This window comes from Sphingomonas kaistensis, from assembly GCF_011927725.1.
Taxonomy (GTDB): Bacteria; Pseudomonadota; Alphaproteobacteria; order Sphingomonadales; family Sphingomonadaceae; genus Sphingomicrobium; species Sphingomicrobium kaistense.
Genome location: NZ_JAATJC010000001.1, coordinates 1,332,529 through 1,556,295, shown reverse-complemented (window position 1 = coordinate 1,556,295; position 223,767 = coordinate 1,332,529). Strand labels below are relative to the sequence as shown.

Genomic DNA, 223,767 nt, shown 5'->3' with positions numbered 1-223,767 from the left:
AATGCGCCCCCCCGCATCGACCTTCGTAGGATCAGCTACCCGAGTGAGCCCGTGACGCTCCGCGAAGATGTCTGCTACTTTCCAAGCGCGGTGGGATGCAGCCGTGTCCCAGGATGAGCGCCCCTCCCTGCCCTTCGCGGGAAGTGCAAATGTGAACGGATGAACCTTATTGTAGGCACTATGGCGGTGAGGTCCGTTGGTCTGCTTGTCCGGGTGAGGATGCTCCACCTCCAGCTTCTGGTGCTCACCTAGGCTGAACTCCGCCTCGAATGCGCTAGTCAGCTCACTCCATAGAGCGGGGCACATCTTTGCCCAGTCGCTCGGTGAGGCCGCAAAGATGACATGCAGCGCGGGAACTTTGACATCGGGCCGCTCCGCGGCGACGAGATTCATCTCCTCCGCAGCAGCTTCGGGGCTCGAGACTCCGCGATGACCGATGATCTCGTGCTCGCGCTTGTGTGTCAGGTAGTGCTCAAGACCGCTGAAGTCCTGCCCTTGGATCAGCTTGATGATCATGGCCCTACTTCAATTTGCTGAGAGCAATCTCGATCTCCCGCATAGTCGCACGGAGATCATCAGCGACAGCACGATCCAGCGTTTCTACCATTTGAGCGAGCCCGTTCAGGGCAATACGGATCTGCAGGAGCTCTCGGCTGAGCTCTTTGGTTCGCGGGAGCTTCGCGTCGGCTCGGTTCACCAACCAGCGCAGCATAGCGCCAATCGACTTCCCATTGGCATCGGCCAGATCCAGCAGCCGATCGTAATGCGTTTCGTCCCAGCGGGAAGAGACGGTGCGCGTAAGGCGACGCTGATTTGATCCGGATCGTTTAGTCACGCTTGGCTCCTAACGTCATCGTTCGGAGATGGAGGTCATTCGTTGCCCGGTCGGTACGGAAACCAGCACACCCAGCCGTGGCTGGACGATTGAACAAGCACCATGCCGGGGTAGCGACAGGCTTTCAGATCACGTAGCTCGCTGCGGGCACTCTTGCCCTTGTCTGCGGCGGCGACCGCCGCCTGAGCCTCAAGCAGCTTCTCGTCCGTATCGATTGCGTCGATGGCCCAACTGACCGCTGCACGGTGGCCTGAGCTGTCGATCTTGGCTCCCAGCTGCCACTGCTGGCTCTGCTCGTCTGTCAGTGCAGGATGAGGAATGACCCCTAGCTTCTGCGCGCCGATGACGGTGAGCGCAGCCAACACAAAGATCAGCAGCCCACCGATTCCCAGCTCCCAATAGGCGCGACGGCGCGCCTCGACATGCACTGGCATTGTCTTAATCGTCTCCTTGATGAGAGAGTTGACGATCTTAAGATGCTCTTGGCCGGCCCAAACTGCGGCAGCATCCCCGATGCGAACCACGACGTCAGTGGCTTTGCTTTCTACCTGAGCGATGGCAGCGTCGAACTGTCGCTGGAGGCGCTCCTCGCCAGCGACACGAATAGCAGCATCGAGCTGCACGGAGACGCTACGGCGAAGATCTTCCGGCAGATCGTGCAGGTCCTGGAGCAGCCGGGCAGCAGGATCACGATGCGTGTTCCTGAGCCTGCGCTCGAGCAGCTCGAGTGTGGTGACGCTGGTCATAATCAAAGACCAAGCTGCTCGAGGATGGGCTCAAATGCAGCCTCAGTCGACGCGAGCCACAGCTGCAGATCGATCTGCTCGCTGAGTGTCAAAGGCAGCTTGGCAGCATGGGAGAAGGAGCACCGTGCAGAGCTGATGCGGCCGCGGAGGCTGGGAGCCATCGCCGGAAGGAGGATCTCGCAGTCCTTTTCCTCGGCAGGCTGCGCATTGTGCAGCTCCTTCTGGATGTTCGAGCCCTGCCAGGTCTGAAAATCCTCGTCATTGCCGTAGAGCCCGTTCTTGACCACGAAGGTGCGCTCGAGCGGGAAGACGTTTTTGGAAGCTGAGAGCTGGGCAACTGAGTCGTACTCGCTGCCCATGACCCACATACGATGCACCGAACGGCGCTTTCGCTCACATGCCATCAGCAGCCTCGGCGCCTCCTTCGCCAGGATTTCTCCCATGTTGGCGGGGAGGTCGATCACCACGTCGGTGTACTCGTCGAGTTTTCCGAGCACGTCGATCAACCCGTCCCAGCCCTTGCGGTCACGCAGGTAAATGCGGTTCACCGTTATGGTCTCACCATAGAACCGGGCGAGGTGCGAATTTCGAGTGTCGGCGTCGAAGCCCACCAATTCGAGCCCCCGGGCGAGCATCGTATGGGTAAGAGCGCGCTTGGCGAACGACTTTCCAACGCCGCCTTTCTCGCCATCGCTGAGGATAAGTTTCGGGTAGCGCGGCAAGCCAAATCCGCGGGGCCAGTCCTTGATCTTCATGGTGTTTTCCTCAGAGCAGGCTAGCGGGCACATCGATGACGAAGTTTTCGTCGTCGGGCTGGATGGCAGCTACCGCCACCAACGACTGGTTCAGCTCAGTTGCGGGCGCATCCGACTGTGCGCCATCTTTGTCAGCGGCGTTCTTAGTTTTGTTGCGCTTGTAACGGCGCTTCGGCAGAACGATGGTCTCTTCCCTCTCCTCAGCTTCCCGCCACTTTCTGTTAGCGATCGCTGCGGCAGGCCTCAGCTTCTCGATGTCGATCTGTTCGGCCAGCATGTACTCTGCGACGTATGAAGAGGCCTGCAGAAGAGCCACGGTGACCCGCACCCCGTGCGGTTTCATCACCGCAATGATGCCGACAATCACGTCCGAGAGCTTATCTTCGTCCTTCGGCTTAGCAGCCATTTCGGCGAGCATCTTCTCACCGATCCCCAAGCCGATCTTGAGGTATTCGTTCTTTTCCATGAGGAATCTCGCAAGTTCGTGTTGCAAGGGCAGGACGCGAAGAAACGCGCCGAGAGGTTTGGCCGAGCGCTAGTCCATCTGCGCCTTCGAGCTGCGGTAGCTCGGAAGCGAGCGCAGGTAGCGGCGAAGGTCCTCAGTCAGGATCAAAGTCCGACGACCGAGCTTCTTTCCCTCAAGACCCCCTTCGAGGCCCCGGCCAAGAACGTTGTACAACTCACTGCGAGAGGTATTCGCTGCCCGCGCGGCCTGCTCGACAGTCATTGCCAAAGGATCGAGGCGATCCTCAACGACAGGATTCTCAAACTTCTTCTTCATGACTTCCTCCGCGACTTTCTGCTGTAAGCATTAAGCCACTAAATTCCGAAGTAATGAAGACATGCGGCCATGATTCTTGAGAGTCTTATCTACGACCTTTTGGTAAACGGCCGTTAATATATGCAGGCGGCTTAAAGTTAGCCGGATCTCACGCCGATGGTGTGAGCCGCTTCCGCACCTCCGCGCGGAGTTGATCCAGCGTCTTGCTCGGCGCACTGAAAAGAGACGATGATTTATGTCCCCTGTCGCTCAGATAGGCGGCCTTGAGACTGTTACGATTGGTCGGCTTTGCAGTGAAGCATCCAAATACCGCCAAAGCAAAGGTTAGGAACGCTGGCGTTAAGCTCACTTGGCCGTCTTTAGAGATGCTGAAGCTCGGATCGTACCAAAACTTTTTGTAGCACTCTGCCAGGCGTCCCCGAAGGAACCGTTGATGATCCTTCCGGCCAGTTAGGTTTTCTTGTTGTCTTGCCTGAACTCTGGCGGCGCGTCTTAAACGAACCAAGAGATCCGAGATCCAGCGGAGATAGCCGGGGGACGATAGCTCTTGGTTCGGATACGACGATAGGCTGCCATCGACACCAAGGAGGCTCAAACGCTCATCGTATTTGTGGTAAGTCTTTTCAGGATCGTAGCCCAGAGCTTCCAAGATACCTTTGGCGCTCTGCCACGCCGTGCCTGACCATTCCTCAATGGCATCATGCGTCAGTTCGATATTGGCCGGCCTAGAGTTCGGGTCGAGTCTTGCTTCGAGCTCGCTTAGCCATTCCAGATGCCGATCGAACTTTGCGACCGCTTCGCACGGATCTGGGATATTGCGGACCATCCCAAGACTGTGCAGTCTCACAATCGACTGATCTACCGCCTCGTCTTCGTGGAAGCCCAGAGACTCCAGAAGGGTCTCGCAGCTCTCTCGAGCATCATGAAGACGGTTCTCAAACCTTTTCTCTTTCACTTCATGGGTGATCTTCGCGGCTTGGTAGAGACGGAAGATACCCCAAAGCTCATCGAGTAGAGCGTGGGTTTTCTCATCGCTCGTCCGAAGCGGTGCGAGACCCTCTGCAAGCTCGTGCTCGCTGACCGCAATGCCTGACCCAAGCTGCGAATGGACTGCTCTCTCAAGCTCCCGCACCCATGTAAGCGTTGGTCCGACTGCATCGGGAGCTATTTCAGTCAAAGGGGGTCCAATCAACGATTCTTAGTTGAAGCGTGGCGCCATGCGTCTCTTCACGCTAGCTGGAAGCGATCACCCCAAGGCCACTAATTGCCTTACGCACCGTCTCCGAAACATGGGACGGTACGAGGTGAGCATAATGTTTGCGTGTGATCCGTTCATCCTTGTGCCCCAGAGCCTCAGCGATGATCCCAAGGGGTACTCCTTGCCGTGCCAGGCGTGCTCCGTAACTGCGACGTAGGTCATGATAAGTAAGCTTTTGAAGCTTCGCAGCCTTGTATGCTCGAGCCACAAACCGGCCCTGTTGGGAAGGCATCCATTGACCTCCGTCCGGACGCTGAAAGATGAGATCGTCGAAATCCTTTCCGGCGATCATCTCCTCGAGCAGCGCTACACCTTCCGCGTCCAAATAAGCCGCGCGGGGGTTCGCGGCATCCTTTGTCTCAGCCAACCATAAAGTCGCGGACTCCCGGTCATAGTCTCGAACTTTCGTGTGCCGCAGTTCGCTATACCGACCGCCAGTAAGCAGAGACGCCGCAACCATGGGACGGAACTCCTCGTCCGTCGCGGTAACGATGCGGGTGAACTCCTCTCCGGACAGAAAGCGTCGGCGCGCTACATCGACACTCGGGAAAGGCTTTACATTCCCCCACACGTCTCGGCGCATCCACTCGTTATCGTCAGCGGCTCGGTTGAGCGCTGCTTTGAGTACAGTCAGGTCTCGGTTCGCCGTCGAGCGCCGCTTCCGTATCGCCTCGGCATCGTTCGCCGGTCTCGTGTTTGCTTGCTTTGCATTCTTCCCCGTGCGGAGTTTGGCAGGCGTCCTGGCACGAGCTTCGTGCCAGTCACGGATCAACTTTGTTGTAAGATCTCGAACGTCGAGCTCACCGAAGTGAGGGCGAATGATCGCCTCTACCCGCGACCGAGTGTCGACAATGCCCTTTCCAGTGAATCCCTTCAGGTAATCATCGAGAATCTGCCCGACGGTAAGCGGCCCAGCCTTAGCCTCATCGGTATCTTGGTAAGCGAGCCATTCGCGAGCTGCCTCCTGTGCTTGAGCAAAGGAGAGGATAGTGGACCCGTTCGCGTCCGAAATGTCGTCCGCTTCGCCGAGAGTGGATTTGACATAGGAGCCGCTCGATCCTGGAGCGCGATAGCGGCATACCCACTTACCCAGACGCTTTCCCTTGAAGTAGCCGATGTGAAAGCCTTCGCTGATGAGGCGCCAGTGAGGCTCGTTACGTGACGGCAGCTTCAGTCGAGCGCTGCGGCTCTCGAGCCGGTGATCGCGGACGGCACGCCCCATACCTCAAAGCTCCAAACTTCGGTAATACTTCGGTTATATCTGTTACTGAGATTAGCAGCCGGCATCGGCATGAGTCCATAAGTTTTTCCCGGTTTTTCGGTAATCCATACGCGTCCGCCCTTGTCCATAGACGTCTGGGATTTCGCCCTCTCACGGCGAAAACACGGGTTCGAGTCCCGTAGGGGTCACCATCAATTCGTCTGCGTGGTTGCCGACGAGCTTCTCAGGTCCGCGCTAACGAGGCGATCTCGTCACCGCGCCGGATGGCCAGCAAAAATATGCCTTCGTGGAGCGCTGACGGACGCTGGGGCCCCGGCCTGCCGGACGGGAAGAAAGGTCAGCCTTGCGACTGCTCTTGCCAGGAACCGCGCGATCCCTGCCGTTGTGACTGTCGCCGGCGCGCCGCATTGGTGACGCGGACCTCGACCGTCATCTGCTCCTCGCCGCCGCCGCGCCGAGCGCCGACGATCGGAGACACATCGGTGAAGTCGAGTCCGGAAGCGACCCGCACATAAGCGTCGTCGGCGCAAATGCCGTTAGTCGGGTCGAAGGCGACCCAGCCCAGGTCATCGACCCAGGCTTCGGTCCAGGCGTGGCTGGCCGGCTGATCCCCCGCTCCGTCGCGCCGATACAGATGGCCCGACACGTAACGGGCGGGGATGTTGCCCTCGCGCGCAGCGGCGATGAAGATGTGAGCATAATCCTGGCACACCCCGCGCCCGGCCTCGAACGCGTCCGCGGCGGTGGTCGAGACGATCGAGGTGTCGATTTCGAATTGCATCCGCTCGGACAGGCTGGCGCTGAGCGTATGGAGGCGAGCAAGCGGATTGGGCACTCTGGCCGCGATCTCCGCCGCGAAATCGCGCAGCGCTTCGTCGGGGGTGGTCAGCGCTGTCGGACGAAGGAACACCCCCGGCGGCAAGTCGCTCGGAAGCCCCGACACCACGCCCGCGCGATCATCGGTGACGACCTCGCCATTGGCGGTGATCGTCAGGCTGGTGACGGGATCGTCGACGTACAGGGCGGTGACGCAATTTCCGTAGCCGTCGCGGGATTCGCGCAGGCGGGCGTCGCAATCGACGTCGATGCGCCAGTCGAGGACGGTCTGATTGAGGCAGCTGAGGGGGGTCAGGCGCAATATCTGCACCGCATTGGTCAGCGGCCGGGAGAAGCGATAGCGCGTGCGATGGTTGATCGTCAGGCGCATCAGGGGAAGCGGAACTGATGCGAGATGGCGGTGTCGATCTGCGCATTCTCAGCAATGCTATCCTTGAGGAATTCGTGCAGGCCGCTGCGGAACACCTCGTCGATGTTGGTTTCGGCAAGGCGCGAATGGCGCAGGCGCGCAAGCCGGTCGGCTTCTCCCTGCCGTCCGGTGCGCCCGCCGATCTCGGCCAGCAGGTCGACCACCTCGGCCGAGGAACCGACGATCGAGCGCGGCAATTCGCTGCGGAACAGCAGCAGGTCGGCGACCAGCCACGGCTTGGGGGTGTCGTGATAGAAGAGCCGGTAAGCGTTGCGGGCCGACACCGTCTGCAGGATCGCGGTCCACTGGTCGTGGTCGAGCACGCCGCCGACCTTCTGGCCTTTGGGCAGCAGGAGGTAATATTTGACGTCGAGCAGGCGTGCGCTGTTGTCCCCGCGCTCGACCGCCGAGCCGAGGCGCATGAACCAGAAGCCCTCGTGGCGCAGCATGCGTGCAAGCGCGCCTTCGAACCCGCGGCTGTTCGCCTTGAGCGTATCGACCAAGGCAAGCGTGTTCTGGATACCGCCGGGACTGGTGCGGTCCCCGACATCGAGCCAGGCGCGGTTGATCGCCTGCCACACTTCCGATGACAGCGCATTGCGGGCCGAGCGCGCATTATCGCGGGCGCGGGACAGGCAGGCGCGGATCGAATTGGGATTGTCGAGGTCGAGGGCAAGCGTCCGGCAGACATTGAACGTCGTCGCGCCCGGCGACGCGGTTTCGCCGGGCGCGGGCCCGCGTCCGACCACCGCAAGGGCGCTTTCCCACGTCGCGCTGGCGGCATCGGCGCCATAGGACAGCGACGACAGGCGCAAGGTCGCCTCGATCAGCCGGGTCGTGAACTCGGCGCGCTCCATGTAGCGCCCGATCCAATAAAGGTTAGCGGCTGTACGGGAGAGCATGCTGCTCCTCCTTGTCCGCTTTGTCGGGTGCGGCGATGATCAGGCTGTCCTTGGTGCCGCCGCCCTGGCTCGAGTTGACCACCAGCGAGCCCTTTTCCAACGCGACGCGGGTCAGGCCACCGGGCACGATGGTGACCCGCTCGGCGCCGCTCAGGATGAACGGGCGGAAATCGACGTGGCGCGGGGCGACCCCGGCATCGGTCAGAGTCGGGACGGTCGACAGCGCTAGGGTCGGCTGGGCGATGTAGCGCTGCGGCTCGGCGATCAGCGCGGCCCGGAAGTCGGCGATCTCCTGCTTGGACGCGGTCGGGCCGACCAGCATCCCGTAGCCGCCCGAGCCGTCGACCAGCTTCACTACCAGTTGCTCGAGATGATCGAGCGTGTAGCGTAGCGCCTCGGGATCGCGGCAGCGGAACGTCTCGACATTGGGCAGCCGTGCCTCCTCGCCCATGTAGTAACGGACTATCTCGGGCATGAAGCTGTAGACCGCCTTGTCGTCGGCGATCCCGGTGCCGGGCGCGTTGACGATGGTCACATTGCCCGCGCGATAGGCGGCCATCAGTCCGGGCACGCCAAGCCCACTGTTCGGATTGAACACCAACGGATCGAGGAAGGCGTCGTCGATCCGGCGGTAGATGACGTCGACCCGCACCGGCCCTTCGATGGTGCGCATGTAGACCATGTCGTCCGCAACCTCGAGGTCGCGGCCCTCGACCAGCTCGATCCCCATGCTGTCGGCAAGGAAGCTGTGTTCGTAAAAGGCGCTGTTGTAGTGGCCCGGCGTCAGCAGCACGCAGACCGGCTCCTGCGACCCGCGCGGAGCGACCGAATAGAGCATGTCGCGCAACAGGTCGGGATAGGTGTCGATCGGCTTCACAGCGAGCTGAGCGAACAGCTCGGGGCAGAGCCGCAGCATCGCTTCGCGGTTTTCGAGCATGTAGGACACGCCCGACGGCGTCCGCGCATTGTCCTCCAGGACGAAGAAGTCGTCGGCACCGGTGCGGACGATGTCGATCCCGCAGATATGGGTGTAGATCCCGTGCGGGGGCACGGCGCCGTTGGCGGGGATGCAGAATTGCGGGTTGCCGAGGATGACATCCTCGGGAACGACTTTGTCCTTGAGGATGTGGCGCGGGCCGTAGACATCGGCGACGAACGCGTTGAGCGCGCGGACGCGTTGTTCGAGCCCGAGCGACAATTTGTCCCATTCGGCGGCGGTGAACAACCGCGGGATGATGTCGAACGGGATGATCCGCTCGCCCGCCTGTTCGTCGCCATAGACGCTGAACGTGATGCCAAGGCTTCGGAACGCGGCTTCGGCCGTAGCCTGCCGCCGCGCCAGTTCGGCGACGGGGGTGTTCTGAAGCCAGTCGCCCAGTTGCTCGAAGCCCGGGCGAGCGGTCTCGCCGGAGCCCTGCCCCCACAGTTCGTCAAAGGCCTTGCGCGCGGCCATGGTCAGGCCAGGCACCGCGCGCGCAGCAGCGCGGCTTCATCGGGCTCACGTCCGCGGAAGGCGGTGAATGACTGCATCGGGTCGCGCGCATCGCCCTGCGCCAAGACCTCGCGCCGAAGGCGGTCGGCAAGCTCGCGGTCGAACAGGTTGCCCGTCGCGGTGAACGCCTCGAACACGTCGGCGTCGAGCACTTCGGCCCACAGGTAGCTGTAATAAGCGCTGGCATAGCCGCCGTCGAAGACATGGGTGAAATAGGCCAGCCGGTGGCGCATCCCGATCGCCTCGGGGATGGCGAGCGCGGCCAGCGTGTCGCGCTCGAACGCCGCGATGTCGGTCGGCGGCGGCTGGGCGACGTGGAGCTTCAGGTCCACGATCGCCGAAGCGAGGAATTCAACCGTTGCGAACCCCTGTCCAAAGGTTTCGGCGCGGGCGACGGCATCGGCGAGATCGGCGGGGATGCCGAAACCGCGCAACGCCTCGGGCGAGGCCACCCAATGCTCCATCAGCTTGCTCGGAAACTCGACGAAGTCACGCGCGACCGCCGTCCCGGCAAGGCTCGGATAGGTGACGTCCGACAGCAGGGCGTGCAGCGCGTGGCCGAATTCGTGGAACAGGGTGCGCGCCTCGTCGAGCGACAGCAGCGCATCGTCTTCCCGCTCGGCGCGGGTGAAGTTGGCGACCGTGTAGACGATCGGGCGGACCGGCGCGTCGATCTTTTCCTGCACCCGCAAGCTGCCCATCCACGCCCCGCCATGCTTTTCAGGACGCGCGAGATAATCGGTGAAGAGCAGGCCCAGCGGCGTGCCGTCGTCATTGTCGACCGACCAGGCACAGACGTCGGGATGATAGACGGGCACGTCGGGCCGGCGGGTGAAATGCAGCCCGTAGAGGCGTCCGGCAGCGGCAAAGGCTGCCGCGCGGACCTTGCCCAGCGACAGATGCGAGCGGATGGCGCCCGCATCGTATGCATAACGTTCGCGCCGTACCCGGTCGGAGAAATAGCGCCAGTCCCATGCCGCGAGGGTGAAGCCGCCGCCGTCGCGATCGATGATCTGCTGAAGCGCCGCTGCTTCCTTTTCGGCTTGAAGGAGCCCGGGCCGCCAGACCCGGTCCATCAGTCCTTCCGCGGCCGCAGGCGTCTTCGCCATCGCGTCCTCCAGCGCGAAGTCGGCATAGGTCGCATAGCCGAGCAGCCGCGCCTTTTCGTCGCGAAGCGCGACGATCTCGGCGATGATCGGATAATTGTCGTGGGGCTCCGACTGGCAGCGCCCGGTGAAGGCGCGCCACACCCGCTCGCGAACCGATCGCGCATCGGCGAAGGTCAGCAGCCCTTCGTAAGTGCCACGGTCGAGCCCGAACAGGAGCTGGCCCTTGAGGCCCTTCTTCGCTGCAGCCGCGAGAGCACCGGCGCGCAGGTCGTCCGGAATCCCTCCGGCATCGGCCTCGTCGACGATGATCTCGGTGGCATTGGTCGCGGCAAGGACATTCTGGCCGAACGTCACTCCGAGCGCGCCGAGCCGCTCGCTGATCTCGGCCAGCCGGCGCTTGGCCGCGGGGTCGAGCGCCGCACCGCCGGCGAGGAAGCCCTTGTAGCTGTTGTCGACCAGGCGCGCCTGTTCGGCGGGCAGGTTGCCGCGGATCTGCCACACCGCGGCGACCCGGGCGAACAGGGCGGCGTTCTGGCTGACCTCGGTTCCCCATACCGTCAACCGCGCCGACACCTCGGCCTCGATCGCGTGAATGCCCTCGTCCGCCTGGGCCGAGGCGAGCATCCAGAACACCCGGCGGACCCGTGCCAATACCGCGCCCGACCGCTCCAGCGCGGCGACGGTGTTGTCGAAATCGGGGACGGCGGCATTGTCGGTGATCGCGGCGATCTCAGCGCGGCTCAGCCCAATGCCCGTCTCGATCGCAGGGAGGAAATGCTCGGCACGAAAGGCCGCGAAGTCGGGCGACCCCGCCGGCCCGGCCCATTGCTCGAGCAGGGGATTAGTCAATGCTGTCGACCAGGTCGGTGTGGACGTCGAACCCGGTCAGGATCGCCGAGCCGAAGGCGGTGGTCAGCGCGCAATCGGTGGCGTCGCGTCCGCGTGCCATCAGGATTCGGCCGATCCGCGGGAAGTTGTGACGGGCATCGACCGTGTGCCATTCGCCGCCCAGATAGGCTTCGAACCAGGCCGAGAAATCCATCGGCGCGTCGGCCTTGGGTACGCCGATCTCGCCCAGGAAGCCGGTGCAATAGCGCGCCGGGATGTTCATGCAGCGGCACAGCGCGATCGCGAGATGGGCATAGTCGCGGCACACGCCCCGCCGTTCCTGGTGCGCGTCCCAGGCGGTCTTGGTCGAACGCGCATGCTGGTAGCCGAACTCGATCTGGCGATGCGTGAAGTCGAGGATCGCCTGCAGCCGGGTCCAGCCCGGCTCGACATGGCCGAACAGCCCCCAGGCGGTGTCCGACAGGCGATCGGTCTCGCAATATCGGCTGCCCAGCAGGTAGACGAGGACGTCGTCGGGCAGCTCCTCGACCGGATGCTGGATGGCGCCGGGCGAAACGCGATCCGGCTCGCCGCTGTCCTCGATGACGAAGGTATTGGACAGCAGGGTTTCGCCCTCGGGAAGGACGAAGCGGGTCGCGACGTTGCCGAACCCGTCCCTGTAGTCGTGCATCGGGATCGCCGGGTCGCTTGCCAGCCTTGGCTTGGTGCGCAGGTCCTGGTGCCGCGATTCATGGACCCCGAGCAGGGCCATCATCGGCGTCGGCTGGCGGCAGGTGAAACGGATATCGTAGCCGGCGCGAATCAACATTCAGATTTACTTTCTCAGGGCAGCGGCGCGGATCGCCGGGGTGATGGGCTGGACGAGTTCATCAAGGGTGACGTCAACGGTGACTTCCATTCCAAGGTCGCTGGCGGGAAACCCGCTCCACGTGCCGGAGATGGGAATCGCCTGGGCCGGATCTCGGGCAACCGCGACGCGGATCAATCCCGCGTTCCCGACGATGCCGTTGGTCGGATCGAATTCGACCCAGCCCGAACCTGGCAGGAAGATCCGGACCCACGCATGTGTATTGCCACCCCCGATACGCCCCGAACTTCCTTTGGGATTATAGAGATAGCCGGAGACAAAGCGGGCGGCGAGTCCCAGCGCGCGGCAGGCCTCGATCATCAGCACCGCAAAGTCACGGCAGGTCCCCTGCCCCTTCTGGAGGGTTTCGATCGGGGTCTGGGTCCCCTTCTCGGCGCGCGGCAGATAGGTGAAATCGCGGCGGATCGCCCTGGTCATGGCAGTCAGCATGGCCAGGGTGTCGGTTTCGGTGCTCTTCTTGACGAAATTGCGGGCCCAGTGATCGAGGATGCGCTCGGGATCGTGATGCTGGCGCTCCATTGAGCGCAGCAGGTCGGGCAGGTCGTCGGGCGCATAGCCGAAGGGATACCGCCTGGCATAAGGCTCGATCTCGACCTCCTCGGTCAGCAGCGGATCGTGCTTCATGCGGATCCAGCTATCGATCCGAAGCTCCTTGGCCCGGCGATTGAAGGTGGCAAGGGCGAGCGAATTGCCGAACACGTCCTGCGTCCAGCGCAGCTCGGCGGGCTCGGGCGTGATGTCCAGCCGCGCCTCGAGGAGATGCTGGTCATAGCTTTCGCGGGGACGCACAAATATACGATGCTCCCCGAACGACACGGGCTGCCGGTAGGTGTAGCGCGTCACATGAGAGATAGTCAGGATCGTCATGCAAAATCGGCCCACCGTGGCAACGTCACCCGACTCTCCTATCTTGGCTGCCGATGAGCCGCCACCCGTCAATGTGCTGAACCCCGCGGCCCCCTCGCCGTTCCTGCTGCTTGGCGATCATGCCGGTAATCTCATTCCCCGCGGCATGGCCGATCTTGGCCTGGACGAGGGAGAGCGCACCCGCCACATCGCCTGGGACATCGGGATTGCCGCCCTCGGCACCGCGCTTTCCGAGCGGCTCGACGCCACCTTCATCCACCAGACTTATTCGCGGCTGGTGATCGACTGCAACCGGCGCCCCGGCGCCCCCGATTCGATCCCGCCGGTCAGCGACGGCACCGCGATCGCCCTCAACGCCGCTTTGGACGGGGCCGGGGCAGCGGCGCGGGCAGAAGCCATTCACGCACCATATCAGGCAGCGATCGCCGACGATATCGAGCGGCGGCTGGCGGCGGGGCAGGAAACCTTCCTCATCGCGCTGCACAGCTTTACCCCGTCGATGCGCGGGATCGACCGGCCGTGGAAGGTCGGGATCCTCCACGATGCCGGCGACAGCCGCTTCGCGCGCGCCATGCTCGCCTTCTTCGCCCAGGACCCGGACCTGATGGCGGGCGACAACGAGCCCTATTCGATGGACATCATCGACTACACCATTCCCACCCACGCCTATGAGCGGCGGCTGCCCTACGCCGAGATCGAGATCCGCCAGGACTTGCTGGCCGACGACGCCGGGATTGCCGCCTGGTGCGACCGGGTCGAGCAGGCCCTCGCTTATGCCCGCAGGGAATATGCCAGCCTGTAACGACGGCATGGCAACCTGCAGGGGGTCAAACGGTCCAGAGGCCTGAAACCTGCCCCCAGCCGACGATCGATTGCCCAGCCGAAGCGATCCGAACTGCACCTGGCCCGCATTACGGGTTGCGGAACTCGGCTCGGCATGGAAACGCCGTGCCCGTCAGTTACCGGGAAGATGTCACGACCCATGAGCAAGAATGAAAAGGCTGCCTCCGTCGCGAGGTCGAACATCGGCACGCTGATCGGCGTGATTACGGCGCTTGCCTTCTTTCTCATCACCGGGACGGTGACCTATCTCAATATCCAGTCGGTGCGGGCCGAAACCGAGCGGGTCACCGGAACGCACGAGATCATCACCGGCCTCGGTGACCTGCTGTCGGCGATGCAGGACGCGGAAACCGGACAACGCGGGTTCCTGCTGACTGGCGAACCATCCTACCTGCAGCCTTATCGCGATGCCGAGGCCCGCAGTGCCGCCATCCTCCAGAACCTCGATCGCCTGACCCGCGACGATCCCGCCCAGCAGGCCAATCTGCGCTCGCTCCGCCCGCAGGTCGCAACCAAGTTCGCGGGCCTTGCCAGCTCCATCGCCCTTCGGCAGCGCGAAGACCTTGCGACCACCCTGGCAGCCATCGATCCTGATCGCGAGAAAGCCGAGATGGACGCGGTCCGGTCCAAGATCGGCCAGCTTCGCGCGGAAGAAAGGCAGACCCGCGTGACGGTGCTGGCGCGGCGTGACGCGGCCTTCCGGACGGCGACGTTCAGCGCGATCCTCGCGACCCTGCTGGGGATCGGCCTGACCCTTGCGATCGGCGCCCTCACCCACCGCACCATGCTTGCCCGCCGCCGCCAGGCCTGGCTACAGTCGGGTGTCGTGGGGCTGAGCAAGGTCATGCTCGGCGACAAGACGGTGCGGGAATTGAGCGGCGACATCGTCGACTTCCTGACGGCCTATACCGGCGCCCAGGCGTGCGTCCTGTTCAAGGGCGAGCATGGCGTGTTCGAACGGATGGCGATGCTCGGCGTGCCGTCGGAAGCCAAGGTCACCGAGCGCTTCGCCTTGCGCGAGGGCCTGCTTGGCCGGGTCGCGGCGGAGGATTCGCCGATGGTCATCGACGACATCCCCGAAGGCTATCTCGCGATCGGCTCCGCACTTGGCCGCGATATGCCGCGGCACTTGGTGATCACTCCGCTTCGGGCCGACGGAATCGTTAATGCCGTGGTCGAATTCGGCTTTCTCAAGGAAGTCGACGCGCCGGTGCTCGACCTCCTGTCTCAGGTCGCCCAGCCGGCCGGGACGGCGCTTCGATCGGCCAAATATCGCACCGAGCTCCAGACCCTGCTGGAGGAAAGCCAGCGCCAGTCGGAGGAATTGCAGGTCCAGAGCGAGGAGCTCAAGGTCTCCAACGAGGAGCTCGAGGAACAGGGCCGGGCACTGAAAGAATCGGCGGTTCGCCTCGAACAGCAGCAGGTCGAGCTGGAGCAGACCAACAGCCAGCTGGAAGAGCAGGCGCAATTGCTCGAAGCACAGCGCGACGACATCGCCCGCTCGAGCGCCGCGGTCGAGCTCAAGGCCCGCGAGCTCGAGCAGGCCAGCCAGTACAAGTCCGACTTCCTCGCCAACATGAGCCACGAGCTGCGCACGCCGCTCAACTCGCTGCTCATCCTGTCCAAGCTTCTGGGCGACAATCCCAATGGCAACCTGACCGACGAGCAGGCGCAATATGCCCGCACGATCCAGGCGTCGGGCAACGACCTCCTCAACCTCATCAACGACATTCTCGACCTGTCGAAGATCGAGGCTGGCCATGTCGAGATCCGTCCCGAGGACGTCGCCGTTTCCCGCCTGGTCAAGGACCTGCAGCGGACGTTTGACCCGATCGCGTCCGAGCGCGACCTGTCGTTCGACATCGAGATCGCCGACGAAGCGCCAGCAAGCATCGTGTCTGATCGCCAGCGGCTGGAACAGATCCTCAAGAACCTTCTCGCCAATGCCTTCAAGTTTACCGAACAGGGCAAGGTTACGCTGGCCATCGCCAAAGCGGGCGGCGACCGCGTCGCGCTGACCGTGACCGACACCGGCATCGGCATCGCGCCCGAGCAGCAGCAGGCGATCTTCGAAGCGTTCCGCCAGGCCGACGGCGCGATCAACCGCAAGTTCGGCGGAACTGGCCTCGGCCTTTCGATCTCGCGCGAACTGGCCCGGCTGCTGGGCGGGACGATTGCCCTCAAGAGCGAGCCCGGCACCGGCAGCAGCTTCACCGTCACCATTCCGGCGGAGTATGACCCATCGCTGGTCGCCGACCGGCCGCAGCCCGCGCCCGTCGCAAAGCCCAGCGAAGCGCCGCTTGCCGCGCCGAAGCCGGCGACCCCGCGGCGCAAGGCGGTCCGCGCGGCACCGCTCGACGACGACCGCGATCACCTCGGCAGCGGAAGCGGCAACCGCGTCCTGCTGATCGTGGAGGACGACCGCACCTTTGCCGGCATCGTCCGCGACATCGCACGCGAAGCGTCGTTCCAGACGCTGGTCGCCGGAACCGCCGAGGAAGCGCTCGAACTGGCGCGCGAGCACAAGCCCAGCGGGATCGTCCTCGACCTCGGCCTGCCCGATCAGTCAGGGCTCGCGGTGCTCGACCGCCTGAAACGCGAAGACGCGACCCGGCACATCCCGATCCACGTCATCTCGGCCAGCGACCAGACCCAGACCGCTTTCTCGCTCGGAGCGATGGGGTATCTGGTAAAGCCCGTGAAGCGCGAGGAGCTGGCCCACGCGCTGGAAACGCTCGAGGCGCAGCTGACCCGGTCCGTGCGGCGCGTCCTGATCGTGGAAGACGACGACCTCCAGCGCGAGGCCGTCGGCAAGCTCCTGGCCGGACCGGAGATCGAAACGGTCGGGGTCGGTACCGCTGCCGAATGCCTCAAGCTGCTCAGCGAACAGACCTTTGACTGCATGGTCCTCGACCTGTCGCTCCCCGATGCATCGGGCTATTCGCTGCTCGAAACGCTCAGTAAGGACGGCGAGCACAGCTTCCCGCCGGTGATCGTCTACACCGGCCGCGACCTCAGCCAGGAGGACGAGCAGAAGCTGCGCCGTTACTCGAGCTCGATCATCATCAAGGGCGCCAAGTCGCCCGAGCGCCTGCTCGACGAGGTTACCCTGTTCCTCCACCAGGTCGTGTCGGAGCTTCCGCCTGAACAGCAGAAGATGATCCGGCAGGCCCGCCACCGCGACGCACTGCTGGAGGGCAAGACCATCCTGGTGGTCGAGGACGACGTCCGCAACGTCTACTCCCTGACCAACATCCTCGAGCCGCGCGGCGCCAAGGTGGCGATCGCGCGTAACGGGCAGGAAGCGCTCGACGCCCTCGCCAAAGCCGGCCCGGATTCGGACGGCATCGACCTGGTGCTGATGGACGTGATGATGCCGGTGATGGACGGGCTCGAGGCCACCCAGAAGATCCGCGCCGATCATCGCTGGGGCAAGCTGCCGATCATCATGCTGACCGCCAAGGCGATGCCCGACGACCAGGAGAAGTGCCTGGCGGCCGGGGCGAGCGATTACATGGCCAAACCGCTCGACGTCGACAAATTGCTGTCCCTCGTCCGGGTGTGGATGCCGCGGTGAACGAGGCACCCGCCGAACCGGTCGAGGACATCGAGATCCAGCTCCTGCTGGAAGCGCTCTACCAGCGTTATCATTTCGACTTCCGCCACTATGCCAAATCGTCGATCAAGCGCCGCCTGCGGCAGGCCCGCGAACAACTTGGCTTCGCGACCTTCTCGGCAATGCAGGAAAAGGTGCTTCACAGCGAGGCGATGGTCGGGCCGCTGCTCGATTACCTGACCGTGCAGGTCAGCGAGATGTTTCGCGATCCCGGCTACTTCAAGGCGATGCGCGAACGGGTCGTTCCCCATCTTCGCACCTACCCCTCGCTCAAGATCTGGATCGCGGGCTGCAGCCATGGGGAGGAAGTTTACTCCTTTGCCATCATGCTGCTCGAGGAAGGCCTCCTCGACCGCACCATGATCTATGCCACCGACATCAATCCGGGCGCGCTCGAAGTGGCGCGGAGCGGGGTGTATCCGCTGGACCGGATCGCCGCGTTCACCCGCAACCACCAGCAGGCCGGCGGCAAGACCTCGCTCGCCGATTATTACACCACCGCCTACGGCCGGGCGGTGTTCGACAAGAAGCTGCGCGCGCAGGTGGTCTTCTCCGACCATAGCCTCGTCACCGACGAAGTTTTCACCGAGTGCCAGCTGGTGTCGTGCCGCAACGTCATGATCTATTTCGACCGCACCCTTCAGGACCGCGCGGTTGGGCTGTTCCGGGATTCGCTGACGCGCCGCGGATTCCTCGGGCTCGGTTCCAAGGAAACGCTGCGCTTCTCCGAGCATGCAGCTGCCTTCACCGACTTCGTGCGCGAGGAGAAGATCTACCAGCGGGGCGAGGCATGAGCGCCGAGCCGGTCGCGGCAGTGGTCATCGGTGCATCCGCCGGCGCGGTGCAGGCCCTGTCGGAAATCCTGCCGCGACTGCCGGCCGATTACCCGCTTCCCGTTCTGGTCGTGGTGCACGTGCCGTCCGCGCCGTCGGGCCTGACGACATTGTTCTCGACCAAGTGCGCGATGGCGGTGGTCGAACCCGACGACAAGGAGATGCTTGCCCCCGGCACCATCTACTTTGCGCCGCCCGGTTATCACCTGCTGGTGGAGCCGGGCGGAAGCGTCGCGCTGTCGGCGGACGAGCCGGTGCTCTATTCCCGCCCGTCGATCGACGTGCTGTTCGAAAGCGCGGCAGACAGCTTCGGCCCTGCCCTGCTCGGCATCGTCCTGACCGGCGCCAACGAGGACGGAGCGCGCGGCGCTGCACAGATTGTGGCGCAGGGGGGAAGCGTGCTGGTCGAGGACCCCGCGACCGCCTATGCGGCGACCATGCCGGCAGCCGCCCTCGCCCATTGTCCCGCCGCGAGGGCCCTGTCGCTTGACGCCATTTGCGAAGCGTTAATCAGCGTGGCCGCCCAATGACCGGTCCCGTTGCGCCCGTCCCACTCCTGATCGTCGACGACCTCGAAGAGAATCTGCTGTCGCTGGCGGCGCTGCTCAAGTCCGATGACCTCACCCTGCTGCACGCGCGGTCGGGCGAGGAAGCGCTCGAACTCCTCCTCAAGCACGACGTCGCGCTGGCGCTGCTCGACGTCCAGATGCCGGGGATGGACGGGTTCGAACTCGCCGAGTTCATGCGCGGCAGCGAACGCTCACGCCGGGTGCCGATCATCTTCGTCACTGCCGGCAGCGGCGACACCCAGCGCCGCTTTCGTGGCTATGAAGCGGGCGCGGTCGACTTCATCCAGAAGCCGATCGAAGCCGACATCCTGCGCAGCAAGGTTGGCGTGTTCGTCGATCTGCACAAGCAGCGGATCGCCCTTTCCCAGTCCGCCGACCAGCTCGAAGGGCAGGTCCGCGAGCGTACCGCCGAACTGCACCGGGCCTTGCAACGTCTGCAGGAGGAAGTGGCCGAACGCGAACGGGCCGAGGCGTCGCTGCGCCAAAGCCAGAAGATGGAAGCGATCGGCCAGCTGACGGGCGGCATCGCGCACGACTTCAACAACATGCTGACCGGGATCATCGGCTCGCTCGACATGATGCGCCGCCGGATCGCCGACAATCGCTTCGACGGTCTCGAACGTTACCTCGAGACGGCCCTGGGATCGGCGGAGCGCGCTGCCGCCCTCACCCACCGGTTGCTCGCCTTTGCCCGCCGGCAACCGCTTGAACCGCGTGCGCTCGACGTCGCCGCCGTGATCCAGTCGGTGGCGCAGCTGGTCACCCATGCCTTGCCGGAAAGCGTGACGCTGCGGCTCGCCATCGCCGACGATCTTCCCCACGCGCTGGCCGATTCCAACCAGCTTGAGAACGCCGTTCTCAACCTCGCGGTCAATGCCCGCGATGCGATGCCCGATGGCGGCGAGCTGGTGATCTCGGCCAGCCTCGCCGATCCGGCCAGGGTCGCAGCCATCGACGGTGCGGGCGAATATCTGCTCATTTCGGTTGCTGACACCGGCGGTGGAATGCCGCCCGAGATTGTCGAGCGGGTGTTCGAGCCCTTCTTCACGACCAAGCCATTGGGACAGGGAACCGGGCTGGGCCTGTCGATGGTCTATGGTTTCGCGCAGCAGAGCGGCGGCACCGTCCGGATCGACAGCCGCCCGGGAAGCGGGACCGCCATTGATCTCTACCTCCCGACGACGCGGACCGCGCCGGTCGCCGACGACCAAGTGTCGGCCCCGGCGCACAAGGGCGCGGGCCAGCGCGTGCTGCTGGTCGAGGACGAGGATGCGGTGCGCATGCTGGTCCGCGAGGTTCTCGAAGAACTTGGCTACGAGGCGATCGAGATCGCCGATCCGGCCGAAGCGCTCCCGGTGCTGGCCTCTGGACAGCCGATCGACCTGATGATCTCCGACGTCGGCATGCCCGGCATCAACGGGCGCGAGCTGGCCGACACCGCGCGGCGGCATCGCCCGGACCTGCCGATCCTGTTCATCACCGGCTACGACCGGGACGCTGCAACGCAGACCGATTTCCTCGCGCCGGGCATGTCGCTGATCACCAAGCCGTTCTCACTCGACGGGCTGGCCGCAAGCATTGGCGAACTGATCGGCGCGAACAGGCCCTAGGCAAGTCGCCTGCAGTTGTTCGGGCGGCTTCCTGCCGCCTGCTCAGCGCACCGAGATCATGCACTTTCCGCCGCGCCGGCTGGCGAGTTCGTCCCTCGCCACAGTCTGAAGCGCGACGGCCTGGCGGTCGCTCAGGCCGAGTTCGTCGGCGGCGCGCTCGTCCTTGCCCAAGGTCACGGGATCGACGCCGGTGATCGCCCCGAACACGACCAGCGCTTCGAGATAATAGCCCGCCACGCTGCCGTGATAATGGTCGTAGGCCCATAGCCCGAGTGTGCCGAAGGCGATCCCGTCATAAGGATTGGGGTCCGCGACCCCGCTTGTGAAAGCGCGGTTCCAGGCGGTGCCGACGGGCAGGACCTGCCGGACGGCCGGGACCTGCCGGCACACTTCTTCGCTTGCCGCCAGGAGGTCGTTGCCCATCTTGGCGATGTCCGTGCCCGACCATCGCGACTTTTGCCGATAGGTGAGGTCGGCCCGGCTCCACGTTGCCATGAGGTCGATCTGCACCTTGGGATTGCGGCGCTGCAGCAGGCTGGCGAGTCGCCTTGTATCGGTGACGGTGGCCGATGGATCACCCGGCCGTTCCCGGTTCAGAGTGCTGAATTCCTGCAGCACGACCACGTCCCAGGGCTTGTCGAACAGGCCGCGGCGCTCGTCATAGTGGAAGCCGAGCGACTTGCCGCCCTGGGTCTCGAGGCTCACCGTATAGTTGAGCCCGACCTGCTCGGTGAACGCCTTGAACAGCGCCGGGACGCCGCCATAGCCGGCACGGTTCAGATCGGTGACGGTCGACGATCGCCAGTTGCGGACCGCCGAATGGGCACCCTGTGTGAAGCTGTTGCCGATGAACAGGATGGTGCGCGATGGCGCCGCTCCTGCTGTTTGCGCCGCGGCTGCGACTGGAGCGGCAATCAATAGCATCGCCAGGGCGGCAGCCGCGACCTTCATCTTCAGAACTCCGTCGTGAGCGAGGTGTAGAGGTAGCGCCCATAGGGAACGTAAAGCGACCCCAGATAGCCTTCGGACGTCAGCGGCGGCTTCTCGTCGGTGATATTGCGCGCGCCGATCCGCCACCGGACATCGGCCCCTTCCTTGCGCAGGAGCAGGCGGGTTTCGACGTACAGGTTAGCGGTCAGCTGCGACTTCACGCGATACGGATTGCCGTTGGCATCGACAAAGCCGGTTTCATCGACGGCGCCGGTGTAGCGAAGGAAGGAGCCGATCCGGAACCGCCCCATCGTCCATGTCAGCGAACCGGTCGCGCGCCACTTGGGACGGCCGTTGGCCTCGATCAGATCCTCGGTTTCGGGCAGCGGCGTGGCAGCATTGATCAGGCCCTGCTGGCGGGCCGCGACGAGGGCATCGACCGCCTCGCCCGGGGGCCGCGAGAATTCGATCAGCCGGGTGGCGTTCAGCGACAGGTCGAACCGGCCGTAGCTGGTGCGCGGCGAGGTCCAGTAGGCGCCGAAATCGAGGCCGCGAACGGTCTGCGGAAGAAGATTGATGAACTGATCCCTGACCGCCGTGATCTGGCCCACCGGCGTGATCCCGGTGCCGGCGAAGGCAGCGATGTCGTCGGCATTGGCTGCGGCGCGAACGACGTTGGGATTGGACGATCCCTGCAGCCGAAGGAGATAGTCGAGGGCGATGGCGGTGTCGTTGCCGAGGATCCCGACGATGCCCTTCTGCTTGATCGACCAATAGTCGGCGGTGAAGGTCACCTTGCCCAATTCGCGCGGCAGGAACTTGGGCTCCAGCACGGTGCCGAGGTTGAAGTTGGTGCTCTTTTCGGGCTGGAGATCGGGATTGCCCGACACCCGGCGCGAGTAGCCGACATTGTTGCCGCAGCCACCGAAGCTGGTGATCCGCCCGGCGCGAAGATCGGCTTCGCAGCGGATGAAATCCTGGGTGGTCGACAGGCGCGCATATTCGACCGCGTTGACTTGCTCGAGATTGGGCGCCCGGAAGCCCTTGGAGAAGGAGCCGCGCAGGCGCACGCCGTCGACCAGGTCCCACGCCGCTGCGACCTTGGGACGGGCGACGCTGCCGAAGTCGCTGTAATGTTCGAACCGTCCGGCAAGCTGGAGGTCGAGGCGGCGGACGAGGGGAATGCCCATGCCTTCCGCGACCAGCGGCACGGCAAGCTCGGCATAGCCCGCCGCGACGCTCCGCTTGCCATAGGTGTCGGGATTATCGCTGACCGCCGCCGCATCGCTGATCGTGATTTCGCCGGTCACGAGGTCGACGAAGGGCGACGATCCGTCGACTGCCGAATCGCGATCGTCGCGCTGGGTTTCGCGGCGAAACTCAAGCCCTAGCGCAAGTCCGACGTCGCCGCCCGGAAGCGTGAACAGGCGCGAGCGAGAGGCGCGGAAATCGCCCATCGCGAGCGTGGTCTTGGAGCGCCGGACGAGCTGGAAACCGATCGCATCGATCGCCGCCTGGCTGCTCGGCGTGCAGTCGCCGAAGCTGGGCGTATCGCTGCAGCCGCCGTTGAACGGATTGTAGGCGTCGGGCGTGCTGAGCGCGAGGCTGCGCTGAAGCGCCGAACTGCGCACCGCGAAGGAGGAGTCGGTCGCCTTGGCGTCCGAATAGACCAGCGCGCTGTCCCACTTGAAGCCAAGAGCTTCGCCCTTGAGGCCGATCAGCGCGCGGCGCTGCTCACCGGTGACCTCGACACGCTGGGGGCCGGTGTCGACGAAGCGGTAGTTGGTGAGCGTCACCGGGAGGCCCTCGGCGGGGACGCCGGTCAGGCCGGGAATGCGGTTCGGGTTGGGCTGGCCGTTGATCGTCGTCGGGCCGAACGGGTTGTAGTAATTGCTCGCCGGGATGGTGATCCGGTTGAGGTTGATCACCGGCGGTTGGATGCGGTCGGTGTCCGAATGATAATAGCCAAGCTCGCTGAACAGGGTGAGCCCGTCGGTCAGGTCATAGTGACCGGCGGCGAAGGCGTTGATCCGCTTCACCGCCGGGTAGACCGTGGTCCCGACCGCCGTGTCGTAGCGGATGTCGCGGAAGGCGCCGCCGGTCGCGAGCGCGGTGTTGACGAGGCAGAGGTCGGTGGTCAGCGCGTAGGTGCAGCCTCCGAAACGGACCGGACGCACCGTGAAGGATCCCGCGGCCGAGGTAAGGTTGGTGCTGCCGCGGCGCGGACGGCCTTGCGTGACGGGAACCTGCAGGGCCGGATAGGCGCCGCGGGTCGCGCGGGTGTCGGGACCGGTCAGGCCGCCGAAGTCGGGATCGTTGGCGAATAGAGGGCGAAGGTCGGCCGAGGCGGTGAATTCCTGGTCGGACGCGCGCAGCGCCTCGCGCTCGGTATATTCGATCGACGCGGTGATGTTGCCCCGCGCGAAGTTGCGGCCGAACACGCCACCGACCTGTAGCTCGCGCAGGTGCGTACCTTCCGCGCCGCCATATTGGGCTTCGAGGCGAAGGCCGTCGTAATTGGTCTTGAGCACGGTATTGACGACGCCCGCGACGGCGTCCGACCCGTACAGCGCCGCGGCGCCGTCCAGCAGAACCTCGAGGCGGCTCAGCCCAAGCGTCGGGATGGCGTTGCTGTTGTAGCTCAGCACCGGCACCGTACCGGTGTCGGACAGGCCCTGGCTCGCCGGGTGGGTCACCACCCTTCGCCCGTTGAGCAGGACCAGGGTGTTGCCGACCCCGAGCGAGCGCAGGTTGACCGAGCCGACGTCGCCGCGGGCCGCGTTGCTGGTCTGCGCATTGTTGCCGGGATTGAAGGTGACGTCGCCCATCTGCGGGATGGAGCGGATCAGTTCGTCGCCGCTGACCGCACCGATCGCGTCGAGCTTGTCCTCGCTGACCACGATCACCGGCAGCGCCTCGGTGACCCGCGCCCCGACGATCCGGCTGCCGACGACCACGATGTCGTTGGCCGGTGCTTCGCCTTCGGCGGGCGGAGCGGTTTCGTCGACCTGGCCCGTGGGGCTGACCGCCGAAGGCTCGGCCTCGCCCGGTGCGGGTACGGGCTGCGGAGCCGGAGCGACCGGCGCGGCGGCCGGGGCGGTCTGTGCCGCCAGAGGGCTGGTCGCCGCCCCGAAGACGGTAGCCAGCAGCAAGGTTTTGTAGGACATGGGTTCTCCTCCCCGTTCAGTCTTGCGGCGCCGCACCAAGTGCCTGGAGCTCGCCTTCGATTTCCTGTTGCGCTTCGGACTTGCCGGCCGGCGGGCGGGTGCCCTTCCCCGCCAGCGCCGCCTGCAGCTGCTCGCGGTCGAGCGCTCCGTCCCACTTGGCGACGACGATGGTGGCGACGGCATTGCCGATAAAATTGGTCAGGCTCCGGCACTCGCTCATGAAGCGGTCGATGCCGAGGATCAGCGCCATTCCGGCGACTGGCACCGACGGCACGATCGACAGGGTCGCGGCAAGCGTGATGAAGCCCGCGCCGGTGACCCCCGCCGCGCCCTTGGAGCTGATCATGGCGACCAGCAGCAGCGCGATCTGGTCGCCCAGCGACAGGTCGACGTTGGTCGCCTGCGCGATGAACAGCGCCGCCAGCGTCATGTAGATGTTGGTCCCGTCGAGGTTGAACGAATAGCCGGTGGGCACGACAAGACCGACAACGCTGCGCGAACAGCCGGCGCGTTCCATCTTGTCGATCAGCGCGGGAAGCGCGGCTTCCGAAGAGCTGGTGCCCAGCACAAGCAGCAGTTCGGCCTTGAGATAGCGCAGCAGCGCGAACAGCGAGAAGCCGGTGAAGCGCGCGACCAGCCCAAGCACGACGGCAACGAACAGGAAGGAGGTCAGGTAGAAGGTCGCGAGCAGCATGCCGAGGTTGGCGAGGGTCTGGATGCCGTAGGCGCCGATGGTGAACGCGATCGCTCCGAACGCACCGATCGGCGCGGCGCGCATCAGGATGCCGACCAGGCGGAACACGACCAGGCTCAGCCGCTCGAGCATGTCGTGGACCGGACGAGCCGGCTCGCCGACCAGCGCCAGAGCGATCCCGAACAGGATCGCGACAAACAGCGTCTGCAGGATCGACCCTTCGGTCAGGGCCGAGACCATGGTGGTCGGGATGATTTCCAGCAGGAAGGCGGTGATGCTGCTTTCCTGCGCTTTCTCGGTGTAGGTGGCGATGGCGCCCTGATCGAGGCTGGCCGGATGGATGTTCATCCCCGCGCCCGGCTGCACGACATTGGCGACGATCAATCCGATGATCAGGGCAAGGGTCGAGAAGAACAGGAAATAGGCGAAGGCCTTGCCTGCGACCCGGCCGACCGCTGCCATCTCCTTCATGCCGGCGATGCCGGTCACGAGGGTGAAGAAGATCACCGGCGCGATGATCATCTTCACCAGCTTGATGAAGCCGTCACCGAGCGGCTTGAGCGACTGTCCGGCGTCCGGCCAGAAGTGACCCACGACAACGCCAAGCGCGATCGCGACCAGGACCTGGACGTAAAGGTGCCGATAGAATGGCCGGTGTTCCGGCACGGCCGGCGACGGCTCCGCGATGGTGACGATGACAGGTCTCCTCCGGGCAGGCGCTGAAAAACTTGTCAGCGACCGCCGCCCGTGCATCCTAGCCGCCAGCGACAGCGGCACCATCTGAGCAGGAAGAATGCGCTAAGTGTTTGTTTTTGTTATATGTTATGATTTTGGCCCGCTGTCGCAGTCTGGGAATTTGTGCGGCTTTCCGCGCAAAGCCGACGCCCGTTGTGCGGAAATCCGCACATCATGCTGAAACGCTCGCGGCGAGTCGTGGTGGTGCTTGCGGCGACGCTCGCCCTGGTGCTCGCCCTGGCCCTCGTCGCGGCGGACCGGTGGAGCCGGATCACCGCCCGCGCGAACGCCGCGATCGCGGCCCAGAGCGCCGCCCGGGCAAACCAGGGCCTTCTCGTCAGCGAGCTCCAGAAGTTTCGACTCCTGCCCCTCGTGCTGGCCGAATTCCCCGACGTCGCCGCCGTGCTGGAAGCGACGACGCCGCAGGCCGCCGCCCGTCTCAACGAGCAGCTCGAACTGCTGGCCGGGCGGACCGATGCCGCGGTGATCTATCTGATCGGCCGCGATGGGGTGACCCGTTCGGCAAGCAACTGGCGGCTCCCGACCAGTTTTGTCGGGCAGAATTACGGCTTCCGCCCCTATTTCCGAGGGGCGATGCGCGATGGCGCCTCCGAACTGTTTGCGCTGGGCACGGTCAGCGGCCGCCCGGGCCTGTATCTCGCCCGGCGGGTCGACCGGGCGGGAACGCCGCTCGGCACCATCGTCGTCAAGGTCGAATTCGACCGGTTGGAGAAGACCTGGGGCGCCAACGGCGGCATCGGGCTGGTGACCGATCCGCACGGCGTCATCCTCGTCACCAGCCGGCCCGAGTGGCGGTTCCAGACCACCGCGCCACTGTCCCGCCAGGCGCTCGCGGATGCCGTTCGCACCCTGCAGTTCGGGCCTTCCCCTCCCGTCGAGGCGCCGCTGAGCCTGGCCGGAGCCGAGGCCAGTGTCGGCAATGGCCGGCAACGCGAACCCTATTACGCGGCCACCCTGCCCGCCCCCATCGATGGCGGGCGGTTGACGGCGATGGTGGCCTTGCAGCCCTTCCTCGAGGAGTCGCGCCGGGTCGCGCTGCTGTGGGTGCTCGCCCTCCTGCTGGTGGCAGGCGCCATCTGCGCCATCCTGCTCCGGCAATGGGACCGCCAGCGCCTGCTGCTGCAGTCGCGGGCCGCGCTGTCCCAGGAGGTCGAGCGGCAGACCGCGGAATTGCGCGACACCAATGCCCGCCTGCGGGTCGAATCGCAGGAGCGGGAAGAGGCGACCAACAAATATGTCGCGGCGCGGGAGGATCTGGCGCGCGCCAATCGTCTCGGCACGCTGGGGCAGATCACCGCCGGCGTCGCCCACGAGATCAACCAGCCGGTCGCCGCCATCAGGACCTTTGCCGAAAATTCCACCAAGTTCATCACGCGCGGACGGCCGGAGGATGCCCAGGTCAATCTCGGGCGGATCATCGACCTGACCGATCGGATTGCCTCGATCACGTCCGAACTGCGCAGTTTTACCCGGCGCAAGACGCCGGTACCGGTCCAGGCCACGCTTGGCTCGATCGTCGACGGCGCGCTGCTCCTGCTCGGGGCGAAGGCGTCGTCGCAGATCGAGATCGCGGTTGGCGAGGACGATCGCCGGCGTGTCCTGGTCGGCGACCGCGTGCGCCTCGAACAGGTGCTCATCAATCTGCTGCGCAATGCGCTCGATGCCGTGCTCAAGCGCTCGGGCGCCATCCGGTTGAGCGCACGCACCGAAGGAGACCGGATGCTGATCAGCATTGCCGACCGTGGCCCGGGCATCGACCCCGCCATTCGCGAACGCCTGTTCACGCCCTTTGAGTCCGCCAAGAGCGGTGGCCTTGGCCTCGGGCTTGCCATCGCGCGCGACATCGCGCGGGAGTTCGACGGCGACCTCTGGCTCGAGGCCGGTGACGGGCCGGGCGCCACGTTCGTCGTCGCATTGAGGATCGCCCGATGACGTCGCCGCCATCCGTGCTGTTCGCCGAGGACGACGATGCGCTGCGCCTCGCCACGACCCAGGCGCTCGAACTCGCCGGATTTACCGTCCAATCGTTCGAGCGCGCCCAGAGCCTGCTCGCCAGCATCACCGGTGCCTTCGATGGCGTGGTCGTCTCCGACATCCGGATGCCGGGCATGGACGGCATGGAATTGCTCGCCGCCGTGCACAGCATCGACCGTGGCATTCCGCTGATCCTGGTCACCGGCCACGGCGACGTTCCGCTTGCGGTGAAGGCGCTCAAGGAAGGTGCCTTCGACTTCCTGAGCAAGCCGTTCGCGATCGATCACCTGACCGCGGCCGTTGCGCGGGCGCTCGATCATCGACGGCTCCAGATCGAGAACCGCCGGCTGCGCGCCGCCGCCGACATCAACGAAGCGACCGATCCGCTGACCGGCCGGAGCATCGCCATGGCCAGGCTCCGCGCCTCGATCAGGCAGCTTGCGGCCGCCGACGTCGACGTCCTGATCGAAGGGGAAACGGGCGTCGGCAAGGAAGTGGTTGCGGCCCAGATCCACCGCTTCAGCAAGCGCGCCGGGCGCCCCCTGATCGCCGTCAATTGCGCCGCCTGGGTCGACAGCAGCTTCGAGGCCGAACTGTTCGGCCATGCCAGCGACTCGCTCGCGCACCACCGCTCGGCCCGGCGCGGCATGATCGCGGCGTCGAGCGGCGGAACGCTCCTCCTCGACGAGATCGACAGCCTGCCCGTCGCCATGCAGGCCCGGCTTCTCCGCGTGCTCGAGGAACGCGAAGTGCAGCCGCTCGGTGCCGATCGGCCGGAAGCGGTCAATCTCCGCGTCATCGCCACCAGCAAGACCGACCTGCAGCAGGCGGCGCAGGCGGGCACGTTCCGCACCGATCTCTACCACCGGCTCGCCGCCACCCGCCTCCGCGTGCCTCCGCTGCGCGAGCGCGACGAGGATGTTCGCCTGCTGCTCGATGTGTTCGTTGAGGAGGCCAAGGAGCTGTTCGGCAAGCCGGAATTCGTCCTTCCCGTCGACGAGGCGGCCGCGATGGCGTTGCATGACTGGCCGGGCAATATCCGCGAGCTGCGCAACCGCGCCTTTGCGCTGGTGCTCCAGACCGGCGGCGAGGCGGGCGAGCAGCAGGCGGCGCCGGACAATCTCAAGCTTCGCGTGGCCCTCTACGAGGCCGCGCTGATCAAGGAGGCCCTGCAGCAGAGCGGAGGGCGCGTCGGCGATGCGATCAAGCGGCTCGGCCTCCCGCGCAAGACGTTTTACGACAAGGCGACCAGGCTGGGCATCGATATCGATGGCTTCCGCCGACCGAACTAGACCGTCCGGCGCGTGAGGGGGCAACGTCCATCAAGCTGGTCGACAACGAGAAAATTGGAACGCCTCGGGCTGCGACATGTTCGAGCCGCATGAACTTTACATTGCCCAGGGAAGTCCTCGTCGTCGAAGACGAACCGTTCGTCCGGATGGTCGCCGCCGACGCGCTCACCGATCGCGGGATCATGGCGTGGGAGGCCGGTGACGCCGGCGAGGCGCTCAGCGTTCTCGACGAACATCCCAACATCGGGCTGGTCTTCACCGACGTGAACATGCCGGGCGATATGGACGGCCTTGGCCTGGCGCACGAGGTCAGCCGCAGACGCCCCGACGTGACCCTGATCGTGACCTCGGGCGCGGTGACGGTGGACGAGAAGACCCTCCCCGACCACGGCACTTTCCTGGCCAAACCCTACCCGACCGACAAATTGGTGAAGATCGTCGAGGAACAGCTCGACGGCCCCGCGGCGGAGGACGGCGCCTAGGTCCAGCGCGCCGGAGCTACCAGCGCTCGCCCTGGCTCTGCAGCTTGGCACCGATGCTTTCGTCGAAGTGCGCTGCCATCTGACGCTGCGATTCCTCCGCGTCACCGGCCGCGATCGCCGCTGCCAGTCGGCGATGGGTCGCAAGCACATCGGCCCGCTCCTCGGCCGTGCGGCGGGTCCGCCACGCCTTCGGCACCGCGACCCGCATCAGGGGCACGAACGACACCACGATCTGGCTGAACAGCGCGTTTCCGCTGGCCTCGGCGATGGCGAGGTGAAAGGCGATATCGGTCCGGGTCGTCGCTTCCCCCGTTTCGTCCACCTCGCCCATCTTCTCGGCCAGGTCGACGATCGCCCGGGCCTGGTCGGGCCGGGCGTTGATGGCCGCCAGCGCAGCCGTCCTGAGCTCGATGGTGCGGCGCACGTCCCAGACATCGCCGACACGGATCTGCGCGGTCGAAATGGCATGATCGAGCGAGGTCGCGATCACCGACCCGTCAAGCGCGCCGACGCGCGGCTTGCGGCCGTTGCCGACGTCCAACAGGCGAAGTGCGGCCAGCGCGCCATAAGCCTCGCGCATCACTGCCCGGCTGACCCCCAGCCGCTCGGCGAAAAAGGCTTCGCCCGGCAAGGTGTCGCCGACCCTTAGGCCCTCATCGCGGATGTGCTGGTTCACCGCGTCGATCGCGACGCGGACCAGCGTCCGGCTGCCCTCGCGCTCCGCAACTTGGTTCACGCGGCAATCCCCATGGTGCGGAAGGTGGACGGGCTGAGTCCGAATCGCCGCCCGAAGGCGCGGGTGAAGGCGGCATTGTTCTGATAGCCGTTGCGATAGCCGATTAGCGCGATCGGCAGGTCGGTCGCGATCAGCTGCCGCTGTGCTTCGGCCAGGCGGCGCTCGACCAGCGCCTCGCTGACCGTGCAGCCGTACAGCTCACGGAACCCGCGAGCGAGCTTCCCGCGATTGATCCCGCAGGTGCGCGCGATCTGCTCGAGGGTCAGCTTCTCGCTCCACAGGCGGTCGATCAGCTGGCGCGCTGCGGCGATCCGGCCGCGGTCGGCGCTCGAAAGACCGGCTGGGGGCAGCCCCTCGTCGAGCTCGCCGCAGCGATGCGCCTCGAGAAGCTCGCACAGAAATTCGATGTTCTTGGCAAGCCGGTAGGGCAAGGCCGCGGCCGCCGGCAAACGGCAGTCACGAACCGCCACTGCAATGCCCTGCAAGGCGACGGGCAGGTAACGGACGCTGCCTTCTTCCCAATCGAGCGGCTGGCCGAGGAGTCGCTCGCACGCATCACGGGCGACGATCTGGATCAGCCGCAGGTCGCCGTCTTCACTCTCGCCAAGGGTAGCGGCCGGATGCCGGTGGAAACGAAGCCGCGCGGGCGTGCGATGATTGCCGAAGTCGATCTCGAACGCGACCGGATCGGCGGGCCAGGCATGGCATCCGATGTCGCCGGTCCCGACCAGCGCCAGCATCTCCGCCGACACCGGGACTGCCTCCATGCTCTTCGACAGCGCTTGCCCCATGACCTCTCTCCTCGGCCAAAAGGCATAAACCTATCTGACAGGTCAGTCCAGACCTATCCGTTAGGCTCGGGCGCCCTCTTCATCGCCAGCCAGAAACCGGCCACCGAAAAGAGGCTGACCGCAACCCCGACCAGCCCCTGCGCCAGGCCCAGTGCGGCCTCGCCGCCAAGCGGTTTGCTGACTACGGCAACCATCGGCGGGGCAAGGCCGAACCCGATCAGTCCCGCGACGGAAATGAAGGCGCCGATGCTGAGTCCGCGAAGCTCGTTGGGGAGCATCACCGTCAGCGCCACCGACGTTACCAGCCCGGTCACCGTTCCGGCCAGGATTAGCACGCCCAGCACCAGCATGTTGCCGGTCGCGGTCGGCATCAGCGGAAACAGCGCGGCCGGAACCCCGATTGCGGCGGCGATGATCGCGCCGAGCAGGAGACCACCACGCCGGCCGCTCTTGCTGCCCCAGTCTGCGGCAAGACCGCCGAGCAGGCCGCCGGCCAGCCCCGAAATCAGGATGACCGTCCCGAGCAGGCCAGCGAAATCGGCCGGCTGCAGTCCATATTGCCGCTCGATGATCGGGGCCGCCCAGATGCCGGCCGCGGCGTCGGCCATCACGACCGCCGCCTGCCCGACGAACAGCGGAAGAAGGAACGCGCGGCGGCTCCACAATTCGCTGATCAGCGCGCGGATCGGCACCCTGGTCCCCTGGTGGACCTCCTGCCGCGCCGGTTCGCGCAGGAAGAAAAGCGGCAAGATCAGCAGCGCACTTCCGATCCCCAGCGCCAACTGGCTGCTGCGCCAGGGCGTGAGGTCGCCGATCAGCGATGCGGCGCCCGCCGCGGCGAAATGGCCGATCAGCCAGCCCGACACGGCAAAGGCCGCGGCCTGGCCAAGGCTCTTGCCCAGGGTGACGATGAGCAGTCCCTTGCCCCGCTCAGTCGGCAGGCAGAGGTCGGCGACCAGCGACAGGCAGGCGGTCAGCGCGCCGGTCGCACCGATTCCGGTCAGCATGCGGCCCGCAAACAGGCTCCAGCTTTCGGGGGCAAAGGCGGTCAGGAAAGTGCCGAGCGTCCAGGCGACGCTGCACAGGATCAGCAGCCGCACCCGGTTGGCCCGGTCCACCAGGATACCGATCGGGATCGACAGCAGGACCAGCGGGACCGCGGCGCTGACGCCCTGGATCGCGCCCAGCGCCTCGTCCGACAGCCCCAGCTCGGCCTTGGCGCTCTGTGCCATGATCCCGAAGCTGACCATGGTGGTGAAGCCGGCGCAGATCGACACCGCGAGGATCAGCGCCGCGGGCAGCGATTGGCGCAGAGTGGGTGCCGGGTCCGCGTGGATCGCCGGCAGTGAGGCCATCTGGTTCAAAATGCGAACACCTTACCCGGGTTGAGGATGTTGGCGGGATCCAGCGCCCGCTTGATCGATCGCATCAGCCCGACCGCGTCGCCAAGCTCCTCGACCAGCCAGTCCTGCTTGCCGAGGCCAATGCCATGTTCGCCGGTGCAGGTGCCGTCCATCGCCAGGGCGCGGCGGACCATTCGGGCGTTGATGTCCTTGACCTCCGCAAGCTCGGCCGGATTGTCCGGGTCGATCGAGAAGACGACATGAAAGTTGCCATCGCCGACGTGGCCGAGGATGGTGGCGGGAATGGTGCTGGCGGCAAGGTCCCGCTTGGTCTCGCCAATGCATTCGGCAAGCCGGCTGATGGGCACGCAGACGTCGGTTGCCCAGCCGATCGCGCCCGGCCGCAAATTGACCGCCGCATAATAGGCTTCGTGGCGCGCCTTCCACAGGGCGTTGCGCTCCTCGGTGCGGGACGCCCATCGAAACTCGCCGCCGCCATTTTCCGCGGCCAGTGCCGACACGGTTTCTATCTGCTCGGCGACGTAGCGCTCCGATCCGTGAAATTCGAAGAACAGGGTGGTCAGCTCGGGAAGATCGAGTTTCGACCACCGGTTCACGGCGCGGATCTGCATGTCATCGAGGATCTCGACCCGGGCCAGCGGAATGCCAAGCTGGATCGACTGCACCACTGTGTCGACCGCTCCGCCGATGGTCTCGAAGCTGCAGGTCGCCGCCTGGATCGATTCGGGGATGGCGTGAAGGCGGACGGTGACTTCCGTGATGATGCCGAGCGTGCCCTCCGATCCCACGAACAGCCGGGTCAGGTCGTAACCGGCCGAGCTTTTGCGGGCGCGGCGGCTGGTGCGGATCACCTTTCCATCGGCGGTGACCACGGTCAGGCTCAGTACCGCTTCGCGCATGGTCCCGTAGCGGACCGCATTGGTGCCGGATGCCCGGGTCGAAGCCATGCCGCCGATGGTCGCATTGGCGCCGGGGTCGATCGGGAAGAACAGGCCTTGGTCGCGCAGATGCTCGTTCAGTTCCTCGCGCCGGACACCGGCTTCGACCGTGCAGTCGAAGTCCTCGGTATTGACCGCAACGATGCGCGTCATCCGCGACAGGTCGAGCGATACGCCGCCGTGCACCGCCAGCGTATTGCCCTCGACCGACGAGCCCGCCCCGAAGGGGATGACCGGCACCCGGTACTCCGCGCACAGCCGGACCACGGCTGCGACTTCTTCGGTGGTTTCGGCAAACACCACTGCATCGGGCAGCATCGGCGCGAAATGCGTTTCGCTTCGCCCATGCTCCAGTCGCATCGCTTCGCCGACGTGAAGGCGGTCGCCGACCAGGCGGCCGAGCGCGTCGACCACGTCTTGCGAAAACTCCCGGCAGGTCGTCTGCGCCGCTTCCATCGGATTAGAACCGGAAGCGGGTGCGGACGCCGTAGCGGCGGCGGTCGCCGATGATGCCGAGATCGCTGGCCGGCAGGAAGGGCACCGCCAGTTCCAGCGTCCGTCGCTCGATGTAGCTGTCGAAGTAACTTTCGTTGAACAGGTTGTTGGCGAATGCAGCGATCTCAAAACTGCCGATACGGTAGGTGATCGATCCATTGATCAATACATAGCTGTCGAGCACCGGGGCACGGGTCGGGCTGATCGACGCCGCGATCCGCTCGCCCTTGCCGATTGCGCCGACATTCAAGGTGATGTCGCCTGTTCCGACCGGAAGCACATAATCGCTGTTGAGCGAGAAGTTGTAATCCGGCTGGAACGGCAAGCGGTCGCTCGGCAGGGTGCTGTTGGTGACGCGGGTAAAGGCCGAGCTGTCGGTGATTCGTGCCCGCTGGACCGACACGCCGCCGCTCAGCGTCCAGGCCGGAACCGGGCGGAAGGTGCCTTCCAGTTCGACGCCGTAGGTCCTGACGTCGCCGCTGTTGAGGTCGATCGTCGCAAAGCCCCCGCCGGGCAGGCCGACGATGGTGTTGAGGCCGATCAGGTCCTTGTAGTCATTGTAGAAGGCGGCTGCTGCAAGCGTCAGGCGGCGGTCCGCCGTGGCGAACTTGTGCCCGACCTCATAGGTCCACACCTTGTCGCCCTCGTAAGAGCGGAACGGCGCGCGCGGATTGATGTTGAAGCCGCCGCCGCGGAAACCCCGCGCGACCGACGCATAGGTGATCGAGCGGCCGTCCCAGTTGCGGGTGACGGTGACGCGCGGCGACCATTCATCGTGGCCCCCGCTGATTCCCGGCACGGCGGCCAGCAGTCCACCGACCACGCCGGTCGAGCCGGCAAGGCTGCGCCGCTCACGATCGTAACGCAGGCCGGCCGACACTTCCCAGGCTTCGGAAGGACGCCAGAACAGGGTGCCGAAGACGGCATGGTTGCGCGACTTCTTGGCCGAAATGTCGTGCAACCGCGCATTCAGCGCCGGGATCGAGGTGATCCCTTCGGCCGACGAGGTTTCCTTGCTGGTGAACAGCCCGACCAGCGCGGTCAGGGTGCTCGACAGTTCGGTGTCGAAGCGCAGCTCGCCGGTATAGGTATCGAGCTCGTTCTTGCCACTGGTGCGGGCGAAATCGACCGGGTTAAACTCGCCATCATTGTCGGGGGCCCGCCCGTCGCGCCCGTCATAGGCGCCGATCAGGGTGACGTCGGTGTTGAGCGCGGCGAGTGGGAACTCGAGCCGGGCGTTCACGCCCTTATATTTGAAGAACTGGCGATTGAGCGCGTTGAAGTTGACCTGGCGGACATAGTCGGTCGGGCCGGCGACCCGGGCGTAGGGCGTGCCGGCACCCTTCACATTGTCGTAATAGCCGTTGATCGTCAGCACGACGTCGTGGACCGGCTCGGCCCGGATCGTGCCGTTTACCGTGTCGGTGTTGAGCGGATTGGCGTCGGCCTTGAGGATCGGGTTGTAGAGGAACCCGTCCTGCTGGCGATGCGAGTAAGCGATGCGCGCCTGCAGCCGGTCGCGCACGATCGGGCCGCTCAGCGAGGCAAAGGTGCTCCACGCATTGTCAGGTCCGGCGTAGCTGCCGCCGCCGCGAACCTCGAAGTCGTTGCCGGGTTGGCGGGTGATGACGCTGATCGCGCCGCCCAGCGTGTTCTTGCCGTACAGGGTGCCCTGCGGTCCGCGCAGGACCTCGACGCGCTGCACGTCGACCAGCGGGTTGTTCAGGTAGGCCGTGTTCGGTTGGTAGATGCCGTCCAGGAAAATGCCGACGCCCGGCTGCACCGATTCGACCAGGGTGATGCCGACGCCGCGGATCGACACAAAGGCGCGACCCGCCGCATCACCGTTGATGTTGAGACCCGGGGTCAGGGTCGCGACGTCGCGCAGCGAGGCCAGGCCGCGGCGCTCGATCAACTCACCGCTGACCGCCGTCGCCGCCACCGGGATCTCGAGCAAGGTCTCCTCGCGCTTGCGGGCGGTGACGACAATGTCCTGCTCCTGCGCGCTGACCGGCGCGGCGCCGACGGGCGGAGCCTCGGTCTGCTCCTTCTCGGCCGGCGTCACATCACCGGTCGATTGCGCCATCGCCGGTGCGCCGGTCGCCAGCATGGTGGTGGCCAGAAGAACAATGCTCGTCGTCCGCATAACCGTCTCCAAAGAGCCCGGCGCCTCCCCCGAGCAATCTGATAGGTCTACGTGACTTGCGACCTATCTGAAAGGTATGACGGCTTTGCCGAAAGCATTTTCCGCTTTGCCGCGCGTGCTCAGGCGCGGAGTGCGCCGAGGCCGAGCGCCAAGGCGCCGAGCGGTCCAGCGCGGGGGCCGAGGGCGGGCGGCAGAAGGATGTCATCGCCAAAGTCTGCAGCGGTGTAATAGCCGGCGAGGCTGGCTTGCATCCGCTCCCTGATCGCCCCCAACAATGCCGGCCGGGCCTCCATGACGCCGCCACCGATCAGCACCCGCCGCGTCTGCAGCCCGAGCAGCAGATTGTGCAGCAGCATGGCGAGCGTATGCTCGACGCTCGTCCACCCGTCCCATCCCGCGTCCGGGCGCGCCGTTCCCGCACGGGCGGCGATCGCGGCGCCTGAGGCGAGGCCCTCGACACAATCGCCGTGGAACGGGCAGGCGCCGGGCCACGTATCGCCGGGCAAGCGCGGCACGCGGGCATGGCCAAGCTCGCAGTGACCGCGGGCCGAAACCGGGCTGCCGGCGATGATCGGTCCAACGCCGATTCCGGTGCCGACCGTGATGTAGGTGAAGTCCTGGAGGCCCTCCGCTGCGCCCCAGCGCTGCTCGGCCAGCGCTGCCCCGATGACGTCGACCTGCAGCGCCACCGGCACCCCGAACCGCTCCCAGCGGCGCAGCACATCGACACCGGACCAGCCGGGCTTGGGTGTGGAAACGATCGTGCCGTAATCCGCGGCCCCCGGATCGAGCCGCAAGGGTCCGAAGCTGGCAACGCCGACGGCGGCGAAGCCCGCCTCCGCCTGCCACCGCTCCAGCACCGCTTCCAGCGCTGCCAGCGTGGCGCCGGGTGCGCCGGTGTCGATGCGCACTTCCTCGACCATGTCGCTGGGCGAGCGGCCGAGGATCGCGATGCACTTGGTGCCGCCGATCTCGATCCCGGCGACCAGCGTGGCCGTGCTCACCAGCAGCTGTATCCGCCGTCGGCCAGCACGATGCTGCCGGTCATCAGACTTGCCGCATCCGAGGCCAGGAACAGGATCACCGAAGCGACCTCCTCACGCGTTCCGAGGCGCCCCATCGGCGTTCCGTCGATCCACCGCCGGTACATCTCGCTCTCCTTGTCCGCGAAATCGTTCAAGGGCGTCGCAATATAGGTCGGCGCAACCGCGTTGACGCGAACTCCGCGCGGCGCCCACTCGGCCGCCAGGCTGCGGGTCAGCTGGTGCACCGCGGCCTTGGATGCGTTGTAATAGCTTTGCGGCTGCGGGCGGTTGACGATGAATCCGCTCATCGACCCGACATTCACGATCGCCCCCCGCCCTGCCGCCAGCATGTGACGGCCAAAGGCCCGCGTGCACCAGAAGGTGCCGTTCAGATTGACGTCGAGGACATTGCGCCAATGCTCGTCGGCGACTTCCTCCGCCGGCGTGTCGCTGCGCGCGATGCCGGCATTGTTGACCAGGATGTCGATCTGCCCGTGCTGGGCGACCACCGCCTCGGCGACATCGGAAACCTTCGCGGGGTCGGTGACGTCGAGCAGGTGGCCGCTCGCGTCGATCCCGGCGTCGCGCAGTTCGGCACAGGCGCTGTCGATCGCCCGCTGCTTCAGGTCGCCGATGACCACGGTGGCCCCCGCCTCCCCCAGTGCCCGTGCGCTGGCAAGGCCGATGCCCTGCGCCCCGCCGGTGACGAAGGCGACCCGGCCTTCGACCCGGAACCGATCGATCGCATTCACGGCAGGAAACGCGCCGCCGGCATCGGAACCTCCTTGATCGTGACGTCCTCGCTCAGCCGATGGACCGCGCGTCCGTCGCGCTCGAACTCCGGCCACGGCAGGCTCCCGTCGGTGGCGAACTGCACCCAGGTCGCGTGCACGCGCTCGGCAAGCTCCTGCGGTGGCTGCTGCCCGGCTAGCCCCTTGTCGCCCGACGCCGTGTCGAGCGTCTTGAATACGAACGGAAGCTCGATCCCGTGGCACGCCCCAAGCTCCCCGCCGCACGCGGGCGAGCCCCAGTCGAACTCGTACAAGTGGGTGCGTCCCTGATGCTCTTCGGCGAAGCGGCGGGCGGGCCAGCGGAACACCAGGTCGGTCAGCGCCTCGGTGAACACCTGGCCGGGCTTGCGCCCTGCGCCGCCATAGGCCTTGAGCACGGCGGCGGGCCGCGGATGCGACTTGCCCAGCATCAGCCAAGCCATCCAGCCCGGCAGCTTCCTTTTCACGCCGGTCGGCACGAAATAGAGGTTCATCTCGTCGGCGTTGGCGCCGATCAACAGGTCGATATCCTTGCCGGCACCCTGCTTGAGAAGTTCGATAGGCTTCTCCGGCAACACGTCGTCGCCCCACACCGGAATGAAGCGGCTGATCCCGAACACCGGCTCGTGCCCCGACGCATCGCGCAGGTCGATGCGGGCGAACGGCTTTGCCAGCTTCTCCATCGCCTTCCACGCCGCGTCGAACGGAACCGAGGCGAAGCCCTCGCGGGTCGCCGCAATCCCCAGCATCCGCGCCAGTTTGGCGGTCAGGCGACGGGCCACCGGCAGGTCGCGGACCATCGCACCGTGGCCGCTCTGGACGATGGCGCGGCGGAACAGCCCGCGCGCCAGGGGTGAGGCGACGAGATTGGAAACCGCCATCGCCCCCGCGGACTCGCCGAAGATGGTGACATTGGCAGGGTCGCCGCCGAACGCCGCGATGTTGCGCTGCACCCACTGCATGGCGAAGATCATGTCGCGCAGACCGAGGTTGGTCGGTACCCCCTCGATCGGCAGGAAGCCGTCGATGCCGAGGCGATAGTTGATCGCGACGCACACCACGCCCGACCGGGCGAAGGCGCTGCCGTTGCTGACCGGGGCATCCTTGCTTCCGATGACGAAGCCGCCGCCGTGGATGAACAGCATCACCGGGCGCTTCTCGCCGCCTTCGGGCGCCCAGATATTGAGGCGCAGATAGTCGCCGCCCTCTTCCCCACCGCGGCCGACCAGGGGCACCACGTCGATCGCGGGAAAGTCACGGATCCGGTGCGGTGCGGGCGGTCCCGGATCGGTGGCGTCGCGCTCGCCCTGCCACGGCTCGACCGGCTGCGGCGCGGCAAAGCGGCGGTCGCCCGTCGGCGGGGCGGCGTAGGGAATGCCAAGGAAGCAGCAGATGCCCTCGCTGCAGGCACCGCGGACCAGGCCCGCTTCGGTTTGGCGAACGACCGGGTCCACGTCCTAACGCCCTCGCAGCTTTGGAATCGTCATCCTTCTGCGCTTAGCCCGGCGTGGCGTGGCCGTCTCCGTGTACGGCTGTGCCCGGCGTATGAACTTGTGTGCCGATGGGGCGCCGGCGGCCGCTACAGCGCGGAGGCGATGGCCTTCTTGACCTCGGTCTCGTCCGGCAGGCTGGCGGCGCCATTGCCTGCCGCCTTGTAATTGAGGAGGTCGGCATTGCCCGGATCCTCCAGGGCCTCGACCCCCTTCACCTTGCCGGTGAGCGCCGGATTTTCGAGGCTCTGCGCGATCTCGATGGGCGTCGGCTCCTCGCCGGTGACGGGCGCGATCACCCGCTCCTTGATCGCTTCAAGCCCGCTATACGCCTGCCCAAAGGCGGCGGCGCTGCCGGTCGTCCCCTTCCAGCTGTAGAAGATGTGGGTACCGACCTGACCGACCATCGCCACGCTCGAGGCCCAGTAGGGCAGCACATAATTGGCATGGTAATGGGTCGCATGACCGACCGGCGCATACACCTCGCCGGCCAGCGCGCGGCGGGCAATGCCCATCGCCCGCTCCCAGCCGAAGCGCGACGGTACCCGCGCCAGCGACCCGTCGCAGGTGAAAGTGAACTGGCAACCGGTGGTCCGCTCTGACCCCTGGTAGACGACGCCGCACACCGAATTGGGGAAGGCGGCATGGCGAACGCGGTTCAGGACCACCTGCGCCACTGCACGCTGCCCCTCCTCGCTTTCGGAGCCGGCTTCGTAATAAACCGCCTGGGCGAGGCATTTCTCGGCCATCTCGCGGGCGCCGGTGCCGATCGGGGCAAATTCGAACGGCCGGGCAGCGCCAAGCGCGCTTGGCTGCACGCCGCGCTCCAGGGCCTGGACCGGCGTGATCTGCAGCAAGGCCGGCTGCTTCACCGCCGCCGGACGCGGCAGCGAGGCCCACGCCCGGTCCTTGGCGCCGGGGTCGACCAGCAGGAAGCCGCCGACAGCCACCGCGACAAGCGCAACCAGCGCGCCATTGTGCGTCCGGCGAGGCAGCGCCTCACCGGTGACCGCAGGCCCACCCGCACTTGGTGACAGTCCCAGCTTGCCCAACAACAACCGCTTCATCCTCCCCACCCGGTCGGTGCCCGCAGGCTTGACCAGCTTGCCGGCGTTCGGCCAAGGCATCTGCCGATACGCCCCATCGAATGCTAACCGGCTGTACCGGCTCGGCAATCGATGACTACCCAGGCGCAGGCTTATACCGAAGGATATCGCAATGAGCGACACCAGCATCACCCTTGAGACGATTTCGGAAGTTCGCCCCGGCGCCGACGCCCATATTCGCGCCAATCGGCTGCCGGTAATGACGGGAAGCGATGAAGCTGACCTGAATTGCGGCGGCTGCGGACAGGCCATCGCCACCGGTACCTCCCCCGCGGCCTTTCACCAGAAGATCCAGACCGATCAGCGGCTTGTGGTCGAGTGCACCTGCGGCGCGCTGAACGTCGTCCCGACCGCCTGACCGTCCCCTAGTCGGTGATGCCAAGCCTGCGCCACGCGGGCAGCGTCCTTGATGTGAAGGTGGCCGCCTGCTGCTCGACCTGCGCGGCTTCCGCGTCACCGGTCAGCGGCTGGCCGTCCTTGGCAAGCCTGCGGCCGAGCCGGGCGAGACGCTCCGACAGCATGGCGCCGGCTTCCTGCTCGAACCGCCGCGGGTTCTGGCAATAAGCGTCGAACAGCAGTATCTCGCTGTCGACGACCGCAATCGCCGAACCGAGGTTGGCGGCGGCAAGATTGCGATAGGGCGCGCCCACTGCCGCAAGGCTGGCGACCCTGGCGTTGACCGCGCCCATGCCGGCGCCGCCCGGTTCGCCCCGCGAGCAGCCGAGCCATCCGCCATGCACCAGCAGCACCAGCTTCTGTGTCAACAGATGCCGGTCGGCCCCGACCCCCGGCAACGCCGCCAGCTCGGCAAGCGAACAGCTCCCCTCGCCGATCGCGTCGAATATGGCGGCGATCTCGGTTGCTTTCAGGCTGGCCGAGCCGAACGCCGTCGTCACCCCGATCGTTTCCGGAAGATCGGACCACTTGATCCGCCACAATCGGAATTCCTCCTGCCACGCGCTTTCGCCCGGGTGACGGCGGCGCGGACCGCGCACGTACAGGTCGCGCCGGAAGGTCTGGTTGATGAGGCAGTCGGTGAGGTCTTCGCGCAAGGTCGGCCGGTCGTGCCCGGCCAGCACGCCCTGCATGTTCGCCGGGAGCAGTTGGGGAAGGAAGTTCTCGGCCAGCGTGGCGCTGCCTGAGAGGCTGAGCTTGGCGCCGCCCAGCTCACCCATCACCTGCGAGCACCACAAGGGGTGCCAGTTTTCGTGCAGATACTCCTGGACCAGATAGGCTTCGGGCTGATTGCGGGTGTTCTCGATTCGGGTCCGAAGCTCGGGGAGCGCCTTGGTCACTCCGCTTTCGACAGCGCTCAACTGGTCGAACAGCGCGCGCCCGGTTTCGACCGCGCCGATGCCCCTCGCCACGCCTTCGCGCTCGATCAGCCGCAGCATGTGCTGGAACGGCAGGGACGAGGCCCATCCCGGCATGGCGTTGAACGACACGTAGACCGCCGCGCCCGGTGCGCCCGCCGCGGCGAGGATGGCGATCAGGCTGCGGCGGATGGCCTCCGGCACCCACGAATAGATGCCGTGCAGCGCAATATAATCGAAAGCGCCATGCTCGACCGGCCAGTGCGCCCCGAGTGCGGCGAAGTCGCCCTCGACGAAGCGGATGTTGGTGAGCCCAAGCTCGTCCGCGAGGGAGGCTCCGTGGGCGACATGCTCCGGGCTGAAATCGATGCCGAGGAAGTCGCCATCAGGATTGGCAGCGGCGAGCAGGCACAGGCCGAACCCCTGCCCCGAGCCCAATTCAAGATAGCGGAAGGGAGCGCCCGCCGATCGGCGCGGCGCGACCAGTCCGCGCAGGGCCAGTGCGAAGTCGATCCAGTCGGGCGCCATCTCCCGGTAGAAGCCGTAGGTGTAGCCCGCGGACACATTGTAGCCGTGCGACCAGCTCGACATTTTCTCACTCCCCCCACCCAAGAAAAAGGGGCCCCCCGCTAATGCGAGGGACCCCCAATTCCTGAGCCTTGGCTCGGTCTTGTTACGCGATGTGCATCGACTGGAACATGTCGGCGTAGCGAACCGCGCCGAAGTGATCCTCGAGTGCAAGACCGAACTGGCCGGCGCCCGCGAAGGAACCATCGGCCATTTCAGGACCGGTGACCAGGTGCGGGTTGTTGACGTCCGGCGCCGTCAGGGTGCCGGTGACGTTGGTCATGATGATCTGCAGGTCGTTGCCGTCCAGCTGACCGTTGTTGTCGACATCGACGAACAGGACCGACTGACCGCCAAGGTTGCGGACGAAGGCCACGTCGAGGAAGCCGTCGCCAGCAGTCGAACCGACCGCAGCCTGCGCTTCGGCATAGGTGCCGAAGTCACCGTTGAAGCGGATCGTCTGGCCAGCCGCCGCGGCGAGCTGGGTCAGGTCGATCTTGTCCACGCCGGCCACGAAGTCGGTGATGACGTCGCGGGCATCAACCGGAGCGCCAGCGCTCTGGATGAAGCGGCTGTCTTCGACGGAGAAGTAACGGAAGACGTCCGCGCCGGCGCCGCCGGTGAGGGTGTCCTTGCCGAGACCGCCGACGATCAGATCGTCACCGATGCCGCCGTTGATGGTGTCAGCACCGCCACCGGCCGCATTGTAGGCAGCGAGGTTGCCCACGTCGGCGAAGATGATGTCGCCGTACAGGCTGTCGTTGCCGTCATCACCGTTGATGATGTCGTCGCCTCCCTGGCCGCGAACGACGTCGTCACCGGCGCCGCCGTTGACGGTGTCGTTGCCGAGGCCGACCACGATCACGTCAGCACCACCGTTGCCGTTGACGATGTCAGCACCGCTGCCGGTGGTGACGATGTCGACGCCCGCACCACCGTTGTAGGTGATGTTCTCGGTGACGGTGCCGCCGTTGAGGGTGACCGAGTCGCCCGCTTCCGAACCGTTGACGTTCACGGTCAGCACGGAGCCGTCCACTTCCGCCGCGGTCTGATCGAGGTTGACGACGGTGTTTTCGGCACCGGCGGTGATCACGTTGTTGATGTTGATCGTCTCGACCTTGGTCACCGTGGTCAGGTCGGCAGTGCCGCCCGCGGTGATGGCCGCAACGTCGCCCGTACCGGTACCACCGATCAGGACGTCAGCGTTGGTGAAGTCGGCCGCATTGGCAGCGAACGTCAGAGCCGCCGGCGAGGCCAGAGCGCTGATGTTGTCGTTGCCGCCGCCCAGGTTGACCAGCAGCGCAGTCGTGAAGCCTGCACCGACGGTGACCACATCATTACCGGCAGTGCCGTTGATCCGGACGATACCCGCCGCCGAAGCGCGCGAACCGAGGACCGCGTTGATCGTCGTCGCCGAACCGAGGATCTCGACCGAGCTCAGGCCGATGAAGCCGTCGTCGGTGAGGGCGCTCGCGCCGGTCTGGATGATCTGGTCGTTGCCTGCACCACCGTTGAAGATGACCGTCGAACCAGCGTCCGAACCGGCAATCCGCAGGATGTCGACACCGGTACCACCAGTGAAGTTGATGTTGTTGTTGATACCCACGTTCTGCTTGTCGACCGTGGTGGTGGTCGCCGAGCCGGTGATGTTGAACGAGAAGTCGCTGTCGGTGACGGTGGAGGCGATCACGACGGTGAGCGAGTCGTCGCCGTCCGTGAGAGCCGAGGCGTCGATGTTGACCGGCGTGACGCTGGTGACGACATCGCCGACCGACGAGGAGAAGGTCAGGACGTTGTTGTCGGTGTCCACACCCGCCGTACGGTTACCGCTGGCGAGGATGCGGAAGCTGTCGATGCCCGTGACGTTGGCGAGGTCGACCGTGCCGACGACGGCGCCGGTGGTGTTGTCGAGCTCGATCACGTCGGTGCCGAGGCCACCGGCGATCTTGTCGGTGGCGTCCAGGCTCGTGGTGCCCGAGACGCGGATGCGGTCATTGCCCGCACCGGTGTCGACGGTAACCGAACCAGCACCGGCCAGGTTGATGATGTCATCGCCCGAACCCGTGGTGATGACATCGTTGCCACCAGCCGAGTTGACCGTGAGGCCGAAGGTGTAGGCCGAGGCATTGAGCGTATCAGCGCCACCATCCTGCAGGATGACGGTACGGATGCCGTTGCCGCCATCCTGGGCTTCGAGGCCGAGGGTGACGTTCACCGGGCCGTTGAAGCCGCGCAGCGTCTCCACACCCGTCACGTTGGTGAACTGCACGTCGGTGTAGGTGCCCGTGGAAACGTCGATCTGATCGTTGCCAGCACCACCCGAGATGGTGTCGCCCGAGGTCAGGTTCGCCGGGTTGTAGATGGCGAACACGTCGTCGCCAGCTTCACCGTTCAGCGTGCTGTTGCCGGTGCCGGCCAGACCGATGAAGTCGTTGCCGTCGCCAGCGTTCACGGTGTTGTTGCCGTTGAACACGAAGACGTTGTCGATGTCAGCGCCGGTGTTGGCAGTGTCGCCACCCGCGATCTGCAGGTAGTCCTGGCCCGCGCCGGTCGAGATCACGTCGGCCACACCATTGTCGGTGTAGACCTGATCGTTGCCCGCGCCGGTGGTGACGTTGACCGAGTAAGCGGCCACGCCCTGCGAGAGGAAGGTGAAGTCTTCGGTGGCGGCGAGGCTGCCAGCGTTGACCGTCAGAACGTTACCCGCCGACGGAGCGTTGGCGTCGGTGACCAGGAGGACCTGATCTTCGCCGTCGCCGTCGCTGGCGTAGTTGATCGTCTCGATGCCGCCGAACTGGCCGCCCACCACGAAGGTGGAGCCATCGGTGACATTGATGGTGTCGAGGCCCAGGTTGCCCTGGAGGTTGTCGCTGCCATCGAACGACGAGGTGTTGATGACGTCGGCGCCCGAGCCGAGCAGGACGGTGTCGGAACCGACCGCGCCGCCCAGGTTGACCGTCAGGCCGACGGTGTAGTCGGTCGCGGTGAGCGTGTCGCTTCCGCCGCCGACGCCGTTGACGTTCAGGTTGACCGTCGAGATGCCGGCTGCCTGAGCCAGGCTGCCAAGACCGTTGCTGCCGAGATTGGTGTTGGCATTGAGCGCAACAGTCAGCGTCTCGGCGCTCGACACGTTGGTGTAGTCGGCTTCAACGGTGCTCTGCGAGACGACCAGCGTGTCGCTGCCGTCGCCCAGGGCGACCTTGTCGGTGCCGTTGAAGGTGCCGGCGGCGAAGTTCACCGTGTCGGCTTCCGAACCCGCGTTGATGGTGACGTCGCCGGCACCGAGCAGGTTGATGGTGTCGCTTCCGCCACCGGTGTTGATGACGTCGTTGCCGCCTTCGTCGGTGACGGTGTCGTCGCCGAGGCCGGTGCTGACGGTGTCGGCAGCCAGACCCGAACGCACGATGTCGCCACCGTTCGAGCCGGTGAAGGTCACGCCGGTGCCGGCGGCATCGTTGTTGGTGAAGTCAACGGTGACACGACCAGCGGTCGAGGCGTCGACGACACGGACCGAGTTCACCAGCGGCTCAGCCAGGGTGACGTCGCCGCCGCCCGAGATGTTCAGCGTGGTGAGCTGGGTGGCCAGACGGTTGATCGTCGAGGTGCCGGTAACCTGCAGGTTGACGGTCTCGATGCCGGTGTTGCCGGCGCCGACGGTGCCGAGGATCACGCGGTTGGCGGTGGTGTCGTTGATGACGACGTTGACGGCCGTGTTGGCACCAGCGGTGACGGCGGCCTGGTAGATCGCCTCAACGTTGGCGTTGGCGCCGGTGACATTGTCGACGATCACGGTGGCGTTGCTGGTCAGCTGGTCGAACACAACGGTGTCCGAGCTGTTGACCGAGGCAACCGACTTGATGCCGGTCGAGCTCGACAGGTCGAGGGTGACCGGAGCGCCGGAGTCGTTGGTGACTTCGACGTTCTCGATGTTGGTCAGCGCGAAACCGCCGAAGTTGCGGTTGGCCGTGGTGGCATCGACCGCAAGCGAGAAGGTGTCGTTGTCGGTGGTGCTGCCGTCGCTGATCTTGTCACCCGCACCGAGACCGGTGTTGGCAGCGAAGAAGCTGTCCGAGTTGACCGAACCGGTGAAGTTGTCGGCGGAGCCGGTCAGCGACACGGCGACGTCGTCGTTGGTGATGGTGCCGACCAGCGTTTCCGGGCCGTTGCGCAGCTTGGCGCCGGTGAGAAGCAGGTTCAGCGTCTCGTTGGCTTCCGGAGTGGTGTCGCTGTTGACGACCACGGTCACGGTGGCGACCTGCTGGCCGACCGCGAAGGTGACGGTGCCGGCGGCGGCGACATAGTCGGTGGCCGAGTCAGCAGTGCCGTTCTGGGTCTGGTAGTTCAGGGTCACCGGACCATCGGCGGCCGTGACGGCGCGGTCGAGGGTGATGGTGAACACCAGCTGGCGGGTGCCGGTGTCGCCTTCGGCGACGCTGGCGGCCGAACCGGTCACGTCATAGTTGACGAGCGGTGCGGGACCCGACGGGGTCAGCGGCGTCGGCGAGGTGGAGCTGGTGCCCAGCGCCTGGCCTTCGAGGGTCGCCTGACCGGTGGTCGAGTTGAACACGAGGGTGCGCGAGTCACCGCCGTCGAACTGGATTTCGGTGCCGTTGCCGCCAACCGGAATACGCAGCGTGACGGTGCCGTCGAGGCTGGTGAAGATCACTTCACCGCCAGCGCGGTAGGCGGTGTAATCCGACGCATCGCCCGGAAGGACGATGGTGTCGCCACCCTGGTTGAAAGACGGGTCAAGGCGGATGTTGCCGCTGACCACAGTGATGACCTCGCCCCCGGCGGAGGTACCAATTACCTGTACGTCAGCGCCGCCGACGATAACGTCTTCGCCCGCCTGACTAAGTGTTACCCGTGCCATTAGAAAAAACTCCTGCCCCTGGATTTGAACACTGAAATCCGCACGCCTAAAACTTGGCGATCAGATTGTTACGTACCGAAATTTAATTTTCACGCAAACTGGAAATAATCGATCCCACCCAGCGCGGCCTCTGCCTGTGCCTCGTTGGACACAAAAGCGTTCGGATCGACTGCATCCTTGATGGTGATCTCCGACACGACGCCGCCCTTGTTGAGGGTGACGATCAGGTCGTTCGCAAGGCCGTCGGCGTCGAGCGCGCTGTTGGTGAACGAATAGAGATTGCCCGTCTCGAGGATGATACGGTCGTTGGTGCCGAGGTTGAGGATCACCACCGTGTTGGCGACGTCGGCATCGTCGGTGAAGCGGAACCCGTCGGTCGACGCGTCGAAAACGCGCGCCGAGAGCAGATTACCGTCATTGTCGATGTCGAGGTTCGCCGTGGTGTTGCCGACCGGCTGGGTCGGCGGCGTGACAACCGTTCCGTTGAACAGGAAGTTGTCGGCGCCGTTGCCCACCGCTGCCTCGGCAGTGGCTTCATTGAAGACCACCGTGTCCGGCGCGACCGCGTTAGCGAGGATGATGTCGCTGACAACACCGCCGTTGTTGGTGGCGATGCGCAGGTCGTCGGCGACGCCGTCGCCGTCGAAATCGCCGCTGCCGAACGAGACATTGCCGATCGACGTGTTGAAGGTCAGCGTATCGTCCGCACCGAAGTCGCGCACCAGCACCGTGTTGGCGATGGCGAAGTCGTCCGTGTAGGCGAAGCTGCCCGTGTTGGCGGCCACCGGCAGCGTGTAGATGCTGGTGACATTGTTGTCGTTGTCGACATCCAGCGAAGCAGCGGTCGGAACGACGCTCTGCGTGGTCGTGCGGAAGTTGTCGAACCCGGCACCGATCGCGGCTTCGGCACCAGCCTCGTCCGAGATCACGCCGCCCGCAGCCGCATCGGAGATCGCGTTGCGCAGGATGATGTCGCTGACGACGCCGCCCTTGTTGGTGGTGATCGCAATGTCGTTGGCAATGCCGTCACCGTCGAAGTCGATGTTGGCGAATGCAACTCGGCCAGCGCCGTTAAACGGAGCGTCGAAGGTGATGTAGTCGTCGGCACCGAAGTTGTTGATGACAACCGTGTTGGCAACATCGTCGTCGTCGGTGAAGTTGTAGTCGGTCGCGCCGCCATCGAACACCTGGCGGGTGTTGAGGTTGTTGTCGCCATCGACGTCGAGGTTCGCCGTCTCGACCACGCCGGTCACCGTAATGGTGAGGGTCGAAGTGGCTGTGCCGCCGAGGCCGTCCGAGACCTGATAGTTGACGACGACGTTCTGGACCTGACCAGCAGTCAGGTTCTGATAGGCCGCGTTAGTGGTGTCGAGCGTGTAGGTCCCGTTTGCATTCAGGACGAAGCCAGCCGGCGGAGTGCCGACCACGCTGTAGGTCAGCGTCGCGCCCTGGTCGGGATCGCTGTCGTTGGTGCCGACATTGCCCGAGATGGTGGTGTCCTCGAGGCCGGCATTGACGTCGGCCACGGCAACCGGCGCATCGTTGGTGCCAGCGACGGTGATCGTCAGGGTCGAAGTCGAGGTCGCCCCCGAAGCGTCGGTCACGGTGAAGTTGGCAACCACAGCTTGGGTCTGGCCCTGGGCCAGGCTGTTATAGGCCGGGTTGGTCGGATCGAAGCTGTAGGTGCCATCGGCGTTCAGCGTCAGGCCGGCGACCGGCGCGTTCAGCGTGAACGTCGGCGCAGCGACGCCCGAGTCCGGATCGGTGGCCGTCAGCGTGCCGGTGATCGGCGGCGTCTGGCCTTCGGTTGCGGCTGCGGTCGCGGCAACCGCCACCGGAGCGTCGTTGGTGCCGGTCACGGTGATGGTCAGCGTCGAGGAAGCCGTGCCGCCCTTGCCATCCGAAACGCTATAAGGAATGGCCAACACCTGCGTCGCGCCGGCAGCGAGGCCGTTATAGGCCGCATTGTTGGCGTCGAAGGTGTAAGTGCCGTTGGCGTTCAGCACAAAGCCTGCGGGCGCAGTACCGGTCAGCGCGAAGGTCAGCGAATCGCCATCAGGATCGCTATCGTTGCTCGCCACCGAACCGTTGAGCACCGCACCTTCGTTGACCGCCGCCGTGTCCGCAACCGCCACCGGCGCGCCGTTGGCGCCGGTCACGGTAATTGTCAGCGTGGACGTCGAGGTCGCGCCCTTGTCGTCGGTCACCGTATAGGTCGCGACAACCGCGCGGGTCTGACCCGCGGCGAGATCGCTGTATGCGGCGTTGTTGAGATCAAAGGTGTAGGTGCCGTTCGCGTTCAGCGCGAGGCCGGCGACCGGGGCGTTGAGCGTGTAGGTCAGCGTCGCGCCCTGGTCGGGATCGCTGTCGTTGGTTGCGACCGAACCGGTCAGGTTGCCAGCGCCCTCGACGCCGGCATTGACGTCGGCAACCGCAACGGGCGCATCGTTGGTGCCAGTGACGGTGATCGCGAGAGTGGAGGTGGTGGTGCCGCCCGCGCCGTCCGAGATGTTGACGTTGGCGGTGACGACCTGCGTCTGGCCCTGCGCCAAGCTGTTATAGGCCGCGTTGGTCGGGTCGAAGCTGAAGGTGCCGTTGGCGTTCAGCGTCAGGCCGGCGACCGGAGCCGCAAGCGTGTAGGTGCGGGTCGCGCCGGTGTCGGGATCGCTGTCGTTGGTCGACAGGTTGCCGGTCACTACCGCGCCGCCTTCGGTGGCCGCTGCGGTGTCGTTGGTCGCAACCGGCGCATCGTTGGTGCCGGTGACGGTGATCGTCAGGGTCGAGGTGGCGGTGCCGCCACGGCCGTCCGACACGCTGTAGTTGGCAGTCACGACCTGGGTCGCGCCGGCCGCCAGCGCGTTGTAGGCGGCGTTGTTGGCGTCAAAGGTGTAGCTGCCGTTGCTGTTCAGCGTCAGGCCGGCCGGCGCGGTGCCGGTCAGCGTGTAGGTCAGCGGATCGCCGTTGGGATCGCTGTCGTTGGTCGCAACCGAACCGCTCAGCGTCGCACCCTCGTTCACCGCGCCGGTGTCTGCAACGGCAACCGGCGGCGCGTTCTTGTCTTCATCGTCGCCCTTGGCGAGCGCGAGAACGCCGACGCCGACAGCGGCGAGGACGCCGGCACCGATCAGCAGGCCGCTCGAGATGCCGCCGCCGGACTCTTCGTACGCCGGAGCAGCAGCCGGGGCCGCTTCAGCCGGAGCCGCCTGGGCGCCGGTCTGCGGAAGGACGCAGCCGTCGGCCGGCTGGCTGAGGTTCTGATCTTCGTCGCTGGTGCTGGCGCGGGCGTGATCCTCGTCAGCGTCCTTCTGGTCGTGATGGTGCGCCTTCTTCTTCACCGGCTTGCAATCGGCCTCGGGAGCCGGCTGCTGCGCGGCGGCGACCGCCGCAGGAACCGCGGCTGCGGCAGAAACGGCACCGGCCGCGACGGCCGGGACCGCAGCGGCCGGAGCAGGAACGCCCGGAACTGCTTGTGCTGCTACGGGAGCAGCCGCCGCTGTCGCGGCTACTGCTGCACCGGCTGCCGCAGCAGCCTCACCCGTTGTTGCAGCCTGGGTTCCACCGTTCTGCGCCGCGCCATCACTCATGTTAGGTCCTTCCCCTATTGGTCCACCGCCCGAAAACGCCGGGCTAATGTAGAGCAACCACATAAAGCAGTCGCCCTTGTCTAGTCTCGGCTCATCTTAAATGGGCCAAACCAAAGCGCAAGGCCCAACTCTCACCGAAAATCAGGTGATAACCCCTGTCGTTCATGGTGTTAAGTAATGGTAAACAGGTCACTGCTTGAACACTTTAGCCCTCGCGTCCGGGAAACTCCGGTGGTAGTGGCCGCGCGATAAGGTTCCAGGGTGGCTCGGGGGGCGCGTCATTTTGGGTGAGCGGTGCAGCGCAAGCTGCCTTCGCTTGGGCCGGGGAGACCCCCGGCCTCAAGGGTCGAACAGCACTGAGAGAACAGGGCTAGGGCGGGTCGTTTCTGTATATGTCTCAACAAAATAGCTTGCGGTTGCCGGCGTCCGTCCGGTGGGGTGCGATCACTTTGGTGGCGGTCGGGCTGGGCAACTTCTCGGCGGCCTCCAGCGTGTTCGGTCAGCCACAGTCCCAGCAAGAAAGCGCCCCATCGGCGGCCGACGCGGCTGCCGCGCCCACGCCACCGCCCGCCCCGGCCGCAACCTACGGCCCTCCGGCACCGGTCACTGCCGCCGCCATTGTCCCCCCGGGCATCGATCCGCAGCTCGCCCGCGCCGGCGAGCTGGCGATCGAGCGCTATCCCTCGATGAAGGCGGCCGGCGCCCTGGTCCGCGCGACCGAGCAGGACGTTCGCGCCGCCAAATGGCTTCGCGCGCCAAGCGCCAGCGTCTCGGCCGCGACCCGTGGTACGACCCTCAACCCGCAACTGCAGGTGTTCCAGCCTTTGTGGGCGGGAGGCCGGATCGGCGCCTCAATCGAACGCGCGGAAGCCGTACGCTCGGCAAGCCTCGCCGAAGTCGGTGTCACCGCCTTCGACATCCTCAGCCGGGTGTCGAGCGCTTATTATGGCGTGGTCCGCGGCGTGCGCGTCGCGTCCATTCTGGATCAAAGTCTTGCGGAGCATCAACGCCTGGTGGAATCGATGGAGCGCCGGGTGACCCAGGAAGTCAGCCCGCGCTCCGACCTCGACCTCGCCCGGTCGCGCGCCGCGCAGGTCCGCCAGGAACTCAGCCTCGTCACCGCCCAGCGCTATGCCGCCCTGCAGCAGCTCCGCGAGCTGGTCGGCGACCCCGATTTCGAGGTCGACCCGCTCCCCGTCTACGACAAGGTTCGCCACCACCCCTCGTCGGCGTCGCTGGTCCAGTCGGCGCTGACCTGCGACCCGTCGATCCGCCGCCTCCAGGCCGAGACCGAGGTCGCCGAGGCCGACCGCAAGCTCGCCAAGGCCGCCCTCTTCCCGCAGGTCGGGGTGCAATATACCCACGATCGCTTCCAGGGCAGCGGGCTCGGCGTCGCGGTGCAGGCCAACACCAATGGCGGCCTGTCGCCGGTCGCCGCCGCCAATGCCGCCGCCGCGCGCACCAGCGCCGCCCGCTTCCGGGTCACGGTGGCGGAACGCGAAACCCGCGAAAAGACCATCCTCGACATCGTCGAGAACACCGCCGCCGCCGCCCAGGTCGAAGCCAGCCGCGACGCGGCAAGCTCCTCGTCCAACGTCACCGACAGCTTCATGCGCCAGTTCATCACTGGGCGCCGGACCTGGCTCGACGTGATGAACGCGGTGCGCGAATCCAACTCCGCGCGAATTGCGCTGGCGAATGCCGAAATCTCTGCAATGTCGAGCTCTGCCCGATTGCTGATCCGCAGCTGTCAGTGGCAGGCCAATGAACTCAGGGCGGGCTCCGCACGATGAACTCCTTTCTCGATCTGATCGACCGCTTCGCCTCGCGCCAGTCGTCCGAACTGGCGCCCGACTGGCGGTCGCGCGCGGGTGATCCCGACAGCTTTCCGCTGTACGACGAGGACACGCTCAAGCGGCTCTCGGCCCGGCTCGGCTGGCGCAAGCCGACCGACGTCGGCCATCGCCCGCGGGCCCACCAGTTCCCCTTGTTCATGTATGACGAGGCGGAAGGCTGGGCGATCGCCGAGCAGTTCGAGACGGTCGACGCGGTGCGGGTCGTCTCCCCATCCTTCAACGGCCTGCGCGAGATCGGCCCGGGCACTCGCTTCTTCCTGCCCCAGATGCCGCGTCTCAGCGATCGCGGCCAAGGCGAGCGCGCAATCAATGTGTTCGGCCGCTCGCTGCTGCTGCGCAAGAAGGTGCTGTTCTCGGCCGTCATCGCGACGGTGGTGGTCAACCTCATCGCGCTGGCGACCTCGCTCTTCTCGATGCAGGTCTATGACCGGGTCATCCCCCGCAGCGGTTACGCGACCCTGTGGGTGCTGACCGTTGGCGTGTGCATCGCGCTGCTCCTCGACTTCATCCTCCGAACCACCCGCGCGCTGATGATCGAGCGCGAGGCGGCCAAGGTCGACACCGAGGTGTCCGAGGTTTTCTTCGCCCGCTCCCAGGCAGTCCGGCTCGATGCCCGTCCGCCGTCGATCGGCACCATGGCCGCGCAGATTCGCGGCTGGGAACAGATCCGCGGCCTGCTCTCCTCGGCCTCGCTGTTCCTGCTCGCCGACCTTCCGTTCGCGATCTTCTTCATCGTGGTCATCTCGTGGATCGGCGGACCGCTGGCGCTGATCCCGATCATCTCCTTCCCGCTGGCGCTGGTCCTGTCGTGGATCTTCGCCCGCATGATCAAGGACGACACCGCCAAGGCGCAGGCCAACGGCAACCGCAAGAACGGCCTGCTGGTCGAGGCGCTCGATGCGGCCGAGACGATCAAGGCCAATCGCGGCTCGTGGCACATGCTGGCGCGCTGGAACCAGCTGATGGAGGAAGTTCAGCTCCACGAGGACAGCGTCAAGCGCTGGTCGTCGATCGCCAACGCGTTGTTCAGCGGGCTGCAGCAGTTCGCCTACGTCATGATCATCGCGTTCGGCGCGGTGCTGGTGTCGCAGGGCGACATGACGCCGGGCGCGCTGATCGCCTGTTCGATCATCGCCGGGCGCGTCAACGGCCCGCTCCTCGCCCAGCTGCCTGGCCTGCTGGTGCAATGGGGCTATGCCCGCTCCTCGCTCGCCGGTCTCGACGCCCTGATGCGGCTGCCGCTGGACCAGGCGCCCGACACCGAAGCGCTTCGTCCCGCCCAGCTCGTCCCCTCGCTCCAGGTCAACGACGTCCGCTTCGGCTACACGCCCGAGCGTCCCAGCGTCGAGATCCCCCGGCTCGAGATCCGCGCAGGCGAGAAGGTCGGCATCATCGGCGGCATCGGCTCGGGCAAGTCGACGCTGCTGCGGCTGCTGGCCGGCCTCTACGCGCCGGCCGAAGGGCAGATCCGGATCGGCGGGCTCGAGATGCGCCAGCTTGCGACGGACGTGCTCCGCCGCAACGTCGGCTACCTGCCGCAGGACACCCGCCTGCTGAACGGCACCATGCGCGAGAATTTGCTGCTCGGCCTCAGCGACCCCGGCGACGACACGCTGATGCGGGTGATCACCGAAATCGGGCTTGGCCAGATGGTTTCCTCGCACCCGATGGGCATCGACCTGCCGATCGCCGAGGGCGGCCGCGGCCTGTCGGGCGGCCAGCGCACGCTGACCATCCTCACCCGCCTGTTCCTCGCCGAGCCGCAGATGTGGCTGCTCGACGAGCCCACCTCCAACCTCGACCAGGCGACCGAGGCCCGGCTGATCCAGTCGATCAAGGCCCGCATGACCCCGGACCGCACCCTGGTCCTCGTCACCCACCGGATGCAGCTGCTCAGCCTGACCGACCGGTTGCTGGTGATGGGCAACGGCAAGATCGTGATGGACGGCCCGACCGGCCAGGTGCTGGCCAAGCTTCGCGGCGACAGCCAGGGCACTCCGCCCTCTCCGCCCGCACCGCCTGCCCCAGTGAAGCTCGCTCAGGGCGCCTAAGGATTCCCCCATGAATTTCCGTCTTCGTCAGTCGACCCAGATCATCCTGCTCTCAGCCTTCGCGGTTGCTGCCTTCGTGGCGTGGTCGCTGTGGGCCGAGATCGATCAGGTCAGCCGCGCCCGCGGCGCGGTCATTCCGAGCGGCCGGACCCAAGTGGTGCAGAGCGAGGACGGCGGTACCATCGCCGAAATCCTCGTGTCCGAAGGCGACCGTGTGAACCGCGGCGATCTTCTGGTCCGCCTCGACGAAACCCGTCCCCGCGCCGCGGTGGAGGAAAGCCAGGCCCAGGTCGCGGCGCTCAAGGCGCGGATGGCCCGCATCCAGGCGGAGCTTTTCAACCGCCCGCTGGTGTTCCCGGCGGAAACCAGCAGCCACCCCGAGTTCGTCAGCAGCCAGCGCGAGCTCTACGCCCGCCGCCGCCAGGCCCTGTCGAGCCAGATCAACAGCTTGCAGTCGATGCTGAGCCTGACCCGGCAGGAGCTCGACATGAACACCCCGCTGGTCGCAAGCGGCGACGTCAGCCGCTCCGAGGTCCTGCGCATGCAGCGCCAGACCTCCGACCTCCAAGGCCAGATCAACACCCGCCGGAGCGAATATCTGGCCGAACTCCAGACCGAATATGCCAAGACCGAGGAAGAACTCGCCAGCGCGACCGAGCAGCTGACCCAGCGCTCGGCCATCCTGCGCGGGTCGGAGCTCCGCTCGCCCACCGACGGCGTAATCGTGGCGATCAAGTACAACACCGTCGGCGGCGTTCTGCGCGCCGGCGACGAGGTGCTTCAGTTGGTCCCGACCGGCGACAAGCTGGTGGTCGAGGCGCGCGTCTCGCCAACCGACATCGCCTTCATCCGCCAGGGCCAGACCGCCAACGTCAAGTTCGACGCCTACGACAGCAGCATCTACGGCTCGGCCGACGGGACCGTGACGCACATCAGCGCCGACACCCTGTCGGAAGAAACCAAGGAAGGCGTGCAGACCTACTACCGGGTCCTGCTCAGCGCCGACCCGGCCAAGCTGCGCCCGCGCCACGAAGGCGAGAAGATCGTCCTCCAGCCCGGCATGACCTCGACCGCCGAGATCATCACCGGCCAGACGACCGTCTTCAAGTATCTGACCAAGCCGATCCTGAAGACCACCGGGGACTCGCTGGGCGAGCGCTGACCGGCGCATGAAAAAGCCGTCACTCCGGATCGGCTCCGGGGCGACGGCTGACCGTGAGCTTCGCCTCGCCGCCTACAGCACGTAGCGGATTCGGACCTGCTGGACGCTTGGCGTCTGCGGGACGGTGAAGCGGATTTCCTCCCACTTGGGGGCCCGCGGCTTCATCGCCGGATTGTTGGAGAAGCCGAAGCCCTCGCGCGGAATGCCCATCATCATGTCGAGCTTTCCGTTGCGGTTCTCGTCATGCACCACCAGCAGCGCGTAGGTTCCTGCCTTGACCGCGCCGAGGTCGAGCCTGCCGGCGGCCGACGCCGGGACCGACCGCGCCACCGCCGACGGATCGTCCTTGCAATGGAGAAAGCGCGACACGCTCGACGAAAGGCACAGGTGAACCACGCCCTTGGCCGATCGCAGGCCGGACAACTGCACCTGCAGATCCGCGCCTGGCTTCGGCACGCTTGGCGATGCCGCACCCATGGTTGCTCCCGCCGTCAGCAGCGCCGCCGCCAACATCCCGATCCGCTTCATGTCCATGACCGCCCCTTGGCACCCTTCCCCTTGTGGTATGATTAACGGACCTTGGCCGGGGTCGCCAGCGTCGGCACGACACGCTAGACGCTAAACTTCATGCGAGCTGTAGACCTGGTGATCGTTGGTGGCGGGCTCGCTGGGGGATTGTGCGCCCTGGCCCTGCGCCGTCGCCGTCCCGACCTCAGGATATTGCTGGTGGAGCCGGACGCGACGATCGGCGGCAATCACCTCTGGTCCTTTTTCGAAAGCGACGTCGACCGCAGGCACCGCTGGTTGACCGATCCGCTGATCCGTCACCGCTGGCCGGGCTACGAAGTCCGCTTCCCGGCTCACCGCCGACACCTCGACCAGACCTACCAGACCATCGAAAGCGAAGCGCTCGACGCCGCCGTCCGCACGGCACTCGACCCGGACGAAATCCTGCAGTCGATCGTCTCCGATCTCGGCCCGACCCATGTCATACTCGACGGCGGGAGGCGGATCGACGCCGCCGCCGTGCTCGATGCGCGCGGCGGCAAGGCCAAGGGGCTCGAGCTCGGCTGGCAGAAGTTCGTCGGCCAGCTGCTCACCATCCCCCAGGGCCACGGCCTCGCCGACCCGATCGTGATGGACGCCACCGTCGAACAACACGACGGCTATCGCTTCGTCTACTGCCTCCCCTTCTCGCCCACCCAGCTGTTCGTCGAGGACACCTATTATTCCGACGGGCCCGAGATCGATCACGATCAGCTGCGCGACCGCATCGGCGACTATGCCGCCGCGCAAGGCTGGCAGGTCGCAGAGCGCACCCGCGAGGAACAGGGCGCGCTTCCGGTCGTGACCGGCGGCGACTTCGACAAGCTCTGGCCCAGGCACGACCCGGTCGCCCGCGCCGGCGCCCGCGGCGGCTTCTTCCACCCGCTGACCAGCTACTCGCTGCCCGATGCGGTCCGGTTCGCGGTCTGGCTGGCCGAGAAGGCACCGCTCGACGCCACGCTCGGCGCCGCGACCCGCAAGCGCGCGGCCAGGCATTGGAAGAGAGGCGCTTTCTACCGCCTGCTGACCGCCTTGCTGTTCCATGCTGCCGCCCCACATGACCGCTACCGGGTGCTGGAGCGTTTCTACCGCCTTTCCGGCCCCTTGATCGCGCGCTTCTATGCGGGGACCAGCACGGGGCTGGACAAGGCGCGCGTCCTGTCCGGCAAGCCTCCCGTGCCCTTCTTCCGGGCGCTTCGCGTGTTGAAGGACAGTCTGTGATCACTTCCCCCTACAAGACCGCGATCGTCATCGGCGCCGGCTTCGGCGGCCTCGCGCTCGCCATCCGGCTCCAGTCGGCGGGCGTGCAGACGACGGTGATCGAAGCCCGCGACCGTCCCGGCGGCCGTGCCTACGTCTGGGAAAGGGACGGCCACGTGTTCGACGCGGGGCCCACCGTCATCACCGATCCCGACTGCCTCCAGCGCCTGTGGAAGCTTAGCGGTCGCGACATGGCCGAGGACGTCGACCTCGTGCCCGTCAAACCCTTTTACCGCCTGTCGTGGCCCGACGGCACGGTATTCGATTACACCAACGACGATGCCGAGTTGAAGGCGTCGATGGACGCGCTCAACCCCGACGACTGGGCCGGCTACCAGCGCTTCCTCGCCTACAGCGCCGGCGTCTTTAACGAAGGCTATGTGAAGCTCGGGACCAAGGCGTTCGAAAGCATCGGCGACATGCTCAAGGCCGCTCCGGCGCTCGCCAAATATCAGGCCTGGCGCTCGGTCTATTCGATGGTGTCGAGCTTCGTCGAGGACGAGCACCTCCGCCAGGCATTGAGCTTCCATACCCTGCTGGTCGGCGGGAATCCGATGACCTGTTCGTCGATCTACGCCCTCATTCACAAGCTGGAGCGTGACGGCGGCGTGTGGTTCGCCAAGGGCGGCACGAACCAGCTCATTGCCGGCATGGTCCGCCATTTCGAGCGGATCGGCGGCACCATCCGCCTCGGTGACCCGGTCACGTCCATCACCGCGCAGAACGACCGCGTCACCGGCGTCCGCACGGCATCAGGCTGGAGCGCCACCGCCGATGCGGTCGCCTCCAACGGCGATGTTGTGCACAGCTATGGCCTGATCGAGGGCTCCAGCCGCGGCCCGCAACAGGTCCGCGCCCTCAAGCGCAAGCGCTTCTCGCCCGGCCTGTTCGTGCTCCACTTCGGGCTGGAGGGCACCTGCGACATCGCCCACCACACCATCCTGTTTGGGCCGCGCTACGGCGGGCTGGTCAACGACATCTACAAGACCGGCAAGCTCGCGACCGATCCGGCGCTCTACCTCCACCACCCGACCATCACCGACCCGTCGATGGCGCCGCCGGGCTGCTCGACCTTTTACGCGCTGGCGCCCGTTCCCAACGCCGCCCGCGCCGACGTCGATTGGGCGGTGGAGGGGCCAAAATATCAGGAGGTCGTGCTCGACACGCTGGAGGAGCGGCTGATCCCCGACATCCGCAGCCGCATTCGTACCATCTTCCACTACACCCCGGCCGACTTCTCGACCGACCTCGCCGCGCATCTGGGCTCCGCCTTCAGCCTCGAGCCGGTGCTGTGGCAGTCGGCCTGGTTCCGCACCCACAACCGCGACGACAAGCTGCACAACCTGTATTTCGTCGGCGCCGGCACCCACCCGGGCGCGGGCATTCCCGGCGTGGTCGGAAGCGCGGAGGCAACCGCGGGACTGATGCTGGCGTGATTGCGGGCGAGGAACGGGCGCGGCTGGTCCAGGGCGCGCTGGAAAGCATCTCGGCGGGCTCCAAAAGCTTCCGCTTTGCCAGCCAGCTGTTCGACCTGCCCACGCGGGAACGCAGCTGGCTGCTCTACAGCTGGTGCCGCGCCTGCGACGACATCACCGACGGCCAGACCCTCGGCCACGATGCCGGGCGCGTCGCCGACCCCGCCGCGCGCATCGCTTTCCTCAAGGAAAAGACCGCTGCCGCCTTTGCCGGCGAGGAAACCGGGCTGGTCCCTTTCGACGCCCTCCGCGTCGTCGCCGCCGACTGCGCCATTCCCCAGGCCATCGCCGCCGATCACCTTGCCGGGTTCGAGCGCGACGCGGCCGGCTGGCGCCCCACCACCACCGATGACCTGCTGTCCTATTGCTACCAGGTCGCCGGCGCGGTTGGCGTCATGATGGCACATGTCATGGGCGTCGATCCGGCGGACGAGGACACCCTCCACCGCGCCGCCGATCTCGGCATCGCCTTCCAGCTCGCCAACATCGCTCGCGACATCGTCGAGGACGCCCGCGTCGGCCGCGTCTACCTGCCGACCGACTGGCTGGAAGCGGAAGGACTGGCCGGCGCCGACCTCGCGGATCCCAGGCACCGCCCTGCCCTCGCCCGCCTTGCCCACCGCCTCAGCACCATGGCCGACGAGTATCGCCGCTCGGCGCGCATCGGCGCCGCCCGCCTCCCCTTCCGCAGCCGCTGGGCCGTCCTCTCGGCCAGCGGCATCTACGGCGAGATCGCGACCCGCGCCGCGGCGTTCGGCCCCCGGGCGTGGGACGAGCGGATCAGCACCTCCAAGGCAGAGAAGGCCGCGCTGGTGATGGATGCCTTCTGGGAAGCCCTGTGGCCGGTCAGACCCTCGTCTCGGACCGGTCTGTGGACGCGCCCTTCGCGGCCCTGACGCGTGCCTCCGCGCTGCGCTTCAGCGCCTGCTTCAGCGCATCCACCGGGGGCGCGTAGAGGAAGCCATAGCTGACTGCTCCATCGCGGCTTTCTACCGCGTGATGCAGCTTGTGGGCCTGCACGATCCGCTTGAAATAGGTCGAGCGCGGCACGATCCGGTGCGGCAGCCGGCCATGCACGATGACGTCGTGGAAGCCGAAATAGATCACGCCGTAAAAGGCCACGCCGGCGCCGGTCCAGGTCGCCCAGTCGCCCCACCCGCCGTTCAGCCCGCCCCAGATCAGCAGGATCGAGGGCAAGGCGAAGACCACGGCGTAGAGGTCGTTGCGCTCGAACCAGCCTTCGCGCTCGCGGTGATGGCTTTCGTGCCACGCCCAGCCCAGCCGCGAATGCATCACCCAGCGATGCAGCACGTAGGCGAAGCCTTCCATCACGAGGACGGTGGCGGTGAACAGCATCATTCCGGCAAGCCAGGACATGGACGCGATATAGGTGTGAGTGCGGCCCCCGTCACCCGGACCAATTGCCCTAGCCGCGTTCGGCGATGAACCGCATCAGCTCGGCCAGCGTGCTCTCCATCTGGTCCTGCATCTGGCTGACCAGCTCGTTCTCGCGCATGCCTTCATGGTCGAGCGGCTTGGAATAGCTGTCGCTGAAGGCCTTGAGGTCGCTTTCGTCGAACACCCCGCGGGCGACCAGCTTGGCCAGGATCACCAGCAGGCCGTTGGTGTTGGCGATGGTCCCGGCGACCAGCGCCTCGTCCACCATCGACAACTCGCCGCGCTCCTCTTCCGGCGGGATCTCTACTTCTTCTGCCATGGTCCGCTTAGAGGAAAGTGGCGCCGCAAGGTCAATCGAGAAAGCCGCCGAGCGCGGTCCAGCGCCTCGCCTTCTCGGCGAACGGCAGGGTGTAGGCTGGGCTGGACGACGGCAGGTCGACCAGCGCAAGCGTGGTTCCGGCCAGTGCCCTGCGTCCAAGCCGCGCCGCGGTCCCGCCGTTGAACGCCACCGCCCTAAGCTCGGGCAGGCCGGCGACGAAGCCCGCCAGGTCGCGCGCCTCGATCTCCCGCATCGCCCCGTCGAGGCTGCCGCTCCGCCGCGCGGTATGGACCACGTCCCACAGGGCGATCCGCCGCGTGCCCAGCTCTTCCAACCGCTCATGATAATCAAGCGCGTCGAGCGGAGCCCCCACCACGCCTTGCATCAGGTGCCAGAATTGGTTGCGGGGATGGGCATAATAACGCGCCGCCCGCAGCGACGCCTCTCCCGGCAGGCTGCCCAGTATCAGCAGCCGGGCGTCCGGCCGAACTACCGGAGGCAGGCCGTGCTTCAGCGCTCCGATCATGTTAGCAGCGCCCTCATGCCACGGCCCTTCCACCTCGCCATCCTCGGCCTGCTCGCGATTCTGCTGACCCGCAGCAGCCGCGATTGGACGAAACCGCCCGGCCGCCGCTAAGGGCTGCTGCATGGCTCCCGAGGACCTCCGCATCGCCCTTGTCTCGGGCAACTACAACTACGTTCGCGACGGCGCCAACCAGGCGCTGAACCGCCTCGTCGGCTATCTGCTGCGCCAAGGCTGCAAGGTCCGCACCTATTCGCCGACGGTGGCCGAACCCGCCTTTCCGCCGACCGGCGACCTCGTCTCGCTGCCCTCGATCGCGGCGCCGGGGCGGCCCGAATATCGCATTCCGCTCGGCCTCACCCGCGCGGTGCGCAAGGACCTCGAGGCGTTCGCGCCCAATATCGTCCACATCGCCAGCCCGGATATCAGCTCGCACCGCGCAGTCAGCTGGGCCCGCGCCCGCAAGATCCCGGCGGTCGCCTCGGTCCACACCCGGTTCGAAACCTATCTCGCTTATTATCATCTCGAACTGCTCGAACCGACCGTCCGCGCCGCGCTGCGCCGGCTGTACCTGCGCTGCGACGCGCTGCTGGTGCCGGCCGAATCCACCGCCGCCGTGCTCCGCGCGCAGCGGATGAACCGCAACATCTCGATCTGGTCGCGCGGCGTCGATCGCGCCCAGTTCAACCCCGAGCGGCGCAGCCTTGAATGGCGTCGCAGCCTCGGCATCGGCGATGACGAGCTGGTGGTCGGCTTCCTCGGCCGGATCGTGATGGAAAAAGGCCTCGACGTGTTCGCCGCCGTCCATGACGAGCTCACCGCGAACAACGTCCCCCACCGCGTGCTGGTGATCGGCGAAGGCCCCGCCCGCCCGTGGTTCGAGAAGGCGCTTCCGAACGGCGTCTTCGTCGGCCACCAGGAAAAGGACGACCTCGCCCGCGCGCTCGCCAGCTGCGACCTGTTCCTCAATCCCTCGATCACCGAGACGTTCGGCAATGTTACGCTGGAAGCCATGGCCTGCGCGCTGCCGGTCGTCGCCGCCGCCGCCACCGGTGCGACGAACCTGGTGCGCGACGGAGAAACCGGCACCCTGGCCGAGCCCGGCGACATTCCCGCGCTGGCCGCCGCGGTCGCTGCCTACGCCGCCGACCCGGCCCTTCGCGCACGCCACGGCGCCGCCGGCCTCGCCTTTGCCAAGACGCAGGATTGGGACGTGATCAACGCAGCAGTGCTCAAGACCTACGCCCGGGCGATCGAACGCCGCGACCGGCTCAGCCGGATGCAGGGTTAAGGGAGCGCCTCAGCCTTCCAGCTGGCGGGTCAGCAGGCGGATCGCCGCATCGATATCGGGATCGGACGCGCGCAGCTTCTCGATCTGCTTCACGGCATGGATCACCGTCGTATGGTCGCGCCCACCGAAGCGGCGGCCGATGTCGGGAAGCGACTTGGGCGTCAGCTGCTTCGACAGGTACATCGCCACCTGCCGCGGACGGGCGACTTCCCGGGCGCGCCGGGCCGACACCATCTCCGCCTTGCGGATGCAATAATGGTCGGCAACGCGGGTCTGGATCTCGTCGATGCTGATCCGGCGCTGGTTGGCGCGAAGCACGTTCGCCAGCACTTCCTCGACGAACGCCAGGTCGATCGCGCGCCCGGTCATCAGCGCATAGGCGCCGATCCGATTGAGCGCGCCTTCCAGCTCGCGGATCGAGTTGGTCAGCCGGCGGGCGAGGAAATCGACCACATTGTCGGCCATGCTGATGCCGGGCAGCAGCGCTAGCTTCGCCAGCAGGATGTTGTAGCGCAGCTCGAGGTCGGCGGCATTGATGTCCGCGACCAGGCCCCAGCTCAGGCGCGACAGGATGCGCGGCGCGATCCCGTCCAGGTCCTGCGGCGCCCGGTCCGACGTGATCACCAACCGCTTACCGGCGTTGATGATCTCGTTCATCGTGTGGAAGAATTCTTCCTGCGTCGATTCCTTGCCGGCGATGAACTGGACGTCGTCGATCAGCAGCAGGTCGGCGCTGCGCAGCCGCTGCTTGAAACCGATGGTGTCATTCTCGCGAATCGCACGGACGAATTCGACCATGAACTTCTCGGCGCTCATCATCACCACCTGCGCGGAGGGATTGAGCTCGAGGAAGCGCTGGCCCAGCGCATGCAGCAGGTGGGTCTTGCCCCGCCCGGTGCCGCCATGGAGGAACAGCGGATTGAAAGTGACCGTCGGTGCTTCGGCCAGGGTCTTGGCGGCGGTTGCGGCGACTTCATTGGCCTTGCCGACGATGAAGCTGCCGAAGCTGTAGCGCGGATCGAATGCCGGGCGCGGATGCGGCGCAGCGGCGGCCTTGCGCTCGGCCGGAAGCGGCTCCTCGTCGAGGATCAGCAGAGGCGCAGGACGAGGACCGCCCTCGCAGGCGACCACCCGCACGTCGCGCACCACCGGAAGCGTCGTCCGCCAGGCAAGCTGGAGTCGCTCACCGAAGTGGCTGCGTACCCAGTCGGCCATGAACTGGCTCGGCATGATCAGCTCGAGGCTGCCCGATTCGGGATCGAACTCGCCCAGCTCGGCAGGCTTCAGCCAGCCGTCGAAAGTCCGCGCGCCGCAATCGCGACGCAGACCGGTCCGGATCGCGGCCCAGGCGGCGCTGAGCGGCGAGCTGTCGCTGGCACCCGCCAGCTCCGCATTGCCACCCCGTCCCTGTGCCATATCTCCGAAACCGCTCACTCGACCCTGCCTCCCAATCATCCGCGCCAACAGTGTCGCGCCACAGGCAAGAGGGATTGATCACGCCGACCGCAGTCGACGCGCCTGTCCTTTGCCTCGCGTGGATCCCCCCAGTGGAATCACTGCCGGAGGAGTTTTCTGGAGCATTGGGAGGGCGTCTGACAACGGCAATTTTTCATCGAAGTGAAATAAAGCCGCTTGACAGGCCTTTGTGAGGGGAGCGCCAATTAACGTTGGTTTTCAGCCATTTCTCGACCACCTGTTAACTGGCCTCTCATGCGAATCGCAGTAACGAAACAGTTTTTTAGCCGTAACGAAAAAGGCCGCCGGATTTGCATCCGACGGCCTTCCCGTTTTGGATCAGGCTGAAGCGTTTCAGCCCAGCGACGAAACCCGCTTCGTCAGGCGCGAGAACTTGCGCGAGGCGGTGTTCTTGTGAAGCACGCCGCGCGCGACTCCGCGAGCCAGCTCCGGCTGGGCCTGCTTGAGCGCTTCCGAAGCCGCACCCTTGTCGCCCGCCAGCAGCGCCGACTCGACGGCCTTGATGAAGGTCCGGATGCGGCTGACGCGCGCGCCGTTGATTTCGGCGCGGCGGGTGTTGCGGCGGATGCGCTTCTTGGCTTGCGGCGTGTTCGCCATGGCTGGCTCGGTTCCCTAGTGATGCTGACAAAAAGAAAAGCGGCGCGGCCTCAGGCGGCACGCACCGATTGGGCGCTCCACTAACCGAAGCGCCCTGCACGGTCAACTCACTAGCGCTGGCAGGCCGGACAATACCAGGTCGATCGCCCGCCCTGCGCGAACCGCTTCACCGTTCCGCCGCATGGGCAGGGCTCCCCTTCCCGGTCGTAAACCGAGAAGCTCTTGCTGAAATAGCCCAGCTCGCCGTCGGGACGGGCATAATCGCGCAGGCTCGACCCGCCCGCCAGAATCGCTTCGTCCAGCACCGCGTGGATCGCCGGCACCAGCCGCTTCAAGCGCTCGAGGCTGACCTTGCCCGCCGCCCGCCTGGGATTGATCCCGGCCCGGAACAGCGCCTCGCAGACATAGATGTTACCCAGTCCCGCGACGATGTTCTGGTCGAGCAGCATCAGCTTGATCGCCGCGCTCCGCCTGGCCAGCCGCCGCTTCAGTTCCTCTGCGGAAAGGTCGAACGGCTCGGGCCCGAGCGCCTTGAACGGCCCCCACCCTTCCAGCTCCGCGGTCGGCACCAGGTCGACGCTGCCGAACCGGCGCGGGTCGTTCAGGACCAGCCGGTGCCCGTCGTCGGTTTCCATCGCCAGATGATCGTGCGGCTCGTCCGCTGCCGGATCGATCCGCCACCGTCCGCTCATGCCGAGGTGGAACACCATGGTGTCCCCGCGGTCGGTGTGGATCAGCCCGTATTTGGCGCGCCGGCCGAGGCCCGTCACCCGCGCGCCCGTCAACCGCTGGCCAAGGTCTTGTGGAAACGCGCGGCGCAAATCGGCACGCCGGGCCTCGACCCTGGTCAGCCGGCGGCCCTCCAGCACCTTCGCCAGGCCGCGCACGGTGGTTTCGACTTCGGGAAGCTCGGGCATTTAGATTAGGTGGACATCGAGGCCAGCGGCCTCAAGACGGCCAAGTATCTTCCTCATCTTTGCAATCTCAGTTCCCCATGAGCTGGCCAAACCAAGTTCGTCGCAAATCTCTCTGTTCGAAAGCCCTTCGAATTCATGAGCATGCTTGAGGCACTGCAAATGAAGCTCAGCCACGTAACCATTTCGTGGAGCTCGATCGACTGCTCTCTTGATGCGCTCGAATATCTCTTTCTTCATCTTCGCTCTCCTAGCATTTTTTGAGTATTTTATATTTTTGCAAATTGCAATATTATTTGGGATGGGAATGGCGTGATGAAGCCGCTAGAGCGCCAACCATGCCCGATACCGTGAACTTCGGCGACCAGCTCGTCAGCCCCGAGGAAAAGACCCGCAAGGTCGGCGAGGTTTTCTCGTCGGTCGCCCGCCGCTACGACGTGATGAACGACCTGATGAGCGGCGGCATGCACCGCTTGTGGAAGGACCGCTTCGTCAGCCGGGTGAAGCCGCAACCGCACGAGCACATCCTCGACATGGCGGGCGGCACCGGCGACATCGCCTTCCGCATGGCCAGGCGCGGCGCGGCGGTGACAGTCAGCGACATCAACGCCGACATGCTCGGTGTCGGTGAGGAGCGCGCCGCCAAGAAGGGCATCGAGGGTCTCAACTGGTCGGTCCAGAACGCCGAGGAGCTGAGCTTCGCCGACCGCAGCTTCGATGCCTACACCATCGCCTTCGGCATCCGGAACGTCACCGACATCCCCAAGGCCCTGCGCGATGCGCACCGCGTGCTGAAGTTCGGCGGCCGCCTGTTCGTGCTCGAATTCTCGACCAGCGACTGGCCCGGCTTTGGCGAGCTCTACGAACAATGGGCCGACAAGGCGATCCCGCGCATCGGGAAGGCGGTTGCCAGCGACGAGGCGAGCTATCGCTATCTCGTCGAAAGCATCCGGCGCTTTCCCAAGCCTTACGACTTCGAGCGGATGATCGGCGAGGCCGGCTTCACCCGCACCCGCACCGAGACCCTGATGGGCGGCCTGGTCTGCATCTGGTCGGGGTGGAAGGCTTGAGTTCTTCGCTTACCCACCTGCTGCGCATCCTGCGCTGGGGCCGCACGCTCGCCCGCTACGGCGCGCTGCAGGGGGTGGAGCGTGATCCCCTTACCCCGCCGTTCGCGCGCCGCATCGTCCGCCTCGCCCGCTTCGGCCTCCGCCAGCCCGCCGCGCCCGACTATGCCGCCGCGCTCCAGCAGCTCGGGCCCGCCGCGATCAAGTTCGGCCAGGCGCTGGCGACCCGCCCCGACCTTGTCGGCGAGGAGGCCGCGCACAACCTCTTCGCGCTGCAGGACTCGCTCCCGCCAGCTCCCTTCCCCCTGATTCGCAAGGCGGTCGAACAAGCGCTCGAAGCGCCGCTCGAAAGCCTGTTCAGAGAGTTCGACGAAACCCCGGTCGGCGCCGCCTCGATCGCGCAGGTCCACCGCGCAGTGACGACCGAAGGCCGCGTGGTCGCGGTCAAGGTTCTTCGCCCCGGGATCGAGGAGACCTTCGCCGAAGCGCTCGAGACCTACGAATGGGCCGCCGCCCACCTCGAGGCGCACGCCGGCGACGAAATCCGCCGCCTCCGCCCGAAGACCGTCATCGCCCACTTCCGCCAGTGGACCCGGCGCGAGCTCGACCTGCAGCGCGAGGCCGCCTCAGCGTCCGAGCTGAAGGAAAACATGGTCGCCGAAAGCGGCTTCTACGTCCCCGAGATCGACTGGCGCCGCACCGCCCGCCGGGTGCTGACGCTGGAATGGCTCGATGGGATCAAGCTCTCCAAGCGCGACCAATTGCTCGACGCCGGTCACGACCCCCGCGCGCTCGCCAACATCCTGGTCAAAGCCTTCCTGCGCCAGGCGGTGATCGACGGCTTCTTCCATGCCGATCTTCACCAGGGCAATCTGTTCGCCCTACCCGATGGCCGCCTTGCCGCAATCGACTTCGGGATCATGGGCCGGATCGACCGCCGCGCCCGCCGCTGGCTGGCCGAGATCCTCTACGGCCTGATCACCGGCGACTATGGCCGCGTCGCCGACATCCATTTCGAGGCGCAATACGTGCCTCCGCACCACAATGCCGAGGAGTTTGCGACCGCGCTCCGGGCGGTGGGCGAGCCGATCCGCGGCCTGCCGGTCAAGGACATCAGCGTCGGGCGGATGCTCGAAGGCCTGTTCTCGATCACCCGCGACTTCGACATGCCGACCCAGCCGCACCTGCTGCTGCTGCAGAAGACCATGGTGATGGAAGAAGGCGTCGCCACCTTCCTCGATCCCGACATCAACATGTGGGAATCGGCCGAGCCCTTCCTGCGCGAATGGATCCGCTCGGAGCTCGGCCCGGAAGCCGCGCTCGCCGACCGCCTGATCAAGTGGAAGCGGACGCTCGAAAAGCTCCCCGACCTGATCGACCGCGTCGACCATTTCTTCCCTGCCCCCGGCGGCGCCCCGCCCGAGCTTCCGGAAGTGAATGTCGACGTGAAGCAGTTTCCGCGACCGGCTTGGCGCGACCTGCTGGTTGCGCTGCTCGGCGCCGGTGCGGGCGCCGCGGCGCTCTACTTGCTCATCTAGGGCCAGGGTTAGGCTCTAGCGCGGACCTGTACTGTCAGGCGGCGGATTCATCTGCTCGTCGGGCAACCAGCGAAGCTTGCCCTCGCTGTTGACGGCAAAGCTCTTCACCTCGAGCCTAAACTCGCCGGCAACGTAGATGCTGTAGCTGCGACCCCGCCGGAGCGGCTTTGCCGGCACCTCGACGTCCAACCGGCCAAGCTTCTCACCATAGGCGAAGGGCGTCGGCATGCAGCCGGGCCCGGGCGCGATCTCCTTCACCTTCCAGAGCCAGCCCTCTGAGTCCCACACCTCGATCCCGCATACTGAGAGCGACGGACGATGTGGGATGAGGAACCAGCGCCACTCGCGCTCTGTGGTGATCATGAGGCGCCCGTCCTGGAAAACCAGGTCGAGCGGGAACCTGAGCGTGCAGCTGCCGAGCAGGAGAAGGAGCGTTACCCCCGCTCCTGCCCGACTTAATCCTTGCACAACCCTATCGAGCCGCCACCCGCGACCCGCTGCCCATCCGCCCGAGCACGTCCCTCAGCGCCGCCACACGCTTGGCCGCGATTGGGTCGGCCGGGGCCCTGAGGCCGTTCGCCAGCCCGCGCAGCTGTCCCGCATTTGGCCGCGCCAGCGCCGCGCGAAGCTGCGCGATCTGCGCCGGGGCGATGCTGCCCGACCGCTCAAGCTGGTCGACATAGGCAAGCGCCACCACCGGCACCGCCGGCCAGCTTACCGGCACCTGCTGCTGCGGGTTGAAGCGATTGTCGGGATAGACCGCAAGCGCTGCCGCGGCGATCTCGTTGGGGCTCAGTTGTGGCGACGGCTGCAGCGCCAGCACGTCCAGCCCGCGCGCGATCTCGGTCCCGTAGATCCGGCCCTTGTAGTAATAAGCCGACCAGAAGCCGCCCATCACCAGCTCGTCCTTGTAGACCGGCCCGCGGTCGAAATAGCCGATCTCGCTCGGCCGGCTCGAGTCCGTGAAATCGCTGATCGAGATACCGCCCTGGTACCAGGCCTGGACGAACAGGTCGCGGCCCGGGACCGGGATGATCGACCCATTGTGCGCGACGCAATTCTCCTGGGCGGTCTGCGCGGCCGGCAGCTTGTAGTGATTGCGGAACCGCAGGCGCCCGCCCTCGATGTCGTAGATGGCGTTGGCGCCCCAGTTGGTCGGGTCGCTGACCAGGCAGCGCGGCCGTCCGCCGCCGCCCCATTCATCGGTGAACAGCACCTTGGTGCCGTCGTTGTTGAAGGTCGCGCTGTGCCAGTAGGCGAAGGTCGGGTCGATCACCTGGTCGATCCGCTTGGGCTTGGCGGGATTGCTGATGTCGAGCAGCAGGCCGTTGCCCGAGCAGGCTCCGGCGGCGATCTTGGCGCTCGGGAAGACGGTGATGTCGTGGCACTGGTCGGTCTGCGCGGTGTCCTGCGTCCCGTCGCCATGGTCGCCGCCCGCCCACAGGCCCGAGATGCTTCCGGTGGCGGGATCGCCGAACACCCGCGGCCGGTCGACGATCCGAGACGCCGCGGGATTGGCGACCGGGATCTCGATCACGTCGATCGAGAACAGCGCCGACTTCATCGAGCCCGGATCGGCGACGCAGCTGGCGTCCTCCTTGTCCGACCGGACATTGGCCGTCCCGGACACGTAGACGATGATCTTGCCGTCGCGACCCGGTCCCGACACCACGCTGTGGGTGTGGCTTCCACGGCAGGTCTGGACCGCGCCCACCTGGCGCGGCGCGGCGAGGTTGGAGATGTCGAAGATGCGGATTCCGCGGAAGCGTTCGGCGCTGACATATTCCTGGTTGCCCTGCCGCCCGCAGTCGAGCCGCCCGCGGTTCTGCTCGACCGACATGATCAACAGGTTGCCGACGATCGAAAGGTCGCCCTGCCCGCCCGGGCAGATCACCGAGCTTACCAGGCTCGGCGCGCCGCCGGTTGGGCTTACGCGGTACAGGTTGAACCCATGGTAGTTGCCGGTCGCCAGAATGTCGCCCTGGAACGCCATGTCCGTCTGGGCGAAGCTGAGCAGCGGTGAGCGGCCGGCCCCCTCGGGCACCTTCTCGCCCTTCTTGACCAGTGCTTCGGCCGGCAGGTCGTACGGATTGCGGGGATCGAAGAAACCGGTCGGCTTGGGCAGGCTCGCGACCAGCGCCATGCCCCGGATCGCCTGCCCGGCCTTGGCGGTCCCGGCGCCCAGCGCGGTGCGCGGATCCTCCGCCACCGTGCCGAGCAGGGCGGTCATCCGCTTGATCTCTTCCTGCTGCTCCTTGACCAGATCGACCACGAAGGCGTTCAGCCCCGGATCGGCCGCCGTGCCGCCGCGCCCGGTCAGCTCCTGCGTCATCCGCACCGCGCCGGCGTGGTGGCTGATCATGCGGGTCAGGAACAACCGCTCGAACGCGATGCCCTTGGCCGCTCGCATCTCCGCCAGCTGCGCCGGGGTCGCCATGCCCATGTGGGTCATGTGAGCGGCGTCCATCATCATGTGCGCGGCGTGCGGGCTCGCACTCGCCTGCCCGCGATCGGACAGCCACTTCTTCATCCACGCCATCTCATCGGCCTGGGTGGCGTCGATCCGCTTGGCCATCTGCAGAATCTCGGGCCGGTTGGTCCGCCCCGCGACCAGGGCGGTCATCACGGTCGCCTGCTGGTGGTGCGGGATCATGTCCTGCAGGTAGCGCACATCGAAGGCGGAAAAGCTGGTGTCGGCGATCCGGCTGGCGGTGGTCGCGTCGATCACTCGGCTGGCCTGCCCCGGGGCTCCCGGCTGCACGATCGGCGCGCCCTGCGCAAAGGCGGTAGACGACAGCAAAGCGGCAAGGGCGAAGATGGAAGACTTCATGGGACGGGGCTCTCCTCGGAACGTGGAGAGGAGCCTAGCGTCCCTTTCGCCCTTGCCAAGCGATCGTTTTCAGAGCCCCAGCGCGTCCAGATCGGCAGCCGAGTGGCGCTCGGCCAGCTGCTCGTTCTCCGGCCCGTAGGTGCGGTTGACGCTCCACCCGCGCCTGACCGCCCGGCGCTCCCAGATCTGTTCGGCCCAGCGCCTCACGTGGTTATATTCCCCGGCCCCCACGAATACGTCCGCACCCTCGTAGATGCGTCCGCGCACGACCGATCCATACCATGGCCAGATGGCGATGTCGGCGATGCTGTACTCGCCGCCGGCCACATATTCGCTTTGCGCCAGCCGCTGGTCGAGCACCGACAGCTGCCGCTTCACCTCCATCGTGTAGCGGTCGATCGCATATTCGATCTTCACCGGCGCATAAGCAAAGAAATGGCCGAACCCGCCGCCCAGCAGCGGTGCCGATCCCATCTGCCAGAACAGCCAGCTCAGCGTCTCCGCCCGGCTGGTCCCGAGCAGCGCGCCGAACTTTTCGGCCAGGTAGAGCATGATCGCGCCGCTCTCGAACACCCGCACCGGCTCGGGCCCGCTGCGGTCGACCAGCGCCGGGATCTTGCTGTTGGGATTGATGTCGACGAACCCGCTGGAGAACTGGTTGCCCTCCATGATGTCGATCCGCCACGCATCATACTCCGCGCCGCTGTGACCCGCCGCAAGCAGTTCCTCGAGCAGGATGGTCACCTTCTGCCCGTTGGGGGTGCCGAGGCTGTAGAGCTGCAAGGGATGCTCGCCGACCGGCAGCTCCTTGTCGTGGGTCGCGCCGGCCACGGGCCGGTTGATCGCCGCGAAACGCCCCTCCGCGGGCTTGGGGGTCCACACCTTGGGCGGCACATAGTCGGTCATCGCGGGCAAGCTCCTGTCGGTTCGGCGGGTATCTGGGTGCGGCGGGCGGCATTCCAAGAGGGCACCTCCTTGTGCCCGCGCCTGCCCAGCGGCTAAGCAGCCTCGTCCATGCGCATCCTCCTCATCGTCGGCGGCGGCATCGCCGCGTTCAAGGCCGCGGAGCTGATCCGCCTCGCCCGTCGCCACGGCCACGAGGTGACCCCGGTCCTGACCGGCGGCGGCGCGCATTTCGTCACGCCCATGACCCTTGCCGCCTTGGCCGAAAGCCCGGTCTACACCTCGTTGTGGGACCTCAAGGACGAGGCGGAGATGGGCCACATCCAATTGAGCCGCGCCGCCGACCTCGTGCTGGTCTGCCCGGCTACCGCCGACCTCCTCGCCAAGATGGCGGCCGGCATCGCCGACGACCTTGCGACCACCCTCCTGCTCGCCACCGACAAGCCGGTCTTTGCCGCCCCCGCGATGAATGTTCGGATGTGGCTGCACGAGGCGACGCAGGCCAATGTCGCCACCCTTCGTTCGCGCGGCGTCACGGTGATCGACCCTACCGAAGGCGCCATGGCCTGCGGCGAGTACGGCCCCGGCCGCCTGCCCGAGCCGCCTCAGATCCTCGCGGCGCTCAGCCTCCTCACAGATGCACCAGCTCAGCCGGTGCAGGCAGAAATCGCAGCGGTCGACGTCGCCGCCCCGGCTGCAAGCCTCACCGGCAAGCACATCCTCGTCACCGCCGGCCCCACCCACGAACCAATCGACCCCGTCCGCGTGATCGCCAATCGCTCCTCGGGCAAACAGGGCTTTGCCATTGCCGCCGCCGCCGCCGCGCTGGGTGCCCGGGTAACCCTCGTTGCCGGCCCGGTTGCGCTCGCCACCCCGCCCGGGGTCGCCCGCATCGACGTCGAGACCGCCGACCAGATGCTCGCCGCCGTGACAGGCGCGCTGCCCGCCGACGCCGCGATCCTGGTCGCCGCCGTCGCCGACTGGAAGGTCGAGGCCAGCCCGACCAAGCTCAAGAAATCCGCCGGTCCACCCGACCTGCGGTTCGCCCCCAACCCGGACATCCTCGCGACCCTCGGGCACCATCCCGACCGACCGCGCCTGCTGGTCGGCTTCGCGGCCGAGACCGACGACCTCCTCGCCAACGCCGCCGCCAAGCGCACCGCAAAGAACGCCGACTGGATCGTCGCCAACGACGTGTCCGGCGACGTCATGGGCGGCGCGTCGAACCACCTCCATCTCCTCACCGCCGACGGCACCGAGGATCTGGGCGCCGGCTCCAAGGAAGCCCTCGCCCGTACACTCCTCGCCCGCATCGCCCAGGACCTCTCATGATCCGTATTCAGATTACCCGCCTCCCCCACGGGGAAGGGCTGCCCCTGCCCGCCTACGCCACCGCCCACGCCGCCGGCATGGACGTGGTGTCGGCGGAAGACTTCGACCTCCAGCCGGGCCAGCGCCACGCGGTCGCCACCGGCCTGCGCATCGCGATTCCCGAAGGCTATGAGGTGCAGGTCCGCCCCCGCTCGGGCCTCGCGCTCAAGCACGGCATCACCGTCCCCAACACACCCGGCACCATCGACGCCGATTATCGCGGCGAATTGAAGGTCATCATGATCAACCACGGGACCGAGCCCTTCCCGGTCCGCCGCGGCGAGCGCATCGCTCAGCTCGTCCCCGCAGCAGTCACGCAAGCCGAATGGGAGGAGGTCGACGAACTCGACGAAACCGTTCGCGGCGACGGCGGGTTCGGTAGCACCGGACGTTGATGCTCTCCGACGAAGAACTCACCCGCTACGCCCGCCAGATCGTGCTCCCCCACCTCGGGGGCCCGGGCCAGCAGCGCTTGAAAACCGCGAAAGTCGCGGTGGTTGGTGCCGGTGGCATCGGCGCGGCGGTCATTCCGGCGCTCGCCGGGGCAGGCGTCGGCCGCCTCAACATCATCGACCCCGATACGGCGGACCTCTCCAACCTCCACCGCCAGCCGATCTACCGCTCACGCGACGCGGGCGAGCCCAAGGCCGCACTCGCCGCCCAGTTCGTCCGCCGCCTCAATCCCTTCGTGGAAGTCGCCGGGGTCGAGCAGGCGATCACCGGCGACAATGCCGCCGCCATCCTTTCCGGCCACGACCTCGTCATCGATGGCACCGACAATTTTGCGACCCGGCTGACGGTGAGCGACGCTTGCGTGGCATCCGGCCTCCCCCTTCTCAGCGCCGCCGCCGCGCAGTGGCAGGGACAGGTCGGCCTGTTCACCGGCCGCCCCTGCTACCGCTGCTTCGTCGGCGATGCCTTCGACGCCGACGATTGCGACAATTGCGCCGAGCTTGGCGTCACCGGCGCGCTGACCGGTCTTGCCGGCAATCTCGCCACCCTCCTCGCCCTCCGCTTCCTCGCGCAAGCAGGCGACGTGAAGACCGGCACGGTGCACCTGATCGACGGACTTGGCCTCACCCAGCGCCCGATCCGCATCGTCGCGGACCCGGGCTGCCGGGCGTGCGGGGCTACTTCTTCGCCGCCGCCTTCTTAGGCGCTGCCTTCTTCTTGGCCGGGGCCTTTTTCTTGCCCTTGGCCGGACCCTTGGCCGCCTTGGCATCGATCAGGGCCACCGCCTCGTCCAGCGTTACCGCCTTGGGATCGGCCGACTTGGGCAACGTCGCATGGGTCGTCCCGTCGGTGACGTAGGGCCCGAACCGCCCTTCCATCACCTTCAGTTCCTTGGCGCTCTCGGGATGGGCGCCAAGCACCGCAAGCGGCTCCCGCGCCGCACCGCGGCCACGCCCCGCCCCGCTCGCCGCATCCGCAAGCTTCGATACCGCCGCGTTCATGCCCGTCTCGAACACCTCGGCGGTGCTGGTCAGGCGGGCATATTTCCCCTGGTGCTGCAGGTAAGGCCCGTAGCGCCCGATCGACGCGGTGATCGTCTCGCCCGTCTCGGGGTGCGCCCCGATCTCGCGCGGCAGGCTCAGCAGCTGCTTCGCCCAGTCGAGGTCGATCGTCACGTCCTTCGGGATCGACGCCCGCTTCTCGCCCTGCTCGACATAGGGCCCGAAGCGACCGGTCTTGAGCATGATGCCCTCGCCAAGGTCCGCCGGCTCGCTGCTCGCGGTCGCGGCGTCGCCGCCCTGCCCGAACTTCCGCGTGAACTTGCACTCGGGATAATTGGAGCAGGCGACGAACGCGCCGAACTTGCCGCCGCGAAGCGCCAGCCGCCCGGTGCCGCACGCCGGGCACAGCCGCGGGTCGGTTCCGTCGCCCTTGTCGGGGAACAGCCACGGCGACAGGAACTCGTCGAGCGCCGCCGTTACTTCCGACGGCTTCTGCTCCATGACTTCGCCAGCCTTGGGCTTGAAGTCCCGCCAGAACTCCTCGAGCAGCTTGATCCACCCCATCCGCCCGCCGGACACGTCGTCCAGCTCTTCCTCGAGCTCGGCGGTGTAATCGTAGCTGACATATTTCTCGAAGAAGCGCTCAAGGAACGCCGTCACCAGCCGGCCGCTCTCCTCGGGGATGAAGCGGTTCTTCTCCAGCCGGACATATTCGCGGTCCTTCAGCGTCTGAAGCGTCGCGGCATAGGTCGAGGGCCGGCCGATGCCGAGCTCCTCCAACCGCTTGACTAGGCTCGCTTCCGAAAAGCGCGGCGGCGGCTGGGTGAAGCTCTGCACCGCGTCGACGCCCAGCTTGTCGGGACGATCGCCCTTGGCGAGGTGCGGCATCTTGGCGGCGTCCTCGTCTTCGGCCTTTTCGTCACGGCCTTCCTCGTACAGGGCGAGGAAGCCCGGGAAGAGCGTCACCTGCCCGGTCGCACGCAGCCGGGCCCGGTCGCTCGCCAGCTCGACGACCGTCCGTTCCAGCCGCGCCGCAGCCATCTGGCTCGCCAGCGCGCGGTTGAGCACCAGCTCGTACAGGCGGCCATGGTCGCCGCTCGCCGCCTTCTCACGGCTGAAATCGGTCGGCCGGATCGCTTCGTGCGCTTCCTGCGCATTCTTGGCCTTGCTGCTGTACTGCCGCGGTTTGTCCGGCAGATGCTGCGAGCCGAAGCGGTCGGAAACGGCCTTGCGCGCGGCACTGATCGCCTCGCCCGCCATCTGCACGCCGTCGGTCCGCATGTAGGTGATCAGCCCGTCCTCATACAGCTGCTGCGCCACCCGCATCGTGTGGCTGGCCGAAAAGCCGAGCTTGCGCGCCGCTTCCTGCTGCAGGGTCGAAGTAGTGAAAGGCGGCGGCGGGTTGCGGGTGAAAGGCTTGGTTTCGACGCTGGCGACCGCGAAATGCCCGGCCTCGACCGCCTTTTTGGCGTCGGTCGCCGAGCCCTTGTCGCCCAGCGTCAGCTTGTCGATCTTCTTGCCGTCGAGATCGACCAGGCGGGCCGTGAACTCCTGCCCGGTCGCCGCGAAACGCGCCGACACGGTCCAATATTCCTGCGCCCGGAAGCGTTCGATTTCCGCCTCGCGGTCGACGATCAGGCGCAGCGCGACCGACTGCACGCGGCCCGCGCTCTTGGCGCCGGGAAGCTTGCGCCACAGGATCGGAGAGAGGGTGAAGCCGACCAGATAATCCAGCGCCCGCCGCGCCCGGTAGGCGTCGATCAGGTCGTTATCGAGCTCGCGCGGGGCGGCCATCGCCTCCAGCACCGCCGACTTGGTGATCGCGTTGAAGGTCACCCGCCGAACGTCCTTGGGCAACGCCTTCTTCTTCGCCAGCAGCTCGCGGACGTGCCAGCTGATCGCCTCGCCCTCGCGGTCGGGGTCGGTCGCCAGGATCAGCGTGTCGGACGCCTTGGCGGCATCGGCGATCGCCTTCACCTGCTTGGCCTTGTCGCCATAGACCTCCCAGTCCATCGCGAAGTCCTCGTCCGGATTCACCGAACCGTCCTTGGGCGGCAGGTCGCGGACGTGACCATAGCTCGCCAGGACCTTGTGGCCCGGCCCGAGATACTTTTCGATGGTCTTGGCCTTGGCCGGCGATTCTACAACGACGAGCTTCACTGAACCCAAACTCCCTCACGTATACGCACGAGGGTGGAGAGCCTGATGGCAGCCCGTCAAGCAGTCAGTCGTAGCTGCATGTCCAATCACGCCGACCGATCCGCCTGCAGCCCTGGATGCGCTCGCCGGTCAGCCGCAGATGCTCGGCCTGGCTCAAGTCCGCCGGATCGCCGCCCGCATGGCGGATGATCCTGATCCCGCCGTCGGGAACGCCTTGCAGATAGGGGATGGAGGCGGCTAGGCCCGGACCGGCGTCGCGCTGGGCAGCGATCATCGCGTCCTGGTTCGCCAGGAGATAGCCAAGCGCGCTCGCACGGCTGGTCAGCCCCGTCAGCGCATCCAGCGTCCAGAAGCCGCCGACCATCAGCGGGACCGCCACCGCCTTTCGCCAGCGAAGGCGGGCCGGAAGCTCGCGCTCCTTGATCGCGTCGATCGACTTGCCGATCGCGAACCCGATGACGACGATGATCAACAGCAGGACCGGAACAAAGGAGAGCACCCAGAAACGCTGGTAGAGATAGGCTCCGCCCAGCCCCAACGCGACCGCGACCAGGGTCAGGCCGATGCCGATCCTCTCTTCGGGGATCAACGCTTCAACACCGCACGCTCACCTTTCCGCCCGCGTGCCGGTCGAGCCTTCCGGCGAGGTCGAGCTCAAGCAGCACAAGCTGGACGGCGCCGGGCTCCAGTCCCGACAAACGCACGATCTCGTCCACCGGCGCCGGCGACGGGCCGAGCAGTTCCTCCACCCGCGCCCTGTCCGCGCTGTCCGGCTCGACACTGTCCGGCGCCGCGGACGCATGGGAGAACAGGTCACGGCCGGAGCGCACCCCGCCCAGCCCCGGCCTCAGCGCTTCAATCACTTCGGCGGCATTCTGCACCAAGGTCGCGCCGTCGCGGATCAGTCCGTTGCATCCCTGCGCCCGGGGATCGAGCGGGCTCCCCGGTACCGCCAGCACCTCGCGGCCCATCTCCGCCGCCAGCCGCGCGGTGATCAGCGAACCCGACCGCGGCGCCGCTTCCACCACTAGGGTCGCGGGACACAGGCCGGCGATGATCCGGTTGCGGTAGGGGAAGTGCCGCGCCCGGGGCTCGGTGCCCGGTGGCATCTCGGCCAGCACCAGCCCCTTGTCCGCCATCTCGCGCTGGAGCCGCTCGTTCTCGGGCGGATAGAAGATGTCGAGCCCGCCGGCGATGACCCCGATCGTGCCCGTCGCAAGTCCGCCTTCATGCGCCGCGGAATCGATCCCGCGCGCCAGCCCGGACACCACGACGACCCCTTCGCGGCCGAGATCGTGCGCAAGCCCGCGCGCGAAGCGGCAGGCGGCGGCGCTGGCATTGCGGGCACCGACCATCGCAACGCTGGGTCGCTCCAGCAGCGACAGGTCGCCGATCGCGGTCAGCAACGGCGGCGCATTGTCGCTTTCGGCCAGCAGCGCGGGATACAGCCCTTGCCCTAGGCTGAGGTAGCGCCCGCCGAGCGCCTCTACACGCGCCCGCTCGCGCTCTGCCTGCTCCGGCGTACACAGCGCCGGAATTCGGCCGCCGCCGCGCCGCGCCAGGTCGGGCACCGCGGTCAACGCCGCCTCCGCGCTGCCGAAGCGGGCAAGCAACTGGCGAAAGGTGACCGGACCGATGCTCTGGCTGCGGATCAGCCGGATCCGGGCGAGAAGGTCCGCCTCGCTCAAGCCTTTCGCCGTCCGACCCTCGGCTCGGTCCCGGCACGCAGGCGGGCAAGGTTGGCGCGGTGCTGCCACACCACCAGCAGCGCGAACGCCGCCAGCATGGTCACCAGTTCGCCGCGCCCCAGCAGCGCCGCCGCAACCGGCGCGCTCACCGCCGCCGCCATTCCCGCGACCGAGCTGATCCGAAGCACCAGCAGCAGGCCGATCCAAACCGCGGCGTAGATGGCGGCGATCGGCCAGGCGAGGCCGATCAGGATGCCAAGCAGGGTGGCGACCCCCTTGCCGCCCTTGAACCGCAGCCACACCGGATAGAGATGGCCGACCAGCGCCGCGCCGGCGGCGATCCGCCCGGCGCCCGGCCACAAATGCTCGGCGATCAGCACCGCTGCCGTGCCCTTCAGCGCATCCAGGATCAGCGTCGCCGCGGCCAGCCCCTTGGACCCGGTGCGAAGCACGTTGGTCGCGCCGATGTTGCCCGACCCGATGTCGCGGATATCGCCCTTCCCAAACAGGCGGGTGAGGATCAGCCCGAACGGGATCGACCCCAGCAGATAGCCGAGCGCGAGGGCGAGAAGCAGTCCGGAAGACATTGCGGCAAAGCCTAGCAGCCCGCCCGCCCAGCGCAACCGCAAGGCGAAAGTACCAGCCGACCGCAGTTTGTCGCCCGTCTTTGCCCGGCTAGGGTGCGGGGCATGATGCTCCAGCGGACCACCCCTTCCGACAGCCTCGACGCCGCGGTCGGGCGGCTGACGCCCAAGGAACGCGAATGCCTCGACCGCTGGCTTGGCCATGCCACCGCCAAGGAAATCGCGCTCGACCTCGGCATCACTCACCATGCGGTGGAGAAGCGCCTCAAGTCGGCCCGGGCCAAGCTCGGGGTCACGACCTCGCTCGAAGCCGCACGGCTCCTCGCCTCGGCCGGAGGCTACGGCCCGACCGTATCCCAGCCGCCGGAGGTAGGCGCGCCCCGGGAGCAAAGCGATGACGAGGCAGGCTCGACGCCGCTTCCATGGTGGCAGCGGCGGACGAGCCGGATCCTTACCGGAGCAAGCATCATGAGCCTTTTCGTTTTCGCCGCCCTCGCCCTCGGCACCCAGTCCGCCCCCCAGCCCGCCGCCGCCAACCAGAAGGTGGTCGTGGTGAACCGCAAGGACGGCACCTCCACCGACCTCGCGACCGCGCTAGGCGGGGTGTTCGGCAAGCTCGACAAGAATGCCGACGGCTTCATCGCCGGCGAGGAACTGGCCGCGGGTCGGTTCCAGGTCTCCCGCACGATGATCGCCAAGGGGGAAAGCGCGCCCACGCCGACGGCGACCGCCACCCGCCTCGCCGACTTCGACGCCAACGGCGATGGCCGCGTGTCGGAAACCGAATTCCGCGACGGCATGGCGAAGCTGACCCGCCCGCGGGCCTGACCCCAGCCGCGACGGCGACGTGGCCTCCCGGCTTGCCTCGCCGTCGCCCTGCCCGCAAAGGCAAACGGTGGATGCCGCCGCCCCCCTGCTGTTCTTCGATTCCGGCGTCGGAGGCCTCAGCGTCCTCGGACCGACCAAGGCGCTGCTGCCCAACGCCCCGATCGTCTACGTCGCCGACAGCGCTGCCTTTCCCTACGGCACCCGTTCCGAGGCGGAGATCGCCGCCCGGGTTCCCGCCCTGCTCGGTCGCCTGACCGAGCGGTTCCGTCCCCGGCTCGCGGTGATCGCCTGCAACACCGCCTCGACCATCGCGCTTCCCTTTGTCCGCGCCGCGCTCGACATCCCGGTGGTCGGCACCGTCCCCGCGATCAAGCCTGCCGCCGAGCGGAGCCGGACCCGGGTCATCGGCGTGCTCGGGACCGAAGCCACCGTGCGCCAGCCCTATGTCGACGACCTCGCCGCCCGCTTCGCCGCCGACTGCACGGTTCTCCGCCACGGCTCGGCCGAACTGGTCGCGCTTGCCGAGGCCAAGCTCGCGGGCGAGCCGATCGACCCGGCCGCCGTTACCGCAGCCGTCTCCCCGTTGACCGGCCACGGCATGGATGTGGTGGTGCTCGCCTGCACCCACTTCCCGCTGCTTGCCGAGGAACTGGCCGTGGCCTTTCCCGGGGTCGCGCAAGTCGACGGCGGCCCCGGAATCGCGCGGCGCATCGCCCACCTCACCGCCGGTCAGCAATGGCCGGTTCAGCCCTCGCCCGGCACCGCGGTGTTTACGGGGGGTGGACCGAATGCCCAATTGGCGCGGGCCCTCCAACGGTACAATCTGGACGATATTCGGCACGTCTGATTTGCGAGTCGTTCGCATTGGCCTTGTGCCCAAAGACTTTGTATTGGCTCGCGCGAGCACGAGGGACATCTTGGATTACCAATCCATCTTTCAGGCCGCGATCGACCGGCTGCATGACGAAGGGCGCTACCGCGTCTTCATCGACATCCTGCGTAACAAGGGGTCGTACCCCAATGCGCGCTGCTTTGCGGGCCACAACGGTCCCAAGCCGATCACCGTATGGTGCTCGAACGACTATCTCGGCATGGGCCAGCACCCGGCCGTGGTCGAAGCGATGGAACGCGCGCTGCATGACGTCGGCGCAGGTTCGGGCGGTACCCGCAACATCGGCGGCAACACGCACTACCATGTCGACCTCGAGGCCGAACTCGCCGATCTCCACGGCAAGGAAGCAGCACTGCTGTTCACCAGCGGCTACGTCTCGAACGAGGCCGCGCTGTCGACTCTCGGCAAGTTGCTGCCCGGCTGCGTCATCTTCTCTGACGAACTCAACCACGCGTCGATGATCGCCGGGATCAAGAGCTCGGGCTGCGAGAAGAAAATCTTCCGCCACAACGACCTCGCCCACCTCGAGGAATTGCTCGAGGCCGAGGATCCTGCCACGCCCAAGCTGATCGCGTTCGAAAGCGTTTATTCGATGGACGGCGACATCGCGCCGATCGCGGCCATCTGCGATCTCGCCGATCGCTACGGCGCGCTGACCTATCTCGACGAAGTACACGCCGTCGGCATGTATGGCGCACGCGGCGGCGGCATCTCGGAGCGCGATGAGGTCGCCGACCGGGTCACCATCATCGAAGGCACGCTGGGCAAGGCGTTCGGCGTGATGGGCGGCTACATCGCGGCCGACAAGAATATCGTCGACTGCATCCGCAGCTATGCTCCCGGCTTCATCTTCACCACCAGCCTGTCGCCCGTCCTGGTCGCCGGTGCTCTGGCGAGCGTGCGGCACCTCAAGGCCTCGGCCGAAGAGCGCGAGGGCCAGCAGGCCTCCGCCGCCCTGCTCAAGCGCAAGTTCGCCGATGCTGGCCTGCCGGTGATGGAAAGCACGACCCACATCGTGCCGCTTGCAGTCGGCTGCCCGGTCAAGGCCAAGCGGATCAGCGACATCCTGCTCGCCGAATACGGTTTCTACGTCCAGCCGATCAACTATCCCACCGTTCCGCGCGGGACCGAGCGGCTGCGCTTCACCCCCGGCCCAACCCACACCGCCGACATGCAGGATGAACTGACCGGCGCTCTGGTCGAGATCTGGGACCGGCTGGAGATGCGCCAGGCGGCCTGACGCCTAGCGTACGAGTACCCATCCGCTCAACGCGCAGCACAGCGCCAGCAGCAGGCTCAGCGGCACCCTGAGCTTCATCCACCACCCCGGCGCCAACCTCCGCCGCACCAGCAGCGCATCGACCGCCAATGTCGCCACCAGCGCGGCCGCCAGGGCGAACAGGGCTGCGGGCGGCTGGAACGAGAAGATCGCCGCCCATCCCGCCAGTGCAGGCAGGACCGCAATCCCCAGCAGGACCCAGCCCGGCTGCTCCTGCCGGCTGACGAAGCCCCACCAGCTGCCCCCGAGGAAGCTCAGGATCACCGCCGCGTAGGTCAGCACGAACCCGGGCGTCGACGGCGCGAACAGGCCGAGGTCGAGCAGCGCGACCGCGGTCAGGCCCACGGGTGGGATCAGCCCGGCGAAACCGAGCAGCAGGGCGGGAAGCGGAACCTTGGTCGTCATGGCGACGCACGGTGGCATTTCGCGAGACGCTCCGCTAGATGGCCTCATGATCATCGCGCTCGCCGCCGACCATGCCGGATTCGCCCTCAAGGATCAGCTCCGCGACTGGCTGGGCGAGGTCGGGCATGAGGTGCTCGACCTCGGCACCAACGGTCCCGACAGCGTCGACTATCCTCGCTTCGGCAAGCTGCTGGCCGACACGATCGCCGCCGGAAAGGCGACCCGCGGCATCGCGGTCTGCGGCTCGGGCATCGGCATCTCCATCGCGGTCAACCGCAACCCGGCCTGCCGCTGCGCGCTGGTCAACGAACCGCTGTCGGCGGCTCTCGCCCGCGAACATAACGACGCCAACGTCCTTGCGCTCGGTGCTCGGCTGACTGGCATCGACCTCGCCAAGGCCTGCGTCACCGCCTTCCTCGACACATCTTTTGCCGGCGGGCGCCACCAGGCCCGCGTCGACCTCCTATCCGCGACCACCGGAGACTAGATCATGGCCACCGCAGCCAATTTGAACGACGTCCAGCCGCAGGGCTTCTTCACCCGCCACCTCGCCGACGCCGATCCCGCGGTCGCCGCCGCGGTGGGCGACGAACTGACCCGCGAGCAGACCCAGATCGAGCTGATCGCGTCGGAGAACATCGTCAGCCGCGCGGTCCTCGAGGCGCAGGGCTCGGTGTTCACCAACAAATATGCCGAAGGCTATCCCGGCCGCCGCTATTACCAGGGTTGTCACCCCTCCGACGCGGTCGAGCAACTCGCCATCGACCGCGCCAAGCAGCTGTTCGGTTGCGGCTTCACCAACGTCCAGCCGCATTCCGGCGCGCAGGCCAATGGCGCGGTGTTCCTCGCCCTGCTCCAGCCCGGCGACACCATCCTCGGCATGAGCCTTGCGGCCGGCGGGCACCTCACCCACGGCGCTCCGCCGGCGCAGTCGGGCAAGTGGTTCAATGCCATCCAATATGGCGTCCGCGAGGACGACCATCTGGTCGACTTCGACGAGGTCGAGCGCCTTGCCCTCGAGCATAAGCCGAAGCTCATCATCGCCGGCGGCTCGGCCTACCCGCGAATCCTCGACTTCGCCCGCTTCCGCGCGATCGCCGACAAGGTCGGGGCCTATCTGATGGTCGACATGGCCCACTTCGCCGGACTGGTCGCCGCGGGCGAGCATCCCTCGCCCTTCGGCCACGCCCATGTCGTCACCACCACCACCCACAAGACCCTGCGGGGCCCGCGCGGCGGGATGGTGATGACCGACGACGAGGCGATTGCGAAGAAGATCAACTCGGCGGTCTTCCCCGGCCTCCAGGGCGGCCCGCTGATGCACGTCATCGCCGCCAAGGCGGTGGCCTTCGGCGAAGCGCTCCAGCCCGACTTCAAGACCTACGCCAAGGCGGTGGTCGCCAACGCCCGCGCGCTCGCCGGCCGCCTCAAGGAACGCGGCGCCGACCTCGTCGCTGGCGGCACCGACACCCACCTCGCGCTGGTCGACCTCCGCCCGCTCGGGATCACCGGCAAGGACGCCGACGAAGCGCTGGAGCGTGCCGGGATCACCTGCAACAAGAACGGCATCCCCTTCGATCCGCTGCCCCCGATGAAGACCAGCGGCATCCGCGTCGGCTCGCCCGCCGGCACCACCCGCGGCTTTGGCGAGGCCGAGTTCCGCGAAGTCGCCGACATGGTCGCCGATGTGCTCGACGGTCTCAAGGCCAATGGCGCGGAGGGCAATGGCGCGGTCGAGCGTGAAGTGAACGGCCGAGTCCGCGCCCTGTGCGCGCGTTTCCCGATCTACCAGGGCTGAGATGCGCTGCCCCTTTTGCGGTGATCAGGACAGCCAGGTAAAGGACAGCCGTTCCTCCGAAGACGGAGCGGCCATCCGCCGCCGTCGCCAGTGCGAGGGCTGCGGCGCCCGCTTCACCACCTTTGAACGGATCCAGCTGCGTGATCTCGTGGTGATCAAGAAGGACGGCAGCCGCGAAGCGTTTGAGCGCGCCAAGCTTGCGCGGGCCATCGGCCACGCCAGCGCCAAGCGCGACATCAGCCCCGAGAAGATCGAGCGGCTGGTTTCCTCGGTCCAGCGCCAGCTCGAAACCCGCGGCGACGAAGTGCGCGCCGAGGAGATTGGCGAAAAGGTGATGGCCGGGCTGAAGACCCTCGACCATGTCGCCTACATCCGGTTCGCCTCCATCTACCGCGACTTCTCCGAAGCCAGCGACTTCGCCGAAATTGCGGAGGAAGTGGGCGAGCCGACCGAAGAAACCGCCGCGCCGCCGGGCAAGTTGCTGTGAGCAGCGCCGCCCCGCCGCCGGTCATCATCCTCGTCCGCCCCCAACTCGGCCAGAACATCGGTAAGGCGGCCCGGGCCATGCTCAACTTCGGCCTGACCGAGATGCGCCTCGTCGCGCCGCGCGACGGCTGGCCCAACCCCGACGCCGGCCCGGCCGCGAGCGGCGCCGACATCGTGCTGGAGCAGGCGAAGGTTTTCGACACCGTCGCCGAGGCGATCGCCGATTGCAGCCAGGTGTTCGCCTCCACCGTCCGCAAGCGCGACATCGTCACCCCGGTGGTCGGCCCCGAACAGATGGCCTCCGCCATCCACTCCACCGCCGGCCGCTCCGCCATCCTGTTCGGCCCCGAACGCTCCGGCCTCGCGACCGAGGATGCGGTCCTCGCAAGCCACATCGTGACCGTGCCGATCAATCCCGAGTTCGGCAGCCTCAACCTCGCCCAGGCGGTGATCCTGCTCGCCTACGAATGGTCCCGTTCTGCTCCTTTGGTGCAGCCGACCGCGTTCGAGGTGGAGCCTCGCGCCCCCCAGGCCGAGCTCGACGGCCTGATCGAGCATCTCGACGGCTACCTGTCCCAGGTGAATTACTTCAACCCGCCCGAGCGGATGCAGGCCACCCGCAACACCATCCGCACCATCTTCACCAAGGCTGGCTGGTCGAGCCGCGAGGTCAAGGCGGTGCGCGGGATGATCCGGGCGATCGCCCAGCCCCGCCTGCGGGGCACACCGCAACCTTGACCTCCGGCGCCTCCCCGTCTAGGGGCGCGCCTTCGCAATTGGCTCCGCACTCCGGTGAAGCGGTGGCCCTGCCCTGACCTGTCAGCAAGCAGCGCGGTTCCGGAACACGAACGAAACGCAATTGAAGGAAAGACAATGTCGAAGCGCTCCAGCGCCAAGTATAAGCTCGACCGCCGCATGGGCGAGAACGTCTTCGGACGTCCCAAGAGCCCGGTCAACAAGCGTGAATATGGTCCCGGCCAGCACGGCCAGCGCCGCAAGGGCAAGATGTCGGACTTCGGCATACAGCTGCGCGCCAAGCAGAAGCTCAAGGGCTATTACGGCGACGTCACCGAGAAGCAGTTCAAGCGGACCTTCTTCGAAGCCAGCAAGATGAAGGGCGACGCGTCGCAGAACCTCATCGGCCTGCTTGAGCGCCGCCTCGACATGATCGTCTATCGCGCCAAGTTCGCGCCGACCATCTGGGCTGCCCGCCAGCTCGTCAGCCACAACCACATCCGCGTCAACGGCGTGAAGTGCAACGTCGCCAGCCGTCGCGTCAACGTCGGCGACGTGATCGAGCTCGGCCCCAAGGCGCAGGAAATGGCGCTGGTCATGGAAGCGCAGAGCCTGGCCGAGCGCGACATCCCGGAATACGTCACGCCGGACGGCACCAGCAAGGTGACCTACACCCGCGTGCCGACCCTCGACGAGGTGCCTTACCCGGTCCGCATGGAACCGAACCTCGTGATCGAATTCTACTCGCGCTAAGTCTCACCGGCTTTTCGCGACACGAGAGGGCGGTCCCGCGGGGCCGCCCTTTTGCGTTTACCCCCTCTTTGCTAGGCGCGGCCCCATGTCATCCCCCCTCCTTCCGCTTCCCGAATGGGCTCCCCACGCCGCCATGTGGATCGGCTTTCCAAGCGACCCGGAACTGTGGGTCGAGGACCTCGCTCCAGCGCAGGAGGAAGTCGCCGCGCTGGCCCGCGCGCTGCACGCCGACGGCAAGGGCGAGGAGATCATCCTCGTCGCCGCCGACCCCGAGGCAGCCGCCGAAGCACGCCGCCTCGCGCCGTTCGCAACCGTGATCGAGCAGGCCTTTGGCGATATCTGGCTGCGCGACACCGGCCCGATCGTGCTCGGCTCTGGCGCTGGGCGCCGTGCGCAGGGGTTCGGCTTCAACGGCTGGGGCGGCAAGTACGACCTCGAAGGCGACGACAGCATCGGCGAGCGGCTCGCCGGCGCGGCCCGCTTGCCTTACGCCAAGGCCGACTGGATCCTCGAAGGCGGGGCGGTCGATGGCGACGGCTCGGGCCTGTTCGTCACGACCGAACAATGCCTCCTCAACCCCAACCGCAACCCCGGTCTCGGCCGCGAGGAGGTCGAACAGCGCCTCGCCCGCGATCTGGGCGCGACCCGGGTCCTGTGGCTCGGCGAGGGGCTGGCGAATGACCATACCGACGGCCACGTCGACAACCTCGCCCGCTTCGTCGGCACCGGCCGCGTCGCCTTGCCGGAGCCTGCGGCGGACGATCCCAATGCCGCGGTCTATGCCGATGCGGCGGCGCGGATCGAGGCGGCCGGGCTCGACCTCGTGCGCCTGCCCTCACCCGGACGGATCGAGGCCGACGGCGACATCATCCCCGCCTCCTACATGAACTTCCTGATCGGCAACGCCGCCGTCGTGGTGCCGCTGTACGGCAGCGCCAACGACGAAGCCGCCGTGGCCGCAGTGCAGGCGCTGTTCCCCGGGCGCCTTGCAGTAGGCCTGCGCGCCGACCACATCCTGACCGGCGGTGGAAGCTTCCACTGCATCTCCCAGCAAATCCCCGCCTGAGGCGCAGCCCATGTCCACGATCAAAGTCGCCGCCCTCCAGCTCGAGCTTGGGGGAGACACCTCCACCAATATCGCCGCCGTCACCGAGCTGGTGCGCGAAGCTGCCGGCAAGGGTGCCCAGGTCGTGCTTCCGCCCGAACTGTTCGAAGGCCCCTACTTCTGCCGGACCGAGGACGAGGGCCTGTTCGCCACCGCGCTTCCGACCGACAAGCATCCGAGCGTGCAGGCGATGCAGAAGCTCGCCCAGGAGCTTGGCATCTGGATCCCGACCAGCTTCTTCGAGCGAGACGGGCAGCATCATTACAACAGCCTGGCGATGGTGAACCCGGACGGCGCGGTCGCCGGCCTCTATCGCAAGAGCCACATTCCCGATGGCCCGGGCTACGAGGAGAAGTTCTACTTCCGTCCCGGCAACACCGGCTTCAAGGTGTGGGACGGCCCGGATGCGGAGAAGCTCGGTGTCGGCATCTGCTGGGACCAATGGTATCCCGAGACGGCCCGGGCGATGATGCTGATGGGCGCCGAAATCCTGTTCTACCCGACCGCGATCGGGACCGAGCCGCACGACCCCGACCTCGACACCTCGCGGCTGTGGCGGCGAGCGATGATCGGGCATGCGGTGTCCAACGTCGTGCCGGTGGTCGCTGCCAACCGCATCGGCACCGAGGGCGGGCAGCGCTTCTACGGCCACAGCTTCATCTGCGACGAGCGCGGCGACCTGCTGGCCGAATTCGGCGCGACCGAGACGGGCGTGCTGGTCGCTGAACTCGATCTTGCCCAGGCCCGCCGACACCGCGCCGCCTTCGGCTTCTTCCGCGATCGCCGGCCCGAACTGTACGGGCGGCTGGTTCAGGACATCTAGGCGCGGCGGCTTACCGCCCGACGGCGGCCATCGAGGCGGCCGGATAACGCGTGCCCTGGGCCGCGCCGGGGGGCAAGGCGGCGCTGATCCGCGCCAGGTCGCTGTCGCTCAGTTCGACCTCCAATGCACCGAGATTGTCGTCGAGATACCTGCGGCGCTTGGTGCCCGGGATCGGCACGATGTCGTCGCCCTGCGCGAGCACCCAGGCGAGCGCCAGTTGCGCCGGCGTGCAGCCCTTTTCAGCGGCAAGCGCCGCGACGGAGGCCGCGAGGTCGAGGTTGGCCTGGAACGCGTCGCCCTGAAAGCGCGGGTGGTTGCGCCGGCTGTCCCCTTCGACCAGGTCGTCGGGCGACTTGATCTGGCCGGTCAGGAAGCCCCGGCCGAGCGGGCTATAGGGCACGAACCCGATGCCAAGTTCCCGGCAGGTGGGAAGGATGTCGGCCTCCACGTCGCGGGTCCACAGCGAATATTCGGTCTGCAATGCAGTGATCGGATGCACCGCATGGGCCCGCCGGATCGTCTCAGGAGCCGCCTCCGACAGTCCGAGATAGCGGACCTTTCCGGCCGTCACGAGCTCGGCCATCGCCCCCACCGTCTCCTCGATCGGGACGTCGGGATCGACCCGGTGCTGATAGTAGAGATCGAACAGGTCGAGCCCTGATCGACGCAGGCTCGCGTCGCAGGCGGAGCGGACATAGTCCGGCCGGCCGTTGACGCCGAGGAAGGTGCCATCCGCCGCGCGCATGTTGCCGAACTTGGTCGCGATCACCACCCATTCCCGCCGCTCCCGCACGACGCGCCCGACCAGCTCCTCGTTGGCGCCAGAGCCGTACATGTCGGCGGTGTCGAGGAAGGTGACACCGCGATCGAGCGCATGGTTGATGGTGGCGATCGACTCCGCCTCGTCGCGGGTGCCGTAGAAGTCGGACATACCCATGCAGCCAAGTCCAAGTGCGGAAACCTCGAGACCTTGCCGGCCGAGCTTGCGAGTTTGCATGAGGTCAGTCCTTGTCGACCGGCGCGGCGGCGCGGCAGTGGAAGATGAGCATAGAACCCGGACGCGCCGTCATGTTTCCTTCGGTATCTGCTTCAAAGCTCGGATTTCGGTTCGGCGATTTGTCGTCTACCCATTGCTCATGAAAGCGCCGTGCAAGCGATCCGTCAGGCAACCGGCAGTGAGGAGGGCGACGCTCTCATGATCGCCCCTGTCGAATCGCTCAGCGAGAAAGAAAAGGAGGTCCTCCGGCTTCTTCTTCAGGGGCATGACGCGAAGTCGACCGCCCGCGATCTCGGGGCTTCCGTCCATTCGGTGAATGAGCGCCTGCGGTCTGCACGCCGGAAACTGGGCCTGTCCAGCAGCCGCGAGGCAGCGCGCCTCCTGGGCGAAGCGGAACAGGACACCCACAAATTTCTTGGGGACAAGCCTTTTGGACTATCCGCCGCTGCCTTGGCCCCGGACAAGCAAGCCGGTCGCGGCGGATCGTTCACTTCGCAGCGGCCGCTCGTACTGGTGTTCGGAGGAGTATTGCTGATGTCGCTGATCATCGCGGCCGTGGCCTTGACCTGGGCCGTTTCGCAAAACAGCAGCGCGGAAGGGCCTCCGCGCTGGGGCCAGGTCCGGGCGGCATCCGAACTACGCTCGGAGGTTCGCAACGCCGTCCGCCTCGACGGGACCAGCCTGACCTGGAACGGCGCACCGATCACCGAGGACCAGCTCAGGCAGTACCTCGACATCACTACGCAGATGAGCCCCCAGCCGGTGCTCGTTTTCAGCTACAGCCCAGAAACCAAGTCGGCCCGGGTCGAGACTGTCCGGTCGGTGATCGAAGGCGTGCTGCAATGCACGCCAAGGAATTGCCGGGAGGTCGTGCCGGCCCCTGCGCGCTGATCCTCGGTTACGCCGGGGTCACCTCGTCGTGGGCGGCGGCGGGGTCGAGGAGGCGCTGCTCCTCGCGGTAGATGGACCAGCCGGCCAGGAACAGGCCGCCCACGACCGGGCCAACGACGACCCCGCTGAGGCCGAAGGCCGCAATGCCGCCAAGCGTCGTCACCAGCACCAGCCAGTCAGGGATTCCGGTATCGCGCCCGACCAGCTGAGGCCGCAGCAGATTATCGGCCATGCCAATGATCAGCGCGCCGGAGACGATCACCACGATCCCCTGCCAGATGCTGCCCGTCAGCAGCAGATAGCCCGCGATCGGTATCCACACGAGCGCCGGCCCGAGCGCTGGCAGCAGCGACACGATCGCCATCAGGACGCCAAGCAGGACCGCCGAGGGGAAGCCGACGATCCAGAAGGTGATAGTCCCGAGCAAGCCCTGGACCAGCCCGACCACCACCGATCCCTTGATGGTGGCACGGATGGTGGCGACGAAACTGCTGGCGAGGTGATCCGCCGACCGCGGATTGAGCGGCAAGGTATCCTTGACCAGCGCCCCGATCCGGGTCCCGTCGCGCAGCAGGAAGTAGGTGACGTAAAGGCCGACCGCGAACACCAGCAGTGAGGTGAAAGCGTTGCCGCCGATCTGCAGGGCGTGCTGCGCGATCACCGTCAGGCTGTCGCGCAGGATCGCGGTAACGCGCTCCTGGATCACTGCGAAATCGCCGTAGCCGGAGCCCTCGATGATCTGCTGTAGGCGGGTCGGCAGCCTGCCCTGAATCTGCTCGAAATAGCCCGCGGCGTCGAACTGGCCGGCCTTCACGACCTCGTAGATCTGCAGGGCCTGGCCAAGGATGACGTTGCCGATCGCGATTGCCGGGACGATCACCGCAACGAAGATGACGAGCAGGGTCGCGATGGCGGCGCGGTTGCTCCCGCCGTTCATTCTGACCAGCATCCACTGGTAAAGCGGCTGGAACATGATCGCGGCGAGCACCGCCCACAGCAGGGCCGAGGCGAACGGCCAGGCGACATAGCCGAGCGCCAGCGTGATCAGCACCAGGAAGAACGTGAAGGCGCTGCGCTCGCCAGCCTTGGCCGTTCCGGATTGCTGCATCGACGACCAACTCCCCAAACCTGCCCCGACTCATAGAGCAAACGCCCCCAAACGAAAGGCGAGCGCGATGGCGCCCCTACAGGTCCTTGCGCCAGTAGATGCTGTCGAACCATTCACCGCCGATCAGCCAGGTCTTTTCGGCCCGACCGGTCTCGTGAAAGCCATGTCGCTGCAGGAGGCGGATGCTGGCGGCGTTGCGGGGATCGGTGTCGGCGGTGAGGAACGCGCTGCCCGCGCGGCGGCGATGCGCGAGGAAGGCGGCGAGCGCTTCGCTGGCATAGCCCCTCCCCCACTGCGCCGGATCGAGCAGGTAGCCGAAATCAGGCAATTGCCACGCGCCCATCTTGCCGATGCAGGCGCCGTCCAGGGTCACGATGAAATCGTCGTTGCCAGGCGGAGGGTTGAGCATGCTGCGGACCCAGTCGGCAGTGATCTTCATGCTCTCGTGCGGAAGGGTCGACCAGTAACGCATGGCGCCGGGATCGCTCATGATGCGATGCATCGGACCGACATCCTCGATCCGCGCCCGGCGCAGCACCAGCCGCTCGGTGGTCAGCGCTTCAACCATCGCGGAGCGCCACCGCTCGGGCGAACACGGCTTCGAACATCGGCGGCGTCAGGCGCCGGGTGTTCTGGTTGTAGCGGCTGGAATGATAGGTACCGAGCAGGATGCGGCCGTCCGGCGCCACGACTTCGCTGCCATGCCCGAACCTGGCCTGCGAAGGCCGCAGCCCCAGCGCCCGGGCGGCCGCGGCATGGGCGATGGCGCCGAGCGCGACCAGCACGCGCACCGTGGGAAGGCTTGCCATCGCCGCTTCGAAATAAGGCCGGCAGGTGGCGATCTCGGCCGGCTCGGGCTTGTTCTGGGGCGGCAGGCACTTCACCGCATTCAGGATCAGCGCACCCTGCAATGTGAGGTCGTCGGACGGGTCGGCGCGATACGTCCCGGTGGCGAGGCCGAACTTCAGCAGCGTGGCGTAAAGGAGGTCACCAGCGAAATCCCCCGTGAACGGTCGGCCGGTGCGGTTGGCGCCCTGCTTGCCCGGCGCCATGCCGACCACCGCCAGCCACGCCCCCGGATCGCCCCACGCCGGAACCGGCGCGTTCCACCAGTCGGGATGCTCCGCCCGGCACGCCTCGCGCAGGGCGACCAGGCGCGGGCACAGGGGGCAGTCGCGCGGCGCTTCGGCCTGGGGAACGGGAGACGGGACAGGGGCGGATGCGGGGAACAGCATGGCCTCTCCATATCGCCCCTGCCGGACAAGTCGAAGCGGGGAGGTGAGCGGACTTGCCAGCGTGCGCCGGTTCCGCTCAGGACGGGCGATCATGGAACAGCCAGTCCATCTCTACGCCATTGCGATCGGATCGAACCGTCCGCACGGCCGCTTCGGGCGCCCGGCGCACGTGGTGCAGGCCGCCATCGCAGAACTCGACCGGGCTTTCACCCTGTTCGATGCCTCGCCGCTCCTGCTCAACCCGGCAAGTGGCGGCGCCGGGCGGGAATTCGCCAATGCCGTCGCGATCGCTGAAAGTCCGCTCTCCCCGCCGGCGATGCTGGAAGCGCTGAAGACGATGGAGCGCGCGTTCGGGCGGCGCCCCGGCAAGCGCTGGGGAAGCCGGGTGCTCGATCTCGACATCCTCGCCTGGGACGGCGGGCGCTGGTCGGACCGCCGGCTCACCATCCCCCACCAGGCGCTCGAGCAGCGCGAATTCATGCTCCTGCCGCTTGCCGCGATCGCCCCGCGGTGGCGGCTACGCGGCGGCCTCACCACGCGCCACCTCGCGGCCCGGCTTGGCAAGCGACGTCCGAAGCCCTAGGTGCGCCCTCGCGTGGGCCGTTAGCTCAGTCGGTAGAGCAGCTGACTTTTAATCAGCGGGTCGCTGGTTCGAACCCAGCACGGCTCACGCCATGTTCTCGAAACAGCCCAGACCTTTCCGTCGTCAGCCGACCGCGGCGCCGAACAGCCTGCCGATACCGAAGGTGACGGCCATCGCGGCCACGCCCCAGAAGGTCACCCGCACCACGGAACGGCCGATCGCCGCGCCGCCCGCGGTGGCGCCGAGCGCGCCGAGGATGGCGAGACACAGCAGCGAGGTCACCACCACCGCCGGGATCAGGGCCGACAGCGGCGCCAGCCAGGCGACCAGCAGCGGCGCAGCGCTGCCAGCCACGAAGGTCGCAGCAGAGGCGGCCGCGGCCTGCAGCGGCCTCGCCGTCGAGACGTGCGACAGTCCCAGTTCGTCGCGGGCGTGCGTCGCCAGCGCGTCCCTTGCCATCATCTGGTCGGCCACTGCTTCGGCCGTCGCGCGCTCGACCCCGCGGCCCTCGTAGATACGGATCAATTCCTCGCGTTCGGACTCGGGTTGTTCGGTCAGTTCGATGCGCTCGCGGGCAAGGTCGGCGCGCTCGGTGTCCGACTGCGAGCTGACCGAGACATATTCCCCCGCCGCCATCGACATCGCCCCGGCGAACAGCGACGCCACCCCCGCGACCAGGATGGCGGCCTGGCCCGGCTGGGACGCGGCGACCCCCACGATCAGGCTTCCGGTCGAGACGATCCCGTCATTGGCGCCGAGCACCGCCGCGCGCAGCCAGCCGATGCGATCGGTCGCGTGCCGTTCCCGGTGATCGTGCAATCGCGACATCAGCAGACCTTCTGGCAGGGGCGCCGGTGGGCGCGGAACCGACTAGCCGCCGTTTGCGCGTCGCTCATTCTCGGCAAAGCGGCCGGCACGACCGCCGTTGGCGGGCATGACGAAGCGCAGCTTGCGGGCCTGCATGTCGATGGTCAGGCTGTCGAAAGCCTGCAGCGCGTTCATGCCGAGCAGCAGAGCCGGGCGATCGCTGATCCCCATCGCCTTGAAGGTATGCGCTTCGGCGAATGCGATCCCGAGCCCTTCAAGCATCACGCCGCCGACGTCCAGCCGCTGCACCATGATGTAGCTCGCTGGCAGTGTCGAGCCAGTGACCGATCCGAGGATCATCGGCTTTTCGCCAGTCAGCCGCCCCTTGCGTTCAAGCGCCCTGCGCAGCGCCAGATTGCCGACCGACACTTCGCTTCCGGTATCCAGCACCACCGTCAGCCGCTGCCCGTCGAGCTCGGCCTCGGTGACGATCAGGCGGCCAGATCGCCGGCGCGCCTCGACCACGATGGTGTTGGGTTCGCTGCCGGCGGACTTGGCGCGGCTCGACGGACTGATCGACAGCTGGCGCTGGCGAAAGTCGAAGCGCACCATGGCCGAGCGCAGCACGTCGGTGCCGAGGATGCCGTCGGCGCCGAAGTGGTCGGCGTCGAGCAGCGGGGCGGTAACGTCCGGCAAGGTGCGCGTGGCGACCTGCATGCCGCGCAGCGAGGCGGTGTTGACCCGGCTTGCTCCGCTGACGCTGTGCAGCACCGCGTCACGCCCGGCCGGAAGGTTCAGCTTGGTCGCCAGCTGGCGCGACACCGCGCTGCGATCCGCGGCGGTGTCGACCAGGAAGCGGAACGGCCCTTTCGCTCCGACCGCGATGTCGATCGTCAGCCGAAGATCGGGCAGGCGCTCAAGCTGCAGCACCTCCTCCCCGTGCGGTTGCGGTTCGGACGGGGCGTTGGTCGCCTCCAGCCGGGTGACCGCGGGCCCGAAGGTGGACGGCTGCGCCGGAACGGGAACAGCGGCAAGGGCGGCGGCGGTGAGAGCCAGTAGCATCTGCATAAACTCCAATCGGCTGCGCATGGCGAAGCTATACCTGTCGAGGCCTTCGGCCAAGCGCCTCTGCTGCCCTCAATTTTTCCCGCCGCGGCAGCCCGCATTCAACTCCTTGGTAACTTCCGGGGGCTAGAGAAAAGTCGTGGGGAATAAGGGCGGCGGTTCGGCGAACGGCGTCCGGGAGCTATAATGTGGATGAGATGCCCATTGAGACGACCCTGTACTCCCTCAGCGAACGGGCGCCTGCGCCCGACGATCGCCGCGAGGGCGAGCGCCACCTGACGCTGTTCCGGGTCGGCACCATGGTTGTCGACGGCCGGCGCGAACTGTGCCTGATCAAGAACTTGTCCGCGGGCGGAGCGATGCTTCGCCTGTACAGCGAGAACATCAAGCTGGGTCAGAAGCTGACCGTCGAACTCAAGTGCGGCCAGCCGCTCAGCGGCAAGGTCGCCTGGGTGCGTGTCCCTAATCTCGGCCTGCTGTTCGACAAGCCCGTCGACGTCGTCGCCATGCTCAGCCAGAGCGAAGACGGCCCGCGTCCGCGCATGCCTCGCATTGAGACGTCGTCCTTCTGCACCATTCGCGAAGGCGCCAGCGTCGTCCGTGCGCGGGCCTGCGACATCAGCCAGGGCGGGATCAAGGTCGAGACCGATTCCCCGTTTGGTCGCAATGCCGAAGTGGTGGTCAGCCTTCCGGGTTTGCCGCCGCAGCCGAGCGTGGTGCGCTGGACGTCCGATGGTTTCGCCGGGATCACCTTCAACCGGCTGTTGCCGCTGCCCCAGCTGATCGACTGGCTGAAAGCCCGCAGCGGATCGCGCAACGCGGCCTGAGGCCGTTGCCGCCGCCGGTGGACGGCGGCTTACGCTTTCGCGTCAGTCCAGCAACGGATCCCGGGCGCTCGGCACTCCCCACACCTGCTCCAGGCTGCGCTCGACCGAGGTCATCGGCCGTGCGGCGAGGCCCGGGCGGCGGAAGGAAGGGATGACCCGCGGGCGCGGGGTCGGCACGTGGCGCAGTAGCGCCTCGGGGGTAAGCGGCGCGTGGAAGTGGATCCCGGCGCGGTTCTGCGCCACCCACACCACCTTGCCGGGGACCTGCAGGTCGCCCTTGCGGAAGCGTATCTCGGTCCCCTCGATAGGCAGGTCCACCCCTTCGATCAGGGCGCCCTCCGCCGAAAGGTTACGCAATTTCACGTCCAGCGCCCGCCCCGTCATCTCGACCGTAGCCGTGAGGAGAACATTGGCACGGCGCTGACGCCGATTCTGTACCGGGCTGCTTTCGTCCATGTTTTCGGAACTAAGACATGGGAGTAAAAATTTGATTTAATGTGATCCCAAGAATTCGCATCCTTCCGGTCCTGCTGCTTGTCGCGGGAACTGCCCTGTTCCTGCTCCTCGAATGGATCGGCGGAGCCACCTACCCGCTCGACCTCGCCGCCATCCAGAGATCGGGGCCATGGCGGGCCGCGCATCCCGACGCTGCAGGCGCCCTCATCCTCTACACGCACCTGGGCAGCGCCTTCGCGCTGCTGCCGATGACAGCGGTCGGTGCGTCGTGGCTGTGGTGGCATGACCAACGCGCGCGGGCCGCCGCGCTCCTGATGGCGGTGCTGGGCACGCGGATCGCGGTCGAAATCATCAAGGCCGTGGTCGACCGGGCCCGGCCCAGCCTCGAGGCGCATCCGGTGGTAGTCCACTCGCAAAGCTTTCCTAGCGGCCACGCCGGCAACAGCATGGCGACCTTCCTTGCGCTTGCCCTGTTCGTGGCGCCCAAACGCTGGCGGCGGCCGGCGGTGGCGGCGGCGGTGACCGCATCGCTGATAATGGGCATTACCCGCCCCATCCTAGGCGTCCACTGGCCAAGCGATGTCCTTGCAGGCTGGATCCTCGGCGCGGCGGCGGCGCTGCTGGCGTGGTGGTGGCTCGGACTTAGAGGCGAACGAAGCGCAGCATGAGGTTGTTGGCCGGCATGTCCCGGCGCTCGGCAAGGTCGAAACCGGCGTCGCGGGCCTCCGCGGCGAAAGCGCCGAGGTCGCGCAGGCCGAAACGCGGGTCGCGCTCCTTCAATTTCGCGTCGAATGCCGCGTTGGAATAGACGAGCAATTGCCCCTGCACCCGCCACGGCCCGTAGAGGATCAATGGCGTTCTGGGAGACAGCAACCGCGCGGCGCCGGCCAGGAGCCCGGTGTTGGCCTCGGGCGGCGAGATGTGGACGAGATTGACCGCAAGGATAGCGTCGGCGTGGGCGACCGGCCACGTGGCGGCGGTGACGTCGAGGAGGAGGGCGGGCTTGAGGTTGGGCGTGCCTTCGTCCTCGCGATAGGCGTCGATCGAGGCGCGGGCTTCGGGGTCGGGATCGGTCGGTTGCCAGTCCAGATCCGGAAAAGCGGCGGCGAAGTGAAGCGCGTGCTCGCCAGTGCCGGCGGCAATTTCCAGCACGTGTCCCGACGGCGGCAGCCATTCCTTCAACACCGCAAGGATCGGCTCGCGGTTGCGGAGCGCGGCCGGACTGCTGTGCTTCATGGGCGAGCGGCAGCGCGGGCCCGGCGCTCGCGGATCGCAAGCCAGAGGAACAAGCCGAGCGGCCCGGCCAGATAGGTAAGGATCAGGATCGGTGCCTCCGCGAGGCGGGAGAAGCCCTTGTTGTCGGCGTCGCGGCTGATCCACAGGCCTACGAACAGGTCGAAGGCGAGATAATGGGTCCAGCCAACGACGATCCCGGCATCGGTCAGGAACAGCTTGCGCAGGCCGCCGATGCTGTAGTCCGAGACGTCGAACGGCGCCGCGCCCGGAAGCGCTCCCGGGTCGACGAGCTTGCCGACTAGGAGGACGAGCAACACCGCGTAGGTGAGGCACAGCAGGCCGACCCCGGCATAAAGGATCGCCGAATAGGTCAACGGCCGTCGCGGGGCGAACAGGAGCAAGGCCCAGCCCGCCAGGGCGACGAGGTTGGTGAAGCTGAAAAGGGTTTGCCAAAGCATCGCCCAGCCCTAGCGCCGCACGGCGTCCGCCAGCAAGGCGCGGGCACGCAGCGCGATCTCCAGCCTGGTGACGGCGATCAGCCCGAACACGGCGCCGAGCGCGAAATCCGTGACGGACAGGGCAGTGCTGCCTTGCGTGTCCGGACCGATCCACAGGTTGGCGATGAAGCGCAGCGCAACCAGCGACACCAGCATCGTCACCGCCCAGCGCGAACGGCGCAGCAGGACCAACCCGCTGGCCTCGTCCAGCCGAAGGACGAACAATCGCCCCCGCCACCAGCCCGCCGCCGCCCCGATCAGCAGCCCAGCGCCCAGCAGCGCCCAGCCCCTCAGTCCCGGCGGATGGCGCGACAGGGCAAAGGCGATCACCGCAAGATAAAGGACCGGCGCGAGCCACAGGAAGCGGCGCTGCAGCGGTCGTTCGGGGTGCTGTCGCCGCAAGCGCCAGCCGAGCACCAGCGCCAGGGTGAGAAGCGGCCCGGCGACGTTGGTCACCAGGCCATTTGGGTCCCAGGCGGGGCTCAGCGGTCGCCGACCTCACTAGGGGTCGGCGCCTCGGCCGCCGCTGGGACCGGCTCACGCCAGGCGACCACCGGCTTGCGTGCCGCCAGCGTTTCGTCGAGTCGGCGGCGCGGGGCGTGGTGGGGGGCGCTCTTGAGGCTTTCGTCCCCTGCCCGGCAGCGCTCCGCCACCGAGCGCAGGGCCATGATGAACTGGTCCAGCGCCGCCTTGCTCTCGGTTTCGGTCGGTTCGATCAGCATCGCGCCGTGGACGACCAGCGGGAAATACATGGTCATCGGGTGGAAGCCTTCGTCGATCAGCGCCTTGGCGAGATCGAGGGTCGAGACGCCCTCGGCAAAGCCCTTATCGCTGAACAAAGCCTCGTGCATGCACGGCCCCGATTGGGCGAACGGCGCGTCGAGCACGTCCTCGAGGCTGCGCAGGATGTAATTGGCGTTGAGCACCGCATCCTCCGACACCTGCTTCAGGCCGTCGGCGCCGTGGCTCAAGATGTAGGCAAGAGCGCGGGTGAACATGCCCATCTGGCCGTGGAAGGCGGTCATCCGCCCGAAGCTCTGCAGCTTGCCCCCGAAATGCTCGGCGGAGAAGGCTTCGGCCTGCTCCTCCTCGACCAGGTGCACGACGCCGTCGGTGGTCCTGGCGGTGTAGGGAAGCGGGCCGAACGGCGACAGCGCCTCCGACAGGACCACCGGGCCCGAGCCCGGGCCGCCGCCGCCGTGGGGCGTCGAGAAGGTCTTGTGGAGGTTGATGTGCATCGCGTCGACGCCGAGGTCGCCCGGACGTACCTTGCCCACGATGGCGTTGAAGTTGGCCCCGTCGCAATAGACAAAGGCGCCGGCGGCGTGGACCGCGTCGCTGATCGCCTTCATGTCGGGTTCGAACAGGCCGCAGGTGTTGGGATTAGTAATCATCACCGCTGCAACGTCCGGCCCGAGACGGGCCTTCAGCGCCTCGAGATCAACCCGGCCCGCGTCATTGGCGGGAATGTTCTCGACCCGGTAGCCGGCGAAGGCAGCGGTCGCGGGATTGGTGCCGTGGGCGCTTTCCGGGACCAGCACGACCGAGCGGGGATCGCCGCGCGCTTCGAGCGCGGCGCGGATGCAGAGGATGCCGCACAATTCGCCATGCGCGCCGGCCTTGGGGCTCATCGCCACGCCGTGCATGCCGGTGAGGTCGATCAGCCAGAAGGCGAGCGTGTTGATGAGTTCGAGCGCACCCTTCACCGTTTCGCGCGGGGCGAGCGGGTGGATGTCGGCGAAGCCGGGCAGCCGGGCGATCTTCTCGTTCAAGCGCGGATTGTGCTTCATGGTGCACGAGCCGAGCGGGAACAGGCCGAGGTCGATGGCATAGTTCTGGCGGCTGAGGCGGGTGTAATGGCGGACCGTTTCCGGCTCGGTGAGGCCGGGAAGGCCGATCGGCGCGGAGCGGAGCAGTGAGCCGAGGCCGGTGTCGCGCTGCTCGGGCCCGTCGATATCGACGCCGGTCGTCTCGCTGTCGCCGATCTCGAAGATCAGCGCTTCCTCCAGCATCAGCGCGCGATTGCCGGTCACTGTGCCGGTGTCGGTCGCGCCCTGAACCGGGGAGGATGGCTTCCAGCCGCTCTGGTTGATGGTCACTTGACTGCCTCCGTCAGCGCCTGGACCAGCGCATCGATATCCTCGTCGGTCGCGGTTTCGGTGACCGCCACCACCAGCCCGTTCGCAAGCTGCGATTCGTCCGGGTAGAGCCGACCGAGCGACACCCCGCCGAGCACGCCCTGCTCGACCATCCGGTGGACAGCGGGCCGGGCCTCGACCGGAAGTTCGAGGGTGAATTCGTTGAAGAACAGGTCGTTGACCAGCCGCACGCCGGGAATGGCGGCAAGCTTGTCGGCGGCGGCGCGAGCGCGCGCATGGTTGAGCTCGGCCAAGGCTCTCAGCCCCTTCTCGCCCAGCAACGTCATGTGGATCGAAAAGGCCAGCGCACACAGGCCGGAATTGGTGCAGATGTTGCTGGTCGCCTTTTCGCGGCGGATGTGCTGCTCACGGGTTGAGAGCGTCAGCACGAAGCCGCGCTTGCCGTCGGCGTCGATGGTCTCGCCCGCGATCCGGCCCGGCATCTGGCGGATATGTTTCTCGCGGCAGGCGAACAGCCCGACATAGGGGCCGCCGAAGTTGAGCCCGACGCCGATCGACTGGCCTTCGCCGACGACGATGTCGGCGCCCATCTCGCCCGGCGACTTGAGGAGGCCGAGCGCCACCGGCTCGGTCACCACCGCGATCAGCAGCGCGCCCTTGGCATGCGCGGCGTCGGCGATCGGCTGGAGGTCGGTGATCCGGCCGAGGATGTCGGGATATTGGACCACCACGCAGCTTGGCGAATTGGCCTCGATGTCGGCGAGCAGCGCGTCGACCTGCATGTCGGCGCTGAGCTGCGGAGCCCGGTCGGCAAGCGAGGTGCCGGTGAACTTGGCCATGGTCCGCGCGACCGACACGTAATGCGGGTGGACGCCTTCGTGGATGATCGCGAGGTTACGGCGGGTGATCCGCCCAGCCATGCCGATCGCTTCCCACATCGCGGTCGAGCCGTCGTACATCGAGGCGTTGGCGACCTCGCAGCCGTTGAGGCGCGCCACCTGGCTCTGGAATTCGAACAATACCTGCAGCGTGCCCTGCGCGATTTCGGGCTGATAGGGCGTGTAGGCGGTCAGGAACTCGCCACGCTGGATCAGGTGGTCGACGCTGGCCGGGATGTGATGCTTGTAAGCGCCGCAGCCGAGGAAGAAGGGCGCATCCGAGGCGGGCACGTTCTTGCGGGCGAGCGCGGTCAGCTGGCGCTCCACCGACAATTCGGAGGCATGCATCGGCAGGCCGCGGATCGGGCCGTCGAGCCGCGCTTCCTGGGGAACGTCGCGGAACAGCTCATCGACGCTGCCCGCGCCAATGGTGGCCAGCATCTCGGTTCGGTCGGTGTCGGAAAGGGGAAGATAGCGCATCAGGGCTTGTCCATGGTGAAGCGGAGGCGGATGTAGTCGGCGATAGGCGAGCCGTGGCGGCGGGCGACGGCAGCGGCGATGGAAGGGCGGTCGGCTTCGGGTACCCCGGCGCGGTCGAGCCAGCCCTTGCGGAAGGCGAGGACCCAGCCCTCGACGCCATGTTCGAGTGGGGTCGGGCGCTCGATCAGCTCGGCCTCGACGTTGCGGAAGCCGACGCCTTCGTAGAGCGCGGTGAATTCCTGCGGGGTCGGATACCAGTTGGCGGCATAGGTCGGCGGGCCGAAGCCGCGGGTCACCAGTTCGTCGTCGAGGTGGCGGCGCAGCGCGGCGAGATTGCCGTCCCCGCCCATCTCTCCGACGAACCGCCCGCCGGGCTTGAGTGCGAACCAGATGGCGCGGGCGGCGCGCTCCTTGGCCAGCACCCAGTGCAGGGTGGCGTTGGAGAAAGCGGCGTCGAAGGCTTCGGCGAACTTGAGGTCGGCGGCGTCCATCAGCCGGGCGTCGAGCCCCTTGGCCTTGGCGGCGCCGATCATCGACAGGCTGTTGTCGATTCCGACCACCTCGGCCCCCGCTTCCTTGATCCGCAAGGTCAAGGTGCCGTCACCACAGCCGACGTCGAGGATCGTCTCGCCTGGCTGGGGCGCCAGCAGGTCTAGCGCGGCGGCGCCCAGCGCAGGCACGAAGCCGCCGACGCGGGCATAGTCCGACGCATCCCAGCTGGACGTCGAGGCAGGAGCGTCGATCAGAGCGTTTCGACCCAGGCGCGATAGGCGGCCTCGTCCATCAGGCCGTCGAGCTCGGACGGGTCGGCCAGCCGCAGCTTGAAGAACCAGCCCTCACCTTCGGGGTCGGTGTTGATGACCGACGGATCGTCGGCGATCGCCGGATTGGCTTCGACCACCTCGCCGCTGGCGGGCGCATAGACGTCGCTTGCGGCCTTGACCGATTCGACCACCGCGGCCTCGCCGCCCTTGTCCAGCGTCTTGCCCGCTTCGGGCGCCTCGGCGAACACGATGTCGCCGAGCTGGCCCTGCGCGTGATCGGTGATCCCGACGGTAGCGGTGTCGCCCTCGACCCGGATCCATTCATGGTCCTTGGTGAAATACAGGCTCATTGGCTTTTCCCCTTGCGATGATAGCGATGCGGCACGAACGGCATGGCGGTGACGGCGGCGCGGAACAGCTTGCCCCGCTGCTCGAGGGTCAGCGCGCTGCCCGGCTCGGCCAGGCCGGTGGCGACATATCCCATGCCGATCGGCGCCTCGAGGCTCGGCGAGAACCCGCCGCTGGTGACCCGGCCGACCTCGTTGCCCTCCGAATCGAGGATGCGGGCACCTTCGCGGACCGGCTGGCGGCCCTCGACGGTGAAACCGATCCGCTTCTGGACCGCACCCTGGTCGATCTCGACCAGGATCCGCTCGGCACCGGCAAAGCCGCCGTCGGTCCGGCGACGCTTGTTCACCGCGAAGGACAGGTCGGCCATGACCGGCGTGGTCTGCTCGTCGAGGTCGTGGCCGTAGAGCGGCAGGCCCGCTTCGAGCCGAAGCGAATCACGCGCGCCGAGGCCGATCGGGAGGACCCGCTCGTCGGCGAGGAGAAGATCGGCGATGCGGTCGGCGGCGGACGCGGGAAGCGAGATTTCGACCCCGTCCTCGCCGGTGTAGCCCGAACGGCTGATCCACGCCTGCGTGCCCGCAAGGTCGAAGCTGCCCGCCTGCATGAACGACAGGTCGGCGACGCCCGGCGCATGGGCGGCGATGACATCGACCGCTTCCGGGCCCTGCAGCGCCAGCAGCGCCTGCTCCGCGAGATAGGCGAACGGCACGCCGGCGGCTTCCAGCACCGCCATGTCGCCAGTCTTGGTCGCGCCGTTGACGACGACGTAGAATCCGTCGGTGCGGCGGGTGATCATCAGGTCGTCGAGAATCCCACCGGCCTCGTTCAGCAGCAGGCTGTACTTGGGCCGGTCGTCCTTCATCGCGAGGAGGTCGCCCGGAAGCAGCTTTTCGAGCGCTTCGGCCTCATCAAGCGGGACCAGCAGCTGGCCCATGTGGCTGACGTCGAACAGCCCGGCATGGCTCCGGGTCCAGCGATGCTCGGCGATGATGCCTTCATACTGGACCGGCATGTGGTAACCCGCGAACGGCACCATCCGGCCGCCGCGGGTGCGATGCCAGGCGTCGAGCGGAAGCGTGTCGAGGTCGGTGTCGGGAACGTCGGCCAAGGAAACAAACTCCTGAAGGTTCGCGCCCCCTGGCCCACCGCTGCTGGTCGCCACGAAGCCCAAGCGAACCCCCGTCTGTCCCTTCGTGCCTGAGAGCTTTCCCACGCGAATGTCGCGCGGTTACCCCTTCGGCGGCCACGGCTTTTCAGCCATGACACTTTCCAGACAGCCTCGACCCATGCGCGGTCCTTTTGCCTGAGAGATTCCGGGGGCGGTTGCTCCTTCGGCGCCCTGGTCGAGCCAGGGCCTCTCCCGCGCGAGTCGCCCGGCGTTGCCGCCGGACTGGCTGCCCCCGGCTCTAGGGGGCGGAGCCCAACAGTCAACGCGGCTTTGGGCAGGGGGTGAAGATTCCACGTGGGGACGAGCCGCAACCGTGATAATCTGCGCTTCGCCATCCTCAGGGGGATTTGAACGATGCGCGCTGCCTCTCTTCTACTCGCCGCTGCGGCCGGGCTCGCCGCCGCGACTCCGGCGTCCGCCGACACCATCTGCGAATGGATGGACTTCGCCCAGAAACAGCTGCCGCAGGGACCGGCGCCGGCGATGGGGCTGACCCAGGCCCCGACCGGTGAGAACGACCATGTCCTGACCAAGGTCGCGCTGGCAATGTTCGAAGCGGTGAATGCGATCGACCACCGCTACCGCAGCTATGTCGGAATGACCCCGGGCGCAGTCAGCGCCAACCAGCAGGTGGCAGCGATGACCGCGGCGATCCAGGTGCTCAAGGCCCATCCGGCCGCTCGCAAGACCGATCTCGAGGAGAGTTACGAGCTGGCGCTGGCGGGGATGGCCGACGGGCAGGCCAAGCAGGCCGGAATCGCGCTTGGACAGGCCGCCGCGGCGGCTGTCCTGAAGCTGCCTGACATCGATTCCAGGATCACTCAAACGCCCTACCGGCCGCTGGTGACGCCGGGCCAGTGGGTGCCCACCGCCCTCCCCGCGACCGGCCCGTACAGCGTCGCCTACCGCCCCTGGGTGCTGAAGCGCGCGGACGAGGTTCGTCCGGCCCCGCCCCCGGCCCTGACCAGCGAACGCTACGCCCGCGACCTGGAGGAAGTGCGCCGGCTGGGTGCACGGTCCAGCACCGAGCGGACCAAGGTGCAGACGCTGATGGCGCGCTATCGCATCACCAGCAACGAGATGCCGGCGCTGCGAATGGTGGCGGACCAGGATGGGCGGCGGCTGGTCGACAATGCCCGGCTGTTCGCGCTGTACGGGATGCTGGTCGACGACTTGCAGATCGCCATGTCCGACGGCAAGCTGCATTACGGCTTCTGGCGGCCGATCACCGCCATCCGCAATGCCGACAAGGACGACAATCCCGCGACCCAGGCCGATCCCGCCTGGCTGCCGCTGATGAACACCCCCAACCACGCCGAATATCCCTGCGGCCACTGCCTTTATGCGGGCGGCATCGCCGAGATGATGACGATGGTCGGCGGCAAGGCGCCGGCCTGGGGGGTCCGGGTCGGTTCGATGTCCCTGCCCAATAGCGCGATCCAGGTGCTGCCCGACTGGAATGAATGGGCCAAGCAGGTCAGCTTCTCCCGAACGCTGGGCGGGGTACACTATCGCTTCAGCAACGAGGCCGGGGACGAGATGGGCCGCAAGCTTGCCCGGCTGACGCTCGACCGGGTCCTGCAGCCCTTGCCCGCAAACGAGGTGAGGCCGGCATCGTGAAGGGGTCGCGGATCATCGGAGCGTTGGCTGGCGCCGGCTTCTGCGTGGCCGTGATTGGCGCTGTGGAGAAGCTCGGCCACTTCGCCCTTGGCGCGCCCGCGACTCCGTTTGACGCCACCGCCGCGATGCATGCCGTCGTGCTCGCGGCGTGGGTGCTGGGGGTCGGTGTCGGCGGCTTCATCGGCACCGGCATTTCGAAATGGGCGGGCACCGCCTGGATCGTCGCCGCCCTGGTCGTGGCCGGGGTGATCGCCAACGCGATGAGCTTTCCGCATCCCGCATGGCTGGTCGCAGCCGGGATCCTGCTGCCGCTAGTGATCGCCTGGATGATCGCACGCGGCCACGCGGCCCGGCCATCGCGGCCGGAGCTGCCGTAGCCTAGCGATAGCTTCGAACGATCAGCGGGTCGCGTTGTAGCGCAACTGCTCCTGGCTGAGCTGGAAGCCGATCAATTGCTCAAAGGTCGCATTGGCGACGGCGGACCGGATCTTCGGATCGGACAGCGGATCGACCGCCGCGTCGGCATCCCCAGGCTTGCGCTCACGGGTCAGCTCGCGCTGCACGTCGGCCGGAAGCGCCACGGCGGAGCGGCTGACCCGCACCGTGGTCTGGCTGTTGGCCTGCGCCCGCAGCGAGCCCGCCGGGAAGTTCAGCGCAACGGCGCCGACCTTCTTGGCGACGATGTTGGTTCCGCCCTGCATCGCCACCGTGAAGTAGGGCAGCACGACCTGCCGCGCCTGGCCCGCGTCGCGGCGCGATGCCACCACGTCGAAGGTCGCGGTGCTGACGATGTTGGCCGCATCCTCGCTGCAGGTGGCGCGGATGTTGGTGATGGTCGCCACCACGTCGATCGCGCGGGCGTCGCGGCTGGTTGCCGGATCGAACAGGGTGATGTCCCCGGTCGCGGCGGGAATCGCCACCTGCGGGCAGCCCGTGCGGGTCACGTAGACGCCATTGGCGGCAAGCTGTCCGTCGCGGGCGCAACCGGCGACGATCAGGGCAAGCAGGGGCACGAGGGCGGCGCGGCGGGACATGGTCATGGGGTCAGGCTCATAGGAAGCCCCTTCTTTCCAGGCAAGCGATGGCTTACATGGCCGCCATGCAAGAAGGCGCCAGTCCCCTCCACCTCATCATCGCCGCCCCGCGCGGTTTCTGCGCCGGTGTCGAACGCGCCATCCGCATCGTCGAGCTCGCGCTCGAGCGCTATGGCGCGCCGGTCTATGTCCGGCACGAGATCGTCCATAACAAGTTCGTGGTCGACCGGTTGAAGGCGATGGGCGCCATCTTCGTCAAGGAAGTGTCGGAGGTGCCGGACGGCGTACCGGTCGTGTTTTCCGCCCACGGCGTCCCGAAGACCGTCCCGGCCGAAGCCCGCGACCGGGGGCTCGATTACCTCGACGCTACCTGCCCGCTGGTCAGCAAGGTCCACCGGCAGGCCCAGCGCCTGATCGAGGCCGGGCGCCACATCCTGTTCATCGGCCATGCCGGCCACCCCGAGGTGATCGGCACTTTCGGGCAGGTGCCGGCGGGTTCGATGACCCTAGTCGAAACCGAGGATGACGTGCCGCTGCTGCAGGTCGCGGATCCCGAGAATCTCGCGTTCCTGACGCAGACCACCCTGTCGGTCGACGACACCGCCGCGATTGTCGCCGCGCTGCACCGGCGCTTTCCCGCGATCAAGGCGCCGCGCGGCGAGGACATCTGCTACGCCACCTCCAATCGCCAGGCGGCGGTCAAGGCGATCGTGCCGAGGGTCGACAAGATGCTGGTGATCGGCGCCCCCAACAGCTCCAACTCGCTGCGCCTGGCCGAAGTCGCCGAGCGCGAAGGCGTTCCGGCGCGGCTGATCCAGCGAGCGGTGGAGATCGACTGGGAATGGCTGGGCAGCCCGAGCGCGGTCGGCCTCACCGCCGGCGCCTCGGCGCCGGAGGTGCTGGTCGAGGAAGTGATCGAGGCCCTGTCCGAACGCTTCCTGCTGACGATGGAAGAACTGAAGCACGTGCCCGAGGGCCTGACCTTCAAGCTTCCGCGCGAGCTGGTCGCCTAGGGGCTTGCCTTCGCCGGTCCGGCCCCGCATCGGCGCCGCATGACCGAGCTTCCCCATGTCGAGATGTTCACCGACGGCGCCTGCAAGGGCAATCCCGGCCCTGGCGGCTGGGGCGCATTGCTGCGCATGGGCAGCGTCGAGAAGGAATTGTCGGGCGCCGAGAACCCGACCACCAACAACCGCATGGAGCTGATGGCGGCCATCAAGGGACTGGAGGCGCTGACCCGCCCGTGCCGAGTGACGCTTTCGACCGACAGCATGTACGTCAAGGACGGCATCACCAAGTGGGTCCACAACTGGCGACTCAACGGCTGGCGCACCGCAGCCAAGAAACCGGTCAAGAATGCGGAGCTGTGGCAGGCGCTGTGCGCGGCGGTGGAGCCGCACCAGATCACCTGGAAATGGGTCAAGGGCCATGCCGGCCACGAGGAGAATGAGCGGGTCGACCAGCTCGCCTGCGCGGCGGCCGAGAGCGTCCGCGGCTAGGCCGCCCCGCTGAACCGGGCCGGATCGTAGAGCCCGGCTTCGACCCCAGCGGGCACTTCCCCTTCGCCGAGCAGCTGCGCTGCCCCCAGCCGTGCGGCGGCCGGGGCGGTCTGGATCCCGAACCCGCCCTGGCCGACGCACCAAAAGAAATCCGGACAGTCGGCGGCGAACCCGATCGCCGGCACCCGGTCGGGAGTAAAGGTGCGAAGCCCGGCCCAGCGCCGCTCGACCGCCTCGACCGGCCAGTCGACGACATGGCTGAAGCGATCGATCGCGGTGGCGACGTCGATTTCCTCGGGCGCGGCGTCGCACGGCAGGCAGTCGATCTCGTCATGCGGACTGAGCCACAGCGAACTGTCACCCTCGCCCTTGAAGTAGAAGCTGCCGTCGGCGGCGACCACCAGCGGCAAGCGCGCGAGACCCGTCCGCCCGATCCGCAGCTGCACCATCGTCCGGCGCTTGGGGACCAGGCCGAGCGGCGCGACCCCGAACGCCTGAGCGATGACGTCGCCCCACGCCCCTGCCGCATTCACCACCCGGTCGGCAAGGATGCTGCCGCCATCCTCGAGCCGCACCATCCATCCGCCGTCGGCCAGGCGATTCGCACCGGCCACCCGGGCATCGGTCCGGACCTCGCCCCCTGCCCGCCGCGCCGCGGCAAGGACATCGCCATGCAGCCTGGCGACGTCGATGTCGGCCAGCGACGGTTCGTCGGCGCCGTGTGTCCATTCGGGCGCGAGCCCGGGAAGGCGCTGCTCCAGCCCGGACCGGTCAAGCGGGCGGGCGGTTACGCCGTCGACGAGATCGATTTCCTCCCCTGCGCGCGCGAGATGGATCGCCCCGCGCGGTGAGAGGTAGCCGCCAGCCTCCAGCAAGGGCCGGCTGGCGCGGCTGAGCGGGGCGACCAGCGGCCCGCCATAGCCTTCATGCCAGAAAGCGGCGGACCGGCCGGTGCTGTGATAGCCCGGTTGCGCTTCGGCCTCGAGCAGCAGGGTGCGCCGCCGACCGGCGACTTCGGCCGCGAGGCTTGCGCCCGCAATTCCCGCCCCGACGATCAAGACTTCGACCCTGCTCATGCAGGAGGCCGATTACGGCCTGCCGGCGCCCCTCGTCCAGTGCCGGCGATCGACCCCGTTGCCCGAACCATATCTTAACCATTTTGGCCGATTTGTTCTGCATTCGAAGGGTTTCCTACGGGTTGTGAGGAAGGGGCGGGTGTCGCCATGGATGTGAAGAAGATTGCACTCCTGTTGGGGGCGTTGCTGGTTGCAGCGGTAACGGCCGTGATGGCCAAGAACATGTTTGCCGGTGCGTCCGCTCCGCAGGCCGAGGCCGCAGCGGTGCCGATGGGGCCCAAGGTCCTGGTGGCCCGCAAGCCGCTTCCGGTTGGCGCGATGGTCGATGCCGAAAGCTTCGCCTATCAGCCCTGGCCGGCCGAGCTGGTCCAGCAAGCCTATTACACCGAGGGTGGGCCCGACGCGGACGTTTCCAAGCTGCTCGGAACGGTTGTTCGCAATGCGATCACCGCCGGCCAACCGGTGACCCGCGGCTCGCTGGTCGGACCGCAGGATCGTGGCTTCCTTGCCGCGGCACTGACCCCCGGCATGCGCGCCATCACCGTCCCGGTGAACGACATCGCCGGCGTTGCGGGCTTCGTGTTCCCGGGTGACCGGGTCGACATGGTCCTGACCCAGACGGTCGCCGGCGGCGGCGACGGTCCGCCGCTCAAGGTGTCCGAGACGATCATCCGCAACCTGCGGGTGCTCGCCACCGGCCAGGCCACCAGCCGCCAGGGCGAGGACGGCAAGCCGATCGTCGCCAGCTTCGGCAACGTGACCTTCGAAGTCACTCCCAAGCTTGCGGAGAAGATCTCGGTCGCCCAGAGCCTCGGTCAGCTGAGCCTCACGCTGCGCAGCATCGCCGACAACCAGGCCGAACTCGAGCGCATGGTCTCGACCGGCCAGGTCAAGGTTCCGGCCGGCGCAAGCCCGGCGGAAGAGCGCCGCATCCTGATGGCGATGGCCAGCCAGCCGCTGGACAGCGCGCCGACCTTCGCCACCGGCGGTGACGTGTCGCGCTTCCAGCGCCGCTCGGTTCCGGCCCGCACCGCCAGCAACGGCGGTCCCAGCGCTCCGAGCGCAGCGGTGGCGCCCCAGGCTCCGGCACCGGCTCCGGGCGCTGCTCCGGCCGGCCCGATCGGACCGAGCGTCCGCATCGCCCGCGGCAACAATGTCAGCTTCGTTCCAGTGGGGGCTCGCTAAGATGAGCAAGGGTAACAAGTCCTTCGGGCGGATGGCTTCGGCCATCGCCGCCCTCGCCCTCGGCGCTTCGGCGCTGAGCCTGGTCGCCTCGCCGGCCGCCGCGCAGCCAATGGCCGCCCGTCCTTCGGAGACGCTCAACATCTCCGCCGGGACCGGCACGCTGGTTCGCCTGTCCTCGCCGATGAGCGACCTGTTCATCTCGAACGACTCGGTCGCCGACGTCCAGGTCCGCTCCTCCACCCAGCTATACGTGTTCGGCAAGGGCAAGGGCGAGACGACGCTGTATGCGACCGACAAGTCGGGCCGGGTAGTCTATGCCGCCAACGTCCGGGTCGGCACCAACATCAGCTCGGTCGACGAGATGCTGCGCGCGGCGATGCCCGAATCGCAGGTCCAGGCGACCCCGATGAACAATCTGGTGCTGCTGACTGGCACGGTCGCCAGCCCGGAAGACGCCGCCGAGGCGCAGCGGCTGGTCCAGGCCTATGTCGGTGACGGCACCCAGGTCGTGACCCGGCTGCGCACCGCGGTGCCGCTGCAGGTCAACCTCAAGGTCCGCATCGCCGAAGTGAACCGTTCGGCCCTGAAGTCGATCGGCATCAACCTCACCGGCATCGACTCCAAGCCCGGCGGCTTCCTGTTCGGCATCGGCCAGGGCAATCCCGGTGAACTGGGCGGCGGCGCGGCCGGCGGCGGACGTGAATTCAACGTCGCGCAGCTCGGCACCACGCTTGCGCTGGGCGGCAAGTTCCTCGGGCTCGACCTGCTTGGAACGCTCGACCTACTCGCCACCGACGGTCTGTCGACCACGCTGGCCGAGCCGAACCTGACTGCCCTGTCGGGCGAAACCGCCAGCTTCCTGGCCGGCGGCGAGTTCCCGATCCCGGTCAGCCAGGGTCTCGGCGGCGCGGTGTCCGTCGAATATAAGAGCTACGGCGTCGCCCTGGCCTTCTCGCCGACGGTGATGGGCGATGGCCGCATCTCGATGCGGGTCCGTCCGGAAGTCAGCGAACTCAGCTCCGAAGGCGCGCTGCGTCTGGGCGGGTTCGACATTCCGGCACTGACCACTCGCCGTGCCGAAACCACCGTCGAACTGGGCTCGGGCCAGAGCTTCATGCTCGCCGGTCTGCTCAAGGCGTCGAACAACAATGTGATCAGCCGCGCGCCCTTCCTCGGCGACCTGCCGATCCTGGGCACCCTGTTCCGCTCGCGCAACTATCGCCGCGCGGAAACCGAGCTGGTGATCATCGTCACGCCGTATCTGGTGCGACCGATCAACGGCAGGCTTGCGCTGCCGACCGACGGCTATCGTTCGCCGCACGAAGGCACCGGCATCCTCGAGGGCCAGGTCTTCAAGGGCGTCTCGGGCCCCCGCCCGGTTGCTGCCCGGCCCGGTCCCGGCCTGTCGGCCGCCACGGCCGGTGCACCGGCTGCCGCTGCCGCCGCTCCGGCCCCCGGTTTCAAGCTGTGAGCGCGTCAATGCACAAGGAAGTGACCATGACCAAGAAGCTTTCCTTCCTTCTCCTGTCCTGCGCCGCGCTTTCAGGCTGCGAGGTCCATCGCGGAGAGGATCGTCCGGGCCGCGGCCTGGCCGCTCTCAACGAGCCGGTGGTGTCGCGTGCCGACTATGTGTTCGACGCGGCGGCGCCTGGCGGCAGCCTTCCGGCCACCGAGGCAGCTCGCCTCGACGGCTGGTTCCGCGGGCTTGAGCTTGGCTACGGCGACGTCATCAGCGTCGACGGGGTCGATGCCCCCTCGGCGCGGGCCGATGTCGCCCGGGTAGCCGGCCGTTACGGCCTGCTGGTCGCCGACGGCGCTCCGGTCACGGGCGGGGCGATCGCGCCGGGCGCGGTTCGCGTGGTCGTCACGCGGACCCGGGCCAGCGTTCCCAACTGCCCCAACTGGTCGCGCGACAGCACGCCCAATTATTCCAATGAACTGATGAGCAATTTCGGGTGCGGCGTGAACACCAACCTGGCCGCGATGGTCGCCTATCCGGGCGATCTCATCAGCGGCCGGGAAGCGGCAACCAACGACGCCACCGTCAGCAACAAGGCCATCGAGATGTACCGCGCCCGCAAGCCGGCCGGCACCGACGGGCTTGAGAAGTCCGGGTCGAAGGGGAATTGATGATGAACGCGCCGTTCCAATCCCGCGCGGGTCTGCGTGATCCGTTCACCGCATTCGTGTGCGACGACGCCACCGCCGATGTCCTTCGGCCGGTCGCGGTCGAGCACGGCTGGAGCCCCGACAAGGTCAACAAGGGCGGGCTTCGCAACGCGGTCCAGTCGCTGTCGGTCTCGGCATCCCCGAACATCCTGTTCGTGGACCTGTCGGAATCGGCCGACCCGCTGAACGACATCAACGCGCTTGCCGAAGTGTGCGAGCCCGGCACGATCGTGATCGCGGCCGGCGGCGTCAACGACGTCCGCCTCTACCGCGACCTGCTCGCCAGCGGCATCCACGACTATCTGCTCAAGCCGTTCAGCGTCGACCAGCTGCGCGACACCTTCGCCAATGCCCAGATGATCATCTCGGGTCCGCGCGGCGAAGCGCAGACCGACAAGCCGCACATCATGTCGGCGGTGATCGGTGTGCGTGGCGGTGTCGGTGCCTCGACGCTCAGCACCAGCCTCGCCTGGCTGCTCGGCGAAAAGGCCCAGCGTTCGACTGCCCTGCTGGATCTCGACATCCACTTCGGCACCGGCGCGCTGGCGCTCGACCTTGAGCCGGGCCGCGGCCTGACCGACGCGATCGAGAATCCCAGCCGCATCGACGGCCTGTTCATCGAACGCGCCATGGTCCGCTGCAACGAGCGCCTGAGCGTGCTGTCGGCCGAAGCGCCGATCAACCAGCCGCTGATCACCGACGGAACCGCTTACTTCCAGCTCCAGGAGGAGATGAAGAACGCGTTCGAGGCGACCGTGCTCGACCTGCCGCGCAACATGCTGGTCCAGTATCCGCATATGGTCCACGATGCCCATGTCGCGGTGGTGGTCAGCAACCTGACGCTTGCCGCCACCCGCGACACCATCCGCGTGCTCGCCTGGCTCAAGAGCAATGCGCCGCAGACCAAGGTGATCATGGTCGCCAACCAGGTGCCCTCGGGCGGTGGTCTGGAAATCTCGCTCAAGGATTTCCAGGACTCGATCGAGCGCAAGGTCGACGTTCAGTTCAACCTGGACCAGAAGCTTGCGGCGCAGGCCGCCAAGCTTGGCAAGCCGATGGCCGAAGTCGCCAGCGGCAAGGCCGGCGCGCCCTTCTCCCAGCTATGCAACATGGTGCTGAGCCATGCCACGGAAGAAGGTGCCGGCGATGCCGCCAAGGCCGCTGCCTCCGCTTCGGCGGGCCAGTCCAAGTCGCTGATGGCCGGTCTCAAGGGCATGCTCGCCAAGCAGCCGGCCAAGGCCGCCGCCTGACCCCTGCTGGTTGCAGAGGCTGACAAGATGAGGATGCCGGGATGACCTTGACCCTAATGCTGCTTGGCCTTGGCGTGGTGGGCATGCTCGGCATGCTCTACATCGCCCTGTCCGGCCCGAGTTCGGGCAAGGCGCTGAAGCGGCGCATCGAAGCGGTCCGCGAACGGCATGGCGCGACCGGTGTCCCGGCCATCGCCAACGCGCAGATCCGCAAGCTGCTGTCGCGCAAGGACTCCAAGATGGAGTCCCTAGCGTCGAACCTGATCCCGCGGCCCGCGGTCATGCAGCTGCGGCTGGAAAAGACCGGCCGCAAGATCACGCTCGGCCGTTATGCCATGATCAACGCCGGCATCGTCGTGACGGTCGCCGGCCTGATGATGGCCCGCGGCGCTCCGGTCCTGCTGTCGCTGATGTTCGGCCTGTTCATCGGCATCGGCGTCCCGCACTTCGTGATCGGCAAGATGATCACCAAGCGGCTCAAGCTGTTCACCGCCAACTTCCCCGACGCGATCGAACTGATGGTCCGCGGCCTGCGCTCGGGCCTTCCGATCACCGAAACCCTGACCATCGTGTCGGGCGAGATCAGCGGCCCGGTGGGGATCGAATTCCGCGCCGTCAGCGACAAGATGAAGATCGGCCTGACCATGGACGCCGCGCTTCAGGAAACCGCCGATCGCCTGGGCACGCCCGAATTCCAGTTCTTCGTGATCACGCTGGCGATCCAGCGCGAGACCGGCGGCAACCTGGCCGAAACGCTTTCCAACCTTGCCGACGTGCTCCGCAAGCGCGCGCAGATGAAGCTCAAGATCAAGGCGATGAGCTCGGAAGCCAAGGCCTCGGCAATGATCGTCGGCGCCCTGCCCTTCATCGTGTTCACGATGGTCTACCTTCTGAACCCCAATTACATGGGCGGCTTCTTCACCGACGAGCGGCTGATCGTCGCCGGCCTGGGAGCCATGGTGTGGATGGGGATCGGCGTCGCGATCATGGCCAAGATGGTCAACTTCGAGATCTAGGGGCAACAAGCAGATGCAACCCGCAGCGGCCTCCGGGCCCACCCTCCTCGGCGTCGACGTCATCTGGGTCGCCACCCTCCTCACCGGGATCGCGACCCTGGCGGTGATCATCGCCATCTATGCCGCGACCACCGTGCGCGATCCGATGGCCCGCCGGGTCAAGGCGCTCAACGAACGGCGCGAGCAGCTCAAGGCGGGCATCGTCGCCTCGACCAACAAGCGCAAAAGCCTGATCAACAAGAACGAAGCGGCCGACAAGGTCCGCGGCATCCTGTCCACGTTCAAGATGATCCAGGGCAGCCAGATCCAGGACATCCAGGTCAAGCTGCTGCAGGCCGGCATCCGCACCAAGGACCTCGCCTTCTTCATCATCTTCGGCCGGCTGATCCTGCCGGTGGTGCTGGGCGGCCTCGCGATCCTTGCCGTCTACGTCTTCGACAGCTTCCCCGATTGGGGCGCGTTCAAGAAATATGCGCTGGTCGCCGGCACCCTGATCGGATCCTACAAGGCGCCCGACCTGTGGCTGAAGAACAAGATCAACAAGCGCAGCGTCGCGGTCCGCAAGGGTCTTCCCGACGCGCTCGACCTCCTGGTCATCTGCGCCGAGGCCGGTCTCACCGTCGACGCCGCGTTCAGCCGGGTCGCTCGCGAACTGGGCAAGGCCTATCCCGAACTCGGCGACGAATTCGGCCTGACCTCGATCGAACTGGGCTTCCTCAACGAGCGGCGCCAGGCGTTCGACAATCTCGCCAGCCGGGTCGACCTCGAAGCCGTGCGCGGCGTGGTCACCACCATGATTCAGACCGAGAAATACGGCACGCCGCTGGCGTCGGCACTGCGCGTCCTGTCGGCCGAATTCCGCAACGACCGCATGATGCGGGCAGAGGAAAAGGCCGCGCGCCTTCCCGCCATCATGACCGTGCCGCTGATCCTGTTCATTCTTCCGGTGCTGTTCGTGGTCATCCTTGGCCCGGCGGCCTGCTCGATCAGCGACAGCATGATCGGCGGCGGCTAAGCCTTCCCGTCCGGCGTGGGGCCCGGAGGGCGGTCGGTGGGGAACCATCGGCCGCCCTTCGTCGTAATGTCGTTACGCAACCGCACTCGCGACGACAGGGAATATCGGCATGACCAACTTCACCACCGACCAGTGGATCATCCTCGGACTGGTCTTCGTGCTTGGCTTCCTGGTCGGAGCCTGGATGACCAGCGGCGGCCGCAGCAAGTGGAAGAGCCGCTACAATGAGGAAGTGACGTCACGTAAGGCGCTGGAAGCCCGCGAAAAGGATCGCGACGCGACCTGGGCGACGCGCGAGAAGGAATTGCGGGACGAGGCGGACCGCCGCGAAGCCGCCGCCCGCGCCGCTGCGGTGGCGACCCCCGCCGGCCGCGCCGACCCGTATGTCGACGACCGCCTGCGCGACCGCCACCCCGACGACCTCAACGCGCCGCGCCGCGATCTCGACCGTGACGGCGTGCCGGACAATTACGACCGCCGCCCGCTCGACGGCGACCGCCGCTAAGTCGGACTAGCCTTCGATCCGCGAGAAATCCGCGACGCCGTGAACGGCGTTGCGGAAGCGGGCGAGGAGGTTGAGGCGACGCCGGCGCACATCCGTGTCGGCGTCGTTCACCGTCACCTGCTCGAAGAAGGCATCGATCGGTCCGCGCAGCGACGCCAGCGCCGCCATCGCGCCTCCGAAATCCTCCTCCTCGACGGCCTTGCGGGCGCGCGGCTCGGCCTCGTCGAGCACCATCACCAGCGCCCGCTCCGCCGCCGGCGCATCGGCCGGCAGGTCGGAGCCCAACGCTTGCCCCGCGACCGAGGCCGCGAGTGCGGGCGACTGGTCGATCCCGACCAGCGGGTCTTCCTCGCCGGTCTGCGGGATCGCCTGCTCTCCCGGCGACGCCATCACCCGCGGCAGGTCCCAATTCTCCTTCTTGAGGATATTGGCCGCCCGCTTGTAGCCGGCGAGCAGATTGGCTCCTTCGCCGCCTTCGACGAAGGCCTGAAGCGCCGACACGCGGGCGAGGACGCGGACAAGATCGTCCTCTCCGCCCAGCGCGAAGACCGCGTCGATCAGGTCATGGCGAACGCCCGCCTCGCGCTGCTGGACCTTCAGCCGATCCGCGAAGAAGTCGAGCAGGTCGCCCTCGGCAATCGGCAGTCGCAGCCCGTTCTCGGTGACGATCTGGATCACACCCAGCGCGGCACGGCGCAGCGCGAAGGGGTCCTTGCTGCCGGTCGGCGGCATGCCGGCACCGAAGAACTGGCGCAGCGTGTCCAGCTTGTCGGCCAACGCCACCGCCACTGTCACCGGCGCCGTCGGCACCTCGTCGCCCTGCCCGACCGGCTTGTAATGGTCGCGCACCGCCTGGGCGACGGCCTTGGGCTCGCCCTGCGCTTCGGCGAGGTAGCCGCCGATCAGGCCCTGCAATTCGGGAAATTCGCCGACCATGCCGGTGACGAGGTCGGCCTTGCTGAGCTCCGCCGCGCGGCGGGCGTGGTCGGGGTCGCAGCCGGGAACGATCGCCTCGATCGCCAGCCATTCCGCGAGGTCGGCGATGCGCCCAACGCGCTCGGCGACGGTGCCGAGTTTCTCGTGAAAGACGATGCCGGACAGCTTGGCCGCCTGCTCGTCGAGCGGGATCTTGAGGTCCTGCTCCCAGAAGAAGCGCGCGTCACTGAGCCGCGCTGCCAGCACCCGCTGGTTACCGGCGACGATCGCGGCGCCGCCGTCGCTCGCCTCGATATTGGCGGTGCAGATGAAGGCCGGGGCCAGCTCGCCGCTATCATCGCGCAGCACGAAATACTTCTGGTTGGTCCGCGCGGTCAGCTGGATGACCTCGGGCGGGACGTCGAGATAGTCGGCGTCGAACCGGCCGAGCAAAGGCACCGGCCATTCGGTCAGCCCGGCATTCTCCGCGACCAGCCCCTCGTCCTCGACCAGGGTTAGTCCGGTCTCGGCGGCCAGCCCGCGCGCGCGGTCGCGGATGATCGTCGCCCGCTCGTCGGCGTCGATGATCACGTGGCAGGCCCGCAGCTTCTCGGCATAGTCGCTCGCCCCGCCGAGCGTGATCGGGCCGGGATGGTGGAAGCGATGGCCGACCGTGGTCGCGCCGCTGGTGAGGCCCTCGACCTCGACCGGCACGATCGCGTCACCCAGCAGCGCGACGATGCCCTGCAACGGTCGCACCCAGCGCAAGGAGGCATTGCTCGCCGATGCCGCGCCCCAGCGCATCGACTTGGGCCACGGGAAATTGCGGATGATCCGCTCGATCGCCCCGCCCAGCACCGCAGCGCTCGGCTGGCCCGGCTTGTCGATCACCGCGAAATAGACGCCGTCGCGGTCGACGAGCTGATCCTGCGTCAGCCCGGTCTTGCGCAGGAAGCCTTCCAGCGCCTGCGGCGGCGCCGACGAACGCGGGCCCTTCAGCTCCTCGCTGACCGCCGCCGTCGCCAGCGGCAGCCCACGCGCGATCAGCCCCAGCCGCCGCGGGGTCGCGAAGGTCTCGATCTCCTCCGCCTCGAGCCCGGCCTTGGCCAGCTCCTCGGCGAACATCCGCGCCAGGTCGTTGCGCGCCCGCGCCTGCATCCGCGCCGGAATTTCTTCCGACAACAGTTCGAGCAGGAAGTCCGCGCGGCTCACTTGGCCGACTCCAGCCAGGCGCCGCACGCGGCCTTGGCCAGGTCGCGGACCCGGCCGATATAGGCCTGCCGCTCGGCGACTGAGATCACCCCGCGCGCCTGCAGCGTGTTGAAGATGTGGCTGGCCTTGATCGCCTGCTCATAGGCGGGGATCGCAAGCTTGCGCTCCAGGCAGTTCTGGCATTCCTCGGCTGCCTTGCGGAAGGCATCGAACAGCCGCTCGGTCCCGGCGACCTCGAAATTCCACTCGCTCATCTGCTTTTCGTTGGCGAGGAAGACGTCGCCATAGGTCGCCTGCCAGCCGCCCGGGCCGGGGCTGTTGAACTTGAGGTCGTAGACGTCGTCGACGCCCTGGATGTACATCGCCAGCCGTTCCAGCCCGTAGGTCAGTTCGCCCGCGACCGGCGAGCAGTCGAACCCGCCGACCTGCTGGAAATAGGTGAACTGGGTCACCTCCATCCCGTCGCACCAGACTTCCCAGCCAAGGCCCCAGGCGCCGAGCGTCGGGCTCTCCCAATCGTCCTCGACGAAGCGGATGTCGTGCGCCGTGACGTCGATCCCGATCGCGGTCAGGCTGTCGAGATACAGCTGCTGGAGGTTGGGCGGGCTCGGCTTCAGCATCACCTGATACTGGTAATAAGCGCCCAGCCGGTTGGGATTCTCGCCATAGCGGCCGTCGGTCGGGCGACGGCAGGGCTGGACGTAGGCGCAGTTCCACGGATCGGGGCCGAGCGCGCGCAACACGGTGGCCGGGTGGAAGGTGCCGGCGCCCATTTCCAGGTCATAGGGCTGAAGGATCAGGCAGCCCTTCTCCGACCAGTAGCGGTGAAGGGTCAGGATCAGGTCCTGGAAGCTGAGGGGCGCAGGCGCGGTCATGGGGCGGGGCCATAGGACGGAGCTTGGCAGCGGGGCAAGCGGCTCCCACATGAGGGGCCAAGCGGATAGGAGCGTGGGTTTGCAACTGAACTGGTTTCGCAAGGGCTTGGCTGCCCTCGGCCTTGCTGCGCTCGGGTCGGGGCCGGCTTCCGCCCAGGCCCTCGCCGAGCCCCGACCCGCGTTGTGGAAGGTCGCCGACCGCGACACCACCGTCTACCTGTTCGGCACCATTCACCTGCTTCCGCAGGGCGCGCGCTGGGTCAGCCCGGTGCTGGAGCGTGCCGCCGACGATTCGCAGGGCCTGGTGCTGGAGACGATCGTCGACACCGCCAATCCGGCCGCGTTCGCCGCGACCATGATGAAGCTTGCGACCTCGCCCGGCCTGCCGCCGGTGCTCGACCGGGTGCCACGGGACAAACGGGCCGCGCTCGCCACCGCCATCGCCAAGAGCCGGATGGCCCCCGCCTCGCTCGACCGGATGGAGACCTGGGCGGTCGCGCTGGCGCTGTTGGGCCCGCAGTTCGGGGCGATGGACCTCAAGCATGAGGAAGGCGTCGAGTCCAAGCTCAAGGCCCGCTTCGCCGCGGCCGGCAAGCCGATCGGCCAGCTCGAGACCAACGAGGAGCAGTTGCGCTTCTTCGACCTGCTGCCCGAAAGCGCCCAGCAATCGCTACTGCTCGGCACGCTCGAAAGTCCGGCCGCGGTCAGCAAGCAATTCGACGCCATGCTGAGCGCCTGGGCGCGCGGCGACGTCGCCGCCATCGGCCGCAGCTTCAATGCCGAGATGGACAGCAATCCGGCGCTTGCCGACCTGCTGCTGAAGCAGCGCAACGCCAACTGGACGCGGTGGATCGAAACCCGGATGGGCCAGCCCGGCACGGTGATGGTGGCGGTTGGCGCGGGCCATCTGGCGGGCGCGGACTCGGTCCAGGCGATGCTTGCCAAGCGTGGCCTGAAAGTCACTCGTATCCAGTGATTTCCTCACGCCTTCCAAGGCGTTGACAGGAGTCCGCAGGCTGGCGACACTCCCCCTCTACACTGAGGGCCGGGGGGTCGTCGATGGATCGGATGGGCTGGGCCCCGCGCGCCCGGCATGTGCTGCTGGCCCTGGCGGGGCTGACGCTGCTGACTGCAAGCCCTTCATCCGCTCGGCCCGAATATCCCACCACCCTTCCCCATGACGAGGCCAGCTGCGCCCGCCCCTCGCTATGGGTGGTCAGCGACGCCGACACCACCATCTACCTGTTCGGCACCATCCACACCCACGATGGCCGCACCCACTGGTTCGACCACGCCGTGCGCCTCGCCTTCGACGCCAGTTCGACGTTGGTGCTGGAAACCCTGATCCCGACCGAACCGCCCAGGCCCGTCGCCGCCCCGCAGGGGTCGGGCCTGTCGCTGGCCAAGGCGACCGTCCAGTCGGCCCGGCAAGCAGGCCTCAGCGTCCAGTTCGGCGCGGACATGGTGCTTGCCCGCGCCGCCGATGCCGACGGCAAGCCGATCATCGGCCTCGAAAGCTTCGACGAGCAGCTGCGCATGTACCAGTCGCTGCCCTCGCCGGCCCGGCCGGCCGCCGCCGCCGCTGCCGTGGCCCCGCCCCCGCATCCCGAACAGTCGCTCGCGCCTTACCTCAGGACCATGGTCGACGGCTGGAACCGCGGGGATTCGCGCCCGATCGAAGCCGTGGTCGGAGCGGTCCGGACCCAATCGCCGCAAGCCTATCGCCGCCTGTTCACCGATCGCAACACGGCCTGGGCGCAGTGGATCGCGCAGCGGCTGGAGCAACCGGGGACGGTGTTCGTGGCGGTCGGCACCGGCCATCTCGTCGGCAGCGATAGCGTGCAGGCAAAGCTCGCGGCGGCGGGCATTCGCAGCGGTCGCATCAACTAGCCGCGACAAGCACCACTGACTTTCTGTCAGGGTCGCTTGACACAGAAAGCGAATCGCCATAGTCAAGCAGACCTGACAACAAGTCAGCCTAACTTGACAGGCCATCCATGACGTACCGCACCCGCATCAGTCCCAGAGACACCACGCTCGACCTGTCGACGCCGACGCTGCGGATGCTGACCATTTTCGCGCTTGTCGCCTATCCCGTCGGCGCCATCCTGAAGCTGGCGCCTGGCCCGACCGGCGGCATCACCGATTTTGTCGGAGGCCTCCTGAGGGTCGCCGCGCTGGCCGCGATGATAACGGTGGCGAGCTCGACCCTGGCCAGGATCGTGGTCGGCGGAAGGCGTGAAAAGCTTGACGAATTCCAGGCCGGGCTGCGGCTGTCGGCCATGTCCAAGGCGTACACCGCCCTGTCTGCCTTGGTCTGCGCCGCGACGGTCTACGCTTATCTGGCGACCGATCTCAGGCTCCCGATGCCGGCCAGTGCCGAGGCCTGGCAGCAGCTCTGCATCGGGATCATGCTCGCGATCCTGATCCTCCCGGCCACCTTCCTGGTCTGGTCGCCTGCGATCGGCGTGGACGAACGGGACGAGGAGGAAGGATGAACAATCGCCTCCGTGTCCTGCGTGCCGAACGCGGCTGGAGCCAGGCCGAGCTCGCCTCGCATCTCGACGTCTCGCGCCAAGCGGTGAACGCGATCGAGACCGGCAAGTACGACCCCTCGCTTCCCCTCGCCTTCAAACTCGCGCGGCTGTTCGAGCAGCCGATCGAGCAGATCTTTTCCGATGAGGACCACCAATGACCGAGCTTGCCGCCGCCACCGTCACCGCCGACACGCCCTCGCGCCTGTCGCTGCCGGTCCGGCTCGTCCTGCTGGTGCTGGCGGCGATCGCGCTGGTGTTCAGCGTCGGCCTGATCGCCGGGATCGTGGTCGCCTCGTTCGAACAGAGTCTGCTCAAGCCGCGCGGCGCCGCCCTGCTGGCCGGCGCGGTGATCGCTGCCACCGCACTCGGCTGGTCCTGCTGGAAGCTAAGCGCGCATTGGCGGCGCTCCGGGCGAAGTGCCTATGAGAAGCGCTACAGCAAGATGATGTGGGTCCTGTTCGCGGCGGGAATGCCGATTGGCGTGCTGATCGGATTCGCTGGCGACGGGCAGCCGGGTACGTCGCTGTTCAGCAATGGCCCGCTCGATCCACGCCTCGCGGCCGTCGCGGCGGTGGGGCTGGTGGTGACGCTGGCCGGCACCCTAGTCCTCTATCATCGCTCGATCGACGACCACGAACAGCAGGCTTACCTGTGGGCCAACAGCCTCGCCTTCTACTTCCTGGCGCTCGCACTGCCCGCCGCCTGGCTACTCGCCCGCGGCGGCCTGATCGGTGCGATCGGGATCGGCAGCGTCATGCTGATCCTGCTTGCCGCCTTCTGCATCAACTTCGCGGTCTGGGCCTGGCTCAAATACCGCTGACTTTTTTCACGCCATCAATCAGTTCAAGGGAGAAACCACCATGTTGAAGCTGTTCCGTTCGATCCTTTTCGGCACCGCGCTCGGCCTTTCCGCGCCGTCGCTGGCCCAGACCGCCGCCGCCCCGGCCCCGGCCGCCACACTGCCCGATACCGATCCCGCCCTGTGGATGGTCAAGGACGCCGACACCACCGTCTACCTGTTCGGCACCTTCCACGCGCTCGACGGCAAGACCGACTGGTTCAACGACGAGGTCCGCTCGGCGTTCGACCGCTCGGGCAAGGTGTATCTGGAAATCATCCAGCCCGATCCCGCCGCGGTCGGGCCCCTGATGCAGAAGTATGCGATCGCCACCGACGGCAAGCCGCTGACCTCCAAGCTCAGCGACAAGGGCAAGAAGGACTTCGCCGCAGCGCTTGCCGAGCTCGGCGCGCCTCCCACCGCGTTCGACCAGTTCAAGCCCTTCTTCGCCTCAATGATGCTGTCGGTGCTGCAGGCGCAGAAGCTGGGCAAGACCGGTGAGCAGGGCGCCGAGGCGATCATCACCAAGGCCGCCAAGGCAGCGGGCAAGCCGGTCGACCAGCTCGAGACGCTCGAGTTCCAGATGAGCATGTTCGACAGCCTTCCCGAGGCCGACCAGATCAAGCTGCTGGAGCATGGCGCGGCGACGATGAAAGACACGCCGGCGCTGTTCGCCCGCATGACCAAGTTGTGGAACGACGGCGACGCCGAGGGCTTCGCCGCCCTCATCAATGAGATGCAGAGCCAGAGCCCGGCGCTACACGAGATGCTGCTCGCCCGCCGCAACGCGACCTGGGCCAAGTGGATCGAAAACCAGATGAAGACGCCCGGCACCGTGTTCGTCGCGGTCGGCGCGGGCCATCTGGCGGGCAAGGACAGCGTTCAGGACTATCTCGCCAAGACCGGCATCAAGACCGCGCGGGTCAAGTACTGAGCTGGACACGGGCCGGGGTGAGCAAGGCTCTGGTCTCGGGCGAAGTCGGGGCACGTTCTTCGACTTCGCCCGGGACGAACGGCCCTTCGCGCGCTAGGACCCGGCCATGAGGATCATCGCCGGCAAGTGGCGGAGCAGGGTCATCGCCGCTCCGCCGACGCCCTCCACCCGTCCCACCGCCGACCGGACCCGCGAGACTTTGTTCTCGATGCTGGCGAGCCGGATCGGCAGCCTCGAGGAACTGGCGGTCGCCGATCTGTTCGCCGGCAGCGGCGCACTGGCGTTCGAGGCCCTGTCACGCGGCGCTGGCGGGGCGACGTTGGTCGAAACCGATGCGGCGGCGCGCAAGACCATCCTTGCCAATGCCGCCGCGCTCGGGGTCGAGGTCAAGCTCCTCGCCGGCTCGGCACTCAGGCTGCCCCCGGTCACAACCCCCTTCGACCTCGTGTTTGCCGACCCGCCCTATGCGGCCGGTTCGGGCGATGCGGTGCGCGACGCGGTCGAGCAGGCCGGATGGCTGGCCCCGGGCGGCTGGCTGGCGATCGAAACCGCGAGGGGCGAAAAGGTCGCTCCCGGCAGGCTCCGCCTCGATGCCGAGCGCGACACCGGCCCAGCCCGGATCACCCTGTTGCAGGGCTGAGCCGGCCCAGCCTCACTTCTTGTCGGCAGCGCCCTCGACGGTCTTCTTGCCGGCGTTGAATTCCTTCAGCAGGCGCGCGCCGATCGCGGCGGCGGCAGCCTTGCCGGCCTTTTTCGCGCTGTCCGCCGACTTCACCGTCGCGGGATTGCGGGCACCCGCTTCCGCGATCGCTGCAACCGCGGCCAGCGCACCGGCCGCCAGCAGTTCCGACACCAAGGGGTGATCGGCCAGCTTCGACAGCGCTTCCAGCGGATGGGCGCGCGAGCCCTCGGCGCCATCGCCCTTCTTGCCCTTGCCGGGCTTCTTGATCTTTTCCGCCTTGGCCTTCTTCGGCTTGTTCGCCGCGGGCTCGTCGCCCTTGCGGACCTTGGTCGTCTTCTTGTCCTTGGCCATGGCTTGTCCCTGTTCCGTTACGGCAGACGTCGCATATCGGCATCCGTGTAGGGCACCGCAAGCGCGCAGGCGGTCGCCGCTTCCGAATCGAGCCAGGTCGGGACGTCGCTCGTGCGCAGCATCACCGGCATCGCCTTGGGGTGGACCGCCCCCACCACCGCATTGGGCTCGCAGGTCAGGAACGCCATGTAGGGCACTCCGCCCTCGCCCGGCCGCCACAGGCCGGCAAAGGCAAACAGCGGGTCATGCTCCTCGTGCAGCCCGAACCAGACCTTGCGCTTGGACCCCTTTTCCCCCTCCCATTCGCAGAAGCGGGTGACCGGCACCACGCAGCGCCGGTCGGGCCGGTTGAGCGCGCTGCGCCAGAACGGGCTGGCAAGGTTGCGGATGTTGGTCACCGGCCGCCCCCTGGCCGCTGCGGGCCCGGGAAAGCCCCATTCCATGATGTCGAGCTTGAGCGCCCCGCCCTCCGCCCGGCGAAGCACGGGCGCCGGCTTGCCCGGGTAGATCTCGCTGAACGGCGGAAGGTTGTCGCGCTCGCCCTCGAACGGCCCGAACAGCTTCTTCATCTCGTCGACGCTGGCGGTCATGGAATAAAGATTGCACATCGATAGCCTCGCCTCGTCGGACCCAAAAACTCGTTTCGCCGTTAACTGCTTATCTCTCGCTTAACCCGGTCGACCATTGCCGCCTCGTTCAGGTTGGATGGTCCAGAACAGTTCTAGCGAAACCGCAACGATAAACAGGAGAATGACGATGCGGAACATGATGATGGCGGTCGCTGCCGCAGGCCTGACCGTCCCCGCCGCGACGCTGACCGTCGCGGCCCCGGCCGAGGCCCAGCGCTATTACAACGGCAAGACCTGGTACGATGGCCAGGGCCGTGTCCGCTGCCGCCGCAACAACGGCACCACCGGCCTGCTGGTCGGCGCCGCCGGCGGCGCTTTGATCGGTCGTGCGATCGACACCCAGGGCAGCCGCGCAACCGGCACCATCATCGGTGCCGCCGCCGGTGCGCTGATCGGCCGCGAGGTCGAGCGCAGCCGCAAGCGCTACGTCTGCCGCTAAGCTCCGGTCGCCTGCCACGGCAGGCACAAGCTTAGTGTATTGACACAATAGGACACCTCCCTGTAGCCTTCTTGGCAACAGGGAGGTGTTTCTATGTATAGCCAGAATGATCTCGACGACGCGGTCGCGTCCGGCGCGATCACGCCCGAAGCGGCGACGTCGCTCCGTGCGTTCGTCGACCAGCAGCGCAAGTCGCCGGCCGTCGACGAGGAGCATTTCCGGCTGATCACCGGCTTCAACGACATCTTCGTCTCGATTGCGGCCGCCATCCTGCTATTCGCGGTGGGCTGGATCGGTCAGAGCATCGGCCAGAACCTCGGCCTGGTGATCGATGGCGAAGGCCCCTCGTTCCTCGCCCCCGCGCTGATCGCCAGCACGGCCTGGGGCCTTGCGCTGTTCTTCACCGCCCGCCGCCGCATGGCGCTGCCCTCGATCCTGCTGCTGCTGGCCTTTGTCGGCGGAACGGTGGCGAGCGTCGGCTTCCTGCTGATCATGCTGTTCGCCAACAACGACCTGGAAGCGACCCAGCAGACCTGGACCGCGGGCCTGATCGGGGCCGCCGCCGCCTCGACCGGTGCGCTTGCCGCCTTTGTCCACTGGAAGCGGTTCCGCGTTCCGATCACCGTCGCCGCCGGTGCCGCCTCGGTCGCAGGCATTGCCGTCGCCCTGATCGCCGCGTCGATCGGCGACACGCCGAGCACCCCCAACATCATCCTTGCCGTCGTGCTGGTGCTGGGCCTCTGCGTGTTCCTCTACGCGATGCGCTGGGACAGTTCGGACCCGTCGCGCATCACCCGCCGCTCGGACGTCGCCTTCTGGCTCCACCTGCTGGCCGCGCCGATGATCGTCCACCCGGTCTTCACCCTGCTCGGGCTCAACGACGGCGACGCGACGGTCGGCGAGGGCCTGGTCGTGATCGCCATCTATGTCGTGCTCGGCATCGCCGCGCTGGCGATCGACCGCCGCGCACTGCTCGTCTCGGCGCTGGCCTACGTGCTGTTCGCCTTGAACGAACTGTTCGAGCAGTTCGGCGCGGTCAGCCTCAACATCGCCCTGACGGCGCTGGTGATCGGCTCGGCCCTGCTGCTGCTGTCGGCCTTCTGGCACCAGGCCCGCGCCGCAGTGGTCAGCCGCCTGCCCGGCAGCCTTCGCGGCCACCTGCCGAGCCTCAGTCCTCAACCAGCCTGAGCAGTCGCCGCTCGAGCGGGGCGAGGATGCCTTGGAGCTCCCCGCCCCGCTTGAGCACGGCGCCATGTTCCCCGACCAATGCCCACGCCCCTTGCTTCAGCCGAAGCGAGGGGCGTTTCTCGATTCGGATCTCGGGCCGCTCGGCGGTCCGGCGAAAGGCGGCGAAGCTGGCGAGGTCGGGCGCGAACTGCATCGCATAGTCGCGCCAATGCCCGGCCGCGACCATCCGCCCATAGAGATCGAGGATGCGCAGCAATTCCTGGCGGTCGAAGGTGGCAACGGCTTTCCGGTCGGGACGCACCGGAAAGGGCGTAACGCTGCTCACGAAGCCTTGCTCTCCGGCAAGGCCTCACCCCGCGTCCGCAGCGATTTCAGCTCGGCCCGCAGTTCCGCCAGTTCCTCCTCCAGCGTGTTCAACCGGGCGCGCAGGGGATCGACGTCCTCGCCGCACGGCGTGCCGTAGGGGATGAAGCCGGGGCTGTAATGCACCAGGTCGACCGGCACCGGTCGCGCCGGGATGCCGACCACGGTGGTCCGCGGCAGCACGTCCTTGGTCACTACCGCATTGGCCCCGACCCGGCCGCCTTCGCCGACCACGATCGGGCCCAGCACCTGCGCGCCCGATCCGATCACCACCCCGTCCTCCAGGGTCGGATGGCGCTTGCCGCCGACCCCGGTCGACGGATTGGTCCCGCCCAGAGTGACGTTCTGGTAGATGGTGACATTGTCGCCGATCAGCGCGGTTTCGCCGATCACGGTGAAACCATGGTCGATGAAGAAGTTGCGGCCGATGGTCGCGCCGGGATGGATGTCGATCCCGGTCACCATCCGGCTCCAGTGATTGACCAGCCGCGCCAGCCAGAACAGCCGGCCGTCCCACAGCCAGTGCGCGACACGATGGTAAAGCAGCGCCCATGCGCCTGGGTAGAGGATCACGTCCCACCGGCTGCGTGCGGCGGGATCCCGCTCCTTCACGCTGTCGAGGTAATCAAGAAGGGCGAAACGCAAGCAGGGATCCCCGGGACGTGGCTGTTCGGCGTGAATGTATGTCCTCCCGGCCCGGTTGCAAAGGCAGGCGCGCTCCTGCCCTCTAGGCGCACCCGCCGCTCCCGTGCATGGGGATTCCGTCAACAGGGGAAAGGTCGACGCCGATTTTAGCCGAGCTTGCCGCCGATCCGTCGGTCCTCCTTCCCTTCATCCTGATCGGCTTTGCCGCGCAGCTGATCGATGGCGCGCTCGGCATGGCCTATGGCGTGATCAGTTCGACCCTACTGGTCGGGATGGGGGTTCCGCCCAAGATCGCCAGCGCCGGCGTCCACACCGCCGAAATCTTCACCACCGGGATCAGCGCGGCGAACCACATCGCCCATCGCAACGTCGACTGGCGCCTGTTCCTGCGGATCGTGATCCCCGGCGCCATCGGCGGCGCGCTTGGCGCCTACGTGCTCAGCAACATCCACGCCGATGTCGCCCGGCCGGTGGTCCTCGCCTATCTCGCCGCGCTCGGCCTGATCCTGCTGTGGCGGGGCTGGACTCACCGCCATGTGATCCGCCCCGCCCGCGTAGTGGAGCCGCTCGGCCTCGTCGGCGGTTTCCTTGATGCCGCTGGCGGCGGTGGCTGGGGTCCGGTGGTGACCTCCAACCTGATGGTCCAGGGGACCGAGCCGCGGTTCACCATCGGCACCGTCAACACCGCCGAATTCTTCGTCACGCTGACCATCTCGGCGACCTTCCTTTTTACCATCGGCTGGGAAGCCTTCAGCACCGCGATCATCGGCCTGCTGATCGGCGGAGTCCTCGCCGCGCCGCTGGGTGCGATCATCGCCAAGCGGGTCGAGGCGGACAAGCTGCTGGTGCTGGTCGGCGCCGTCCTGACCGCGACCAGCGCCTGGGGGCTTTGGCGGCTGCTCGCCTAACGAGACGGCTCCCTTGGCGGATCGGTGGCGTTTTGGGCGCTAAACGCCTAAGGGCTGGCCCATGCATTTCCTTGACCAGGCCAAGATCTTCGTCCGTTCGGGCGCGGGTGGCCCCGGCGCGGTTTCTTTCCGGCGCGAAAAATACATCGAATATGGCGGACCCGACGGCGGCAACGGCGGCAAGGGCGGCGACATCGTGTTCGAAGCGGTGCCCGGCCTCAACACGCTGATCGACTTTCGCTACACCCAGCACTTCCGGGCCCCGCGCGGCAAGGGCGGTTCGGGCTCCAACCGGTTCGGTGCCTATGGCGACGACCTCGTGATCAAGGTGCCCGTTGGAACCCAGATCCTAGCCGACGACGAGGAGCGAACCCTGCTTGCCGACCTCACCACCGAGGGCGAGCGGCTGGTGTTCCTGCGTGGCGGCGACGGCGGACGCGGTAATGCGACCTACAAGACCTCGACCAACCGCGCCCCGCGCCAGCACCAGAAGGGCTGGCCGGGCGAGGAGATGTTCGTCTGGCTGCGGCTGAAGCTGCTTGCCGACGTCGGCCTGGTCGGACTTCCCAACGCCGGAAAATCGACCTTCATCAATGCCGTCACCAACGCCGACGCCAAGGTTGGCGCCTACGCCTTCACCACCCTGCGCCCGCAGCTCGGCGTGGTGCGTCACCGCGACCGTGAGTTCGTGGTGGCCGACATCCCTGGCCTGATCGAGGGCGCGGCGGACGGCGCTGGGATCGGCGACCGCTTTCTTGGCCATATCGAGCGCACCCGCGTCCTGCTCCACCTGATCGATTGCCAGGACGCGGATGTCGCGACCAGCTACCGGATCGTCCGCGACGAGCTCGACAATTACGGTGCCGGGCTGGAGGACAAGGCGGTGGTGCTGGCCTTGAACAAGGTCGACACGATCGATGCCGAGCTGGTCGAGGCACTGACCGCCGAACTGACCGAGGCGAGCGGCCTGCCGGTGCTCGCGCTGTCGGCGGCCGGCGAGATCGGCCTCGAAGCGGTGCTGGATGCCCTTTCGGAGCATCTCGACCGCCGCGATGACGACGATGACGCGGAGGCCGACCTGAGCGGCGACGAGGAATCCGCCGCAAAGGCCTGGTCGCCGCTGTGAAACTCGCCATCACCGGCGGCACTGGTTTCGTCGGAGGTCGCCTGCTCGGGCTTGCGGTCGAGCAGGGGCATGAGGTGATGGCCCTCACCCGCCGCTCCCAGAACGAGCGGCGCGGGGTGACCTGGGTCCAGGGGGCGCTCGACAATCGCCTCGCGCTGCAGCGGCTGGTCGATCACGCCGATGCGGTGATCCACGTCGCAGGGGTGATCAGCGCCCCCGACGCCGCCGGATTTGAAAAAGGCAACGTCACCGGCACCCTCGGCCTGCTCGCCGCCGCGACCGCATCGGGGGTGCACCGCTTCGTCCATGTCTCCAGCCTCGCCGCGCGTGAGCCAAAGCTCTCGCTCTACGGCGCCTCCAAGGCCCGAAGCGAAGAACTGGTTCAGCGCAGCGGCCTCGACTGGGCGATCGTTCGCCCGCCCGCCGTCTACGGCCCCGGTGACCAGGAGACGCTCGACCTCTTCAAGGCTGCGCGGCTCGGGCTGGTCCCGCTTCCGCCCAAGGGCCGGATCAGCCTGATCCACGCGGACGACCTGTCGCGGCTGCTGCTGGCGCTTGCCGCCGACGATGCACCGGCCAAGCTGTTGGTCGAACCCGACGACGGCCGCGAAGGCGGCTGGACCCACCGCGAATTCGCCGAGGCGCTCGCCTCCGCCCAGGACCGCCGCGCCCTTTCGCTGTCGGTGCCGGCCAGCCTCGTACGCTTCGGTGCCAGGGTCGATGGCCTGCTGCGCCGGGGCAAGGCCAAGCTGACCCCCGACCGCGCCGCTTATTTCTGCCACCCCGACTGGACGGTCGACCCTGACAGGCGTCCGCCGGCGAGCCTGTGGCAGCCGCAGGTGCCGACCCCGGCCGGTTTGAGGCAGACGGCAGACTGGTACGAGCAGCAAGGCTGGCTGTAGTGCCCCGGTGGCGTCAGCCCTTGGCCTTGTACCCCGCGACGGCGCCCAGAAGGAACGTGGTGAGCAGGGCGAGGCTGACCTTTCCGCTGGGATCCTGCCATCCGAAATAGGTCGGTCCGACGAGGAACAGGCCAAGGAAGATGGCAGTCGCGAGATAGGACATGAACACGCTCCCGTTGCCGGCTGCCAGTGATGGCGGACCGCCGCACTCTCATCCCTAATGCTTGCTAGAGTCTTATCCCTTGTCCATAGGCCGCTTGTCAAAACGCCTTCGGGCAGGCGGGAGAAGACCATGAAGGCGCGGGTTCTGGTGACGTTGAAGCCTGGCGTGCTCGATCCGCAGGGCAAGGCGATCCACCATGCGCTGGAAGGCCTCGGCTTCGGCGGTGTCAACGACGTGCGCGCGGGCAAGCTGATCGAGCTGGACCTCGACGATGGCACCGACGATGCCGCGATCGAGGACATGTGCCGCAAGCTGCTCGCCAACACGGTGATCGAGAATTTCCGTATCGAGCGGCTCGGCTGATGCGGACCGCGGTTCTGGTCTTTCCCGGCTCCAATTGCGACCGCGACCTCGCCGTCGCTCTCGAGCGCGCGACCGGGCAGCGGCCCGAAATGGTCTGGCACCGCGAGACCGCCCTGCCTGCCGGACTCGACCTGATCGGCGTTCCCGGCGGATTTTCCTATGGGGACTATCTCCGCTCGGGCGCGATGGCGGCGCGGTCGCCGATCATGCAGGCCGTAATCGAGGAAGCCGGCAAGGGCCGCCCGGTGCTCGGCATCTGCAACGGCTTCCAGGTGCTGACCGAAGCGGGGCTGCTGCCCGGCGCGCTGATGCGCAACGCCAACCTGACCTTCGTCTGCCGCGACGCCGACCTGACCGTCGCCAACAACCGCACTCCGTTCACGGGCGCCTATGCCGAGGGCGAAGCGATCCGGATCCCGGTCGCGCATCATGACGGCAACTATCAGGCCGACGCCGAGACGCTTGCCCGGGTCGAGGGCAATGGCCAGGTCGTCTTTCGCTATTCCTGCACGGTGAATGGATCGGCCAACGAGATTGCCGGGATCGTCAACGAACGCGGCAACGTGCTCGGCATGATGCCCCACCCCGAGCGGGCGGCGGAACCGGCACATGGCAATGAGGACGGGCGGCGGCTGTTCGACAGCCTGATGGGCGCGCTGGCGACCGCTTAACGCGCCTTGGGCGTGACTTCCTTGCAGCCCGCCACGGCGGGCGGCATCGCGCACATGTAGATCCGGTCGGGCCCGGGCTCGTCGATCACCACCATCCGCCGCTCCAGCGTCATGGGATCGGTCAGGATCAGGATCTTCGCCGCCTGGGCAGGCGTTGCGGTTAATCCCAGGAAAGCGAGCGAAAAGCCGAGAAAAACGCGCATAAACACCCCTGTCTTGCTTGGGTAATACGCGCTCCTCGCAGTGAATGAAAGATGAATACTTGAGCCCGGTCGCTCCCGGCCCTAGCGACAGTTCAACGCGCCCGTAGCTCAGCTGGATAGAGCACGTGCCTTCTAAGCTCGTGGTCGCAGGTTCGAGTCCTGCCGGGCGCGCCATTTGCTTGTGAGGCTGCAGTATACTTGCGCCTCTGTTGCAAGCGCTTGCGCCTCTTTTAGCGGTGATCTCTGGTGGGAAACGGAACGGCAGGTCTTGGGTGAGGATTGCGGATAACGGACGTCCGTTAATGCGGGTCCAAGCGGCGGCTTCGCGCCCATGTGCGACGTAGCAGAGGCTCTCGAACGCTCCTTTAAGCCGACGCTACCGAGGCGCGGCTTGAGTAAGCCTGAAACCCGTAGCCACTCCAGCTTCGTTCGGGTGCTGGAGGATCTGACATGAACTTCGATCTCGTAATCATCGGCTCGGGGACCGCTGCCATGGTCGCCGCCTTTCGTGTCCGCGCTGCGGGGTGGAGCGTCGCGATCGTCGATGAGAAGCCATTCGGCGGTACCTGCGCCTTACGAGGCTGTGACCCGAAGAAGATGCTCGTTGCCGGTGTCGAGGTGGTCGACGCGCAGCGGCGGGTGCAGGGACACGGCGTCGCCGGGAAGATACACATTGATTGGGCGGAGCTGATCCGCTTCAAACGGACGTTCACCGACCCGATCCCGGAGAAGCATCAGCAGCGGTACGACGATAAGGGTATCGCCACCTTTCGTAGCCGCGCGCGGTTCGTCGGTCCTAACACCCTCGCGATCAACGACACAGAGGTTCAAGCTCGCCACGTCGTGATCGCCTCGGGTGCAAAGCCAATGCATCTCGGAATATCAGGCGAAGAACATCTCATCGACAACGAGGGCTTCCTCCAGCTGGAGCGGCTGCCGGACCGTATCGTCCTCGTGGGCGGCGGCTACATTGCTGCCGAATTCTCCCACATCGCTGCTCGAGCAGGCGCCGCCGTCACCATCCTGCAGCGCGGTCCGCGTCTCCTGCCACAGTTCGAGCCGGAACTCGTCGGCTGGCTGATGGAAGCGTTCGAAACCATCGGCGTGAATGTGCGCACCAACACCGAAGTCATAGCTATCGAGGAGAACGGAGGATCGTTCATCGTACACACCCGGGTCGGAGACGAGAGCGGCGCCGTGCACGCTGACCTGGTGGTGCACGCGGCCGGCCGCACGCCTGCTTTGGAGCAGTTGGACCTCCCGGCCGGTGGAGTGGCGGCAGAGAGCGGCCGTCTCCTTTTGAACGAGTATCTGCAGAGCGTCAGCAATCCATCGGTGTACGCCGCCGGCGACGCCGCTCAGTGGGGCCCGCCGCTAACCCCCGTCTCGAGTCACGATGCGAAGGTGGTCGCGGCGAACCTCCTGGACGGCAACCACAGCACGCCCAACTACGCTGGCGTTCCGAGCGTCGCATTCACCCTGCCGCCGATCGCCTCCGTCGGCGTCACCGAAGCGCAAGCGCGTGAGGCGGGCCTGCGCTTCCAGCTGAAGACAGAGAGGACTTCGGATTGGTACACCGCGAGGCGTGTTGCGGAGCAAGTCTATGGCTACAAGGCGCTTGTCGAGGAAGGAACGGGGCGGATCTTGGGTGCACATTTGGTGGGGCCCCATGCCGATGAGGTAATCAACCTGTTCGGCCTCGCTATCCGACATGGGCTTACTGCCGACGACCTGAAGTCGACGATGTTCGCCTACCCCACTGGGGCCTCAGACATCGGCTACATGCTCTGACGCCCCAAGGGGAATGGACGTGACCGCGTCGCGCTACGTCCTGTGGATCAACCCGCCGGCTCTTGCTCGATCATATCGATGACGGCGCAGTGGGGCACGTGATCGCCAGAGCAGCGGTTTATGGCCGAGGCGAGCAGCTCCTCCAAGCGCGCGAGATCCACCATTTTGCGGCGCACAATCGCAAGATGTTGCGAGGCGATCTCCCGCACCTCGTCGCAACATGCGTCAGTCGGGCCCCCAAGGGCGAGGATCCCGCGCACCTCGTCCGGAGTAAAACCAAGTTCGCGGGCTCGCCGGATGAACCCCAGCGCCCGCAGATGGTCGTCACCATAGATCCGGTGACCGCCCTCGGTGCGGGGCGGGGACGCCACCAGTCCCACCTTTTCGAAGTAGCGTATCGTCTCGATGTTCACGCCCGTCCTGCGGGAGAGCTGGCCGATCGTGAAACTCGCCATCAGATGTCGCTTGATCCTGTAGTGACTACAGGATGCATATAGCAGGGAATCGGCTTGGAGAAGAAACCTTGAGTACGGAACACACGATGCGCCCGGGGGTCGATGACGGCTCGGCCATTAGGACGAACGCGGATCGGGGCGTGGCAGCGCTGGGGACCATGGCGAGCCTTGCAGCCCTGTTCTCAGCGGCTGCCTGTTGCATCCTGCCGCTCGGGCTTGCGGCAATCGGCGTCGGTTCGGCCGGCCTTTCGTCCTTCGTGCCATTCCACTGGCCTCTGACGATCGCCGCGATTGTCGCGGTCGCCGCAGGATGGATCGTGCATCTCCGCAAGCGCCAAGCGTGCGCGCGGGATGCCACCTGCATGACACCGCCGCCGGCGAAGAGCACCTTCATTCTCCTCTCCGTGGCGACCGTTTTCGTGACGATCTCGGCGTGCTGGGGTTTCATAGAGGCGCCGCTCATGCGGATGCTCGGAGGCGCGTGATGCAGCTGAGCTCGACCCTCACCTGTCCGAAGTGCGGCGGAGTTTCCACGGAGACGATGCCCACAGACGCATGCCAATTTTTCTATGACTGCAAGCATTGTGGCGAGGTGCTCCGCCCGCTCAAAGGGGACTGTTGCGTCTTCTGTTCCTATGCAGACGTGCCTTGTCCCCCGATCCAGGAAGCTCGGGAGACGGGCGCCAGTTCTTCCTGCTGTTCAGGCTGAGCCTCGGCAGGCGATTCTGACCGTGCGTAGCGACCTGATCAGCTGCGGATGAACAGGTTCTTCAGCCAGAGCGGGCCGGCGCGGCCGGCGCGCCGATCGGCCTCCTCCTTGGCGGCCCTCCCGGTGTAGCCGCGAGGATCGAACAGCTTTATGCGCGCCTTCGCAGGCGTTCAGATCGCGGGGACGAGGGTCAGTCCTCACCTGAACAGGCTGTGCGCTGGGCGAAGGTGGTAGCGTATCTGAAAGGCGCGGAAGGCAAGGTCCGCTTTCGACTGCGCTCGCCAAGCGGAAGGACCGCTGACGGCCACAGACGGTCGTCAATGACGCGAGATGCCCTTCGCCGCTACATAGGAGCCATGTCTGGCCGTTCCTTCGATCCTAATAAGCGCATTCGCGATAAGCAGCTGGCCCGCGATCAGGATGAGCGTGACCTCGCAGAAGGCAAGGTAAGCGCCGCCGAACTGCAACGGCGGAATAGCCTTTTCAGCGGCTTCGATCTTAGCTTGGGTCGGTTCGAGATCCGCAATCACATGCGCTGAGCATGCTTGCGGCGTAGCAGAATCGCTCGCACCCCCCCCCCTTCCACTTTGCTTCTGTGTTGCCGTTGCTGACCAAATGCAGTTGCAAAAATGGCAGTTTTTTGCGGGGTTATCATGCAAATGGGCAAAAATGGCATTTTGCTGGATAACCGAGCGCAATGCAGCCTTCTTCCTGCGCGATTTCCGCTCTTCAACAGGATGCGTAGACGTTTCGATGCACCGAAACGGTGGGCTGGTGAACCAGCCCACCGTCCATCTCAGATCTCAGTTGCCTCAGAAAGCGCCAAAGCATCTTCGACTTCGACTCCAAGGTATCGGACAGTGGTTTCGATCTTGGTGTGCCCGAGTAGGATCTGCACGGCGCGCAGATTGCCTGTCTGCTTGTAGATGAGAGCTGCGTTTGTGCGGCGGAGCGAGTGGGTGCCGTAGTCTTCCCGGCGCAAACCTATGGCTGTCACCCATTCGTCAACCAGGCGAGCATACTGGCGGGTGCTCATATGCGCGAGCCGATCAACGCGGCTGGGAAAGACGTACTCCTCGAGCGAGCCACCACGTCGTTCAAGCCACTGGAGCAAGCTGGTCCGAGCAGGTTCCAAAAGCTCGAACTGCACTGGGCGACCAGTCTTCTGCTGGACAATGATTGCTCGCTGGCGAATGCGGGCTCCACTGACCAGCTCATCGATCTTGATCTTCACGAGGTCACAACCGCGAAGCTTGCTGTCGATCGCCAGGTCAAAGAGCGCGCGATCGCGTAGCCGGTGTTCCTGCTCAAGGAAGAAGCGCACTGCCCAGACCTGCTTGGGCAGGAGTGGGCGCTTTGCACCTAGCTTACGGCCAACATTCCACGCGGGGCGGTCTTCCTGACCGGGATCGTAGATTGCATGTCCCATGCTTCATCTCCTCTGGCCGACAATGGCCAAAGGGAAAACGAGCAAAGAGGCTGTGACTGGTGGAAAGCGGAACGTCTGTTTTCGGGCCGGGGATAGCGAATTGCAGACGCTCGTTCATGCAGGGCGCCGGGTCAGCTAAGCGCCCATCTCGGTCCTTCGAGCAAACAGCTGGCCGTGCCGCAAGCCGACATTGCGAGCCCACCAAGGCGCGTCGTTCGTTCCAGATAAACCACTCTTGACCCTAACATGATGTCAGGGTGCATCTGGAGTCGGCCATGCAAAAACATTCTCACGCAACCGGCTCTGCCTGCGGCCACAATCATGGGTCCAATGCCTCTCACGAGCATGCGCCAGCAGGAAAGTTCATTGATCCCGTTTGCGGCATGACGGTCGATCCGGCGACGACCCCGCATCATGCTGAGCACGGCGGACAGAAATATCATTTCTGCTCAGTAAAGTGCCGGGAGCGCTTCGAGCTCAGGCCGGAGCTTTATCTCGATCCGGCGCAAGCAACCCCGGACGCGGCTTTGGTCGACGTCGAGTACACCTGCCCGATGCACCCAGAAATCGTGCAGATCGGACCTGGCACCTGCCCAATCTGCGGCATGGCCCTGGAACCGAAGGCGTTCGATCCAAACAACGGGCCTTCGGAAGAGTATCTCGATATGCGCCGGCGCTTCGTCGTGTCGGCCGCCTTGTCCGCGCCATTGTTTGTCCTCGTCATGCTTCGGCACTTCTGGCCAACGACAATCGAGTTTATTGGCGGTCGCACGCTGGACTGGGTCGAACTCGTCATGGCGACCCCGGTCGTGCTGTGGGGTGGCTGGCCGTTCTTCGTACGCGGCTGGCAGAGCCTCAAGACCCTCCACCTCAATATGTTCACCCTGATCGCGATTGGGACCGGCATTGCCTGGGCTTACTCAATCGTGGGAGCCGTAGCCCCCCAACTCTTCCCACCTGCGTTCCGCACACACGATGGCGGCGTGGGCCTTTACTTTGAGGCGGCGGCAGTGATCGTGACCTTGGTGCTGCTCGGTCAGGTTCTGGAGCTGCGCGCCCGTGAACAGACCGGCTCAGCGATCCGAGCCTTGCTCGACCTTGCGCCTAAGACTGCGCACCTGATCCATGCTGGTAAGGAACGCGATGTTCCGCTCGATATGGTCAGGAGTGGCGACCAGCTCAGGGTCAAACCTGGCGAAGCAATCCCTGTCGACGGGGAAGTACTTGAAGGCGCGTCTTCTGTGGACGAGTCGATGTTGACCGGAGAGCCGCTTCCGATTGCCAAGGAGACCGGATCTGCGGTCACTGGCGGTTCAATCAACGGCGACGGCAGCTTCGTCATGCGCGCCGACCGGGTCGGATCAGAGACCATGCTCTCACGCATCGTGCAGATGGTTGCTGAGGCGCAGCGCAGCCAGGCGCCGATTCAGCGTAAGGTCGATCAAGTCTCAGCGTGGTTCGTACCAGCCGTGATTGCCGTTGCAGTGATTGCGTTCGCAATCTGGTCCTTCGCCGCGCCGGAGCCCCGTCTTGCCTTCGCGCTAGTTGCTGCGGTCAGCGTCCTCATCATTGCATGTCCATGCGCTCTGGGACTGGCCACGCCCATGTCGATCATGGTTGGCGTCGGGAAGGGCGCGCAATCAGGCGTGCTCATCAAGAATGCCGAAGCTCTGGAGCGTTTTGCCAGCGTTGATACCCTGGTCGTCGACAAGACCGGCACGCTTACCGAAGGTAAGCCAGCTCTGGTGGCAGTTGAGCCTTCCACGACCTTGTCCCCGGAGGAGCTGCTGCGAATTGCGGCTTCGTTAGAGGCTTCCAGTGCTCACCCGCTTGCTCACGCAATCGTCAGGGGCGCTGAGGAGCGTGCCTTGTTCCCATCGCCAGTGACCGACTTCCAGTCGATCAGCGGCAAGGGACTGGTCGGGAAGATCGAGAACCGCAGGACAGCAATCGGCAATGGCGCGCTGATGCTGGCGGAAGGCGCAAATGCCCAGGAGCTAGAGGCCTCTGCCGGCAAGCACCGGGATGAAGGCGCGACCGTGATGTTTGTCGCGGTAGATGGGCAAGCCGCAGGGCTCATCGCAGTCGCCGATCCGGTCAAGCAAACCACCGAGGCGGCCATCGCCGGTCTTCATAGAGAGGGCCTGCGCATCATCATGCTGACCGGCGACAATCGCCGTACGGCTGAAGCAGTCGCTCGGAGGCTCGGGATCGACGAGGTAGTCGCCGACGTGCTGCCTGCCGACAAAGATGCAGCGATCGAGCGACTGAAGGAGCAGGGCCGAGTGGTCGCCATGGCCGGAGACGGGGTCAACGATGCTCCTGCTCTTGCCCGAGCCGATATCGGAATCGCGATGGGAACGGGCGCAGACGTTGCGGTTGAGAGTGCGGGCGTAACTCTGGTGAGGGGTGATCTGACCGGCCTTGTGCGCGCGCGGCGGCTCAGCCGAGCGGTGACAGCCAACATTCGCCAGAACCTCATGTTTGCCTTCGGCTACAATGCGCTTGGGGTGCCCATCGCCGCCGGCGTGTTGTATCCCGTCTTCGGTATTCTACTCTCTCCTATGATCGCCGCCTTGGCCATGAGTCTCTCCTCCGTATCAGTGATCGGCAACGCCCTGCGGCTCCGGAGTTTGCAGCTGTGAGAAGACTTGAAAATGCGGGCTGTACGAGGAGTGGTGACGGGACTTCTCTCTCTGCCCGGTCCTTGTCTGCTGGCTCCTCGAAGAGCGTCGGAGCGAGTCCATTCGCATGAAGATCGGTCAGATTTCATCAGCTAGTGGCGTCAGTCAGCGGATGATCCGACACTACGAGAAGATCGGCTTGATACCGCAGGCAGTCAGGCGCGAGTCCGGCTATCGCGATTACGACGAGCGTGACCTTCACACTCTTCACTTCATCGGCCGCGCGAGAGACCTCGGTTTCCCCATAGAAGACATCCGCCAGCTTCTCCAGCTCTGGCACGACCGGTCCCGTTCTAGCGCTGATGTGAAGGCACTGGCTCTCACCAGGGCAGAAGAACTCGGCCGTAAGGCCCGCCAGTTGGAGCAGATGCGCGCCACTCTGCAGGGCCTTGCCGACGCTTGTAGCGGTGATGATCGGCCTGATTGCCCCATCTTGGCATGCCTTGAGTCTGAAGAGCGTACGCCAAAAGGAGCTTGACCCTGACACTGTGTCAAACCCTATATGGGCTGTTCAGGATGGCTTTTGGCCCGGCAGGGAACGGAAGCGCCTAGAACGGATTGGGCCTACTAGCCGATATTATGCACTTGGTACGTCACATCACGAGCCTTCGAGGGCTTCTGCAAGCGCTTCTGGCGCTGGCCGTGCTTGTGGCCCCGGTGGCGGCGAACGCAATGGAGCAGCAGTCAGCTCCCACATCTTCGCACTACCAGCAGACGAGTGCATCCGCGCATTGCGATGGGGCATCTGATGAGGGCTCCAAGCCCGAGAAGGTGCCCGGCAAGAACTGCTGTGCATCGATGTGCATGGGTATTGCAGTGACACCGACAGCTCCCGCTGCGGACCACATGGTTATCCATGCGGACGTCACATCGTCGCCATCAATCGTCCTGATTGGCTCACCGCGCGAGCTTGCTACACCTCCTCCACGATCTGCGTGAAATCGAACAAATCCTCGATTTCACGGAGTTTCACATGAACAAGATTCTGAGGGCGATCGCTCTGTCGATTGCTCTTCCGGCGGTTGCTCAGGCTCAGGTTGCTCCTGCGCCTGCTCCCAAGGCCACCTGCTGCGAGAAAATGGACAAGCCCTGCTGCAAGGACATGAAGTCCAACTGCTGCAAGGACATGGACCATTCCAAGATGGACCATTCCAAGATGGGCCATGACATGAAGGCTGGCACCGATCCGCACGCGGGCCACGACATGTCCAAGACTGCCGCACCTGGCGGTCACCAGCACTAAGCCGCTCTGAGGAAGCCGGCGGTGCGCCTTAGGGCCGCCGCCGGCACCCTTTCGCGCCATGACTCCGCAAGGATCCTACATGTTTGATAAGCTCGCTCTCGAGCGGCGCCAGTTTCTGCGCGCCGCCGCCCTTGGCGGTGCCGGCGTCGGCTTCGCTGCTGCTATGCCCGCCTGGGCACAGACCGTGTCTCGCGGGATCGCTCGGCCGCTACCTACCGTTAGCGGCTCTGATATCGCTCTGACGATCGGCCAAGTCGCCGTGAAGGTGGACGGCAAGCTTAGCCGCGCCATCGGAGTGAACGGCACCGTGCCAGCTCCGCTTGTCCGCCTCAAGGAGGGTGAGCGTGTACGCCTGCGGGTGCAGAACACGCTTGATGAAGAGAGCTCGATCCACTGGCACGGGCTGCTCGTGCCTTTCCAGATGGACGGGGTTCCAGGCGTCAGCTTTCCAGGCATCATGCCTCGCTCGACCTTCACCTACGAGTTCGCGGTCCCTCACTACGGGACGTACTGGTACCATTCGCATTCGGCCTACCAAGAGGAGGATGGCCTCTATGGCCCGATCGTGATCGATCCGGCTGGGCCTGATCCTGTCGCTTACGACCGCGAGCACGTGCTCGTCCTCTCCGATCACACGCCGCTGAGCGGCGCCACGGTCTACAAGAAGCTGAAGCAGATGGGCGGTGGCTACTTCAACCACCAGCGCCTGACCCTCTCGGGTGCGCTTGCCGGCCGCGACATGCCTGCCAAGGAGCGGCGTGAATGGGCCAAGATGCGGATGGACCCCGCCGACATCGCCGACGTCACTGGATCGACCTACAATTTTACGGTCAATGGCCACGGACCTTACGACAACTGGACGGGCTTGTTTCGTGCCGGCGAACGCGTGCGGCTTCGCATCATCAACGCGTCGGCCCAGACGAACTTCAATGTCCGCATCCCTGACCTGCCGATGACGGTCGTCCAAGCGGATGGTCAGAATGTCCGTCCCGTTACCGTTGATGAGTTCCAGATCGGCGTCGCTGAAACGTTTGATGTCGTCGTCACCCCCGGGGACCGCGCCTACAGCTTCGTCAGCGAGGCGATCGACCGGTCTGGAATGGGTCGAGCCACGCTTGCGCCGCGCGAAGGGATGTTCGCGCCCGTTCCACCACTCCGCCCGCGTCCCCTGCTCACCATGAAAGACATGGGCATGGATATGAGCGGCATGGCGGGGATGGATCATGGCGGGATGGCCATGGATGGACCGAACGTGCCGAACGTTGCCGTTCGGCGAGGTGTCGATCCCTCGGCTGAGCAGAACGCGTCCCGCAATCTGTGGAAGCTGACGGGCTGGAAGGAGCCCACCGAACACGGCACGATCAAGGCTGCCGCCGGAGCGGCCGTAGCAGCCACGATGAGCGGCATGGGGCAAGGCTCTATGGCCGGCATGGACCACGCAGCCATGGGTCATGGCGCGGCTGGACCCGCTGCGGCTGGCTCGATGGCAGGGATGGACCATTCGGCCATGGGACATGGCTCTCCGGCGCAGGGTGGCGCCATGCAGGGCATGGATCACGGATCCATGAGCATGCGTGATTTCAAGAACGCCCCTCAGGTCGACAAGAACCCTGGTGTCCAGTCGATCTCGCCGATGCCGATGGATCGAACTGGCGAGCCACCGCAGGGCCTTGAGGGCATGGATCACAGGGTGCTCACCTATCGTGATCTAGTGGCCCTTCAGCGCAATCCCGATGTCCGCGCACCGACCCGCCAGTTGGAGATCCACCTTACCGGAAACATGGAACGCTACATGTGGGGCTTTGATGGCAAGAAGCTCAGCGATCCCGCTGATCCCATTCCGTTCCGGCTTAACGAACGGGTGCGTGTCACATTGGTGAATGACACGATGATGCCCCACCCGATCCACTTGCATGGGCATTTCTTCGAACTGGTCACTGGCCATGGTGCTTACGCCCCTCGCAAGCACACCGTGAACGTGCCGCCAGGAGGCAAAATGACGTTCGACGTGACCGCCGATGCGGCCGGCGACTGGGCGTTCCACTGCCACAACCTCTACCACATGACTGCCGGGATGATGCGGGTCGTGACCGTGCGCCCCTTGCAGGGAGACATGCAAAATGACCTCGCCTCTTAAGCTGGCTCTGCTTGGGGCCGCAGCGGCTGTCGTGCCGGCAGCACCTGCAGCAGCGCAACATGCAGGGCACAGCAATCAGCCTGCCGCAAGGACGTCAGCGCAGTCTGCTTGCCTTCCGGAGCATGCCGCCATGGGCCACTGCACGCCCGCGCCGGTTCGACCCGTGCAAAGACAGCAGCCCGGGGCAGGAACAAGGCCTGCGTCGACTTCAACCGCACAGTCTGCCTGTCCGCCCGAGCATGCAGCCATGGGCCATTGTACGCCGGCCCCCCAACCTCAGCCGACTCTGCCCCCGCAGCAACAGGCTTCGGGAGCTGCGCCGGCTCGATCGACGCCTCCGCAGGCGACCTGTGCGCCAGAACATGCCGCGATGGGACATTGCACACCCGCAGCTCCAACAACGGTGCAGGCAGCGCCTGCTCGAACGACCCCAGCTGCTCCTGCAGCTGCAACGGGTCAGACCGCTTGTCCGCCCGAGCATGCGGCGATGGGTCACTGCACACCATTGGCGTCCCAGGCTCAGTCAGTGTCCGCCCCCAAAGCCCAGTCTGCACCAGCTCAGACGGCCTGTCCGCCCGAGCATGCAGCGATGGGGCACTGCACGCCCTCGGCGCCACAGGCTCAGTCGGTGGCCAGCCCCAAGACCCAGTCTGCGCCAGCTCAGGCGGCCTGTCCGCCTGAGCATGCAGCCATGGGTCACTGCACGCCGAGTCCGGACCAAGGCTCGGGTCAATCCAGTGCTTCGCTCGAGGGCACCAACCTTCCGGCCGGAAACGCGCCACCGCCGCCTGTACCCACCGCCAATGCAGCGGACGCATTCTACGGCCGGGCGGCCATGGACATGGGCCGTCACCACCTCGAAGAGTTTCATGGCGACCAGAAGTTCTTCCAAGTCTTGAACAACATCGCTGAATATCGAGCTGGGAAGGGCGCTGATGGCTACGGCTGGGAAAGCGAAGCCTGGTACGGCGGCGACATAAACCGATTTTGGCTCAAGACCGAAGGTGAAGGCGTCTTCGGTGAGGGCATTGAGAGCGCCGAAGTCCAGGCCCTCTACAGTCACGCAATAGACCCATATTGGAATGTGCAAGGCGGGCTTCGCTATGACTTCAAGCCGAACCCATCGCGCGTGTACGCCACCGTGCAGTTGGAGGGACTTGCCCCCAGCTTCTTCGACGTTGAGGGCGCGCTCTTCCTGTCGAACAAGGGCGAGCTCTCCGCTCGCGTTGGTGGCTATTACGATCAGCGCATAACGCAGCGGCTCATCTTGCAGCCAAGGGTTGAGTTCGACTTTGCCGCTCAGAATAGCCGCGAGATCGGGGTTGGTGCTGGCCTGTCCAAGGCTGAGTTCGGTGCCCGCCTTCGATACGACATCAGGCGCGAGTTCGCTCCTTACATCGGTGTTCAGTACGAGCGCGCTTTCGGCAGAACCGCCAGTTACAGGCGAGCCGAGGGCGAGAAGGCGGGCGCTCTCCAGCTGCTCATCGGCGTACGAACCTGGTTCTGAGGAGAGGCTAGATGAAGCATGCATTTTTCCTCAGCGTCGCACTGCTCGTTGCATCCCCAGCGGTTGCTCAACCCAGTCAAGCGCTGCCGGCCGCAGCCCAGCGCGCTGAAATCGCGGCAATCAAGACCGTTCTTGCGCAGTACAAGGCTGCGATCGAGAAATTGGACGCGACAAACACCGAGCGCTTGTTCGCGAAGGACTCCACCATCTTCGAGACAGGTGGTGTGGAGGGTACATACGCCAACTACCTTGCGCATCACCTTGGTCCGGAGCTGCACGAGTTCAGGTTATTTCGTTTCTCAGACTACAAGGTCGACGTTCACCTGATTGGACCAGCGGCAGCCCACGCCATTGAGACATACAACTATCGCATCGAGACAAAGAGCGGTGAAATTGCCGAGCGACGCGGTGTAGCAACGAGCGTGCTGAAGAAGATCGGTGGGCAGTGGAAGATTGTCTCCATGCACAACTCCGCTCGCAAGCCGAGGGCATCATGAACAACAAGCAACTTAGGCGCCTTGGCGTCCTGCTGCGCAGTTGGGTGGCTGCTATTCTAGTCCTTGTTGCGTTCGCAGCGTCGCCGCCCGCCCTCGCGCATAAAGGCGAGAAGCATGGGAATGCGACGCAAGCGCAACAGATGCAACCTGGACACCCGGGCGTCTTGAGCGGCGCTGGCAGCGTTCCAAAAGGTGCCGCTCAAGAGCCTTCTCACGGGATGATGGAGGGCATGGATATGGAGACCGACCGCTCCAACATGCCCTTTTTCCAGCGTCTTTACGAATGGATGGGGCGCTTCCATCCGCTCGTCGTTCACTTTCCGATCGCTTTCTTTCCCGCCGCTTTGTTCACCGCAATTGTCGGCCGCCGCCGGCCCGCCTTCTCCGCGCCCGTGCAATTCTTGGTCATCGCGGGAGGCATCTTCGCTCCCATCGCTGCCGCCGCAGGTTGGCTGGCTGGCATGGGATCAGAACCGGACCCTATCCTAAGCTACCATCGTTGGCTCGGCGTTCTCGTTGGAGTTGGCGGCGCCGCTTTGGCCGTGTGGGCGTGGCGTCGTCCGTGGGAAGATCGGGGCGCTGGCATGATCCTGGCGCTCACCGTGATGACAATTGCAATCGCCGTTCAGGGCTTCCTGGGCGCGGGCATCACGCACGGCATCGAACACCTGATGTTCTGAGGAGAGAAGCATGCAACAGGGACATGAGCACCATCAGACCGCCGGCAACTCGATGGACGACGCGGCCATGATGCGAAGCCACTACAGAATGCTGGCGCTGAACCTGACGATCAGTCTGGCCATCATGTACTTCGTCATGTTCGCTATGATCAACTCGCTTGGCGAGTTCATTCAGAACGTGAATTTCTTCTACATGGCTCTCACGATGTGGGCGCCAATGGGCTCGCTGATGCTGCTGATGATGAGCGGCATGTATAAGAACAAGCGCCTGAACATGGCGCTGCACGCCCTCTTTGCCCTTGTCCTCGTCCTATCCTTCCTGGCGACACGTCAGCAATGGCTGGTTGGCGACAAGCAGTTCCTGCGCTCGATGATACCGCATCACTCTGGTGCGATCCTGATGTGCCGCGAGTCGAGCATCAGGGACGCCGAGATCAAGCGTTTGTGCGACGAGATCATTCCCGCTCAGCAGCGCGAGATCGACGAGATGAAGCAGATCATGGCGCGAATGTAAGTAGGCTGATGGAGGTTCGTCATGAAAGTTGAAGATGGAGCGCGGAGGCGCTGGAAGCTCCCCGCATCGTGCGCCCTGATGAGTGCCTTGCTTTCCAGTTGCGGCACTTCGGAGCCTGTCAACAACAAGGCGGCGACGGGTGAGCCGGCAGCTCCTCAAGTTCAAGCAGCTGCGCCGACGAAGGCTGAAGTCATCACCGTCTTCCGAGACCCGAACTGCGGCTGCTGTTCGCTCTGGGCCGAGCGAGCCCGCCAAGCCGGGTACGATGTGCGAGTGACGGATCGGCCAGACATGGCTTCGGTGAAGCAGCGCTATGGCGTGCCGACGGACCTAGCTTCCTGCCACACCAGCCTCGTTGGCGGCTACGTTATCGAAGGTCACGTTCCCGCTGAGGATGTCGACAGGCTGCTTCGCGAGCGTCCGAAGGACATCAAGGGGATTGCGGTAGCAGGAATGCCTTCTGGGTCACCTGGCATGGAAAGTCCGGATGGCGCGAAGGAACCATTCAACGTGGTTGCATTCGGTGCAGACGGTCGAACTAGCCTCTACCGATCAGTGAAGGGCTGATCGGCCGAGACATACAAGACTTGAGCGGGGCGGCTCTCAAGGAGAACGAACATGAACAAGGTAACGAAATTCACGGCTCTGCTGATGGCTACGGCCGGGTTGGCAGCGTGCGGATCGCAAGCCGATAACCAGGTTGCTGCGAACGAGCCAGCGATGGATGCCAATATGGCGGCAGGTAACTCCATGCAGATGAGCGGGCCATTTGCGGAGGCCGAGATGCGCATGGACGAGCAGATGATGGCTGCGGTTGGCAGCGACGTCGGCCAGAATTGGCTCAAGAAGATGATCGTGCACCATCAGGGGGCGATCGACATGTCCCGCATCGTTCTGGACCAGAACCCAACCGCCGATGTCGCAAAGATGGCGCGCGAGACGATCGCCAAGCAGGGTAAGGAGATCGAGGATCTCCAGAAACTGGTTCAGAAGGGTGCGCCCGACCAGCGCAGCGCTGAGCTGTACCGCCCGGCTATGATGGACATGCACCAGAAGATGATGGCGGCGTCGGGCTCGGACGTCTCGCAAACCTACATGCGCAAAATGCTGGAGCACCATAAGGGTGCTGTGGCGATGTCGGACGTGGCTCTTGCGAACGGAGTGACAGGCACGCTTCGCAGCCAGATCCAGAAGACTCGCGCGGATCAGCAGAAGGAAATCGCCATGGTTGAGGCCATGCTGCGGGGCGAACCGATGCAGAGCGCGATGCAGCAATCGGGAGCGAAGACCGCTGCGCAGGCCAAGGCAGAACCCGCACCGACAGATACGGCTAAGGCCGAACCGAAGGCTCAGCCGAAAGCCACATCAGCTGCCCGTCCGGCCGAGCCGAAGGCAAGCGCGGCGCCTCCCGCAAAGGCCGAACCTGCCCCTGCGGCATCGACTTGCGCTCCGGAGCATCGCGCAGCAGGGCACTGCTGATCGGATGAGGAGGTGATGGGGCTCGATTGGCGCGAGTTTATCCCTTCCGTCATCCTCAGAAGGAATGGGCTGGCAGTGACCTGCCGGCCCGCCACCAAACTCGCTGGGGGAGCGATCGTCAACTGATGCGTAGCCGTGTGATTGCCCGAAAAACTCACAAGTGGCTTGGCCTCTTCCTCGGCCTGCAAGTGGTCGTTTGGTCGCTCAGCGGCCTTTACATGACCTCGATCCACATCGACACGATCCATGGCGATCACTTCGTGCGCCATCAGCAGCCACCGGGCGTAGATGCGGCAACGCTGAGAGATCCGATCGCCCTTGCTTCGTCCTCCGGTGCCGAGAATGTCCGTTTGGCGTGGATTGATAGCCGACCGGTCTATGTCCTGACCGGTCAAGCTGGTGAGCAAGTTGTCGACGCTAGAAACGGGAAGGCTGTTGCCCGTCCAATGGAGCAGCAGGTCCGGGCGCTCGCCCGCTCATACTACACCGGCCCCGAGCCAATCTCGTCTGCGAGGCTGATCACCGACATTCCGGGCGAGATAAGGGGCCGGAAGCCGCCGCTCTGGCGCGTGGAGTTCGCGCACTGGAACAAGCCGACGCTCTACCTCTCGCCGACGACCGGCGAATTGATTTCACGTCGTCATGAGCTTTGGCGTATCTTCGACTTCGTCTGGATGCTGCACATCATGGACTATGATGAGCGCGAGAACGTCAACAACCTGGTGCTGCGTGTTTTCACCTGGGGCACCGTCCTGCTCGCCCTCTCAGGTGCCTGGCTTCTGCTCTATGCCTTCCCGAGAAAAAAGAAGAAGGGAGCGGCACGAGCATGACCATCAAGTCGATCTGGCTCCGTCGCATCCATAAGTGGGTTGGCCTGATCATCGGCGTTCAATTCCTGCTGTGGGCAATCAGTGGCACTGCCATGGCGTTGCTCAACATGGAGGAGGTCGCCGGGGGCAAGCGAGGCGGACAGAGCACGCCGGGGCTGCGAGCCACGCCAGTCGCGTGGCCACGGGTCCAGCAGGCGCTCGCTGGCCAGTCTGTAACCAAGGTGTCGCTCCAGCCGCTGCCTTGGGGCCAGCACCTACTGGTGACTTCCCCAAACGCGGGTGCCCGCCTGTTCAACGCTGCTACCGGCTTGCCAGTCCAGATAGGGGAGCGCGAGGCTCAGCTAATTGCTGCCGCTGCTCATCCGGATCGCGCAGTCGTTGCCCATGTGACGCCGCTCACCGAATTGACGCTGGCTGTTCGAGAACACCAATTACCGATTTGGCAGGTCGCATTCCGCGACGACCGACACAGCAGTTACTATGTGTCAGGCACTACCGGCGCGGTCCTGGAACGCAGGAATGACACTTGGCGCTGGTGGGACTTCTTCTGGATGCTCCACAACATGGACTATGCCAAGCGCACCAGCTTCAACCACCCGCTCATAGTGACCGTTGGCATAGCTATGGCATGGTTGGCGGTGACAGGCTTTTGGCTGCTGTTCCGTACGATGTGGCGGCACGATCTCACATGGCTGAAGTTTTCCAGGGGAACTCCTTCGGGCGCGGGCACTCGATAGTTTTGGTTTGGGCGGGCAGGTGATCCTTCGCCCAAGGTCCGTGATTGGCCAAGAACTGAAGGGAAGCAGACCGTCTGCGTTCGGCCACTTTCCGCCGCTAGGGTTAGGCCAGATCTCGCCGTCAACTGGTGGTGGTTAGCCGACCGGCTGCTTTCGGGTGAACTGAGGCGGATAGCGGACGCTCGTTCATGCGGAGCGTGACGACTCGCTTGCGCCCGTTCCTGGCATATAGGGATCCGACGCTTCACCCGGTAAGCGGCCGCTGGGTGAATCAGATCCTAAATCGATAGCCGATGGCTGGTTCGTTGATGATGAGCCTTGGAAAGGCGGCATTCGCCTCGAGCGTTAGTCGAAGTCCAGATATTGAGGTTAGCCTCGCTCCGAGGGGCTCGAACTCCGGACCTTCGGCTGTAAAGCCCGAGGGTCTATTTAATTGAGCGAGTAGTGGTCCGCTATTGCGGACGCATCGTTCTCACCCGCTCGCTCGTTATGTAACCGGCCGGGAGTTGGTCGTTTCTATCGAGGAGTCAAAGATGCCGAAACTTGCGCTGTACGTGCCGTTGAAGGCCAAACCCGGTAAGGAAAGCGATGTCGCCGCCTTTCTCACTTCCGCGCTACCCCTAGTTGAAGCCGAACCTGGGACCTTGACTTGGTATGCGATCCAAGAAGGCGATGGCGAATACGCGATCTTCGACACATTCGATACCGAGGGAGATCGGCAGACCCATCTGGATGGCAAGGTTGCTGCGGCGTTGATGGAGAAGGCGGAAGAACTCTTCGTCGAGCCCCCGCAGATCCATAGACTTACGCTCTTGGCAGCGAAGTAATGGCTGCTGAGCACCATCTCGATCAGCGCCGTGATGAATGGCAATTTTGAATCAAGAAAGCTGGTTCGCGACCACCGGTATCGGCGGCCGTAGCAGCCATCCGCCTGAGTGATGAGTGAGGAGCTGCTTTTGGAGAGCAGTTCCCCACAATCGCCTTGAACGTCTAGAAAACGAGAAACCTCGCAGAGACAAAGGTGTCAACGCAGCTGACTGTCCTTGCTGCCGCGTCGATTGAACGCTGACGCCAGTGGTCGATCGCGACCGTTCTGGCATGTCACGCAGGTGCGGACTCCCGGCATTGCTCGGCGGCGACCCATGGGGATGTCATCTCCGCACACAGTACAGAACGGCTCACTCTCGCCACTGGGCATGCTTGCCCGAGCGGCCAGCACCGCGTCCGCTACTGTATCATCAATCTGATCCTGAACCGCGCCATCGCGCGTCCAACCGCCGGCCATGCGCCTCTCCTTCCTCAAGCATATGGGAAGGCGAGTGCGCCATTGCCATCCTGAGAGATAAGGTGCCCACCTCGCCGGAGCCGTTCACCCCACGACGTCAACTGCTGATCTCAATCGATCGTAAGGAGAACAGCTGGGTTTTTGAATGTTCTGCCGAACGTCCGCAATTGGTGGTAAGCGGACGTCGCAGCAAGCCAGAGGGTGTCAATCGCGCTCGCTTCGCTTCTCATAGGCTTTGTGCAGAATGATGCCGAGGACGGGGCCAAAAACAAGTCCGAGACCTACGTTTGAGGTCACGAGACCGAAGAGTAGCCCAAGGGACATTCCTAAGGCCATGGCGGCTCCGAGGCCATCTTTACGGCCGTCGTCAGGCTTGTCGGTTTCAGGCACATGCCCCACAGAATAAATTTAAGCGCTATGGTGCTTCGATCCTATCAGGTGGAACGAACGTCCTCAATGGGTCGGTCTCAGACGTTCGGCAGGAACGTCGCATTTGGGTGGAAAGCGGACATCAGACCGCTATTATTCAGTCCTTCTGTAACACACCGGGGACGGGAGACCTGCCAGTGATGAACATGCGGCAAACTTGGGCTACTTTCGCGGGCCTCAGTGTGGGAGTGTTCGCGGTGCCAGCGGCAGCCGTACCGCCTCCGCCACCGGCGCAGGCCGGTTCCGAGGTCGGGACACACCAATGTGGTCGGCAGTCGCTGACCCTCGTTAAGAGTTGGGATTACAAGGTGGGGCGCAAGAAGGATTACGCCGTTCGCATCGGCGGCAAACCGCTCTCGCAAGCTGATGCCCAGCGGCTGAACAGTGAGATTGAACTGCGAGGACCGTTCCAAGCTGCATCGGTCTACTGCGTCGACGGCGTTCCCTACGAGTTGGCGCTGCATCGGTACTCGCCGACCAGTGACAGACTGGGCATCTATTTTCGCGGGCGAGCAATAAGCAGCATCCGCTAAACCGCTCCGACACCAATGTCCGCAATGGGTCGGCAGACGCCGGAAGCAGACATTCGCATTGTTTCTAGACGAAGTGCAGCACTCATGCGGGAAAGGAAGCACAGATGGCCGCAGAACAGCTGGACGAGCTGCTGAGCGAGTTGAGGCTTCGGCACCAGAGGAGCGTCGATCAGCTTACGAGCCTGTTCGCGAGTGCCGAAGGACCGAGTCTTCTTGAGCTTGCCGCGAAGGTCATTGGTCCTGGGATCGCCGCAGCAGACTGGCTGACGAGCAGCCAGATCGGCTTGAACGGTGACGTCCCTGCCGTCATCGCTATAGACCCAGAAGGTTGTGAGAAGGTGAGGACCTATCTCAACCAGATTGAGCACGGCGTGTACGTCTGAAGAATGGTTCTGCGCCTCCGTTCAGAGGGGACCGCCAAACCATCCGCCATCAACGCCGGTGCCCGAACGTGGACCTCGCCCAAGAAGGTCTTCGTCTATAAATGGTGGGAAGCGGAATGTCCGCTTCCGGGTGAGCACGGCTGATAGCCGACGTTCGTTCAGGCAGCGGAGGATGTCGGCTTAGCGCCCATTGCCGCCGGTCAGGACCGCCTAGCGCTGACCCGTGAGCGGACGTTCGTTCAGCCAAGCTGCGAATGTGTGCTTTCGACCCATTGCGGACATTCAGCTTTCAACGTCGAGTGGCTGCCTAGCGCCCATTGCTGCCATTCCAATCCGTCAGGGGCGTTCCGTCTGCGGCCATCTTTTCATGAAGCCTAAAGCGGCCATCATGCGACCCGTGTTGAGGTGGCACGTTCATCGCACCGCAGCCTCACCAAAACTCGGCTGCCTTCGAGGGAAAACGACATGAAATTTGCCATCCCGATCGTTCTTTTAGTCCTCACGGCTGCGGCGTCGCCGCCTGGAGACGCGTTCTCGGCGGACATGGCGACCGCTATGAAACGCATGCATCACGGCATGATGCGGCCTGCGAGCGGCGATCCGGACCGCGATTTCGCCGAAATGATGATTGTCCATCACGAGGGTGCGATCGATATGGCGAAAATCCAGCTCCAGTACGGCAAGAACGAGCAGCTTCGCCGCTTGGCGCAGGGGATCATCGTCGAGCAGCAGCAGGAAATCGCGACCATGCAGCGCATTCTGGATGAGCAGACAGGCCGTCATTGAACCTATCGCGGGAGGCGGCGTTAGGCTCGCAAGTTTCCGAGGAGATACGCCTGTGACCCACCGTTCAGTGGCCGCAATTGCGGCCGGCCTGCTGGCAATTGCGCCCGCCAAAGCGCAGCAGGTTCCGAACGGCAAAGCCGACGTACCGGTCAGCGCGCGTGATCGGTTCTACACGTCTGATCAATTCTCAAACACGGTTTCAGTCATCGACCCTTCGAGCAACCAATTGCTCGGGGTCATCAAGCTCGGCGATCAGACGCCAGGCAATCTCAGTCCGCTCTACAAGGGCCAGTTGCTGGTCCACGGCATGGGCTTCTCGCCTGACGGGAAGACGCTGGCGGTGGTATCGATCGGGTCGAACTCGGTCAGCTTCATCGACACCGAGACCAACAAGGTGAAGCACACCGCCTACGTCGGACGCTCTCCGCACGAGGCTTTCTTTCGCCCCGATGGCCGTGAAGTGTGGGTGAGCATCCGGGGCGAGAATTATGTCGCCGTGCTCGACGGCAAGACGTTCCACGAAACCGGGCGGATCACGGTCCCCAACGGACCAGGCATGACCATCTTCTCGCCGGACGGGCGCTACGGCTTCGTCTGCTCGAGCTTCTCGCCGGAAACCGTGGCGATCGACACACGGACGAAGAAGGTCGCCGGGCGGATCAAGCAGGCCAGCCCGTTCTGCCCCGACCTTGCCGCCACGCCTGACGGTAAGCAGGTGTGGCTGACCCTGAAGGACATCGGAAAGGTCATGGTGTTCGACGCTCGCCCGCCGTTCACCGTTCTCAAGACGATCGATACGGGCCCCATCACCAATCACGTCAACATCGCGCGCACCGCGAAAGGGCAGTTCGCCTATGTCACGGTCGGCACCGAAAATGTCGTAAAGGTTTTCCGGACCGGCGATTTCGCCCAGGTGGCCTCAGTCCCGGTCGGTGCGCTCCCCCATGGCCTTTGGCCGTCGGGCGACGGAAGCCGGATGTATGTCGGTCTGGAAAATGCCGACACGGTGGCGGTGATCGACACCGCCTCGAACAAGGTCATAGCCAACGTACCCATTGGCCAGGGCCCCCAAGGGGTCGCCTATGTGCCGCACGCGGTCAGCGCTGGTGACGGGCGGTCGAATCTGATGCCGCTGGCCAAGGCGCTGGCAAAGACCCAGCTCGAACTGTCCGGGACCGGGCGAAGCCAGGTCACGCTGTTCGACCAGGGCCAGGTGCAGATCCTGCAGGCGGCGGTCGCGGGCCTGCCGCCCAAGAACGACTTCATTCTTGCCCTTGCGGACCGGCCGGACGGAGGAGGCAAGCTGCAGCCGCTGGCCAAGTTCACGACGAACCCGGCGGGCAGCGCGATCGTCAACGCGGTTGGCCCGATCCGTCAGGTCGTGACCGCCGAGGCCAGTAACAATCGGCGTTACCTCGTCGTTGCTTCTGGGACGCCCGATGCACCGGGCGCTGCCGTGCAGGTGCAGCGCTAGGCGAAGCCGATCGCGACCAGCAACGCAAAGCTGATTGCGCCGAGCAGCACGAGCGACAGGACGACCGTCGCGGTCACGGGCCCGCCGGCTTTGGCGACGGTGCGGACATCGACACCCAACCCGAGCGCGGCCATCGAGACGATCGTAAGGAAGGTCGCCAGGGTGGCGAGCGGCGCGAGGAGGGCCTCGGGGATCAGCCCCAAGGAGCGGAGCGCAACCATCGCCAGGAAACCGAGGATGAACCACGGCACCAGCTTGCTCAGCGGTGGAATCTTTCCAGAGGGCGCCTCGCCGGCAATTACCGCGTCGGCCGGCTCGGACCGAGGCGCGAGGCGTGGCGCGAGGAGCGCCAAAGTTACGCACACCGGTCCCAGCATGAGCACCCGCACCAGCTTGACCAGCGTTCCCATTTGCACTGCAATTGCGCCCATTGGCGCGGCGGCGGCGATCACCTGCGGCACGGCATAGACGGTGAGACCGGCGAACGCGCCATAGCCATGCTCGTGCAGCCCGAGCGCCATGCCAATGAACGGCAGCGCCAACACCACGATGACCCCCAGCACTGCGGTAAAAGCGATCGACGCCGCGACGTCGTCCCCGTCAGCGCCGATCACGGGCGCGACCGCCGCGATGGCCGAGTTGCCGCAGATCGAATTGCCGCACGCCACCAGCAATGCCATCCGCGTCGGCAATCCCAGCATCCACCCGATGGCGAAGCTCGCGGCGATGGCAATCCCCACCACTATGACGATTCCAAGCAGAAGGGCCCAGCCGGCAGCCAGGATCGTCGCCGCGCTGACCGAAGCGCCGAGCAGCACAACCGCGATTTCCAGCAAGGTCTTGGCGCTGAACTGGATCCCTTGGTGCCACCGCTCGCCGGGTGTCCACAGCGAGCGAACCAGCGCCCCCGCCAGAATCGCCATCACCAACGCCTCGATCCACGCCTTGCCAAGCAGCGCGACTTCGCCGGCCTGGAGGGCGTAGGCCGCGCCGGTAACGGCAAGACATAGCAAGAGGCCGGGGGCGATCGATTTTGGACCGAATGGGAGGGCGAAGCGAGCGAACATGGGCGTTCTCTAGCTAATTAGCGGTTTTTGCGAAGCAAATTGTCAGACAATAAGTACAGCTTGCGACAGCTCAGAGGGAACATCGCTAATCGGGGCACAGCCAAGCCATAGCTTTGGGTCCGAAGCGGTCACGCGCCGCGAAAAAGAATGAATGTCTCGAATGCCGCCTTGGCGTCGAAAGGCGGTTGGTCTTCTTACGGCCAATGCCGGACGTCAGCCGCGCCTGAACGAACGTCCGCATTCGGGCGCAGCGATCCAGGCCTGAACGTCAGCAAGTGGGTCTTTGCGGCCGAAGCCGCCTCGATGAACGAACGTCCGCTCGCGGGCAGCGTCGATTAAGGCCTGAACGTCTGAAAGTGGGTCAACCCTGCCCTTTCGCCTTCAAGTCCACTCGGCGCCGTCTGGCACACGTCGCACGAACCTCCCAGTGTAGATAGACGCATCTTTGCACTCGGAATCCTACTGGGTCACAAGTCTTCCCAGATCCTCAATCTTTGTCTCAATCTCTGCGTCCGAGACATCCACCTGCAGCTTCTCCTGCACGAAGTGCAGTCTAGCCTCATTCTCGCGGACGATCTCTGCCCAGGTCTTGACCCAGAACTTGAAGTTATCGCCGTAGAGGAACAGCCCTGGGGGCGATCGGCTTGGTGAATCCTCCCAGCGACTTCTGGCTCGTACTCGCTGGCCACCAAGAAGAAGTTCCACGTGGTGTCAGTGTGGAGAAACTCGGGCTCCGACCTAATTGCGGTGACGTAATCCTCGACTTGATCGAGTTCCTTGCGACCGAGCTTCAGCGACGGGCGCTTGAGCTCGATGAGCAGGAATTCGCGCTTGCCAGCGTCGGAGTGTGGCACTGACCTGCCGAGGAACACGTCAACTCGCGCCACTGAGCCGTCCTTCTTCGTGACCTTCCTCCCATTGCGTTTTTGGCCGAGATCCTCCGCCACGCGGTTCATGACCTTGCTCAGGCCGGACTCGCCCATGGTGATGTGAAATCGCTCGCCGAAGAGCCATGTATGGTCGCGAATCAGCGCGTCGAGTTCGCCCCGTTCCCTCACCTTCTGCCGGTGCCTCGGGTCGAAGATGATACCTTTCAGAACTTCGAGCGCGGTAACCCGGTCCGAGATCAGCCTCGATGCACCGATGATGTTGCCCAGCTCGGTCTTCTTGAGAAGCGAGGAGAATTCCGACTGCTTGCCCTTTGGCAGGTTCACAACGGCCTTCAGGATGGTCGAAAGGTCGTCGGGATTACGCTTGATAGCCTCCTTGAGCAGCGTCAGCGTCATCTTCTTCAGCGACGCTTCCGCCTTGGAAAAATCGCGGGAATGTGAATTGATGGCATAGGTGGCGATGTCGAAGACCTGACGCTCTCGCCGTTCGATTTGGTCACGCGGCTCGCCCTCATAGGGGTATGCGCCCTGGTCCTTCAGATCTTGAATAATGCCGAGGGATTGTTCGCTGAGCCGAGCGCGGAAATACTCGGACAAAGCCTCCCGAATATGTGACAGGACGACAACGAAATCTGGCTCGTTGAGGTCGTCGAGCTCCAGCAAGTTATGGTCGGCGACTTCTTGGAAATAGGCGCTGTACGCATAAGCCGAAAACTCAAAACCGGGCGCGGTGACATGCGCCGGCTGCGATCCCAGCACGATACCGTCTTCGCCCCCGAAATGGATCTGACGGGTGTCCGTGGCCGCCTTCCACTCGATGACCTTCACCTTGAGGTCGTTGATCGTCCGATCTGAAAGCTGGACGATTAAGGCCGGAAGGTCCTCGCACCGCCGGATGGTCAGGTTCGGATCGACCTTGAAGCCGTTGTACCAGATCTCGACGTTTGGGTACTGCAGCACGTAGGGCGCAAATAGCGTGCTGAACCTGCTGAATGCCTCGGTGCTGGATAGCTCGTCGAACGTGCTCTTCAACATTGTAAGCACTACGCTTGTGCCGGGCGTTTCGGCAAATGGGCTCTCTGCCTCGCTCACCTCGCAGCGCTCTAGGGATTTCGAGTGTATCTCGATCGCTCGCGACGTTAGCGGCCCCTCTTCCGCACCCGGCACGATCTCCCTCGTGGTGGAGAACCACCGGGCGCGCTGCGCAAGCGAGAAGAAGCGAAGGCGTCCCCGCCCTTCCTTACCGTGTATGGCTCGGCCTAGGTTTGACGTACGGTGTGCATCCCGTTTCCAGCTTGCGCCGAGATTGCCGAAGTCGACTTCTGCATGCTGAGCGCTGATGCCGGTTCCGTCGTCGACAATGCGGATCGCTGCCAGACCACCTAGATCGTTGCGCTCAAGCTGGATCTCGACCTTGCTGGCGTCGGCATCAAGGGCATTCCAAACGAACTCAGAAAGCGCCCGGAGCGGATCGCGGGTCGCCGCGTCCCGTTCCAAGAAATCTTGCTTCGCTTGAAGGTTGAGGGTCGTCATGGACTCTGGCCGCTGTTTCACCAAGAAACCTAGCCCCGAGGCCTGCGGAAAGCGATACGCACTTCAGCCTTGCAGAAGATCTCGCAAGGTTTGCTGAAGGCGTTCCCCAAGCCGAAGGTGTCGAGCTTGCAACCCGGCGGCTTCGGCTGCGACAACGTCGTTCTTCAGCGAGTTCCCCACCATCAGGACCTCCGAAGGTTCTACAGCTAAGCGCTTGCATGTCTCTTCATAGAAGAGGGCTGATGGCTTGGCCGAGCCTACCTCAAAGGAAAGAATCTGGACGTCGACCAGACTGCCCAGCCAGTTTTTGAGTGGCTCGGAGTACGGCAGGGCGAGGTGGATGCGACCGCAAGGCGATATCCCAGGTCACGCAAATGCTGCAGCGCTTCGATTGCACCTGGCAAAGGCTGAACGGAGGCGAGTTCATTCAGCAGATCGGCTTCGAGTTTTTCCAGTATGCCAGCCCGAAGTTCAATCCGAGGCATGTTGCGCTCGACAACATCCCTAAGCGACATGGGCAAAGTCATCGGTGACGGGTCCAAGCGGCCGCCAGCAAGTGCCGCGAGCTGCTGATAGGGCCCTCTCCTGTTCGTGATCGTCAGCAGCGTGTCGTAGCAGTCGAATGCAATTGCTTGTGGCCGCCAGTCGAGGGTTCGCCGTTGGGCGATTGGCGGTCTGTCAGTTGAGTTCGGTATAGGGATTTCGAAGATGTCCTTCCGGGCGAGGTATTGCCCATTGGCAGCTTGCGCGTCGACCGTCTGCCTTCCCCTCACAGGAGCAGTCGCAATCGATCAGCGCGCAAGCTGCCGGGCTCAGCAGCTATTGATCGAAACGGTGTTCAATCAGGACGTTGAAGCCAGCCGCGAGCGCTGAGTTCGGCTCATGTGTGATTTGGGCCAGCAAGTACGCCATTGCCTCGGAGAGCAGGGAAATGGCCACAGGCTGAGAGGGGTCGAATCCAGCCCGGACGGTGGCGATGCTCGACACCCGCCCCCCGAGCCGTTCCCGCAACTGCTCTCTTGCAGCACCTTCGTCGGTTGCCATCGTTGCGAAGAATACGTGAAGAACCCCGTCCTGACCCTGCTCAGCGTACGTCGCCGTGAAGAGTGTCGGTCCCCACTGCATCAGCGCAATGTCATCCCGTTTGAGGCTGCGGTCAGCATGTCGGATCACGATCGGAGCTTCGTCATCGCAGTCCGAAGAGGAAAGCAGCTCAGACATGTCCTGCGGCGCCATGTCATAAACAGCTGTTGCTCCATGCAGAACGATCGCCCGCATGAACATGGTGCGATCCACGCACGCAGTCAGTGCGTTGCGACCACCGAACAGGCTCCTGGGTGCCGCCATCCAGGCGGCGGGGTCATAGGACGAACGTTCCCGAGCGAAGCGTGAGCCGGTCTCCGCCGCAACGAATACCAGTCGACCGAGCTGGCGATGCGTCAGGGTAATCCTGATGTCGCTGGGGGAATCTGGCTCGAGCGGATCGCAGAAAGAGATGCTTTGGACATCGCTCTCATGATGCTGACGCACTCGCGCTGGATCAAAAGGCGCCATCGCCGAGGCCGGGCAATCAATCCAATCTTGCATCCTATGCTCCCTGTCTGACCGCAATCGAACGGCCGCAGACGAAGGTAGGTTAACCTTAAAGTAACTACAAGGTTTACAGGGTGAGCATTATGAGCGCCACCATCATGGTCTTATTGGCATTGGGCTTCGAGGTACTCGGCTAGCATGCGCAGGACGTCTAAATGGCCGGTTGTAAGGGTTTCGATTGCCGAGCGCCCCTCGAACATCGGCACCTTCCCCGGCGAACGCATCCACTGGGCCGCGCGACCTTCGGCAGGTAAGAGCGTGTTTATCGCCCGGTAGATCCGGAATATGTATGAAAGTCTGAGAAGAGTGTCCTCGCTGAGCGGAGGGACATGATCTGCGGCCGATACAACCGATCTATCATTCAGATTCAGGCTCAAAATGGCTGTCTGCTCAGCCTCGTTCAAACCCCAACCTTCAGCGATTCGGCCGAATGTTCGCAGTCCGGCTCCACTGAGATCGCGGTGTGTCCCTCGCTTGATCACCATGTCCCTGCTCGATGAATGGAGCTGCGAAACATAGAAAAGGTTATAGCGACTACAAGGTTTAAGTGCTAAGCGTGGTCATCCATGCATTGCTCGTGATCAGCCAATGAAAGCATGATCCGGCAATCTGAAATCTGCCCACCTCTACACTGCGAGATCATGCGCTTGAGCTCGGCCTGTAGCTTAGTGAGCTGCCCAATCTTTCGTTTGACGGCCGTAAGTTGCTGGCTTGCGATCCGGTCGGCCTCACTGCAATCTTGGTCCGGGGATTCCGATAACTCGAGCAGCGACCGAATATCTGCGATCTCAAAACCGAGGCCTCTCGCGTGGCGAATGAACGTCAGGCGTTCAACGTCTCGGACATCGTAGTTACGGTAGTTTCCGTCTGTCCGCCCGGCCTTCGGAAGAAGGCCAATTCGTTCGTAATAGCGGATGGTTTCCGTGTTCGTCCCGGTCGCCTTTCCGAGCTGACCGATTTTCAATGCCATGTCAGTGTCCCCTCGGACCGGCGATAAAACGCCCAGCCCAAGTCCGTCGACTCATTCCTTGCTGAATCTTGGCTTCAGGGTTTCACGATCTCCAACGCATCATCGAAATGCCCGAGTGTCAGCCTTGGCGTTGATGAAGCGGTGCCGACGTTCGGATCGGCGCTTGACCCTGTACTTGCTACAAGGTCCATAAACCTATCACACCGATTCGGTCGAGGTGACAAATGGCTTGCAATCACTGTCCGTCGGAGGTGTCCAACGCGGCGACCGATGCGCTCTGGCGTCAAGCGCTGTGGATTGCACTGGCGGTAAATGGCGGGATGTTTGCCATCGAGCTTATCGCCGGCGTCATGGCCGACAGCAAGTCGCTTCAGGACGATGCGCTCGACTTCTTTTCGGACGCCGCCAATTACGCCATATCGCTCGGCGTTGCGGGTATGGCGCTCGCCTGGCGCGCGCGTGCCGCCCTCTTCAAGGGCATCACCCTCCTTCTGCTCGGCGCTTACGTGGTCACCGCCGTCGTCGTTGCTGCCTTGCAGGGGTCCAGTCCCGAACCATTCGTCATGGGCGGCGTCGGCATCGCGGCGCTCGTGGCCAACATCGCTGTCGCTGTGATGCTGTTCCGCTGGCGTTCGGGTGATGCCAACATGCAGTCCGTCTGGATCTGCAGCCGCAACGACGCGATCGCGAATATAGCGGTTGTGGCCGCCGCAGTGGGGGTATTCGGAAGCGGCACGCGGTGGCCTGATCTGATCGTGGCTGGCTTGATGGCGGCCCTCAGTTTTGCCGGCGGCTGGAAGATCGTGCGGCTCGCAATGGCGGAGCTTCGAACGGCTTCGACCCAAGCTGCAGTGCACCCGTAAAGGCATGGGCTTTCCCTTTTCCAAGCATCGCTGGTAGAGGCCGGCTCACGATGCGTCGCATTCTACCCTTGGTCAGTGCCCTGATGCTGATGCTTGTCCTTTGGACGGGCAGCGTAGCGCATGCGGCCGAGGCGTTTGGCTGCGCCGAGTTGTCGGCGAGCGCCGAGGGCCACTTCGACGGGGACAGCGATGAGGTCCCTGCAGACGGCGACAAGGCGACACCGCATCATCACAGTGCCTGCCATGGTCACTGTGTGGGCACACCGTTGGAAGACACCAGCGACGCTCTTCCAAACGTTGCCGCCGCGAATGTGATCGCGCCCACGGCCGCGTTCCACTTCGGCAACGACCCCGGGACCGCATTGCGCCCCCCGATCGCCTGACGACACGCTGACGCTGGCTGGATGCGGTCCGGCTGGCTCTTTCAGTGCCGTCAGGAGTCCTTCTACATGTCTCGTTTTCTCGCTGCGGCTATCGCCGTAGCCTTCGTACCCGTGGCGGGTGCCGGTGCGCAGGTGAGTACGCCTGCTACGCCGCGCGTCGGCTCGCCCACTGCTACACCCCGCGCTGGGCCTCCAGCGCCCTTACCTTCTGCGAACCTTCCCGTGCTGGTGCCGCGAAGCGGACCGCTTCCATCGTCGCTGACGCTTGTTCAAGCATTGGAGGAAGCCGAAGCCCGATCACCGGCAGTGCTTGCTGCCCGCGCTCGCGTCGAGGCGGCATCCGCCCGCATCGGACAGGCCGGTCTTCGGTCCAACCCGGAGCTCAGCGTCGAGGTCGAGAACTTTCTCGGGACCGGCGATCTGGCCGGGTTGCGGGCGACCGAGACTACGGTCGCAGTGAACCAGCGCCTCGATCTCGGCGGGCGCCGGCGAGCCCGCGTTACGGCGGCGCAAGCCGCGCTGACGGCCGAACGCATCCGGCTCAGCATCGCCCGCGCAGACCTCGCCCAATCGGTGAGGGAACAGTTCGCTCGCGCCATCGTGGCTCGCGACCGTCTCCGCTTGGCGGAAGACAACAATGAGCGCGCCCGAGAACTCGCACGCATCGCCCAGATCTTGGTCGACAATGGCCGTGAGCCTCCCCTTCGCGCCCTCCGCGCGAGATCGGCGGCGACACAAGCTGCCGCAGACCTTGAGGCAGCGCGTGCCGAGGAGCGGTCTTCCCGAGCGACCTTGGTTTCGCTCTTTGGCGTTACCGATCCGGTCCAGAGCCTGAGCGGGGGTCTCATCGATCTCACGCCGAGGCTCGTAAACCCCGGGATCAGCCTCGAGGTGCGCCTAGCCGAGGCCGAACGCCTCGTTGCCGAAGCGACGCTGAGACAAGAGCAGGCCGCCAGCCGGCTCGACCCCGCCGTAGGATTGGGTATCCGCCATGTGCGAGAGGCGGGCGCCGTGGCGCTCGTGGGCGGAGTGTCGCTACCACTGCCGGTTTTCGACCGCAACCGGGGCAATATCGAAGCCGCTCGGGCCGGCATCCGCTCTGCTGAAGCCAATCTCGCCAACATTCGCGCGTCGGTGCAGGTCAGAGCTGCGAATGCTGTGACCAACGTTCAGTCGGCCACGACACGGGTGGAAGCGCTCGAGCGGTCCGCCATTCCGGAGGCCACCGAGGCGCTTCGGCTGTCGCGCCTAGCCTACATTCAAGGCCGGGCTTCGCTGGTCGAATTGCTCGATGCCCAGTCGGCGTACCGCGAAGCTCAAGCAGCCCTCATCGATGCCCGCCTCGCGCAGGCTCTCGCGACCGCCGAACTCGGCCGGGTCGCAGCACAACAGGATCCCCAATGACCGTGATCGAACGCGCAACCACCGCCATCCGTATCCGTGATGGCCGCTCCAAGTTCATGGCTGGCGGAGCCGCGCTCGCCCTACTCGCCGGCCTGGGCGGCGTGCTGATTGGCAGGAGCATGGCACCCGAACCCGTCGCGAGGAGCGCCGAAGCCCCTGCTGCCGAAGCGGAAGAAGGCGAGGAGCACGGTCCCGAGGGCTTTATTCCCATGACGCCGGTTCAGCTGGCGACAAACGGCATTGCCGTCGAGCGGGTCTCCTCGGGCTCCATCCTCTCAGAAGTCATCTCGCAGGCAACCGTGACCGCGCCACCCGAAGGGCAAGCGCTAGTCACTGCCAGGGCCGACGGCGCTATCACCCGCATCAACAAGCGGCTTGGCGATCCTGTCGGCGCCGGTGAGACGATCGCCCTGCTGGAAAGCCGTGAAGCGGCAGCCTTCGTCGCCGAGCGCAACGCTGCCGCAGCCCGGGCTCAGGCAGCGCGAGCTGCTGCGGCCCGCGAGCAACGGCTATTCAACGCAAAGGTGACCGCCCGGCAAGACCTGGAAGCCGCCGTCGCCGCTCGGCAGACGGCCGAAGCCGAACTGCAACGTGCCGAAGCAGCCGTCAGGACAGCCGGCGTTACCGGCGACGGCCGCTACCTTGCAGTACGGTCACCGATTGGCGGCAGGATCACCGAGGTGGACACGCAGCTCGGCGCCTATGTGGCTGCTGGCGCGGAGCTCTTCAACGTCTCCAATCCCAATAGCATCCAGGTTGAGGCGGCTGTTCCCGTGCCCGAAGCGCAGCGGCTCCAACCGGGCGATCGAGCGGTCGTGGAGCTTCCCGGAGGCGGCATCGTCGAGGCTCGGGTTCGCTCGATCACTCCATCGGCCGACGCGCAGAGCCGGGCGGTAGGAGTCGTCCTGCAACTTTCCGGTGCTCCTGGCGGTCTGCGCCAGGGCCAGGCGGTCCGTACCCGCATCACACCGAGCAACAGCGAGGTCACCGGCATCATCCTTCCCGAAGATGCCATCCAGCAGATCGAGGGCCGCGACACCGTGTTTGTCCAGGTGAAGGGCGGCTTCCAAGCCGTTCCGGTCCAGATCGGCCAACGCAGCGGCGGCCGGGTCGAGATCCTGAAAGGCCTTCAGCCCGGTCAGGCAGTCGTCTCGCGCGGTGCCTTCGCCCTCAAGTCGCAGCTTGGAGCGAGTGAAGCGGAACACTGATCGTGTTGCCCGCTCCTCGCCCCATCTCATCAGGATTGATCCCACATGATTGAGCGTATTCTCGACGCTGCGATCCGCTTCCGCTGGGCCACAATAGGCCTGACCTTGGTGATCGCGCTGTATGGCGCCTTCCAGCTTTTCAAGCTGCCCATCGACGCCGTTCCCGACATCACTAACAAGCAGGTGCAGGTCAACGTCTCTGCCCCGCAGTTCAGCCCGCTCGACATGGAGCGGCTTGTCACCTTCCCGATGGAAACCACGCTCGCTGGCATTCCTGGCCTCGATTATACGAGGTCGATCTCGCGCAATGGCTTCGCGCAGGTGACAGCGGTGTTCGACGAGAAGGTCGACATCTACTTCGCCCGGCAACAGGTCGCGGAACGGCTGGCCCAGGCGAGCGAAAGCCTGCCGGATGGCGTTCAGCCGCAGATGGGGCCGGTGTCCACCGGTCTTGGCGAGGTGCTGATGTGGTCGGTCGATTACGAGCCGACCGCCACAGCGAAAAATCCGAAGATCGCCGGCCGCCCCGGCTTTCAGCCCGATGGATCCTACCTCACCATCGAAGGGGAGAGGCTCACAGACGAGGTTTCGAAGCTTGCCTACCTGCGGACCATCCAGGATTGGGTGATCCGCCCGCAACTGCGCAACGTGGCCGGCCTGGCCGGCGTCGACAGCATCGGCGGATATGAGAAGCAGTTCGTCGTCCAGCCGGACCCGGCTCGCCTGGCATCCTACGGGGTATCGTTCACCGAGCTTGCCGACGCCCTCGAAGGCTCGAACATCTCGGTTGGCGCCAACTTCATCCAGCGGGCCGGTGAAGCCTTCCTGGTGCGCGCCGATGCCCGCATCCGGCATATCGACGAGATCGGCGGCACGGTTATCGCCAATCGCAACGGGGTTGCAGTCCGCGTGTCGGACGTGGCGACGGTTCGATTGGGCGGTGAGCTGCGCACGGGTGCAGCATCTACCAATGGCAAGGAAGTCATCGTCGGAACGGCGTTGATGCTGGCTGGCTCGAATAGCCGGATCGTTGCCGAGGCCGTCGCCGAGCGCCTTCAGGAAGTAGCCAAATCGCTCCCTCCCGGCGTTAAGGTGACACCCCTCTACGATCGCTCAGCACTCGTGGATGCGACGATCTCGACGGTCGAGAAGAACCTGATCGAGGGCGCCCTTCTCGTCATCGCCGTTCTCTTCTGGCTGCTCGGTAATATCCGCGCCGCCATCATCGCGGCGCTGGTGATCCCGCTGTCATTCCTGATGATGGCGATCGGCATGACCCGCTACGGGGTGTCGGGCAACTTGATGAGCCTCGGCGCGCTCGACTTTGGTCTCATTGTCGACGGCTCGATCATCATCATCGAGAACTGCCTGCGAAGGTTAGCAGAACGGCAGCACCGCGAAGGTCGCCTTCTTCAACTCTCGGAGCGGCTGCACGAGGTCTTCGAGGCCGCCAAGGAGATGGTCCGCCCGACCCTTTACGGGCAGGCAATTATTCTTCTCGTGTTCGCGCCCTTGCTCACCTTTACGGGTGTCGAAGGTAAGATGTTCACGCCGATGGCGATCACCGTCATCTTCGCTCTCGTTGGTGCCTTCATCCTCTCGCTGACCTTCGTGCCGGCGATGGTCGCCGTGCTGATTAAGGGCAAGGTTGCGGAGAAGGATGTCGCGGTCATCCGCTGGACCAAGGAACGGTATGAGCCGCTCCTCGGCAAGGTGCTCTCGCGGCCGAAGCCGTGGATTGGCACAGGTTTGGGGGTCTTCGCCCTCGCTGGTGTTCTCTTCACGACCCTGGGTCAGGAGTTCATTCCGCAACTCGACGAAGGCGACGCCTCGGTTCAGGCAATCCGCATTCCCTCAACATCGCTCGATCAATCCCTGGCCATGCAGCTGAGGGTTGAGCGGGCGATCTCCTCGCTTCCCGAGGTTGCCTTCATCTACTCGAAGACGGGCACGGCTGAGGTCGCCACAGACCCCATGCCGCAAAACATCTCGGATTCTTTCGTCATCCTGAAGCCGAGCAAGGAGTGGCCGGAAGGCGTCGACACCAAGGACGAGGTGGTCGAGCGCATCGAGGAGAAGATGGGTTCGCTCACCGGCAATGCCTTCGAGGTCAGTCAGCCCATCGAGATGCGCTTCAACGAGCTCATTGCGGGCGTTCGGGGGGACGTAGCTATCAAGGTCTTCGGCGACGACCTCGCCAAGCTTGAGACCGTTGCGGCACAGGTCGCATCGTCGATCGGCAAGGTTCAAGGCACGGCGGATCTTCGCTCCGAACAGACGGCTGGCTTCCCGACCTTGGAGGTGCTGTTCAACCGCCCCGCCATCGCGAGCTATGGGCTGACGGTCGACGAGGTTGCGAACACGGTCGCGGCAGCCCTTGGCGGCCGTGAGGCCGGCATCGTCTTCGAGGGCGACCGTCGGTTTGATATCGTGGTGCGGCTCGACAACCCGACGCGCGACAATCTCGAAGCCATCGGCGCCCTCCCAGTGATGCTGGAGAACAGCGGTGCCGGAGCTCGGACCTCGGTTCCTCTTCGCGAGGTCGCCAGCTTCCGCTTCGCTGACGGCGTGAACCAGGTCAGCCGGGAAAACGGACAACGGCGCGTGGTCGTTCAGGCCAACGTCCGTGGTCGCGACCTCGGCTCCTATGTCGAGGCCGCGCGCGCTGCGGTCGAGCGTGACGTGAAGCTGCCACCCGGCGTCTTCATCGAGTGGGGTGGCCAGTACGAAAATCTCCAGGCCGCCTCGGCGAGGCTCTCGCTGGTCATCCCGGCGGTGTTCCTTCTGATCTTCGGCATCCTCTACATGGCTCTGCGAAGCTTCAGCTCGGCGCTCGCCGTCTACTCGGCCGTGCCGCTAGGGCTTGCCGGAGGCGTCTTCGGCCTAGTGCTGTCCGGCTTCCCTTTCTCCATCTCGGCCGCCGTCGGCTTCATTGTGCTGTCGGGGGTCACCGTTCTGAACGGCCTGGTCGTGATGACCAGTATCCAGCAGCGAATCGGCGCGGGCGAAAGCATCGATGCCAGCATCCGGGGAGGAATGATGGAACGGGTTCGGGCCGTCCTGATGACGGGTGTCGTCCCGGCAATCGGGTTCGTGCCGATGGCCTTGGCCATGGGCCGTGGTGCCGAAGTGCAAAAGCCGCTGGCGGTCGTGGTGATTGCCGGTCTGATCGTGGCGACATTCCTCACGCTCTTCGTGCTGCCAGCGATCAGCCACTTCCTTCTGCACAAGGCTCGGGCCCGCCATGTCCAAGGTGATTACCGCAATGAAGATCCGTTCGGCCGCGAACCGGTCCCGGCGGAATGATGAGGAAAGGTCAACACATGAAAGCGGCAACACCAATCGCGTTTGCAGCGCTTCTTCTCGCCGCTTGCGCCCCGCAAGCGCAGCGTGACGAGCAGAAGACGGCGGAGCGAAAGACCGAGACCTCGCATGGAGGCATGGGCATGACCCTCGATCCGGATAATCCGGACCGGAGCTTTGCGGAGGGGATGATCCCGCACCACCGCGACGCCGTAAAGATGGCCGAGGCGCAATTGCGCCTCGGCCGGGATCCCGAACTTCGCGCCTTGGCGACGAAGATCATCAAGGACCAGCAAAGCGAGATCGATCAGCTCGAGCGTTGGCTCGCCCGACCTCAAGATGACGGAAGCAAGCAGTGATGCACGATCAGCAGGAGAACCAGCATGGCGCATAGTCACGGCGAACATGCCCATAACCATGCGGCAGGGGCCAACAGCAAGATGCTGGGCTGGGCTCTGGCCCTCACCACCACCTTCCTCGTCGCTGAATTGGTCGGGGCCTACGTCTTCAACAGCCTCGCCCTGCTGTCCGACGCGGCGCACATGTTCACCGACGCCGCAGCTTTGGCGATTGCATTGGCGGCAGTGAAGATCGGTCAGCGTCCAGCCGACGAGAAACGAACCTTCGGCTACCGGAGGTTCGAGATCCTAGCGGCCGCCTTCAACGCGCTGCTGCTCTTCGCGGTGGCCGCCTACGTTCTCGTCGAGGGCATCCGGCGGTTCTTCGAACCGAGCGAAGTGCAGTCGACCGGCATGCTGATCGTCGCTACGATCGGCCTCGTCGTAAACATCATCGCTATGCGCCTTTTGTCGGCTGGCAAGGACCAGAGCCTGAACGTCAAAGGCGCATACCTCGAAGTCTGGGCGGATATGCTCGGGTCGCTGGGCGTGATCGTCGGTGCTGGCGTGATCATGGCTACCGGCTGGCAGTGGGTTGATCCACTGGTCGCCATCGGTATCGGCCTGTGGGTCCTTCCTCGTACTTGGATCCTGCTCAAGGACACTACCCGCATCCTTTTGGAAGGGGTGCCAAGCGGCATCACCCTCGCCGAGGTCCGGAAAGCGATCTCGGATGTCCCTGGGGTGGCCGGCGTCCACGACCTCCATGTCTGGTCGCTCACCAGCGATGACAACAGCCTTTCAACGCACGTCGAGCTCAAAGAAGGGGCCGACTTCGAAACAGTGCGGATTGCAATCGCCACCATGCTGCACGACCGGTTTGAGCTGCAGCACTCCACGATCCAGGTTGAGCGGAGAGAATGTGAGGATGCGAGTGCCCTTCATCCCTGATCATCGGCACTCGGCGATACCAAGTTCTGACCACTTCATCACCGGTGGAGTGAGAAGGAGACCCCATGGTACATCACGGCCGGATCGGCCCGCCGATCTTCACTCCGAAAGGGTCGCTCTACGATGACATTCGGCAGAGGATTGCCAACGCCGGAGGAGCGATCAGTCGCGAAATGCTCGATCGGGAAATCGCCACCGACGCGTCGTGCTCGGAGCGAATTGCGAAGGTTGGCGGTTTGCCCTCTCTTCTGACCAACATGCACCATAGTGGGGAAATCACTATGGGGCCGAACACCATCTGCCTTACCGAGCGTGCGAAGCGGAGAATGGCAAAGCAGGCAGGGACAAAATGAAGCACGACCGTCCTGTTCTCGGAGGCTTTGCAGTTGCCTTGCTAGCGTTGCTGCTGACGCTCGTCGCCTTCGCTGCTTGGCGCGCTCTCAGCCCAGCGTCATCTGAGACCAACGACGCGATCCTCGACGAGCGTGCCGCGAAGGGCAAGCTTTGAAGAAGTTGCGTGATCAAACGGTTATCCTCGGAACGCTGATTCAAGTCCTTACCTCTCTCGTTCGTTCCCAGCACAACACAAGGCCAGCAAAAGAAGGAAGATCCGGACTCCGATGAACTCCATCGGAGGAAGAAATGGGCGACGAGATCATCAGGCAGTTGGCGGAGTTACCTCCGCATCTCTGGGCTGAGTCTCTCCGCAGGTTGGAAGTAGTTGACCGTTACCTTGCCCTCGACAAGCCGACGACGGCTGACGCAGATCGATCGGCTGCTGAGCTCAATCTGGTTCAGCGCAGCTTCTTCCGTCTCGCCGCCGCAGTCCGCGAACTTCGCGCGGGCGGAACGCCGAAGGTTTCCTCGCAGGGACAGCAAAGCAAACTTCGGCACGACAAGCGGAGCGTCTTGGACGACACCATCACCGATCTTGGTCCGGGTGCACGTGACAGCGAGATATTCGCCGAATGCAGCCGGCGATGCAAAGAGCAAGGTCTGACGCCGCCTTCGTGGAACGCGGTCCGGACACGCACTGGCAAGCCAGTGCTGAACCCTGATTTACGGAGTCGGATGCGCCGCGACGCTGATTTCGTCCTCGATGCATGCCCCCTCGACCTGACCGTGCATGTTGCTTCTGCCGAACCGCAATTGGCCGTGCTCACCGCGATCATCCACGTCGACAGCGGCGAAGTGCTTGGCTTCCACCTCGATGGGCAGCCTGTAGAAACGTCAGCGGTGGCGCACGCATTTGTGGACGCCATCGATCATCGGAGAAGCGGGCCCCATTCCCGTCACCGGGGTCAACGACTGATCGTCTCGACAGCCCTGCAGTCGCACATGTCAGTTGTTGAGAGCCTTGCTCAAGCCGCCAAATTGCGTCTCGACACCACTGCTTCCCTTGGCCTCGCGCCCGGCACTGCGCTGACAAACGCCGTCGGTCGAAAAATCGGGCGCATTCCGTTTGCGCCGCGAGCCCGAGTGAAGGCTCGTCCTGATCTCGCCGTTCCGCTCCACCACGCTCAAGCAGTTGTGGGCGAACTCCTTGCCCGACGGTCGCTCGCAGGAGGCCGGCCATGCGCGGGCTTAGTGAGTCCCAAGAACGCCCGGTCCGTGCGTGATCTTGCGCTCGGCATCCTTGAGGATTGCAGCTGACGAGTCGTCGAGCGCCCGAAGAAATAACTCCGTCATGCTCCGCATGATCTCGATCAGGCGCTTCCGACGAGCGTCTCGCGACCGGCCAGCCTTCATCTGTTGAAGAATGCCTTCATTCCACTTCGCAACGGCGTGCCGCACGACCTCTTCAGCCTTTGCAAAAGGCAGAGGGGCGGTCGCAAGCTGCTCATCGACGAGCTGAGGGTTTGCCGTTGATCGAATTAACAAGGTGTACGGACCCAAGCGGTTGCCGATCATTCGAAAGATGTTTTCACCATGCCTGCGTGGTCCCCGACCTGACGTTCTCGTTACGCCATAGTCCAGCATGAAACCCGATACATGAGCGTCCTCCGGATAAACCCAGTCGAATTCGCGAACCCGAGAAGCAACATTCAAGCCGGCGCCAGCAAATTCAGGCACCCGAGACCAGGCATCAACAAGGGCGGACAGTACACCGGATAGCGGGTTGCCTCGTCTGAAAAGCCCAACACCACCGATAAGCTTGGTTTGCCGATCAATGAGCAGCGTGACGACCACATACTCGACCCCCTCATCGCTCTCACGGGTCAGTGTTATAGCCGATTGATCCAGAAGCCACTTTTCACCGAAAATGCGTTCGCCGGCGTCCCGCAAGCGGCCTTCGGCGCGAAGAGCTAGCAGACGGCGCCTAATTGCAGCTGTCGAAGGAGGCTCTACGTTCGCTGCTCGGCAGGCGGCCAGCACTTCATCGACGACGTCCTTCCAGCGCGCATCCTCTTCGGTTTCCAGGATCCGCTCCAAGGTTATTTCTGCAACCTTGCCCAAACCATCTGCAGCGGCCGATGCCCGCTGACGCACCCGAAAATTGGGAGCTAACCCGGCCACGGGTCCATGCTCGCGAAACTTTCGGACCAGCCGGTAGAAATTCCGCTCAGACGTGCCGAGATCCGCCGCCAAGGTGGCGGCATCCGCAGCAGTCGGGCTCGGCATCCCCACGTACTTATCCATCGCCCTTAGGCGCTGCAGAACGGCCGATTGGCTGACGAGCGGCAGTGCCAAGAGCGTGGCTTCGTTGCTCTCGAAGGTGGCGCGGTCAGCGGAATGCTTGGCCACGAGTTCAAGGTCGGCTGCCGAGATCATGCTGCGACCCTACGCAGGATCAATATGACGAGCAATCATCGTTTTCACATTTTTTGTCAGCAGCGAGCTTGCGCCCAGCGCAACTCAACCCTAGCTATGGCCACGCACCGACAAGAAAAGTGGAAACGATTATGGATGAGCGCTTCATGACAGACACACGGAAGGGCCAGTCCGAAGTCGCGATCAAGCCGCTCGTTGACGACAGCGCAGATGTCGACTTGTCGGGTCATGGCATGAAGGCTGACGTTCCTCGCCCGGTGATCACCGATGCGATGCGGCGGCTCAGCTGGCGGCGGCGGCAGGCTCGTTCCTGGGTGCGCGTGTCCAGCCGTCAGGCTCCGCAGGCATGAGCAGCAACAAGCAAAACGACGATATCGTAGCTACACCGGTCGCCACGCACGTCGACCCGCGCTTTGCTATCGCTCGCCAGCTTCTAGATCCTGCAATCACGCCCGATCGTACCCGTGTGCGTCCGCTCACGAACTTGCCTGAGGCTGGCGACGAACTCGTAACGATGGCTCACATGCATGTAGCCGTCCACGGTGGTTCCTTGCGCACCTTTACCGGTAACCTCGCTCACGAGAATGGTTGGTGGCCATCGTACAAGCGCCGCCGTCTTCAATACTGGGAAGGCATGACGCAGCGCGCCTACCTCATGCGCTGCGAGGTAGATCAAGAAGTAGAATGGGCCCAAAGCGAGCGCCGCCGTTTCGAGTTTCCGTTGAATGGCCGGCTCCGTCGCTACACTTGCGACGTCGAGGTCCAGAAAACGGACGGCTCGGTCGAAATCGTCGAACTCAAGCGTAACGAGCGCGACCTCGAAGACGAAGATTACCGTCATACCCTTGCCGGGGTCGCCGAAATCTGTCGCCGCTGCGGCTGGACGTTCAAAATTGTTCTGGCGCCCGAGATCTTCGTGTCGCGTCACCACCGTGACAACGTCGAGCTTTTCCAGTCGCGTCGCTTCGCACGGGTCAGCCCCGATCACATCCGTCGGCTGGATAGCTTCGCTTTGAAATGCGGACTGGTTAGCAGCTACGGAGAGCTCGCCGAGGTCATCGAACCCGGCTTCGCGCCAGGCGGCATGGCAGTGCTTCAGGCGCTACTCGTCAGAGGTCGCATCAGCATCGATCTCACGCAGCCCATCTTCCACGAGACGCCTGTGCGTATCGTCTAGACCCACCCCATTTCAAGGAGAACCGAGGCGCCTTCGAGCGCGAACTAACCGCTGAGCCCGTCGCTCAGCGGACTGGACAACTATTGCCTAACAGGGAGAAGGCTATGTCGCATTACAATTACCCTCTGAACACAATCATCGAGATCGATGAGGCGCCTTACAAGTACGTTGGCTTGCCCATGCCGGGCCGCATTCATCTGATGCACTGCCAAACGGGCCTGCCCTACATCATCGAAGACAAAGAGGGCTTCATGGGGTTGCTGACGCCCGAGGGCTATGATGAGCTGCTCTTGGAAGGCCGTCTTATCGTACGAGAGACCGAGCGGGCATCGATCGCTCGTAAGATGGCTTCTGAGGCGGAGTGGACGTTCGCTGATTGCGACGAACTGGACCCCAAGGCCCGCAAGATGCTCGCACAATGCGAGATCCTCGACGATCACGGAGTACCGAATGGCGTCAAGGCGATCGGATTGGCGTTGGGCGATTATTGGACGCCTGAGCTTCGCGAAAAGTACGGCGAGCACGACAATCCGCATACCATCAAGCGGTGGCGTACCGACCGTGGTTTCGCAGGCGACCGTAACATCCGCGACATGGTGCGGATGACCGGCCGGGTCCGCCGCGCTCCCTACTTCGATGACGTACCGCAGGAAGTCCTTCAGAAGGGTGCTCTCCTGAATTGGACGCAGCAGCTCAGCTACGCGGACGTGACCACTGAAATCAGCAACGAGTTGCGCGACATCAATGCTGGTAACTCGTCGCTCTATCCCAAACCCGAGAAGCCCTATCCTATTCCGCACTACGCTACCGTGCGGCGAGCCTGCCGGGCGCTGATTGGGGCCGTTACCCGCGAAGCTCGCGACGGCAAAGCCGCTAGCGACGCCGACTGGAAGGGTTCAGGCCGCCCGCTGACGGCAAAGCGCGCCCTCGAACTGGCGATCATCGACCATACGCCGATCAACGGGTTCTTCGTTCTCGACCTCGATCACGAGATGGTGGCCGGCAAGCCATGGCTGACCGTCATGATTGACGTTCACAGCGAGGTGATTCTCGGCCACGTTATTAGCTACCTCCCACCTTCCTACTGGACGGTAGGCGAGGTGCTGAAGCGTGCGAGCCTTCCGAAGCGCCCCCCGCCCAAGCTCATCGAGCGATACCCCATCCTTCGCCGCATCTGCGGCAAGGCGGCCGAAATCATCGTCGATAACGCAGCTGAGTTCCGGAGCCAGGCGCTCGAAGACGCTGCCAAGGGGGCCGGTTTTGCCGTCCGTCACTGCCCCATCAAGAAGCCCCGCTACCGCGCGATCGGCGAGCGCATTTTTCCCACGCTGCAAGAGAAAGTCACCAAGCTGATTCCAGGCGGATCGAAGCCCATCGCGCTTGCGCGTAAGCTCGGCCACGACCCCGAGCAGGAAGCATGCGTCACGGTGCGCGAGCTGGAGGCCTTGGTGAATGCCGCGATCGCGGAATATCACATCTCGACACATTCCGGCCTCCAAGACCGCCAGCCTGCGCTCGTTTTCGAGAAGAGTGTCGCCAAGCATGGGATCGACTTGATCCACGACCTTGCGGGCTTCCAACGCGAAATCATGGATGTGTCACCAGCCGTGCAGCTGTCCAACACCGGCTTGCGGCTCTTCAACCTGCGCTACCACTGCATTCGCGGCGTTCCGAGCTTGCTCGAAGACCTCGTTGCCGTGGAACCCCGGCGGCAGTCGCGGGCAGATGCAATCGCCACCGTGAAGGTGAAGTACGACCCTCAAGATATCTCGGTGGTCCACGTCTGGAATCGCGTCAAGAAGACTCACACCATCCTTCGCTGCTCGGACGAAACCTATGCAAACGGCATGCCGCTATGGTTTCACAATCAGCTCCTAGAGCGTGCGCGTGAAGAGGCGGCCGCCTTCAACACAGAGGCAGAGCGGATTGCTTTCCGTTCGCGGCGCATCAAGGCCATTCGCAACATCTCGCCGGAGGCTAAGCATCGTGAGCGGCTTACGGTCGCACGCCTCTACGAGATCCCGCGTCTCCGGCAGATCACGGGCAACCTCGTCCACCTCCACATGGACGAACCAGAAGCCATTTCTCTCGACGAGTTCATCGCCCACGACCTCTCAGCAACTACGATGCTGGACGACGAGATTTTGGCTCCTCGACTTCCTGTCGACCAATCTCGCAAGCCGAAGAACAAACGGGACCGTCGTGACGCGGGCCAGCCCAGTGAGAGTCAGGAGAGCAAGATGCCTGCCCGTCGCCCCACCCGCACCCGCCGCGTGAGCGGCAGCTATGAGTGAGGTCAGTCAGATGGCCGAACAGATGAACACCTCGGTCCGGGCCGATAACGGCAAGGAGGGGCGCGCGGAGCGCCCCTCCGAGCGTTCGCGTCGTGTGGCAGAGGCGCGGGCCTCGTTTCGCGCGATCCGCCTCCCCTACCCTCGGCAGGATGAGCTTGTCGCTGCCCTCGACGAGCTTCGATTGACTGGTCAACTCTCGAAGGGGCAGACACAAGGCGGAGTCCGCCTCATCGCAAACACTGGCTCAGGCAAGACGGTCGGAGCTGAGCGTTTCAAAGCCTACGTTGAAGCGGCTGATGAGCATGCCCCAGGAAGCCAGCCTGTTGTCATCGCGACGGTCGACGGCTCAGGCACCACTCGGTCCATTCCCGCGAGCATCTTGAAAGCCATGGGTGTCCCACGTCCTGAGCATGGTGCAGAGCCAGTCCTCTGGATGCGGGCCTTCGACGCTCTCGAGCGCTATGAGACACAGTTGCTGATCATCGACGAGTTCAACCGCGCGGCTCGCCGGCCGACCATGAGTTCAGCAATCGCGACCGCTCTCCGTGACGTGATGGATCGCGGCATCGTCCCGATGGCGTTTCTGGCTACTGAGGAAGCACGCGACGTTTTCAAGCGCAGCCCGGATCTTGCCGGTCGATTGGATGCTCCGGTTACCATGGAGCCTCTCGATTGGCTTGTGGAGGAGGACAGAGAGCTGTTCCTTGGCTTCGTTAGCGGCTTAGACGGCGAACTCGTCGATCGAGGCATCCTTCGGCTCTCGTCAGGACTTGCTGAAGAAGCTCTCGCTCGCCTTCTTTGCGAGGCGTCCAACGGAAACCTTCGCCAGCTCTGCCGCGTCATCGAGACAGCTCTCGCCGCTGCTGTGCGGCGAGACGACGCTGCCATCGGGCGCGAAGACCTTGCTGACGCAGTTGATGATTGGTCGATCGCCAACCACTGCATCGCCTACAACCCTTTCCGGGCTAAGTAGGCCATGGCGACAGCTAGTCAGCATGCCCGAGCACCATGGCGCATCGAGGCACCGAAGCCCGTCATCATGGGGGAGTCGCTGGACGGCTACATCGCCAGGGTTGCCGCAGCCAACTGGATCGAGAATGCCCTAACGATCACGAGCCTGGCTGGCGTGATCTATGGCCATAAGCCGACGTTATCGACGTCGAACTGGGATGGTCTTCCTGTCATTGCCGATTGCCTGCGCGTCGATGTCGAAGACCTGCAGCTTCGCTCTTATCCGACCGATAATGCCGGGCGCCGTGCGTTCTTTGGGGTGCCCATTCCGCGAAATGATATCGACATCGCAGTAAGGCGCTTCGCGCCGGCTGCTTTGTCTATCTCGCCCCACCATAGAGCGCTGTGGCAGCTCCGAGCCTTCCCCTTCTGCTGCGAGACATGGCAATACCTTGTAGATTGCTGTGCTCGCTGTGAGCGTATCCAGCGTTGGCACCACACCAATGGTGTCGCTCGTTGTGATCGGTGCGTTGAGGATCTCTCAGCGGTCGAGTCCGACGTCGTACCGAACGAGCTTCGATCAAGCCTTGAGGCGGCCGTAGGCCTGGTCCACCCGGATACCGCTCGCCGGCAGCACAGCCTGGGTGCACTTCCCGCCGCCTTGCAGCATCTTGGCCTAGCTGAAACGTATGAATTGCTCGTCAGGGTGGCGATCGTCATTCAGCCACGCATCACGCCAGCCCGATACGGCACGAATGCAAGCTGGAATCAGCCTAAATCTGTGGTGGTCGAAGCCATCGCGGCTGCCTGGAACATGCTTTTGGACTGGCCCCATTCGCTTCAAGGCCTGATGGCGTACCGGCTAAGCAGCGCATCCACCCGTCATCAAGACGGCAATGGCGGAAGCACAATGCGCTTCCTTCGACTACCCAGTCACGAAGGACTTACACGCCAATTACGAGACACGATTGAGCAGTTCCGCTCCTCTATCGATCTCGACGGTCCAAACTCCAGTCATCTGGGCAGGCAGACACTCAGCACTCAGGATGCGGCGGCTCGCCTCGGATATTCTACCAAGGGCGTCGCTGATCTTCGTAGGCAGGGTGCGCTTGGAACTGTTTTTGCCCTGCATGAGGGTCGGGCAGCACCCCGTTACGACGCCGCCGAGATTGACGAGTTGGCCGAAATCATTGTGTGCCGGGTTTCATTGGAGAGCGCAGCGTGGAAGCTCGGCATCTCTCACCACGGCGTTGAACAGCTGATCGCGATGCAGATGCTGCAAACTCACGGCGATTGCTTCTGCATACCTCGGTATGGCGCTCCGCAGATCGCTGGGCCCGTCCTTGACGACCTGATCGCGAGGATCGGATCCTCATCCCGATCTTCTCTCGCAAGCGAGCCCATCACGCTGCGAACCGCCGTGGGTTCAATTGGCGGCCGAGCGAAGCCTTGGGGACCGATCTTCAAAGCCCTGCTTGATGGTGCACTGCCCTTCAAACTCGATCATTGCACTGGGGCACTGACAGAGCAGATTCTTGTAGACCACACCTGCATTCGCTTCCTTCGCTCATTTTTCTTCGAAGTTTCCAACTATGAGGGCGCGAAGTTTAGCAACGTGATGTCGCGGCGAGATGCTGGCGAAGTGCTGAACCTCTCCCCCAAATCCTCCACGCCGCTACTTAAGGGGATGGCATCTGTGCGCGGTGACTCCAAGGCCGTGGACTTCCCGGAAATTGTCAGGCTCAGCAGAATTCACATCAGCAGCCGCGAAATCGCTCTTCGCCTGGGCATAGCGCCGAAGACGGCGTTTGCCCTAGCCAAGGAGATGATGGTGCCCCTGCTCGGCCCGGCAGGTTGGTGTCGTGAAGCTGCAGAAAGACAGCTAGGTCTCACCTGAGTGATTCAGGTCGCGATCCGGCATACCGGCTTTCCCTTTGGTAGGGCCGGCAGCCTCGCTCCCTCCAGATGTGTGCCGCAGCTGACACTCGAAAGCTGAAATTACAGCCGGACGCCGAGGCACATCGAGCGCCAGATAAATCGCATTGGCAGCAGCGTTCACGGCAGACCAGCGATCATGCTGTCGCTCGCTGCCCAGCCCCTCCCAAAATCCATTAAACGGCCAGAGCGGCAGAACCTTTTCACTGCCCCTGTGGCGGAGCCACGCAAGGGCCAGCGCGATCCCTCTGCTTCGGCGAACCGGACCCATGTGAGCTGCAGCGGCCGCTTCCTCAATCGTTTCGAGCGCAAGCTCGCGCAGGTGCTTATCGTCGACTCGCCGCATGATGCCGTTGAGAACGTATAGAGAACAGAAAGGCAAGCTGCTTAAGCATGCGACTGTCGCGATCTCGAACGCCGGTCCTCATTGTACCCGGTGCCGCTCCACCCAGCAGGCCACTGATTTACCCCTCTGTGGCAGGCTCCGTGAGTTCTACCCGTGCGATCGGCGCAATCGCCTGCAAACGGACGCGGCCCTGGGAGCATCTTTGTGCCAATGATCCTCGTTGCAAAGCAAACAGGCCCCTCTTGTAGGAGCGCAGCTTTAGTGCAGCCTCACATTGCTCCTATTCGGACGAATTTCCGTCGCGCTCGTCGGCGGGAAGTTCGTTGGCGAGGTTCTGGTCGATCGCCCGTGCCCGATTCTCGAGCTCGGCTCCGGCATCGTTGTAGCGCTCGTCAAAGTCGCGGCGGTCCCCGCATGCACCCAGCGCAAGCAGGCACAGCAGGACCGCCCCGACCCTCATCAATATGTCTTCCGGTACCGCACGTTGACGTTGGTGCTGTTCGATCCGCCTGCCTGGCTGAGGATCGACAGGCTGCGGCTCAGCGTGACCTCCAGCTGGGTGGCGGTGAACCCGCGGGCGTCGGTCACGACCTCCAGATAGATGTCGTCGCCGATATACTTGCCCGCTGCCAGTGCGGTCCCGCGCCCGGTGGTGTCGTCGGCGCCAAGGATTCGGAGCCTGTCGATTCCCGCCACCTGCCGCAGCTTGCCGAGCGGATTGAGCCCGCCCCCGCCCGACCCGCGCAGGGTGTTGAGCGAGGCCGCCAGCTGCACCGCCTGGATCGCGGACAATTGGCCGACCGAATTGCCGAACAGGATGCGCGACACGATTTCGTCCTGCGGAAGGCCGGGCGAGCTGGTGAAGGTGATCCGCGGGTCGAGCGCGGCGCCGGCGACGTTCACCGTCACGTCGACGTCCTCGATCGATTCGGTCGCCTGCATCGCGACCGTAGCGTCGGTCGCACTGCCGCCGTTGAACCGCACCCGGCCCTCCTGCAGCTCGAAGGAGCGGCCGGCGAAGCCCAGGGTACCGCGCACCAGGTCGATGGTTCCGGTGATCCGCGGTGCCTGGCTGGTCCCGCCGACGCGCATGTCGGCGCGCCATTCGGATTCCAGCCCCATGCCCGACACGAACAGCTGTCCCGGCGCGACGATATTGAGGTCGAGGCGAACGTCGCCGAAGCTTGCGGCAGCCGACTGCGGCGGCGCATCGCCGGTGACCCTCGGCCTGCCCCTCGGCGGCTTGAACCGGACCCCGGTCAGCTCGGGCACCTGGGCAGAGCCCTGGCGGACGATCTGATAGCGGGTGGCGGGCAGGCGCACCGTGCCGCTCAAGACCGGCGACTGGTTGGCGGCCTTGATCAGCCGCACGTTGCCGGTCGCGGTTACCCGCAGGGCATCGCTGTCGGCGAGCCGCGCATTGTCGAGCGACAGGTCGAAATTGGCCGGATAGCCGCTCGCCGCCGCCAGGCTGACATAACCGTTGCCGGTCACTGTGCCGCTCCCAGCGCGCCCGGTCAGCTGGTCGATCTGCAGACGCTCGCCGGTAAAGCGGCCCTGCAACGCCATGTCGGTGATCCGCGTGCCGTAGGTCGCATTGGCATAGGTCAGCCCCCGGCCACGCACGACGCCCTGGAGGCTCGGCCGCTCGACCCGGCCGCCGAAGTCGGCCGCGACGCCGAGCGGTCCGGCAAGGCTCTGGTCGGCCAGCCCCGCAAGCGAGAAAAGCGCATCGGCGGGACCGATGTAGCGGATGCCGCCGCTGAGCGGAGCGCCGGCGATGCGGCTGGTCCAGCTGCCCGACGGCAGGGGCTGGATCGCCGCCTGCACCCGGCCCACCACCGTGCCCCGGGTGCGCATCACGGCGTTCAGCGTGCCGGTCCCCGGCGCCAGCCGCGCGACGAGATTGACGTCGAGCGGACGACTGACCGAGGCGGCAGTGGTGCGGGTGAAGTTGCGGATCGCAAGGCTTGCGTCGAGCCGCGGGAAAGCGTTGCCGGCCTGGACGAAGTCGATGCTCCCGGTCGCCCGCCCGCCGACACCCAGCCCCGGCGCGAAGATGTTGATCAGGCTCATGTCGACCGAATCGATCCGGCTCTGCAGCGCCAGCTCGCGGCCATAGCTTCCGGCCAGCCGCATGCTGCCGCGATCGAACGCCAGCCGGGTCGGAAGCAGCTCGTAGCTGCCGCCGCGCGGCACGATGCGCGCAGGGCTTTCGGTACGGACGTCGATTCCGTTGACCCGTCCCTTGAGCGATGCGCGCCACAATCGCGGCGTCAGATCGCTGTTGAAGGCCATCCGGAACGGCACGCCCGACGTGCCTTCCGCAACGCCGCGGGCAAAGCCCTGCCCGCCGCGATAATTGATGATGGTTCGCAGCGCCGAGATGGTGGTCGACCCGAACCGCGCGTCCGCCAGCTGGGCGTCGGCGACGATCTCCGGCTGGTCGTACAGCGTGATCCGGGCATCGACGATGGCGGCGCCGACCGCGATTCCCGCGGGCTCCGGCAGGATGGCGTTGCGGGCGCGCAGGTTGACGATCGCCTGCTGGAAGCGACCCGCCGCGGCCAGCCGCACCACGCCGCCGAGCCCGTCCCCGCGCGCATTCAACTGCCCGGCGAACGGCCCGGCCGGTGTCTGCCGCACCCGGCCCTGGACGGTGACCCCGGCAAGCGTCGCGCGGCGGATGTCGACCGTCAGCGGCCCCGCTGCGGTCTGCACCGACACGTCGGCGGTGAAATCGCCATAGTCGCTCCGCCCCCGCGCCAGGATCGCATAGGCGTTGCCGGTACTGCGGATATCGGCGGTCAGCCCGGCGATGCCGATCCCGAAGCCCGGCCGCGCCGCGGTGACGATCGCGCGGGGACTGGCGACCGTCCCGGCGACCTGCACCCCGACCGGCCCATATTGCTGCGACACGCCCTGCGCGCGAAGGTCGATCCGGCCGTCGGGCGAGTAACTGCCCCGCCCGTCGGTGACCCGCAGCAGCGGCGCGTTCAATCTCAACCGCGAGAAACGGATGATCCCGTCGGTCCCGTAGGCGACATCGCTCGACGCGATCAGATTGCCGCCGAGAAAGCTGCGCACGCCCTCGTTGAACAGCCGCGTCGATTGCGCGCGGACCCGGCCGACCAAAGCGAAGCCGCCGCTTGGAACGGTCTTCACATCAGCGTCGGTGTCGATGTTGAAGATGCCGACGCTGTCGACCCGATAGTCGTTGATGCGCCCGTCGATCGCCCCGGTGTAAAGCCCGCTGCCGACGTCGGCGAGGACGATTGCCCTGGCGTCGATCCGGTTGGAGCGGATGCGGATATTGTCCGACACGATCCGCGGCCAGTCGACCGCCAGATCGCCGTCGAGGCGGACGTTGGTGATGGTGCCGCCGGCCGCCACGTCGAGGCCGGTGATCGCGCGGGCGGTGGCGGCGATCGGCACGATCATCTGGTTCTTGTCGAACCGGGCCTTGCCGCTCGCATCGAGTCCTTGCAGCCCCATGTCGTTGAACGCGAGGCTTGCGGCCGTCACCCGGTAATCGACCGTCGGCTTGCGCAGCGTCCCGTTCAGCGTCAGCGCGGCGCGCACGTCGCGTCCGGCGAGATTGGGTGCCAGCACCTGCGGCTTCAGCAGCCCGAAATTGACCTTTAGATCCTCGAACCGGTCGCGGCCGAGGTCGGCGACACCATTCGCCACCAAAGTGAAGGCATCGCTCGAGAAGCGGCCATTGAGGTCGGCGCGGCGGTTGGCCCAGGTCGATTGCAGCGCGACGTTGGTGATCGGTCCCAGCAGCGCCGCGGTCGGTCCCTCGACCAACCGCGCGACCCGGGTCGGCCCGCGCACCCCGAAGGTGCCGTCACGGGCGGTCAGCGCAAGCCGGGCGAACGGCTGGTTGTCGAGGTCGGCAAGCAAGCGGCCGTTCCACTGCTTCCAGTCCCCGCTGCCCTGCACCCGCGCCCGCACCGGTGCGGTCAGCCCGGCGAGTTTGGTCAGCACGCCATCCGCCGGCGCGCTGACGAAGGCGTCGAGCGTCAGCTTGTTGTCTTCGGGCACGGCATCGAGGTTGAGTGCCAGCCGGTCGCCGCCCGCACGGCCCTCGCCGCCGATCACCGCTGCCTGCAGCGCCACCTGCGCCCGGCGATTGGCGATGCGCGCTCGTCCGTCGATCGACCCGACCCGTTGCTCACCGGTTACCGACGGCCCGATCACCAGCCGATCGACCTTCAGCCGGCCGATGTCGATGTCGAGGTCGGGCAGAAGCGGCCCGTCGCTCGGCGGCGTGGCCTTGAATTCGGGCAACCGCGCCAGGGTCGCGGTCGGCGCGACCAGGCTTCGGATATCGACGTGGTTGTTGAAATAATCGAACGGGCGCCAGTCGAGCCGGACCAGCGGCGACGCGAAGAACACTCCGCGCGGATCGGACAGCGTGAAGCGGCGGATCGTCATCGCCCCGGTCAGCGATCCGTCGATCCGCCCGACCCCGATCTTCATTCCGTTGGCGAATTCGAGCGCTTCGATGCGGTCGGCGGCGAAGCGGCGGCCGGGATCGGTGTTGATGAACGCGAACAGCGCCAGCACCAGCAGTGCAAGCCCGACCACCAGCCCCAGCAGGACTTTGGCAATGGTCAGCGGCCAGTTGCGGTGGCGACGAACGATGATGGTCTCGCGTTCGCCCTCGGGCAGCCCCTCGGCGGTTGCGGTGGTCTCGCTCATCAGAACGCCTGGCCGATCGAGATGTAGACGTTGAAGCGGCTTTCGCCCTCGCGCCGACCGAGCGGGGTGGCGACATCGACCCGAAGCGGTCCGAAGCTGGTATAGTATCGCGCGCCGATGCCGACCCCGGTCCTCAGATCCCTCAAGCTCGGCACGCGGTCCTCATAGACCTGGCCCACGTCGACGAACCCGACCACGCCGAAGTCGCCGAAGCGGTAGCGCACCTCGCCCGCCGCCTCGACCAGGCTCAGCCCGCCGAGTGGACGCAGTTCAGGATCCTTGGGACCAAGCTGCTGGTAGGCAAAGCCGCGCACCGATCCGCCGCCGCCGCCGTAGAACCGGCGCGACGGCGCAAGCTGGAAGCGATCGATCCCAAGCGTGGTGCCGGCACGAGCGCGGGCCGCGACGACGATGCTGTCGCCGACCGGGTAATAGGCGCTGCCGTCGAGCTGGCTGCGCAGGTACGGGCGGAAGCCGTCGCTCAGCGCGCCCTCGGGCTGGACCAGGATCTGCGCGCGGAACCCCTTGGTCGGGTCGAGCAGGCTGTCGGTCTTATCGAACCCGACCTGCCCGGTCAGCGCGCCGATCAGGAACTTGCGGTCGTCCCGCCGGCCGAGCGCGAAATTATAGTCCTTTTCGATCGTGCCGAGGATTTCGGCGCCGATGCCCCAGGTGAAGGTCTTTCGCCAGATCGGCGTGCTGTCGTAGCTCAGCCGCCCGAAAATCCGCCCGGTCAGCGCCTCGAACGCGTCATAATCGCTCCGCAGCGCCTCGATCCCGGCTTGCAGCGTGCGGTCGCGCTTGCCCGCGTTGGAGCGGCGGAAGATGGCGCTCGCGCCAAGCTCCTGGGTCCCTGCGACGGCAGAAGCGACCAGCGCGCCTTCGGGCGGGAACAGGTTGCGGTGGGTCCAGCTGCCTTCGACCCGGAAGCCCTGGCCGGTGCCGTAGCCGGCGCTCGCCGCCAACGTCCGCGGCGGGCCGGCGTCCTGCGTCACCAGCATGGTCACCGTCTCGGTGCCGTCGGGGTTGACCTGGCCCGTGCGCTCGGGCTCGACCGCGACGGTGGTGAACAGCCCGGTCGCGACCAGCGCCTGGCGCAGGTCGTCGACGTCGCGGCTGTCGTACAATTCGCCCGCCTTGAACCGTGACAGCGTCTTCACATGGCCGGCCCCGAAGGCAAGGTCGCCGGTGGTGCGGAACCCGCCGAACCGCGCCCGCGGTCCCAGCGTGATCGGCAGGGTGTAATCGCCAAGATGCGTTTCGGGATCGAGCAGCACGTCGCGCTGGCCGATCGTCGCGAACGGATAGCCTTCCTGCGGAAGGACGATGGCGACGTTCGCTTCCGCCCCCTGGATGCGCTGGGCGACGATGGGCTCGCCGACGTTCAGTGCAAGGTTCCTGGTGATGAGATCGGGCGGGGTCGGAGCGTCCGCCTGGAGCGCGATGCTGCCGAGGGTGTAGCGTGTTCCCGGCGACACCTGCAGCACGGCGGTGACCGGCTGGCCATCCTCGCTCGTCGCCCGTTCGATCCGGGTCTGCACCGCGCCGTCGTACCAGCCCTCGGCCTGGAGAATCCGCTGGAGGAGCTTGCTGTCCTCGGTCAGCCGAGCCGAGAGCATCGCCTCGTTCGCCGCCTTGCCGTCCCCGTCCTCGAGCGCCGACAGGCTGTCGAATTCGCTCTGCATGCTGACATCGGTGAGCGCGTCGACCTCGGTCAGCCCCTCGACGCGGATGGCGTACCGCAGCTCGGGCACGGCTTCTGCCGCTTCCGGCTGGGCCAGCTCCACTTCGCGCACGTCGAACTGGCTTAGCGGCGGCAGCGGCTGGGTCAGCTCGGGATCGGCGGTGGGAGCGACGTCGATGCCGGCGGCCTCCTGCGCCCGCAGGCGCGCTTCGAACTCGGCCACGCTTTCGAGCGGCGTTGCAAGGGCCGGATCGTCGGCGCCGATCGGCGGCACGTCGCGGGCCAGCTCCTCCTGGCAGATGATCGGGTCGACCTGCGGCAGATTGCTTCCGGAAGGTGGCGGCGGGGCGACGGTCGGACCCTCGGGCGGGCAGACCGGACGCTGGGGCTCGGGCGCGGCGACCTGCGCGGCAGCCGGAGAAGCAGCGAAGATCAGAGTGGCGCACCCGGCCAGCAAGGTCGTTCGGACAGAGGTCGGCACCAGTGGTCGCAAATGTAAACTCTTCTCAACAGCCCCCTTCGCGCCAATGCCCCAGCCGGCAGATTGTGTCACCCCTGCGCGGCCCGCGGCCAGAATGACGGCAGGTGTCGTTTCCCGGCAACGGTCAGCGCGTCAGGCGGAGCCCGAGCCACAGGCTGCGCGGGGTGGCGCGTTCGGTGATCCCGTCCCCCGTCCGCCCGGCGATCACCCGGGCATCGAACAGGTTTTCGGCCCGCACCGTCATCGCCACGCGCGGCGACAGAGACCACGCCGCCGCCGCATCGACGGTGGTTGCAGCCGGCAGCGACAGGCGGTTGAGGTCATCCTCGTAGGCACGCCCCGAATGGCGCAGCTGCACCCCGGCCGACCGCCCGCCGCGCTCCCAGTTCACGCTCGCCCCGGCACCGAAAGACGACGTTTGCGCCGGGCGCAGCCCATCGAGCGGCGCTGCCGCCCCGGTCGCCCTGACCCGCGCATCCGCCAGCGACAGCGAGCCGCCAAGCGTCCACTCTCCCCGCGTCCACGACCCCGCGGCTTCGAGCCCGGTCACGTCGATCCGGTCGAGGTTGCGGCGCTGGCGATAGCTGCCGCCCGCAGCGACGAAGCCGACGGCCGGAAAGGTGCCCGGACCGGTCCCCAGCGTGACGTTGGCAATCGGGTCGAGCAGGCGATTGGCAAAGGCAGTTACCGACACGGAGGCCCCGCCCCTTCGCCAGTCGGCCCCGACCTCCGCCCCGCGCAGCCGCTCAGGGGTCAGCAGGGGGTTGGCGGCGACCGCATCGGTCCCGGCGCGAAACGGGCGAAAGAGTTCGTTGAGCGTCGGCAACCGCCAGCCGAGATAAGCCGCCGTACGCAGCGCGACCCGCTCGGACACCGACGCACCCGCCGCAACCCGCGCGGTCGGCCGCCAGACCCGGCGGCTGGGCACGCGCTCCTCGCTGACGGTACCGGTGACCAGCGAACGATCCCGCAATACGCCATCGGAGATGGTCCAGCGGTCCATCCGCGCGGTGCCACTCAGCGTGAAGCGGCCTTCCTGCCAGGTCAGCTCGGCGAACAGCCCGGCATGCGCGCTTTTCCCGCCCGCGCTCCGGTCGCGGGTCGGCTGCCCTGCGCTATAGGCCCCGAATTCATCGGAGCGCCCGGTCATCCGCCGCCCGTCAGTGCCAAGGCGAAGCTCGGTCCCCTTACCCACCGGCGGCCGGAGCTCCGCGCTCCACCCGACCGCTCGGCCGGGCACGTCATATTGCAGGGCGGTGCGGGTCGCGGTGGTGCGGGTCCGGTCGGTGCTGGCGAAGCTGCTCTCGAACTCCCGGCGCTGGCCATAGACCAGCGCGGACCAGCCCCACTCGCCCCGCCCGACCAGCCGCAGCGAAGCATCGGCGCCCCTTGTGCGATTGTCGGTAAAGGCCAGCCCCCGCTCGCGCCGGTCGTCGAAACCGCTCACCGCGGCCTCCAGCCCGAGCCCCGCGGCGACCTCGCCGACCCAGCGAACCCGTCCGCCGCCATAGGCATAAGGCGATGCCCGATCGGCCGGTCCGCGCACGCTCGCCTCGACGGGGACGAAGCCTTCGCCCCGCCCGCCATAGCCCGACAGCAACAGGCTTCCCGGACCCAGCGCCATCCCGGCCCGGGCACTGCCGTACAAGGCCGACCTGCTGCCGGCCTCGACGCTCCCCGCAATCCCCTCGCCGACCGCGCTCGTCAGGTGGATGGTCCCGGCCAGCGCGCCGGGGCCGTCGGCGACGCTTCCGCCGCCACGCACGATGCGCACCGCCGCAAGCGCCGCGGGATCGTAGGCGGGCCAGTTGATCCACCCGCCGAACGGGTCCGACTGCGGCACGCCGTCGAGCACCAGCAAGGCCCGGCTCGCGGCATTCCCGCCCAGCGCGCGAAGGGTCACGCCCTGACTGGTCGGCTGCCCGCTGCGCGCGTCCGACCGGCGGAACAGGATCACCCCCGCCGCCTCACGAAGTACCTGTTCGACCCCCAGCCCGCCGGCATCCTCCAGCCGGTCGCGATCGATCCGGCTGACCCCCAGCAGGCGCTCAGCCGCCGGATCGGGCAGCGCCCGCGCGGTGACCACGATTTCGGCTGGGAGAGCAAGGATCGGCATCGCAGCGCCGTAGCGGAGGAAATGCCGGAGGCAACTCGACGATGGCTGGACCGCAAGCTGGATTGACGATAGCCTCCGTCCAAGCACGTTGACACTGGAGCCTCATGGCCGCCTTTCCTTTCTCCGCGATCGTCGGCCAGGACGAGATGAAGCGCGCGCTTCTGATCGCGGCGGTGGAGCCGCGGATCGGCGGGGTGATGGTGTTCGGGGATCGCGGCACGGGCAAGTCGACCGCCGCCCGCGCGCTTGCCGCCCTGCTTCCGCCAATGAAGGTAGTCGCCGGCTGCCGCTTCAACTGCGACCCGGCCGGCATCAAGTGCAGCCACGGCGGCAACGGCAAGATCGACGAGGTGTCGGTCCCCTTCGTCGACCTGCCGCTCGGCGCGACCGAGGACCGGGTGACCGGGTCGCTGGACATCGAACGCGCCCTGGTCGCGGGCGAAAAGGCGTTCGAGCCGGGCCTGCTTGCCCGCGCCAATCGCGGCTTCCTTTACATCGACGAGATCAACCTCCTTGAGGACCATCTCGTCGACCTCCTGCTCGACGCCGCCGCCAGCGGCGAGAACGTGGTCGAACGCGAAAGCCTCAGCGTCCGCCACGACGCCCGCTTCGTGCTGGTCGGCAGCGGCAATCCCGAGGAAGGCGAATTGCGCCCGCAACTGCTCGACCGCTTCGGCCTGTCGGTCGAGGTGCGCACCCCGCAGGATATCGGCCAGCGGATCGAGATCATGCGCCGCTGCGACGCTGCCGAGCGCGACGCCAAGGCCTTCGGCACCAAGTGGAAGCGCAAGGACCGGCAGGTCCTGCGCCAGATCGCCGAGGGACGAACCCTGCTTGCCCAGCTCAGCGTGCCGGAAGCGACGCTGGCCGATGCCGCGATGTTGTGCATGGCGGTCGGCGCCGATGGACTGCGCGGCGAACTGACCCTGATCCGGGCCGCCCGCGCACTTGCCGCGCTGGAGGGCGAGACGGCGGTCGGACGAAGCCACCTTCGGGCGGTCGCACCGATGGCACTGCGCCACCGCCTGCGCCGCGGCGTGCTGGACGAGACCGGGCCGACCGTGCGGATCGAGCGCGCGATGGCCGAGCTGTGGGACTAGGCGGGGACGCCGAACTCGCCGCCCTGCTGGTGGCATCGCACCCGCGCCTGTTCGGCGGCCTGTGGATCAGGGATGAGGGCGAGGCGGACCAGGAACTGGCCGCGCTGATGGCGCCCACGCCGCTGCGCAAGCTTCCGCCGACCGTCGATGCCGAGCGTCTCGACGGCGGCCTCGACGTCGCCGCGACGCTGGCCGCCTCCCGCCCGGTGCGGCGCGCGGGCCTGCTGGAGGAAGCGCGCGGCGGGTTGCTGCTCATACCCGGCGCCGAGCGGTTGAGCGGCGCCATCGCCGGGCGGATCGCCGCGGCGATGGATGACGGTGGTCCTGCCGTATTGCTGCTCGACCGCAGCGACGCCGACGAGATCTCCCTCGCGCCCTGCCTGCTGGAGCGTGTCGCCTTCCATCTCCCCGGCAGCGGCGGAGCCGGCGATGACGAGCCGCCCGGCCCAGCCATGTCCGAAGACGAGGCGCGGACCGCCATCGCCGAGGCCGCCGCCATGCTCGGCGTCGCCGGCGCCCGCGCCGACCTGTTCGCGCTGCACGCCGCCCGCGCGCACGCCGCGATGCGGGGAGGCGCCGCCATCGATTCCGCCGCGCTCGGTTTCGCCCTGCGCACCGTGCTGGCTCCCCGCGCCACCCGCCTTCCGGCTGCGGAGCCCGAGCCAGAGCCCGAGCAGGCGCCCGATCACCCGCCCCCGCCCTCCGACGGCCAGCGCAAGCTCGAGGACGTGGTGCTCGACGCCGTCCGCACCGCGCTTCCGAGCCAGCTGCTCGCCTCGCTGCTGGCGGCGGGCGACGCGGGCAGGAAACAGGCCGGTGCAGGCAAGGCCGGTCGCCGCCAGTCTCCGCTGCATGGGCGGCTGATCGGCGCCCGCGCCGGCAAGCCCGGCAACGGCGCGCGGCTGGCGATCCTCGACACGTTGCGCGCAGCCGCCCCTTGGCAAAAGCTGCGCGGTCGTACCGACCGGATCCGGATCGCGCGGGACGACCTGCGCATCCGCCGCCACGAGGCCAAGTCCACCGCGCTGACCGTGTTCGCGGTCGATGCCTCGGGCTCGGCCGCGGCGCAGCGATTGGCCGAGGCCAAGGGTGCGGTCGAAAGCCTGCTCCAGCAAAGCTATGTCCGCCGCGCCGAAGTCGCGCTGGTCGCGATCCGCGGCGATGGCGCGACCCTGTTGCTTCCCCCGACCCGCTCGCTGACCCGCGCCCGCCGCCTGCTGGCCGAGCTTCCGGGCGGCGGCGGCACGCCGCTTGCCGCGGGAATCGATGCCGCGCGCGATCTTGCGCTCGCCGCGGCCGCACGCGGTCGGATCCCGGCGCTGGTGGTATTGACCGACGGCCGGGCCAATGTCGCGCTCGACGGGCGACAGGACCGCGTCGCCGCCCTTGCCGATGCCGCCGCTGCCGCGCGCCGGGTTGCCGGCGCTTCGCTGCGCGCCTTGGTCATCGACATCGGTCCGCGCGCCCGGCCCGAAGCCTCGACCCTCGCGAAGGACATGGCGGCCCGCTACCTCCACTTGCCGCTCGGCCAGGCTTCCGCCGTCGCCGCCGCGGTGACCGGCGCCGCCGCCTGAGCCATGCTCGACTTCGCGACCCAGGGCCGGGACTGGCCGCTCCACGAGCATAGCCGGTTCGTGGAGGTCGCGGGCCTCCAGTGGCATGTGCAACTGCTCGGTCAGGGGCCGCCCCTGCTGCTGCTCCACGGCACCGGCGCCAGCAACCACAGCTGGCGCGACGTCGCGCCCATGCTCGCCGACCGTTTCCAGCTCGTCATCCCCGACCTTCCCGGCCACGGCTTCACGCGCGGCGCCCTCCGCGGCGGCCCGACACTCGATGGGATGGCCGATGCGATCGCCCGGCTCCTCGCCAGTCTCGGGATCGAGAAGCCGCACGTCGCCACGCACAGCGCCGGCGCCGCGATCGCCTGCCGGATGGCCATCGACGGCACGGTCGCCGGACCGATCACCGCCTTCTGCCCCGCCCTGCTGCCGATGGGCGGAAGCGCCGCGCCGCTGTTCGGCAGCTTCGCACGGATGCTGTTCCTCAACCCGCTCGCCATCTCCCTCTTCTCCTCGGTCGCGCGCACTCCCGGGCAGGTCGAGCGATTCCTCGAGCGGGCGACAGGATCGCGGATCGAACCCAGGGGAATCGCACTCTACCAGCGGCTGTTCGCCGATCCCGATCACCTGCGCGGCACGATCGCGATGATGGCGAACTGGCGGCTCGAGCCGCTTGAACGCGCGCTTCCCCACCTGCCCGTCCCTTTGGCCATCGTGCACGGCGCCGAGGATCGGTCCATTCGCCCGTCCGACGCCCGCCGCGCGGCGCGGCTGGCGAAAGCGGCGTTCGAGCTGGTGCCGGGCCTCGGCCATCTGCTGCACGAGGAACGACCCGAGCTGGCGGCGGCACGGATCATCGCGGGAGGACAGGCATGACCAATTACGGCTGGATCGAGATGGTGTTCGTCGCGGTGGTCGTGCTCGGCATCGGCGGCTGGCAACTGGTGTCGATCAACCGCGAGATCGCGCGCGACCGCGCCCGCAAGGCCGACGAGACGAAGGAGCCCTAGGGCCGCCGCGGCATCTTGTAGGGCAGCATCCACTGCACGATCGGCGAGCGGAAGCGGTCAAGCGACAGGCTTTCGTGCACCGCCAGAACCTCCCGCCCGAACAACCGGCTGGCGACCGCCGAGCGGGCGTAGAACGGGCTGTCCTCCCACGTCCCCACCACCCGCGCGTGGCCGCGATCGGCCCGGGTCCGACGCCCCATCAGCCAGCGCGTCGCGGGCAAGGGCGCGCCCATCGGCAGCGGCTCTTCCTGCCCATGGCCGTGCGCGTCGAAGCGCAACGCGGAGGCGAAGGTCGACCCGTCGCGGCGAACGCCCTCGTACAACACCGCCGCTTCGGCGCCGACGTGGGCCCGCGACCATTGCCAGTCGGCGAAGCCGTCCTCCAGCGCCTCGCTGCCGTGATTGCCGTCGAGATAGCCGGTCCCGCTCCAGCTGATGCCCGGGCGCTCCATCTCGACCCGGATTCGCGAGCGCGGCGCGAAGGCCCGCCAATGGTGGCGACCGGCGGGATCGAGCGCGAAACGCTGCCCACTCCACATCTCGGGCTCGACGACCACCTTGCCCCGTACCGGCGGGTGGAATGGCACGCCGAGCCAGATCGCCTGCTCCTCGATGTCGATCTCCAGCCGGTCGCCTTTCCAGTGCAGCAGGCTGTCCCCCATCGCCAGGTGGTCGGGCCCGCGCGACAGGCTCGAATGACCGCGCTCGGTCATCGTCCACCGCGCCCCCTTGGGCCCGTAGAGCGCGACGTTGATGCAGGCATGATCCAGCGGATCGCCCCGCCCACTCTTCTTGTAGTAGGGCGAGAAAACCGAGCCCAGGAACGCGATGATGGTCAGCCCGAAGGCACCGCAGTCGGAGATGGCATCGACATACCACCAGGCATAGCCGCCGGCCGGAACCGCCTGGTCGAAGCCCAGTCCCCCAGCACGGTCTGCGCGGCCAGGCGCCCGGACAAGGCTGCCATCGGCACCCCCGCCCCCGGATGGGTGCTCCCGCCGGCGCAATAAAGCCCAGGGATCCGAGTCCGGTCGCTCTGCCGGAGGAAGGAGGCCGCCCACCCGTGCGAGGCCCGTCCATAAAGGGCTCCACCCGTCGCCGGGAAGCGGTGCGCGAAGTCCGCCGGGCTGGTGACCAGCGGCTCCGCCTGCGGCTCCAGCGTCAAGCCGCAACGACGCAGCCGCTCCAGCATCGCGGTTCCACATGCGGCGATCTCCTCGGGTCCGTAAGGGTGGGTGTCGCCGTTGGCCGGCGCATTGACGATGACCTGCAACCGTTCGCCCTCGCCCGGTGGCTGGCCGGGACGGTCGAGCGCGCAGACATAAGCGGTCGGGCTGGCCGCCAGCCGGCCCTGCTTCAGGGCGTCGAACTCGGCGCGATAGTCAGGCGAGAAGAACACATTGTGCCGGTCGAGCGGAAAGCCATCGCTGCGCGCCTTGATTAGCCAGGTCACCGCCGACAGCGAGCGCCGCGCGCGCGGCACCGGGCGCACCGCGCGCCGCGCCGCATCCCCGAACATGCCGGAGCCAAGCGCCGCCGGATCGGCATTGGCGATCACCGTCGACGCGCGGATCACCTCGCCGCTCGCCAGCCGCACGCCGGCCGCGCGGCCGCGCTCGACCAGCACTTCGCTGACCGGCTCGCCGAACCGCAGCCGCGCCCCCTGCTCGCGGGCCAGCGTCGCCAGCGCGTCGGCGAGCGCGCTCAGCCCGCCCTCGATCAGCCACACGCCCTCGGCCTCGACATGCGCGATCAGCATCAGGGTTGCGGGCGCGTCAAAGGGCGAGGAGCCGCAATAGGTGCTGTAGCGCGCGAACAATTGCCTGAGCCGTGGATCGCGAAAATGGTCGCCCAGTGCGCTCCACAGGCTCTCGTAAGGCCGGATCGCCCGCAGCGCGCCGAGCCGCCACAGCCCGATCCGCCACATCAGCATCGGTGGATAGACCCGGCTGTTACGCATGAAGGAGGAGTCGAGGATGCCGTGGATCCGCTTCGCCTCGGCGGCAAAGACACGGTAGCCGCGCGCCGCGTCCGCCCCGGCGAATTCCCCGATCGCCTGCTCGCTGCGTTTCGGATCGACGAACAGGTCGAGCCGCTCGCCTTCGCTCCAGGCATGGCGGGCCAGCAGGTCGGCGCGGCGAATGGCGCAACGCTGGTCGAGGTCGGCCCCGGCCTCGGCGAACAGCGCCTCGAACACGTCCTTGCAGGTGAACACCGTCGGCCCGGCATCGATCGCCACCCCGCCGACCTCCTGCCGGCGCACCTTGCCGCCGGGGTGGGCGTCCTTCTCGACCAGGGTAACCGGCACGCCGCGGGAGGCGAGATGGATCGCGCTGGCAAGGCCGCCGATCCCGGCGCCGATCACCACCACTTGCTCCGCGCCCTGCATCGCCGCCTCCATTGACGGACAACCTAACACGTGTCCATTCTTGTTGACAGCAATAAGGAACAAGCGTGCTTGACAGACAGCGTCCCTTGCCCGCCGCGCGTTCGCATCCCGGCCTGGCGCTGGTTGAGTGGCGCAACCGGCTGATCGCCAGCCCCCGCTTCCAGGCCCTGGCGCAGCGCCTGCTCCCCGGCCGCTGGATCGCCCGCGCCCATGCCCGCCGCTTGTTCGATCTCACCGCCGGCTTCGTCTACAGCCAAGTCACCGCCGCCTTTGTCGAAAGCGGCCTGCTCGACGCCCTCGCCGCCGCGCCCCTGACCGGCGAGGAGGCCGCCGCCGCCGCCCGCCTTACCGAGGACGCGGTCACCACCCTGCTTCTCGCCGCCGCCTCGCTCGGGCTGGCGCAGCGCATCGGCGATCGCTGGACGCTCGGGGTGCGCGGCGCTGCGCTGCTGGCGACGCCCGGCCTAGGCGCGATGATCCGGCACCACCGCTTGCTTTATGCCGACCTCGCCGATCCGCTGGCTATGCTTCGGCGCAGCGGCGGCGGGGCGCTGGCCCGGCTGTGGGACTATGCCCCCGGCTCCCAGCCCGCCGACGCCGCCACCTATTCCGAGCTGATGGCGGCGACCCAGCCGATGGTCGCCGCGCAGGCGCTCGCCGCCTATCCCTTCGCCTGCCACCAACGCCTGCTCGACATCGGCGGCGGCTCCGGCGCCTTCCTCCGCGCCGTGGGCGAGCGGGCTCCCGGGCTCGAGCTTGGCCTATTCGAGCGCCCTGAGGTGCTGGCCGCCACCACCGCCTCCCCCGGAATCGCCCGGCATGGCGGCGACTTCCGGCACGATCCGCTGCCAGGCGGCTACGACCTCCACACCCTCGTACGAGTGCTCCACGATCACGATGACGGTGCCGCGCTCGCCATCCTGAAGGCGAGTCGCGCGGCGCTTGCTCCCGGTGGCCGACTGCTGATCGTGGAGCCGATGGCCGCGCTGGGCTCAGCGCCCGAAGGCCACGCCTACTTCGGCATGTACCTCGCCGCCATGCGCTCTGGCCGTCCCCGCGATCCCGGCGAGATCAGCGCCATGCTGCAAGCCGCTGGATTCGCGCGCGTTCAGCCAAGAACGACCCCGCTCCCCCTCGTGGCAAGCTGCCTCGTCGCGTTCACCTGACGTCCATCTTGCTTGACAGTCTTTTGTGTCAAGCGCAGAAGACACCTGGAGGAAGTCGGTGGTGTGGGATCAGCCACAAGTCCGGTTGGTCCTCCCAGGAACGGTCGTTGGACGCACTTGCCGTCATCATCGAAGGACCACAGCGGCTCGCGCTTCGCGAGCTTGCGCTGGAACCGATGAGCGAGGGCGATGTCCTGGTCGACGTCGCCTGGAGCGGAGTCAGCTCGGGCACCGAAAAGCTTCTCTGGTCCGGCGCCATGCCGCCCTTTCCGGGCCTCGGCTACCCGCTGGTCCCGGGCTATGAGTCGGTCGGCCGGATAGTCGACGCCGGCAGCGACGCCAAGGGCCGCATCGGCGAATGGGTGTTCGTCCCGGGCGCGCGCTGCTTCCGTGACGCGCACGGCCTGTTCGGCGGCACCGCCCGTCGCCTGATCGTTCCTGCCGCGCGTGCCCTCCCGGTACCCGAGTCGCTCGGCCAGGACGGCATCCTGCTCGCCCTTGCCGCCACTGCGGCCCACCTTCTCGAAGGCGGCCCGGCGCCCGAGCTGATCGTCGGTCACGGCGTGCTCGGCCGCCTGATCGCCCGCCTCGCCATCGCCTGTGGCGCGCCGCCGCCCACCGTCTGGGAAGCCGATCCGCTCCGTTCCGGCGGGGCGCAGGGCTACTCCGTCACCACCGCCGAGGCCGATCCCCGCCGCGACTACAAGGTGATCGTCGACGTTACCGGCGACAGCAGTCTGCTCGACACCCTGATCGGCCGCCTCGCGCCGCAGGGAGAATTGGTGCTTGGCGGCTTCTACGCCGCCCCGATCCAGTTCGCCTTCCCGCCCGCCTTCATGCGCGAAGCCCGCATCCGGATCGCCGCCGAATGGCAACCGGGCGACCTCGCCGCGGTGCGCGCCCTGGTCGAGGCCGGCCGCCTCTCGCTGGCCGGGCTGATCAGCGACGTTCGCCCGGCCGAGGAAGCGGGCGAAGCCTACCCTTACGCTTTCAACGACAGGCGCTGCCTGAAGATGGTGCTCGACTGGAGAGGATGGCCTTGATGCTCGACCACCATCAGGACCTTCGGGTCGAAGCGGCGCAGGAGCCGGATCCGGTGCACACCGCCGAACCGACCTCCAAGACCCAGATCATCGCCATCTACGGCAAGGGCGGCTCGGGCAAGAGCTTCGCGCTGGCCAACCTTAGCTACATGATGGCCCAGCAGGGCAAGCGCGTGCTGCTGATCGGCTGCGATCCCAAGTCCGACACCACCAGCCTGCTGTTCGGCGGCAAGTCCACGCCCACCATCATCGAAACCAGTTCGGCCAAGAAGCTGGCGGGCGAGGAAGTCGGGATCGAGGACGTCTGCTTCCAGCGCGATGGCGTGTTCGCGATGGAATTGGGTGGGCCCGAGGTCGGTCGTGGCTGCGGCGGGCGCGGGATCATCCACGGTTTCGAAACGCTCGAGAAGCTGGGCTTCCATGAGTGGGGCTTCGACTACGTCCTGCTCGATTTCCTCGGCGACGTGGTGTGCGGCGGCTTCGGCCTGCCGATCGCCCGCGACATGTGCCAGAAGGTCATCGTCGTCGCCTCGAACGACCTCCAGTCGCTCTACGTCGCGAACAACGTCTGCAAGGCGGTGGAATATTTCCGCAAGCTCGGCGGTAACGTCGGCGTTGCGGGCATGATCCTCAACAAGGACGACGGCACCGGCGAGGCCAACGCCTTTGCCGAGGCTGTCGGCATTCCGGTGCTGACCGCGATCCCCGCCAACGAGGACATCCGCAAGAAGAGCGCCAACTACCAGATCATCGGCATGCCCGGTGGCCAGTGGGGCAGCCTGTTCGAGGACCTCGCGCAGAACGTCGCCACCGCGCCGCCACTGCGCCCGACCCCGCTCGACCAGGACGGCCTGCTCGGCCTGTTCAGCGCCGACATCACCGGCGCCGACTATTCGCTCAAGCCCGCGACCCAGGCCGACATGCGCGGCGGCGCGGGCTTCGCGCCCAAGCCCAGCCTCGAAGTGATCTACGACGATGTCTGAGGCGCTGGCCTGATGGACTATGCCGCGCCCTCCTCGCGCGAGCTCGACCGCATCGAGGTCGAGGATGCTGGCGGCTGCCATGCCGGTGCCGAGCGGCTCCACGCCGAGGCGACTGCGGCAGGCAAGGGCGAGCTGCTCGAAGGCTTCGCGCGCGACTATCCCGTGGGCCCGCACGACCAGCCGCAGAGCATGTGCCCCGCCTTCGGCTCCCTGCGGGTCGGCCTCCGGATGCGGCGCACCGCGACCATTCTCTCGGGCTCGGCCTGCTGCGTCTATGGCCTGACCTTCACTTCGCACTTCTATGGCGCCAAGCGCAGCGTCGGCTACGTTCCGTTCAGTTCGGAGACCCTGGTCACCGGAAAGCTCTTCGAGGACATCCGCGACGCGGTGCACGAGCTTGCCGATCCGGCCCTCTACGACACCATCATCGTCACCAACCTGTGCGTTCCCACTGCTTCGGGCGTGCCGTTGCAGCTGCTTCCGAAAGAGATCAACGGCGTCCGCGTCATCGGTATCGACGTGCCCGGCTTCGGCGTGCCCACACATGCCGAAGCCAAGGACGTGCTGGCCGGTGCGATGCTCGCCTTTGCCCGCGCCGAGGCCGCCGCCGGCCCGGTCGCGCTTCCCCGCGAACGCTCGGACAAGCCGACCATCACCCTGCTTGGCGAGATGTTCCCGGCCGATCCCGTCGTCATCGGCCAGCTTCTCGCACCGCTCGGCCTCGCCGCCGGGCCGGTCGTCCCGACCCGGGAATGGCGCGAACTCTATGGCGCGCTCGATTGCGCCGCGGTCGCCGCCATTCATCCGTTCTACACCGCCAGCGTGCGCGAATTCACCGCTGCTGGTCGCCCGGTCATCGGCTCGGCCCCGGTCGGTGTCGACGGCACCGCCGCCTGGCTCGACGCGATTGGCGCCGCCTGCGGAATCGCTGCCGACACCGTCGCCGCAGCGAAGAACGCAATACTTCCCGGCATCCGCGGCGCGCTCGCCGCCATGCCGATCAAGGGCCGAGTCACCGTCTCGGGCTACGAAGGCTCCGAACTACTGGTCGCCCGCCTGCTGATCGAAAGCGGCGCCGACGTCCCCTATGTCGGCACCGCCTGCCCGCGCACCGCATGGTCCGATCCCGACCGCGAATGGCTCGAAGCGCGCGGCGTCCGCATCAACTATCGCGCCAGCCTCGAGCAGGATCTCGCGGCGGTCGAGGAATATGGTCCCGACCTCGCGATCGGCACCACCCCGGTGGTCCAATATGCCAAGAGCCGTGGGCTTCCCGCGCTTTACTTCACCAACCTCATCTCCGCCCGACCGCTGATGGGCCCCGCCGGCGCCGGCAGCCTCGCCACAGTGATCAACGCCGCCATTGCGGGCAAGGATCGCATGGCCTCGATGAAAGCTTTCTTCGAAGGCGTCGGCGAAGGCCCGACCGCCGGCATCCATCACGACGTCCCCGCCGACCGCGAGGACTTCAAGGCCCGCTACGCCGCCCGCCGAATCGCCGCCGCCAAGGCTGCCGAGGCGATCGGCTCATGACCCTGATCCTCGATCACGACCGCGCCGGCGGCTATTGGGGTGCGGTCTACGCCTTTACCGCGGTCAAGGGTCTGCAGGTCGTCATCGACGGCCCGGTCGGCTGCGAGAATCTGCCGGTCACGAGCGTCCTCCACTACACCGACGCGCTTCCGCCCCACGAACTGCCGATCGTCGTCACCGGCTTGTCCGAGCAGGAACTCGGCCGCGACGGGACCGAAGGAGCGATGAAGCGGGCCTGGGCGACGCTCGACCCCGACCTGCCGAGCGTGGTCGTCACCGGCTCGATCGCCGAGATGATCGGCGGCGGCGTGACGCCCGAAGGCACTACCATCCAGCGCTTCCTTCCCCGCACCATCGACGAGGACCAGTGGCAATCCGCCGACCGCGCCCTCCTCTGGCTGTGGACCCAGTTCGGCCCCAAGAAAGTGCCCGGCCCCAAGAAGTTGAAGGAGGGCGACAAGCCCAAGGTCAACATCATTGGCCCGCAATACGGCACCTTCAACATGCCCTCGGACCTCGCCGAGATCCGCCGCCTGGTCGAAGGCATCGGCGCCGAGGTCAACATGACCTTCCCGCTTGGGTCTCACCTCGCCGACATCCGCAAGCTCGCCGATGCATCCGTCAACGTCTGCATGTACCGCGAATGGGGCCGCAAGCTCTGCGAAGAGCTCGACCGGCCCTACCTCCAGGCGCCGATCGGCCTCACCTCGACCACGCTGTTCCTGCGCCAGCTGGGCGAACTCACCGGCCTCGACCCCGAACCCTTCATCGCCCGCGAGAAGCACACCACCATCAAGCCTTTGTGGGACCTGTGGCGCTCGGTCACCCAGGACTTCTTCGGCACCGCCAGCTTCGGCATCCACGCGTCCGACACCTACGCCCGCGGGGTCCGCGCCTTCCTCGAGGGCGACATGGGCCTGCCCTGCAGCTTCGCCTTTGCCCGCCGCGCCGGGGTCAAGCCCGACAACCAGGCAGTGATCGCCGCCTGCGCCAACCAGCCCCCGCTGATCGTGTTCGGCAGCTTCAACGAGCGCATGTACCTCGCCGAATGCGGCGCCCGCGCGACCTTCATTCCCGCCAGTTTCCCGTTGCCGATCATTCGCCGCCACACCGGCACCCCTTTCATGGGCTATGCCGGCGCGACGTACCTGCTGCAGGAAGTGTGCAACGCGCTGTTCGACGCGCTTTTCCACATCCTCCCCGGCGCCGCCCAGATGGACAAGGTCGAGGCGACACCCACCCGCGGCCTGGCCGAGCTCGCCTGGGACGAGCCCGCCCGCGCCAAGCTGCAGGCGATCGTCGATGCCCAGCCGGTGCTGGTCCGCATCTCCGCCGCCAAGAAATTGCGCGACGCCGCCGAACGCGCCGCGCGATCCGCAGGCGAGCGTACGGTTACCGCTGATCGCCTCGCCGACATCCTGATGGAGCAGCTCGCATGAGCCGCCCCGACCCCTTCGCCTGGATCCCCAGGCCCACCCCCTTCGTGGACGGCAACGCCCACGGAGAAAGCCGCCCGCTGGCGTTCGCGCCTCCTTCTTCGGAAACGGGCATAATGGAGAGCGACGCATGAGCGACACAAGAGAGCGCGATGATCGCTTCGGTCCGGGTACCTACCTGACCCCGGAGGAAGCGAAAGAATTCCACAAGATCTTCGTCACCAGCTTCCTGCTGTTCACGGCGATCGCCATTGTTGCCCACTTCCTTGCCTGGATGTGGCGGCCGTGGCTTCCCGGCGAGGCCGGCTACGGTGCTTCCGCAATGATCGACACCGGCCAGCAGATGGCCAGCGTCGTCCTGACGATCTTCAGCTAAGGAGCCCTGGCCATGTGGAGAATCTGGCTGATCTTCGATCCCCGCCGTACCCTGGTGGCGTTGTTCACCTTCCTGTTCGTGCTGGCATTGCTGATCCACTTCATCCTGCTCAGCACCGACCGGTTCAACTGGCTTGACGGACCGCGCGGGCAAAATGCCGCAATGACGGCAAGCTCGCCGGCTGCGGCACCTCCGGTCGCCGCGGCACCGGTCGCACCCGCCCAGTAAGCCTTGTCCGCTTCGAAGGGCTCCGGGTGGCGGCTCGCCGCTCGCCCGGCAGCTCTTCGAAGCGGATACCTCGCCTTTCACCATCCTGCCCAGCAACGGGCGCGAACGGGAGCGCTGTCCCCATGATCCTCAGCTACGAGCGCAAATACCGGGTTCGCGGCGGCACCCTGCTGGGCGGCGACCTTTTCGATTTCTGGGTCGGACCCTTCTACGTCGGCTTCTTCGGCGTGCTGGGTGCCTTCTTCACCCTGCTCGGCACCGGGCTCATCCTGTGGGGGGCCGCGATCGGCCCGACCTGGAACCCGTGGCTGATCTCGATCGCCCCACCCGACATCAGCTACGGCCTGGCGCTTGCGCCGCTGCGCGAGGGCGGATTGTGGCAGATCATCACCTTCTGCGCGATCGGATCGTTCAGTTGCTGGGCGCTGCGCGAAGTCGAAATCTGCCGCAAGCTCGGCATCGGCTATCACGTGCCGGTCGCCTTCAGCTTCGCCATCTTTGCCTATGTCAGCTTGGTGGTGATCCGCCCCATGCTGCTCGGAGCCTGGGGCTTCGGCTTCCCCTACGGCATCTTCAGCCACCTCGATTGGGTCAGCAACACCGGCTACCAGTATCTGCACTTCCACTACAATCCGGCGCACATGCTGGCGGTGAGCTTTTTCTTCACCACCACCCTGGCGCTCGCGATGCATGGCGGCGCGGTGCTGTCGGCGGTGAACGTGCCCAAGGGCGAGCCGGTCAAGACCCCGGAATATGAGGACAGCTTCTTCCGCGACCTGATCGGCTATTCGATCGGCACCCTGGGCATCCATCGCCTGGGCCTGCTGCTGGCGCTCAACGCCGGCTTCTGGAGCGCGATCTGCATCATCATTTCCGGGCCTTTCTGGACCCGCGGCTGGCCGGAATGGTGGACCTGGTGGCTCAACCTGCCGATCTGGTCGTGATGGAGGGGAATTGAGCCATGGGCGCCTACCAGAACATCTTCACCCAGGTGCAGCTTCGGTCCAAGCCGGAATATGGAGCGCCCCTCCCGGTCGGCAACGATCCCCGCGTCGGTACCGGCGGCTACCATTACTGGCTGGGCAAGCTGGGTGCCGCGCAGGTCGGACCCTTTTACCTCGGCAAGCTTGGCCTCGCCTCGCTGATCTGCGGCTTCCTCGCATTCGAGATCATCGGTCTCAACATGTGGGCCAGCGTGAACTGGGATCCGGTGCAATTCGTTCGTCAGCTTCCCTGGCTCGCGCTTGAACCGCCGGGACCGGAATGGGGCTTCTACCCCTTCGTCCCGCTGGCCCAGGGTGGCTGGTGGATCATGGCAGGTTTCTTCCTGACTTGCTCGGTGCTGCTGTGGTGGGCACGCACCTACCGCCGCGCGCGGGAGCTCGGCATGGGAACCCACGTCGCCTGGGCCTTCGCCAGCGCCATCTGGCTGTTCCTGGTGCTGGGCTTCATCCGCCCCGGCCTGATGGGCAGCTGGGCCGAAGCGGTGCCGTTCGGGATCTTCCCGCACCTCGACTGGACCGCGGCTTTCTCGATCCGGTACGGCAACCTCTTCTACAATCCCTTCCACGCGCTTTCGATCGCGTTCCTCTATGGTTCGACTCTGCTTTTCGCGATGCACGGTGCGACCATCCTCGCCGTCAGCCGCTACGGCGGCGAGCGCGAAATCGAGCACATCACCGACCGCGGCACCGCGCTCGAACGCGCCGCCCTGTTCTGGCGCTGGACCATGGGTTTTAACGCCACGATGGAATCAGTGCACCGCTGGGCCTGGTGGTTCGCCGTTCTGACTACGCTGACCGGCGGCATCGGCATCCTGCTGACCGGAACGGTGGTCGACAACTGGTACCTGTGGGCACAGGAACATCATTACGCGCCGTCCTATCCGACGACCAACACCGCCGACCCTGCCCTCCAGCCCCTGCCCGTGCCCTACGATGCCGGCGCGGCGGCGAGCCCGGCGGTTCCGGCCGACGCCGGAGGACTTCCGGTCGGTGACGCTGCTGGTCCACCGCCGGCCGTCGCCACGCAGCCCACCACGGTCCCGACGCCCGCGGCGCCGACGCCGCTGCCGGCCCGCTGAGGAGAGACTTGAGATGACAAACCCTCGCCTCCTCCTTGTCGGTGTGGTTCCGCTGCTGGCGCTGTCCGGCTGCGAGCTCGGCTCCAAGCAGAGCACGCAGACCGGCTATCGCGGCACTGGCATGGACCAGATCACCGATGTCAGCAGTATCAAGGCGGCTGCCGCGATTCCCGCGCCGCCCTACCCGCTGTCGGCCGCGGCCTCGACCGGGCCGCGGGTGCAGGGGCAGAACATCCAGGTATTGAACAACCTCTCCGAAGAGGAATTCGGGCACCTGATGAGCTCGATCAGCCTGTGGGTCGCGGGTGACGCCGCCAACTGCCAATATTGCCACAATCCGGCGAACATGGCGGACGACAGCGTGTACACCAAGAAGGTCGCTCGGCAGATGCTGAAGATGACCATGTCGCTGAACTCGCAATGGTCCAACCACACCGGCCAGACCGGCGTCACCTGCTACACCTGCCACCGCGGGCAGCCGGTGCCGGAATATGTCTGGAGCCCGGAAAAGCCGACCGACAAGATGACCATCCGCGGCCAGAAGCGCGGGCAGAACACGCCCGACGCCAACGTCGGCTACGCCTCGCTTCCGACCGGCGTGTTCGAGGAATATCTTGGCGGCAACGCGCAAAGCGTGCGGGTCGCGGCAAGCACCGCCTATCCCGGCTCCCAGCCGCTGACCACGCGCGACGCCGAAAACAGCTATGCGATCATGATGCACGTGTCGAAGTCGCTCGGCGTCAATTGCACCTTCTGCCACAACAGCCAGAGCTTCCGCAGCTGGTCGCTGTCGAGCGCGCAGCGCGCGACCGCCTGGTACGGGATCCGGATGGTGCGCGACATCAACGGCTCGCACATCAGTCCGCTGGCCCGTGCCGGCGTGTTCCCGCCCAACCGCCTGGGCCCGACCGGCGCTCCGCTGCAGGTCAATTGCCTGACCTGCCACCAAGGCGTGAACAAGCCGCTCGGCGGGGTGTCGATGATCAAGGATTATCCGTATCTGCGCCCGGCCGGCTACAACCCGCAGCCGCGCACAGCGGCCGAGCAGGGCGTGGTCCGCGCCCTCCAGCAGCCCGCGGCCATGACCGGTCAGGTCAGCCCGCCCAACGCACCCAACGAGGTCGATCAGCCAGCTCGCTGACGACCGCCGGAGGGGCGCCCAGGCGTCCCTCCTGCTGCTTTCCCGCTAGCGGATCTCAACCTGTTTCAGCGGCGCGTCGGCGGTACGTCGGTGACGCCTTGCGCATTTTCCTGCGCGCGAGCCTCGTCCAGCGCCCGGCCCTTCTCGCCCTCCATCGGATGGCGGTTCTGCGGCTTGCGCAGGAACCACAGGAACGCGACCAGGACGATCACGAACACCCCGATCAGGATGAACAGGTTGTTCGCTGACAGATAGTCCGACGTGCTCATGGCGCTTCTCGCTCGGCTTTGCTGGAATGCCACCGTTCAACGCCCCGTTATCCCGCAGGCTCCCGCCTCGTCCAAAGCCGGTAGGGCCTCGCCCTCACTGTCCCGCACGGCGCCGGCCCGCCACATCGCTGCGGACGGGGCTTCATCGACGTAGAAAAGGACAGGCAGACAAAGCAAAGGGCGAGGCTGCCGCGCCGGCACCCCGCCCCATGCGATCTTCGAATGCCGGGAGGCCGCCGTCCCGACGACCTCAGGCGGCGACGGCCACCCTGCTCAGGGCGCAGCGCGACCAGATCTCGCTGAGCGCATCGACCAGCTTGTCGACGTCCTCCGCCGTATGCACGGGTGACGGCGTGATCCGCAGCCGCTCGGTCCCGCGCGGCACGGTGGGGTAATTGATCGGCTGCACGTAGATCCCATACTCCTCCAGCAGCCAGTCGCTGATCTGCTTGCAGTGGACGGGGTTGCCAACCATCACGGGGATGATGTGGCTGTCATTGTCCATCACCGGGATCCCGACCGCCTTCAGCCGCGCGCGGACCGTCGCCACCCGGTCCTGCTGGCCCTGCCGCTCTTCCGAGCTGTCCTTGAGGTGCCGGATGCTTGCCGCCGCCCCGGCCGCCAGCGCCGGCGGAAGCGCCGTGGTGAAGATGAAGCCGCTCGAGAAGCTGCGGACGAAGTCGCACAAGGCCGACGATGCCGCGATGTACCCGCCAAGCACGCCAAACGCCTTGCCGAGCGTCCCCTCGATCACCGTGATGCGGTCCATCAGGCCTTCGCGTTCGGCGATGCCACCGCCGCGCGGGCCGTACAGGCCGACGGCATGCACTTCGTCGATGTAGCTCATCGCCCCGTGCGCCTCGCACACGTCGAGGATCTCGGCGATCGGCGCGATGTCGCCGTCCATCGAATAGACGCTTTCGAACGCAACCAGCTTGGGCTGGTCCTTGGGCAGCGCCGCAAGCCGCCGATCGAGGTCGCGCCAGTCGTTGTGCGCGAACACCTGCCGTTCGGCCCGGCTATGGCGGATCCCCTCGATCATCGAGGCGTGATTGCCGGCATCCGACAGGATGACGAGGTTGGGGATGCGCGCCCCGAGGGTGCCGAGCGCCGCCCAGTTGGACACGTAGCCCGAGGTGAACAGAAGCGCCGATTCCTTGCCGTGCAGGTCGGCAAGTTCGCGCTCGAGGCAGACATGCTGGTGGGTGGTGCCGGCGATGTTGCGCGTTCCGCCCGCCCCCGCGCCGCAGCGATCCAGCGTGTCGTGAATGGCGCCAAGCACCTTGGGATGCTGGCCCATGCCGAGATAATCGTTGGAGCACCAGACGGTGACTTCGTCAGGGCCGGTCCCACCGTGGCGACGGGCCCTGGGATAGGCGCCCGCGCGGCGTTCCAGTTCGGCGAAGATGCGATACCGCCCCTCGCCCTTCAGCTCGTCCAGCGCCCCGGTGAAAAAAGCTTCATAGTCCATGGCTAGTCCCCCTAGGCCGGTTCCGCGGCGCGTGCAGTCGATGAAGCCGGCCGAGCCCAGCGCCACAGGGCGCCGTCGCGAACCGGAAGAGCGAGAAACAGGAGTTCGAGCGTGCCGAGCGCGGCAAGCGCGAACAGCAGGCTGGGCGCGGCAGCGGCGTCGCTTGCAAGCGCCCGGCCGGCCAGCAGCACCGAGAGGGCCAGGCTTGCGCCGAGCATGAGGACCAAAGTCAGGCTCATCCGCCGGGGCCCGTAGTAGCTCCGCAGATGGTGAAGCTGGGCCGGAAGCAGCTCGTCCGTCAGGTTCGGCACACCGCTGAAGATGGCGAGCTTGGCGGCAAGGCGCAGGACGAACAGCAGCCCGAACACCGCCGCGCCCGTCGTATTGGCCATCCCCCAGCAGAGCGCCGCAAGCAGCGCCAGCAGCGCGGCAAGGGCAAGCTCGTGCCACAACAGGGCGGCCGAGGCCTGCAGGAAACGGCGGACACCGGTTGCGTCGCGGTCGGCGGCGATCCGGCGGGGGCCGGCGGCCGCGCCGGTCAGGAAGGCAAACTCCTGCCACCCCCAGATCGCCAGCGCAGCAAGCGCGGCGGCGTAGGTGCCAATCGCGCCGCTGTCGTGGCGGGTGGCGGCGATGACGGCGACCCCGACGATTGCCGCCAGCGTGGTCCACAGCATCGCCCCGCGATAGGTGGCGCGGGGGCGATGAACCATCCACACGACCAGCCCCGTGCTCGCGAACCAGGCGAACAACACCGCTGCTGCGGGGAGGAGGTGGTTGTCGAGGGTCACCAGGCGGGCTGCAGCCGGACCTGGGCCGGCAAGGCGTGGCTTGCAGGACGAAGGAAATACATCCGCGCAAAGGCGATCCCGGCGCCGATCAGGTGCGGGATACGGGCCAGTCCGCGGCGCGCCGACAGCTTGTCGTGGCTGATGCGCAACTGCTCCATCGCGGCGCGGAACCGCGGATCGTCGATCGGCAGCTCGACCGGGAAGACCTGGCGGCTGATCTGATTGCAGATCTGGAACACCTGATAATCATAGTCGGTCGGATCAACTCCGATCGCCTTGTGGAATTCAGGCCGGCCGTGATCGCGCACGTACATCGTCGCGTAGACCGACAGCAGGAAGAAGCGGATCCACAATTTGTTGACGCCGGTCAGCAGCCTGGGGTCGGCGCGCATCAGCATGGCAAAGGCCTCACCGTGGCGGAATTCGTCCTGGCACCAGCGTTCGAACCAGCTGAAGATCGGGTGGAAGCGAAGTTCGGGGTGACGCTCCAGCTGGCGGTAGATGGCGATGTAGCGGGCGTAGCCGATCTTTTCCGACAGATAGACGGCGTAGAAGATGAACTTGGGCCGGAAATGGGTGTATTTCTTGGTCTTGGTGAGGAAGCCGAGGTCGATCCCGAGGCCGGCGTCCTTGAGCGTTTCGTTGATAAAGCCGGCGTGGCGGCTTTCGTCGCGGGCCAGCGTCTTGAACAGCTTCTTCATGTCCGGGTTGGTGACCCGCTTGGCGATCTCGGCGTAGAGCACGCAGCCCGAGAATTCCGACGTCAGCGAGCTGACGAGGAAGTCGATGAACTCCCGCCGAAGCGGCGCCGGGAGGTTTTCGAGGACGCCTTCAAAATCCTCGGTCCGCTTGAAATGCTTCTTGTTCTCGTCCCGGTCGAAATCGGCCATCAGCGCATCCCATTCGGTGCGGACGGACGACACGTCGATGCGGTTCAGCGCGTCGAAGTCGGTGGTGTAGAAGCGCGGGCTCAGGACCGTGTCCTCGCACGCCTTAGCGAGCGATTCGTTCGAGGTCTTGATGTGGGCATGAGCGTTCATGCGAGCCTCCCGGGCGAAAAACTGACTTCGTAGAGTTCGGCCATTTCGAAATGCGCGGTCAGCCGGGTCCAGGCGCGGCGAAGCGGGCCGGCGACCTCGACGGTGGCGGTGCGGTCGATGGTCAGACTCTGGCCAAAGGGAACGACAACCGGCGCGCCGTGCACGGTGATGCGGTCGCCCGGACCCATCTCCAGTCCGTCGGGCAGTTCAAGATGCGCGTGCAGCGCGTCGGGATCGTGCTGGACCGCGATGCGGCACGGCGTGTCGAAGCGGGCGGCGCAGAACAGGCTCACGAGGCTTCTCTCCCGGTGACGAGGAAATGCGCGAAGGCGGCGCGGTTGGAGGGTCCGAACGAGCCGAGCTCGATCACCCGGCCGGTGGTGTCGTCGGTCAGCGTCAGCCCGCCGTTGGGCCAGGCCGATAGCCGGAACGGGGCAGCCGCGCCTTCCCCGTGCTGGCGGCGTTCGCGGGCAAGCCCGCGCATCACGCCGCGGATGAAGCCGCTTCCTTCCGCCCCGATCGCCGCGACGTCGCGGCCGGTGGCGGCGTCGGTGACGAGCACCTTGCCATCCGCGGTGTCGGCGAAACGGAGCTGGCGCTCGGCGGTGGGACGAAGTCCGGCCTCGGCCCGGATCTGCGAGGGGTTGGCGGAGGGCGACACCGCGCCGACCCTGACCCCGGCCACCAGCAGCAGCGAAAAGCCGACCAGTGCGACCGCGGCCTTGAGGGCGGCCGGCGGAACCATGTTCTCGTGGCTGTGATCGTCGATCATGCGGCGACCTCGGCAGGCTGGGCGGCGATTCGGGCGGGGCGACGCACGGGCCGGACCTGGACCGGAGGCGGCGCGTCGGCGTCGACCTCGACCAGCGCGGCGCAGCATTGGTAAAGCTGGCGGGCCACGGCTTCGGCGTCCGGAATGGCGCGCAGCATCGGCTCGGGGTTGCGGGTGCGCCACGGGCGGACATGCGGCCACAGCAGGGCCCAGGCGATCCGGCCGTTACCGGCGAGGCGGAGCGAAATGTCGCCGCTGCCGTCGGCGGCCAGGCGCAGGTCGGCGGCCGCGACCTGCTTGAGCGGGAGGTTGAAATGCATCGGCAGCGCCATGCCGACCCGCATTACGAGGCGGCGGTCGGTCAGCGTGTAGACGCTGGTGCGGGCCGAGGCGCGGGCGAGCAGGGCCAGCACCCCAAGGCAGATCGCGCCGGCGCCGACCGTCAGCAGCGCGCCGGTCACGCTGCCCATCAACAGTCCGGCCGCGCTCAGCAGCGCGAAATAGAAGGCGATCGCCCGGGCGTGGAAGGCCTCCTGCAGGAGGCGGCCGGCGTCGGGACGTCCCTGCCACACGATCGTCTCGCCGGGCGGAAGCGGGGCCGGGAGGCCGTTCAGCCGGTCGGCAAGCGGGCCGCTCACAGCCACGGCTCCGTGCGGCCGGGCAGTCCGTAGAGGTAGCCGCCACCGAAATAGCCGACCAGCTGGTCCTCCTCGCGGCGGGTGATCTGGCCGGCGGTCGCGAGCGTCGGGGCGCGGCTGAACTGCTCCGCGCTGATCGCATCGACGTGGAACAGGCGCTTGGCGCGCTTCACCGTGCCCATCAGGAAGGGCACCTGGACCGTTCGCCCGCCGCCTTCCAGCGCCACATCGACGTAGCGTACGAGGTGGTCGGAACGGTCGATCCAGACGTCGGTGATGGTCCCGGCGACCTTGTGGTCGGCGCCGGTGACGGTCATTCCGACGAGGTTCGGATCCTCCCGCGCGATCGACCAGTGGTCGTCATGGCTGAGCGGCACGATCCGCGGCCGGCCTTCCATGTCCTGGTCGGGATAATCGGCGCGCTTGACCCAGGCGGCCGGGCCGACGCCATCGACCAGCGGATCGCCGGTCGGCACGTAGGGGGCGCCGTGGAAGCGGGCGAACGGGCGGGCGCCCGCCAGATCGACCGGCTCGCGGCCCTGCGACGGGGTGGTCGCGTAACCGCGGTCGAACGGTAGCTTGAAGCGCTTGTAGGTGGACGCCGTCAGCGGTCCCCAGGCGCTGTCGACCCGTCCGGTCATCGCGTCCTCAAGCGGATAGCCCTCGCGTCGGTCCTCGCGGCGCAGGTAGAAGACCAGCGCGACGAAGAAGCCCACGAAGGCGTAGAAGACGAGTTCTGCGACATCGAGCCGGCCGACGATGATTTCGTGGTGCATGGCGTCCTTGTCCTTGTCTCTTCAGCTCGGAAATTGAGCCAGGCCGAAGCGTGGCGCGGCGTCGGTGGAATTGGTCTGGGCACGCACGAGCGGTCCGAGGACCGCGATGGTCAGAAGCAGCAACACGATCTCGGCAGCGTAGACCGCGCCATAGCCGGTCGCCCGGACGGCCAGCGTCGCGCCAAGCTCTCCGGCCGTGGCGGTGGCGGCGATCGCGTCGCGCACGATCCCGCCGAGCAGGATGGCAAGGCCGGCGGCGGACGCCTGCACCGCGCCCCACGCGCCAAGCGCGAGGCCCGAAGGCGAGCGCTGCGCCAGGTTCATGGCGGCGACCAGGGTCCCGACCATGAACAGTCCGGCGCCTAAGCCGATCAACGCCGCGCCCAGCATCAGCAGGAGGGGCGCCGAAGCAGGCGCGGCGAAGATGACGAGGGTGAAGGCGACGAGGCCGGCGACGCAGCCGAACCCGGCGAGGCGATGCGGCTCGCTGCCGCGGGCCAGGCGCACGCCGGCCAGCGCGAAACCGCACAGCGCGCCGAGCGCCCACAGCGCCGTCAGCGAGGTGGTCGCACCGACCGCAAGGCCGAGGATCTCGCCGCCATAGGGCTCCAGCAGGACGTCTTGCATGGTGAAAGCGGCGGTGCCGAGCCCGACCGAGACCAGCAGCCGGCGGCTGTTGTCCTCGGCCATCAGCTTCGCCCACATGTCGCCGAACGAGGGCGCGGGCGGCTGGGCGGCCATCTCGGCACGCGAGCGGCGGCTTTCCTGCTTCCAGGGGGCGGCGATGTTGAGCAACAGGGCGGCGAGCGCCGCGCCCTGGATGACCTGCACCAGCCGGGTCGCCGAAAAGTCGGCCAGAGCCGCGCCGATCACCAGCGCGCTGACCATCGTGCCGAGCAGCAGCATGACGTAGAGCAGCGCGACCGCTCGTGGGCGGCGATCCTCGGGCGCAAGGTCGGCGACCAGCGCCAGGCCCGCGGTCTGGGCGACGTGGAGTCCGGTCCCGGTGAGGAGGAACGCGAAACCGGACGCGGCAAGGCCAAGCGCCCTGCCCTGTTCGGTCGACAGGATCAGCAGCGCGAAGGGCATCAGCGCCAGCCCGCCGAATTGCAGCAGCGTCCCGAACCACAGGTAAGGCACCCGCCGCCAGCCGAGCACCGAGCGATGGTGGTCGGAGCGATGCCCGATCAGCGCGCGGAACGGAGCCATCAGCAGCGGGATGGCGATCAACGCCGCGACCAGACCCGAACTGACCCCGAGTTCGACGATCAGGACGCGGTTGAGCGTTCCGCTGAGCAGCGCCGCGGTCATTCCGGCGCTGACCTGGAACAGCGACAGGCGGAGCAGCCGGCCGAGGGGCAATTCGGCGCTCGCCCCATCGGCGAACGGCAGCCAGGAGGTCGCCACCCGGGTCCACATGTCGGGAGAGATGACCCGTCCGCTCACGGCTGGCGAACCAGTTCAATGGCGTGGCTCTTGTAGAAGCCGCGGCTGATCCGCGCGCTCCGTGCGACTTTCCAGCCCGGCAGTTGCGCCAGGCGGCGGCGCAGCTCGGCCTCGGTGATCGGGACGATGGCGGGCGAGCGATCCTTGCGCGGGAAGAACCGGCCAAGGCTCAGCATCGCCGAGAGCAGGCGGCTTCCCGGGGCGACGGTGAACAGCAAAGAGTAACGGGTCCGGGCCGCGAGGCAGGCGATGGCGGCGACCAGGTCGTCCGCGCGATAATGGATCAACGAGTCCATCGCCACCACATGATCGAATTCGCCAAAGGCGGGATCGAGCATGTCACCGGCGTGGAAGGAGGCGCCGGTCGCCAGCACCCGCACCCTGGCGACTTCGATCAGGCCCCCGGCAACGTCGACCGCGACGACCTGCGCCCCGCGTTTGGCGGCCAGCTCGGCCAGCGCGCCGGTGCCGCAGCCGGCGTCGAGCAAGCGGCGTCCGTCGAGCACCGCCGGAAGCCAGGACAGCAACGTCGCCCGCATCTCGTCCCGCCCCGCGCGCACGGTGCGGCGGATGCGGCTGACCTTGGCGTCGGACGTCAGGTCGATCCAGGCACCCCGGGCGGTCCGGTCGAAATAGGTACGCAGCGCCTCGCGCCGCTCGGCATAGGCCGGCGCCGAGATGAGCGGGGCGGCGCTGCTGGCCATCATTCGAAGCCCAGGAAGTCGAAGATGTCGCGGTCCTTCATCGACCGCGCGGTCGACGGCTCGATCCCGTCCCACAGGGCCTTGGCGAGGCGCATATATTCGTCGCGGGCGGTCTGCACTTCGGGGCTGTCTTCCATCTCGAACAGGGTGCATTTCTTCAGGCGCGAGCGGCGGATCGCGTCGACGTCGCGGAAGTGGGCCAGCCGCGCCAGGCCGGTCGCTTCGGCGAAGCGGTCGATCTCGCCCGTCTCGGCCGAGCGGTTGGCGATCACGCCCGCCAGCCGGACGTCGTAATTCTTGGCCTTGGCGTTGATGGCGGCGATGATCCGGTTCATCGCGAAGATGCTGTCGAAGTCGTTGGCGGCGACCACCACCGCCCGCTCGGCATGCTGCAGCGGGGCCGCGAAGCCGCCGCACACCACGTCGCCGAGCACGTCGAAGATGACCACGTCGGTTTCTTCCAGCAGGTGGTGCTGCTTGAGCAACTTGACCGTCTGCCCGACCACGTAGCCGCCGCAGCCGGTGCCCGCGGGCGGTCCGCCGGCCTCGACGCACATCACGCCGTTGAAGCCTTCGAACATATAGTCTTCGGGCCGCAGCTCCTCATGATGGAAATTGACGCTTTCGAGCACGTCGATGACGGTCGGCATCAGTTTCTTGGTCAGGGTGAAGGTGCTGTCGTGCTTGGGGTCGCAGCCGATCTGCAGCACCCGGTGACCGAGCAGCGAAAAGGCCGCCGACAGGTTGGACGAGGTGGTCGACTTGCCGATCCCGCCCTTGCCGTAGACGGCGATCACCTTGGCGCCCTTGATCTTCTGGGTCGGGTCGAGCTGGACCTGCACCGAACCTTCGCCGTCGCCCTCCGCCAGGGTGGGGGTGCCGCTCATTGAGAAGGGATGATCTAGGGTCATTCTGCGGCCATCAGGCCTTCCAGCCTGTCCTCTATCTCGTCGCTGGCAGCATGAAGCGCAGCAAGGGTTTCGGCATCGGGTTGCCAGTAGTTGCGGTCGTGGGCTTCGAGCAGTCGGTCGGCCATGCGTGCGCTCGCCTTGGGATTGAGGGCGGCGAGGCGTTCGCGCATGTCGGGGTCGAGGACGAAGGTTTCGCTGATCTGCTGGTAGATCCACGGCGCCACGGCGCCGGTAGTCGCCGACCAGCCAAGCGTCGTCGCGACGTGGCTCTCGATGTTGCGGACGCCTTCATGGCCGTGGCGAAGCATGCCCTCGTACCAGGCAGGATTGAGGGTGCGGGTGCGGCTTTCGAGTTCGACCTGTTCGGACAGGGTGCGGACCCGGGCGGCGCCGCGGCTGGTCTCATCGACGATGTAGATCAGCGGGGCCTTGCCGCCGCGGGCGCGGGCGACCGAGCGGCTGATCCCGCCCAGCCCGTCCATATACTGGTCGACGTCGGTCACGCCGAGTTCGACCGATTCCAGGTTCTGGTAGGTCAGTTCGACTTCACCCAGAGCGCTCTTGAGCAGCGCGCGCTGCTGCACCGGTGCGCCCTTGCGGCCGTAAGCGAAGCCCTTGCGGCGCTCGAACACTTCGGCGAGCTCGTCCGGATCGGCCCATGCCCCGCCGTCGACCAGCTGGTTGACGTTGGCGCCATAGGCCCCCTCGGCGTTGGAAAAGACCCGCAGCGCGGCGGTTTCCAGGTCGCAGGCATGGGTCGCCATGTGCGCGAGGCTGTTGGCGCGGACGAAGTTCAGGTCCGCGGGCTCGTCGGCGATGGCGGCGAGGTAGGAAGCTTCGGCCAGCATCCGCGTCTGCAGCGGCAGCAGGTCGCGGAAGATGCCCGAGAGCGTCACCACCACGTCGATGCGCGGGCGGCCAAGCTCGGCCAGCGGGATCAGCTCGGCGCCCGACAGGCGGCCGTAGCCGTCGAGCCGCGGGCGGGCACCGATCAGCGCCAGCGCCTGTGCGACCTGGGCGCCTTCGCTCTTGAGGTTGTCGGTGCCCCACAGCACCATCGCCAGGCTGCGCGGAAGCTTGCCGTCGTTGGTCGCGCGGTGGCGCTCCAGCAGCTGCTCGGCAGCGGCGGCGCCTTGCGCGACGGCGAAGGCGCTCGGCAGGCGGAAGGGGTCGAGGCCGCAGACGTTGCGGCCGGTCGGAAGCACGGCGGGATTGCGGATGACGTCGCCGCCGGGCGCGGGCCGGACGTAGCCGCCGTCGAGCGCATGGATCAGCGAGGCAAGCTCGTCGGTCCGGTCGAGCCCAGCGGCGGTCGCGGCGCGGCTGTCCTCCGGAACGGCATCGAGGAAACGCTCGCGCACCGCGCCCTGCGGAACGGTGCCAAGGACGTGGAGGCCGTCGGGGATGAGGCTGGTTTCGACTTCGTAGAGGCGGGCGGCGATGGCGGCGGGATCGGCCGCGGCGAGGTCCAGTTCCTCGGCCTTGGCGGCGATGGCTGCTTCGAGGTCAGCGCGGTCGGCGGCGCCCGGCGCGGTCACCCGCCAGCGCTCGATCAGCGCCTTGCACTGGGCCAGTCCCTTGTAGAGCCCGGCATTGGCGAGCGGCGGGGTCAGGTAGCTGACCAGGGTCGCACCGCTGCGGCGCTTGGCGAGCAGGCCTTCGGACGGGTTGTTGGAGGCATAAAGGTAAAAGTTTGGCAGGTCGCCGATCAGCCGTTCGGGCCAGCAGTCGCCCGACAGGCCGGCCTGCTTGCCGGGCATGAATTCGAGCGCGCCGTGGGTGCCGAAGTGGAGCACGGCATGGGCGCCGAAATCCTCGCGCAGCCAGCGGTAATAGACGCTGAAGGCGTGGGTCGGCGCGAAGTTCTTCTCGAACAGCAGGCGCATCGGGTCGCCCTCAGTTCCGAAGGCGGGCTGGATGCCGACGAAGACATTGCCGAAGCGACTGCCGAGCACGTGGATCGCGCCGCCGTCGGACTGCTGGCGGCCGGGGGCTGGACCCCACTGCCGCTCGATCTCGGCCAGGTGCGGTTCGCGCCGGACATGATCGTCGGCGCTGACCCGCGCCTCGACGTTAGCGTCGCTGCCATACTGGCGTGAATTGCCCTCGAGCACCGCGAAGCGCAGCGCATCGACGCTGTCAGGCACGTCGACGCAATAGCCTTCGCGCGCCAGGCGAACGAGAGTCGCGTGGAGCGATTCCCACACCGCGAGGAAGGCGGCGGTGCCGGTCGCGCCGGCGTTGGGCGGGAAATTGAACAGGGTGATAGCAAGCCGGCGCTCGGCCCGTTCGGTGCGGCGCAAGGCTATCAGCCGGGCGGTCTTGGCGGCCAGTGCGGCGGAGCGCTCGGGACAGCCGGCCATGCTGCGCATCGGGGCGTCGACCGACCCGCTGCGGCCGCCGTAGACGCTGCTGCAGATCGCTCCGTCGAGCTCGGGGATGGCGACCATCATCATCGCTTCCAGCGGAAGCAGCCCCTGGGCGCCGGCCCGCCACTGGTCGAGCGACTGGAATTCGAGCGCCTGCGCGGCGACGTAGGGCACGTCGAGCTCGGCCAGCGTGGCGACCGCGCCCTCCGCATCGTTATAGGCCGGTCCGCCGACCAGGCTGAAGCCGGTCAGGCTGACCACCGCATCGACCACCGCGCGGCCGTCGCGAACGAAATAGCGTTCGATCGCAGGGCGCGAATCGAGGCCGCTGGCGAAGGCCGGGACGACGGTCAGGCCCCTCTCCTCCATCGCCGCGATGACACCGTCATAATGACCGGTATCACGGCCAAGGAGGTAGGAGCGGAGCAGCAGCAGACCGACCGTTCCAGCCCCACCGCCGGCGCGGTTCGGAAGCTGCGCGACCTGCTCGACCAGCCGACCGGGAGCATCCGGGTGATAGAGCCCGACCTCGGGATAGGAACGCGGCGCCTCGGCCCTGGTCGCGCCGCGATAGCTGCGCCGTTCGCCATCGGCGTAGCGGTCGACCAGCGCGCGGACCATCGCCACGACATTGTCGTCGCTGCCCGCAAGCCAATATTGCAGCGTCAGGAAATAGGCCCGCACGTCCTGCGCGGTGCCGGGCACGAAGCGCAGCAGCTTGGGCAGCCGGCGCAGCATCTTCATCTGCCCGGCGCCCGAGCTGGCCCCCGGCTTCTTGGCTCCGCGCAGCCGCTTGAGGAGCGCCATCGGGCCGGTCGCCGGCGCATCCATCCGCCAGCCGCCGAGCCGGGTCATCTGGACAATCTCGGATCCGCTCATCAGGCCGAGGAAGGCGTCGCACTGCTCGCGCCGGGCTTCCAGCGCCGGGCGGATCGCGCGGATATGGTCGTCGAGGAACAGCATGGTCGCGATGACGATGTCGGCGCGTTCCACCGAGGCGGCGGCGGCCGTCAGCGCGGCGGGGTCGCGATCCCATTCGGACGCGGCATGGAAATCGATCGCGATGCCGTCGGCCGCGAGCCGATCGTTGGCGCGGGCGACCGCACCCGCCAGATGCTTGTCGAGGGTGACGATCGCCACCCGGACGCGGATCGGTGAGTCAGCGGCCATAATGCGCCTTGGCCTCGTAGAGGGTGGCGAGTTCGACCGTGGCAAGGCCGTGACTGGCGGCGAATGCCTCGGTGTTGCGGCGCGCCTTGCCGCGCACGAAGAACGGGATCTTGCGCAGTTCGGCCTCGGCCTCGGCGGTCCAGCCGGCAACGGCCTCCGCCGATGGTGCGGCAGGCTCGGGATCCTGCGTCGAGGCGGTTGCGCCATGGCCGCCGAGGTGGCTTGCGCCGGCCCCGTCGTGGAATTCCGGATCGTCGCGGAACATCGTCAGCAGATGTTCCTCAAGGCCCATCACCAGCGGATGGACCCAGCTGTCGAACAGCACGTTCGCGCCCTCGATCCCCATCTGGGGGGAGTGACGCGCAGGGAAATCCTGGACGTGGACCGGGGCCGAGATGACCGCGCAGGGGATGCCAAGCCGCTTGGCGGTGTGGCGCTCCATCTGCGTGCCGAGCACCAGCTCCGGCTGGGCGGCGGCAATCGCCTCCTCGACCTCTAGATGGTCGTCGGTGATCAGCGCTTCGAGGCCGAGTTCGGCCGCGACGGTGCGGACGTCGCGCGCGAATTCGCGGTTGAAGCAGCCGATGCCGCAGACCTTGAAGCCAAGTTCGTGCGCGGCGACGCGGGCGGCGGCGGCGGCATGGGTGGCATCGCCGAAGATGAAGACGCGCTTGCCGGTCAGGTAGGTGGAATCGACCGAGCGGCTCCACCACGGCATCCGCAGGTCGGGATGGTTGAGCGCCGGTGCGGGGTCCACCCCGGCCACCGCAGCGACTTCCTCGATGAAGCGGCGGGTCGCTGCGACTCCGAGGGGAACGGTGCGGATGCAGGGCTGGCCCTGCTTTTCCAGGTAGCGCGCGGCCTCGTCGCCGATCTCGGGGTAGAGGCAGATGTTGAACCGGGCGTCGGGCAGGCGGCGGATGTCCGAGGGCGACGCACCAAGGGGAGCGACGACATTGACCTCGATCCCGAGCAGTTCGAGGATCCGGGTGACTTCGCGCACGTCGTCACGGTGGCGGAAGCCGAGTGCCGCCGGGCCGAGGATGTTGGCGCTGATCCGCTCACGCGCTGGCCTCGGCGCCCCGGCCGGGCAGAGCGCGCGGACGATCTGGTAAAAGGTTTCCGACGCGCCCCAATGCTCCTTGCGGCTGTAGCTCGGAAGCTCCAGCGGGATCACCGGGCACGGCAGGCCGAGGGTTCCGGCAAGGCCGCCGGGATCGTCCTGGATCAGTTCGGCGGTGCACGACGCGCCGACGATCATCAGTTCGGGCTGGAACCGCTCATAGGCCTGGCGGGCGGCGGTCTTGAACAGCTCGGCGGTGTCGCCGCCCAGGTCGCGGGCCTGGAAGGTGGTGTAGGTGACCGGCGGGCGCTCGCCACGGCGCTCGATCATGGTGAACAGGAGGTCGGCGTAGGTATCGCCCTGCGGCGCGTGGAGGACGTAGTGGACGCCGCGCATGGCGGTGGCGACGCGCATCGCCCCGACGTGCGGCGGTCCCTCGTAGGTCCAGACGGCCAGCCGCATCGCCTAGATCCTCAGCATGTCACGGCGCCGCAGCGGCCGGGCAAAGAGCTCGGCGAGGTCGCCCGCCTGTTCGAACCCGTGGATCGGGGTGAACACCAGCTCGATCGCCCACTTGGTCGACAGCCCTTCGGCCTCGAGCGGGTTGGCAAGGCCAAGCCCGCAGACCGTCAGGTCGGGGCGCGCGGCGCGGACCCGGTCGAGCTGGCGCTCGACGTCCTGGCCTTCGCTGATCACTACGTCGTCGCCGAGCAGCGCAAGCTCGGGCGCAAGGTGGCGGGCGTGGAGGTAGGGGGTACCGACCTCGACCAGCTCGGCGCCGCATTCGGTCGCGAGGAAGCGCGCCAGCGGCAGTTCGAGCTGCGAGTCAGGCATGAAGAAGATGCGCTTGCCGGCAAGCTGCTCGCGGTGGCGCTCGAGCGCGCGCTTGGCCCGTTCGCGGCCCGGCGCGATCGCCCGGCGGAAGGTCAGCGGATCGATTGCGAAGGCGTCGGCGGCGGCTTCCAGCCAGGCCGTGGTGCCCTCGGCCCCGAACGGGAAGGGCGCCGAAATCCGGACGGCGCCGCGATCCTCGAACACCCCCGCGGTCTCGCCAAGGAACGGCTGGGCGAGGAGGAAGCGGGTGTTTGGGCCGATTGCCGGCAGGTCGGTCGAGGAGCGGCCGGGGAAGAAGCGAACCGGCAGCCCCATGTCGGCGAACAGCCGCTCGAACTGGTCCTCGACGATGTCGGGGAGGGCGCCCACCACCAGCAGCTCAGGGATCAGCGCCGCATCCGTCCCGGCTGGGGTTCCGGGCGCGGAGCGGGCGAGCGCGGCGAGGCAGGCGTCCTCCCCTTCCGTGAAGGTCGTTTCGATCCCGCTGCCGGAGTAGCTGAGGATGCGGATTCCGGAGCGCTGCGCCTGCAGCCGCTGGGCGGCGCGCGGCAGGTCGAGCTTGATCACTTCGCTGGGGCAGCTGCCGACCAGGAACAGGGTGCGGATGCCGGGCCGGCGATCGAGCAGCCGGGTGACCACCGCGTCCAGCTCGTCATTCATGTCGGCGAGGCCCGCGAGGTCCTTTTCCTCCATGATCGCGGTGGCGAAGCGGGGTTCGGCGAAGATCATCACCCCGGCGGCCGACTGCAACAGGTGGGCGCAGGTGCGCGAGCCGACAACCAGGAAGAAGGCATCGGGCATCTTGCGGTGCAGCCAGACGATCCCGGTCAGGCCGCAGAAGACTTCGCGCTGGCCGCGTTCGCGCAGCACCGGACGCGGCGTGGGCACCAAGGGCGCGGCAACCGTCACGCCGCGGCGGTCCGGAAGGCCGGGGCCATTTCGCGCCGGGCAAGCCTGAGCTTCCACAGGAACTGGCCGGCATTGACGACGTAGGTCGCATAGGCGGCGAGCGCGACGGTCATGCGCTGGGCCGGCAGGCCGATTCCAAGCACCAGCATCGCGACGTAGGCCAGGTGCAGCGCGATGACGAGCATGCTGAACACGTCCTCCCAGAAGAAGGGACGAGCGAACAGCCACTGGCCGAACACCACCTTTTCCCAAGCGGCGCCGGTGACCATGATGGTGAGCAGGGCGGCGGTCTTGACCAGCACCGAGACGTCGGCGGCGAACTCGCCCTGGCCGGTGCCGAGGAAGCGCAGCACCAGTGCCAGGCTGACGAGGAAGATGAGGAACTGGACCGGAGCGAGGAGGCCCTGGACCAGGGTCCAGCGGGTCGAGTCGCGGCGGCGCCGTTGCTCTGCCGTGTAAATCGGCAGTGGCGTCTCCCTAGTCCCGTTCCGCTCGTGCATGAGCCACATCCTCGTTCCGCGAGAAGGTTACGCCTCGAACGAGAGAAGTGTCAATTCTTGTTGACGTAAACTATTTTGGACAACGGCGATTGCTGCGGTTGTGCTGCAATCCATTTCGACTTAGCTTCCGGGCCGGGACGATCGTCGAATGAGTCGGCAGTTGTTCAAGCCGACGCGAGAGCGCCGACTACGCTTGAGGAGACCGCAATGGCCTCGGTGATCGGTGTAGACGTTGGGAGTTCAGGTCCAGAACGAAGCAGGCGCGCGGGCAAGCGCCGGCCGGCCGCGCGGCTGCTGAACGCTTGCCCGCAACCCGAACCCCTGCGCCCGCGCGATACGGCGCGGATCAGCGATGCCGAAGTGGACGCCTTTGCCCCGCTCGCCATCTCGCTCGAAGCCCACGACCTGCTCGCCGAGGTCGATATCTATCTCGCCCGCGGATATGGCGCGGAACGCATCTTCGTCGAACTGCTGGCTCCGGTCGCCCGGCGGCTGGGTGACGAGTGGACCGCCGACCGGATCGACTTTCTCGACGTCACCATGGCCCTCTGGCGCCTCCAGGAGGTGCTTCGCGAAGTCGCCGCGCGGGCGCCCGCCGGGCCGGGGCCCGGAACCTCGCGCCGGGTGCTCTTTGCTCCCATACCGGGCGACCAGCATAGCTTCGGCACCGCGATGATCGACGAATGCTTCACCCGGGCCGGGTGGAACAGCAACCTGTTGATCGAGCCGACTCGCGGCTCCCTTCTCGCGGCCGTGGCGGCGGCCGAATACGACCTGGTCGGATTGACCCTCACCAATGACTGCCATATCGGCCCGCTCACGGCGTTGATCGTGGCGATCCGGAATGTGTCCAGGAACTCGAATGTGCGTGTGATGCTTGGTGGTCGTGTGCTGATCGAGGATCCCGGCCTCGCCGACCGGGCCGGCGCGGATGCCACGGCGCTTACCGCGGTGGACGCCCTCGACATCGCTGAACGGCTGGTCACGGAACCCCTTAACGCTGCCTACGCGTAACCGCGCCGCCGGCGCCGGAGTTGAGATGACGCACCCGTCCCCCAATGACGATGGCACGCCTCGTCTGGATGCGGACAGCCCGATGCTGAGCGGGCTGGACATCGCCAGCGTCGCGCGCCTGGTCGAGGCGTCGGGGGACCTCGCCTTGCTGGTGGACGATCAGGGCGTGATCCGTGACGTCGCCGCGCCGACCGACGACCTCGCCGAGGCGCGGCAGTGGGTCGGCCACAGCTGGTCCTCGGTGGTCACCGTCGAAAGCCGGGTCAAGGTCGAGGAGATGCTGGCCGACGACGACGTCACCGCCTCGCAGAGGTGGCGGCAGGTCAACCACAATGGCAGCGCCAGCGAATTCCCGATCCGCTTCAAGGCGATCCGGCTGGCCAACGGCACCACCGTGGCGGTCGGCCGGGACGAGCGTGCCACCGCCCGACTCCAGCAGCGCCTGCTGCAGGTCCAGCAATCGCTCGAGCGCGACTATCTGCGCCTGCGCCAGGCCGAGTCGCGCTATCGACTGCTGTTCGAGATGACCGCCGAGCCGATGCTGATCGTCGACCTCGCGACCTTGCGCATCCGAGAGATCAACGCGGCCGGAGTCGAGCTCCTGTCCGGCGGCAACCTCCAGGGGCAGCCGTTCGTCGCGCAGGCCGCGGCGGCCGACCGCGACCAGCTGATCGCTTTCGTCGGCGCGGTGTCGACCGGAACCACCGTTGCACCGATCGCCGTGTCGCTTGCCCGCACCGGCGCGGAAGTGGCCTTGTCGGCCCGCCTGTTCCGCCAGGGCAGCGATGCCTACCTGCTGGTGCAGCTGCATTCGGGCGATGCGCCGCGGATCGGCGAGACCGAGCGACTGACCCTGGACATGGTCAAGCGCCTTCCCGACGCGCTGGTGCTGACCGACGACCGGCTCGACATCCTCGACGCCAACGATGCCTTCCTCGAGATGGTGCAGGCCCCTGCCCTCGCAGTGCTGCTCGGCCGCCCGCTCGGCGATTTCCTGGGCCGCCCGGGCATCGACCTCGACCTCATCCGCGCCCAGGTCGCCGACCACCGGGTTGCCCGCAACGTGTCCACCATCCTGCGCGGCGACGACGGCGGGCAGGAGGAAGTCGAAGTGTCCGCGGTGCGAAGCGGCGACAAGGACAACCATTACGCTTTCACCATGCGGCTGGTCGCCCGCCGGATGCGCGACCTGCCGCCCGTCACCCGCGACCTTCCCCGCTCGGTCGAGCAACTGACCGAACTGGTCGGCCGGATGCCGCTCAAGGACATCGTGCGGGAAAGCACCGACCTGATCGAGCGCCTGTGCATCGAGGCGGCGCTGACCTACACCTCGAACAATCGCGCCTCCGCGGCCGAGATCCTCGGCCTCAGTCGCCAGAGCCTTTATTCGAAGCTCAACCGCCACGGCCTCGGCCGGGTCGACGAGGACGAAATAAGCCCCCGCTAACTGTCCAATTCGTTTGACGCTATGTTGTGTATGACATAGCTTACAACGATGAACCGGCTTGCCCGCCCCTTGCTTCCGCCGGCCCCGCCGCTGGCCAGCGACGTGCTGGAGCTGAGCAAGCCAATCACTTGGTTTCCGCCGATGTGGGCGTTCGGTTGCGGGGTGATCGCTTCGGGCGCCCCGGTGGCGGGCAAAGGCGCGCTTCTGCTTGCCGGCGTGATGCTGACCGGACCATTGGTGTGCGGCACCAGCCAGATGGTCAACGACTGGTTCGATCGCCACGTCGACGCGATCAACGAGCCTGGGCGACCGATCCCGTCGGGCCGCATCGCCGGCAATTGGGGGCTGTGGCTCGCCGTAGCCGGCACCCTCCTGTCGCTGGCGCTGGCAATCGCCATGGGCCCGGTAGTGGCGGTGGCTACGGTCGCCGCCCTGATCCTCGCCTGGGCCTATAGCGCCCCGCCGGTGCGGCTGAAGGCAAGCGGTTGGTGGGGGCCCCTGGCGGTCGGTCTGAGCTACGAATCGCTGACCTGGTTCACCGGCAGCGCGGTCATGCTCGCCGCGGTGCCGCCGATCGAGGTCTGCGCGGTCCTGCTGCTGTACGGCGCGGGCGCGTGGGGGATCATGACGCTGAACGATTTCAAAGCGGTCGAGGGCGACCGGCTGACCGGCGTGCGATCGCTCCCGGCGATGCTCGGAACGCGGCCGGCGGTGCTGCTGGCGTGCCTCGCCATGGCGGCGGCGCAGGTCGGGGTGATCGCGGTGCTGCTTGCCAGCGGCCTCGCACTGACCGCCGGGCTGGTCGGCGTCGCGCTGCTTTTGCAGGGGATCTGCATGGTTCGCCTCACCGGCGATCCGCGCCGCTTCGCGCCCTGGTATAATGCGACCGGCGTCAGCCTGTACGTGATCGGGATGGTCGTCGCCGCCTTCGGCCTGGGCTCGCTCCGGTGAGCGGGTGGCTCACCGTGCTCCGGCTCGGCCTGGTGCAGGCCGGGATCGGCGCGATGGTGATGCTGTCGACCTCCCTCCTGAACCGGGTGATGGTGGTCGAACTGGGTCTTGCCGCCGCAGTACCGGCGGGCCTCGTCGCCTGGCATTATGCGGTTCAGCTGACCCGTCCGGTCAGTGGCCATGCCTCGGACCGTTCCGGCCGACGCACGCCGTGGATCGTGACCGGCATGGGCCTGCTGTCGCTGGGCTCGCTCGCCGCAGTGGACTCGGTCACCATGCTTGTGCCGGGCTCATGGGAAGCGCTGTTGCTGTTGTTGTTCGGCTTTACCCTGATCGGCCTCGGGGTCGGCTCTGCGGGAACCGCCCTGCTTGCCCTGCTTGCGGCCTCCGTCCCGGCCGAGCGGCGGGCCGCCGCCGCCGCGACCACCTGGATCATGATGGTGGCCGGGATCGCCATTTCGGCCGGGGTCGCGGGAAGCCAGCTCCAGCCCTTCTCCCTGCCGCGCCTTGCCCTCGTCTCGTCCAGCGTGGTGCTGGCCGCCTTCACCCTCTCGCTGGTGGCGATTGCCGGGCTCGAAAAGGCCGGCGCAGCCGCCGCCGCGCCGGTCGGCCGCAAGCCTTTCGCCGACGCGCTGCGCGAGGTCCGCGCGGACCGCGAGGCGGTGCGCTTCACGCTGTTCGTGTTCCTGTCGATGCTTGCCTACAGCATGCAGGACCTGATCCTCGAGCCCTTCGCCGGTCTGGTGTTCGGCGCGGCGCCGGGCGAGTCGACCTCGCTTGCCGGTATCCAGCACGGCGGCATCCTGGCCGGAATGCTGCTGTCGGGATGCCTTGCCGGACCGTGGATGCGGCGCGGCGGACCACCCTTGCTGTGGTGGACCACCGCCGGCTGCGCAGGCTCGGCCGCCGCGCTTGCCGCCCTCGCCATCGCCGCCATCTCGGGGCCGCCGTGGCCGCTTGCGACCAACGTGTTCGTGCTCGGGCTGATGAACGGCGTCTTTGCCGCCTCCGCCATTGCCGCGATGATGGAGTTGGCCGGGCGCGGCGGCACCTCGCGGGCCGGAGTCCGAATGGGCGTCTGGGGCGCGGCCCAGGCGCTGGCCTTCGGCACCGGCGGGCTGGTCGGAGCGCTGGCGACCGACGCCGCGCGCTCCTTGATCGGCACCGACGGCCCGGCCTTCGCCTTTACCTTCGGCGCCGAAGCGATGCTCTTCCTGTGCGCCGCCCACCTCGCCACCCGCCTACCCGCCGCGACCCAGCGGCGCGACCATCTTGGAGAACAGGCATGGAGCAGTTCGACGTCGTCGTCGTAGGCGGCGGTCCAGCCGGCGCGACCGCCGCCGACGATCTCGCTTCGGCGGGCAGGAAGGTGCTGCTGCTCGACCGGGCAGGACGGATCAAGCCGTGCGGCGGAGCGGTTCCGCCGCGACTGCTCGCGGACTTCAACATTCCGCTTTCGCTTCTCGTCGCCCGGGCGACCGCGGCGCGGATGATCGCGCCGTCCGACCGCGCGGTCCGGATGCCGGTCGGCGACGGCTTCGTCGGAATGGTCGATCGTGACCACTTCGACGAATGGCTGAGGGAGCGTGCGGCAGGCCATGGCGCGCACCGCCGCAGCGGCACGTTCGAGCGGATCGAGCGCGACGAGCAGGGACGCGCGATCCTGTGCTATCGCGAGGGCCGCAATGGCGCGCTCGTGAAAGTCGGCGCGGCGGCGATCATCGGGGCCGACGGAGCGCGTTCGGCGGTCGCCCGCGAGGCGCTGCCCGGCGCCGAGCGCGTGCCCTGCGTCTTCGCGTATCATGAGGTGATTCGCGCCCCCGAGCAGGACAGCGCCGCATACGAGGCAGGGCGCTGCGACGTCTTCTACCAGGGCGACCT

216 protein-coding genes, 2 tRNA genes and 1 riboswitch (2 of these 219 cut by a window edge) are annotated in these 223,767 nt (G+C 66.3%); of the genes, 118 read left to right on the top strand and 100 right to left on the bottom strand.

Annotated features, from left to right (window positions below; genetic code table 11):
- Positions 1–516, bottom strand: the beginning of a protein-coding gene (locus GGQ97_RS07785; RefSeq protein ID WP_168068502.1) for a relaxase/mobilization nuclease domain-containing protein. The gene continues 1,050 nt to the left of window position 1, outside the view; only the first 516 of its 1,566 coding nucleotides appear in the window; its start codon is at positions 514–516; the stop codon falls past the left edge of the window.
- Here GGQ97_RS07785 and GGQ97_RS07780 point away from each other — a divergent pair.
- A complete protein-coding gene (locus GGQ97_RS07780) occupies positions 509–817 on the top strand; it encodes a hypothetical protein (RefSeq protein ID WP_168068500.1) in 309 nt (102 codons plus the stop codon). The genes GGQ97_RS07785 and GGQ97_RS07780 overlap by 8 nt on opposite strands.
- Before the next feature lie 53 nt (positions 818–870).
- Here GGQ97_RS07780 and GGQ97_RS07775 read toward each other — a convergent pair whose 3' ends face one another.
- The 12 genes from GGQ97_RS07775 to GGQ97_RS07720 form a co-directional block, all read right to left on the bottom strand.
- Positions 871–1,581, bottom strand: coding sequence for a hypothetical protein (locus GGQ97_RS07775; protein WP_168068498.1), 711 nt, complete (start codon positions 1,579–1,581; stop codon positions 871–873).
- A gap of 2 nt (positions 1,582–1,583) precedes the next feature.
- On the bottom strand, positions 1,584–2,336 hold the full coding sequence (locus tag GGQ97_RS07770; protein ID WP_168068496.1) for a P-loop NTPase family protein: 753 nt from the start codon (positions 2,334–2,336) through the stop codon (positions 1,584–1,586).
- A gap of 10 nt (positions 2,337–2,346) precedes the next feature.
- Complete coding sequence (locus GGQ97_RS07765; RefSeq protein ID WP_168068494.1) at positions 2,347–2,802, bottom strand: hypothetical protein; 456 nt, start codon at positions 2,800–2,802, stop codon at positions 2,347–2,349.
- Between the two features lie 69 nt (positions 2,803–2,871).
- Positions 2,872–3,117 carry a DNA-binding protein gene (locus tag GGQ97_RS07760; protein ID WP_168068492.1) on the bottom strand — a complete coding sequence of 82 codons (246 nt, stop codon included), beginning with the start codon at positions 3,115–3,117 and terminating at the stop codon, positions 2,872–2,874.
- A 148-nt stretch (positions 3,118–3,265) separates the two neighbouring features.
- Complete coding sequence (locus tag GGQ97_RS07755) at positions 3,266–4,249, bottom strand: hypothetical protein (RefSeq protein WP_168068490.1); 984 nt, start codon at positions 4,247–4,249, stop codon at positions 3,266–3,268.
- Positions 4,250–4,349: 100 nt separating this feature from the next.
- Complete coding sequence (locus tag GGQ97_RS07750) at positions 4,350–5,597, bottom strand: tyrosine-type recombinase/integrase (RefSeq protein ID WP_168068488.1); 1,248 nt, start codon at positions 5,595–5,597, stop codon at positions 4,350–4,352.
- 337 nt (positions 5,598–5,934) lie between these two features.
- Positions 5,935–6,804, bottom strand: a complete 870-nt coding sequence (locus GGQ97_RS07745) for a transglutaminase family protein (RefSeq protein ID WP_168068486.1) — start codon at positions 6,802–6,804, stop codon at positions 5,935–5,937.
- Complete coding sequence (locus GGQ97_RS07740; RefSeq protein ID WP_168068484.1) at positions 6,804–7,745, bottom strand: alpha-E domain-containing protein; 942 nt, start codon at positions 7,743–7,745, stop codon at positions 6,804–6,806. The genes GGQ97_RS07745 and GGQ97_RS07740 overlap by 1 nt, the downstream gene beginning before the upstream one ends.
- The gene (locus GGQ97_RS07735; RefSeq protein ID WP_168068482.1) at positions 7,723–9,198 is read right to left on the bottom strand and encodes a circularly permuted type 2 ATP-grasp protein; all 1,476 of its coding nucleotides are present in this window, start codon (positions 9,196–9,198) and stop codon (positions 7,723–7,725) included. The genes GGQ97_RS07740 and GGQ97_RS07735 overlap by 23 nt, the downstream gene beginning before the upstream one ends.
- 2 nt (positions 9,199–9,200) lie before the next feature.
- Positions 9,201–11,195, bottom strand: a complete 1,995-nt coding sequence (locus tag GGQ97_RS07730) for a M3 family metallopeptidase (protein WP_168068480.1) — start codon at positions 11,193–11,195, stop codon at positions 9,201–9,203.
- Positions 11,188–12,003 carry a transglutaminase-like domain-containing protein gene (locus GGQ97_RS07725; protein ID WP_168068478.1) on the bottom strand — a complete coding sequence of 272 codons (816 nt, stop codon included), beginning with the start codon at positions 12,001–12,003 and terminating at the stop codon, positions 11,188–11,190. Before GGQ97_RS07725 ends, GGQ97_RS07730 begins: the two co-directional genes overlap by 8 nt.
- Positions 12,004–12,009: 6 nt before the next feature.
- On the bottom strand, positions 12,010–12,930 hold the full coding sequence (locus tag GGQ97_RS07720) for a transglutaminase family protein (RefSeq protein WP_168068476.1): 921 nt from the start codon (positions 12,928–12,930) through the stop codon (positions 12,010–12,012).
- Between the two features lie 73 nt (positions 12,931–13,003).
- On the opposite strand from GGQ97_RS07720, the gene GGQ97_RS07715 reads away from it, so the two are divergent.
- From GGQ97_RS07715 to GGQ97_RS07695, 5 genes are all read left to right on the top strand, one after another.
- Complete coding sequence (locus tag GGQ97_RS07715; protein ID WP_209022812.1) at positions 13,004–13,732, top strand: N-formylglutamate amidohydrolase; 729 nt, start codon at positions 13,004–13,006, stop codon at positions 13,730–13,732.
- 180 nt (positions 13,733–13,912) lie between these two features.
- Complete coding sequence (locus GGQ97_RS07710; protein ID WP_209022811.1) at positions 13,913–17,350, top strand: response regulator; 3,438 nt, start codon at positions 13,913–13,915, stop codon at positions 17,348–17,350.
- Complete coding sequence (locus GGQ97_RS07705; RefSeq protein WP_342448481.1) at positions 17,347–18,183, top strand: CheR family methyltransferase; 837 nt, start codon at positions 17,347–17,349, stop codon at positions 18,181–18,183. Before GGQ97_RS07710 ends, GGQ97_RS07705 begins: the two co-directional genes overlap by 4 nt.
- A complete protein-coding gene (locus GGQ97_RS07700) occupies positions 18,180–18,752 on the top strand; it encodes a chemotaxis protein CheB (protein ID WP_168068468.1) in 573 nt (190 codons plus the stop codon). Before GGQ97_RS07705 ends, GGQ97_RS07700 begins: the two co-directional genes overlap by 4 nt.
- Positions 18,749–20,401 (top strand): response regulator, encoded by a 1,653-nt coding sequence (locus tag GGQ97_RS07695; RefSeq protein ID WP_209022810.1) that lies wholly within the window; start codon positions 18,749–18,751, stop codon positions 20,399–20,401. Before GGQ97_RS07700 ends, GGQ97_RS07695 begins: the two co-directional genes overlap by 4 nt.
- 42 nt (positions 20,402–20,443) lie before the next feature.
- Here GGQ97_RS07695 and GGQ97_RS07690 read toward each other — a convergent pair whose 3' ends face one another.
- From GGQ97_RS07690 to GGQ97_RS07680, 3 genes are read right to left on the bottom strand one after another with little or no spacing between them, the layout of a single operon-like run.
- A complete protein-coding gene (locus GGQ97_RS07690) occupies positions 20,444–21,352 on the bottom strand; it encodes an SGNH/GDSL hydrolase family protein (RefSeq protein ID WP_342448480.1) in 909 nt (302 codons plus the stop codon).
- A gap of 2 nt (positions 21,353–21,354) precedes the next feature.
- Entirely contained in the window at positions 21,355–24,498 is a 3,144-nt protein-coding gene (locus GGQ97_RS07685) for a TonB-dependent receptor domain-containing protein (protein ID WP_168068466.1), read from the bottom strand.
- Between the two features lie 16 nt (positions 24,499–24,514).
- Positions 24,515–25,945, bottom strand: a complete 1,431-nt coding sequence (locus GGQ97_RS07680; protein ID WP_168068464.1) for a dicarboxylate/amino acid:cation symporter — start codon at positions 25,943–25,945, stop codon at positions 24,515–24,517.
- 156 nt (positions 25,946–26,101) lie between these two features.
- Here GGQ97_RS07680 and GGQ97_RS07675 point away from each other — a divergent pair, with 156 nt between their 5' ends.
- The 3 genes from GGQ97_RS07675 to GGQ97_RS07665 all read left to right on the top strand — a co-directional run bounded on the left by GGQ97_RS07675 (position 26,102) and on the right by GGQ97_RS07665 (position 29,696).
- Entirely contained in the window at positions 26,102–27,880 is a 1,779-nt protein-coding gene (locus GGQ97_RS07675) for a sensor histidine kinase (RefSeq protein ID WP_168068455.1), read from the top strand.
- A complete protein-coding gene (locus tag GGQ97_RS07670) occupies positions 27,877–29,214 on the top strand; it encodes a sigma-54-dependent transcriptional regulator (protein WP_168068453.1) in 1,338 nt (445 codons plus the stop codon). The genes GGQ97_RS07675 and GGQ97_RS07670 overlap by 4 nt, the downstream gene beginning before the upstream one ends.
- A gap of 101 nt (positions 29,215–29,315) precedes the next feature.
- Positions 29,316–29,696 carry a response regulator gene (locus GGQ97_RS07665; RefSeq protein WP_245197912.1) on the top strand — a complete coding sequence of 127 codons (381 nt, stop codon included), beginning with the start codon at positions 29,316–29,318 and terminating at the stop codon, positions 29,694–29,696.
- 16 nt (positions 29,697–29,712) lie between these two features.
- On the opposite strand, the gene GGQ97_RS07660 is transcribed toward GGQ97_RS07665, so the two are convergent.
- The 9 genes from GGQ97_RS07660 to GGQ97_RS07620 all read right to left on the bottom strand — a co-directional run bounded on the left by GGQ97_RS07660 (position 29,713) and on the right by GGQ97_RS07620 (position 40,578).
- Positions 29,713–30,432, bottom strand: coding sequence for an FCD domain-containing protein (locus tag GGQ97_RS07660; protein ID WP_168068449.1), 720 nt, complete (start codon positions 30,430–30,432; stop codon positions 29,713–29,715).
- Entirely contained in the window at positions 30,429–31,223 is a 795-nt protein-coding gene (locus tag GGQ97_RS07655) for a helix-turn-helix domain-containing protein (protein WP_245197911.1), read from the bottom strand. Before GGQ97_RS07655 ends, GGQ97_RS07660 begins: the two co-directional genes overlap by 4 nt.
- A gap of 53 nt (positions 31,224–31,276) precedes the next feature.
- Entirely contained in the window at positions 31,277–32,578 is a 1,302-nt protein-coding gene (locus GGQ97_RS07650) for an MFS transporter (RefSeq protein WP_209022809.1), read from the bottom strand.
- A gap of 5 nt (positions 32,579–32,583) precedes the next feature.
- A complete protein-coding gene (locus GGQ97_RS07645) occupies positions 32,584–33,885 on the bottom strand; it encodes an FAD-binding oxidoreductase (protein ID WP_425338732.1) in 1,302 nt (433 codons plus the stop codon).
- Positions 33,886–33,985: 100 nt separating this feature from the next.
- Positions 33,986–36,166 carry a TonB-dependent receptor gene (locus tag GGQ97_RS07640; protein WP_245197910.1) on the bottom strand — a complete coding sequence of 727 codons (2,181 nt, stop codon included), beginning with the start codon at positions 36,164–36,166 and terminating at the stop codon, positions 33,986–33,988.
- Positions 36,167–36,285: 119 nt separating this feature from the next.
- Positions 36,286–37,170, bottom strand: coding sequence for an ROK family protein (locus GGQ97_RS07635; RefSeq protein WP_342448478.1), 885 nt, complete (start codon positions 37,168–37,170; stop codon positions 36,286–36,288).
- Positions 37,167–37,943, bottom strand: coding sequence for an SDR family NAD(P)-dependent oxidoreductase (locus GGQ97_RS07630; RefSeq protein WP_342448477.1), 777 nt, complete (start codon positions 37,941–37,943; stop codon positions 37,167–37,169). Before GGQ97_RS07630 ends, GGQ97_RS07635 begins: the two co-directional genes overlap by 4 nt.
- The gene (locus GGQ97_RS07625) at positions 37,940–39,415 is read right to left on the bottom strand and encodes a carboxylesterase family protein (RefSeq protein WP_168068445.1); all 1,476 of its coding nucleotides are present in this window, start codon (positions 39,413–39,415) and stop codon (positions 37,940–37,942) included. The genes GGQ97_RS07630 and GGQ97_RS07625 overlap by 4 nt, the downstream gene beginning before the upstream one ends.
- 125 nt (positions 39,416–39,540) lie before the next feature.
- The gene (locus GGQ97_RS07620; RefSeq protein ID WP_245197909.1) at positions 39,541–40,578 is read right to left on the bottom strand and encodes a cell wall hydrolase; all 1,038 of its coding nucleotides are present in this window, start codon (positions 40,576–40,578) and stop codon (positions 39,541–39,543) included.
- 91 nt (positions 40,579–40,669) lie between these two features.
- Between GGQ97_RS07620 and GGQ97_RS07615 the strand changes: the two genes are divergently transcribed.
- Positions 40,670–40,915 (top strand): hypothetical protein, encoded by a 246-nt coding sequence (locus GGQ97_RS07615; RefSeq protein WP_168068443.1) that lies wholly within the window; start codon positions 40,670–40,672, stop codon positions 40,913–40,915.
- A 7-nt stretch (positions 40,916–40,922) separates the two neighbouring features.
- Here GGQ97_RS07615 and GGQ97_RS07610 read toward each other — a convergent pair whose 3' ends face one another.
- The 3 genes from GGQ97_RS07610 to GGQ97_RS07600 all read right to left on the bottom strand — a co-directional run bounded on the left by GGQ97_RS07610 (position 40,923) and on the right by GGQ97_RS07600 (position 50,894).
- A complete protein-coding gene (locus GGQ97_RS07610; protein WP_168068441.1) occupies positions 40,923–42,461 on the bottom strand; it encodes a methyltransferase regulatory domain-containing protein in 1,539 nt (512 codons plus the stop codon).
- 82 nt (positions 42,462–42,543) lie between these two features.
- Positions 42,544–47,310, bottom strand: a complete 4,767-nt coding sequence (locus GGQ97_RS07605; protein WP_168068439.1) for a beta strand repeat-containing protein — start codon at positions 47,308–47,310, stop codon at positions 42,544–42,546.
- An 89-nt stretch (positions 47,311–47,399) separates the two neighbouring features.
- Positions 47,400–50,894 (bottom strand): Ig-like domain-containing protein, encoded by a 3,495-nt coding sequence (locus GGQ97_RS07600; RefSeq protein ID WP_168068437.1) that lies wholly within the window; start codon positions 50,892–50,894, stop codon positions 47,400–47,402.
- A 416-nt stretch (positions 50,895–51,310) separates the two neighbouring features.
- On the opposite strand from GGQ97_RS07600, the gene GGQ97_RS07595 reads away from it, so the two are divergent.
- Genes GGQ97_RS07595 through GGQ97_RS07585 form a run of 3 tightly spaced genes read left to right on the top strand, consistent with a single transcriptional unit; the run spans position 51,311 to position 55,963 of the window.
- On the top strand, positions 51,311–52,687 hold the full coding sequence (locus GGQ97_RS07595) for a TolC family protein (protein ID WP_168068435.1): 1,377 nt from the start codon (positions 51,311–51,313) through the stop codon (positions 52,685–52,687).
- Positions 52,684–54,801, top strand: a complete 2,118-nt coding sequence (locus GGQ97_RS07590; RefSeq protein WP_168068433.1) for an ATP-binding cassette domain-containing protein — start codon at positions 52,684–52,686, stop codon at positions 54,799–54,801. Before GGQ97_RS07595 ends, GGQ97_RS07590 begins: the two co-directional genes overlap by 4 nt.
- A gap of 10 nt (positions 54,802–54,811) precedes the next feature.
- Complete coding sequence (locus GGQ97_RS07585) at positions 54,812–55,963, top strand: beta-barrel domain-containing protein (RefSeq protein WP_168068431.1); 1,152 nt, start codon at positions 54,812–54,814, stop codon at positions 55,961–55,963.
- Positions 55,964–56,035: 72 nt separating this feature from the next.
- Here the strand turns inward: GGQ97_RS07585 and GGQ97_RS07580 are convergent, their stop codons facing one another.
- The gene (locus GGQ97_RS07580) at positions 56,036–56,497 is read right to left on the bottom strand and encodes a DUF2141 domain-containing protein (protein ID WP_168068429.1); all 462 of its coding nucleotides are present in this window, start codon (positions 56,495–56,497) and stop codon (positions 56,036–56,038) included.
- A 93-nt stretch (positions 56,498–56,590) separates the two neighbouring features.
- Between GGQ97_RS07580 and crtY the strand changes: the two genes are divergently transcribed.
- The 3 genes from crtY to GGQ97_RS07565 are packed head-to-tail and all read left to right on the top strand — an operon-like array spanning position 56,591 to position 60,140.
- Positions 56,591–57,730, top strand: coding sequence for a lycopene beta-cyclase CrtY (gene crtY / locus GGQ97_RS07575; RefSeq protein WP_168068427.1), 1,140 nt, complete (start codon positions 56,591–56,593; stop codon positions 57,728–57,730).
- Positions 57,727–59,205 (top strand): phytoene desaturase, encoded by a 1,479-nt coding sequence (locus tag GGQ97_RS07570; protein ID WP_342448476.1) that lies wholly within the window; start codon positions 57,727–57,729, stop codon positions 59,203–59,205. Before crtY ends, GGQ97_RS07570 begins: the two co-directional genes overlap by 4 nt.
- Positions 59,202–60,140, top strand: coding sequence for a phytoene/squalene synthase family protein (locus GGQ97_RS07565; RefSeq protein ID WP_342448475.1), 939 nt, complete (start codon positions 59,202–59,204; stop codon positions 60,138–60,140). Before GGQ97_RS07570 ends, GGQ97_RS07565 begins: the two co-directional genes overlap by 4 nt.
- On the opposite strand, the gene GGQ97_RS07560 is transcribed toward GGQ97_RS07565, so the two are convergent.
- From GGQ97_RS07560 to GGQ97_RS07550, 3 genes are read right to left on the bottom strand one after another with little or no spacing between them, the layout of a single operon-like run.
- Positions 60,091–60,621, bottom strand: a complete 531-nt coding sequence (locus GGQ97_RS07560) for a sterol desaturase family protein (protein WP_168068425.1) — start codon at positions 60,619–60,621, stop codon at positions 60,091–60,093. The genes GGQ97_RS07565 and GGQ97_RS07560 overlap by 50 nt on opposite strands.
- 49 nt (positions 60,622–60,670) lie before the next feature.
- Positions 60,671–60,961, bottom strand: coding sequence for a hypothetical protein (locus tag GGQ97_RS07555; protein ID WP_168068423.1), 291 nt, complete (start codon positions 60,959–60,961; stop codon positions 60,671–60,673).
- A 31-nt stretch (positions 60,962–60,992) separates the two neighbouring features.
- A complete protein-coding gene (locus tag GGQ97_RS07550) occupies positions 60,993–61,610 on the bottom strand; it encodes a DNA-deoxyinosine glycosylase (protein ID WP_245197908.1) in 618 nt (205 codons plus the stop codon).
- On the opposite strand from GGQ97_RS07550, the gene GGQ97_RS07545 reads away from it, so the two are divergent.
- Complete coding sequence (locus tag GGQ97_RS07545; protein ID WP_168068421.1) at positions 61,609–62,775, top strand: glycosyltransferase family 4 protein; 1,167 nt, start codon at positions 61,609–61,611, stop codon at positions 62,773–62,775. The two genes, GGQ97_RS07550 and GGQ97_RS07545, sit on opposite strands and share 2 nt — an antisense overlap.
- Before the next feature lie 9 nt (positions 62,776–62,784).
- Here the strand turns inward: GGQ97_RS07545 and dnaA are convergent, their stop codons facing one another.
- From dnaA to GGQ97_RS14710, 4 genes are all read right to left on the bottom strand, one after another.
- Positions 62,785–64,191, bottom strand: coding sequence for a chromosomal replication initiator protein DnaA (dnaA, locus tag GGQ97_RS07540; RefSeq protein ID WP_168068420.1), 1,407 nt, complete (start codon positions 64,189–64,191; stop codon positions 62,785–62,787).
- Positions 64,192–64,584: 393 nt separating this feature from the next.
- Positions 64,585–64,848 (bottom strand): 30S ribosomal protein S20, encoded by a 264-nt coding sequence (gene rpsT / locus GGQ97_RS07535; RefSeq protein ID WP_168068419.1) that lies wholly within the window; start codon positions 64,846–64,848, stop codon positions 64,585–64,587.
- Positions 64,849–64,958: 110 nt separating this feature from the next.
- Positions 64,959–65,765 carry a bifunctional DNA-formamidopyrimidine glycosylase/DNA-(apurinic or apyrimidinic site) lyase gene (mutM, locus tag GGQ97_RS07530; protein WP_168068418.1) on the bottom strand — a complete coding sequence of 269 codons (807 nt, stop codon included), beginning with the start codon at positions 65,763–65,765 and terminating at the stop codon, positions 64,959–64,961.
- On the bottom strand, positions 65,766–66,002 hold the full coding sequence (locus GGQ97_RS14710; protein ID WP_168068417.1) for an HTH-like domain-containing protein: 237 nt from the start codon (positions 66,000–66,002) through the stop codon (positions 65,766–65,768).
- A gap of 98 nt (positions 66,003–66,100) precedes the next feature.
- Between GGQ97_RS14710 and GGQ97_RS07520 the strand changes: the two genes are divergently transcribed.
- Together GGQ97_RS07520 and ubiB are read left to right on the top strand one after the other, a co-directional pair.
- Positions 66,101–66,832 (top strand): class I SAM-dependent methyltransferase, encoded by a 732-nt coding sequence (locus GGQ97_RS07520; RefSeq protein ID WP_168068416.1) that lies wholly within the window; start codon positions 66,101–66,103, stop codon positions 66,830–66,832.
- Positions 66,829–68,367: a 2-polyprenylphenol 6-hydroxylase gene (gene ubiB, locus GGQ97_RS07515; RefSeq protein ID WP_168068415.1), complete on the top strand. Its 1,539-nt coding sequence runs from the start codon at positions 66,829–66,831 to the stop codon at positions 68,365–68,367. The genes GGQ97_RS07520 and ubiB overlap by 4 nt, the downstream gene beginning before the upstream one ends.
- Positions 68,368–68,382: 15 nt before the next feature.
- Here ubiB and GGQ97_RS07510 read toward each other — a convergent pair whose 3' ends face one another.
- From GGQ97_RS07510 to yghU, 3 genes are all read right to left on the bottom strand, one after another.
- On the bottom strand, positions 68,383–68,730 hold the full coding sequence (locus tag GGQ97_RS07510) for a hypothetical protein (protein ID WP_168068414.1): 348 nt from the start codon (positions 68,728–68,730) through the stop codon (positions 68,383–68,385).
- A 109-nt stretch (positions 68,731–68,839) separates the two neighbouring features.
- The gene (locus GGQ97_RS07505) at positions 68,840–71,197 is read right to left on the bottom strand and encodes a DUF305 domain-containing protein (protein ID WP_168068413.1); all 2,358 of its coding nucleotides are present in this window, start codon (positions 71,195–71,197) and stop codon (positions 68,840–68,842) included.
- A 69-nt stretch (positions 71,198–71,266) separates the two neighbouring features.
- Complete coding sequence (yghU, locus tag GGQ97_RS07500; protein WP_168068411.1) at positions 71,267–72,103, bottom strand: glutathione-dependent disulfide-bond oxidoreductase; 837 nt, start codon at positions 72,101–72,103, stop codon at positions 71,267–71,269.
- A 108-nt stretch (positions 72,104–72,211) separates the two neighbouring features.
- Between yghU and coaBC the strand changes: the two genes are divergently transcribed.
- From coaBC to GGQ97_RS07485, 3 genes are read left to right on the top strand one after another with little or no spacing between them, the layout of a single operon-like run.
- Complete coding sequence (coaBC, locus tag GGQ97_RS07495) at positions 72,212–73,432, top strand: bifunctional phosphopantothenoylcysteine decarboxylase/phosphopantothenate--cysteine ligase CoaBC (protein WP_168068409.1); 1,221 nt, start codon at positions 72,212–72,214, stop codon at positions 73,430–73,432.
- Entirely contained in the window at positions 73,429–73,866 is a 438-nt protein-coding gene (gene dut, locus GGQ97_RS07490; protein ID WP_168068407.1) for a dUTP diphosphatase, read from the top strand. Before coaBC ends, dut begins: the two co-directional genes overlap by 4 nt.
- Positions 73,866–74,627, top strand: a complete 762-nt coding sequence (locus GGQ97_RS07485; protein WP_342448474.1) for a HesA/MoeB/ThiF family protein — start codon at positions 73,866–73,868, stop codon at positions 74,625–74,627. The genes dut and GGQ97_RS07485 overlap by 1 nt, the downstream gene beginning before the upstream one ends.
- On the opposite strand, the gene topA is transcribed toward GGQ97_RS07485, so the two are convergent.
- The 4 genes from topA to plsY all read right to left on the bottom strand — a co-directional run bounded on the left by topA (position 74,602) and on the right by plsY (position 79,360).
- Entirely contained in the window at positions 74,602–77,085 is a 2,484-nt protein-coding gene (topA, locus tag GGQ97_RS07480; protein ID WP_168068403.1) for a type I DNA topoisomerase, read from the bottom strand. The genes GGQ97_RS07485 and topA overlap by 26 nt on opposite strands.
- Before the next feature lie 64 nt (positions 77,086–77,149).
- Positions 77,150–77,674, bottom strand: a complete 525-nt coding sequence (locus GGQ97_RS07475; protein WP_168068401.1) for a hypothetical protein — start codon at positions 77,672–77,674, stop codon at positions 77,150–77,152.
- 4 nt (positions 77,675–77,678) lie between these two features.
- The gene (gene dprA, locus GGQ97_RS07470; RefSeq protein WP_168068399.1) at positions 77,679–78,773 is read right to left on the bottom strand and encodes a DNA-processing protein DprA; all 1,095 of its coding nucleotides are present in this window, start codon (positions 78,771–78,773) and stop codon (positions 77,679–77,681) included.
- Entirely contained in the window at positions 78,770–79,360 is a 591-nt protein-coding gene (gene plsY, locus GGQ97_RS07465) for a glycerol-3-phosphate 1-O-acyltransferase PlsY (RefSeq protein ID WP_168068397.1), read from the bottom strand. Before plsY ends, dprA begins: the two co-directional genes overlap by 4 nt.
- Positions 79,361–79,462: 102 nt before the next feature.
- Here plsY and GGQ97_RS07460 point away from each other — a divergent pair, with 102 nt between their 5' ends.
- The 3 genes from GGQ97_RS07460 to hemA (GGQ97_RS07450) all read left to right on the top strand — a co-directional run bounded on the left by GGQ97_RS07460 (position 79,463) and on the right by hemA (GGQ97_RS07450) (position 82,317).
- Positions 79,463–80,185, top strand: a complete 723-nt coding sequence (locus GGQ97_RS07460; protein ID WP_168070826.1) for a LuxR C-terminal-related transcriptional regulator — start codon at positions 79,463–79,465, stop codon at positions 80,183–80,185.
- 67 nt (positions 80,186–80,252) lie between these two features.
- The gene (murI, locus tag GGQ97_RS07455) at positions 80,253–81,032 is read left to right on the top strand and encodes a glutamate racemase (RefSeq protein WP_168068395.1); all 780 of its coding nucleotides are present in this window, start codon (positions 80,253–80,255) and stop codon (positions 81,030–81,032) included.
- 70 nt (positions 81,033–81,102) lie between these two features.
- Positions 81,103–82,317 carry a 5-aminolevulinate synthase gene (gene hemA / locus GGQ97_RS07450; RefSeq protein ID WP_168068393.1) on the top strand — a complete coding sequence of 405 codons (1,215 nt, stop codon included), beginning with the start codon at positions 81,103–81,105 and terminating at the stop codon, positions 82,315–82,317.
- Positions 82,318–82,320: 3 nt separating this feature from the next.
- On the opposite strand, the gene GGQ97_RS07445 is transcribed toward hemA (GGQ97_RS07450), so the two are convergent.
- Positions 82,321–82,761 (bottom strand): DUF3429 domain-containing protein, encoded by a 441-nt coding sequence (locus GGQ97_RS07445; RefSeq protein ID WP_168068391.1) that lies wholly within the window; start codon positions 82,759–82,761, stop codon positions 82,321–82,323.
- A gap of 46 nt (positions 82,762–82,807) precedes the next feature.
- On the opposite strand from GGQ97_RS07445, the gene rpiB reads away from it, so the two are divergent.
- The 7 genes from rpiB to aguB all read left to right on the top strand — a co-directional run bounded on the left by rpiB (position 82,808) and on the right by aguB (position 88,461).
- Positions 82,808–83,248 (top strand): ribose 5-phosphate isomerase B, encoded by a 441-nt coding sequence (rpiB, locus tag GGQ97_RS07440; protein WP_168068389.1) that lies wholly within the window; start codon positions 82,808–82,810, stop codon positions 83,246–83,248.
- A gap of 3 nt (positions 83,249–83,251) precedes the next feature.
- Positions 83,252–84,559: a serine hydroxymethyltransferase gene (gene glyA / locus GGQ97_RS07435; protein ID WP_168068387.1), complete on the top strand. Its 1,308-nt coding sequence runs from the start codon at positions 83,252–83,254 to the stop codon at positions 84,557–84,559.
- A gap of 1 nt (position 84,560) precedes the next feature.
- On the top strand, positions 84,561–85,046 hold the full coding sequence (gene nrdR / locus GGQ97_RS07430) for a transcriptional regulator NrdR (RefSeq protein ID WP_168068385.1): 486 nt from the start codon (positions 84,561–84,563) through the stop codon (positions 85,044–85,046).
- Complete coding sequence (locus GGQ97_RS07425; RefSeq protein ID WP_168068383.1) at positions 85,043–85,783, top strand: TrmJ/YjtD family RNA methyltransferase; 741 nt, start codon at positions 85,043–85,045, stop codon at positions 85,781–85,783. Before nrdR ends, GGQ97_RS07425 begins: the two co-directional genes overlap by 4 nt.
- A 135-nt stretch (positions 85,784–85,918) precedes the next feature.
- Positions 85,919–86,533 carry a 30S ribosomal protein S4 gene (gene rpsD / locus GGQ97_RS07420; protein WP_168068381.1) on the top strand — a complete coding sequence of 205 codons (615 nt, stop codon included), beginning with the start codon at positions 85,919–85,921 and terminating at the stop codon, positions 86,531–86,533.
- An 85-nt stretch (positions 86,534–86,618) separates the two neighbouring features.
- A complete protein-coding gene (locus GGQ97_RS07415; RefSeq protein WP_168068379.1) occupies positions 86,619–87,599 on the top strand; it encodes an agmatine deiminase family protein in 981 nt (326 codons plus the stop codon).
- Positions 87,600–87,609: 10 nt separating this feature from the next.
- Positions 87,610–88,461 carry an N-carbamoylputrescine amidase gene (gene aguB, locus GGQ97_RS07410; RefSeq protein WP_168068377.1) on the top strand — a complete coding sequence of 284 codons (852 nt, stop codon included), beginning with the start codon at positions 87,610–87,612 and terminating at the stop codon, positions 88,459–88,461.
- A 10-nt stretch (positions 88,462–88,471) separates the two neighbouring features.
- On the opposite strand, the gene GGQ97_RS07405 is transcribed toward aguB, so the two are convergent.
- Positions 88,472–89,458 (bottom strand): aldo/keto reductase, encoded by a 987-nt coding sequence (locus GGQ97_RS07405; RefSeq protein ID WP_168068375.1) that lies wholly within the window; start codon positions 89,456–89,458, stop codon positions 88,472–88,474.
- A 198-nt stretch (positions 89,459–89,656) separates the two neighbouring features.
- On the opposite strand from GGQ97_RS07405, the gene GGQ97_RS07400 reads away from it, so the two are divergent.
- The gene (locus GGQ97_RS07400; RefSeq protein WP_168068373.1) at positions 89,657–90,349 is read left to right on the top strand and encodes a helix-turn-helix domain-containing protein; all 693 of its coding nucleotides are present in this window, start codon (positions 89,657–89,659) and stop codon (positions 90,347–90,349) included.
- A gap of 7 nt (positions 90,350–90,356) precedes the next feature.
- On the opposite strand, the gene GGQ97_RS07395 is transcribed toward GGQ97_RS07400, so the two are convergent.
- From GGQ97_RS07395 to GGQ97_RS07385, 3 genes are all read right to left on the bottom strand, one after another.
- Positions 90,357–91,457 (bottom strand): AI-2E family transporter, encoded by a 1,101-nt coding sequence (locus tag GGQ97_RS07395; RefSeq protein WP_168068371.1) that lies wholly within the window; start codon positions 91,455–91,457, stop codon positions 90,357–90,359.
- A gap of 76 nt (positions 91,458–91,533) precedes the next feature.
- On the bottom strand, positions 91,534–92,025 hold the full coding sequence (locus GGQ97_RS07390; protein ID WP_168068369.1) for a GNAT family N-acetyltransferase: 492 nt from the start codon (positions 92,023–92,025) through the stop codon (positions 91,534–91,536).
- A complete protein-coding gene (locus GGQ97_RS07385) occupies positions 92,018–92,692 on the bottom strand; it encodes a uracil-DNA glycosylase (RefSeq protein ID WP_168068367.1) in 675 nt (224 codons plus the stop codon). The genes GGQ97_RS07390 and GGQ97_RS07385 overlap by 8 nt, the downstream gene beginning before the upstream one ends.
- 91 nt (positions 92,693–92,783) lie before the next feature.
- On the opposite strand from GGQ97_RS07385, the gene folK reads away from it, so the two are divergent.
- Positions 92,784–93,275: a 2-amino-4-hydroxy-6-hydroxymethyldihydropteridine diphosphokinase gene (folK, locus tag GGQ97_RS07380; protein WP_168068365.1), complete on the top strand. Its 492-nt coding sequence runs from the start codon at positions 92,784–92,786 to the stop codon at positions 93,273–93,275.
- 14 nt (positions 93,276–93,289) lie between these two features.
- Positions 93,290–93,362 (top strand) — tRNA-Lys (locus GGQ97_RS07375).
- A gap of 36 nt (positions 93,363–93,398) precedes the next feature.
- Here the strand turns inward: GGQ97_RS07375 and GGQ97_RS07370 are convergent.
- Entirely contained in the window at positions 93,399–94,103 is a 705-nt protein-coding gene (locus GGQ97_RS07370; RefSeq protein ID WP_168068363.1) for a VIT1/CCC1 transporter family protein, read from the bottom strand.
- Positions 94,104–94,145: 42 nt separating this feature from the next.
- Positions 94,146–95,144: an aspartyl protease family protein gene (locus GGQ97_RS07365; RefSeq protein WP_168068361.1), complete on the bottom strand. Its 999-nt coding sequence runs from the start codon at positions 95,142–95,144 to the stop codon at positions 94,146–94,148.
- Positions 95,145–95,344: 200 nt separating this feature from the next.
- Between GGQ97_RS07365 and GGQ97_RS07360 the strand changes: the two genes are divergently transcribed.
- On the top strand, positions 95,345–95,974 hold the full coding sequence (locus GGQ97_RS07360; protein ID WP_245198092.1) for a PilZ domain-containing protein: 630 nt from the start codon (positions 95,345–95,347) through the stop codon (positions 95,972–95,974).
- Positions 95,975–96,016: 42 nt separating this feature from the next.
- Here the strand turns inward: GGQ97_RS07360 and GGQ97_RS07355 are convergent, their stop codons facing one another.
- The gene (locus tag GGQ97_RS07355; RefSeq protein ID WP_168068357.1) at positions 96,017–96,430 is read right to left on the bottom strand and encodes a PilZ domain-containing protein; all 414 of its coding nucleotides are present in this window, start codon (positions 96,428–96,430) and stop codon (positions 96,017–96,019) included.
- Positions 96,431–96,471: 41 nt separating this feature from the next.
- On the opposite strand from GGQ97_RS07355, the gene GGQ97_RS07350 reads away from it, so the two are divergent.
- On the top strand, positions 96,472–97,098 hold the full coding sequence (locus GGQ97_RS07350; RefSeq protein ID WP_168068355.1) for a phosphatase PAP2 family protein: 627 nt from the start codon (positions 96,472–96,474) through the stop codon (positions 97,096–97,098).
- On the opposite strand, the gene GGQ97_RS07345 is transcribed toward GGQ97_RS07350, so the two are convergent.
- The 8 genes from GGQ97_RS07345 to gcvT all read right to left on the bottom strand — a co-directional run bounded on the left by GGQ97_RS07345 (position 97,073) and on the right by gcvT (position 103,843).
- Positions 97,073–97,666, bottom strand: a complete 594-nt coding sequence (locus GGQ97_RS07345; protein ID WP_168068353.1) for a DUF938 domain-containing protein — start codon at positions 97,664–97,666, stop codon at positions 97,073–97,075. The genes GGQ97_RS07350 and GGQ97_RS07345 overlap by 26 nt on opposite strands.
- A complete protein-coding gene (locus tag GGQ97_RS07340) occupies positions 97,663–98,124 on the bottom strand; it encodes an ABA4-like family protein (protein ID WP_168068351.1) in 462 nt (153 codons plus the stop codon). The genes GGQ97_RS07345 and GGQ97_RS07340 overlap by 4 nt, the downstream gene beginning before the upstream one ends.
- A 9-nt stretch (positions 98,125–98,133) precedes the next feature.
- Entirely contained in the window at positions 98,134–98,619 is a 486-nt protein-coding gene (locus tag GGQ97_RS07335) for a CcdC protein domain-containing protein (protein WP_168068349.1), read from the bottom strand.
- Positions 98,620–98,645: 26 nt separating this feature from the next.
- Positions 98,646–100,262, bottom strand: coding sequence for an aminomethyl-transferring glycine dehydrogenase subunit GcvPB (gcvPB, locus tag GGQ97_RS07330; protein WP_168068347.1), 1,617 nt, complete (start codon positions 100,260–100,262; stop codon positions 98,646–98,648).
- Positions 100,259–101,620: an aminomethyl-transferring glycine dehydrogenase subunit GcvPA gene (gene gcvPA / locus GGQ97_RS07325; RefSeq protein ID WP_168068345.1), complete on the bottom strand. Its 1,362-nt coding sequence runs from the start codon at positions 101,618–101,620 to the stop codon at positions 100,259–100,261. The genes gcvPB and gcvPA overlap by 4 nt, the downstream gene beginning before the upstream one ends.
- Positions 101,620–102,300, bottom strand: coding sequence for a class I SAM-dependent methyltransferase (locus GGQ97_RS07320; protein WP_342448473.1), 681 nt, complete (start codon positions 102,298–102,300; stop codon positions 101,620–101,622). The genes gcvPA and GGQ97_RS07320 overlap by 1 nt, the downstream gene beginning before the upstream one ends.
- Before the next feature lie 62 nt (positions 102,301–102,362).
- Positions 102,363–102,734 carry a glycine cleavage system protein GcvH gene (gene gcvH, locus GGQ97_RS07315; protein WP_168068343.1) on the bottom strand — a complete coding sequence of 124 codons (372 nt, stop codon included), beginning with the start codon at positions 102,732–102,734 and terminating at the stop codon, positions 102,363–102,365.
- Positions 102,731–103,843: a glycine cleavage system aminomethyltransferase GcvT gene (gene gcvT / locus GGQ97_RS07310; protein ID WP_168068341.1), complete on the bottom strand. Its 1,113-nt coding sequence runs from the start codon at positions 103,841–103,843 to the stop codon at positions 102,731–102,733. Before gcvT ends, gcvH begins: the two co-directional genes overlap by 4 nt.
- Positions 103,844–104,016: 173 nt before the next feature.
- A riboswitch (glycine riboswitch) is annotated at positions 104,017–104,108 on the bottom strand.
- Positions 104,109–104,257: 149 nt separating this feature from the next.
- Between gcvT and GGQ97_RS07305 the strand changes: the two genes are divergently transcribed.
- Together GGQ97_RS07305 and GGQ97_RS07300 are read left to right on the top strand one after the other, a co-directional pair.
- Positions 104,258–105,523 (top strand): vanadium-dependent haloperoxidase, encoded by a 1,266-nt coding sequence (locus GGQ97_RS07305; protein ID WP_168068339.1) that lies wholly within the window; start codon positions 104,258–104,260, stop codon positions 105,521–105,523.
- A complete protein-coding gene (locus GGQ97_RS07300; RefSeq protein WP_168068337.1) occupies positions 105,520–105,900 on the top strand; it encodes a hypothetical protein in 381 nt (126 codons plus the stop codon). Before GGQ97_RS07305 ends, GGQ97_RS07300 begins: the two co-directional genes overlap by 4 nt.
- Before the next feature lie 21 nt (positions 105,901–105,921).
- Here GGQ97_RS07300 and GGQ97_RS07295 read toward each other — a convergent pair whose 3' ends face one another.
- A complete protein-coding gene (locus tag GGQ97_RS07295) occupies positions 105,922–106,563 on the bottom strand; it encodes a hypothetical protein (protein ID WP_209022807.1) in 642 nt (213 codons plus the stop codon).
- Between the two features lie 50 nt (positions 106,564–106,613).
- On the opposite strand from GGQ97_RS07295, the gene ispH reads away from it, so the two are divergent.
- Positions 106,614–107,570, top strand: coding sequence for a 4-hydroxy-3-methylbut-2-enyl diphosphate reductase (gene ispH, locus GGQ97_RS07290; RefSeq protein ID WP_168068335.1), 957 nt, complete (start codon positions 106,614–106,616; stop codon positions 107,568–107,570).
- Between the two features lie 39 nt (positions 107,571–107,609).
- Complete coding sequence (gene rnhA, locus GGQ97_RS07285) at positions 107,610–108,056, top strand: ribonuclease HI (protein WP_168068333.1); 447 nt, start codon at positions 107,610–107,612, stop codon at positions 108,054–108,056.
- On the opposite strand, the gene GGQ97_RS07280 is transcribed toward rnhA, so the two are convergent.
- Entirely contained in the window at positions 108,053–109,132 is a 1,080-nt protein-coding gene (locus GGQ97_RS07280; protein WP_168068331.1) for an NAD(P)/FAD-dependent oxidoreductase, read from the bottom strand. The two genes, rnhA and GGQ97_RS07280, sit on opposite strands and share 4 nt — an antisense overlap.
- Positions 109,133–109,279: 147 nt before the next feature.
- Here GGQ97_RS07280 and cpaB point away from each other — a divergent pair, with 147 nt between their 5' ends.
- From cpaB to GGQ97_RS07245, 7 genes are all read left to right on the top strand, one after another.
- Positions 109,280–110,317: a Flp pilus assembly protein CpaB gene (gene cpaB / locus GGQ97_RS07275; RefSeq protein ID WP_168068329.1), complete on the top strand. Its 1,038-nt coding sequence runs from the start codon at positions 109,280–109,282 to the stop codon at positions 110,315–110,317.
- A 1-nt stretch (position 110,318) separates the two neighbouring features.
- The gene (locus tag GGQ97_RS07270) at positions 110,319–111,788 is read left to right on the top strand and encodes a type II and III secretion system protein family protein (RefSeq protein WP_425338712.1); all 1,470 of its coding nucleotides are present in this window, start codon (positions 110,319–110,321) and stop codon (positions 111,786–111,788) included.
- 26 nt (positions 111,789–111,814) lie between these two features.
- Positions 111,815–112,447 (top strand): CpaD family pilus assembly protein, encoded by a 633-nt coding sequence (locus tag GGQ97_RS07265; protein ID WP_168068327.1) that lies wholly within the window; start codon positions 111,815–111,817, stop codon positions 112,445–112,447.
- A gap of 2 nt (positions 112,448–112,449) precedes the next feature.
- Positions 112,450–113,736 (top strand): pilus assembly protein CpaE, encoded by a 1,287-nt coding sequence (locus tag GGQ97_RS07260; protein WP_168068325.1) that lies wholly within the window; start codon positions 112,450–112,452, stop codon positions 113,734–113,736.
- Between the two features lie 41 nt (positions 113,737–113,777).
- Positions 113,778–114,752 carry a type II secretion system F family protein gene (locus tag GGQ97_RS07255; protein ID WP_168068323.1) on the top strand — a complete coding sequence of 325 codons (975 nt, stop codon included), beginning with the start codon at positions 113,778–113,780 and terminating at the stop codon, positions 114,750–114,752.
- A gap of 13 nt (positions 114,753–114,765) precedes the next feature.
- Complete coding sequence (locus GGQ97_RS07250; RefSeq protein WP_168068321.1) at positions 114,766–115,767, top strand: type II secretion system F family protein; 1,002 nt, start codon at positions 114,766–114,768, stop codon at positions 115,765–115,767.
- A gap of 109 nt (positions 115,768–115,876) precedes the next feature.
- Positions 115,877–116,272, top strand: coding sequence for a hypothetical protein (locus GGQ97_RS07245; protein ID WP_168068319.1), 396 nt, complete (start codon positions 115,877–115,879; stop codon positions 116,270–116,272).
- Between the two features lie 6 nt (positions 116,273–116,278).
- On the opposite strand, the gene glyS is transcribed toward GGQ97_RS07245, so the two are convergent.
- Together glyS and GGQ97_RS07235 are read right to left on the bottom strand one after the other, a co-directional pair.
- The gene (gene glyS, locus GGQ97_RS07240) at positions 116,279–118,399 is read right to left on the bottom strand and encodes a glycine--tRNA ligase subunit beta (protein ID WP_168068318.1); all 2,121 of its coding nucleotides are present in this window, start codon (positions 118,397–118,399) and stop codon (positions 116,279–116,281) included.
- On the bottom strand, positions 118,396–119,274 hold the full coding sequence (locus tag GGQ97_RS07235; RefSeq protein WP_209022806.1) for a glycine--tRNA ligase subunit alpha: 879 nt from the start codon (positions 119,272–119,274) through the stop codon (positions 118,396–118,398). Before GGQ97_RS07235 ends, glyS begins: the two co-directional genes overlap by 4 nt.
- Before the next feature lie 79 nt (positions 119,275–119,353).
- Between GGQ97_RS07235 and GGQ97_RS07230 the strand changes: the two genes are divergently transcribed.
- The 7 genes from GGQ97_RS07230 to rsmD all read left to right on the top strand — a co-directional run bounded on the left by GGQ97_RS07230 (position 119,354) and on the right by rsmD (position 124,223).
- Positions 119,354–120,250 (top strand): TraB/GumN family protein, encoded by an 897-nt coding sequence (locus tag GGQ97_RS07230; RefSeq protein ID WP_245197907.1) that lies wholly within the window; start codon positions 119,354–119,356, stop codon positions 120,248–120,250.
- Positions 120,251–120,333: 83 nt separating this feature from the next.
- Positions 120,334–121,164, top strand: coding sequence for a TraB/GumN family protein (locus GGQ97_RS07225; protein WP_168068314.1), 831 nt, complete (start codon positions 120,334–120,336; stop codon positions 121,162–121,164).
- Positions 121,165–121,271: 107 nt separating this feature from the next.
- Complete coding sequence (locus GGQ97_RS07220) at positions 121,272–121,772, top strand: hypothetical protein (protein ID WP_168068312.1); 501 nt, start codon at positions 121,272–121,274, stop codon at positions 121,770–121,772.
- Complete coding sequence (locus GGQ97_RS07215) at positions 121,769–121,969, top strand: helix-turn-helix transcriptional regulator (protein WP_168068310.1); 201 nt, start codon at positions 121,769–121,771, stop codon at positions 121,967–121,969. Before GGQ97_RS07220 ends, GGQ97_RS07215 begins: the two co-directional genes overlap by 4 nt.
- A complete protein-coding gene (locus tag GGQ97_RS07210; RefSeq protein WP_168068308.1) occupies positions 121,966–122,631 on the top strand; it encodes a hypothetical protein in 666 nt (221 codons plus the stop codon). Before GGQ97_RS07215 ends, GGQ97_RS07210 begins: the two co-directional genes overlap by 4 nt.
- 40 nt (positions 122,632–122,671) lie before the next feature.
- Positions 122,672–123,583 carry a TraB/GumN family protein gene (locus GGQ97_RS07205; protein WP_168068307.1) on the top strand — a complete coding sequence of 304 codons (912 nt, stop codon included), beginning with the start codon at positions 122,672–122,674 and terminating at the stop codon, positions 123,581–123,583.
- A gap of 106 nt (positions 123,584–123,689) precedes the next feature.
- On the top strand, positions 123,690–124,223 hold the full coding sequence (rsmD, locus tag GGQ97_RS07200) for a 16S rRNA (guanine(966)-N(2))-methyltransferase RsmD (protein WP_168068305.1): 534 nt from the start codon (positions 123,690–123,692) through the stop codon (positions 124,221–124,223).
- Between the two features lie 12 nt (positions 124,224–124,235).
- Here the strand turns inward: rsmD and GGQ97_RS07195 are convergent, their stop codons facing one another.
- Positions 124,236–124,616 carry a hypothetical protein gene (locus tag GGQ97_RS07195; RefSeq protein ID WP_168068303.1) on the bottom strand — a complete coding sequence of 127 codons (381 nt, stop codon included), beginning with the start codon at positions 124,614–124,616 and terminating at the stop codon, positions 124,236–124,238.
- Between the two features lie 17 nt (positions 124,617–124,633).
- On the bottom strand, positions 124,634–125,224 hold the full coding sequence (locus GGQ97_RS07190; RefSeq protein ID WP_168068302.1) for an SOS response-associated peptidase: 591 nt from the start codon (positions 125,222–125,224) through the stop codon (positions 124,634–124,636).
- A gap of 148 nt (positions 125,225–125,372) precedes the next feature.
- Here GGQ97_RS07190 and GGQ97_RS07185 point away from each other — a divergent pair, with 148 nt between their 5' ends.
- Both GGQ97_RS07185 and GGQ97_RS07180 read left to right on the top strand, forming a co-directional pair.
- A complete protein-coding gene (locus GGQ97_RS07185) occupies positions 125,373–125,684 on the top strand; it encodes a glycine zipper 2TM domain-containing protein (protein ID WP_168068301.1) in 312 nt (103 codons plus the stop codon).
- Positions 125,685–125,777: 93 nt separating this feature from the next.
- Entirely contained in the window at positions 125,778–126,872 is a 1,095-nt protein-coding gene (locus GGQ97_RS07180) for a hypothetical protein (protein ID WP_168068300.1), read from the top strand.
- On the opposite strand, the gene GGQ97_RS07175 is transcribed toward GGQ97_RS07180, so the two are convergent.
- Both GGQ97_RS07175 and epsC read right to left on the bottom strand, forming a co-directional pair.
- On the bottom strand, positions 126,853–127,197 hold the full coding sequence (locus GGQ97_RS07175) for a DUF2794 domain-containing protein (RefSeq protein WP_168068299.1): 345 nt from the start codon (positions 127,195–127,197) through the stop codon (positions 126,853–126,855). The genes GGQ97_RS07180 and GGQ97_RS07175 overlap by 20 nt on opposite strands.
- Positions 127,194–127,880, bottom strand: coding sequence for a serine O-acetyltransferase EpsC (gene epsC / locus GGQ97_RS07170; RefSeq protein ID WP_168068298.1), 687 nt, complete (start codon positions 127,878–127,880; stop codon positions 127,194–127,196). Before epsC ends, GGQ97_RS07175 begins: the two co-directional genes overlap by 4 nt.
- Positions 127,881–128,023: 143 nt before the next feature.
- Between epsC and GGQ97_RS07165 the strand changes: the two genes are divergently transcribed.
- From GGQ97_RS07165 to GGQ97_RS07155, 3 genes are all read left to right on the top strand, one after another.
- Positions 128,024–128,788, top strand: a complete 765-nt coding sequence (locus GGQ97_RS07165; protein WP_425338731.1) for a sulfite exporter TauE/SafE family protein — start codon at positions 128,024–128,026, stop codon at positions 128,786–128,788.
- 61 nt (positions 128,789–128,849) lie between these two features.
- Complete coding sequence (gene obgE / locus GGQ97_RS07160) at positions 128,850–129,914, top strand: GTPase ObgE (protein WP_168068296.1); 1,065 nt, start codon at positions 128,850–128,852, stop codon at positions 129,912–129,914.
- Positions 129,911–130,816 carry an NAD-dependent epimerase/dehydratase family protein gene (locus GGQ97_RS07155; protein WP_168068295.1) on the top strand — a complete coding sequence of 302 codons (906 nt, stop codon included), beginning with the start codon at positions 129,911–129,913 and terminating at the stop codon, positions 130,814–130,816. The genes obgE and GGQ97_RS07155 overlap by 4 nt, the downstream gene beginning before the upstream one ends.
- A 13-nt stretch (positions 130,817–130,829) precedes the next feature.
- On the opposite strand, the gene GGQ97_RS07150 is transcribed toward GGQ97_RS07155, so the two are convergent.
- Positions 130,830–130,979 (bottom strand): hypothetical protein, encoded by a 150-nt coding sequence (locus GGQ97_RS07150; protein WP_168068294.1) that lies wholly within the window; start codon positions 130,977–130,979, stop codon positions 130,830–130,832.
- Positions 130,980–131,108: 129 nt separating this feature from the next.
- Between GGQ97_RS07150 and purS the strand changes: the two genes are divergently transcribed.
- Positions 131,109–131,342 carry a phosphoribosylformylglycinamidine synthase subunit PurS gene (gene purS, locus GGQ97_RS07145; protein WP_168068293.1) on the top strand — a complete coding sequence of 78 codons (234 nt, stop codon included), beginning with the start codon at positions 131,109–131,111 and terminating at the stop codon, positions 131,340–131,342.
- Positions 131,342–132,013, top strand: a complete 672-nt coding sequence (gene purQ / locus GGQ97_RS07140; RefSeq protein WP_168068292.1) for a phosphoribosylformylglycinamidine synthase subunit PurQ — start codon at positions 131,342–131,344, stop codon at positions 132,011–132,013. Before purS ends, purQ begins: the two co-directional genes overlap by 1 nt.
- Here the strand turns inward: purQ and GGQ97_RS07135 are convergent.
- Entirely contained in the window at positions 132,010–132,216 is a 207-nt protein-coding gene (locus GGQ97_RS07135; RefSeq protein WP_168068291.1) for a hypothetical protein, read from the bottom strand. The genes purQ and GGQ97_RS07135 overlap by 4 nt on opposite strands.
- Positions 132,217–132,313: 97 nt before the next feature.
- Here GGQ97_RS07135 and GGQ97_RS07130 point away from each other — a divergent pair.
- Positions 132,314–132,390, top strand: a tRNA-Arg gene (locus GGQ97_RS07130).
- 276 nt (positions 132,391–132,666) lie between these two features.
- Positions 132,667–134,007: a dihydrolipoyl dehydrogenase family protein gene (locus tag GGQ97_RS07125; protein WP_168068290.1), complete on the top strand. Its 1,341-nt coding sequence runs from the start codon at positions 132,667–132,669 to the stop codon at positions 134,005–134,007.
- Between the two features lie 47 nt (positions 134,008–134,054).
- Here the strand turns inward: GGQ97_RS07125 and GGQ97_RS07120 are convergent, their stop codons facing one another.
- Entirely contained in the window at positions 134,055–134,462 is a 408-nt protein-coding gene (locus tag GGQ97_RS07120; RefSeq protein WP_168068289.1) for a MerR family transcriptional regulator, read from the bottom strand.
- A 158-nt stretch (positions 134,463–134,620) separates the two neighbouring features.
- Between GGQ97_RS07120 and GGQ97_RS07115 the strand changes: the two genes are divergently transcribed.
- Together GGQ97_RS07115 and GGQ97_RS14530 are read left to right on the top strand one after the other, a co-directional pair.
- Positions 134,621–134,947 (top strand): hypothetical protein, encoded by a 327-nt coding sequence (locus GGQ97_RS07115; protein ID WP_245197906.1) that lies wholly within the window; start codon positions 134,621–134,623, stop codon positions 134,945–134,947.
- Positions 134,947–135,171 (top strand): GDCCVxC domain-containing (seleno)protein, encoded by a 225-nt coding sequence (locus GGQ97_RS14530; RefSeq protein WP_168068288.1) that lies wholly within the window; start codon positions 134,947–134,949, stop codon positions 135,169–135,171. Before GGQ97_RS07115 ends, GGQ97_RS14530 begins: the two co-directional genes overlap by 1 nt.
- A gap of 317 nt (positions 135,172–135,488) precedes the next feature.
- Here GGQ97_RS14530 and GGQ97_RS07105 read toward each other — a convergent pair whose 3' ends face one another.
- Positions 135,489–135,959, bottom strand: coding sequence for a hypothetical protein (locus GGQ97_RS07105; RefSeq protein WP_168068287.1), 471 nt, complete (start codon positions 135,957–135,959; stop codon positions 135,489–135,491).
- Between the two features lie 8 nt (positions 135,960–135,967).
- Positions 135,968–136,600: a tyrosine-type recombinase/integrase gene (locus GGQ97_RS07100; RefSeq protein WP_168068286.1), complete on the bottom strand. Its 633-nt coding sequence runs from the start codon at positions 136,598–136,600 to the stop codon at positions 135,968–135,970.
- Between the two features lie 275 nt (positions 136,601–136,875).
- Here GGQ97_RS07100 and GGQ97_RS07095 point away from each other — a divergent pair, with 275 nt between their 5' ends.
- From GGQ97_RS07095 to GGQ97_RS07035, 13 genes are all read left to right on the top strand, one after another.
- A complete protein-coding gene (locus GGQ97_RS07095; protein WP_168068285.1) occupies positions 136,876–139,245 on the top strand; it encodes a heavy metal translocating P-type ATPase in 2,370 nt (789 codons plus the stop codon).
- 106 nt (positions 139,246–139,351) lie between these two features.
- On the top strand, positions 139,352–139,762 hold the full coding sequence (gene cueR / locus GGQ97_RS07090; RefSeq protein ID WP_168068284.1) for a Cu(I)-responsive transcriptional regulator: 411 nt from the start codon (positions 139,352–139,354) through the stop codon (positions 139,760–139,762).
- A 495-nt stretch (positions 139,763–140,257) separates the two neighbouring features.
- Positions 140,258–140,527: a hypothetical protein gene (locus tag GGQ97_RS07085; protein ID WP_168068283.1), complete on the top strand. Its 270-nt coding sequence runs from the start codon at positions 140,258–140,260 to the stop codon at positions 140,525–140,527.
- A gap of 79 nt (positions 140,528–140,606) precedes the next feature.
- Positions 140,607–142,664, top strand: a complete 2,058-nt coding sequence (locus GGQ97_RS07080) for a copper resistance system multicopper oxidase (protein WP_168068282.1) — start codon at positions 140,607–140,609, stop codon at positions 142,662–142,664.
- 628 nt (positions 142,665–143,292) lie between these two features.
- The gene (locus GGQ97_RS07075; RefSeq protein WP_342448472.1) at positions 143,293–144,171 is read left to right on the top strand and encodes a copper resistance protein B; all 879 of its coding nucleotides are present in this window, start codon (positions 143,293–143,295) and stop codon (positions 144,169–144,171) included.
- An 11-nt stretch (positions 144,172–144,182) separates the two neighbouring features.
- A complete protein-coding gene (locus tag GGQ97_RS07070) occupies positions 144,183–144,668 on the top strand; it encodes a YybH family protein (protein ID WP_168068280.1) in 486 nt (161 codons plus the stop codon).
- Entirely contained in the window at positions 144,665–145,348 is a 684-nt protein-coding gene (locus GGQ97_RS07065) for a DUF2231 domain-containing protein (protein WP_168068279.1), read from the top strand. Before GGQ97_RS07070 ends, GGQ97_RS07065 begins: the two co-directional genes overlap by 4 nt.
- A gap of 10 nt (positions 145,349–145,358) precedes the next feature.
- Positions 145,359–145,862: a DUF305 domain-containing protein gene (locus GGQ97_RS07060; RefSeq protein ID WP_342448471.1), complete on the top strand. Its 504-nt coding sequence runs from the start codon at positions 145,359–145,361 to the stop codon at positions 145,860–145,862.
- A gap of 21 nt (positions 145,863–145,883) precedes the next feature.
- Positions 145,884–146,429, top strand: coding sequence for a DUF411 domain-containing protein (locus tag GGQ97_RS07055; RefSeq protein WP_245197905.1), 546 nt, complete (start codon positions 145,884–145,886; stop codon positions 146,427–146,429).
- 51 nt (positions 146,430–146,480) lie between these two features.
- Positions 146,481–147,341: a DUF305 domain-containing protein gene (locus tag GGQ97_RS07050; RefSeq protein WP_168068278.1), complete on the top strand. Its 861-nt coding sequence runs from the start codon at positions 146,481–146,483 to the stop codon at positions 147,339–147,341.
- 125 nt (positions 147,342–147,466) lie between these two features.
- The gene (locus GGQ97_RS07045; protein WP_168068277.1) at positions 147,467–148,171 is read left to right on the top strand and encodes a PepSY domain-containing protein; all 705 of its coding nucleotides are present in this window, start codon (positions 147,467–147,469) and stop codon (positions 148,169–148,171) included.
- Complete coding sequence (locus GGQ97_RS07040; RefSeq protein ID WP_168068276.1) at positions 148,168–148,908, top strand: PepSY domain-containing protein; 741 nt, start codon at positions 148,168–148,170, stop codon at positions 148,906–148,908. The genes GGQ97_RS07045 and GGQ97_RS07040 overlap by 4 nt, the downstream gene beginning before the upstream one ends.
- 533 nt (positions 148,909–149,441) lie before the next feature.
- Complete coding sequence (locus GGQ97_RS07035; protein ID WP_168068275.1) at positions 149,442–149,735, top strand: putative quinol monooxygenase; 294 nt, start codon at positions 149,442–149,444, stop codon at positions 149,733–149,735.
- Positions 149,736–149,932: 197 nt separating this feature from the next.
- Here the strand turns inward: GGQ97_RS07035 and GGQ97_RS07030 are convergent, their stop codons facing one another.
- Complete coding sequence (locus tag GGQ97_RS07030) at positions 149,933–150,193, bottom strand: DksA/TraR family C4-type zinc finger protein (RefSeq protein WP_168068274.1); 261 nt, start codon at positions 150,191–150,193, stop codon at positions 149,933–149,935.
- Positions 150,194–150,930: 737 nt separating this feature from the next.
- On the opposite strand from GGQ97_RS07030, the gene GGQ97_RS07025 reads away from it, so the two are divergent.
- The 4 genes from GGQ97_RS07025 (at position 150,931) to GGQ97_RS07010 (ending at position 153,798) form a co-directional block, all read left to right on the top strand.
- Positions 150,931–151,155 carry a hypothetical protein gene (locus GGQ97_RS07025; RefSeq protein ID WP_168068273.1) on the top strand — a complete coding sequence of 75 codons (225 nt, stop codon included), beginning with the start codon at positions 150,931–150,933 and terminating at the stop codon, positions 151,153–151,155.
- A 104-nt stretch (positions 151,156–151,259) separates the two neighbouring features.
- On the top strand, positions 151,260–151,538 hold the full coding sequence (locus tag GGQ97_RS07020; RefSeq protein ID WP_168068272.1) for an MbcA/ParS/Xre antitoxin family protein: 279 nt from the start codon (positions 151,260–151,262) through the stop codon (positions 151,536–151,538).
- A gap of 465 nt (positions 151,539–152,003) precedes the next feature.
- Positions 152,004–152,324, top strand: coding sequence for a CopM family metallochaperone (copM, locus tag GGQ97_RS07015; RefSeq protein WP_168068271.1), 321 nt, complete (start codon positions 152,004–152,006; stop codon positions 152,322–152,324).
- Positions 152,325–152,376: 52 nt separating this feature from the next.
- Positions 152,377–153,798: a YncE family protein gene (locus tag GGQ97_RS07010; RefSeq protein WP_342448470.1), complete on the top strand. Its 1,422-nt coding sequence runs from the start codon at positions 152,377–152,379 to the stop codon at positions 153,796–153,798.
- Here GGQ97_RS07010 and GGQ97_RS07005 read toward each other — a convergent pair.
- From GGQ97_RS07005 to GGQ97_RS06980, 5 genes are all read right to left on the bottom strand, one after another.
- Entirely contained in the window at positions 153,795–154,865 is a 1,071-nt protein-coding gene (locus GGQ97_RS07005; RefSeq protein ID WP_168068269.1) for a YeiH family protein, read from the bottom strand. The two genes, GGQ97_RS07010 and GGQ97_RS07005, sit on opposite strands and share 4 nt — an antisense overlap.
- A gap of 467 nt (positions 154,866–155,332) precedes the next feature.
- On the bottom strand, positions 155,333–157,288 hold the full coding sequence (locus tag GGQ97_RS07000; protein WP_168068268.1) for an ATP-binding protein: 1,956 nt from the start codon (positions 157,286–157,288) through the stop codon (positions 155,333–155,335).
- A 63-nt stretch (positions 157,289–157,351) separates the two neighbouring features.
- Positions 157,352–157,588 (bottom strand): HAD family hydrolase, encoded by a 237-nt coding sequence (locus GGQ97_RS14705; RefSeq protein ID WP_425338730.1) that lies wholly within the window; start codon positions 157,586–157,588, stop codon positions 157,352–157,354.
- 519 nt (positions 157,589–158,107) lie between these two features.
- A complete protein-coding gene (locus GGQ97_RS06990; protein WP_168068267.1) occupies positions 158,108–158,875 on the bottom strand; it encodes a hypothetical protein in 768 nt (255 codons plus the stop codon).
- Between the two features lie 556 nt (positions 158,876–159,431).
- Positions 159,432–159,851, bottom strand: a complete 420-nt coding sequence (locus tag GGQ97_RS06980) for a MerR family DNA-binding protein (RefSeq protein WP_168068265.1) — start codon at positions 159,849–159,851, stop codon at positions 159,432–159,434.
- A 224-nt stretch (positions 159,852–160,075) separates the two neighbouring features.
- On the opposite strand from GGQ97_RS06980, the gene GGQ97_RS06975 reads away from it, so the two are divergent.
- From GGQ97_RS06975 to GGQ97_RS06930, 10 genes are all read left to right on the top strand, one after another.
- The gene (locus tag GGQ97_RS06975; protein ID WP_168068264.1) at positions 160,076–160,714 is read left to right on the top strand and encodes a cation efflux transmembrane domain-containing protein; all 639 of its coding nucleotides are present in this window, start codon (positions 160,076–160,078) and stop codon (positions 160,712–160,714) included.
- A gap of 83 nt (positions 160,715–160,797) precedes the next feature.
- Complete coding sequence (locus GGQ97_RS06970; RefSeq protein ID WP_168068263.1) at positions 160,798–161,097, top strand: hypothetical protein; 300 nt, start codon at positions 160,798–160,800, stop codon at positions 161,095–161,097.
- A 222-nt stretch (positions 161,098–161,319) separates the two neighbouring features.
- A complete protein-coding gene (locus GGQ97_RS06965; RefSeq protein WP_168068262.1) occupies positions 161,320–162,501 on the top strand; it encodes a TolC family protein in 1,182 nt (393 codons plus the stop codon).
- Complete coding sequence (locus tag GGQ97_RS06960; protein WP_245197904.1) at positions 162,498–163,709, top strand: efflux RND transporter periplasmic adaptor subunit; 1,212 nt, start codon at positions 162,498–162,500, stop codon at positions 163,707–163,709. The genes GGQ97_RS06965 and GGQ97_RS06960 overlap by 4 nt, the downstream gene beginning before the upstream one ends.
- A 45-nt stretch (positions 163,710–163,754) precedes the next feature.
- Entirely contained in the window at positions 163,755–167,015 is a 3,261-nt protein-coding gene (locus GGQ97_RS06955; RefSeq protein WP_168068261.1) for an efflux RND transporter permease subunit, read from the top strand.
- 17 nt (positions 167,016–167,032) lie between these two features.
- A complete protein-coding gene (copM, locus tag GGQ97_RS06950; protein WP_168068260.1) occupies positions 167,033–167,371 on the top strand; it encodes a CopM family metallochaperone in 339 nt (112 codons plus the stop codon).
- Between the two features lie 24 nt (positions 167,372–167,395).
- Positions 167,396–168,301: a cation diffusion facilitator family transporter gene (locus GGQ97_RS06945; RefSeq protein ID WP_168068259.1), complete on the top strand. Its 906-nt coding sequence runs from the start codon at positions 167,396–167,398 to the stop codon at positions 168,299–168,301.
- 65 nt (positions 168,302–168,366) lie between these two features.
- Complete coding sequence (locus GGQ97_RS06940) at positions 168,367–168,654, top strand: hypothetical protein (protein ID WP_168068258.1); 288 nt, start codon at positions 168,367–168,369, stop codon at positions 168,652–168,654.
- Positions 168,651–168,809, top strand: coding sequence for a hypothetical protein (locus GGQ97_RS06935; RefSeq protein ID WP_168068257.1), 159 nt, complete (start codon positions 168,651–168,653; stop codon positions 168,807–168,809). The genes GGQ97_RS06940 and GGQ97_RS06935 overlap by 4 nt, the downstream gene beginning before the upstream one ends.
- A 134-nt stretch (positions 168,810–168,943) precedes the next feature.
- The gene (locus GGQ97_RS06930; protein WP_168068256.1) at positions 168,944–169,954 is read left to right on the top strand and encodes a hypothetical protein; all 1,011 of its coding nucleotides are present in this window, start codon (positions 168,944–168,946) and stop codon (positions 169,952–169,954) included.
- Here GGQ97_RS06930 and GGQ97_RS06925 read toward each other — a convergent pair.
- Positions 169,886–171,073: a hypothetical protein gene (locus GGQ97_RS06925; protein WP_168068255.1), complete on the bottom strand. Its 1,188-nt coding sequence runs from the start codon at positions 171,071–171,073 to the stop codon at positions 169,886–169,888. The two genes, GGQ97_RS06930 and GGQ97_RS06925, sit on opposite strands and share 69 nt — an antisense overlap.
- Positions 171,074–171,204: 131 nt before the next feature.
- Between GGQ97_RS06925 and GGQ97_RS06920 the strand changes: the two genes are divergently transcribed.
- The 6 genes from GGQ97_RS06920 to GGQ97_RS06895 all read left to right on the top strand — a co-directional run bounded on the left by GGQ97_RS06920 (position 171,205) and on the right by GGQ97_RS06895 (position 177,797).
- Entirely contained in the window at positions 171,205–171,423 is a 219-nt protein-coding gene (locus GGQ97_RS06920; protein WP_168068254.1) for a hypothetical protein, read from the top strand.
- Positions 171,420–172,250 (top strand): hypothetical protein, encoded by an 831-nt coding sequence (locus GGQ97_RS06915; RefSeq protein ID WP_168068253.1) that lies wholly within the window; start codon positions 171,420–171,422, stop codon positions 172,248–172,250. Before GGQ97_RS06920 ends, GGQ97_RS06915 begins: the two co-directional genes overlap by 4 nt.
- Before the next feature lie 104 nt (positions 172,251–172,354).
- The gene (locus GGQ97_RS06910) at positions 172,355–174,544 is read left to right on the top strand and encodes an integrase catalytic domain-containing protein (protein ID WP_168068252.1); all 2,190 of its coding nucleotides are present in this window, start codon (positions 172,355–172,357) and stop codon (positions 174,542–174,544) included.
- 10 nt (positions 174,545–174,554) lie between these two features.
- Positions 174,555–175,517, top strand: a complete 963-nt coding sequence (locus GGQ97_RS06905) for a TniB family NTP-binding protein (RefSeq protein ID WP_168068251.1) — start codon at positions 174,555–174,557, stop codon at positions 175,515–175,517.
- A 66-nt stretch (positions 175,518–175,583) separates the two neighbouring features.
- Positions 175,584–177,392 carry a hypothetical protein gene (locus GGQ97_RS06900; RefSeq protein ID WP_168068250.1) on the top strand — a complete coding sequence of 603 codons (1,809 nt, stop codon included), beginning with the start codon at positions 175,584–175,586 and terminating at the stop codon, positions 177,390–177,392.
- Between the two features lie 177 nt (positions 177,393–177,569).
- A complete protein-coding gene (locus GGQ97_RS06895) occupies positions 177,570–177,797 on the top strand; it encodes a hypothetical protein (RefSeq protein ID WP_168068249.1) in 228 nt (75 codons plus the stop codon).
- Positions 177,798–178,056: 259 nt separating this feature from the next.
- Here GGQ97_RS06895 and GGQ97_RS06890 read toward each other — a convergent pair whose 3' ends face one another.
- The 4 genes from GGQ97_RS06890 to GGQ97_RS06875 form a co-directional block, all read right to left on the bottom strand.
- Positions 178,057–178,236: a hypothetical protein gene (locus GGQ97_RS06890; RefSeq protein ID WP_168068248.1), complete on the bottom strand. Its 180-nt coding sequence runs from the start codon at positions 178,234–178,236 to the stop codon at positions 178,057–178,059.
- A complete protein-coding gene (locus tag GGQ97_RS06885; protein ID WP_168068247.1) occupies positions 178,236–182,483 on the bottom strand; it encodes a translocation/assembly module TamB domain-containing protein in 4,248 nt (1,415 codons plus the stop codon). The genes GGQ97_RS06890 and GGQ97_RS06885 overlap by 1 nt, the downstream gene beginning before the upstream one ends.
- On the bottom strand, positions 182,483–184,648 hold the full coding sequence (locus tag GGQ97_RS06880; RefSeq protein WP_342448469.1) for an autotransporter assembly complex protein TamA: 2,166 nt from the start codon (positions 184,646–184,648) through the stop codon (positions 182,483–182,485). Before GGQ97_RS06880 ends, GGQ97_RS06885 begins: the two co-directional genes overlap by 1 nt.
- Before the next feature lie 124 nt (positions 184,649–184,772).
- On the bottom strand, positions 184,773–186,764 hold the full coding sequence (locus GGQ97_RS06875) for a TonB-dependent receptor (protein ID WP_168068245.1): 1,992 nt from the start codon (positions 186,762–186,764) through the stop codon (positions 184,773–184,775).
- A 104-nt stretch (positions 186,765–186,868) separates the two neighbouring features.
- On the opposite strand from GGQ97_RS06875, the gene bchI reads away from it, so the two are divergent.
- Genes bchI through GGQ97_RS06855 form a run of 4 tightly spaced genes read left to right on the top strand, consistent with a single transcriptional unit; the run spans position 186,869 to position 190,433 of the window.
- Positions 186,869–187,864, top strand: coding sequence for a magnesium chelatase ATPase subunit I (gene bchI, locus GGQ97_RS06870; protein WP_168068244.1), 996 nt, complete (start codon positions 186,869–186,871; stop codon positions 187,862–187,864).
- Positions 187,855–189,438 carry a VWA domain-containing protein gene (locus GGQ97_RS06865; RefSeq protein ID WP_168068243.1) on the top strand — a complete coding sequence of 528 codons (1,584 nt, stop codon included), beginning with the start codon at positions 187,855–187,857 and terminating at the stop codon, positions 189,436–189,438. The genes bchI and GGQ97_RS06865 overlap by 10 nt, the downstream gene beginning before the upstream one ends.
- 3 nt (positions 189,439–189,441) lie before the next feature.
- Positions 189,442–190,299 carry an alpha/beta fold hydrolase BchO gene (gene bchO, locus GGQ97_RS06860; protein ID WP_168068242.1) on the top strand — a complete coding sequence of 286 codons (858 nt, stop codon included), beginning with the start codon at positions 189,442–189,444 and terminating at the stop codon, positions 190,297–190,299.
- Positions 190,296–190,433 carry a hypothetical protein gene (locus GGQ97_RS06855; protein WP_168067054.1) on the top strand — a complete coding sequence of 46 codons (138 nt, stop codon included), beginning with the start codon at positions 190,296–190,298 and terminating at the stop codon, positions 190,431–190,433. Before bchO ends, GGQ97_RS06855 begins: the two co-directional genes overlap by 4 nt.
- Here the strand turns inward: GGQ97_RS06855 and GGQ97_RS06850 are convergent.
- A complete protein-coding gene (locus GGQ97_RS06850; RefSeq protein ID WP_209022805.1) occupies positions 190,430–191,146 on the bottom strand; it encodes a hydroxyneurosporene dehydrogenase in 717 nt (238 codons plus the stop codon). The two genes, GGQ97_RS06855 and GGQ97_RS06850, sit on opposite strands and share 4 nt — an antisense overlap.
- A 122-nt stretch (positions 191,147–191,268) precedes the next feature.
- Entirely contained in the window at positions 191,269–192,822 is a 1,554-nt protein-coding gene (gene crtD / locus GGQ97_RS06845) for a 1-hydroxycarotenoid 3,4-desaturase CrtD (protein ID WP_168068241.1), read from the bottom strand.
- A 65-nt stretch (positions 192,823–192,887) separates the two neighbouring features.
- Here crtD and GGQ97_RS06840 point away from each other — a divergent pair, with 65 nt between their 5' ends.
- From GGQ97_RS06840 to pufC, 10 genes are all read left to right on the top strand, one after another.
- Complete coding sequence (locus GGQ97_RS06840; protein WP_342448468.1) at positions 192,888–193,988, top strand: methyltransferase; 1,101 nt, start codon at positions 192,888–192,890, stop codon at positions 193,986–193,988.
- 107 nt (positions 193,989–194,095) lie between these two features.
- The gene (gene bchC / locus GGQ97_RS06835; RefSeq protein WP_168068240.1) at positions 194,096–195,031 is read left to right on the top strand and encodes a chlorophyll synthesis pathway protein BchC; all 936 of its coding nucleotides are present in this window, start codon (positions 194,096–194,098) and stop codon (positions 195,029–195,031) included.
- Positions 195,031–196,014, top strand: coding sequence for a chlorophyllide a reductase iron protein subunit X (locus GGQ97_RS06830; protein ID WP_168068239.1), 984 nt, complete (start codon positions 195,031–195,033; stop codon positions 196,012–196,014). Before bchC ends, GGQ97_RS06830 begins: the two co-directional genes overlap by 1 nt.
- A 12-nt stretch (positions 196,015–196,026) precedes the next feature.
- Positions 196,027–197,547: a chlorophyllide a reductase subunit Y gene (gene bchY / locus GGQ97_RS06825; RefSeq protein WP_168068238.1), complete on the top strand. Its 1,521-nt coding sequence runs from the start codon at positions 196,027–196,029 to the stop codon at positions 197,545–197,547.
- Positions 197,544–198,986 carry a chlorophyllide a reductase subunit Z gene (bchZ, locus tag GGQ97_RS06820; RefSeq protein ID WP_168068237.1) on the top strand — a complete coding sequence of 481 codons (1,443 nt, stop codon included), beginning with the start codon at positions 197,544–197,546 and terminating at the stop codon, positions 198,984–198,986. The genes bchY and bchZ overlap by 4 nt, the downstream gene beginning before the upstream one ends.
- A 127-nt stretch (positions 198,987–199,113) precedes the next feature.
- Complete coding sequence (pufB, locus tag GGQ97_RS06815; RefSeq protein ID WP_168068236.1) at positions 199,114–199,359, top strand: light-harvesting antenna LH1, beta subunit; 246 nt, start codon at positions 199,114–199,116, stop codon at positions 199,357–199,359.
- A 12-nt stretch (positions 199,360–199,371) separates the two neighbouring features.
- On the top strand, positions 199,372–199,587 hold the full coding sequence (gene pufA / locus GGQ97_RS06810; protein ID WP_168068235.1) for a light-harvesting antenna LH1, alpha subunit: 216 nt from the start codon (positions 199,372–199,374) through the stop codon (positions 199,585–199,587).
- A 122-nt stretch (positions 199,588–199,709) separates the two neighbouring features.
- Entirely contained in the window at positions 199,710–200,531 is an 822-nt protein-coding gene (pufL, locus tag GGQ97_RS06805) for a photosynthetic reaction center subunit L (RefSeq protein ID WP_168068234.1), read from the top strand.
- Positions 200,532–200,548: 17 nt separating this feature from the next.
- The gene (pufM, locus tag GGQ97_RS06800) at positions 200,549–201,670 is read left to right on the top strand and encodes a photosynthetic reaction center subunit M (RefSeq protein WP_168068233.1); all 1,122 of its coding nucleotides are present in this window, start codon (positions 200,549–200,551) and stop codon (positions 201,668–201,670) included.
- Positions 201,671–201,683: 13 nt separating this feature from the next.
- Positions 201,684–202,811: a photosynthetic reaction center cytochrome PufC gene (gene pufC, locus GGQ97_RS06795; RefSeq protein ID WP_168068232.1), complete on the top strand. Its 1,128-nt coding sequence runs from the start codon at positions 201,684–201,686 to the stop codon at positions 202,809–202,811.
- A 65-nt stretch (positions 202,812–202,876) separates the two neighbouring features.
- On the opposite strand, the gene GGQ97_RS06790 is transcribed toward pufC, so the two are convergent.
- From GGQ97_RS06790 to bchF, 15 genes are all read right to left on the bottom strand, one after another.
- Positions 202,877–203,080: an LPXTG cell wall anchor domain-containing protein gene (locus GGQ97_RS06790; protein ID WP_168068231.1), complete on the bottom strand. Its 204-nt coding sequence runs from the start codon at positions 203,078–203,080 to the stop codon at positions 202,877–202,879.
- A 250-nt stretch (positions 203,081–203,330) separates the two neighbouring features.
- Entirely contained in the window at positions 203,331–204,551 is a 1,221-nt protein-coding gene (hemA, locus tag GGQ97_RS06785) for a 5-aminolevulinate synthase (RefSeq protein ID WP_168068230.1), read from the bottom strand.
- An 11-nt stretch (positions 204,552–204,562) separates the two neighbouring features.
- A complete protein-coding gene (puhE, locus tag GGQ97_RS06780; protein WP_168068229.1) occupies positions 204,563–205,342 on the bottom strand; it encodes a putative photosynthetic complex assembly protein PuhE in 780 nt (259 codons plus the stop codon).
- Complete coding sequence (acsF, locus tag GGQ97_RS06775) at positions 205,339–206,382, bottom strand: magnesium-protoporphyrin IX monomethyl ester (oxidative) cyclase (RefSeq protein ID WP_168068228.1); 1,044 nt, start codon at positions 206,380–206,382, stop codon at positions 205,339–205,341. The genes puhE and acsF overlap by 4 nt, the downstream gene beginning before the upstream one ends.
- Positions 206,379–206,675, bottom strand: coding sequence for a hypothetical protein (locus tag GGQ97_RS06770; RefSeq protein WP_168068227.1), 297 nt, complete (start codon positions 206,673–206,675; stop codon positions 206,379–206,381). The genes acsF and GGQ97_RS06770 overlap by 4 nt, the downstream gene beginning before the upstream one ends.
- Positions 206,672–207,154 (bottom strand): photosynthetic complex assembly protein PuhC, encoded by a 483-nt coding sequence (gene puhC / locus GGQ97_RS06765; protein WP_168068226.1) that lies wholly within the window; start codon positions 207,152–207,154, stop codon positions 206,672–206,674. The genes GGQ97_RS06770 and puhC overlap by 4 nt, the downstream gene beginning before the upstream one ends.
- On the bottom strand, positions 207,151–207,792 hold the full coding sequence (puhB, locus tag GGQ97_RS14525) for a photosynthetic complex putative assembly protein PuhB (protein WP_168068225.1): 642 nt from the start codon (positions 207,790–207,792) through the stop codon (positions 207,151–207,153). The genes puhC and puhB overlap by 4 nt, the downstream gene beginning before the upstream one ends.
- The gene (gene puhA / locus GGQ97_RS06755; RefSeq protein ID WP_168068224.1) at positions 207,789–208,568 is read right to left on the bottom strand and encodes a photosynthetic reaction center subunit H; all 780 of its coding nucleotides are present in this window, start codon (positions 208,566–208,568) and stop codon (positions 207,789–207,791) included. Before puhA ends, puhB begins: the two co-directional genes overlap by 4 nt.
- A gap of 21 nt (positions 208,569–208,589) precedes the next feature.
- Positions 208,590–210,014, bottom strand: a complete 1,425-nt coding sequence (locus tag GGQ97_RS06750) for a BCD family MFS transporter (protein WP_342448467.1) — start codon at positions 210,012–210,014, stop codon at positions 208,590–208,592.
- Positions 210,011–210,718 carry a magnesium protoporphyrin IX methyltransferase gene (bchM, locus tag GGQ97_RS06745; RefSeq protein ID WP_209022803.1) on the bottom strand — a complete coding sequence of 236 codons (708 nt, stop codon included), beginning with the start codon at positions 210,716–210,718 and terminating at the stop codon, positions 210,011–210,013. Before bchM ends, GGQ97_RS06750 begins: the two co-directional genes overlap by 4 nt.
- The gene (gene bchL / locus GGQ97_RS06740) at positions 210,718–211,629 is read right to left on the bottom strand and encodes a ferredoxin:protochlorophyllide reductase (ATP-dependent) iron-sulfur ATP-binding protein (protein ID WP_425338711.1); all 912 of its coding nucleotides are present in this window, start codon (positions 211,627–211,629) and stop codon (positions 210,718–210,720) included. The genes bchM and bchL overlap by 1 nt, the downstream gene beginning before the upstream one ends.
- Entirely contained in the window at positions 211,626–215,168 is a 3,543-nt protein-coding gene (locus GGQ97_RS06735) for a magnesium chelatase subunit H (protein ID WP_168068223.1), read from the bottom strand. Before GGQ97_RS06735 ends, bchL begins: the two co-directional genes overlap by 4 nt.
- On the bottom strand, positions 215,158–216,693 hold the full coding sequence (gene bchB, locus GGQ97_RS06730; RefSeq protein ID WP_168068222.1) for a ferredoxin:protochlorophyllide reductase (ATP-dependent) subunit B: 1,536 nt from the start codon (positions 216,691–216,693) through the stop codon (positions 215,158–215,160). The genes GGQ97_RS06735 and bchB overlap by 11 nt, the downstream gene beginning before the upstream one ends.
- A gap of 3 nt (positions 216,694–216,696) precedes the next feature.
- Entirely contained in the window at positions 216,697–217,974 is a 1,278-nt protein-coding gene (locus tag GGQ97_RS06725; protein WP_342448466.1) for a ferredoxin:protochlorophyllide reductase (ATP-dependent) subunit N, read from the bottom strand.
- Complete coding sequence (bchF, locus tag GGQ97_RS06720) at positions 217,971–218,474, bottom strand: 2-vinyl bacteriochlorophyllide hydratase (protein WP_168068221.1); 504 nt, start codon at positions 218,472–218,474, stop codon at positions 217,971–217,973. Before bchF ends, GGQ97_RS06725 begins: the two co-directional genes overlap by 4 nt.
- Positions 218,475–218,681: 207 nt before the next feature.
- On the opposite strand from bchF, the gene GGQ97_RS06715 reads away from it, so the two are divergent.
- The 5 genes in view from GGQ97_RS06715 to GGQ97_RS06695 are tightly spaced (at most 48 nt apart) and all read left to right on the top strand, a layout consistent with a single transcriptional unit that may run on beyond the window.
- Positions 218,682–219,488 carry a cobalamin B12-binding domain-containing protein gene (locus tag GGQ97_RS06715; RefSeq protein ID WP_168068220.1) on the top strand — a complete coding sequence of 269 codons (807 nt, stop codon included), beginning with the start codon at positions 218,682–218,684 and terminating at the stop codon, positions 219,486–219,488.
- A gap of 25 nt (positions 219,489–219,513) precedes the next feature.
- Positions 219,514–220,935, top strand: a complete 1,422-nt coding sequence (ppsR, locus tag GGQ97_RS06710) for a transcriptional regulator PpsR (RefSeq protein WP_168068219.1) — start codon at positions 219,514–219,516, stop codon at positions 220,933–220,935.
- A 48-nt stretch (positions 220,936–220,983) separates the two neighbouring features.
- On the top strand, positions 220,984–221,886 hold the full coding sequence (chlG, locus tag GGQ97_RS06705; protein WP_168068218.1) for a chlorophyll synthase ChlG: 903 nt from the start codon (positions 220,984–220,986) through the stop codon (positions 221,884–221,886).
- Positions 221,883–223,199, top strand: coding sequence for a BCD family MFS transporter (locus tag GGQ97_RS06700; protein ID WP_342448465.1), 1,317 nt, complete (start codon positions 221,883–221,885; stop codon positions 223,197–223,199). Before chlG ends, GGQ97_RS06700 begins: the two co-directional genes overlap by 4 nt.
- Positions 223,172–223,767, top strand: the 5' portion of a protein-coding gene (locus tag GGQ97_RS06695) for a geranylgeranyl diphosphate reductase (RefSeq protein WP_168068217.1). The gene runs 592 nt beyond the window's last position; only the first 596 of its 1,188 coding nucleotides appear in the window; its start codon is at positions 223,172–223,174; its stop codon lies off the right edge, out of view. Before GGQ97_RS06700 ends, GGQ97_RS06695 begins: the two co-directional genes overlap by 28 nt.

Excerpts from the sequence above, each read along its gene's own strand:
- GGQ97_RS07780 (WP_168068500.1), top strand. The coding sequence starts at position 509 with ATGATCATGGCCCTACTTCAATTTGCTGAGAGCAATCTCGATCTCCCG.
- GGQ97_RS07775 (WP_168068498.1), bottom strand. The coding sequence starts at position 1,581 with ATGACCAGCGTCACCACACTCGAGCTGCTCGAGCGCAGGCTCAGGAAC.
- GGQ97_RS07770 (WP_168068496.1), bottom strand. The coding sequence starts at position 2,336 with ATGAAGATCAAGGACTGGCCCCGCGGATTTGGCTTGCCGCGCTACCCG.
- GGQ97_RS07765 (WP_168068494.1), bottom strand. The coding sequence starts at position 2,802 with ATGGAAAAGAACGAATACCTCAAGATCGGCTTGGGGATCGGTGAGAAG.
- GGQ97_RS07760 (WP_168068492.1), bottom strand. The coding sequence starts at position 3,117 with ATGAAGAAGAAGTTTGAGAATCCTGTCGTTGAGGATCGCCTCGATCCT.
- GGQ97_RS07750 (WP_168068488.1), bottom strand. The coding sequence starts at position 5,597 with ATGGGGCGTGCCGTCCGCGATCACCGGCTCGAGAGCCGCAGCGCTCGA.
- GGQ97_RS07745 (WP_168068486.1), bottom strand. The coding sequence starts at position 6,804 with ATGCGCCTGACGATCAACCATCGCACGCGCTATCGCTTCTCCCGGCCG.
- GGQ97_RS07740 (WP_168068484.1), bottom strand. The coding sequence starts at position 7,745 with ATGCTCTCCCGTACAGCCGCTAACCTTTATTGGATCGGGCGCTACATG.
- GGQ97_RS07735 (WP_168068482.1), bottom strand. The coding sequence starts at position 9,198 with ATGGCCGCGCGCAAGGCCTTTGACGAACTGTGGGGGCAGGGCTCCGGC.
- GGQ97_RS07725 (WP_168068478.1), bottom strand. The coding sequence starts at position 12,003 with ATGTTGATTCGCGCCGGCTACGATATCCGTTTCACCTGCCGCCAGCCG.
- GGQ97_RS07720 (WP_168068476.1), bottom strand. The coding sequence starts at position 12,930 with ATGACGATCCTGACTATCTCTCATGTGACGCGCTACACCTACCGGCAG.
- GGQ97_RS07710 (WP_209022811.1), top strand. The coding sequence starts at position 13,913 with ATGAGCAAGAATGAAAAGGCTGCCTCCGTCGCGAGGTCGAACATCGGC.
- GGQ97_RS07700 (WP_168068468.1), top strand. The coding sequence starts at position 18,180 with ATGAGCGCCGAGCCGGTCGCGGCAGTGGTCATCGGTGCATCCGCCGGC.
- GGQ97_RS07695 (WP_209022810.1), top strand. The coding sequence starts at position 18,749 with ATGACCGGTCCCGTTGCGCCCGTCCCACTCCTGATCGTCGACGACCTC.
- GGQ97_RS07690 (WP_342448480.1), bottom strand. The coding sequence starts at position 21,352 with ATGAAGGTCGCGGCTGCCGCCCTGGCGATGCTATTGATTGCCGCTCCA.
- GGQ97_RS07685 (WP_168068466.1), bottom strand. The coding sequence starts at position 24,498 with ATGTCCTACAAAACCTTGCTGCTGGCTACCGTCTTCGGGGCGGCGACC.
- GGQ97_RS07680 (WP_168068464.1), bottom strand. The coding sequence starts at position 25,945 with ATGCACGGGCGGCGGTCGCTGACAAGTTTTTCAGCGCCTGCCCGGAGG.
- GGQ97_RS07675 (WP_168068455.1), top strand. The coding sequence starts at position 26,102 with ATGCTGAAACGCTCGCGGCGAGTCGTGGTGGTGCTTGCGGCGACGCTC.
- GGQ97_RS07670 (WP_168068453.1), top strand. The coding sequence starts at position 27,877 with ATGACGTCGCCGCCATCCGTGCTGTTCGCCGAGGACGACGATGCGCTG.
- GGQ97_RS07655 (WP_245197911.1), bottom strand. The coding sequence starts at position 31,223 with ATGGGGCAAGCGCTGTCGAAGAGCATGGAGGCAGTCCCGGTGTCGGCG.
- GGQ97_RS07650 (WP_209022809.1), bottom strand. The coding sequence starts at position 32,578 with ATGGCCTCACTGCCGGCGATCCACGCGGACCCGGCACCCACTCTGCGC.
- GGQ97_RS07645 (WP_425338732.1), bottom strand. The coding sequence starts at position 33,885 with ATGCGACTGGAGCATGGGCGAAGCGAAACGCATTTCGCGCCGATGCTG.
- GGQ97_RS07640 (WP_245197910.1), bottom strand. The coding sequence starts at position 36,166 with ATGCGGACGACGAGCATTGTTCTTCTGGCCACCACCATGCTGGCGACC.
- GGQ97_RS07620 (WP_245197909.1), bottom strand. The coding sequence starts at position 40,578 with ATGCCTTGGCCGAACGCCGGCAAGCTGGTCAAGCCTGCGGGCACCGAC.
- GGQ97_RS07615 (WP_168068443.1), top strand. The coding sequence starts at position 40,670 with ATGAGCGACACCAGCATCACCCTTGAGACGATTTCGGAAGTTCGCCCC.
- GGQ97_RS07610 (WP_168068441.1), bottom strand. The coding sequence starts at position 42,461 with ATGTCGAGCTGGTCGCACGGCTACAATGTGTCCGCGGGCTACACCTAC.
- GGQ97_RS07605 (WP_168068439.1), bottom strand. The coding sequence starts at position 47,310 with ATGGCACGGGTAACACTTAGTCAGGCGGGCGAAGACGTTATCGTCGGC.
- GGQ97_RS07600 (WP_168068437.1), bottom strand. The coding sequence starts at position 50,894 with ATGAGTGATGGCGCGGCGCAGAACGGTGGAACCCAGGCTGCAACAACG.
- GGQ97_RS07590 (WP_168068433.1), top strand. The coding sequence starts at position 52,684 with ATGAACTCCTTTCTCGATCTGATCGACCGCTTCGCCTCGCGCCAGTCG.
- GGQ97_RS07585 (WP_168068431.1), top strand. The coding sequence starts at position 54,812 with ATGAATTTCCGTCTTCGTCAGTCGACCCAGATCATCCTGCTCTCAGCC.
- GGQ97_RS07580 (WP_168068429.1), bottom strand. The coding sequence starts at position 56,497 with ATGGACATGAAGCGGATCGGGATGTTGGCGGCGGCGCTGCTGACGGCG.
- crtY (WP_168068427.1), top strand. The coding sequence starts at position 56,591 with ATGCGAGCTGTAGACCTGGTGATCGTTGGTGGCGGGCTCGCTGGGGGA.
- GGQ97_RS07560 (WP_168068425.1), bottom strand. The coding sequence starts at position 60,621 with ATGTCCTGGCTTGCCGGAATGATGCTGTTCACCGCCACCGTCCTCGTG.
- GGQ97_RS07555 (WP_168068423.1), bottom strand. The coding sequence starts at position 60,961 with ATGGCAGAAGAAGTAGAGATCCCGCCGGAAGAGGAGCGCGGCGAGTTG.
- GGQ97_RS07545 (WP_168068421.1), top strand. The coding sequence starts at position 61,609 with ATGGCTCCCGAGGACCTCCGCATCGCCCTTGTCTCGGGCAACTACAAC.
- GGQ97_RS07550 (WP_245197908.1), bottom strand. The coding sequence starts at position 61,610 with ATGCAGCAGCCCTTAGCGGCGGCCGGGCGGTTTCGTCCAATCGCGGCT.
- dnaA (WP_168068420.1), bottom strand. The coding sequence starts at position 64,191 with ATGGCACAGGGACGGGGTGGCAATGCGGAGCTGGCGGGTGCCAGCGAC.
- rpsT (WP_168068419.1), bottom strand. The coding sequence starts at position 64,848 with ATGGCGAACACGCCGCAAGCCAAGAAGCGCATCCGCCGCAACACCCGC.
- mutM (WP_168068418.1), bottom strand. The coding sequence starts at position 65,765 with ATGCCCGAGCTTCCCGAAGTCGAAACCACCGTGCGCGGCCTGGCGAAG.
- GGQ97_RS14710 (WP_168068417.1), bottom strand. The coding sequence starts at position 66,002 with ATGAAGAAAGAGATATTCGAGCGCATCAAGAGAGCAGTCGATCGAGCT.
- GGQ97_RS07520 (WP_168068416.1), top strand. The coding sequence starts at position 66,101 with ATGCCCGATACCGTGAACTTCGGCGACCAGCTCGTCAGCCCCGAGGAA.
- GGQ97_RS07510 (WP_168068414.1), bottom strand. The coding sequence starts at position 68,730 with ATGATCACCACAGAGCGCGAGTGGCGCTGGTTCCTCATCCCACATCGT.
- GGQ97_RS07505 (WP_168068413.1), bottom strand. The coding sequence starts at position 71,197 with ATGAAGTCTTCCATCTTCGCCCTTGCCGCTTTGCTGTCGTCTACCGCC.
- yghU (WP_168068411.1), bottom strand. The coding sequence starts at position 72,103 with ATGACCGACTATGTGCCGCCCAAGGTGTGGACCCCCAAGCCCGCGGAG.
- coaBC (WP_168068409.1), top strand. The coding sequence starts at position 72,212 with ATGCGCATCCTCCTCATCGTCGGCGGCGGCATCGCCGCGTTCAAGGCC.
- dut (WP_168068407.1), top strand. The coding sequence starts at position 73,429 with ATGATCCGTATTCAGATTACCCGCCTCCCCCACGGGGAAGGGCTGCCC.
- GGQ97_RS07485 (WP_342448474.1), top strand. The coding sequence starts at position 73,866 with ATGCTCTCCGACGAAGAACTCACCCGCTACGCCCGCCAGATCGTGCTC.
- plsY (WP_168068397.1), bottom strand. The coding sequence starts at position 79,360 with ATGTCTTCCGGACTGCTTCTCGCCCTCGCGCTCGGCTATCTGCTGGGG.
- GGQ97_RS07460 (WP_168070826.1), top strand. The coding sequence starts at position 79,463 with ATGATGCTCCAGCGGACCACCCCTTCCGACAGCCTCGACGCCGCGGTC.
- GGQ97_RS07445 (WP_168068391.1), bottom strand. The coding sequence starts at position 82,761 with ATGACGACCAAGGTTCCGCTTCCCGCCCTGCTGCTCGGTTTCGCCGGG.
- rpiB (WP_168068389.1), top strand. The coding sequence starts at position 82,808 with ATGATCATCGCGCTCGCCGCCGACCATGCCGGATTCGCCCTCAAGGAT.
- glyA (WP_168068387.1), top strand. The coding sequence starts at position 83,252 with ATGGCCACCGCAGCCAATTTGAACGACGTCCAGCCGCAGGGCTTCTTC.
- nrdR (WP_168068385.1), top strand. The coding sequence starts at position 84,561 with ATGCGCTGCCCCTTTTGCGGTGATCAGGACAGCCAGGTAAAGGACAGC.
- rpsD (WP_168068381.1), top strand. The coding sequence starts at position 85,919 with ATGTCGAAGCGCTCCAGCGCCAAGTATAAGCTCGACCGCCGCATGGGC.
- GGQ97_RS07415 (WP_168068379.1), top strand. The coding sequence starts at position 86,619 with ATGTCATCCCCCCTCCTTCCGCTTCCCGAATGGGCTCCCCACGCCGCC.
- aguB (WP_168068377.1), top strand. The coding sequence starts at position 87,610 with ATGTCCACGATCAAAGTCGCCGCCCTCCAGCTCGAGCTTGGGGGAGAC.
- GGQ97_RS07405 (WP_168068375.1), bottom strand. The coding sequence starts at position 89,458 with ATGCAAACTCGCAAGCTCGGCCGGCAAGGTCTCGAGGTTTCCGCACTT.
- GGQ97_RS07400 (WP_168068373.1), top strand. The coding sequence starts at position 89,657 with ATGATCGCCCCTGTCGAATCGCTCAGCGAGAAAGAAAAGGAGGTCCTC.
- GGQ97_RS07395 (WP_168068371.1), bottom strand. The coding sequence starts at position 91,457 with ATGCAGCAATCCGGAACGGCCAAGGCTGGCGAGCGCAGCGCCTTCACG.
- GGQ97_RS07390 (WP_168068369.1), bottom strand. The coding sequence starts at position 92,025 with ATGGTTGAAGCGCTGACCACCGAGCGGCTGGTGCTGCGCCGGGCGCGG.
- GGQ97_RS07385 (WP_168068367.1), bottom strand. The coding sequence starts at position 92,692 with ATGCTGTTCCCCGCATCCGCCCCTGTCCCGTCTCCCGTTCCCCAGGCC.
- folK (WP_168068365.1), top strand. The coding sequence starts at position 92,784 with ATGGAACAGCCAGTCCATCTCTACGCCATTGCGATCGGATCGAACCGT.
- GGQ97_RS07370 (WP_168068363.1), bottom strand. The coding sequence starts at position 94,103 with ATGTCGCGATTGCACGATCACCGGGAACGGCACGCGACCGATCGCATC.
- GGQ97_RS07365 (WP_168068361.1), bottom strand. The coding sequence starts at position 95,144 with ATGCTACTGGCTCTCACCGCCGCCGCCCTTGCCGCTGTTCCCGTTCCG.
- GGQ97_RS07360 (WP_245198092.1), top strand. The coding sequence starts at position 95,345 with ATGCCCATTGAGACGACCCTGTACTCCCTCAGCGAACGGGCGCCTGCG.
- GGQ97_RS07355 (WP_168068357.1), bottom strand. The coding sequence starts at position 96,430 with ATGGACGAAAGCAGCCCGGTACAGAATCGGCGTCAGCGCCGTGCCAAT.
- GGQ97_RS07345 (WP_168068353.1), bottom strand. The coding sequence starts at position 97,666 with ATGAAGCACAGCAGTCCGGCCGCGCTCCGCAACCGCGAGCCGATCCTT.
- GGQ97_RS07340 (WP_168068351.1), bottom strand. The coding sequence starts at position 98,124 with ATGCTTTGGCAAACCCTTTTCAGCTTCACCAACCTCGTCGCCCTGGCG.
- gcvPA (WP_168068345.1), bottom strand. The coding sequence starts at position 101,620 with ATGCGCTATCTTCCCCTTTCCGACACCGACCGAACCGAGATGCTGGCC.
- gcvH (WP_168068343.1), bottom strand. The coding sequence starts at position 102,734 with ATGAGCCTGTATTTCACCAAGGACCATGAATGGATCCGGGTCGAGGGC.
- GGQ97_RS07305 (WP_168068339.1), top strand. The coding sequence starts at position 104,258 with ATGCGCGCTGCCTCTCTTCTACTCGCCGCTGCGGCCGGGCTCGCCGCC.
- GGQ97_RS07295 (WP_209022807.1), bottom strand. The coding sequence starts at position 106,563 with ATGACCATGTCCCGCCGCGCCGCCCTCGTGCCCCTGCTTGCCCTGATC.
- ispH (WP_168068335.1), top strand. The coding sequence starts at position 106,614 with ATGGCCGCCATGCAAGAAGGCGCCAGTCCCCTCCACCTCATCATCGCC.
- rnhA (WP_168068333.1), top strand. The coding sequence starts at position 107,610 with ATGACCGAGCTTCCCCATGTCGAGATGTTCACCGACGGCGCCTGCAAG.
- GGQ97_RS07280 (WP_168068331.1), bottom strand. The coding sequence starts at position 109,132 with ATGAGCAGGGTCGAAGTCTTGATCGTCGGGGCGGGAATTGCGGGCGCA.
- cpaB (WP_168068329.1), top strand. The coding sequence starts at position 109,280 with ATGGATGTGAAGAAGATTGCACTCCTGTTGGGGGCGTTGCTGGTTGCA.
- GGQ97_RS07270 (WP_425338712.1), top strand. The coding sequence starts at position 110,319 with ATGAGCAAGGGTAACAAGTCCTTCGGGCGGATGGCTTCGGCCATCGCC.
- GGQ97_RS07265 (WP_168068327.1), top strand. The coding sequence starts at position 111,815 with ATGACCAAGAAGCTTTCCTTCCTTCTCCTGTCCTGCGCCGCGCTTTCA.
- GGQ97_RS07260 (WP_168068325.1), top strand. The coding sequence starts at position 112,450 with ATGAACGCGCCGTTCCAATCCCGCGCGGGTCTGCGTGATCCGTTCACC.
- GGQ97_RS07255 (WP_168068323.1), top strand. The coding sequence starts at position 113,778 with ATGACCTTGACCCTAATGCTGCTTGGCCTTGGCGTGGTGGGCATGCTC.
- GGQ97_RS07250 (WP_168068321.1), top strand. The coding sequence starts at position 114,766 with ATGCAACCCGCAGCGGCCTCCGGGCCCACCCTCCTCGGCGTCGACGTC.
- GGQ97_RS07245 (WP_168068319.1), top strand. The coding sequence starts at position 115,877 with ATGACCAACTTCACCACCGACCAGTGGATCATCCTCGGACTGGTCTTC.
- GGQ97_RS07235 (WP_209022806.1), bottom strand. The coding sequence starts at position 119,274 with ATGACCGCGCCTGCGCCCCTCAGCTTCCAGGACCTGATCCTGACCCTT.
- GGQ97_RS07225 (WP_168068314.1), top strand. The coding sequence starts at position 120,334 with ATGGATCGGATGGGCTGGGCCCCGCGCGCCCGGCATGTGCTGCTGGCC.
- GGQ97_RS07220 (WP_168068312.1), top strand. The coding sequence starts at position 121,272 with ATGACGTACCGCACCCGCATCAGTCCCAGAGACACCACGCTCGACCTG.
- GGQ97_RS07215 (WP_168068310.1), top strand. The coding sequence starts at position 121,769 with ATGAACAATCGCCTCCGTGTCCTGCGTGCCGAACGCGGCTGGAGCCAG.
- GGQ97_RS07210 (WP_168068308.1), top strand. The coding sequence starts at position 121,966 with ATGACCGAGCTTGCCGCCGCCACCGTCACCGCCGACACGCCCTCGCGC.
- GGQ97_RS07205 (WP_168068307.1), top strand. The coding sequence starts at position 122,672 with ATGTTGAAGCTGTTCCGTTCGATCCTTTTCGGCACCGCGCTCGGCCTT.
- rsmD (WP_168068305.1), top strand. The coding sequence starts at position 123,690 with ATGAGGATCATCGCCGGCAAGTGGCGGAGCAGGGTCATCGCCGCTCCG.
- GGQ97_RS07195 (WP_168068303.1), bottom strand. The coding sequence starts at position 124,616 with ATGGCCAAGGACAAGAAGACGACCAAGGTCCGCAAGGGCGACGAGCCC.
- GGQ97_RS07190 (WP_168068302.1), bottom strand. The coding sequence starts at position 125,224 with ATGTGCAATCTTTATTCCATGACCGCCAGCGTCGACGAGATGAAGAAG.
- GGQ97_RS07185 (WP_168068301.1), top strand. The coding sequence starts at position 125,373 with ATGCGGAACATGATGATGGCGGTCGCTGCCGCAGGCCTGACCGTCCCC.
- GGQ97_RS07180 (WP_168068300.1), top strand. The coding sequence starts at position 125,778 with ATGTATAGCCAGAATGATCTCGACGACGCGGTCGCGTCCGGCGCGATC.
- obgE (WP_168068296.1), top strand. The coding sequence starts at position 128,850 with ATGCATTTCCTTGACCAGGCCAAGATCTTCGTCCGTTCGGGCGCGGGT.
- GGQ97_RS07150 (WP_168068294.1), bottom strand. The coding sequence starts at position 130,979 with ATGTCCTATCTCGCGACTGCCATCTTCCTTGGCCTGTTCCTCGTCGGA.
- purS (WP_168068293.1), top strand. The coding sequence starts at position 131,109 with ATGAAGGCGCGGGTTCTGGTGACGTTGAAGCCTGGCGTGCTCGATCCG.
- purQ (WP_168068292.1), top strand. The coding sequence starts at position 131,342 with ATGCGGACCGCGGTTCTGGTCTTTCCCGGCTCCAATTGCGACCGCGAC.
- GGQ97_RS07135 (WP_168068291.1), bottom strand. The coding sequence starts at position 132,216 with ATGCGCGTTTTTCTCGGCTTTTCGCTCGCTTTCCTGGGATTAACCGCA.
- GGQ97_RS07125 (WP_168068290.1), top strand. The coding sequence starts at position 132,667 with ATGAACTTCGATCTCGTAATCATCGGCTCGGGGACCGCTGCCATGGTC.
- GGQ97_RS07120 (WP_168068289.1), bottom strand. The coding sequence starts at position 134,462 with ATGGCGAGTTTCACGATCGGCCAGCTCTCCCGCAGGACGGGCGTGAAC.
- GGQ97_RS07115 (WP_245197906.1), top strand. The coding sequence starts at position 134,621 with ATGGCGAGCCTTGCAGCCCTGTTCTCAGCGGCTGCCTGTTGCATCCTG.
- GGQ97_RS14530 (WP_168068288.1), top strand. The coding sequence starts at position 134,947 with ATGCAGCTGAGCTCGACCCTCACCTGTCCGAAGTGCGGCGGAGTTTCC.
- GGQ97_RS07100 (WP_168068286.1), bottom strand. The coding sequence starts at position 136,600 with ATGGGACATGCAATCTACGATCCCGGTCAGGAAGACCGCCCCGCGTGG.
- GGQ97_RS07095 (WP_168068285.1), top strand. The coding sequence starts at position 136,876 with ATGCAAAAACATTCTCACGCAACCGGCTCTGCCTGCGGCCACAATCAT.
- cueR (WP_168068284.1), top strand. The coding sequence starts at position 139,352 with ATGAAGATCGGTCAGATTTCATCAGCTAGTGGCGTCAGTCAGCGGATG.
- GGQ97_RS07085 (WP_168068283.1), top strand. The coding sequence starts at position 140,258 with ATGAACAAGATTCTGAGGGCGATCGCTCTGTCGATTGCTCTTCCGGCG.
- GGQ97_RS07080 (WP_168068282.1), top strand. The coding sequence starts at position 140,607 with ATGTTTGATAAGCTCGCTCTCGAGCGGCGCCAGTTTCTGCGCGCCGCC.
- GGQ97_RS07070 (WP_168068280.1), top strand. The coding sequence starts at position 144,183 with ATGAAGCATGCATTTTTCCTCAGCGTCGCACTGCTCGTTGCATCCCCA.
- GGQ97_RS07065 (WP_168068279.1), top strand. The coding sequence starts at position 144,665 with ATGAACAACAAGCAACTTAGGCGCCTTGGCGTCCTGCTGCGCAGTTGG.
- GGQ97_RS07060 (WP_342448471.1), top strand. The coding sequence starts at position 145,359 with ATGCAACAGGGACATGAGCACCATCAGACCGCCGGCAACTCGATGGAC.
- GGQ97_RS07055 (WP_245197905.1), top strand. The coding sequence starts at position 145,884 with ATGAAAGTTGAAGATGGAGCGCGGAGGCGCTGGAAGCTCCCCGCATCG.
- GGQ97_RS07050 (WP_168068278.1), top strand. The coding sequence starts at position 146,481 with ATGAACAAGGTAACGAAATTCACGGCTCTGCTGATGGCTACGGCCGGG.
- GGQ97_RS07045 (WP_168068277.1), top strand. The coding sequence starts at position 147,467 with ATGCGTAGCCGTGTGATTGCCCGAAAAACTCACAAGTGGCTTGGCCTC.
- GGQ97_RS07040 (WP_168068276.1), top strand. The coding sequence starts at position 148,168 with ATGACCATCAAGTCGATCTGGCTCCGTCGCATCCATAAGTGGGTTGGC.
- GGQ97_RS07035 (WP_168068275.1), top strand. The coding sequence starts at position 149,442 with ATGCCGAAACTTGCGCTGTACGTGCCGTTGAAGGCCAAACCCGGTAAG.
- GGQ97_RS07030 (WP_168068274.1), bottom strand. The coding sequence starts at position 150,193 with ATGGCCGGCGGTTGGACGCGCGATGGCGCGGTTCAGGATCAGATTGAT.
- GGQ97_RS07020 (WP_168068272.1), top strand. The coding sequence starts at position 151,260 with ATGGCCGCAGAACAGCTGGACGAGCTGCTGAGCGAGTTGAGGCTTCGG.
- copM (WP_168068271.1), top strand. The coding sequence starts at position 152,004 with ATGAAATTTGCCATCCCGATCGTTCTTTTAGTCCTCACGGCTGCGGCG.
- GGQ97_RS07005 (WP_168068269.1), bottom strand. The coding sequence starts at position 154,865 with ATGTTCGCTCGCTTCGCCCTCCCATTCGGTCCAAAATCGATCGCCCCC.
- GGQ97_RS07000 (WP_168068268.1), bottom strand. The coding sequence starts at position 157,288 with ATGACGACCCTCAACCTTCAAGCGAAGCAAGATTTCTTGGAACGGGAC.
- GGQ97_RS06990 (WP_168068267.1), bottom strand. The coding sequence starts at position 158,875 with ATGCAAGATTGGATTGATTGCCCGGCCTCGGCGATGGCGCCTTTTGAT.
- GGQ97_RS06980 (WP_168068265.1), bottom strand. The coding sequence starts at position 159,851 with ATGGCATTGAAAATCGGTCAGCTCGGAAAGGCGACCGGGACGAACACG.
- GGQ97_RS06975 (WP_168068264.1), top strand. The coding sequence starts at position 160,076 with ATGGCTTGCAATCACTGTCCGTCGGAGGTGTCCAACGCGGCGACCGAT.
- GGQ97_RS06970 (WP_168068263.1), top strand. The coding sequence starts at position 160,798 with ATGCTGATGCTTGTCCTTTGGACGGGCAGCGTAGCGCATGCGGCCGAG.
- GGQ97_RS06960 (WP_245197904.1), top strand. The coding sequence starts at position 162,498 with ATGACCGTGATCGAACGCGCAACCACCGCCATCCGTATCCGTGATGGC.
- GGQ97_RS06955 (WP_168068261.1), top strand. The coding sequence starts at position 163,755 with ATGATTGAGCGTATTCTCGACGCTGCGATCCGCTTCCGCTGGGCCACA.
- copM (WP_168068260.1), top strand. The coding sequence starts at position 167,033 with ATGAAAGCGGCAACACCAATCGCGTTTGCAGCGCTTCTTCTCGCCGCT.
- GGQ97_RS06945 (WP_168068259.1), top strand. The coding sequence starts at position 167,396 with ATGGCGCATAGTCACGGCGAACATGCCCATAACCATGCGGCAGGGGCC.
- GGQ97_RS06940 (WP_168068258.1), top strand. The coding sequence starts at position 168,367 with ATGGTACATCACGGCCGGATCGGCCCGCCGATCTTCACTCCGAAAGGG.
- GGQ97_RS06935 (WP_168068257.1), top strand. The coding sequence starts at position 168,651 with ATGAAGCACGACCGTCCTGTTCTCGGAGGCTTTGCAGTTGCCTTGCTA.
- GGQ97_RS06930 (WP_168068256.1), top strand. The coding sequence starts at position 168,944 with ATGGGCGACGAGATCATCAGGCAGTTGGCGGAGTTACCTCCGCATCTC.
- GGQ97_RS06925 (WP_168068255.1), bottom strand. The coding sequence starts at position 171,073 with ATGATCTCGGCAGCCGACCTTGAACTCGTGGCCAAGCATTCCGCTGAC.
- GGQ97_RS06920 (WP_168068254.1), top strand. The coding sequence starts at position 171,205 with ATGGATGAGCGCTTCATGACAGACACACGGAAGGGCCAGTCCGAAGTC.
- GGQ97_RS06915 (WP_168068253.1), top strand. The coding sequence starts at position 171,420 with ATGAGCAGCAACAAGCAAAACGACGATATCGTAGCTACACCGGTCGCC.
- GGQ97_RS06910 (WP_168068252.1), top strand. The coding sequence starts at position 172,355 with ATGTCGCATTACAATTACCCTCTGAACACAATCATCGAGATCGATGAG.
- GGQ97_RS06905 (WP_168068251.1), top strand. The coding sequence starts at position 174,555 with ATGGCCGAACAGATGAACACCTCGGTCCGGGCCGATAACGGCAAGGAG.
- GGQ97_RS06900 (WP_168068250.1), top strand. The coding sequence starts at position 175,584 with ATGGGGGAGTCGCTGGACGGCTACATCGCCAGGGTTGCCGCAGCCAAC.
- GGQ97_RS06895 (WP_168068249.1), top strand. The coding sequence starts at position 177,570 with ATGCTGTCGCTCGCTGCCCAGCCCCTCCCAAAATCCATTAAACGGCCA.
- GGQ97_RS06890 (WP_168068248.1), bottom strand. The coding sequence starts at position 178,236 with ATGAGGGTCGGGGCGGTCCTGCTGTGCCTGCTTGCGCTGGGTGCATGC.
- GGQ97_RS06885 (WP_168068247.1), bottom strand. The coding sequence starts at position 182,483 with ATGAGCGAGACCACCGCAACCGCCGAGGGGCTGCCCGAGGGCGAACGC.
- GGQ97_RS06875 (WP_168068245.1), bottom strand. The coding sequence starts at position 186,764 with ATGCCGATCCTTGCTCTCCCAGCCGAAATCGTGGTCACCGCGCGGGCG.
- bchI (WP_168068244.1), top strand. The coding sequence starts at position 186,869 with ATGGCCGCCTTTCCTTTCTCCGCGATCGTCGGCCAGGACGAGATGAAG.
- bchO (WP_168068242.1), top strand. The coding sequence starts at position 189,442 with ATGCTCGACTTCGCGACCCAGGGCCGGGACTGGCCGCTCCACGAGCAT.
- GGQ97_RS06855 (WP_168067054.1), top strand. The coding sequence starts at position 190,296 with ATGACCAATTACGGCTGGATCGAGATGGTGTTCGTCGCGGTGGTCGTG.
- GGQ97_RS06850 (WP_209022805.1), bottom strand. The coding sequence starts at position 191,146 with ATGACCGAGCGCGGTCATTCGAGCCTGTCGCGCGGGCCCGACCACCTG.
- crtD (WP_168068241.1), bottom strand. The coding sequence starts at position 192,822 with ATGCAGGGCGCGGAGCAAGTGGTGGTGATCGGCGCCGGGATCGGCGGC.
- GGQ97_RS06830 (WP_168068239.1), top strand. The coding sequence starts at position 195,031 with ATGCTCGACCACCATCAGGACCTTCGGGTCGAAGCGGCGCAGGAGCCG.
- bchY (WP_168068238.1), top strand. The coding sequence starts at position 196,027 with ATGGACTATGCCGCGCCCTCCTCGCGCGAGCTCGACCGCATCGAGGTC.
- bchZ (WP_168068237.1), top strand. The coding sequence starts at position 197,544 with ATGACCCTGATCCTCGATCACGACCGCGCCGGCGGCTATTGGGGTGCG.
- pufB (WP_168068236.1), top strand. The coding sequence starts at position 199,114 with ATGAGCGACACAAGAGAGCGCGATGATCGCTTCGGTCCGGGTACCTAC.
- pufA (WP_168068235.1), top strand. The coding sequence starts at position 199,372 with ATGTGGAGAATCTGGCTGATCTTCGATCCCCGCCGTACCCTGGTGGCG.
- pufL (WP_168068234.1), top strand. The coding sequence starts at position 199,710 with ATGATCCTCAGCTACGAGCGCAAATACCGGGTTCGCGGCGGCACCCTG.
- pufM (WP_168068233.1), top strand. The coding sequence starts at position 200,549 with ATGGGCGCCTACCAGAACATCTTCACCCAGGTGCAGCTTCGGTCCAAG.
- pufC (WP_168068232.1), top strand. The coding sequence starts at position 201,684 with ATGACAAACCCTCGCCTCCTCCTTGTCGGTGTGGTTCCGCTGCTGGCG.
- GGQ97_RS06790 (WP_168068231.1), bottom strand. The coding sequence starts at position 203,080 with ATGAGCACGTCGGACTATCTGTCAGCGAACAACCTGTTCATCCTGATC.
- hemA (WP_168068230.1), bottom strand. The coding sequence starts at position 204,551 with ATGGACTATGAAGCTTTTTTCACCGGGGCGCTGGACGAGCTGAAGGGC.
- acsF (WP_168068228.1), bottom strand. The coding sequence starts at position 206,382 with ATGAACGCTCATGCCCACATCAAGACCTCGAACGAATCGCTCGCTAAG.
- puhC (WP_168068226.1), bottom strand. The coding sequence starts at position 207,154 with ATGATCGACGATCACAGCCACGAGAACATGGTTCCGCCGGCCGCCCTC.
- puhA (WP_168068224.1), bottom strand. The coding sequence starts at position 208,568 with ATGCACCACGAAATCATCGTCGGCCGGCTCGATGTCGCAGAACTCGTC.
- bchM (WP_209022803.1), bottom strand. The coding sequence starts at position 210,718 with ATGGCCAGCAGCGCCGCCCCGCTCATCTCGGCGCCGGCCTATGCCGAG.
- bchL (WP_425338711.1), bottom strand. The coding sequence starts at position 211,629 with ATGACCCTAGATCATCCCTTCTCAATGAGCGGCACCCCCACCCTGGCG.
- GGQ97_RS06735 (WP_168068223.1), bottom strand. The coding sequence starts at position 215,168 with ATGGCCGCTGACTCACCGATCCGCGTCCGGGTGGCGATCGTCACCCTC.
- bchB (WP_168068222.1), bottom strand. The coding sequence starts at position 216,693 with ATGCGGCTGGCCGTCTGGACCTACGAGGGACCGCCGCACGTCGGGGCG.
- bchF (WP_168068221.1), bottom strand. The coding sequence starts at position 218,474 with ATGCACGAGCGGAACGGGACTAGGGAGACGCCACTGCCGATTTACACG.
- GGQ97_RS06715 (WP_168068220.1), top strand. The coding sequence starts at position 218,682 with ATGGCCTCGGTGATCGGTGTAGACGTTGGGAGTTCAGGTCCAGAACGA.
- ppsR (WP_168068219.1), top strand. The coding sequence starts at position 219,514 with ATGACGCACCCGTCCCCCAATGACGATGGCACGCCTCGTCTGGATGCG.
- chlG (WP_168068218.1), top strand. The coding sequence starts at position 220,984 with ATGAACCGGCTTGCCCGCCCCTTGCTTCCGCCGGCCCCGCCGCTGGCC.